Source organism: Rhizobium sp. AG855 (genome assembly GCF_003610655.1).
Lineage (GTDB): Bacteria > Pseudomonadota > Alphaproteobacteria > Rhizobiales > Rhizobiaceae > Allorhizobium > Allorhizobium wuzhouense.
In genome coordinates, this window is the sequence record NZ_RAQG01000003.1 from 2,913,096 (window position 1) to 3,142,598 (window position 229,503).

Genomic DNA, 229,503 nt, shown 5'->3' on the forward strand with positions numbered 1-229,503 from the left:
GGCCACGGTACCGACGCCGAGGGCTGCGACCTGGCTGGTCGACAGCGTCGCGATGGTGGCGGTGGCGATCGCACCAATCTGCGCGGACGTCAGTGCCGCGATCTGGTTCGTGCTCATCGCACCAAACTGCCCGACATCGATTGCCGCCACCTGCTTGGTGCTCATGCCGGCAATGCTGGCATTGGTCAAAGCCGCCACCTGGGCCGGGGTCAAGGCAGCGATCACGGCCGTGGACAAGCCGGAAATGGCCCCGGAGCCGATCGCGGCGATATCCTTCGTGGCGAAGGTCGCGATGTCATCAGTGCCGAGTATCGCAAGTTGGGTCGAGTTCAGCGTTGCCACCTGATTGGCACCGAGAGCCTCGATCTGAGCCGTGGTCATGGCATCGAGCTGCTTGGTCGAGAGGCCGGTGATAGCACTTGTGCTCAACGCCTCGACCTGAGCCGTGGACAGGGAGGCGATAACGGTGGATGTGAGGCCGCCTACTGCCGCTGCGCCTATCGCCGCGATTTCCTTGGTCGAGAAGGTCGCGAGATCATCGGTGCCCAGGGCCGCCAGCTGATCCGACTTCAGGGCCGCAACCTGCACCGTCGTCAGGGCTTCCGCCTGGTCGGTCGTCAAAGCTGCAATCTGGGCCGAGTTGAGCGCAGCCACAGCTGCTGTGTTCAGCGATGCGATCTGGAGCGTCGAGAGCCCCGCGATCGTACCCGTTGCCAGGGCACCAATCTGCACCGTGCCGAGGGCAGCCATCTGCTTGCTGGTCAAGGCGGCGATCTGGTTCGACCCGAGGGCGACGACCTGATTTGTCGTCAGGGCCGCAATCGTGCTGCCGCTCAATGCGGCAACCTGCTCGGTGGACAAGGAGGAGATTATCGCGGCTGAGAGGCCTGCTATCGCAGACGGAGTGATCGCGGCGATGTCCTTGGTAGAAAAGACAGCCAGATCATTCGAATCGAGGGCTTCCAGCTGTGTGGAACTGAGATAGACGACCTGAACATTCGAAAGCGCTGCCACCTGGTCGGTGCTGAGTGCTGCAATCTGTGCGGATGTGAGGCCGCCGATGCCGGCGCTGCTGAGCGAGAGGACCTGCGATGTCGTCAGATTGGCGATGTTCGCGGTCGATAGCGCTGCAATTTGCTTTGAACCCAAGGCAGCGATCTGCTTTGTCGTCAGCGCGGCAACCTGATCGGAGGTCATGACCTCGATCAGATCGAGAGGCAGCTTTGCCATTGCGGCAACGTTGAGGGCCAAGACCTGTGCTGTCGAGAGAGATTGAAAGCCTTCTTTGGTGAGGCCAGCGATGGCATCACTCGTCAGGGCGGCGATCTCCAGTGTGGAGAAGGTCGCGAGATCGTCAGTCCCCAAGGCGGCCACTTGCGAAGACTTGAGGGCCTTCACCTGCTTGTCTGTCAGGGCCTGCACCTGGTCTGTCGACAGGGCCTGCACCTGCTCTGCGGTCAAGCCACCAATCCCTACCACACTCAGTGCGGCGATCTGGTCGGTCGACAAGGTTGCAATTGCCGTCTTGCTGATGGCTGCCACCTGAGCGGCGGTCAGAGCTGCAATCTGCTTGGTGGACAAGGCGCCCAGCTGGCTCGTTCCGAGAGCCTCGACCTGGCCGACGGACAAAGCGGCAATGGCTCCCGTTGTCAGAGCGGCAAACTGGGTTGTCGGGAGTGCTGCGAGAATTCCGGTATTGATGCCGGCCACGGCCTGACCCGTGATCGCAGCCATGTCCTCTTGGGAGAAGGTTGCAAGGTCGGCGGCGTCGAGCATACCGAGCTGGGCGGACGTCAGCGACTTGACCTGGGCTGTCGTCAGCGCTTCAACCTGGGCGGTCGACAAGGCTTCGATCTGGTCACTGGTCAGTCCGGAAACGCCGACGGCGCTGAGGGCCGCGATCTGGCCGGTCGAGAGAACGGCAATGGTTTCAGCACTCAGTGCCGCCAGCTGTCTCGCGTTCAAAAGCCTGATCTGGGATGTCGCCAGGGCCGACACCTGTGCCGTGTTCAAGGTCGCGATCTGCGACGTTGAGAGGTTGATGACCGAACCGATATTGAGAGCAGCGATCTGCGCTGTCGTCAGAGCCGCGATGTGATCGGTGCTGAGCCCGGGCATCGAAGCGCTGACCAGGGCAGCAATCTCAGCCGTCGAGAAGGTCGCGATGTCATCGGTCCCGAGTGCTCCCAACTGCTTGGCACTCAGGACCTTTACCTGGTCTACGGTCAGAGCCGCAACCTGGCCGGTGGAGAGGGCATTGATCTGGTCCGTCGACAGGCTTGCCAGCGCCGAGGTCGAGAGGGCCATCATCTGTGCCGTCGACAGGGCAGCGATCGCCTCCAGACTGAGGCCCAAGACTGCCTTGTTGGCGATCGCGGCAATATCAGCCGTGGACATGGTGGCAATGTCGTCGGAGCCGAGTGCTGCCAATTGATCCGAGCGCAAGGCCCTGACTTGTGAGGAGGACAAGGCCTCGACCTGTGCTGTCGAGAGCGCGCGGACCAAGGTGCTTGACAGACCGGCGATCCCGGCCGTGGTGATGGCTGCGATCTGCGTTGCGCTCAAGGCTGTGACATTGTCTGTCGTAAAGCCGATGACCTGGCGCGAGCTCATCGCGCCAATCTGGGAGGTGGAGAGGGCTGCAACCTGGGCAGAGGTCAAGACACCGAGCTGTTTGGTGGTCAGCCCGGCAACGGCACCCGTGTTCAAGGCCGTGATCTGATCGGCCGTCAGCGTCACCATGGCATCGGTGGACAGCCCGATCACGGCCCTGCTGGTCAGTGCGGCGAAATCTGCGGTCGAAAATGTGGCGAGCGCAGCCGTCGAGAGGACTGCGACCTGGGCTGAGGTCAGCGCCTTTACCTGGATACTCGTCAAGGCCTCGGCCTGATCTGTCGTCAAAGCGCCGATCTGCAGGGTGGTGAACCCTGCGACCGCGCCCGTACCGAATGCCGCGATCTGGTCGGTGGTGAGGCTTCCCAGAACCGCCGTGGTCATGCCGGTCACGGTCCTGCCGGACAGCACGGCGATTTCGGCTGTCGAGAATGTCGCCAAATCGTCTGCGCCCAGTGCGCCGATCTGGGCCGCAGAGAAGACCTTAATCTGGCCGCTCGTCAAAGCCTCGACCTGGCTTGTCGACAGGACGCCGATCTGGAGCGTCGACAGACCGGCAATAGCGCTAGTGCTCAGCGCGGCGATCTGAGCGGTGGTCAATGCCGCCAAGTTGCCCGTCGACAACTGCATGCTCTGCTTGCCCGACAGGCTGCCAACCTGCTGCGCTGTCAACGCTGCCGTCTGGGTCGAGGACAGCGCGGCCAACTGCCTCGTCGTCAACTGGCTGATGCTGCCCGTATTCAAGGCGGCGATCTGGTCTGTGGACAAGACAGCAATGGCTTCGGTCGACAAACCGACGATGGCTCGACTGTTGATGGCTGCCATATCAGCCGTCGAGAATGCGGCAATGTCTTCCGTGCCCAAGGCCGCAAGCTGTGCCGCCGTCAGCGAAGAGACCTGACCGGGAGTGAGCGCCGCCGCCTGCGCGCTCGAAAGTCCGGCGATCTGGCCGGGCGTCAGTTTACCGATCACATTGATATTGAGGTTTTCGATGTCGTACTGATCCAGCACCGCGAGCTGGTCGAGCGTCAGGCCGACGATTGCCGACTGCGAGATCGCCTTGAGCTGCTGGGTGCTCATCACATCGACGTCTTCAGTATCCAGCGCCGCGATCTGTCCCGACGACAAGACTCCGATCTGCTGGGTGGTGAGCGAGGCCACATCTTCCGTCGACCAGGCCGCGACCTGCGTTGTTGTCGCGGCCCGGATCTGATTGAGACTGAGGGAGGAAATCGTGGTGCTCATATACAAAATCCGTGATGCTATGTTGTCATCAAAATCATCGCCCGCGCCACAACGGCAGATCGCGCGTGTCCACCAATGGACAATACTCTTAGGGAGCTGGGCTTGCCTGAGACTGGAGCGAGGACTTGCAGGCGCAAGACGGGCGCCCGGACACGCATAACGCGCGTTGGGCGGGCGATAGAGGCTGTGGATGGATGCGACTCAAGATGACCTGACGAAGCTGGGCACCTGTGCTGCAAGCCACGCAACAAAAAACGGCGCCTCCGCTCGGAGACGCCGTTCTTGAGTGTCATGTGTCGTCAGGCGGCGCGGAGAAATCCGCGCCGGACTTGTTAGATCGCCTGGTAGGCGGCAACGATCGCGGTGACCTGATCGGTGGTCATGGCGCCGATCTGCGTGCCGGTGAAGGCAGCAACCTGGGCTGTTGTCAGGCTTGCGAAGTCGCCGGTTTCGAGGCCAACAATCGCCTTGGTGGTGATCGCTGCGATTTCCGCGGTCGAGAAGGTGGCCAGATCGGCCGTCGCGAGAGCGGCGATGGCGGCCGAGCCGAGTGCGGCGACCTGAACCGCGGTCAGAGCTTCGACCTGCGCCGTCGTGAAGGCGTCGATCTGTGCCGTCGTCAATGCGGCAACTGCGGCGGTGCCGAGGGTTGCAACCTGAGCGGTGGTCAGAGCCGCAACGCTGGCCGTGGCCAGGACCTTGACCTGTGTCGAGGTGAGCGCTGCGGTCTGCGCCGTGGTCAGACCCGCCACCTGACCGGTGGTCAGGACGCCGACCTGTGTCGTGGTCAGGGCTGCGACCTGCGTCGTGGTCAGACCTGCCGTCTGGGCCGTGGTCAGCGCTGCGACATTGGCGGTCGACAGACCAGCCAGAGCCTTGGAGCCGATTGCTGCGATGTCTGCCGACGAGAAGGTCGCCAGGTCATCGGTGCCGAAGGAGGCCAGGGCCGCGGAGCTCAAACCGGCAATCTGCGTCGTCGTCAGAGCGTCGACCTGGGCCGTCGAGAGCGCCCCGATCTGGGTCGAGCTCAATGCACCGATCTGAGCAGATCCGAGGCCCGCGACCTGAGCGGTGGTCAGCGCTGCGATGCTCGCCGTGTTTAGTGCCGAAATCTGGGTCGACTTCAGTGCGGACAGCTGAGCGGTCGTCAGAGCCGCCGTCTGTGCCGTTGTCAGTGCACCCAGCTGAGCTGTGCTCAGTGCCGCCATCTGTGTGGACGTCAGGCCGGCGAGCTGAGCCGTTGTCAGAGCGGCGACGTTGGCGGTCGACAGGCCAGCCAGCGACTTGCTGTTGATCGCAGCGATGTCGGTGGAGGCGAAGAGCGCCAGATCATCCGTTCCGAGTGCACCAAGTGCAGCCGAACCGAGCGAACCGATCTGTGTCGTGGTCAGAGCGTCGACCTGAGCCGTCGTGAGGGCCGTTACCTGGGCGGAAGACAGCTTCTCGATGGCCTTGCTGCTGAGCACTGCCACCTGGCCGGTGGTGAGTGCGGCGAGGCTTGCCGTGTTCAGTGCCGCCACCTGGGTGGAGCCAAGGCCGCTGACCTGAGCGGTCGTCAGGGCGGCGACCTGGCCGGTGGTCAGGGAGGCGATCTGCGTGGAGCTGAAGGCGGCAATCTGGCCAGAGGTCAGTGCGGCAGCCTGACCGGTGGTGAGGGCTGCAACATTGGCTGTCGACAGACCGCTGAGGCTCTTGGTGTTGATCGCAGCGATTTCTGCGGTCGAGAAGGTCGCAAGGTCATCCGTGCCGAGTGCCGACAGGGCTGCAGAGCTCAGACCGCCGATCTGCGTGCTGGTCAGGGCATCGGCCTGAGCCGTCGTCATTGCGCCGATCTGGGCAGACGACATGGCACCGATCTGGGCCGAAGTCAGCCCGGCAAACTGGGCGGTAGAGAGGATTGCCACGTTTGCGGTCGACAGACCCGAGATCGCCTTTGTGGAGATCGCGGCGACGTCGAGGCTAGAGAACAGGGCGATATCGTCCGTTCCGAGAGCGGCCAGATCTTCGGAGCCGAGAGCGGCAACCTGTGCCGGGGTCAGGGCTTCGACCTGAGCGGTCGTCATGGCGGTAAACTGCGCCGAGGAAAGAGCGCCGACGGCAGCAGAACCGAGCGCACCGATCTGGGCGGTGGTCAGGACTGCGAGGCTTGCCGTGCTGAGGCCAACCACCTGCTTCGAGCTCAGAGCACCGACCTGGGCCGTTGTCAGGCCAGCGGCCTGCGCGGTGGTCAGGGCACCCAGCTGCGCGGTGGTGAGCGCTGCGACCTGAGCGGAGGTCAGGCCGGCGGTCTGGGCCGTCGTCAGGCTGGCAAGCGCCGCCGTGGTCAGGCCGGAGATGGCCTTGCTGTTGATAAGCGCGATGTCGGCGGAGTCGAAGGTGGCAAGGTCATCCGTGCCAAGGGCGGCAATCGATGCCGAGCTCATGCCAGCGATCTGACCCGTGGACAGTGCCGCAACCTGGGCGGTCGTCAGGGCCGCCATCTGAGCGCTGCTCAGCGAAGCCATGGCCTTGGAGCTCAGGGCGGCGATCGCTGCCGTGGTCAACGCGGCCAGATTTGCGGTGTTCAGGGCGGCGATCTGCGTGGAACCGAGACCGGCAACCTGCGTGGTCGTGAAGGCTGCAGCCTGGGCCGTGGTCAGCGCGCCGACCTGGGTCGAAGTCATAGATCCAACCTGCGACGACGTCAGAGCCGCAACCTGGGCGGTGTCGAAGGAGCCGAGGGCTGCGGTGGTCAGACCAGCGATGGCTTTGGAGTTCAGGGCAGCGACATCGTCGGTGGAGAAGGTGTCGATGTCATCCGCCATCAGCGCGGTGAGCTGGGCCGAGGTCAGGACCGCGAGCTGGCCGGTGCCGAAGCCGTTGATCTGTCCGGTGTTGAAGACGTCGATCTGCGTCGATGTCAGGCCCGAAATCGCCTTGGTGCTGAGGGCGCCAATCTGTGCCGTCGTCATGTTTTGAAGCTGCGTCACGCCGAGGGCGGCAGCCTGGCTCGATCCGAGGGCAGAGATCTGGGACGTGGTCAGAGCAGCAACGCTGCCGGTGGTCAGCGATGCCACCTGGGCCGTCGACAGAGTTGCGATCTGGCTGGTCGTCAATGCGGCGGCCTGGCCCGTTGTCAGGGCTGCAACACTGGCGGTTGTGAGACCGGCAATTGCCTTCGAGCTGATAGCCGCGATTTCTGCGGTCGAGAAGGTGCCGAGGTCATCCGTGCCGAGAGCGGCCAGAGCTGCCGAACCGAGGCCAGCGATCTGCGTGCTGCCCAGAGCGTCAACCTGAGCCGTCGTCATCGCGCCGATCTGGGCGGAGGACATGGCGCCAACCTGTGCCGAAGACAGAGCGGCAACCTGTGCGGTGGTCAGGCCGGCGACGGCCGCCGTCGACAAGCCGCTGATCGCCTTGCTGGAGATAGCAGCCACGTCGAGGGTCGAGAACAGGGCGATATCGTCGCTGCCGAGCGCTGCGAGGTCCTCAGAGCCGAGAGCGGCGACCTGGGCCGGCGTCAGGGCTTCGACCTGGGCGGTCGTCAGCGCCGTGAACTGGGCGGAAGACAGTGCACCGACAGCGGCGGAGCCGAGGGCGGCGATCTGGCCGGTGGACATGACAGCCAGATTGGCCGTGCTGAGGGCGGAGACCTGCGTCGAGGTCAAAGCACCGACCTGGGCAGTGGTCAGACCCGCGGCCTGTGCGGTGGTCAGGGCACCGAGCTGTGCAGTGTTGAGCGCGACCATCTGTGCGGTGGTCAGGCCCTGCGTCTGGGCCGTGGTGAGCGAACCAATGGCAGCCGTTCCGAGGCCGCCGATGGACTTGCTGCTGATGATGGCGATCTCAGCCGAAGTGAGCGTTGCGAGATCGTCGGTGCCGAGCGCGCCGACTGCAGCGGAGCTGAGGCCAGCCAGCTGGGTGGTGGTGAGCGCAGCAACCTGGTCCGTGGTGAGCGCCGCAACCTGTGCGCTCGTCAAGGCAGAAATCGCCTTGGAGCTCAAGGCTGCCACGGCGGCGGTGGACAGGGCAGCGACGTTGGCCGTGTTCAGGGCCGCCATCTGGGACGAGCCGAGGCCGGCGGCCTGCGCGCTCGTCAGGGCGCCTGCCTGGGCGGTGCTGAGCGAACCGACCTGCGTCGAGGTCATGACAGCGAGCTGACCGGTGGTCAGGGCAGCCATCTGGGCGGTGTCGAACGAAGCCAGAGCTGTTGTCGTCAGGCCGGCAAAGCCCTTGACGTTGATCGCTGCGATTTCGTCGGTCGAGAAGGTGTCAACGTCGTCGGCCAGGAAGGCGGAGAGCTGAGTCGAGCTCATCACGGCCAGCTGACTGGAGGTCAAGCCGGCAACGTTGGTGTTCAGCGTGTCAATCTGGGTGAAGCTCAGGCCGGAGATGGCCTTGGTGCTGAGGGCGCTGACCTGGGCCGTCGTCAAGCTCTGGATCTGCGTGCCGCCGAGAGCGGCAGCCTGGGTCGAAACGAGAGCGCCAACCTGTGCGGTCGAGAGAGCTGCAACGCTGGCGGTGCTGAGGGCGCGAACCTGGGCGGTCGTCAGTGCTGCGACCTGCGATGTCGAGAGGCCGGCGAGCTGTGCGGTGGTGAGAGCTGCGATGTTGGCAGTTGAAAGGCCGGTGATCGCCTTGCTGCTGATCGCGGCGATATCGGCAGAATCAAGCGTTGCGAAATCTTCTGTCGCCAGGGAGGAAATGGCGGTGGAGGTCAGTGCACCGATCTGCGTGCTGGTCATTGCAGCGATCTGGGCGGAGGAGAGGTTGCCGACCTGGGCGGAGGAGAGAGCTGCAATCTGGCCGGTGCCGAGGGCGCTGATCTTGGCGGAGTCGATCACGGCGAGCTGGGCAGCGCTCAGGCCAACCATGGAGGCTGCCGAAACCGCGCTGAGCTGGGCGGAGCTGAGAGCCGCCAGATCCACCGTCTCCAGCGCTGCAATCTGCGCGGACGAAAGGACGTTGATCTGAGCAGAGGACAGGGCCGCCATGTCTTCGGTGTTGAGCGAGACGATGGAGGCCGTGGTGAGTGCCTTGACCTGGGTGGTGGTCAGAGATGTGATGATCGAGGTCATTTACGCGCGCCTTTGACGTTGCGATTTGCAGATGTCATTCCCCTGCCGCCGCAATGTGAAAGGGCCTGATCACCCTGCCACCGCGGACCCAGGCGCATCCTGCACCTGCTGGCGATTTAGCCCTTCGATGCGCGCCATCATCGGCCGTCGTCGAAAGGGTGTCCTAGCGGACTGAAACTTGAGGTAAAACATGGCTTGCGATGAAGCCGGAACGCGGGAGGCATCATGCATTCGAGATCGGGTGAGATCTCTAATCCTGCGCTTTCGAAGGTCATGAAGTTCCTGCTGCCACAGGAGCCTCTACCGAATTCTATCGTTCCATACCTAACCTGAGTCGGAGGACCGAAGAAGCCTTGATGTAAACCTTGCATTCAGATTCTAAGATTCAGTTAATTGCCGAACTGGAAAGTCGCATTTTTCCATCAGACAATCTTTGCGGGACGCGATGCTTGAACATCCACTCGGATATCGCGACCCATCAAGCAACACTCGCGGCGATACTGATGCATCATACCTAAATTTCGAACTTCTGATTGCCCCGCCTCTTTTTATCGCCGCATGCAGAGGCAAGCCCAAAGCAAGCTAGCGCCGCTAGATGAGATGACGCGCGATGGCGCCCGTGTCAATTCGAGCCTCTGGCTCCAACCTTCGTGGAATGTCCAGATCATGGATCATGCACCCGCCCAGGATAATGCTTCGCTGTTTACCGCCCTGTTGTTGCGCGCCCGCAACCAGCAGCTCCCGCTGGGTGAACTGTTCCAGGTTGCAGAGACCTTGAGTGCCAGCGGCCAGCGGGTGCTGGCAGCCGAACTCTACAAGGCGTGGATCGCTTACAACGACAGCAATCCGCTTTTGCATTTCGTCTACTTCAACTATTCCGTCACGCTGCGGCAGATGGACGACCTTGCCGGTTCCATCCAGGCGCTTCAGGCGTGCCTGCGGATCAATCCGCAATTCGGCCAGGCTCACATCAATCTCGGTCGCGCCATGGAAGACAGCGGCCTGACGCTGCAGGCGATCCAGCAATGGCGGGCCTATGCAGAGCAGACGGCCGAGATCACCGCCGAGCGGTCGAGCCACCGGTTGATGACGCTGCAGCATATCGGCCGCGTGATGGAGGGGGCCGGCCTGCTGGAGGAAGCGGAGACGGCCCTTTGGCAGGCCATCGAGTTGCGGCCGGACAAACCCGAGGCCGGACAGCACTGGCTGTCGCTGCGCCAGCATCAATGCAAGTGGCCCGTCATCGTCACCTCCGAGCATGTCACGGCACGCAATCTCGTCGATGCCATGTCGCCGCTTCCGCTCGGCTGCTACTCGGATGACCCGCTGTTCCAGCTCGCCAAGGCCTATCGCTACAACACCTTCCTCGTCGGCCGCCCCGACACGACCGGCTTCACCCGCCAGACGCCACGGATCAAGAGCGGCACGGGTCAACGGCTGCGCATCGGTTACGTCTCGTCCGACCTGCGCGATCATGCGGTCGGCTTCGCGCTGCGTGAAGTGCTCGAGCTGCACGACAAGAGCCAGGTGGAGATCTTCGCCTATTATTGTGGCGAAGCCCGTACCGGCGACGCCACCCAGGACCGGATCAAGGCTGCAGTGGACGGCTGGCGCGACATCGCATCGATCACCGATCTTCAGGCGGCAAACCAGATCGTGGCCGACGAGATCGATATCCTCGTCGACGTCAACGGCTTTACCAAGCATGCCCGCACCAAGATCTTCGCCTACCGCCCGGCACCCGTGATCGTCGCCTTTTGCGGTTATCCCGGCTCAATGGGCAGCCCCTATCACCAGTATCTCATCGCCGACGATCAGATCGTGCCGCCGGAAGCGGAAATCTACTACACTGAGAAGGTGCTGCGGATCCCCTGCAACCAGCCGATCGACCGCAAGCGCGTCATCGCCAAGACACCGACACGCACGGAAGCCGGACTGCCGGAAGATGCCTTCGTCTTCGCCTGCTTCAATGGCATGCAGAAGATGACGGCGCCGGTCTTCTCGCGCTGGATGGACATCCTTCTCGCGACACCGAACAGCGTGTTGTGGCTTCTCGGCGGACCTGACGTCGTCAACCAGCGCCTGCGCACCCTGGCGACAGAGCGTGGCGTGGCGCCGGAACGGCTGATCTTCGCGCCCAAGGCCGCCAATCCGCATCACCTCGCGCGCATCGCGCTCGCCGATCTCTTCCTCGACACCTTCCCCTATGGCGCCCATTCGACGGCGGCCGATGCGATCACCATGGGTCTGCCCGTGCTGACGCTGCCGGGCAAGACCTTTGCCTCACGCTTCTGCAGCAGCATCGTCGTTGCGGCCGGCATTCCCGAACTGGTCTGCAGCTCGCCCAACGACTACGTCGCCAAAGCGATTACCTATGCCCGCAATCCGGCAGCCCTCAAGGTTGTCAGACAGTCGCTGCAGGACCAGCGCGAAGGTAGTGTTCTGCGCGACATCCCTGCCCTCGTTCGTCGCTTGGAAGAGCTCTTCTGGCAGATGCAGGGCGAATGCGAGCGGGGCGAAACGCCGGTTCCCGACCTGACAAACCTCGATGTCTACTACGAGATCGGCGCGGAGCTGATGCTCGAGAACACGGACTTCCAGGACGAGGGGGCTTATCGCCAGCGCTACCTGGAGAAACTTGCCCGGTGGAATGAATTCTCGCCGCTTCCCCGCGACCCACGCCTTTGGACAGGCCCTTCGGCCTGAGCCCCTCCGTCAACAACGGATCGGACTGCCGAGACACCAGACAAGCAGGGAATAGAGATGAGTGCCAAGGGAAGAATAGCGATCGTCGGTGCCGGCCTTTCGGGGGCGGTGATCGGACGGGCGCTGGCAGCGGACGGCTATTCCGTCGAGATCTTCGACAGCCGCAGCCATATCGGTGGCAATTGCCACACGGAGCGCGATGCAGACACCGGCGTGATGGTTCACGTCTATGGCCCGCATATCTTCCACACCGATGACGACGAGGTGTGGGACTACGTCAACCGCTTCGCCACCTTCATGCCCTACAAGAACCGGGTGAAAACGACGAGCCAGGGGCAGGTCTTCTCGCTGCCGGTCAACCTGCACACCATCAACCAGTTCTTCGGCAAGACGCTTCGGCCCGACGAGGCGCGCGCCTTTCTGGAGACGCAGGCCGATACTGCCATCACCGATCCGCAGACCTTCGAGGAACAGGCACTGCGTTTCGTCGGCCGCGATCTCTACGAGGCCTTCTTCAAGGGATATACGCAGAAGCAGTGGGGCTGCTCGCCGACCGCCCTTCCCGCCTCGATCCTGAAGCGGCTGCCGGTCCGCTTCAACTACGACGACAACTATTTCTTCCACAAGCATCAGGGCATGCCGGAGAACGGCTATACCGACCTGGTACGTGGCATCCTCGATCAGCCGGGCATCACGCTGCATCTCGAAACGGTGTTCCACCGCTCGCAGAAGGATGCCTTCGACCATGTCTTCTATTCCGGGCCGCTGGACGGTTATTTCGATTACGAGAACGGCCAGCTCGGCTACCGGACCCTCGATTTCGAGCGGTTCACCTATGACGGCGATTATCAGGGCTGCGCGGTGATGAACTACGGCGATGTCTCGGTACCCTATACCCGCATCACCGAGCACAAGCACTTCTCCCCGTGGGAGACGCATCAGGGTTCCGTCTGCTACCGCGAGTTCTCACGCGAATGCGGCCCTGAGGATATTCCCTATTACCCCATCCGGCTCGTCGAAGAAAAGCAGCAGCTGGCCGCCTATGTGCGCCGTGCGGAAGCAGAGAAGGCGATTACCTTTGTCGGGCGCCTCGGCACCTATCGCTATCTCGACATGGACGTGACGATCCGCGAAGCGCTCGATACGGCACGTCTGTTCCTCGATCGCCGCAGGGCCGATGCTGCAATGCCGGTCTTCCTGCATTCGCCAGTCTGACCACTTGCCTGTATGGATCCGGGTCTTGCTCCGAATCGTCGATATTGAAAGCCCTGTTTGATGACCGAAACCAAAATCCTCGTCACCGGCGGTGCCGGCTATATCGGTTCGCATACCTGCCTGGCGCTCTCGGCCAAGGGCTATGTGCCCGTGGTCTACGACAATTTCTCAAGCGGCCACCGCGAATTCGTGAAATGGGGGCCGGCGGAAGACGGCGATATCCGCGATCGGGCACGGCTGCGCGAGGTCCTGGCACTGCACAAGCCGGCGGCCGTGCTGCATTTTGCGGGCCTGATCGAGGTCGGGCAATCGTTCAAGGAGCCGGAAGCCTTCTACGACATCAATGTCGGGGGCTCGCTCGCGCTGCTGCAGGCGATGATGGAAGCGGATATCCGCGCCTTCGTCTTCTCGTCTACCTGCGCCACCTATGGCCGTCCCGAATACATGCCCCTTGATGAGGCGCATCCGCAGGCGCCGATCAATCCTTATGGACGCACCAAGTACATCGTCGAACAGGCCCTGCGCGACTTCGATCTGTGCGACCGCATGCGCTCGGTCATGCTGCGTTATTTCAACGCCGCCGGCGCCGATGCCGAGGGCCGGATCGGCGAATGGCACACGCCGGAGACCCATGCCGTGCCGTTGCTGATCGAAGCGGCCCTCGGGCGGCGTGCCGGCTTCTCGATCTTCGGGGACGACTACGAGACGCGCGACGGCACCTGCATCCGCGACTATGTGCATGTCACGGATCTCGCCGATGCGCATGTGCGGGCGGTCGAGTATCTTCTGAACGGCGGGGAGACGGTCGCAATCAATCTGGGAACCGGCACCGGCACCAGCGTCAAGGAACTCGTCTCCGCCGTGGAAGCTGTCTCCGGACGTCCCTTGCCGGTCACGCAGGCGGAGCGGCGCGCAGGCGATCCACCACTTCTGGTGGCCAGCAACGAGACAGCACGCACCATACTCGGCTGGGAGCCGGAGCACGAGATCGACGACATCATCCGCTCAGCCTGGACCTGGCATTCCCGCTTCAATGGCCATTCCTGAACGTATAATCAGGCGCCTTCGATTTTCACGTCTAAGGTTAGTCCTGCGGACCGACGCCGGGCCCCAGGGGATCAGGCCGTGTCAAAACAAAGGCTGCGCAACCGATCAGGATCGCGCCGACCAGCAGCTTCAACCATAGCTGCGGCGGCCCGACGAACCAGACGATGACATAACTCATCGACATCAAGGACACGGACGCGATCTTGGCACGCCTTGAGATGGCGCCTTCGCGACGCCAATCGGTCAAAGGCTGGCCATAGCGCGGATGATCGAGAAGCCATCTCTCGAAGCGCGGTGACGACCGTGCGAAGAGCGCTGCCGCCAGGATTATGAAGGGCGTCGTCGGAAGAATCGGCAGGAAGACACCGACCACGCCGATCGCGACCAGCAGCCAGGCGGCGGCGAGAGTGAGAAGACGCATGCGGGTTCCTTCGCGGCAAAGCTCTAAGTTGCGCCAGAGATACCGCTTGTTCGCAACTTGGCAAGGATGTTGAGGATCGGACGAATTGCGGCAATTTTTCGTTTGCACCGCAACAGGGGACATGCATCCTTGGACGGCAATCTCGTCCTCAGGAATACGCAGGCCCATGTCCAAGATCACGATCGTCCTCGGCGCCGGCATCATCGGTGTCTCCACGGCCATTCACCTTGCCCGCAGGGGCCGTTCCGTGGTGCTGGTGGACCGTCGTGGCGCCGGGGAGGAAACCTCTTTCGGCAATGCCGGACTTATCCAGCGCGAAGGGGTCGTGCCCTACGGTTTCCCCCAGGATCCGGGCCTTTTGATCCGCTACGGCTTCAACAACCGGATCGACGCACATTACCATGCGAGCGCCATGCTGAAGCTCGTGCCCTTCCTGTCGCGCTACTGGTGGCACTCCAACAAGAGCCGACATGAAGTGATCGCGCGTGCCTATGCACCGCTGATCGAAAGCTCCGTGACGGAGCACAAGGACCTGATCGAAACGGCCAATGCCGGGCATCTGATCCGCAAGGATGGCTGGATGCAGATCTTCCGAACCACCGCCAAGCGGGACAAGGAGATCGCCGAAGCGGAGCGGCTGGCGCGCGAATACGGGATCAGCTATCGGGCCCTTAGCCGTGCGGATCTGGCCACGGAAGAACCACATATCCGCGGCGACTTCGTCGGCGGCCTCAAGTGGAACGACCCTTGGTCTGTGACCGACCCGCATGGGCTCACACAGGCCTATCTCACCTATTTCCAATCGCTCGGAGGACGCTTCGTCAAGGGCGATGCGCTGAGCCTGGAACAGGGCGCTTCGGGTAAGGGGTGGAGAGTGAAGACCGACGACGGAATGGTCGAGGGCGATGAAGTCGTTCTCGCGCTCGGCCCATGGTCGGAGGAGGTAACGCGCAAATTCGGCTACAGCTTCCTGCTCGGCGTCAAGCGTGGCTACCACATGCATTATTCGCCTGCCGGCAATGCCGTTCTCAACAACTGGACCATGGATGCCGAGCGCGGCTATTTCCTGGCACCGATGGACAAGGGCATCCGGCTGACGACGGGCGCGGAATTCGCCAGACGCGATGCGCCGAAATCACCCGTACAGCTGGCGCGCGCCGAAAAGGTCGCCCGCGAAATCTTCCCGCTCGCAGACCGTCTGGATGCCGAACCCTGGATGGGCGCTCGCCCCTGCACGCCGGACATGATGCCGGTCATCGGCAAGGCGCCGCGCCATGATGGCCTCTGGTTTGCCTTCGGGCATGCCCATCATGGCCTGACGCTTGGGCCGACAACGGGTAGACTGATTGCCGAAATGATCACCGGCGAAAAGACTTTCCTCGACGCAAGCGCCTGGAAACCCGAGCGTTTTCACCCTTGATCCGGAAATCTCCGCTAGCCCCCTTCTCAGGGGGCTAGCCTTTTTCGAGCCCAGGTGCTACTGAGGCCGAATAATTTGATCAAATTGTTTCCCGACGGAAACAGGCCGGATGAACTTCGCGTCGCAAGCACGCCGCCGGTTGAGGGGATCAGGAAGAGACGGGCAGTGGCATGCGCCGGTGTTTGATCCATAACGCGAAAAGCGTCTATCGTTAGCGGACAAGCCGCTCGCGCTTTCCTGCGCCATTTTGAACCCGATCGACATCAGCCATTACGGTGACCCATGAACATGGCCGAAGAGGCACGCGAATTCTTCGCGGCAAATCCCGATATTGAAGTACTCGAAGCATTCGTCATCGACGTGAACGGCGTTCCGCGCGGCAAGTGGATCCCGCGCGAGCGGGCCATCGACGTGCTGACCAAGGGCATGGCAATGCCACGCTCCGTCTATGCGCTCGACGTGTGGGGCCGAGACGTGAATGCTGCCGGCCTCGCCGAAGGAACCGGTGACCCTGACGGCATCTGCTTCCCCGTTCCCGGCACGCTCTCACGCGTGACCTGGCTGTCGCGACCGACGGCGCAGGTTTTGCTGCAGATGTATACGACCGAAGGCGAGAGCTTCTATGCCGACCCGCGCCAGGTTCTGGCCAATGTCATGGCGCGCTTTGCAGCCGCCAAGCTGACACCTGTCGTCGCGACGGAACTCGAATTCTACCTGATCGACCCCGTGCGCTCGGCGCTCGATCCGGTGCGCCCGCCGAACACGCGTGACGGTCGCTGGCATACCGGCCAGACGCAAGTGCTCTCGATTTCCGAACTGCAGGACTTCGAAGAGGTCTTCCACGGCATCTCGACGGCCGCACGCGCCCAGAATGTGCCCGCGGACACGACGCTGCGCGAAAACGGACCGGGCCAGTACGAGATCAACCTGAACCATGTGCCGGATGCGCTGGCGGCGGCTGATTATGCGGTGCTGCTGAAGCGCATCGTCAAAGGCGTGGCGCGGGCCAACGATCTCGACGCCACCTTCATGGCCAAGCCCTATGGCATGCAGGCCGGCAGCGGCATGCATGTGCATTTCTCGGTGCTGGACGAAAACGGCCGCAATATCTATGTCGGCGAGGACGGCCCGTCCGACGCGCTCTTCCATTCCGTCGGCGGGCTTCTGGAGAACATGGGCGAGAGCATGGCGATCTTTGCCCCGCACCAGAACTCCTATCGCCGCCTGCGGCCTTCGGAACACGCACCGACCTATGCGTCCTGGGGCATCGACAACCGATCGGCCGCCGTGCGCGTGATCACTGCGTCGAAACCCGCAACCCGCATCGAGCATCGCGTGGCCGGCTCCGATACCAATCCCTATCTGGTGCTCGCCATGATCCTCTCGGCGGCACTGGCCGGCATGAAGGAAAAGCTTTCGCCAGGTGGCGCCATCTCGGGCGACGACCACGCCGTGAACCACGAGCCACTGCCGACCAACTGGGACTATTCGCTGCAGCGTTTCGCCAAGTCGAGCTTCGCCTACGCGGCACTCGGGCCGAAATATCGCGGGCTCTACACGGCCTGCAAATACCAGGAACTCTCGGAGTTCTCGCTGCGCGTGACCGACGTCGAATACGACGCCTATATCAGAACCGTTTGAGGTAAGACCCATGGAAAAGTCGATCGGACCCAATCCCGGCCATGCGGCCACCTATTATGCGGCATCTGCCCGCGACAAACGCGTGCGCCCCTCGCTTGAGGGTGAACACACGGCGGACGTCTGCGTCATCGGCGCCGGTTTCACCGGCATTTCGGCGGCGCTTCAGCTTGCGGAAAGCGGATATACGGTCATCGTGCTCGAAGCCGATCGCATCGGCTTTGGCGCGTCCGGCCGCAATGGCGGACAAATCGTCAACGGCTATAGCCGCGACCTGGAAACGATCGCCCGGCGCTATGGACCCGACAGGGCCGCACGGCTCGGCGAAATGTCGCTGGAAGGCGGGCAGATCATTCGGGAACGCGTGGCGAAATACGGGATCGAATGCGACCTCGTCGACGGTGGTTTCTTCGCGGCCTTCACCGACAAGCAGGTCAAGGAAATGGCCGATGTTCGGGCCAACTGGAAGAAGCACGGCCATGACGGGCTCGAGATGGTCTCCAAGGCCGAGGTCGGCAAATATGTGAAGGCCGACCGCTATGTCGGCGGCATGATCGACCGGCGGGGTGGCCATATCCATCCGCTCGACCTCGTGCTGGGGGAAGCGGCAGCGGCCGAAAGTCTGGGTGCGAAGATCTTCGAGAAGTCGAAGGTCGTGCATCTCGACACCGGCCCGCAGCCCTTTGTTCGCACTGAGGGCGGGATGGTCAAGGCGAAGCACATCCTCGTCTGCGGCAATGCCTATATGGCCGGGCTGGCACCGAAGATCACCGAGAAGATGATGCCGGTGTCCAGCCAAGTCATGGCAACCGAACCGCTCGACGCGAAACTCATCGAAGAACTGCTGCCGGCCAATTACTGCGTCGAGGATGCCAATTACGTGCTCGACTACTACCGGCGCACGGCCGACAACCGCCTGCTTTATGGCGGCGGCATCGGGTATGGCGGCCAGGATCCAAAGAACCTCACGGGCGTCATCCGGCCGAACATGCTGAAGACCTTCCCGCAGCTGAAGGACGTGAAGATCGACTTTGCCTGGAGCGGCAATTTCGCGCTGACGCTGACGCGCATCCCGCACATGGGCAAGCTGTCCGACACGGTCTATTTCTCGCATGGCGACAGCGGACATGGGGTGACGACCACACATCTGCTGGGCAAGATCCTGGGCGAAGCCGTGCACGGCCAGATGAGCCGGTTCGACGTCTGGTCGTCCTTGCAGGCCTATCCCTTCCCCGGCGGTCGCCTGTTCCGGGTCCCGTTCACAGCTCTGGGCGCTTGGTACTACGGCCTGCGCGATAAACTCGGCGTTTGAGGAGAAAAACATGACCCGTACCGTGACCGTCGCTGCCACGCAGATGGCCTGCAGCTGGGATCTCCAGGGCAATATCGCCCGGGCGGAAAAGCTCGTGCGCGAGGCCGTATCCAAAGGCGCGCAGATCGTCCTGATCCAGGAGCTGTTCGAGGCGCCGTATTTCTGCCAGGACCAGATCGCCGAGTTCTTCGATCTCGCCAAACCTGCCCATGACTGCGCGCTGATCGACCATTTCGCAAAACTTGCGGAAGAGCTGGATGTGGTGATCCCGGTCAGCTTCTTCGAGAAGGCCGGGCAGACCTTCTTCAACAGCGTGGCGATCGTCGATGCCGGCGGCGAGGTGCTCGGCATTTATCGCAAGAGCCACATTCCCGATGGCCCTGGCTATACGGAGAAGTTCTATTTCTCGCCGGGCGATACCGGCTTCGAGGTCTGGGAAACCAAGTATGCCGCCATCGGCGTCGGCATCTGCTGGGACCAGTGGTTCCCGGAGGCCGCGCGGTCCATGGCGCTGCAGGGCGCGGAACTGCTGTTCTACCCGACCGCCATCGGTTCGGAGCCACAGGACAGTTCTCTCGACAGCTCCGGTCACTGGCAGCGGGTGATGCAGGGCCATGCAGCGGCAAATGTGATGCCCGTGATCGCCTCCAACCGCGTCGGCAAGGAAGAGGGACGCAAGGGCACGTCGCTGACCTTCTACGGCTCCTCCTTCATCTGCGACCAGACTGGCGCGATGGTGGTAACGGCCGATCGCGAGACGGAAAGTGTGCTCACGGCGACTTTCGATCTCGACGGCATCGCCCGGCAACGCGCCTCCTGGGGACTGTTCCGCGACCGTCGTCCGGAGCTGTACGGCGCATTAATGGGTTACGAAGGCTGAGGCTCTGAGAGATCAAGCCAGACTGGCAAGGCCCCTCGACGCATCGGCGACGATGGCCGCGACGGGTTGGTCGATCGAGACGGTGATGACTCCCGGTTCGCCGGTTGGCACCTCCAGCGTTGCGAGCTGGCTCTCCAGCAGGGCCGGCGGCATGAAATGGCCAGTGCGGGCGCCCATGCGGGCGCTCAGCAGGGCATGCGATCCTTCCAGATAGACGAAGGTGAGCCGCCCTGACGTCGCCCGGCGCAGATGATCGCGGTAGATCTTCTTCAGCGCCGAGCAGGAAACGACGATCCCCTGCCCCTTTGCCAAAGCTCCGGCCATGGTCTCGCCGATGATCGTCAGCCAGGGCCAGCGATCCTCGTCCGTCAGCGGCGTGCCGGCGGCCATCTTGTCGACATTGGCCTCAGGATGCAGAGCGTCGCCCTCGATAAAGGGGAGACCGAGCAGGGCCGCCAGATCCGCACCGACTGAGGATTTGCCACAGCCACTGACACCCATGACGATGATGGCGGTGGGTGACGACGTGATATGTTCGGCCTGCATGCTCTTCCTGTCGTACGGTTCCTGTGACGGCGCGACAATAAAAGGGTTCAGGCGAAATTCAATCCGGCTTCCACCCGTCGCGCGGGTTGTCGCGCCGCCCGAATGGCGGCGGCTGTCTTTTCCGCCATCATGATGACGGGTGCATTGGTATTGCCGCCGATCAGGCGCGGCATGACCGAGGCGTCGACCACGCGCAGACCGTCGATGCCGTTGAATTTCAACTCGGGATCAACCACGGCTGCGGCGTCCGAGCCCATCCGGCAGGTGCCGACCGGGTGATAGATCGTATCGGCGCGGGCGCGGATGGCGGCATTCAGTTCGGCATCGGTTTCGCCGGCCGGATAGATCTCCCGTCCGCGATAGCGAGCAAGCGCCGGAGCCGCCATGATCTCGCTCAGGCGGCGCGCGCCCTTCCGCAAGGTCGTCAAATCCCGGGGATCGCTCAGGAAAGCGGGGTCGATGAGCGGGGCTGCGAAGGGATCGGCACTCGCCAGGCGTACCGTGCCGCGCGAATAGGGGCGCAACGCACAGACATGGGCGGAGTAACCATGGCCCCAGTGCATCTTGCGAACGTGATCATCGACCATGCCGACGAGGAAATGCAGCTGGACGTCCGGCCTGTCGAGGGCAGGATCGGTCTTGAGGAAGCCGCCCGATTCCGCGCAGGTCGAGCGGAGATGGCCCATGCGGTCCGCGCGCCATTCGTTGGCGGCGCCCAGGAGATCGCGGGCCGCCGCAAGGCCGAGGCCGAAAAGATCCGTGTCAGGCGAACGGAAGATCATCGTGTAGTCCAGGTGATCCTGGAGATTGGCGCCCACCCCCGGCTGATCCAGAACAACGTCCACCCCATGCTGGCGCAGATGGTCAGCCGGGCCGATGCCCGACAACATCAGGATATGCGGTGACTGGAAAGCTCCAGCGGAGAGGATAACCTCGCGGGCAGCGCGAACCGTGCGCTCCTCGCCGCCTTGTCGGTAAACCACCCCCACCGCCCTGCCGCGCTCGACGAGTATGCGCATGACATGCGCCTCCGTCGTCACGGTCAGATTGCGGCGATGCATGACATCATGGAGATAGGCGGCAGCGGCAGAGCAGCGTTCGCCGCGCTTCGGCCCCTGCCAGAACTGCGTGGCCTGATAAAGGCCCACGCCCTCCTGGCTCGGGCCGTTGAAATCGTCGTTGTGGCGATAGCCGCTCTGTTCGCAGGCCTTGATGAAGGCGAGGTTGATCGGCCGCGCCCAGTTCTGGTCGCAGACCTGCAGCGGCCCGCCACGCCCATGCAGGGCATCGGCGCCGCGGATGTTGTCCTCCGCCTTGCGGAACCAGGGCAGCACGTCATCCCAGGACCAACCATGGCAACCCAGTTCGGCCCATTCGTCGTAGTCCCGCTGATGGCCGCGCACATAGAGCATCGCATTGACGAGGCTCGAGCCGCCAAGGCCCCTGCCCCGTGGCTGATAACCGATGCGGTTGTTCAGGCCCTTTTGCGGAACGGTGGAAAAGCGCCAGTTGCTGCCTTTCACATAGCCAGGCACGACGGCGGCGGCGGCCATGGGGATACGGGCGAATATGCCATCGCCGCGGCCGCCGGCTTCAAGGAGATGCACGGTGACGGACGGATCCTCGCTGAGTCGAGCGGCAAGTACCGCACCGGCCGACCCGCCTCCCACGATCACATAGTCGTCCATGCTGTCCCCCACACGGCCTGTCCGGCCCCCGCCGGTCTTGCGTCTCAAATATCAGACTTATTCTGCCGTGAACGTAAGCGTAGCATAGCCACCGGTCGACGCAAGAGCTTGGCCTGCAAGGATCTTCGGGCGATACCGCCCCTGCGCGTGAACAAAAAAACCCGCCAAGAGGCGGGTCATTGGAAGCAGTCCTGCCGTGCTTTAAAGGTCAGGCGGCGGGCGCTGTCACCGCGGTGACGCGGCGCGGGGCAAGGTCATCGATGCCGAGCAGGAAATTGATCTGCGGCCGGGCCTTCACCAGATCGTCGATCGAGTATTCGGTCAACACGTCGAAGAAGGCGTTGAGTGCCTTGCGCAGCGCTGAGTTCAGGCCACAGCTGTCGATCAGCGGACAATCGACGTCACCATCATCCTCGAAGCATTCCGCCATGGCGAAACTGTCTTCGGTGACCTTGACGACATCGAACAGCGTGATCTTGTCGGCGGGACGACCGAGACGCACACCGCCATTGCGGCCACGCACGGTTTCGACCAAACCAGCCTTGTTCAGCGGCTGCAAAATCTTGAACAGGAAGAGCTCGGAGACACCATAAGCCTTGGCAATTTCCGGAATTCGGCTCAACTGCTCATTGTTTGCTGCGCAGTACATCAGCATGCGCACGGCGTAATTTGTCTGCTTTGTCAAACGCATGCACGATTCCTTCGGTTGCCTTCAGGGGTATATAGCGCTTTTTGCACTTTTGAACAATTCCAAAATACTCAAGTTCTCCGCTCACGTATCCGTGATTAAAGTGGACTCGAATTGACAGCTTATCTTGATTCATGATTATGGCGCTCAACAAAGCAAGATAGGGAGACTTATGATGACCTACAACCCACTGCGTCGCATCGCGCTTGGCGCCGTATCGCTGCTGGCCCTGACGGCCGGTTCCGCCCTCGCCGAAGGTGAAGTGAATATATATTCCTATCGCCAGCCGGAGCTGATCCAGCCGCTGATGGACCAGTTCACTAAAGAGACCGGCATCAAGACGAACGTGCTGTTCCTGGATAAGGGCCTTGTCGAGCGCATTTCCGCCGAAGGTGCAAACTCGCCGGCAGACGTCATCCTGACCGTTGATATCGCACGCCTCACCGAAGCCAAGGACGGCGGCGTCACCCAGCCTCTCAACGATGAGGACATCAACAAGCAGATCCCGGCGCAGTATCGCGACACCGACGGCAACTGGTTCGGCCTGACGACGCGCGGCCGTGTGATCTATGCGTCCAAGGACCGGGTGTCCGAAGATGCGATCACCTATGAAGAACTGGCCGATCCCAAGTGGAAGGGCCGCATTTGCATGCGTGACGGCCAGCACTCCTACAACATCGGTCTCTTTGCCTCGATGGTCGCCCATCACGGTGCCGAATACACCGAGAAGTGGCTCGCCGGCCTCAAGCAGAACCTGGTGAAGAAGCCCGACGGCAACGACCGCAGCCAGGCCAAGGCGATCTTCGCCGGCGAATGCGATCTCGGCCTTGCCAACACCTACTATCTCGGCCTGATGAAGACGAACGAGAAGGATCCCGAGGAGAAGGACTGGGCGGCTGCCGTCAAGGTTCTATTCCCGAACAGCGCCGACCGCGGCACCCATGTGAACATCTCCGGCATGGCGCTCGCCAAGAACGCTCCGAACAAGGACAATGCCGTCAAGCTGATGGAATTCCTGGCCTCCGACGAAGCCCAGACGATCTACGCCGAAAAGGTCTTCGAATATCCGGTCGGCCCGCATGCGAAGCCTTCGGAAATCGTCGCCGGCTTCGGCACCATCAAGCCGGACACGCTGCCGCTGACCGAAATCGCAGCCAACCGCAAGATCGCGTCCGAACTGGTCGACAAGGTTGGCCTGAACGAAGGTCCGACGCAGTAATCCCGATCCTCCACAAGACAAGAAAAAGGGGCAGTTCCGACTGCCCCTTTTTTTGTTCCTTGTTGCGCGACCACAGATCTTGGTCAGGTTCCGCCCGGCGTCAGAGACTTTACGTAATCCTCGATCGCCTGGCGGCGTTCTGCCGTGCCGGGATGGGTGGAGATGAACGAGGTTTCACTGTCGACGCCCAGCTTTTCCTCGAGCCGCGCAAAAAAGCGTCCGATGGCCCGGGGATCGCGGCCGGCTTTTGCCATCAGTTCGACGGATATTCGGTCCGCCTCGCTTTCCGCATCGCGGGAATAGGACAGGGAGACCAGAGCTGCGCCATTGGTCAGGATGTCCTCCCCGGCCGATCCGACATCGCCGGCAATCAACATGATGAGGCCGGCCGTTCCAGCGGCGCGGTAGAGCTGACGCAGCGAATGGTCCCGCTCGACATGGCCGATTTCGTGAGCGAGGACACCCACGATCATGTCCATATCCCCGTCGGTCAGCGTGATCAGCTCGTCGGTTATCACCAGGGTACCGTCCGGCAGGGCAAAGGCGTTCGGACCGATGACACCGCCCTTGCGGAAGTTGAGATTGTAGCTCGCCACTCCCCGGACAGAGTGAGCTGCAACTTCGTTGAAGGCCGAACGGATCTCGTTCTTCTTCTCCTCCGGCAGGTCACTCGGACTGAAGACGGCCTTGTCGAGCGACAGGAGCGTGCCGCTCGCCATCCATTCGGTCACCGCCGGTGGCGTGACGACAACGGCGATCTCGACCAGAGCCGGAACTGCATAACGATAGATCGCGAAGGACAACAGGATGATGGCGGCGACAAAGGCCAGGAGCCTCGGATGGAAGCGCTCCACCTCGTGGATGATGCCCGTTCGGCCGTGGCGCTTCAGCCAGCCGTCGATCGCGTCATTGTCCCCGGCCTCGAACATCGAACCATCGGGAAACACGATCCGCCGGGGCACGCGCCCTATGCGGTCGGAAACCTCGACCCGATTGACATCGCCGACGGAAACGGGATCGCCGCCCGTTTCCAGGCGGACGAAGAGCGTCTTGCCCTCACCGAAGAGGCCGGCAGCCTCCGCCCGACTGGAGCGGGGCGGATGCCAGCGGCCCGCGACGATGCGCTTGTCATCAGAAGCCAAAATCGAACCCTTCAAGATCGAGATACTCCGCCGTGACGGCCGATCCGGACTCCTGGATGGACGAGACGACATCCCCCAGTTCGCCATCCACGACAATGCCGGAATGGGTGACGACATACCGATGCTCGCGGACCGCAGCCCAGGGGCGCATCAGGCCGAAGGTCACGACGGAAACGACCAGATTGGAGAGAAGGATCCACAGATAGCGCAGGCGCCCGAGATCGGAGAAAAGCGGGTGACGTCCGTCGAAGGTAGACGAGTTCATCACAACGTTTCGGACACCGACACGGTAGAAGATCGCAGCAACGCTCCACAGAACGAGGGCTGGAATGAGCGCGCCATAGATCGCCAGAATGATCTGGACCTGGGGCTCGTCCATGGTGTCTTCGACGCCCTCGAGGCTGTAATAGGCCATCATGCCGAGGAAGCCGCCAATCGCCGCGCCGACCAGCATCAGCAGGAAAGCTGGCAGCCAGACGCGATAAAGCGCGCCGATCTTCGGATCGGCCTGGAACTTGCGATCCCCGTAGCGCAGGTTGTTGAAGATATATCCGTAGAGCCAGCGGCTGGCGAACGGTGCGAGAATGCCCAGCGAAAACACCGAAATGAGACCGCCGAAGATGATGGCGACGACGGCACCCCAGGTCTTGCCGACAAAATCGAAGCGAATGTTGCGATAGCTGGTGACCCGTGCATTGAAACGCAGGCTGCGCATGACGATCCACGGCAAGAAGACCAGCATCAGCAGCGCAAGCACGCCACCGGCAATCGGGCTGATGGTGAGAACGACGTTGTAGACGATGATATAGCCAAGCACGATGGCACGGCCGATGAAAATCTGCAGGCCACGGGCGTGGTAGTCGAAGGAGTGGTCGTCGACAAAGGTATTGCCGTAGAAATAGCGGTTGCGGCGCACCTTCGCCCAGGCCGAATAAATTCCGACCGTAATGATGGTCAGCAGGATGTTGACGATCCAGATGCCGAAATACTCGCCGGCGCTGCCACGAAACTCCCCGCGGCGGAGATTCCCCGCGCGGCCAAACACTGCCTCTTGCATAAAATATCCCTCGTAATGCCAGACTGCGCGTCACTATCCCCGGCGACGCGTCACACACATTGACCACGAGAAGAGAGCAGGCTCAAGTGTTGAACGACACTGTGCGATGACACAGGTCGCCGCAAATTTCGTCTTTGTCCACTCAAACGACAATGCCACCCTCCCTGGCAGGAGGATGGCATTGTTGCAGTCACGAAACGTAGGCTCGGCTTACTTCATCGTCGGCATGACGAATTCGGCGCCGTCCTTGATGCCCGACGGCCAACGGCTGGTCACTGTCTTGGTGCGGGTCCAGAACTTGATCGAATCCGTGCCGTGCTGGTTGAGATCGCCAAAGGACGAGGACTTCCAGCCGCCGAAGGAGTGGTAAGCGAGCGGGACCGGGATCGGCACGTTGATGCCGACCATGCCGATGTTGATGCGGCTGGCGAAGTCACGGGCAGCGTCACCATCGCGGGTGTAGATCGCAACGCCATTGCCGTATTCGTGCTTCATCGGCAGGTCGAGGGCTTCCTCATAGGTCTTGGCGCGAACAACGGAGAGAACCGGGCCGAAGATTTCGGTCTTGTAGATGTCCATGTCGGGCGTGACGTGGTCGAAGAGGCAACCGCCGACGAAATAGCCGTTCTCGTAGCCCTGCAGCTTGAAGTCGCGGCCATCGACCACGAGCTTGGCGCCCGCTTCGACGCCCGAGTCGATCAGCGACCTGATGCGGGCCTGGGCTTCCTTGGTGACAACAGGCCCCATGTCCGCCTTGTCATCGGTATAAGGGCCGATGCGCAGGCTTTCGACCATCGGGGTCAGCTTTTCGATCAGACGGTTGGCGGTTTCTTCGCCGACGGGAACGGCAACCGAGATCGCCATGCAGCGCTCGCCGGCCGAGCCGTAGCCTGCTCCCATCAGCGCCTGGGCAGCCTGGTCGAGATCGGCATCCGGCATGATGATCATGTGGTTCTTGGCGCCGCCGAAGCACTGGGCGCGCTTGCCGTTCATCGCAGCGGTTCCGTAGACGTAACGGGCGATGGGGGTCGAGCCGACGAAGGAGACAGCCGAGATATCGGGATGCGTGAGGATGCCATCGACCGCTGACTTATCGCCGTTGACGACGTTGAGAATACCGGCCGGCAGGCCTGCTTCGATCATCAGTTCGGCGAGACGGATCGGAACGGAGGGATCGCGCTCCGAGGGCTTCAGGATGAAGGCGTTGCCGCAGGCGATGGCCGGGGCAAACATCCACATCGGGATCATGGCCGGGAAGTTGAACGGCGTGATGCCCGCGCCGATGCCGACGGCCTGGCGGATCGAATACATGTCGATGTTCGGGCCTGCGCCTTCGGTGAACTCGCTCTTCGACAGATGCGGAATGCCGATGACGAATTCGCAGACTTCGAGGCCGCGGACGATATCGCCCTTGGCGTCTTCGATGGTCTTGCCGTGTTCGCGCGAGAGGGTCTCGGCGAGTGAGTCCATGTTGTCGTTCAGAAGCTGAACGAACTTCATGAAGACGCGGGCGCGGCGCTGCGGATTGGTGGCGGCCCACTTGGCCTGGGCCGACTTGGCGTTCTCCACGGCGGCGTTCAGCTCTTCGGCGCTGGCGAGCGAAACCTCACCCTGCACTTCGCCGGTGGCCGGGTTATAAATCGGCTGCTTGCGACCCGAAGTGCCGGCGACATGCTTGCCGCCAATGAAATGACCAACCTGATACATGGGTTTCCTCCTGAATTCTGATGGAGGCAGTATGCGCTTCGATTTCGACAAATCAACGCGATGATTTCCGCATCCGTTGTGCAAAAATCGAAGCTACACATCATTTCCAGAGCGAGGCTTCAATCAGGGCACGATGGGCGGCAATGCCGGCCATGACGCCGGACGCGCTCGCCAGCGTGGCATTGTGCATGGGACTTGCCGCGTCGCCAGCGGCAAAGACACCCGGCAGGCTGGTCGAGCCCATCTGGACCTTGATGTGCAGACCCTGCGGCCCTTCTTCCAGTTCCAGACCGAGTTGCGACGCCAGCGGCGAGGCGATCGATACCTTCGACTGAGCAAAGAGAGCGTCGACCTGCACAACACGCCCATCCTCCAGGCGAACACCCTCCAGCGCCTGCCCCTCGCCGATCAGTCCGACGACCCTTTCGGTCTCGATGGTCACGCCGCGGGCGAGCAACATGGCGTGATGCTCCTCTTCGAAGACGATGCCGGGTTCGACGAACATGGTCGTCTTGCCCCAATCGGGCAGGAGACCGCCCTGATGGGCCGCAAGCGGCGAGGAGGCGAGAATGCCGATCGGACCGCCACCGATTTCATAGCCATGGCAATAGGGGCAATGCAGGACGGTGCGGCCCCAGCGTTCGGCAAGGCCGGGGATCTCCGGCAGCGCATCGGTGACGCCGAGGGCGAGCACGAGCACGGAGGCCTCGACCAGACGGCCACCGACAATTCCCACCTTGAACCCGCCAAGACGGCGCTCGGCGGTCTCGGCCTCCCCTTCCAGGAGGGTGAAGTTCGGATAGCGGGCAAGCTGCTCCAAGGCCCGGCGGCGGATTTCCGCTGGTGCCACACCATCCTGGCCGAGAAAGCCATGCGAAGCTTCAGCGAAGCGATTGCGCGGACGACCGGCGTCGATCAGGAGGATGTTGCGGCGGGTGCGGACCAGCTGCATGGCGGCGGAAAGGCCGGCAAAGCTGCCGCCGACGACGATTGCATCATATTTCATGCGGGAGGCCTTTCATGTAACTTTTGATGTTATGTATCTTCTTAAGTTACATGATCCAGACTCGTCAAGTGATGTAACTCGACTTGTTGCGTGAGCCCGCATGCGCTACGCCTGATCCACTCGAACACGGAGATGACGATGCGTGGGGATAGCCGCCTCTCCCGAATGCTGCATGTGCTGATCCATCTCGGACGCCGGAAGGATGCCGCAACGTCGGAACTGATCGCCAAGATGCTGAACACCAATCCGGTGGTCGTCCGTCGGACCATGGCGGGCTTGCGCGAGCGCGGCTATGTGCAGTCCGAAAAAGGCCATGGCGGCGGCTGGAAGCTGACCAAGGGGCTGGACCAGATCAGTCTTCTCGACGTTTACGAAGCCCTCGATCGGCCGGAGCTCTTCTGTCTCGTTCGGGCCTCCGATCATCCCGGATGCCTTGTCGAGATTTCAGTCAACGAAGCATTGGAGGACGCGCGGCAGGAGGCGGAAGCGCTGCTGCTGTCGCGCTTTGCGACGCTCAAACTCTCGGATATCGCCGGCGACTTCGACAGGCGATTGGCCATGCTGGGCCTTGGCGCCGGTCTGCCGGGGTTCGACGCATGACATCCCTGCACAAAATCCCTCCGGAGATCTTGCCATGAACTGGGACGACGTTCGCATCTTTCTGGCCGTCGCCCGCACGGGCCAGATCCTCGCGGCGTCCCGGCGCCTGGGCCTCAACCACGCAACGCTCTCGCGCCGGCTGACGGCGCTCGAAACGGCCCTGGCCACCCGGCTTTTCATCCGCCGCACCAATGGCTGCGAACTGACCGCCGAGGGCGAGGCATTTCTCGGGTCCGCAGAACGGATGGAAACGGAAATGCTGGAGGTGCAGGCACGCCTCGGGCGGACCGATACGCAGGTTGCGGGCACCGTGCGCATCGGTGCACCCGACGGTTTCGGCGTCTTCTTCCTTGCCTCCCGCCTCGGTGCCCTGATCGAGCGCCATCCCGAACTGAAGATCCAGCTGGTGCCGGTGCCACGCTCGTTCTCGTTGTCGCAGCGCGAGGCGGATATTGCGGTCACGCTGGAGCGGCCGGACCAGGGGCGTCTCGTCTCGTCCAAGCTCGTCGATTACACGCTCGGCCTCTATGCCTCGCGCGCCTATGTCGAGGCGAACGGATTGCCGGCAACGGCGGAGGAACTGAAACGGCACCGGCGGGTGGGTTACGTCGAGGACCTGATCTTCACGCCATCCCTGAATTTTACCGGTGAAGTCATGCGCGACTGGAATGCCGGTTTCGAGATCTCCTCGGCGATCGGCCAGACGGAGGCCGTGCTCGCCGGAGCAGGGGTCGGCATCCTGCACAGCTACATCGCACGACAGCATGAAAGCCTCGTGCGGGTGATGCCCGACATCACGATCCGTCGCGCCTACTGGACGACCTTTCATGAAAGTGCGCGGGAACTGGTGCGCGTGCGGGCCGTAGTGAAGTTCCTGCAAGAGGCCGTCGAGCGGGATCGCGGGATCTTCGACTGAGGCCGGGCCACCGGCCCCGCCGGTTATCGGCAGGTCAGCGTGACCAGGCTCGGGGTGACCAGACCGCCGAAATAGGCCTCGTCCGGGCGCGCCTCGATGCTTGTAGAACAAGCACCTTCGACGTCGGGCGTGACGATTGCCGGCATGTTCGGATCCGGTCGGAATGCGATGACGAGGTCACGGTCGCGTAGGAGAACGCCGACGGTGGAAGCCCGGATTTCGGGTGGCTCTGGAAAACGGTAATCGAGCCGTAACCCAAGATATCCGTCATGCAGCTGCAGATCCGAGATCGCCGGTTCCGGAAGGGAGAGGCTTCGACCATCGAGCCGCAGTTCGGTATAGGCGTTGCGCTCCGCGAGGCGCGGCAGAAGTTCATCTGCCAGCAGGCTCACCTCAGCCTCGGACAGCAAGCCGTCTCGATCGGCATCGAAGCGGGCCAGCAGGCGGGCGCTGGTCGCGGCGTCGAAGGCGAGGCGTTCCGTGAGAGTTGTCAACCGGGTGCCCTCCAGCGCGAAGATCAGGCGGACAGAGGCTGCAATATCGGGGTGAGCCGCGACGGCACCAGCCAGCCCGAACACGACGGAAGAGATTGCTGCGAAGATCGGCAGGCTGCGCATCATCAGACCGGCTCCGCCAGTGTTTCGGGTCCACCCGCATGGGTGCCGACGTTCTCCTCGAAGGGGATCTCGGGGAAGGGTGGCGGTGTCAGGCCGCCGTCGCGCCCGGCCACATAGGCCCCGCCATAGAGAAGGGCAACGGCGAGCATCCAGCTTCCGAGAATTCGGGAGGCAGTTTGCAGGACAGGATGGGGAAAATGCGCCACGGGCCAGGCGACCGCCGCGAGGATGGAGACCTGCAACGCGATGGCCGTTTCGAGATAATGCCGGGCAAAGAGGGCGGGATCGCCGAGTCGGGTGGCAATCGCAAGTGCGGCTGCAATCACCGGCAGTAGCGGCAGGGCGACAGGCGCTCGCATGGCTGGCGGGAGGATCAGGATAAGACCAGTCAGGGCGCAGGCAATCGGCCCGGCGAGAAACAGGTGGGCGGCCGCGCCCGGAACCGGCGCCAAGAGGATATAAAACGCCTCGCGGAACAGAAGGCCGATTGCCGCTCCAAGGACGATGGCGACCAAGGCCCAGACACGCTGGGCCTGCGCCAGCTGTCCAAGCACGACCGCGACGCCAACCAAAGGCAGCAGCAATTCGACGGTGAGGATGGCGGCAAAGGCGGACGAGCCGTTCTGCATTCCGGAGGCCAGCAAGACAGCGAAGACCAGCACGGCCAATGCCGGCACGATCAGCGGAACCAGCCGGGATGGCGTGACAGACATCAGGCGACGAGGAAATAGACGCCGCCGAGGCCGATCAGGCCGCCGAGTGCGCGGGCAAGCTGGCCGCCATGCAGACGCTGGAAGCCGAGGCCGACGGCAATGCCGGCGAGATGGATGAGGCCCGTGGCGACGACGAAGCCGAAGGCATAATCGGCGGGATCAGCGGCATTCGGGAGTTCGGCGCCATGGGCATAACCATGGAAGATGGCGAAGACGCCGATGACGACGAGGGCCAGCCATTCCGGCGGACGCCAGAGGCAGGCGATGGCGGCACCCAACACGATGATCGAGAGTGCAATGCCGCTTTCGACGGCGGGAAGCGGGATGCCGGCAATGCCCATCATGCCGCCCGCGACCATGATCAACGGAAAGGCGATCGGCAGGCTCCAGACCGAGCGACCGCCCATCTGGGCACCCCAGAGACCGACGCAGCACATGGCCAGCATGTGATCGAGCCCGGAGAGCGGGTGTTCGAAACCATGCAGGAAACCGCCCCCCTCACCCACCAGCACATGGGCCTCTGCCACCGTCGGCAGCGCGAAAAGAAGTGCGGCGAGCATGAGATGAGGAAGGAGGCGAATGGACGGCATAGAAATCTCCAAATTGGGCGGGGAAGGCTGAAACCAGATTTGCGGCAAAATCGCGATGAGGCAGAAGCGAAGCATCGTGCCGCCACGACTATATCCGAATCGCGCGAAACTGTAGATGGGCAATGGTGGTTGCGACCCTGTCGACCCGACGGGCGCTGCCACCGAGACACGACATCGGAGCGGGATGATGGACAGACTATCCAGCAAGGCGGCCCCAACGCGGCAGAGCCTCGCGGCTGCCGGACTGGCAGTCGCATTTCTTTTCATTCCCTCGCTCGCCCAGGCGCATGTGATGGATGGCCCGCTCGGTGGCTTCGGTTCCGGTTTCGGCCACCCGCTGGCGGGGCCGGACCATTTCCTCGCCATGCTGGCGGTTGGCCTTTGGGGCGCGCAGATGGGCGGGCGCTCCGTCTGGACGCTGCCGGCCACCTTCCCGCTGGTCATGTGCATTGGCGGCGTTGCCGGGATGCTGGAGATCCTGCCATCCGGCATCGTGCAGGCCGGGATCGCCATCTCGGTGCTGGCGCTGGGGGCAGCGATCGCTGCGGCCTGGAAGGCCCCGGAATGGCTGGCGCTGGCGCTGATCTCCGCCTTTGCCATCCTGCATGGCATCCCGCATGGCGTGCTTGCTCCGCGCGCCAGCGATCCGGCGGCCTTCACCGTCGGCTTCGTCGTTTCGACCGGTGTCATCCACGTGGTCGGGATCGGCATCGGCGCTGCGCTGAAGCCGATCGCCCAGGGAAAATTGGTGCAGGCAATCGGTGCTGCGATCGCGCTTGCCGGTGTCTGGTTCCTGCTGGCACTCGTCACCGGCTGAACCGCGGGCTTCCAGATGGCTGCAGCCCCTGCCCACACGCGCATTTTGCTGCATTGCAGCCATACGGTTTCAGTTGACAAATGGACGCGGAACCGCACAAACCACGGCATCGGCCGGCCGGAGCCATTTCGGTGCGGCCCCGCGAAACCGTGAACATCCAGGCACAGGCTTTTCATGACCACGAATACCGCACAGCTCGACTTCCATATCGTTCCCAATGCCTCTCCCATGCCTGAAGCCGAGCGGCTGGCGGCCTTCGAAAACCTGGGCTTCGGCACGCTGTTCACCGACCATATGGCCGTGGTGCAGTGGCACGCCGACAAGGGCTGGCATTCGGCCGAAGTGAAGGCCCGCGGCCCGTTCCAGATCGACCCGGCCGCGAGCGTGCTGCATTACGCGCAGGAAATCTTCGAAGGCATGAAGGCCTACAAGGGCGCGGACGGCCGCATCACCCTGTTCCGCCCGGAAGAAAATGCCCGCCGCTTCAACCGCTCGGCCGAGCGCATGGCGATGCCGGAAATCCCGGAAGAGCTGTTCCTCAAGGCTGTCGAGGAACTGGTGAAGATCGACGCCAAGTGGGTGCCGGAAGGCGAAGGCAGCCTCTATCTGCGCCCCTTCATGTTTGCGAGCGAGACCTTCCTCGGCGTGCGCCCCTCGCGCGAATATATCTTCAGCGTCATCGCCTCGCCGGTCGGCCCCTATTTCAAGGGTGGCAGCAAGCCAGTCACTCTGTGGGTCAGCGAACACTACACGCGTGCCGCCCCCGGCGGCACCGGTGCGGCCAAATGCGGCGGCAATTATGCAGCGAGCCTGCTTGCCCAGAAGGAAGCTTCCAGCCGCGGTTGCGATCAGGTCGTTTTCCTCGACGCTGCCGAACACAAGTGGATCGAAGAACTGGGCGGCATGAACGTCTTCTTCGTCATGGATGACAGCACGGTCGTCACCCCGCCGCTCTCGGGCACGATCCTGCCGGGCATCACCCGCAACTCGATCATCAAGCTTGCCGGCGACAACGGCTTGAAGGTCATCGAGCGCCCCTATTCCTTCGACGAGTGGATGGCGGATGCCAAGAGCGGCAAGCTGCGCGAGGCCTTTGCCTGCGGCACGGCCGCCGTGGTCGCCGCGATCGGGACGGTGCGCCATCCGGAGGGTGAGTTCGTTATCGGCAATGCAGGCACCGGCATGGAAACGGAAAAGCTGCGCAATCAGCTGACCGGCATCCAGCGTGGCACGGTGGCCGATCCCTATGGCTGGGTGAAGGACGTCACCCGCCTCTAAGGGTACACACAAAAAAGCCGCACAGCGATCCTCCTCACGGGAGAGGCGATCACTGTGCGGTTCCAATCCGGAGGTCAGGGGCCGGACAGGGGATCTCGTGTCTCAGGATCAGGCCGCGTGGCTGCCCTGGGTCACGATTACGGGGATCAGGAGATCACCCCAGTTGCCGTCACCGCCATGGTGACGGGCCGAGCGGACGAGTTCGACCGAGACGCCAGCATCGACGGCCTTCATGATCGAGTGGTTGAGACGGTGCAGGTCGTTGGCCAGCATGCGGATCATCGCCTGCTGATCGGTGCTCATGGCCGAGGACTGTTCTTCGGCGCGTTCCTTGACTCGGGTCTGGGGTGTCATCGCATTTCTCCTCTTGGTGTCAGGGGTTTTTGAAGTCACCTCCCCCTTCGCGGGGGAGGTCGCAGCGTACTGCGGGTGGGGGTGAACCTTTGATGATTGCGGTGGTCACCCCACCCCGGCGCTGCGTGCCGACCCTCCCCCTCAAGGGAGGGTGCGATCCTTACTCGGCCGCCGGCTTGAACTGCTCGGTTTCGGTCGATTCCTTCATCGCGGTCGTCGAGGACTGGCCGGCGGTGATGGCGAGCGACACGGCGTCGAAATAGCCGGTGCCGACTTCGCGCTGGTGCTTGGTCGCGGTGTAACCGTTGACTTCCGCCGCGAATTCCGCCTCCTGCAGCTCCGAATAGGCCGCCATCTGGCGATCCTTGTAACCGCGCGCCAGTTCGAACATGCCGTAGTTCAGCTGATGGAAGCCCGCGAGCGTGATGAACTGGAACTTGTAGCCCATGGCACCCAGCTCCTTCTGGAACTTGGCGATCGTCGCGTCGTCGAGATGCTTCTTCCAATTGAAGGACGGCGAGCAGTTGTAGGCGAGCTTCTTGCCCGGATGGACCTTGTGCACCGCCTCGGCAAACTTGCGGGCCTGTTCCAGATCCGGCTTGCCGGTCTCCATCCAGATCATGTCGCAGTGCGGCGCATAGGCGATCGCACGGGCGATGCAGGGCTCGATGCCGTTCTTGACCTGGTAGAAGCCTTCCGCCGTGCGCCCGGCATCGTAATCGACGAAGGGCTGGTCGCGTTCGTCGATGTCTGAGGTCAGGAGCTTTGCGGCTTCCGCATCGGTACGGGCAACGATCAGCGTCGGCACGCCCATGACGTCAGCGGCAAGACGGGCAGCCGTCAAGTTGCGGATATGGGCCTGGGTCGGGATCAGAACCTTGCCGCCGAGATGGCCGCACTTCTTTTCCGAGGCGAGCTGGTCTTCGAAGTGAACGCCAGCAGCACCGGCTTCGATGAAGGCCTTCATGATCTCGAAGGCGTTGAGCGGGCCACCGAAGCCGGCTTCCGCGTCAGCGACGATCGGGGCAAACCAAGTGTCGACCGACAGGCCCTTGCCTTCCTGGGTTTCGATCTGGTCAGCACGCTGCAGCGTCTTGTTGATGCGCTTGGCAAGCTCCGGTGCAGCATTGGCCGGATAGAGCGACTGGTCCGGATACATGGCAGAAGCCGTATTGGCGTCAGCGGCAACCTGCCAGCCGGAGAGATAGATGGCCTTCAGGCCGGCGCGCACCATCTGCATGGCCTGGTTGCCGGAGAGAGCGCCGAGTGCGTTGATGAAGGGCTCTTCGTTGATCAGCTTCCAGAGGCGGTTCGCGCCCATTTCGGCGAGCGTGTACTTGATCTCGACCGAGCCGCGCAGGCGCTTCACGTCTTCTGCAGTATAGGGACGATCGATGCCGTCATAACGGCCCTTCGGGGCATTCGGAACGAGATTGTAAAATTCAGTCATGACGTGTCTCCCTGTCACTGCTCGGCGCGGGCAAGCGAAACTTTCGAGTTTTTCTTGGCCGCTTTTGATGTGACTAGATTTACACCGCACCGCAAAACAGGGCTAGAAAATTCGATAAAACAACGGTATGAAAGAGGTCAGGCTGTCTTGCCTTTGACAGGAGTGCAATGTAAATTTGTAAAGTTAGTCAAATAGCCTCAGAGGCAATCGGCGCCCTCTTTTGTAAGGATCTGTAAATTGGCGGAGCGCAAAATCTTTGCAGGACCCCGGGTGCGGCGCATTCGCAACGGGTTGGGCCTGACCCAGACGGCCATGGCGGAGGCGCTGGAGATCTCGCCGTCCTATCTCAATCTCATCGAACGCAACCAGCGACCACTGACCGTTCAACTGCTCCTGAAGCTCGCCTCTGTCTATAAGGTGGATCTCGACGAACTGCAGGGCGAGGCCGGCGGCACGGCCAGCCAATTGCGCGAGGTCTTTGCCGACCCGTTGCTGTCGGGCGAACTGCCCGGCGATCAGGAACTGATCGAGGTGGCGGAGGCCGCCCCCAATGCGGCGAGCGGCATCATCAAGCTCTACCGCGCCTATCGCGAACAGGCGGCGCGGCTTTCCGACCTTGCCGATCTTCTCGCGCGCGAGGGGCACCAGACGTCGCTGTCCGGCGCGCGCCTGCCAATCGACGAGGTGCGGGAGGCCTTCGAGCGCCGGGCGAACTATTTCAACCGTCTGGACGAAGCTGCGGAAGCTTTTCATGCCAGCCTGGGGCTTACGGCGGGCGACGATCTGGCGGTCGCCCTGAAATCCTGGTTGCGCAACACGCACGGGATCGTGGTTCGCGCGCTTCCTGTGCAGACGATGCCATCGCTGCGGCGACGCTATGACCGTCACTCCATGCGGCTCTTCCTGTCCGAACGGCTGTCCGCCTTCGACCAGTTGCGGGAGGTGGCGATGGAAGTCGCCTTGCTGGCACTGGGGGAGGTTGTGCAAGCCGAGCTGGAGGCGCTTGAACTGAGCTCCGGCGAAGCGCGGCGGCTCGGTCGCTTCGAACTGGCGCGCTATGGCGCACATGCCCTGATGATGCCCTATGGCACGTTCCTGTCCGCAGCGATCCGCGCGCGTTATGACATCGACATCCTGCGGGCGCGCTTCAACGTCTCCTTCGAACAGGCCGCCAACAGGCTCACCATGCTGCAGCGACCGAGCGCCGCCGGTCTGCCTTTCTTCATGATGGAGGTGGATAATGCCGGCAACCGCTTCCGGCGGTCGGGTGCACAGGGTTATCCGCATTCGAAGTTCGGTGGCGCCTGCCCCAAGCTCAATGTGCACGCGGCCTTTGCCCAGCCGGGACAGGTTCTGGTCGAGCAGGTCGAGATGCCGGATGGCGCAGGCTTTCTGACGATATCGCGCACCCTGGAGGGGCCGCAGGCGGGGTTCGGCGAGCGGATCCGCCGCACCGCCATGCTGGTCGCCTGCGACATTGCCCATCGCGACGACGTGGCCTATGCGGCCGCCCTGCCCGACCGGACCGTCGCGCCGATCGGCATCGGCGCGGCCTGCCGTCTGTGCGAGAGATCCGGCTGTCTGGCTCGCGCCGAGCCACCGCTGACGCGGCCGCTCGGCCTCGATGAAATGGTCACCGGGCTCTCAGCCTTCGATTTTCAATGAACGATTAGCTTCGCTGACAAGACGCCCACTGCCTTCGCGTCCGCGAAGAATTTTGCTTGTCGCACGTCCAATTCCTTTCTAGTCTCTTAAAAAATAACGGGAATGGCATCGGGGGCTCTCGCTCCCCAAGGCTGGAACAGGAGAAAAAATGAAGGCTCATTTCATCCGTACGGCGTCAGTGGCCCTGGCGACGATCTTCATCACATCGGCTGTCCAGGCGCAGGAGCGCGTCGTACACGTCTATAACTGGTCGGACTATATCGACGAGTCGGTGCTGCAGGAATTCACCAAGGAAACCGGCATCAAGGTGGTCTACGACGTGTTCGATTCCAACGAGCTGCTCGAGACCAAGCTGCTTGCTGGTGGATCCGGCTATGACGTGGTCGTGCCGACCGCGCCCTTCCTGGCACGCCAGATCCAGGCCGGCGTGTTCCAGAAGCTCGACAAGGCGAAGCTGCCCAACCTGAAGAACATGTGGCCGGAAGTGTCCGAGCGTCTGGCGAAATACGATCCCGGCAACGAATATGCCGTGAACTACATGTGGGGCACCACCGGCATCGGCTACAACGTCGCCAAGGTGAAGGAAGTTCTGGGCGCCGATTTCAAGGTCGATAGCTGGGATGCGGTGTTCAAGCCTGAAAACGCCGAAAAACTGGCAAAGTGCGGTCTCAACATCCTTGACGCCTCCGACGAGACCTTCGCGATTGCCATGAACTATGCCGGCAAGAACCCGGACAGCAAGGATACTGCCGATCTCGAAGCCGGCGGCGAGGTCTATTCGAAGATCCGTCCTTCGGTCCGTACCTTCAATTCCTCGGCCTATATCGACGATCTCGCCAATGGCGATATCTGCGTCACGATCGGCTGGTCGGGCGACATCCTGCAGGCCAAGGCTCGTGCGGAAGAAGCCAAGAACGGCGTCGAGATCAACTACGTGATCCCGAAGGAAGGCACCTATATGTGGTTCGACAACATGGCCATCCCGGCGGATGCGCAGAATGTTGCCGAGGCGCACGAATTCATCAACTTCATGATGAAGCCCGACGTCATCGCCAAGGCCTCGAACTATGTTCAGTATGCCAACGGCAATCTGGCGTCCCAGGAACTGATCGATCCGTCAGTTCGCAACAATCCGTCAGTCTATCCGCCTGAAGACGTGATGGCAAAACTCTTCACGATCCAGCCTTATGGCCCGAAAGAACAGCGCGTGCTGAACCGGGTCTGGACACAAATCAAGACCGGCAGCTAATTGCCGACACACACATCGCCGGGCGCTCCAAGCGTCCGGCGTTTTACTTCCTGCTTGGGGCAATAATCAAAACACGACTGGGATCGGGTAATGGCGAAGTCATTGGGACCTGTTAAACGCAAATTCTCTCCGTGGACCGAAGCGGACGCCGTGCCGTTCATCCGGTTCGAAAACGTGACCAAACGCTTTGGCGATTTCATCGCCGTCGACAACCTGACACTCGATATCTACGAGCGCGAATTCTTCTCGCTGCTCGGCCCGTCCGGTTGCGGCAAGACGACCCTGATGCGCATGCTGGCCGGCTTCGAACAGCCGACATCGGGTCGCATCCTGCTGCAGGGCAAGGACCTTGCCGGCACACCGCCCTACAAGCGTCCGACCAACATGATGTTCCAGTCCTATGCGCTCTTCCCGCATATGACGGTGGAGAAGAACATCGCGTTCGGCCTGGAGCAGGACAACCTGCCAAAAGGCGAGATCGATGCCCGCGTTCAGGAAATGCTGAAGCTCGTCAAGCTGGAGGCCTTTGCCAAACGCAAGCCGAACCAGCTGTCGGGCGGTCAGCGTCAGCGCGTGGCGCTGGCGCGCTCGCTTGCCAAACGCCCGAAGGTGCTGCTGCTCGACGAACCGCTCGGGGCTCTCGACCGCAAACTGCGCGAAGAGACCCAATTCGAGCTGATGGACATCCAGACCAAGCTTGGCCTTACCTTCCTGATTGTCACCCACGACCAGGAAGAGGCGATGACCGTTTCCGACCGGATCGCGGTCATGGACAAGGGTATCCTTGTCCAGGTGGCAACGCCGGCGGAAATCTACGAGGCGCCGAATTCGCGCTACGTGGCCGACTTCATCGGCGACATCAACATTCTCGAAGGCAAGGTCGCCGCCAAGGAGACCGGCACGGCCGGGGAGCTGGTCAAAGTGGATTGCGACGGCGCGCTGATTGCCGTCGACCAGACCTGTGATGCCAATGTGGGCGACAGCGTCGCGTTCGCCATCCGGCCGGAAAAGGTGCGCATCTCGACTTCCAAGCCCGATGAGGCCACGCCCAACGCGCTTCATGGCGAAGTGTGGGACATCGGATATCTCGGCGACTTTTCAATCTTCATCGTCAAACTGGATGACGGACGCATGTTCCGCGCTGCCCAGGCGAATGTTTCGCGGCTGGTCGACCGACCCATCACCTTTGGCGACATGGTCTGGCTGTCCTGGCCGGGCGATGCCGGCCTCGTTCTGACACGCTGAGGAGGGCGACATGGCCGAACCCGTCGCCGCTTCCACCACATCCGGTCCAGCCCGCTGGCTGGTCGTCATCATCCCCTATCTGTGGATGGTGCTGTTCTTCGTCGCCCCCTTCCTGATCATCGTGAAGATCTCGCTGTCGGACACGGCAATTGCGATGCCGCCCTACGTGCCCTTGCTTGACGGGCTGTCTGCCATCGGCGACTTCTTCCGCCAGCTCGACTTCGAGAACTATACCTTCCTCACGGAAGACCCCCTCTATTTCAACGCCTATGTGTCGTCGCTGCGCATCGCTGCGATCTCGACCCTGCTGCTGCTTCTGATCGGCTATCCGATGGCGCTCGCCATGGCGCGTGCGTCCGTCACCATCCGGCCGACGCTGGTCATGCTGGTCATCCTGCCCTTCTGGACCTCGTTCCTGATCCGCGTCTACGCCTGGATCGGGATCCTGAAACCCGAAGGTCTGCTGACGGCGCTGCTGCATTCGCTCGGCCTCATGGACGAGGGCAATCAGGTGCAGATCTTCCGCACCGAGATCGCCGTCTTCATCGGCATCGTCTATTCCTACCTGCCGTTCATGGTGCTTCCGCTCTATTCGGCCCTCGAAAAGATGGACGGCACGCTGCTCGAGGCTGCCAGCGATCTCGGCTGCCCGCCCTGGAAGGCGTTCTGGAAGATCACCTTCCCGCTCTCTATTCCCGGTGTCATTGCAGGCGCCATGATCTGCTTCATTCCGATCACCGGTGAATTCGTCATCCCGGACCTCCTGGGCGGCGCCCAGACGCTGATGATCGGCAAGACGCTGTGGACCGAGTTCTTCGGTAACCGCGACTGGCCACTTGCCTCGGCGGTCGCTGTCCTCCTTCTCCTGCTTCTGGTGGTTCCGATTGCGATCTTCCAGAACCAGCAGCAGAAAGCGTGAGGTGGACCGATGAAACCTGGTAAATTCGACGCGACGATCCTGACCATCGGCTTCGCCTTCCTCTACATCCCGATCCTGATCCTGGTGATCTACTCGTTCAACGATTCCAAACTGGTCACTGTCTGGGGCGGATTCTCGCTGAAATGGTATGGCGCCATGTGGCAGAACGAGGGCCTGATGAGTGCAGCCTGGGTGACCCTCAGGGTCGGGCTCTTGAGCGCGACCCTCGGTACCATCCTGGGCACGCTCACGGCGCTGGCACTCGTGCGCTACGGCCGGTTTCCCGGCCGGCTGCTGTTTTCCGGCATGGTGTATGCACCGCTCGTCATGCCGGAGGTGATCACCGGCCTTTCGCTGCTGCTACTCTTTGTCGCCATCGGCGTCGACCGCGGCCTCGTGACGGTCGTCATCGCCCATACGACCTTCACCATGTGTTATGTGGCGATCGTCGTGCAGTCGCGACTGCTGACTTTCGATACCAGTCTTGAGGAGGCCGCGCATGATCTCGGCTGCCCGCCGGTCAAGACCTTTTTCAAGATCACTCTGCCGCTTATCCTGCCTGCGGTGATATCCGGCTGGATGCTGGCCTTCACGCTGTCGCTTGATGACCTCGTGATCGCCAGTTTCACCACGGGACCGGGCGCAACGACGCTTCCGATCAAGATCTATTCGCAGGTGCGCCTCGGGGTGACGCCGGAGATCAACGCAGTCTGCACCATCCTGATCGGGATCGTCACGATCGGCGTGATCATCGCGTCGATCGGCACCAAGCAGCGCGAGTTGCAGCGCCAGCGTGATGAACATGTCGCTGCCCGCGGGGTAACGGCCTGAGACTGAAGACGGTTTTCCATTGCCGTCCCGCCTATCCGCGGGGCGGCAACAGCATGTAGGTGAGGAACCACAGCGGAATGATCACGATCGCGCCCATGAGCATTCGTGGGGCGGTCCAGGCAAATGCCGCGACGATGCCATCCTGAATGTCCTGTGCCGTCAGCCCCAAGCCATCGAGCACCGTGCGTGGTGTCAGTCCGAAGAAGGACAGAAGCGTCCCCGCGATCAGCGAGGCCAGCGCCATCTTGATCAAGCCCGAAACGAATGCCTGCACCGTCCGTCCCCCAGACGTTCATCGATTCGACACATAGTAGCGCGTGCCGAACCGAAGTGAACTGTCCTGCTTCTCAAGCCCCCTGTTCTTTATGGGTTTGCAGAGGCTGCGGGCGGAATGGGGGAGATGACGGGATCAGCGAACCCGCCTCCGATGAAGAAGCGTACTGCGCCCTCAGATGGAGCCGATGACGAAGGCGAAAGCTCGCCGATCATCGCCAGCGCCTTTCGGCTATAGGGTATGATGCCGGAGAACGAGAGCGATTGATCCGCGCCGACAAAAACACAGCGCTCGATCTCGGCCGACCCGTTGGCAAATCGTGCCCGCATGTCGAAGCGGTCGAAATCGAGATGCCCCGTGCCCGCTGCACTCAACTGGAAATAGGCCCGGTCGAGCGCGAACCGCCTGATACCATCGACGTCGAAACCTTGCAGCTCGCCGGCATTGGAAGAAATGCGCAGGGTTCCCGACATGGTCTCGATGTTGCGGCGCCAGCCGGCGCCGGTCAGCCGCGCATTGAGATCGATGGAGCCTGTCCCGGCAATGGCCGGCCCGTCCAAAGCGAGCCCTTTGGCCAGGTCACCGAGGCGCGCATCGCTGATCATCACGGCAAGTTCCGCGCCTTCGCTGAATCCATCACCCGTGCCGCTGATCCGGGCGCTGAGAGAACCACCGAGGAACTCGCTGTCAGCGATCACCAGCTTCAGCTGATCTCCACGGCCGATGAGGCTCGCGCCGACATTCTCCAATTCGAACGGTGTCAGCGTGGCGGTGCCGGCAGACAGGCGCAAATCGAAATCGAGCCAGCGTGTCAGGCTCGGCAGGCGCACGTCAGCCCGGTCGCCGATCTCGATCGACAGGGCCTGCAGCAGATCTTCAAGCTCCAGATGATCGAGTGCGAGCGTGCCGCTCAGCATCGGCCGACTGTCGGGCGCTCGGCGAACGGCCAGGAAGCCTTGGCCCCGGCTGTCATTGACGCCGAAATTGAAGTCCTCCAGGCGCCATTCGTCATCCGCCTTGATCAGCCGGGTCTTGAGCGAGGCTTTTTTCCAGCTCTCGGTCCCGGCGACCCGGACGCCGGCGAGCGCTGCGACCGCCGAGACGTCGGTCAGCGACAGCTCGATATCACTGCTGCCGGCAATGCCGTGGCGCAGGTTGACCGCGCCCGCGAACTTGCCCGTCATGCCCGGGACTTCGGCAGACACACTGATCGTGGCATCCTGGCCGCCGATCATCAGCAGCGGCGCGCCCGTTTCCAGTTTCAAGGAGACCGGTGCACCGTCATAGGTGAACGATGCCTTGCCTGAGAGTGCGGATGACAGCTTTGGCCAGTCGATCTCTGCGGTGACGCCACGCGCCTCGAAGTTTCGACCGCTTGCGGCATCCACGAGAAGAACCTCGCCATCGACCACATCCACCGTGCCGACATCGGCATCCATACCCGTTTCGATCTGCTGCCCACCTGCCCCGCTCGGCATGACCGAGCGCACTGCCTCACTCAGGCGTCCCTCGTTGCTCCAGTCGAGCCCTCCATCCGCACCCCGTTCGATGCGGATCTTCGGGCGGACGAATTCGAAGGCGTTGAAGCGCGGCTGGCCGCGGACTGCCGAGAGAAGGCTGAAACTTGCCGAGAGGGCATCTATCTCGCCGAGAATCTGGCGCGACGCCCCCTTTCCACGGCTCACCGTGATACCTGTCAATGTCACCTGCGGCTCCGGCCAGAAGGTGATCTCCGCGACGTCATCGATCGAGACATCGTGCCCCGTCCAACGCGAGACCGCCGACGCCAGTGCGGAGCGCACCAGGGCGCTCGAAACCAGATGGGGGGCCGCCAGCCGAAGACCGATAGAGCCGACGACCAGGATCACAATCGGGACCAGGACGAGCTTCAGCAGGCGGCGCCACTTCGTCCTGTGCGCTGCTCTATCATCCTGTCGCGAAAGACGATCGGCTGATGACATCCATTTTCCTTTGCCGGAACTTTAGGACCGGTTGGCAAGCTTCCTGCGCGATACAGGATTTGGCCTCCTGCTGCAAATGGTCTCGCACCCATTGATGCCGCAAATCCCGCTTCATGTCGCACTGCACTATGCTATAAACCTCAGCCATCTGCGGAGGAGAATTTTATGGAACAAGCCCCCCTTTGGGTCCCGTCGGAGGCATTCAAGGCCGCCCAACCCCTGAGCCATTTCATCGATTGGTGCGAATCCTCTCTTGGGACCTCGTTTGCGGATTATGACAGCTTCCATACATGGTCGACCAGCGATCGGGGTGCATTCTGGTCGGCGGTTTGGGACTATTGCGGCGTTGTCGGAACAAAGGGCGGCATTGCGCTCGCAAACGGTGACGACATGCTGCAGGCACGCTTCTTTCCCGAAGCCCAACTCAACTTCGCAGAGAACCTGCTCGCGCATGCAGGCGACGGCGATGCGCTGATTTTCCGTGGTGAAAACAAGGTCTCAGACCGCTGGAGCTGGCAGAGACTGACCGCCATGGTCTCCCGCCTGCAGCAGGCGATGCAGGCCTTGGGGATCGGCCCGGGGGACCGTATCGCCGCGATGATGCCCAACATGCCCGAAACCATCGCGCTGATGCTGGCTGCCAGTTCGCTCGGCGCCATCTGGTCGTCCTGCTCGCCCGATTTCGGCGAACAGGGCGTTCTGGACCGGTTCGGCCAAATTGAGCCGAGCCTGTTCATCGCCTGTGACGGCTACTGGTACAACGGCAAGCGACAGGATGTCGCCGACAAGGTGGTGGCCGTTGGGGCCAGGCTTGGCGTGCCTGTGCTCATCGTTCCCTATGCCGGAGAGACGGCAGCGCTCGTCGAAAAGCTTCAGGACGGCCGAAGCCTCGAACAGTTCGTCTCGCCGTTTTCCGTCAAGGAGATCATCTACCGCCGCCTGCCTTTCGCCCATCCGCTCTACATCCTCTTCTCGTCCGGGACGACGGGCGTGCCGAAGTGCATCGTGCATTCAGCCGGCGGCACCCTGTTGCAGCATCTGAAGGAACACCGCTTCCACTGCGGTATCAGTGCCGGCGACCGGCTGTTCTATTTCACCACCTGCGGCTGGATGATGTGGAACTGGCTTGCGTCCGGGCTCGCCTGTGGCGCAACGCTCTGCCTCTTCGACGGTTCGCCCTTCTACCCCGATGGCAACGTTCTGTTCGATTATGCGGCTGAGGAACGGTTTGCGATCTTCGGGACCTCCGCCAAATATATCGACGCCGTGCGAAAGGGGGGACTGACGCCGAAGACGACTCATGATCTTTCGAGCCTTCGTCTCATGACCTCGACCGGGTCTCCCTTGTCTCCCGAAGGCTTTTCCTTCGTATATGAGGGGATCAAGGGCGACATCCAGCTTGCCTCGATCTCCGGCGGCACCGATATCGTTTCCTGTTTCGTGCTGGGCAACCCTTTGAAGCCGGTCTGGCGTGGGGAGATCCAGGGGCCGGGGCTGGGCCTTGCCATGGACGTATGGAACGACGAGGGCCAACCGGTGCGTGGCGAGAAGGGTGAGCTGGTCTGCACAAAGGCCTTTCCTTCGATGCCGATCATGTTCTGGAACGACCCTGACGGTGCCAAGTATCATGCTGCCTATTTCGACCGGTTCGACAATGTCTGGTGCCATGGCGATTTTGCCGAATGGACCGAGCATGGCGGGATCATCATCCACGGCCGTTCGGACGCGACGCTCAATCCGGGCGGCGTGCGTATTGGAACGGCGGAGATCTACAATCAGGTCGAACAATTGGACGAGGTGATCGAGGCGATCTGCATCGGACAGGACTTCGAGGACGACGTGCGCGTCATCCTCTTCGTGCGTCTGGCGCCGGGGCTGACGCTCGACGAGGCGCTGGACAAGAAGATCAAGGCGAAGATCCGCACGGGTGCCTCGCCGCGGCACGTGCCGGCGAAGATCATTCAGGTCAGCGACATTCCCCGCACCAAGTCGGGCAAGATCGTGGAACTTGCCGTACGGGAAGTGGTGCATGGCCGTCCGGTGAAGAACAAGGAAGCGCTGGCCAACCCGGACGCGCTCGATCTCTTTGCCAATCTGCCGCAATTGCAGAGTTGACGCGATTGTGTCCCGAAACCGGCCGCCCCGGACATAACACCTCAATTCTAGGGTAGTCCGCGTGCACCGGCAGTAAGGATCTGTTAAGCCGGGTTTGGCAAGACTATCGGCAACTTGGAGACGCACGATGATGTGCGGTCAGAGCCAGCGACGGCTCCGAAGACATGATGTTGATCGCTTTCTTCTCCGGTTCGACAGCATCCACTGCGGGCGGCTTCGGCCGCCCATTTTTTTGTCGTCAGCGCTTGTCGTCCAGCGAACGCGACACGAGCAGTACCGGCACCAACCCAGCGAGAATGATGATGATGGCGGCGACGGCCGCATCTTGCGCCATGCCGCGCGAGGCATCTTCGTAGACGAGTGTCGCCAAGGTATTGAAGTTGAACGGCCGCAACAGGATGGTGGCGGAGAGTTCCTTCAGCGTTTCGATGAACACCAGAAGACCGGCTGTCAGAACGGCTGGCCTCAGATTGGGCAGGAGCACCTGGCGGAGCGTCTGCGGCCCAGATCGTCCGAGCGTGCGAGCGGCCATGTCGAGATGCGGCGACAGCTTCTGGAAACCGGCGTCGATGGTGCCTTCGGCCATGGTGAGGAAACGCACAGTATAGGCATAGACGATGGCAAAACCCGTACCGGACAAGAGAAGCCCGCTGGATATGCCGAATGTCTCACGCAAGAAACCGTCAAACGCGTTGTCGAAGGCAGCCAGCGGGATCAACACGCCGATGCCGAGCACGGTTCCGGGAATGCCGTAGCCGAGGGACGCGAAGCGGCTGGCACCGCGCGCCAGGCGGGAACGCTCGGTGCGGGCCGCATAGGCGAGCACAAAGGCGAGGAAGACCGTGATCAGGGCGGCCGTTGCGGAAATGACGGTCGAGTGCCACAGGGCATCCAGCAGTCTCGGCTGGAGGAAATCTCCCAGGCGCCGAAGGGCAAAACCACCGAGCACGCTCACCGGCACGACGAACCCAAGCAGAATGGGCAAAAGGCAGAACAGGCTCGCCAAGACGCCTTTGGCGCCCCGTAGCTTCAGCCTGACGGCATCGACGACAACGGCAGTCGTCTTGTGGCTGGCAAAACGCTGGCGCTTGCGGGCATGTCTCTCGACAAAGAGCAGAAGCGCCACCAGTGCGAGCATGACGCAGGCGATCTGTGCGGCACCGGCCAGGCTGCCACGGTTGAGCCAGGTGTCGTAGATCGAGAACGTCAGCGTCTGCACGCCGAGATATTCGACTGCGCCGATGTCGTTGAGCGTTTCCATCATCACCAGCGTAAGGCCGATCATGATGGCGGGCTTTGCCATCGGCACCTGGATGCGGGCGAAGACGCGCAAGGGGCTGGCGCCCAGCGTGCGGGCAACATCGGCCGCCGCGCGTCCCTGCATCAGGAACATCGAGCGGCATGCAAGATAGATGTATGGATAGAGCACCGATGACATGACCAGCACGGCACCGCTCAGGGACCTGACTTCGAAGAAGCTGTAGTCGCGCGCCGAGGTGTAGCCGAAAACTCCCCGATACAGCGTTTGCACCGGGCCGGTGAAATCCAGAAATTCGCCGAAGGCATAGGCGGCGAGATAAGACGGGATAGCGAGCGGCAGAACAAGGGCTGGCGAAAGAACGCGGCGGAAGGGAAAATCGCAGGCTGCGACCAGCCAGGCCGTGCCGATGCCGAAGGCGGAGGTGACCAGACCGGTAAACAGCAGCAGCCAGAGCGTGCGCAGACCCGCCTTCGGGATGACATTGGTCAGCATGTGCTGCCAGTTCTCCGGATCGGACGACAGTCCAATGACAAAGATCGCGACGATCGGCATGACGACGACCAGGGCCACGAGCAGGGCCGCCCGGGTGGCGACACCGGTTCGTGTGCGAAGAGACTGGATCGAGGGGGCTGTGCCCGAGCTGGCGTCTGAGTACAAGCTGTCGGCCCTTGCGGATGCGGGAGTGGCTTTCCTCTAGCGCAAAGGCCGGCCGAAGGAAACCGTCCCAATCACCGCAGGGTCAGGCGCGATGCAGAAGAAAGCGTTTCGCCAAGGAGACGCAGACCAAGCGCGCCGATCACCAGACCGGCCAGGCGATCGATGCCCGTCTTCCAGCGCAGATAGACCCGCTGTGCGCGCTCCGCCGAAAAGGCAAAGGCAACAATGGCATACCAGCCCGCCTCGACCAGGAAGATTGCCGGCGGCAGGGCCAGCAGTAGAGCAAGTGGCGGCGTGGCCGGCATCATGGCGGCAAAAATGCTGGCATAAACCACGGCTGTCTTCGGATTGCTGACCTGGGTGGCGAAAGCCAAGCCGAGGCTGCGCCAGGGCGAGGAGAGTTGACCTGCCTCGCCGCCGCTGACGGGTGTCATCGGCACCTTCGCACCCTGCCAGATCCGGATGCCGAGATAGACGAGGTAAAGGCCGCCGGCCAATTTCAACACCAGATAAAGCCATTCCACCTGCTGGAGAAGTGCGACCAGGCCGACAAGGGCCAAGGTCGTGAAGAGCGCGCCGCCAAGTCCCATGCCGATGGCGCAGGCCAGGCCGTGGATGCGCGAATGGGACATGGAGATGCGCGATACCAGCACGAAGCTCGGCCCTGGGCTCATCGCGCCGACGGCGATTGCGAGGAGAATGATGGCGAGAACGCCCATCGTGGTCACAATCAAATCCGCCTTTTCCTGGAAGTCCGCGAGGCACTCACCTTGCCAGGCCCCTGTCACAACACGGAGGCTAACGACCTGGCAGACCTCCCTCAAGCCCTAGATAGCCGGGCAACGCCGGGTCCTTCAGAATTCAGTCCGCCAGTACCCGTGGCGAGGGGAAGGTGACTTCCACGAGCGTGCCCTCGTTCGGGGTGGACGAGATCGCAAACTGGGCGCGATTGGCGTCGACCATGGCCTTGGTGAGCGGCAGGCCAAGGCCCGTGCCGTCGCCGCGATTGCGCGGCGTGCCGGTCGAGACCTGGCGGAACGGCTTCATCGCCTGTTCCAGTTCGCTGCGTGACATGCCGATGCCGGTATCGCGGATGCGCAAGATGACGCTGCCGTTTGCCTCATAGGCGGTGGAGACGATGATCTGGCCGCCCGAGGGGGTGTAACGAATGGCGTTGGCGAGGATGTTGAGCGCGATCTGCTTGATCGAGCGGCCGTCGGCGACAACGTTCGGGACAGCCTGGGACAAAGCCGTGCGAATGATCACGCGCTGGCTATTGGCCTGCGGCTGGACGATCGAGACCGCCGCCTGCACCATGTCGTTCAGGCCCACAGACGCGAAATCGAGCTCCATCTCGCCGGCTTCGATCTTGGAGATATCGAGCAGGTCGTTGACGATGTCGAGCACATGACGGCCGGAGCGCACGATGTCATGGGCATATTCGCCGTAACGCGGATGGCCGACCGGGCCGAAATGTTCGTTGGCCATCATGTCGGCAAAGCCGATGATGGCGTTGAGCGGCGTGCGGATCTCGTGGCTGACGCGGGCGAGGAAATCGGTCTTGTGGGCGTTTGCCGTTTCGGCGGCACGCTTGGCGTTGCGCAGTTCTTCTTCCGTGCGCTTCCACTGGGTGATATCACGGATGACGGCGCAATAGCCGTTCGAGGAGTTCAGACGGCCGATGGTCATGAACAGCGGCAGGAAGCCACCGGAGGCCTCGCGCCCGATGACCTCGCGCCCGTCGTTCAAGACGCTCGCCACGCCATGACCGGAGAGGCCGCTCAGGTAGTCGAGGATCGACTTCTGGCTTTCATGGGCAAACAGCATGACAAAGGGTTTGCCGCGCGTTTCCATGTCATCGAAATTGAACAGCGCGCTGGCGGCTCGGTTCATCGAGCGGATGTCACCGTCTGCATCCAGGATGACGACGCCGTCGGTCGCGGTTTCCAGGATCGAGCGCAACTCGTCGACCTCGACCTTGAGGCGCGCGAGTTCACCCGGCGGGGTCGTTTCCTCGCGCGGGCCGTCCCCTTCTTCTGCATTGGTCGTGTGGCCAGGCTGGGCGATCAAGGCGAGCATCAGGGCGCTTGCATCGTCGAAGCGGACGGATTGCAGGCGGGCAGTGACCGGCACGAGGCGATCATCGGCGCAGACCGCAACCATGCGGGCGCTCTGGCCACCTTCTTCGTCGACATCCTGGCGCTGGATCAACGCATCGAGGCCACCGACGGCTTCCAGATCCTCCAGGGAGGAATAACCGGTGAGCGCGAAGAATTCCGGATTGGCGTGGATCAGCCTGTCGCCGACATGAACGAGCAGCGCCACGGGCATCAGGTCGACGATTTCGGCGCTGAGGCTGCGATCGCGGCGGGACGGGAGACCGTCGATGACCGGCGCGGGCGGAAGCTCGACCGGGGGCGTTGCCGCACGACCGGCTTCGGTCGGGGTGGCGGGCTCGGCTGCTTCCGCCTGTGTCGGCTCGGTGCGCGGGGACACAGGTTCGTTGCCCGACGGGGTTTCCGGAAGAGCTGACGGCGATGTCGGCGGCGACATGCGGAGCGCCGGCGGCGGGGCGGCTGCCGGGTTCAGCGATTCCTCCACCCGCGCCCGCAGCCCCAAGGGGTCGAGCTTGCGGGCAATCTCGCGGAAGGCCGCCTGTTCGCCCGGGGTCAGGTTATCGCGGCTGCGGCTGCGGTGTTCTTCGAGCTGGACGATCTTGTCCGGCTGGCTCTGCTTTTGCGGCTGCATGATGCGCAGCACCGGCGGTTCGTATACCGTTGTCGGAGGAGCATCCTCAGCCTTTACAGGCATAGCGGTTTCGGTGGTGTCGGTGTCCGTGCTCCGATCCCCCTCCCCGGCCTCAGAAACGCCGGCATCGAGGTCGGTTTCGTTGTCGTCGTCGCCGCCGACAATCCAGGTGTCGACATCATCGAGCTCAGGATGATGAAGCTGCTCTTCTTCGAAATCCTCCGGCGGATGGTTTTCCCCTTCACGCAGCTCGGACAGGAACTCTTCGAGATCTTCCTCGCGCGTCGTTTCGGCAAGTTCAGGCGCCGCTGACGGCATATCTGCGCTGTCGGCCGATGGCACGAAGGTCAGGCCCGTTGCGTTGGGGTCTTCCTGTGCATCCGTGCCGCGAACGATGCCGAAGCCGCGGAAGCCGTCGAAATCACGGTTGCGGGTGTAGGTGGGCAAAGCTGCGAGGTCGACGGGCACGACGAGGCTCGTTCCCTCGACCGGCCAGAGGATGGTCTTTCCGGACCAGGTGTCGCGCTTCTTCAGAAGCTCACCGATCTTGCCTTCCGGGTCGAGATTAAAAAGGGCGGCGAGGTCGGAAAAGGCGACACCGTTGATATCGGCCGCCCGTGGCCCAACGGCGTGGGCGAATTCCGGCGAGACTTCGCTAAAGCGCCCTTCGGCATCGATCTTCCAGACGAAACGCGTGGCGCGGCGGCCGCGTTCGAAAATGAAGGGCTTATCACCGGCGACAACGGGCGAGGAGAACATGCGGACGGTGGTTGCGGCTTCGGCGGTCGAATCGGACAGGGTGTCTGTCACGGCAGGCGTCGCATCGGGCGCAGCCTGCGGCAGGACTTCGGCTTCGCTGTTCAGAGACTGATCCGCGCTTACGGCTTCGTCTGCCGCAAGCGTCTCTTCCGGTTCAGTCGCGGCAACCGCTTCCGGAAGATCCTGATCGTCGCCGGCGATGATTTCATCACCCTGAAGCTCGGCCGTGGCGTCCGGCGCGGTTTCGGTTTCCGCGCCTTCATCTCCTGCGCGTTCGTCCGCGGCCTGCGTTTCCACGCCGGTGTAATCGAGCGCGGCGTCATCTTCCGCTACCGGCTCGATTTCCTCGATTTCACCGATCGCATCGATCACGGCGGAGAAGGGTTCTGCAGTCTCGACCGAATCAGCCGTATCTTCGACCTGCTCCATATCCGCAGCTGCCGGCCCGTCGGTATCGTCGGCGCGCACCGGCTCGGCGATCGCCACCGGCAGATCCGATTCCAGGGGTTCCGAGACCGCCTCCACGTCCGCTGTCTCGTTGAAATCGTCGCTCGGGTCCATCTGTCCGAGAATCGTCTCCACGGCGAACAGCAGATGCAGCGACGGATCGTCGGAAATCTTGCCGATCGCGGCCGGCAGGTAACCGCGGCCGGTCGGGATCGGACGCTTCACGAGGCGATCGGCATCCGCCTCGACGAGGGCGATCAGCATGCGTGCCGTGTGCGTGGTCATGCCGAGCTTGGCGAACTCGGCGGAACCGGCAACCACATTGCCGTCCGAATCGAGGACCGCCATATGGGTGTCGGGATCGTCGAAGCCGCTCATCAGGTCCTGCGCGCGCTCGGCAATGCCGGGCCGTCCCTTGCCAAGGGCGGGCACCGCCAGGAGGACGACGGGCTCGCCGGCGCGAATTTCGATGCGCTCGGCGGTTGCCGTGACCGGAATCTTCTGGAATCCCGATGTGACGCGCAGCATCAGGCTGCGGCTGTCGCCGGTTGCCTGCAGCTGTCGGGTGGCGGCATCGATCTGACGGAAGGTCACGTCCGCGCGATCCGGCCCCTCTTCGAGGAAGTCATAAATCGAGGCCTGGCCGAAGAATCGGGCGCCCGCGCCATTGCACCACAGGACACGCTCGAGCGCCGGCGAAAACAGCACGAGAGCCTCGCCCCTGGCCAGCCGGGGGCGGATCAGATCGTGCACGGCGACATCGATGAAGGGGTACTGGGCGGGCATTGCTGAACCTGTCACGTCATGGCCTCGAGGGCAAATTAACAGATTTTTAATAGCTAGGGAGGGGCCTTGGGTCCAGAAAGTGCGCGCTGTTTCGGTCGATAAGGTTAACCGGCCAGAATTACCCACATGCATCTTTTCTAATTGTGCGTTGCACAATCATGTTGCAATGCACCATATTCGATGCTATATAGAATTCATGCATGAACGAGCGGCCTGCACGGCCCACAAGACAAGAGGAAATACGCCATGAATACCAAGGACATGTTCTCCTTCTCGACCTTCGATCCTTCCAAGATGCAGGAAAACTTCCGCGACTTCGCCGAAAAGGGCGCCGCACAGTCGAAGGAAGCCTATGCCAAGATGAAGGCCGCAACCGAAGAAGCCACCAAGACCGTGGAAGCCACCGTGCAGACCGCCCAGGCCGGCACCGTCGAACTCGGCCTCAAGGCCATCGACGCGCTGCGCACCAACACCGAGCATTCGCTCTCGCATCTTGAAGCCCTGCTCGGCGTGAAGTCGGTTGCCGAACTCTTCGAACTGCAGACCGCCTTCATCCGCAAGCAGGCTGAAGTGACGATCGAACAGGCCAAGGCAATCCAGGAAACCGCCAAGAAGGTTGCCGAATCCGTCGCCAAGCCGGGCAAGGAAGCCGCTGAAAAGGTCGCTTCGACCTTCAAGGCTGCCTGATCGAGCCTCCTGACACCAGATCCTCCCAGATCAAAGGGGCCGGGCTTTCGAGCCTGGCCCTTTTTCATGCCAGCCCATTTTGCAACATCCGCAGAAAGGGCTTGAAAAAAAATCTCACTGCTCGTATGTGACCCCTCGACGGCGTCAGCGACGCGGTCATGTGCGGTTGTAGCTCAGTTGGTTAGAGCGCAGGTTTGTGGCACCTGAGGTCGGAGGTTCGAGACCCCCCAACCGTACCATTTTTTCATTTCCCCCAAAGATTACATTCGAAGCGGCAAAACGCTCGGCGTTATCCCGTCTTGCTTGGTCGACGTCCGGCCAATAGGTCCTTGTGCGCCCCGAGCAGCTTTGCCATGCGGTCAACAACGATGCGGATTTCCCGTCGATGGCGATCATCGTTGTTCATCACGATCCATTGCCGGTGACGGAGCGCGGCGATCTCTTCGCCGGTCCGCTCCAGAGTTGGATCAAGGTCACCGACAAAGCATGGCAGGATCGCCATACCGGCTCCGGCCCTGACAAGATCGAGCAGCGAGCGTGGACGATTGGCCGTGACGACGATGCGATCCGGCTTATTTTCATGCGGCCAGCGCAGATAGTTTGAGACTGCATTTTCCGTATCCACAGCCAGCCACGGCTCGGCACCGATCCAATCACGATTGCGGGCGCGATAGACGGCATAGGCCACCTCGCCTGCGGCGACTGAGGCGAGGTTTGGCTCCTCCGGCTCGAAGGCGCGGATGCCGATATCGCTTTCACGATGGGCGAGACGGGCCCTTTGCTCGGCAACGTTCATATCGATACGAAAAGCATCTCGCTCCGTACGGATCGCGTGCATGTTCTGTGCTACCAGCCAGGCGATCCAGGTGCCGAGGCTGATGCGCACCAGCGCCTGCCCGCCGGTTCCCCGCCTCCATTCCTCTACCTTACGGCTCGCCGCCTCCAGTTCGGACAATTGCTCCAGCAGTTGGCCACCGTCCAGGGTCAGCCGATACCCGGTCTGGCTGCGCAGGAAGAGTTCGCGGCCCAACCGCTGCTCCAGTTCGACCATGCGCCGCCCCAGCGTGGCGGGGCTGAGGCCCGTGGCGTCAGCGGCAGCGGTCAAGCCGCCCTGGCGGGCGATCACGATGAACAGCTGATAGGCATCCCAGGCTATGTCTTTCATGAATGAAAGACATAATGCATTCCTTCATGTTTATACAGCCAATTTTGATGAGTAACCTCTTCCCAGGTCCAGACTTGAAGGAGATCTCTCATGCTTGAGCCCCACATGATCCTTGCCATCCTGTCGCTGCAGAAGACCTGCGAGCGACCCTCAGGCCGGAAAGAGGAAGACGCCTTCTACCAGCGGTATCGGGAACCGATTTATCGGCGCTTTTATCAAAGATGGCTTCGGCTTTCCAAACGTCTTCTGGGCCACCGTCAGCCCCGCGAGGCGGCACTGACCAGCGATCATCCTGTCCCGGCATTCGAGCCATGCCGCTGAATGCGGAAGAGCCCAGTGGGACGCACTGGGCTCTTCAATTTCTGTCTCTGAATGGCTCGATCAAGCCGCCCGAACCGTCCCCTGCCCGCGATCCGCCTCGATGCGGAACTGCTGGAGGAGATCGCGCAGGGCATCGGTCTGCAGTGACAGATCCTGTGTTGCGGCTGTCGCCTCTTCCACCATGGCGGCGTTCTGCTGGGTCATCTGGTCCATGCGGTTGACGGCGCCGTTGACTTCCTGCAGCGCGCCGGACTGTTCGCGGCTTGCCGAGGCGATCTTTTCCACGTGGTCGCTGATCGCTGATATCTGCGAGCCAATGCGCGACAGCACCTCGCCGGTCTGCTGGACATGGGTCGAGCCGCTTGCCACTTCCGCAGCCGAGCGGTTGATCAGGCCCTTGATCTCCTTCGCCGCATTGGCCGAGCGCTGGGCGAGCTCACGGACTTCCTGTGCCACGACTGCAAAGCCCTTGCCCGCTTCGCCCGCGCGGGCGGCTTCGACGCCGGCATTGAGGGCCAACAGGTTCGTCTGAAAGGCGATTTCGTCGATCACGCCGATGATGTTGGAGATCTGACGCGAGGCATCCTCGATCCGGCCCATGGCCGAAATCGCACTGCCAACGACGACGGCGGATTCGTCTGCGTTCTTCTTGGCTTCACGCACAACGCCGTTCACTTCTTCCGCACGTTCCGAAGAGGAGCGAACGGCGACGGTGATTTCATCGACGGCGGCGGCCGTTTCCTCAAGCGAAGCGGCCTGCTGTTCGGTGCGACGGGCGAGATCCAAAGCGGACTGCGCCATCTGGCGACCATTGTTCTGGATCTGGTCCACATTGCCGGAGATCTGGTGCATGGTGTCACGCAGGCGGGCAAGCGACAGATTGAAGTCATTGCGCAGCTGCTCAAGACGACCGTGGAAGCGGCCCTCGATCTCGAAGGAGATGTCGCCGACAGCGAGGCGCTCCAATGCCTGGGCAAGCTTGCCGACGGCATGGTCGATCTGCTGGTCGAGGGCCTGCTTGTCTTCGTCGTTGCGGCGGCGTTCGGCCTCTGCTTCCTGCTGCTCGCGTTGACGCTCGGATTCGATCTCGAGCTTGGTGCGGGCGTTGGTCTTGAAGACCGCCAATGCGCGGGCCATCGCGCCGATCTCGTCGCCGCGTCTGTCGCCGGCAATGCCGGCTTCGAGGTCTCCCTCTGCCAGACGCTGCATGGTGGCGGTGATCCGGGCAATCGGCCGCTGCAACGTCAGCACCAGCGCAAAGCCGCCGATGATGGCGAGGATCACGCCGGCAATGGTGGTGCCGATGGAGAGGCGATTGGCTTCCTGGCGCTCGGTGCCGGCGGCATCCTTCTGCAGGTCGGCAAAGGAGGTGAGCGACGCCCAGATCGCATCCATGGTGCGGCTGGCATCGGCGAAGCTCTCGGCGCGGGCGCCGCTGGTCTTGACCAATGTTTCCGAGTCTGATGTCAGCGAGGCCAGAAGCGGCTGGATGGCGCCGGTCAGGCTGTCGTAGAAGGCCTTGTCGGCAATGCTGCCGCCGAGCACGACGAGGTTGTCGCTGACCAGCTTGATCTGGCGCAGGAGCGGCTCGCGGGCCTTGTCGTCCTTGACGTTGAGGAAGTTGGCAGCGACGAGGCGCAGGTCATAGACGTCCGCCACCAGCATGCGGCTGCCAGCCTGTACATCGTCGGCCTGGACGGCACCCGTTTCGACGGCCGCAAACTTCTCGACCGACGACGCGTATTTCTCCTTCGCGCCCTGATCCAGCGTCGTGGCGAAGCCCCGGAAGCGCGCAGTGATGGAGCCGAGTTTGCGACCGGCCTCCAGGCTGGTGTCGCCGGTTGCGATCTCGGTCTTCAGTTCGCCGATAGCGGCCTGGAATTCCTTGGCCATGGGCTTCGACTTGGCCGGCAAGGCATTGGCGATCTTGCGCTGGGTCTTCACCAGTTCGGGAAGCTGCTTCTGCAGATAGGGGATCTGCGCCTCGGGCAGGCCGGCTGCAAAATAGCCGCGAACAAATTCGGCGAGCTGGGTGGCTGCAGCGGAGAGACGATCGGCTTCGCGAAGGGCCGCCTTGGCGTCAGCTTCGCCACTGACGACCGCGCGCTGCAGTTTCTGCGCTTCGTCGCCGACGCGGATCTGCTGTGCCATCAGGCCCTTCAGATGTTCCTGAATGGCGGTGGCGGTCTGAACCTCCGCCTGATGCAACTGCCAGAGAGCGTCGATCTTCTGGTTGATCGCGCCGGTGCCGGCGATCGCTTCGTCGAGGAAGTTGCGGCCCATGCCGCCTTCGCCGATCTCGGCAATATTGTCCTTCAGCGTCGCCTGCTGGGCGTCGAGCTGGGAGACGACGGCGGTGCGGGTTTCATCCGAGGTCTCGTTGAGGAACCGGGTCATGGCCGCGTTCACACTGCGAAAGCCGTTCAGCGAGCGCATCGTGCCGTTGGAAATCTCCATCCGCTGCTGCAGCAGTCCCGACGCGTAAAGCCCCATCAGACCGACGGCGGTTATCGACAGCACAAAGGGAAGCACGAAGGCCATGACCTTCGTCGAAATCGAAAATCGGGACAAAATATGATCGATCAAAACGCGTCCTCCACGCAAGAGGAGACAGGCTCCTCCGAAACATTCCAAGTCTGCGCAGACAGGATCCGCGCCGACAGTCCTCCACTCCGAGGATCAGAATGACCGGAAAAGTATCAAGGCGAGGTTAAGCGCTTAGTCCGAGGAACTGCGGGGCCGACGGTTCTTGTTCTAGGCCGGAACAAGGATACCGCCGATCGGGCGGCACCACCGGGTCTTGCGCGTCATGCGGGGCGCATGCGGAGGCGAAGCCAGGGGCGACAGACCCGTTCACCTCAATCGCGTGGGGGATATCGTCAACCGAGGAGATAGCTGGTCGCGAGGGTTGCCAGCATGCTTGCGGCAAACAGGCTGCTGATCAGCAGCGCGCGGAGTGTGTTTCGCTCTTCGTCCTGCCGGCGGGTGACGGCGATGGCAATGGCGCGGGGCTTGCGGTTCTCAGGGGTCATCAATGCAATCCTTGAAAAGGTCCGTGACGAGAACATGCCTGTTTGGCTGCCGGCCTGACGTCATGTCGCGGCTTATCTCCTGCCGCGCCGGCATTCTGTCAGGATGGCCGACGCATGTTAACAAGTCCTGAATTACAATGCAAAGCTTGCCTGTAACCGGCGAAAAGCATCAGACGCTTTCGCCGGCCGCATGCCCCGATGCCCAGGCCCACTGAAAATTGTAGCCGCCGAGCCAGCCCGTCACGTCGACGCATTCGCCGATCAAGAAGAGGCCGGGCACGTCCTTCGCCTGCATGCTGCGGCTGTCGAGCTTTCGGGTGTCGATACCGCCCAAGGTCACCTCGGCCGTGCGATAGCCCTCGGAGCCTGCCGGCTTCAGCCGCCAGCCACGGATCTGATCGGCCAGCGCGACGAGCGCTTTGTCCGGGAGATCGGCGAGCGGACGTTCCAGCTTGTGCGTCTCGGCAAGGTACTGTGCCAAGCGCTTGGGCAGGTGCTGGGCCAGCACCGTCTGCACCTGCTGGCGCCCGTTGTCGCGTTTGGCAGATTTCAGGATCTCGGCAAAATCGCGGTCCGGCTCCAGCGACATGACAATCTCGTCGCCCTCCCGCCAGTAGCTCGAGATCTGCAGGATGGCCGGGCCTGAGAGACCGCGATGGGTGAACAGCATGGCCTCACGGAAATGCGTCTTGCCATGGGCGATATCGGCCTCGACGGCGACACCGGCGAGATCGGACAGGGAAGACAGCAGGTTGGGTTCCAGCGTCAGCGGCACGAGCGCGGGCCTCGTCTCCGTCACGGAGAGGCCGAACTGCTCGGCGATGCGATAGGCAAATCCGGTCGCGCCCATCTTGGGGATCGACTTGCCGCCGGAGGCGATCACCAGATTGCGGGCAAGGACCGTGCCGTCGCTCGTCTGCAGACGGAAACCATCAAGGTTCTTCGCGACATCAGAGATTTCGCAGGACAGTTTCAGTTCGACATGGGCCGCGCGCATCTCGTCGAGCAGCATGCGGATGATGTCCCTGGCGCTGTCGTCGCAGAAGAGCTGGCCGAGCGTCTTTTCGTGCCAGGCGATCTTGTGGCGGTCGACCAGCGCGATGAAATCGGAAGGCGTGTAGCGGGCGAGCGCCGATTTGGCGAAATGCGGATTTTCGGAAATGTAGTTCTTCGGACCCGCATGGATATTGGTGAAGTTGCAGCGCCCGCCGCCGGAGATGCGGATCTTCTCGCCCGGTGCTTTCGCATGATCGAGCACGACGACGGAGCGGCCGCGCCTTCCGGCGGTGAAAGCCGCCATCATGCCGGCGGCTCCGGCTCCGATGATGGCGACGTCATAGGTCATGGCCATGCCGCTTCTCCTGTCAGCTCCGCGCCTGTCTCGGCAAACTTTTGATCAAAGTCAACGCTCCCCCCTCGCCATTGAGGAAAGTCTGGTTATGATGGAACCCATCAACAACCAACCGGTGAGACATGCCTCCGAAGAAGCCCATGCAGAGACCCCTCAACGTCACATCCAAGAAGACGAGCGTTCCGCCGGACCCTGGATCGAAGCGTGGCGTCTCGAGCTGGAAGGAGGCGGCCAACTGGCTGAGGGCGCGTGGCATCGAGGACATCGAATGCATCACGCCAGACCTTGCCGGCGTGCCGCGCGGCAAGATGATGCCGTCGTCGAAGTTCACCTCGAACACGTCGCTGGCCCTCCCCTCCGCGATCTACCGCCATACGATTTCCGGCGAGTATCCGGATGAGACGGAGAATTTCCGTTACGAGCCGCGCGACAGCGATCTGAAGCTGCTGCCCGACCTTTCCACGCTGGCGGTCGTCCCGTGGGAAACGGACCCGACTGCCCAGGTGATCTGCGACATCGTCGATTCCGACGGCGAGAACGTGTCCTACACGCCGCGCAACGTCTTGAAGAACGTTCTTCGCCTGTACGAAGAGAAGGGCTGGAAACCGGTCGTCGCGCCGGAGATCGAGTTCTACCTCGTCGCGATGAACGATGATCCGGATTATCCGCTGCATCCGCCGAAAGGTCGGTCCGGCCGTTCGATCGTCGGAGGCCAGGGCTATTCGATTGCCGGGATCAACGAATTCGACGAGTTGATCGACGACATCTACCACTTCTCGGAAAAGCAGGGGCTGGAGATCGACACCCTGATCCACGAGGAAGGTCCCGCCCAGCTCGAAATCAACCTGCGCCACGGCAATCCGATCGAACTTGCCGACCAGGTGTTCATGTTCAAGCGCACGATCCGCGAGGCGGCGCTGAAGCATGGCATCTACGCCACCTTCATGGCCAAGCCGATGCAGGGCCAGCCGGGTTCGGCGATGCACATCCACCAGTCGGTGGTCGACATCAAGACGGGCAAAAACGTCTTCTCGAAGCCGGACGGGTCGGCCTCGCCGGAGTTCTTCCACTTCATCGGCGGCATGCAGAAATATGTGCCGAGCGCGCTGGCGATGCTGGCACCTTACGTGAACTCCTATCGCCGACTGACGCCCGACATGGCGGCTCCGGTCAACAATGCCTGGGGTTACGACAACCGGACGACGGCCTTCCGCGTGCCGGTGTCCGATGCTGCCGCGCGGCGCGTGGAGAACCGGCTCCCGAGTTCGGATGCAAACCCCTATCTCGCGCTCGCGGCTTCGCTCGCCTGCGGCTATCTCGGCATCGTCAAGGAGATCGAACCGACGGCTGCCGCCGAAGGATCGGAGAACGAGGGATCGGTCGACTTGCCGCGCGGTCTCCTGGAAGCGGTGTCCCTGATGGAAAGCCAGGCTGATTTCCACGACGTCTTCGGTCGAGAGTTCATCGGGCTCTATGCCGGGGTCAAACGCGGCGAATTCGAAACCTTCATGCAGGTTATCAGCCCGTGGGAACGCGAATTCCTCCTGCTCAACGTGTGAGGGAGTTGGCCCCATGACATGGCAAAGCCCGATCGCACCGGGGATCTCCTGGTATCAGGCCAGCGTCGGCGAGCGCCCGGAATATCCTGAACTCGACGGCTCGGTGCGCGCCGACGTCGCCATCATCGGCGGCGGTTTCACCGGTCTCCAGGCCGCGTTCAACCTGCGACGCCTTGGCGCCTCCGTTGTTCTGATCGAGGGCAGCCGCTTCGGTGACGGAGCGTCCGGCCGCAACGGCGGACAACTCGGCACCGGCCAGCGCGCCTGGCCGGCCGAACTCGAAGAGGAGCTCGGTTTCGCGCGTTCCAAGGCGCTGTTCGACATGGCGGAGAACGCGAAGCGTTACCTGCTCGACTTCGCCGAACAACACGGCATCGACATGGAATACATGCCGGGCCAGATGAATGTCGCGCACAAACGCGGCTGGGAAAAAGACTATCGGCACGATGCCGATGTCATGGCTGAGCGATATGGCTATCCGCATGTTTCCTTCATGGACGAAGCCGAGACGCAGGAGAGACTGGGCTCCAAACGCTATCACTACGGCGTGCGGGACAGCGGCACCGGCCATATCCACCCGCTGAAGCTGTTGGTGGGGCTGGCAAGAGTGGCCGCGTCTGCCGGGGCGATGATCCACGAAATGACGCCAGCCAGGGCGATTCGCCAGGCCGGCGGCAAAACGGTCATCGATACGCCGAAAGGCACGATTACCGCCGATCGCGTGCTGATCGCGACCAATGCCTATATCGGCAATCTGGAGCCGGTGACGGCGGCCCATGTCATGCCGATCCGATCCTTCATCGGGGCGACAGTGCCGCTGGACACGTTTCCGGAAGTGCTTCCGGGTTCAGAAGCGGTGGCCGACAGCCGGTTCGTGGTGCGCTATTTCCGCAAGACGCAGGACGGGCGGCTGCTGTTCGGCGGACGCGAGGCTTATACCTCCGACAGTCCGCGCGACATCTCCAGCCACATCCGCCGGCAGATTGCCGAGATCTACCCTGCTCTCGCATCGGTCGAGATGACCCATGCGTGGGGCGGCTCGGTCGGCATCACCATGCCACGCAAACCGTTTGCGCGGGACGTCCTGCCGGGCGTCACGTCGCTTGCCGGCTATTCCGGCCACGGCGTGATGCTGTCGAACTATTGTGGCAAGATGTATGCGGATACGATCGCTGGGAACGCCCGAGAACTGGATGCACTCAAGGATCTGAAGATCCCGCCCTTCCCCGGCGGTGGCCGCCTGCGCAAACCCCTGCTCTTCCTCGCGCTCACATGGTATGCGCTTCGGGACCGATTCTGATCATCGTGCCCGCGATCCAATGTCGCAGATAAGGATGTATTCATCCTTTCGGCGGCATTGGTTCCACAAATTTCCGGGTGCAGGGTGGCTTTTTTAAATCGATTAGATTAGAACCGGTGCAACGCTTTTCCGAATGAGAGACGCCGCATGAGCAGCCAGATCATCCCCGTGGAACCCTTTGACTACGTCGTCTTCGGCGGCACCGGCGACTTGGCCGAACGCAAGCTTCTGCCGGCGCTGTATCATCGCCAGCTGGCCGGCCAGTTGACCGAGCCGACCCGCGTGATCGGCGCCTCGCGCACCGCCATGACCGACGACGAGTATCGCAAGTTCACGCTTGACGCGCTGAAGGAGCATCTGAAGGCGGAAGAACTGGAAGAAGCCGAGCTCGCGAAATTTCTTGCCCGCATCCACTACGTTTCGGTCGACGCCAAGTCGGATCAGGGCTGGGAAGATCTGAAAAAGCTTCTCGACCAGGGCAAGGACATCGTTCGCGCCTTCTATCTCGCTGTTTCGCCGGCGATTTTCGGTGACATCGCGGACAAGATCCGCGACCACAAGCTGATCACCAAGTCGACCCGCATCGTCGTCGAGAAACCGATCGGCCGTGACCTCGCCTCCGCGCAGGCGCTGAACGACACGATCGGCAAGGTGTTCAAGGAAGAGCAGATCTTCCGCATCGACCACTATCTCGGCAAGGAGACGGTGCAGAACCTGATGGCGCTTCGCTTCGCCAATGCGCTCTACGAGCCGCTGTGGAACTCCGCCCATATCGACCACGTGCAGATCACGGTTGCCGAATCCGTCGGTCTCGAAGGCCGCGTGACCTATTACGACAAGGCCGGCGCGCTGCGTGACATGGTGCAGAACCACATCCTGCAGCTTCTCTGCCTCGTGGCCATGGAAGCCCCGTCCTCGCTCGACGCCGAAGCCGTGCGTGACGAAAAGCTGAAGGTCCTGCGTTCGCTGAAGCCGATCACGCCGGCCAATGTCGAGAAGCAGACGGTTCGCGGACAGTACCGCGCCGGTGCCTCGGCGGGCGGTGCGGTCAACGGCTACCAGGAAGAACTGGGCGCGGTCTCCGATACGGAAACCTTCGTCGCCATCAAGGCGGAGATCAACAACTGGCGTTGGGCGGGCGTGCCCTTCTACCTGCGCACCGGCAAACGTCTCGCAACCCGGATGTCGGAAATCGTCATCGCCTTCAAGCCGATCCCGCATTCGATCTTCGGCGATGCGGCCGGCCGGATCGAAGCCAACAAGCTGGTGATCCGCCTGCAGCCGGACGAAGGCGTCAAGCAGTGGCTGATGATCAAGGATCCGGGTCCGGGCGGCATGCGCCTGCGCCACGTTTCACTCGACATGAGTTTTGCCCAGGCATTCGACGTCCGCAATCCGGACGCCTATGAACGCCTCTTGATGGACGTCATCCGCTCGAACCAGACGCTGTTCATGCGCCGCGACGAAGTGGAAGCGGCATGGAAGTGGTGTGATCCGATCCTGAAATCCTGGGAAGAGATCGGCCAGAAGGCTCAAGGCTATACGTCCGGCACCTGGGGACCGAGCCAGGCCATTGCGCTGATCGAGCGCGACGGCCGCACATGGCACGAAAACGACTGAGGCCGGGATCGATGGCGTATCAGATGCACAGTTTCGAGACCGCCTCATTCCTGGCGGCAGCGCTTGCAGACCGCGTTGCGGCGGCTCTCTCTGCCGCCATCGCGGCGCGGGGAGAGGCAACGCTCGCCGTATCCGGCGGATCAACCCCCAAGGCCTTTTTCGAAGCCCTTTCGAGCCGCGCAATCGATTGGCCCAAGGTCAAGGTGACGCTGGTCGACGAAAGGTTCGTTCCGGAGGACAATCCGCGTTCGAACCATTTGCTGGTCAAGACCCACCTGCTGAAGGACGCTGCGGCGATGGCGCAGTTCGTGCCGCTCTATCGGCCGGAAGCGACAATCGAGGACGCGGCAATCACGGCATCCGGCATCGTTCCCGGCATGACGGGGCCTTTCGATGTCGTCATTCTCGGCATGGGCACGGATGGCCACACCGCCTCCTTCTTCCCGGGCGGAGATCACCTCACCGCCGCGCTGGACCTTACCCTGCCCCGGCGCGTCATGACGATGGAAGCCCCCGGTGCAGGCGAAGCCCGGCTGACGCTCTCCTTCTCGGCCTTGCAGGATGCCGGTCTTCTCGTCATCCATATCGAGGGCGCGGAGAAGAAGAGTGTGCTTGAAAAAGCGACTGCCGGAACGGACGAAGCCGACATGCCGATCCGTGCGGTGCTTGAACGGGCAGCGACAACGCCCGAAATCTACTGGGCGCCCTGAACGGGTGACCCTTGCCATGCCGTGACGGATCACGGTCTGGCCCGATGCGCGACAACCCGATGTCCGGGCCTGGAGGCCCTGCGCGAAGCGTGACCAGACGCGCGCGCCGAAAGAGGAGCGAAATCCTATGAGTGCAGACAGCCGTATCGAAGCCATCACCAAGCGGATCGTCGAGCGATCCAAGCCGACGCGTGAGGTTTATCTCGACCGGACGCGCCGGGCGATCTCCAAGGGCGTGCACCGCTCTACCCTGTCTTGCGGCAACCTCGCCCACGGCTTTGCCGTCTGTTCCCCCTCGGACAAGGCGGCCCTTGCCGGCGACGTGGTGCCCAATCTCGGCATCATCACCGCTTATAACGACATGCTCTCCGCCCACCAGCCCTTCGAGACCTATCCGGCGCTGATCCGTCAGGCGGCAGCGGAAGCGGGTGGCGTGGCACAGGTCGCGGGCGGCGTTCCCGCGATGTGCGACGGCGTGACCCAAGGGCAGCCGGGCATGGAGCTGTCGCTCTTCTCCCGCGATGCGATCGCCATGGCAGCCGCGATTGGCCTGTCGCACAACATGTTCGATGCCGCCGTCTATCTCGGCGTGTGCGACAAGATCGTGCCCGGCCTGATGATCGCAGCCCTGACCTTCGGCCACCTCCCGTCTGTCTTCATTCCAGCCGGCCCGATGACGACCGGCCTGCCAAATGACGAGAAGTCGCGCATCCGGCAGCTCTATGCCGAAGGCAAGGTTGGTCGCGCCGAGCTGCTCGAGGCGGAGTCCAAGTCGTATCACGGGCCTGGCACCTGCACCTTCTACGGCACTGCAAACTCCAACCAGATGCTGATGGAGATCATGGGCTTCCACCTGCCGGGTGCCTCCTTCATCAATCCCGGCACGCCACTGCGTGATGCGCTGACCAAGGAAGCGACGAAGCGGGCGCTTGCCATTACCGCGCTGGGCAATGAGTTCACGCCCGCAGGCGAGATGATCGACGAACGTTCCATCGTCAACGGCGTGGTCGGCCTGCATGCCACCGGCGGCTCGACCAACCATACGCTGCACCTGATCGCCATGGCTCGTGCCGGCGGCATCCAGCTGACTTGGCAGGATATCTCCGACCTGTCGGATATCGTGCCGCTGCTCGCCCGCGTCTATCCGAATGGGCTCGCCGACGTGAACCATTTCCACGCGGCAGGCGGCATGGGCTTCCTGATCAAGCAGCTGCTCAAGGCCGGCTATGTGCATGATGACGTGCGCACGGTCTATGGCCAGGGTCTTGCCGCATACACGATCGATCCAAAGCTCGCCGAAGACGGCACGGTATCCCGTGAACCGGCCTCCGAGGTCAGCGCCGATCCCAAGGTGCTCAGCACCATCGACAAGCCGTTCCAGTCGAATGGCGGCTTGAAGATGCTGACCGGCAATCTCGGCAAGGGCGTGATCAAGATTTCGGCGGTGAAGCCGGAGCGGCATGTCATCGAAGCACCAGCGATCGTTTTCCACGACCAGCAGGAACTGCAGGACGCGTTCAAGGCCGGCAAGCTGGAGAAGGACTTCATCGCGGTCGTCCGCTTCCAGGGACCGAAGGCCAATGGCATGCCGGAACTGCACCGCCTGACACCTCCGCTCGGTGTGCTGCAGGACCGCGGCTTCAAGGTGGCGCTGGTGACCGACGGCCGCATGTCCGGCGCATCCGGCAAGGTACCGGCGGCGATCCATGTGACACCGGAAGCGGTGGACGGCGGGCCGATCGCGCGGATCAAGGACGGCGACATCATTCGCCTCGACGCCATTGCCGGGACACTCGAAGTTCTGGTCGACGCTGCCGAACTTGCCTCCCGTGACAATGCGACGACAGATCTCGACGCCAATGAATTCGGCATGGGTCGCGAGCTTTTCGCCAGTTTCCGGCGGATTGCAGGTCCGGCAGACCAGGGCGCCAGCGTACTTTTCTAATAAAGCCCTCCCTTACAACAGCCAGGCCGCGAAAACTCGCGGCCTTTTTTTTGCGGTCAGATCCAGCAATTGTGACAAAAATCGGCCGGCTTAACGCATTCGAAACCTCTAATATTGTATATTTCGATACGGAAAAGCCTGCAGAATCAGGAAGATATACGAATCTCGCCGATCTTCATGACAGTTCTGCCTTTTGTCTACCTTCGTTCGGGACGGAGCGAAGGTCCACCCGTAATACTGGCAAAGAAGGACCAGCGCAGAGATGTTCGGACAGTCATATAACACAAAGGCGCAACTAGAATCCCTCGAGGTGGTCACGGCCAATATCATGATCGCGGATGAGAAGCTTAACATCCGCTATATGAACGCAGCCGTGAAGGAGATGCTGAAGGAGGCGGAAGCTGACCTCAGAAAAGAGCTGCCGCGCTTTGAATTTGCCAAGCTGATCGGCAGCAATATCGACATCTTCCACAAGAACCCGTCGCACCAGCGCAACATGCTGGCGAGCCTCAAGACGCAGCACCGGGCGACCATCTGGGTCGGGCATCATGCCTTCGACCTGATCGTGACGCCTCTGAAGAGCGGCTCCAAGACAACAGGTTTCGTGGTCGAATGGGCCAATGCCAGTGCCCGCCTGCAGAATCTCGATTACCAGAACCAGATGGTCGCGATCAGCCGCGTTCAGGCCATCATCGAATTCACGCCCGAAGGTGAGGTCGTGACGGCCAACGACAACTTCCTCAATGCTCTTGGCTACCGTCTCGACGAGATCAAGGGCAAACATCACAGCATGTTTGTCGATCAGGACTACAGCCGATCGCCCGACTACCAGGAATTCTGGAAGCAGCTTCGCGCCGGCAAGTTTCAGGCGGCAGAATTCACCCGCTACGGCAAGGGCGGCAAGAAGGTCGTGATCAACGCTTCCTACAATCCGATCCTTGATGATCGCGGTCGCGTGACCAAGGTCGTAAAGTTCGCTACCGACGTGACCGAACGCGTGCATGCGGTCGATACGATCGGCGATTCGCTGAAGAAGATGGCCGATGGCGATGTCAGCTTTACCATCGACCGGCCGTTTGCTCCGGACTTCGACGCACTGCGCATCAACCTGAACGAGGCGCTGACGCAGCTTGGCTCGACGCTTGGTGCCGTTGCCAAGTCGACGGACCAGATCGACAGCGGGACGCGCGAAATCAGCCACAGCGCTCAGGATCTTTCGAAGCGGACCGAGCAGCAGGCAGCGTCCCTCGAAGAAACGGCCGCGGCGCTCGACCAGATCACGGTCAATGTCAGCAATGCCTCCAAGAGATCGGAAGAGGCGCGCAACTCCACCCAGTTGGCCGATGCCAGCGCGACGCGGTCCGGGCAGATCGTGGCAGAAGCCGTTGGCGCCATGGCCAGGATCGAACAGTCTTCGAACCAGATCTCCAACATCATCGGCGTGATCGACGAGATCGCCTTCCAGACAAACCTGCTTGCCCTCAATGCCGGTGTCGAGGCTGCCCGTGCGGGCGAGGCCGGCAAGGGCTTCGCGGTCGTCGCCCAGGAAGTTCGCGAGCTGGCCCAACGCTCTGCGCAAGCAGCGAAGGAGATCAAGGAACTGATCCGCAACTCGTCGGAAGAGGTGAAGAACGGCGTAAAGCTGGTGAGCGAGACCGGCGAGGCGCTGAAAACCATCCAGGAGAACATCGTCGCGGTCAACGATCACATGCAGGCCATTGCAAGCTCCGCCCGCGAACAGGCGACGGGATTGTCCGAGGTGAATTCGGCGGTGAACCAGATGGACCAGGTCACCCAGCAGAACGCGGCGATGGTGGAAGAATCGAACGCGGCCAGTGCCACGCTCGCCCACGAAACCGAGAGACTGCGGCAGTTCATCGCTCGCTTCACGCTCGGGCATCATTATTCCGGCAATACGGGCCAGAGCTCTGCACCTGTCCGCCATGCACCTTCGGCAGCACCGGCCGAGCGCCGTCCATCGGCCCGTCCGGCTGCGGTCCGTGGCAACACGGCCCTGAAGGAAGACTGGCAGGAATTCTGATCCGACGCGTCGTGTCCAACCCAAAGGCCGGCTGGCAGCAGCCGGCCTTTGCTGTTTCTAGAGGCGGGGCGCCTTGGCGAAGCCCTTGCCCAGAATGGGGCCTGTCGGCCGGCCGGTCGGTGAACCCCCGAGCGGCTCTAGGGTGATCTCGTAGAGCTGCTCCTCGATGGGTCCGGGAAGGGCCGGCCCGGTGACCGTGGAGGTCTGCCAACCATCGAGGATCCCGAGCGAGACCGGGCCCATGTCCCGCGTCGGCAGGGTCCAGAGTTGCAATGAACGGTCTGTCGGTACCGCAAGATCGACCAGCGGCGTCACCTTCGCGCTGTCATTGCCAAAATCCTCGATCGTCGCGACCGGCTGGCCAGCGCTGTCCATGAGGATGGCGATGACCTGGGGCTCGCCCTGCCTGAACAGCGCGTAGAGCGAGATGCCGAAGAACAGCATTGCGGCGGCAGCGGATGACAGAGCGATGCGCTTCCAGCGATCGAGCCGGTTATCGTTCGATGCTTGTGGCGGGACACTCGGTCGCATGACCGGTTGTGGTCCTGTCGCTTCCAGCTGTTGCTCTATTTTCTTCCACAGGCCGTCCGAAACCGGCGAGGACGGACCGGCCAGATCGAGTTCGATGAAGCGGTCGCGCGCCTCTCCCACGGCAGTCGCGAGATCGCCATTCGCCTGCATCTCTTCCTCGACGCGCGTTCGCTCGGCATCGTCCATCAAGCCCAGGACATAGGCATCGGCACGTTCGGCCATCGTCTGCCAGATCGTCATGCCATGCACTCCCTGAGGGCCGAGAGGGACCTGCGTATCCAGGCCTTGGCAGTGCCGAGCGGAAGCTTGAGCCGCCCGGCGATCTCGCCATGGCTGTAGCCTGAGACATAGGCCATGAAGACCGTCTTGCGACGGACCTCATCCAGCCGTGACAGACACGCGCGCAAGCGGCTTGATGTGTCGAGATCGTCGAAGAGATCGACATAGAGGCTGTCACCGGCATCCTCCTGCAGGCGTTCCAGACTGTCCGTGTCGGTCAGTTCCTCCCGGCGTCCGTCGCGCAGGGCATTGAGTGCGCGGCTGCGCACCACCGCATACAGCCAACCGCGCGCCGAGCCGCGTTCGGGCTGATATTGCCAGGCCTTTGCCCAGATCTGCAGAAAGGCTTCCTGGACGATTTCCTCGGCCAATTCATGCCGGCGCAGGATGCGCACGGCAATGGTCACCATGCGGCTCGCCTCAAACTCATAGAGCGTTGCGAGCCCTGCCCTGTCGCCAGAGGCACAGGCCTTCAGTGCCTGTTCCAATACCCGTTGCGGATCCTGCATCCGTGCTTCCCCATGATATGTCCTGCGAAAGTAGGCCGCAGCAGCCGTTTGACAACCAGCTGTGGCCTCGCCGCGCGGCATGACCGGTTCTCTCTGCGTGACCTGCATCGCCTTCGTTCTTTCTCTCGCCCTCTCTGCAAGTCAGACACCGGCGACGTTCATTTGGATGCAGGCAAAATAATTTTCGCACCGCTGCATCCAAACACGGGTGGTCGCGTGTCTGGGGATCAGGAGGCACCAATCGGTGTCGCCGGTTTCATCATTCGGGAGATTTTCATGACCAGCATCCGTATCCTCAGCCTCGCCGCCGCAACCGCGCTCACCGCATTCGGCGCTCAGGCTGCCGAGGTCGTCGGCCTTGCCGGCGACAAGACGCTCGTGATCTTCGACACAGACAAGCCGGAGAGTGCCAAGACGGTCGCCATCAGCGGCGCCGAGCGTTTGGTCGGCCTCGACTACCGGCCCGGCAACCAGAGTCTGGTGGGCGTGACCGCCGACAGCGTGATCGTCACCATCGATCCGGCCACGGGGGCAGCAACGGAGGTTGCCAAGATGGACAAGCCGCTTGCCATCGGTGACGCGCCTGTTGTGGTGAACTTCAACCCGGCGGCTGATCGGCTGCGTTACATGACCGGCACGACGAACTACCGCGTTCATCCCGACACGGGTGCCGTGACCGTCGATGGCAACCTCGCCTTCGAGGAGGGCGACATGCACAAGGGCGAGACGCCGAACATCGTTGCTGCCGCCTATACCAATTCGGTGGGCAAGCCGGAAAAGACAGCGATGTACAACATCGACGCCACGATCGGGGCGCTGATCCAGCAGACCAAGCCGAATGACGGCACGCTAAAAGCGATCGGCAAGCTTGGCATCGACGGCATGCCGAAGACTTACGCCTTCGACATTCAGGCGACTGGCGAGGGCAAGAACACCGCCTGGCTGGTGGCCGACAATGTGCTCTACACGGTGAACCTTGAAACAGGTGCGGCAACCAAGGTGAACGTGATCGGCGGCGCCGAGATGCCGATCAAGGCGATCACCGTCATGCCGGCCATGTAAGGGCAAAATTCCTCGCACCATCTACGACAAAGCCTCCGCAGCGTTGCTGCGGAGGCTTGCTAGGCTTTTCTTCGTCCTGTCTCAGAGCATTGCCGTGTATTTCGGCAGTTCCCGCAAGGACGGCACCACGATCAGCGTATTGACCTGGCCTCGCTTGAAGGCATTGAGGAAGCGATTGTAATCCTCGAACACGACGCAGCCGGAGCTGTCCCCACGGCGACGCAGCAGATAGGTGTGGGTCAGGAAGCCATCGCGATTGTACATCTTGGCATCGCCTACCGGGGTCATGCGGATCGCCTCGATGCCGTGGAAGCGGGCCTCACGCATGCGCAGCTTGTAGACGTTCGGCGGGGTCGGACCCTGGTTCTTCATGTGCACATATTTCGGATTGTCGCGCATGTGCGCCCGTCCCGAATGAGCGCGAAGCTTTTCGCCGTTCGGCATGTGAACGGTGGCATCCTCGATCACGTAGACTGCGATGCGGCTGCCCGGACCGGGCAAGCTGTTCTTGCGGCTGAACAGACCGCCTGCGCCATCATCCGTGGTGATCGGATTGTTGGGCTTCGCATAGGCCAGAAGATTGGCGAGCGTCTTCCTCTTCGGCTTTTCCGGAGCTGGAGTTTCGGCGGCGACGGGAGGCTCGGGTGCCGGGATCGCCGCGGCGCGCGGCTTGACCTGCGGCACAGGGCCATCATCGGGAAGATCCCCATGCTCGCTGGCCTGGGGTTCGGACAACAGTTCCTGAAAAGGTTCTTCACGCGGATCGGCAGCCGCCATCATGTCGTCCGCTTTTGGCGGCGCGGCATAGCCGAGGGCTGGCGGAGCGGAAGAGGCAGGAGAGATGGAGGCCGTGACAACAGGATCGACCGGATTCGCGTCGTCCACACCGCTGCGGCGATCACGGGCCGCTGTCGCCAATGCAGCCTGCTGGCGTTCGGTCTCGAACTTGCCGAGAGCCTCGCGCAGGACAGCGATCGCCTGGGGATCGGTAAAGCTTTCAATGCGGGCAAGAAGCAGGCGGTCGGACTTTTCGACTTCTGCCAGCCGCATTGCGGCCGGCAGCATCAGGAGGCCGAGATTGTCTGTCGCGGCAACCGCCTCGGCGAAACGTTGGCGCATGGTTTCCAGCGCTTCCTGTTCACCGGACGGGGCTTTCTGCGCGCGCGGCGCCAGAGGCTGCGTAACCATCAGCGTCGGCTTTGGCAGGACATGGCCGGCGTAGACGGGGGCCTCGATGGGCGAGGATGAGAGGCCCTTGAATATGGCCAGGCTCGCGGTGGTCCAGAAGGCACAGGCGAGTGCAATCCCCATCACCGTCGGCAGGCTGGAGCCGCGCTTGACCTTGCGCGGCTGCATCTTCTTGACGGCGGGCGTTGTGCCGCCGGAGACCGAGGAGGTCGAGGACGCCATGATACTTGAACTCGCTTACCAAAACTCAAGGGAACCGGCACATGACAGGGAATGCCGGCTTTACTGGGACAGGATCGGAATTTTCCATCCTGTCGCTTGTCCTAAAGAATGAAGAAGTTTGGTAACCAAGTGGTTTACGCGGACCGGTTTCTTGTCACATTCCAGTTCACGGCATGGTGACCGAGTGGTCTCAGACGTGGCGGGTCAGCCCTCCATCCACCTTGAGGTTCTGGCCGGTGATATAGGCGGCGCCATCCGAGGCGAGGAAGGCAATCGTGGCGGCGATCTCCTCGCTGGTGCCGTAACGCTTCATCGGCACGCCGTCACGGCGCTCCTCCGTGGCTGGCAGGCTGTCGATCCAGCCGGGCAGAACATTGTTCATCCGGATGTTTTCGGCTGCATAAGTGTCGGCGAAGATCTTGGTGAAGGAGGCAAGACCGGCGCGGAAGACGGCCGAGGTCGGGAACATCGACGAGGGCTCGAAGGCCCAGGCGGTGGAGATGTTGATGATGGTGCCTGACTTCTGCGCCTGCATGATTGGGGTGACGAGCCGGGTCGGGCGAATGACGTTCAGCAGGTACACGTCCATGCCGGTCGCCCACTGCTCGTCGGTGATCTCCAGGATCTGCGCACGCGGACCGTGGCCGGCACTGTTGACCAGCACGTCGATGCGGCCATAGCGCTCCATGGTGCCATCGACGAGGCGGGCGAGATCCTCAGGCGAACGGTTGGAGCCTGTCACGCCATAACCGCCGAGTTCGGCCGCAAGCGCCTCGCCCTTGCCTGACGACGAGAGGATCGCGACCTTGAAGCCGTCGGCGGCCAGACGGCGCGCCGCAGCGGCTCCCATGCCGCTTCCGCCGGCGGTTACGATGGCTACTTTTTCGATGGACATGCATGATCTCCCTGGTTTTCAGGCAAGATCAAAGCTGCGGCAGCGGAAGTCCAGTCAAAAAAGCTGAAGGCCGGCGCAGTTTCACCGGCACCGACCTTCGAAGAACGATTGAGCCCGTTTTACCAACTGCGGACGTCGAGCACGCGGTCCTTGTGCGCCGGGTGGGTCGAGAAGACGAAGATGCGGTCGAGCTCCTTCTGCGTCAGCAGACGCAGGAAGCGGATCTCTGCGGTGTTGTTCGGAAAGGTCTTCATCAGCACGGCGCCGACCTTGTTGATGCGGGCATCCGGGATGTCGAGATAGAATTGCTTCGGCAGATTGACCTGGGTCAGCAGCGCGACGACGGCACCGCTCATCGAGATGCGAATGACATCGCAGCGACGCGCCGCCATATGGGTCATGCCGTTCTCGGTATATTCGAGACGTCCGGCATTCATCGTGTCTTCCATGCGGTACCGGTTCTCCCGGTCGTACATGAAGGATTCTTCCTTTTTCAGAAAGTGATTGCCACCTGCCGTTCTCATCGTTCTGCCCTTTGTCTTTTTGTCGTTTGTTGTGGGTAAAAAGCTACCAGCGACAGTTTAACAGTCGGTATTTGGCGCGCGTCCCGAAGGGCATGACGAAAGGCCCTGTATCCTTACGGATAACAGGGCCTTAAGATGTCCGAAAATGCGGCAGGCGGTCAGTGGCGATAGGTCTGGCCGGCGGCATCGAAGAGATGCAGCTTGGTCTTGTCGGCCGAGAAGCGCACGGTCTGGCCCTTCTTGACATCGACGATACCGGGCAGCTTGACGACGATCGGCTCCTCCTCGACCGGACCCATGACGTACAGAAGCGTCACTTCGCCCAGGGCTTCGACGATCGATATCGTGCCTTCGAAAAGGAACTGGTCTCCCGTGGCAATGGAGAGATCCTCCGGGCGTACGCCGAAGCTCGCGGTCTTGCCCTTCTCGGTTGCCGCCGTTTCGATATCGACGGCGACTTCGGAGCCATCCTTGAGCTTGATGCGGGTGACGGCACCGGTTTCGATGATGGTGGACGGCATGATGTTCATGGCCGGAGAGCCGATGAAGCCGGCGACGAAGAGATTGGCCGGACGCTCATAGAGTTCGAGCGGCGGGCCGACCTGTTCGATCTTGCCGGCTGACAGCACCACGATGCGGTCGGCGAGCGTCATGGCCTCGACCTGATCGTGGGTAACGTAGATCATCGTGGTGTCGGCCATCTGCTCGTTGAGCTTGGCGATCTCGATACGGGTCGCCACACGCAGCGCTGCGTCGAGGTTCGACAGCGGCTCGTCGAAAAGGAAGACCTTGGGGTCGCGGCAGATGGCACGGCCGATGGCGACGCGCTGACGCTGGCCGCCGGACAAGGCTTTCGGCAGACGGTCGAGATAAGGGCCGAGCTGGAGGATATTGGCCGCCGAGCGGACGCGGCGGTCGATCTCGTCCTTACTTTCGCCGGCAATCCGCATGCCGAAGGCCATGTTGTCGTAAACCGTCATATGCGGATAGAGCGCATAGGACTGGAACACCATGGCGATGCCACGCTTGGAGGGGGGGACGTCGTTGACGAGCTGGCCGTCGATATACATCTCACCGCTGGTGATGTCCTCAAGACCAGCGATCATGCGTAGCAAGGTCGACTTGCCGCAGCCGGATGGGCCGACGAAGACGATGAACTCGCCTTCCTTGATCTCCAGATCGATGCCGTGCAGCACCTTGACCTGCCCATAGGACTTGCGGATGTCTTTGAGAACCAGACCCGTCATTTCTCTTCCTCCCCTGTCAGGCGTGGCGCGCGAAATAAGCGCCCCAGGCCGGCAATGCTACCTTGTTATCGTTGGTTTCGCTGGCAAAGCCATGCCCTTCCAGCGCTAGCCACTGGCCTTCGGGCAAGGTGATGGCTGCGGGTTCCGGGTTCATGTTGAAGAGGCAGAGCAACTTTTCATTGCCGAGAGCACGGGTGTAGACCAGCGCAAACTCGCCTGCCTCATGGAAGGTGATATCGCCCTTGGCAAAGGCCGGATATTGGCGGCGGAAGCCGAGGAAGCGGCGATACTGTTCAAGAACCGACTCATCCTTGCCCACCTGCGTGTTGACGGATTTCAGCACGTGCTCGACCGGGATCGGCAGCCAGGTCTTCGGCGCAGTCGAGAAGCCGGCCTGGGTCGCGTGGTCGTCCCAGACCATGGGCGTGCGGCAACCGTCGCGGCCCTTGAACTCCGGCCAGAACTGGATGCCATAGGGGTCCTGCAGGTCCTCGAAGGCGATCTCCGCTTCGGTCAGACCGAGTTCCTCACCCTGGTAAATGCAGACAGAGCCGCGCTGGGTGAGCAACAGGGCCGACATCATCTTGGCATAGGCCTCACGGTCCAGCACGCCGGCACCCCAGCGGCTGACGTGGCGAACCACGTCATGGTTCGAAAACGCCCAGCAGGCCCAACCCTCGGGGGCGGCGGCGGCAAAGGCGTTCTGGGTGTTGCGCACGACTTCCGGCGTCAGAGGCTCCGGCGCCAGGAATTCGAAGGCGTAGCACATCTGCATCTTGTCGTTGCCGGATGTGTATTCGCCGACGATCTCAAGGCCCCGCTGGCTGTCACCGACTTCACCCACCGCCGCGATCGCCGGATACTCATCCAGGAGCGCGCGAAACCGCTTGAGGAAGGCGATGTTCTCAGGGCGGTTCTTGTCGTAGAGGTGTTCCTGGAAATTGTAAGGGTTGACCGCCGGGGCCGTCGAGGCATTGCGACGCTCAGGCGCCAGCGGCGGATTGTCCCGCAATTCCTTGTCGTGGAAATAGAAGTTGATGGTATCGAGGCGGAAGCCATCGACGCCGCGGTCCAGCCAGAAGCGGGTGGCCGCGAGCAGCGCATCCTGCACTTCCGGATTGTGCAGGTTCATGTCCGGCTGCGAGGTCAGGAAGTTGTGCAGATAATACTGCATGCGGGTCGGATCCCACTGCCAGGCCGAACCACCGAAAATCGACAGCCAGTTGTTCGGCGGCGTGCCGTCCGGCTTGGAATCGGCCCAGACATACCAGTCGGCTTTCGGATTGACGCGGCTTGAGCGGCTTTCGACGAACCAGGGGTGCTGGTCGGACGAGTGGGACATCACGAGGTCGATCATGACCTTGATGCTCAGGCGATGGGCCTCGGCGATCAGGCCGTCGAAATCGGTCAGCGAGCCGAACATCGGATCGACATCGACATAGTTCGAGACGTCGTAGCCGAAGTCCTTCATCGGCGAGGTGAAGAAGGGCGAGATCCAGATCGCATCGGCGCCGAGGTCGGCGATGTGCTGCAGGCGGGCGGTGATGCCCTTGAGATCGCCGATGCCGTCGCCGTTCGAATCCTGGTAGGAGCGCGGGTAGATCTGGTAGATCACCGCACCACGCCACCAATCCTTGTCAGCGGAAAGCGTCGATTGCGTCGTGGAATTCATAGTCAATCCTTGTGCATGTCTTGAAGTTGGCCGTCCCGCTCAGCCTCCCTTGACCGAACCCGCGAGCAGGCCCCGGACGAGGTAGCGCTGGAGGCCGAAGAAGACGAGAAGCGGGACGATGATGGTGACGAAGGCCGAGGCCGTCAGGATTTCCCAGTTGCCGCCGCGCGAGCCAAGCAGGTTGACCAGGCGCCCGGTCAGAACAAGCTCGTTGTCGCCGGTTCCGAGGAAGACCATAGCGACCAGCAGGTCGTTCCAGGTCCAGAGGAACTGAAAGATCGCGAAGGACGCGAGGGCCGGGTAGGACAGCGGCAGAACGATCTTGGTGAAGATCTCGAAGTCGGAGGCCCCATCGACACGCGCCGATTCCATGATCTCGCGCGGCAGGCCGGCGATATAGTTGCGCAGCAGATAAATGGCGAGCGGCAGACCGAAGCCCATATGGGCGAGCCAGATGCCGACATACCCCTTGGCCGGAACCCCGAAGAAGGCGCCGACACCGTTATACATCTTCAGAAGCGGGATCAGCGACATCTGCAAGGGAACGACCAGCAGGCCGACGATGACGGCGAGCAGAAGGGCGCGGCCAGGGAATTTCATCCAGGCGAGCGCATAGGCCGCAAATGCCGCAACGAGGATCGGGATGATGGTGGAGGGTATCGCGACGGTGAGCGAATTGAGGAAGGATTTTCCAAGTCCCTCGGCTGTCAGAACCGTCTGGTAGTTTTCCAGCGTGAAGCGCGGCGGCACGGAGGCGGTGAAGAAAATGCGATCGCCGCGTGAACCTTCGAAGGCGGTGGCGGATTCGATCCGGAAGTCTCCGTTTTCCTGAAGGGTGAGTTTGCTGCCGTCGTTGCGTTCGGCTGTCTGGCCCGGCTCATAGGCTGCCGGCGCGTTGATATTGATGCCGAAGGCCGAAACACTGCCGGCATTGTCTTCAAAGACGTTACCGGAAATGACGAAGACGCCGTTTTCCTCCACCTGCGCGCTCGGGGGCGGTGCCCGATAAATCGCATTCTGGCTGGAGGTGCCAAGCGCCGTCCACCACCCCGAGGCAACGATCTGATCCTTGTCGCGCAGCGACGAGATCAGCAGGCCGGCGGTCGGCAAGGTCCAGAGGACGACCAGGAAGAGGACCGTGAGATTGACGACGATCGTCAGGGGCGAGAGCTTCTTCGAGACCATCTCAGCGTCCTTCCATTTCCCGGCGGGCATTGCGGATGTTCCAGATCATGATCGGCACGACCATGACCATGATGACGACGGCGATTGCGGCACCCTTGCCGAAATCGCCACCGCCGCGGAACATCCAGTCAAACATCAGGTTCGCCAGAACCTGGCTCTGCCACTGGCCGTTGGTCATGGCGAGAACGATGTCGAAGACCTTGAGGACGAGGATGGTGATGGTGGTCCAGACGACGGCAATCGTCGTCCAGATCTGCGGCACCTTGATCTTGATAAAGATCTGCCAGGGATTGGCGCCGTCGATGACAGCCGCTTCGATGGTCTCTTCCGGGATGCCGCGCAGGGCGGCCGACAGAAGCACCATGGCGAAACCGGTCTGGATCCAGATGAGGATCACCATCAGGAAGAAGTTGTTCCAGAAGGGCAGCGAGATCCAGATCTGCGGATCGCCACCGAGCGCCATGACGATGGCGTTCAGGATGCCGATCTGTTCCGAGCCGGCGTCGCGATAGTCGTAGACGAACTTCCAGATGACGGATGCGCCAACGAAGGAAATTGCCATCGGCATGAAGATCAGCGACTTGGCGATGTTACCCCACCAGATGCGATCGGTGAGCGCCGCGATGATCAGGCCGAAGAAGGTGGAACCGGCCGGCACGACGATCAGCCAGAGGAGATTGTTGTAGATCGACTGGCGGAATTCCGCATCGTTGACCATCCAGCGATAGTTCGCGAGGCCGACATAGTTGTCGCCTGCGCGATCCATGAAGGAGTAGTTGATCGACGAGAACAGCGGATAGACCAGATAGACTGTCAGGGAGATCAACGCCGGGCCGAGAAAAAGCCAGGGCCGGATCAGAGCCGCCCGGCGCAAGTTGCGCGAAGCCTTGGCGGTATCAGCGATGCGTGACGGAAAGATCCAATCAAGCAGCAGGTTCGAACCGTAGAAATACCCGATCGCTGCTGCGACGCCGACGACAATCGTCAGCAATGCAAAGAGTAACTGTTCCAAGATGTCCCCTCCCTGTCGATCGCTCCGCGCCGCTTGAAAGCGCCCGGGGCACTTGTTCTTGTGTATCGACGACCGGGCCACATCAGAGAGACGCGGCCCGGCGAATTGCGGTGGGTTGCGGGCTTACTTCAGCCCATCCCAGGCCTTCTGGATGTCGGCTGCGACATCGGCAGCAGGCTTGCCACCGGTGTAGTCAACCATACCGGTCCAGAATGCGCCAGCACCGATCTTGCCCGGCATCAGGTCGGACCCGTCGAAGCGGAAGGTGGTTGCATTCAGGAGAATGTCCCCCTGCTTGGCCATTGGCGGGTTGGCATAGGTTTCCTTGTTGGCACCCTTGAACGGCGTCAGGAAGCTCGACTGCGCCATCCAGACTTCATGCGCGATCGGGGTCTTCAGGAACTCGATGAAGGCGCGGGCAGCCGGGCTGTCCTTGGCGATCATAGCGAGCGTGCCGGCACCCAGGACCGGATTGCCGAGATCGGCCTTCGAGGCATAAGGCGGCATGTAGAAGAAGTCTGCGTCCTCACCAACCTTCGTGCCTTCGGGGAAGAAGGACGGGATGAAGGAGGCCTGATGGTGGAGATAGCACTTCGGCGGTGCGCCGAAGAGACCCTTCGGGCTGTCGCGGAAGTCGGTCGAGGCTACAGCCTTGGAGCCACCGTCGACGAACTTGTCGTTCCTGGCGAACCAGCCGAACTCGTCGATGGCCGCGACGACGGCCGGGTCGGTGAACTTCACTTCGTTGGTGACCCACTTGTCATAGACGTCGGCGGGCTGCGTACGCAGCATCATGTCTTCGACCCAGTCGGTCGCCGGCCAGCCGGTCGCACCGCCCGAACCCAGACCGATGCACCACGGCGTACCGCCATCAGCCACGATCTTTTCCGTCAGGGCCTTCAGCTCTTCCATGGTCTTCGGCACTTCGTAGCCGGCGTCCTCGAAGTTTTCAGGCACGTACCAGACCAGCGACTTCACGTCGATTTTGTAGGGGAAAGCGTAAAGGGCAGCCGTGCCGTCCTTGCCCTTGTAGGTGGAGAGATCGACCCAGGACTGGCCAGCCGAATAGTTTTCCAGGAGCCAGGACTTGGTTTCGTCGCCGAGCGGCGTCAGATGGCCCTTCGAGGCGAGGTCGGCGATCAGGCCCGGCTGCGGCAGGATGGCCACATTCGGCGGGCTGCCAGCCTGGGTGTCGATGACGATCTGCTGTTCGTAGTTTTCAGAGGACGAATACTGGACATCGACGCCGGTTGCGTCTTCGAAATAGGCGAGGATGCTTTCGAACAAGACCTGGTCTTCGCCACGCCAGGGGCCGAAGATGGTCATGGTCTGGCCCTTCAGGGCGCTGTTTGCAGCTTTGTATTCTTCAAAGCTCGCCCAGTTGAACTTGGAATCTTGCCCCGGCTTGAACTTCAGGTCTGCAGCGGCGGCTGTGCCGGCGACCAGCGCGGCTGCCGCCACGCCCATCAGAAACAACTTCTTCATGTGATTTACCTCCCATCACATCGGACCGCCAAACGTCCTTCGAATGCGCATTTCTCAAAGCGCTTTGGCCCTCATTTCATCCCATTGGGTTCCATCTTGAGTCAAGCGCTTTTGTCTCATTGATCGAATTCGCTGCAAGATGCCGCAGTGCAGCATGCATATGCCTTGATTTTATTCAGATTTCCTCTTGTGAATTTGACCTCGGATAAGCCATAGTCGAAGCGCTTTGGAGCGCAATGGAGGGAGTTTGCGCCCCAACTCGGAGAGGAATGCCACCGGTGAACCTAAAAGAACTGTCGCAGATGCTCGGGCTGTCGCAAACGACGATCAGCCGCGCGCTCAACGGTTATCCGGAGGTCAGCGAAGAGACCCGGCAGCGGGTTCTGCTGGCCGCGAAAGAAACCGGATATAGACCCAACCGGGCGGCACAGCGACTGGCAACGGGAAAGGCCGGGTCGATCGGCCTGATCATGCCGATCTCGCCCGACCACAGTTCCGATATGCATTTTGCCGAATTCCAGAGCGGTTTGGCGGAAGCCGCCATCATCAGGGACTTCCACTTCGTCATCATGCCGGCCAAGGCGAGCCAGGAGGAAGAAGCGATCCGCTGGCTCGTCGCAAGCGGCAGCGTGGACGGCTACTATCTCGCTTACGTGCGCGAGAGGGACCCGCGCATCGCCATGGCAAAGTCGCTGGCCCTGCCCTTCATCGTGCATGGGCGGTCCTATGGCATGGAACTCGACTACCCCTATCTCGACGTGGACAATGAAGGCGCGTTTTTCGATGCGACGCGGTTCCTGATGCAGCTCGGGCACAAGCGTGTCGCGCTTCTCAACGGTCCGGCCGATCTCGACTTTGCCTTCCGGCGCAAACTCGGCACCGAAAAGGCGCTGGCGCAGGCGCAGCTCAGTCTCGACCCCGCGCATGTCCGCCACACCTTCATGGGTGACGAACAGGGCTATCGGGGCATGAAGGAAATCCTGGCCCATCCGGAGCGACCGACCGCCGTGCTCTGTGCCAGTACGGTCCTGGCACTCGGCGCCGTGCGGGCGATGAACGAGGCGGGGCTGAAGCTCGGCGTCGACATGTCGCTGATCGCCCATGACGACGAATTGCCGCTCCTGAAGCCGGAGAATTTCTCCACGCCCCTCACCACGACGCGCTCGTCGCTTCGCGCGGCCGGGCGGCGTGTTGGCGAACGGCTGATCGCGATGATCGGAGGCAATACCCCTGCCCTGCCGATGCAGGAATTGTGGAAGGTGGAACTTGTCGTCCGGGCCTCGACAGGTCCTGCGCCAGCTGGCGCCTGACATGCCGTGAACAGACTTTCCTGACTTCAGAACTTCGGAGCGGTTTGACCCGCCCGGCGATAGGCGGCGATGACCGTATTGGCCATCAGCATGGCGATGGTCATCGGACCGACGCCACCCGGAACCGGGGAGATTGCGGCGGCCACCGGCTTGCATTCGGCAAAGGCGACATCGCCGACCAGGCGGAACTTGCCTTCGCCGCGTTCGGGTGCATCGATGCGGTTGATGCCGACGTCGATGACGGTGGCGCCCGGCTTCACCCAATCCGCCTTGACCATTTCGGGACGCCCGACGGCCGCCACGAGAATGTCTGCCTGGCGCGCCAAAGCCGGGAGATCCCGGCTTCGCGAGTGCCCCACGGTCACGGTTGCATTGGCCGCGAGGAGCAGTTGCGCCATCGGCTTGCCGAACAGGTTGGACCGCCCGATCACCAGCGCGTTCAGCCCCGACAGGTCCTTGCCGTGGATCTGGCGCACGAGGATCATGGCACCGGCCGGGGTGCAGGAGACGAGGCCCGTGTCCATGTCACCGGTGGCGAGCTTGCCGGCATTGACGACGTGCAGTCCATCAACGTCCTTTTCCGGCAGGATCGACTGGATCACCGGATCGCTGTCGAGATGTTTGGGCAGTGGAAGCTGGACAAGGATGCCGTCAATCTCGGGATCGGCATTCAGCGAGGCGACGAGCGCCATCAGGTCATCCTGGGCGGTGTCTTCCGGGAGCGTATGCTGGATGGAGTTGAAACCGCACTGCTTGGCCATGCGGCTTTTGGCGCCGACATAGGCGTGGCTCGCCGGATCGTTGCCGACAATGACAACCGCCAGGCCCGGACGGCGATGTCCGAGCGTTTCGAGCCTCTCCGCCGCAGCGCTTACCGCTTCGACCACCGAGGCGGCCGCCGCCTTTCCATCAATCACCGTCGTCACTGTGCTTGTTCCTCGCCTCAGACTTCCGGCAAGCTAGCGCCATCACAGACGTCGCGTTTGCCTGTCCCCGTCCTATGCTGTCAAATTGCGGCAATTTGCAAGGGTGGAAGAGACGGCTTCGTCGCAACAAAAATGCCGAGCGGCGCTTTGGTTGCGACGCCCGGCGATAGGAAACCAATGTTGCAGGTCACTTGGACTCAGTGGCCCGACGCGGGTTTTTCCTCGATTTTCTCGCCTTCGACGACCGTGGTCTTTTCCATCGGACCCGGCGCGCCATCGGCAGCCTTTCGGGCTGCGTCCTTCGAGACATAATCGAGCTGTTCGATCATCACCTGATCGACCATGCCCTCCCCGAGCCGCGCATTCATCTCGGTCTTGATCTTTTCGCGGAACGCCATGACATCGAAGGTGCCGACATTGGCGATGTCGACCATCTTGTTGCCAACCAGCAGGGTGAACAGTTCGTCGGTCATCATCTCCGTGACTGGCGGCGCCTGGGTTTTCACCTTTTCCTTGTCCATCATGAAGGAGATGCGGGTCAGGAAGTATCCCTGCACATCACCCCCGGCGAGCACCGGAATGGTGATGGGCTCTCCCCGCACCAGTTCGAGCGCAGCCTTCTTGGCTTCGTCCTCGCTCGGTCCGGCAGGTGCCGTGGCAAGATAGATCGAGCCGTAGACGGCGCCAAGCGTCACGATGCAGACCCACAGACCGATTCCGAGTATCTTGCCCATCAGAACTCGCTGAACTGGAACTGTTCCTGGGAATAGGTGCCGTCAGCATCCGCATCCCGCATGGCGTTCTTCAGGAGATCCGCCACGGCGCGGACGGCGGAGAGATGTGCCTCGACACGGCGCGCATTGACCGCGAGCTTCTCCTTGAGAACATGCAGCTGATCAACATAATTGACGGCAAATTCGCGCGGATCGGTGTCGCGGAAAAGCATGGTCAGCTCATACAGGCACCGGCTCTTGTGGGCATTCGACACCTTGAAGTCGAATTCCGGGTCCTTGCCAATCCGTTCGTTTTCGTTGTCGATGATGCGCTCCAGGCGGCTGAGTACCGTCTTGACGCGATATTCGCTCGAAACAACTTCCATGAAATTATACCTTGTTTTTGATTTTTAAGGTTTCTGGCTTTCAGCACCGGCGCCAAGGGTGCGCCGCTCAAGGTCGGTCACCCAGTTCAGCGCAGTCGTACGCTGTGCCTCATCGGTCCTTGCGTTCACCGTGTCTTCTCCACGGGTGCGCTGCAAAGCCTCGCTGTACATCTGCTTGGCGATGCCGACGCCACCGGATTCAGAGAGGACAGAGCCCATCTGCTCGGCCATCATGCTCTTCCACATCTCGCCTGCATTGCCCTTGCCATAGACTTCCTCGCTGTCGCTCGGCAGCATGGTCTGGACGAAATTGGTGAGATAAACCGCCTCAAAGTCGCGGTAGACCTTCGGAACGTCGCCGGGCTTGTCTTTCGTCTCGGCCGTCGCTTCAAGGCGGGCTGCATTGGTCGTGCGGTTGAGAATATCGACCGTTGCCCCGAAACCCGCGCCCTTTTCGGCCAGGCTGGTCGCGAGAAAATTGGCACGGTTGGTCTTCATCTGCGCCTGGGCAGCGGCAACTTGGGACGGATCTGCCGCACGGACAACGTCCAGCACGAGATCGCTCGGAGGTGAAATGGCCACGATGACATCCTCGATTTATGTTCGAGGCGACTATCACTCTCCAAGCTTGCTGGAGGCTGGTGTGCCAAAACGGATGTCGATCAGATCGTAGATGGCGTCGTCATCGGCCGCACGCTCTTCGTGTGCACGGGCTTCCTTGCGATTTTCTTCCAGGCGATCGCCTTTGGCGCGCTCGCGCATCAGCTTCATTTCCTGGACCTGCTGCAGGCTGTGCAACTGCTTGTCGGTATTGGACAGGCGGTCGAAGCGATCGGCGTAGTTCTGCGCGAAAAGACGGTGGAGCGGGTCGAGCGAGCCGATCGCCTCCATCACCATGTCCATCGAGCGGGCATTTTCCTCGATGCGCTGCGCGGTAATGCCGAGATCACTTTCGGCCATCCGCTCCATGTGCCGCTGCACCGCGACGAGACGTTTCAGCTTGTCCGATTTCTTCTGCGCCATCGCCGCATCGTCCTTAGAAATTGAAGATCATCGGGAAGTAGCGGCCGAACTGCATGACCATTGCCGCGATGGTGAAATAGATCAGAATCAGGCCGCCGATCAGAAGATACGGCGTGGAGATGTAGAAAATCGGAACCTGCGGCGCGAGCTTGTTCACAAGGCCGACGGCAAAGTTGAACATCAGGCCGAAGATCAGGAAAGGGCTGGACAGCCGCAGCATCAGCACGAAGGTCTGGGACAGGGTATCCGTCAGCGTGATCAGCATCTTCTGGCTGCCCGGCATGCCGCCGAGCGGCATCACCGAATAGGACTCCATCAGCGCCCTGAAAACGATGTGATGGAAATCGAGCAGGAAGAGCACGAGAAGGCCGGCAAAGCTCAGCAGGTTGGTCAGCTGGGTTTCACTGGTGTCTTCCAGCACGTCTCCGCCACCCGGAGAACTGAGGCCGATGGACATGGAGATCGCCGTGCCGGCAAACTGCAGGCCAAGCACATAAAAGCGCGGCACGAGACCGTACATCAGGCCGATCATCAGTTCGGCCATCAAGACCGGAATGAGCGGCGCACCGCCACTGGCAACACGTGGATAGATGCTGTCGAAGAGCAGAGGCATCATCGCCATCGAGACCGACATGGCGAGAAAGAGCCGGGTCGTGGCGGAGATGCGGGCAGAAGAGAAGCCCGGCAGGGTCATGAAGCAGGCACCGATACGGCAGAAGACCGCAAACAGCACCAGAACAGTCCCCTGCGGGTCGGATATCATGAAATCGAGCCCAGAATCTTGATCTCGATGCCCTTGGCCAGTTCGACATGCGAGAGAACCGGCAGGGTGGCAAAGAGTCGTTCGATGATCATACGAACATAGGAGCGCGTTTCCGGCGAGGTTACAAGAACGAAGGGCAACCCGCGATCCATGAATTCACGGATTACGCTGCTCGCCTGTTCAGAAAACTCCTCGAGATTGCGCGGATCGATATCGAACTCGACAATTTCGCCCTTGGCATCGCGCTTGAGCGCCTGGTGGAAGACGAGATCCCATTTGGAACCAAGGCGCAGAACACGCAAGACGCCGTTGTCCGTCAGGTCGCCGCACAGCTGCTGGGCCATGCGCACGCGCACGTGTTCGACGATCTGCTCGGTCTTGCGTACATGCGGGGCCAGTTCCGCAACCGCCTCGAGAATCAAGTGCAGATTGCGGATCGACACGCGCTCGGCCAGGAGCAGCTTCAACACCGCCTGCAGGCCCGAATAGGACATATGCGACGAGCAGATCTCGTCAGCCAGCTTCTTGTATTCGGGGTCGAGGCGATCGATGAGGATCTTCACGTCCTTGTAGGACAGAAGCTGCGGCAGATTGTTTCGGATGACTTCGCTGACGTGGGTCAAGACCACGGAGACGTTGTCGATCGGATGGAAGCCCTCGCGCTTCAGTTCCTCGGTGAAGGTTTCCAGAACCGAAACGGCCGGCATGCCGAAAGCGGGCTCGCGGATGTCGTCGCCCGGAACATTCGGCTTGCGACCGGAGCCGGTGACGACGAGGACTTCGCCGACACGCAGATTGTTCGAGGCAATCGTCGTCCCGTGGATTCGGATCTGGTAGGACTTCTCCGGGATGGCGATATCGTCGGTCACCTTGATTTCGGGGACGACGAAACCGTACTGGCTGGCGAATTTCTTGCGCATCTTGCCGACCCGGAAGGCGAGTTCCTGATGCGCGCCGAGCAGGCGCGTCGAGACGAGCTTGCCAAGCGCCAGTTCGATTTCGGCGGTCTTGAGCACAGACTTGACCGAGTCCTTTTCGGCTTCCTTGCTCTGGATGACCTTCTTTTCTTCCTGGTCGCGCTTGAGCTTGTTTTCAGCCTCGACCTGGCGCGGGATGAACCAGGCGCCGAAGGCCATGAGACCGCCAAGGGTCATGAAGGGAATGAAGGGCAGACCCGGAACGAGCGCCAGCGAGCACATCAGAGCGGCCGCGACGGAGAGCGCGCGGGGGTAACCGCTCAGCTGGTTGACGACGGCCTGGTCGGTCGAGCCGGGAGTGCCGCCGCGCGAGACGAGAAGGCCTGCGGCAAGCGAGACGATCAGGGCCGGAACCTGGGAAACGATACCGTCACCAACGGAAAGCTTGACGAAGACGTCGGCGGCCTGACCGATTTCCATGCCATGGCGGAAATAGCCAATGATGATGCCGCCGAAGACGTTGATGGCCGTAATGATCAGGCCGGCGATCGCATCGCCACGGACGAACTTTGACGCACCGTCCATAGCCCCGAAGAACGAGCTTTCCTGCTCCAGTTCGCGGCGGCGATGCTGGGCTTCGCGCTCATCGATGATGCCGGCCGACAGGTCGGCGTCGATCGACATCTGCTTGCCGGGGATGGCATCGAGGGTGAAGCGCGCACCAACTTCGGCGATACGCGTCGCACCCTTGGTGATGACGATGAAGTTCACCGTGATCAGGATCATGAAGACGATGAGACCGATGACGAAGTCGCCGCCCATCACGAGGTTCGAGAAGCCGGCGATGACGCCACCTGCTGCGCCGTGTCCCTCATGACCATGGGACAGAATGACACGCGTCGTCGCAATGTTGAGCGACAGGCGGATCATCGTCGCGATCAGCAGAATGGTGGGGAAGGACGAGAAATCGAGTGGCCGCTGGATCCACAGCGAGACCATCAGGATCAGCACAGAGAAGGCGATCGAGAAGGCCAGACCGAGATCGATCAGGAACGGCGGAATGGGCAGGAAGAGAATGCAGAGGATGAGGACGATGCCAAGGGCAAAGCCGATATCGCGCCCGCTGGGACTGACTTTCGGAATCACGAGTGCAGGTGGTTGCGCCATGTCTGTTCCATCTCTTCATGAGAAGTCGGCCAGAGGATCATATCTCTGGCAGTCTGCAGACGAGGGATAGAGGTCGAAGCTTGCGCGAGGGTGTCAACCTTGGAGGCCGTCAGAAGCCGGATTGCACCCGTGAGAAAACCAGATTGGCAAAGAGGGAAATCTGCGCCCCGACGAAGGGAGCTGATATACCGATGGTGATCATGATGGCCAGGATCTTCGGCACGAAGGTCAGCGTCATTTCCTGGACCTGGGTCAGCGCCTGAATCAGGGCGATGACGATACCGACGATCATACCGGCGGCAACAGCCGGTCCGGACGCGATGAGAATCGTCCAGATTGCCGATTGCATGATGTCCAGGGCATCTGCTTCATTCATGGCAGTATCCTTCCGGAGCGGCGAATCATGCCCTCCACTCCCGAAGGCGTAGCATTTTAAGAGCCAGTCGTCGCCGGCGGAGGAGCGGGCTTTGTTCCCACACGAACACCAACGCCGATCGGGATTTCCTTACCTTCCGTCGTCGTGGCGACCATCGTGTCGGAGTAGACACGAACCGAGGCAACAATGCCCGAGATCGATTCATCGGCGCTGGTGATCGTCTTGCCGATGTAGGAGGAGGCGTTGGTCAGGGCATTGCCCTGGATCAGCGTCTGAAGGTTCGTGTTGGTCTGGATCGTCTGCTCGACCTGGGAGAATGTCGCCAGCTGGGCGATCTGCTCGCTGGCCTTCATCGGATCGGTCGGATCCTGGTTCTTCATCTGGGCGATGAGCAACTTGAGAAAGTTGTCATAGTCCAGCGAAGCCTTGGCAGACGCCGAGGCGGGCTTCTTTGCAGCAGACGCAGTCTCCTGCGTGCTGGTGCCTGTGTTTGAACCCGTGACCGGATCTACCGCCATGGCGCAATTTCCTTGCGGATCTGTTCGATCGTTGCCGGTGCCATTTCCTGGTTGTTGAGGATCTTGTCCTCGATCGGATAGAGCGAACGGATCGCCTTCAGCGCATCAAACGCGCGGCCAGACGATACCATGCCGTCAATCCGCTTGAGTTCGGCGAGGATTTCCTCGTTTTCAAAGCATGTGAGCAACATGATGACCGACTTGCGGAACATGGCCAGAGACTGGTCCTTGCCCTCCGGGTTGATCAGCATCATCTGCGCGATGAAATAAAGCTGCCGCAACGGGGTCGTTGCCTGCTCGGGCTGAAGGACGTGGTTTTCCAGCAGGAATGTCACGTCGTTGAGAAATTCGAGAGCCACCTTGCGGTCGACGCGCAGAACCGCTCCGTTGATGAAAATACGTTCGCCCGACTTGAGCGAGATGCGCAAAGTGCTCTTCATTTAAGTCCATCCCTGATGATGGTTGTCACGTCGATGATGCCCTGGAAATTTTCAGACTGGCGCTTCCGGATCCGGTCGCATTCCTTCAGTATCCAAATGGCTATGGAGATCAGATTGGCCCGGATGTCATCGTCCAACTGATTTTCGGGGTTCTGCAGGTCCTCGATCAGACGGACCCACACCCGCCGGGTATAATACAACGCTTCGATCGCCTCTCGCCCGTAACCGCTTTTGTCGCGAGCGGCGCTCAGAAGCTGGATGCAACGATCAAGGGCCTGGCGTTCGCGCTCCTTCGCATCGGCAACGCCATCTTCCATGATTTCGGCGTATGAGAACTGGTACATTCAGTTGCCCTTCAGTTTCATTTCACCCTTTGCTCATCAAAGGTAATTGACAAGGCTCAGCCCCTGGATCTTGGAGGTCAGTTTGTAAGATGCTTCCACCATGGACAGCAAACTGTTAACGCGTGTCGATGCTTCGTACGCATCGACCTCGATCTTGCTGGAAAGGCTGGTCTCTATGATGTCGACCTGGATCTGCAGAGACGCATCCGCCTTCTGGATCCGGTTTTCGGAAAGGCCGAGGCCCGTCCGTGTCGCGTTTACCCCGGTAATTGCCTTGCCGGTATAGCCGATAGCCGCATCGACGGCCGCGGAGACGGCATTGGCCGGGGCGCCGATCTGCAGCAATTCCTGCGTGATGACCGATGCCAGAGCGAAGTAGCGGAAGCCATTTTCGTTGGCAGAGGCCGAGGAGTTGACTGTTTCAGATTGGGTTATGCGGCTCGTCATCACCGTGTCAGTGGCACGCGACCAGTCGGCGTTCCAGGCAGCGCCCGAATACATCGGTTCAAGCGTCGACGAGATGAAGTCCTGCATGCTCGGCGCTGCGCCCTTGGCCACGATCGTCGCCGCGCCAGCCTTGTCGGTCGGCGGAAAGCCGAAATAGCCGGTGAAGGCAGCATCAAAGGCCAATTTGGCGTCGGAAGTTGGCGTATACTCTGCCAACGGCTGCACGTCTGTGTTGATGCCGGCAAAGAGGAATTCGCCATTGGCCGACTGATTGGCCATGCTCACCATGGTCGAGAGCGAGTTCTTCACGGTCATCACGGTCGTATTGATCGTGTCGCTGTTGGAAGCGCCTGCGATCGTGATCAGTGACGTGTTCATTTCCTCGGCCGCTTTGGCAATCTGGTTCAGGGCTTCCTGCGAAGCCGAGAGCCTTTGCGTGGCGATCGAATTGTTGCTGATCATCGAGGTCAACCGCAGGCTTTCGCGATTGAGATCAACGACGGTGGACGTCTTGCTGCCAAGCTCCGCACCGACATCGGCATAGGAACCGGTGCTGACTTCCTGCTGCGCCTTGAGCAACTCCGTCTGGGCCTGACGAATTGTCAGGCGCATAGAAGTCTGGGTAGAAAGGTTGGATACACTAGACGTCGACATTTGGGATCATCCCGCCATTTCGAGAACGGCCTTCAGCATCTCGTCGACTGTGCTCACGAGCTTGGCTGCTGCCTTGTAGGACTGCTCTACATCGAGCAGTAGCGATAGTTCTTCATCGAGATTGACGGCCGTCTTGGACGAGTAGGTCTGGAAGGTCCGCTCATAGAGCGCAGTCTTGTTTTCATTGGCCGTCGTTGCATTCGAACGGAGCTCTTCGAGCCAACCGATCGAGTTGCTGGAGAAGGACAGGATACTCGCCGTCGTCTTGAGATCCGCATCTGCGGAAAAGGACCGCTCTGCCGACAGGGCATCCACATAGGCATTGATCAGATCAGTGTAACCGGATGCGCCGTCGGTGTTGCGGACATAGCCGGGTCCGTTGATCCCGCCGTCACGGATGCGCATCGGATCGCCGCCGGAATCGGAGCGCACAGCCGGATTGACCTGAATGAGAGCTGCAAGTCCCGGCTGAACGGTGCCCGTCGCCGGGACGGTCCCGCCCGGCCAGGTGAAAAGGCCCGGGAGCTCGTTGACACCACCAGCGTCGGTTTCGGCAAAGGCCTCGATCAGGCCGCGCGCCACTTCATCAAGCTGGGTTTGAAACGTTGGGGCAACTTCGTCCCTCAGCTGCACGAGGGCGGCCAGGGAGCCATTGGCATCGGTATTGCCGCCCACTCCGGCGCGCACGGGAGTGCCGTCGATGTAGATGGGGTTACCGGTGACGGTCGAATCGTAAGTGTAAGTCCGGGTGAACGTAACTTCGCGGGGATCGGTCTCGAACAGGGTCGTGCCGTCGGTGGTATAGAGCACCATGTCGCTGTTTTCGCGCATGTTGACACTGACACCGACGATCCCGGAAATTTCCTTGAGAAGGGTATCGCGACGGTCGAGGTAATTGCTCGGATCGTCGCCGGTAGCCGTCATGCTGACGACCGTATCGTTCACCGTCTTGAATTCGGCCAGCAGCTTGTTGAGCGATTCAACTTGCTGCGCGATCTGCGCATCGGCCTTTTCGCGGACATCCTGAACAGCAGCCGTCGAGTTGTTCAAGGAATTGACCACATCGATGGCGTCCGTGACGACGGTCGAGGCGAGTGCATATTCACCCGGAGCGGCGGCAAAGGACTGCAAACTGCTCTGCAGGTTTGCGAGATAGGTCGACGTCGACAGCTCGTATTTATTGCCGCCGAGGGCATCGGAGAGCGTGGTCAAGCCCTCCAGAAGAGTGGTCTGGGCGCTCTCCTGGGAGGTCGAGGAGGAAAGCTGTCGCAGCAACGCCGTCTGCTGCGACCGCTCGTTCTGGGTTGTCGTTGCGCCATAAACCGTCTGCACCACGACCGGCTGCCGGCGAACATAGTTCTGGTTCCCGTCATTGGCGATGTTGGTGGACACCACCGCCGTCTGCTGGGACGTGTTCCGGAAGATCGAATTGGCCGTGTTGAGCGACGATGCAAGCGACATAGGACTAACCTACTCTTTCGATTATCTCTTCAGGTTGACCAGGACTTCCATCAATTCGGAGCCCGTCTGGAAAACCTTGGAGTTTGCGGTGTAATTCCGCTGAGACTCAATCATCGCCGTCAGTTCCTCTGCGACGTCCACGTTGGAGTCTTCGAGGGCGCTGGAGATGATCTTGCCGAAGCCACTGGAGCCGGCATAACCGAGAATGACGACGCCGGAATCGTTGGACTGGGTGTAGAGGTTGCCGGCCACCGGATTGAGGTTGTCCGGGCTCTGCACACTGGCGAGTGCCACACGGAACTTCGGCACCAGATCACCATTCTGATAGGCGATCGAAACAATGCCCTTGTCGTCGATCTCGTAACCCTTGACCTTCGAGGCTGCGTTGCCGTTGACATTGCCGCGCTCGACGGAGAAGGCGGACGCCAGCTGCGTGGTGTCACCAATCTGAAGCTTGATTTCAGGAACTACCGCACCGTCGATGTCGAACTCATCCAGTGTAAGTTCGCCGGTCGCTGGGTCCGTCAGCTTGCCGTTTGTGTCGAATATCAGCGATTCGGGACCGAGCAGCGCAGCGGGTGTACCAGGACCCGTCGCCGTTACGGTCCACTCGTTGGCGTTCACCTTCTTATACACGAACTCGACCAGACGGCTCGAACCCTGGCTGTCGAAGACCTTGAGCGATGTCTTCTGCTCGAAGCCGACGGCGGCACCGTTCGGAAGGTTGACGTTCAACACGCCCGTGGTCGATGCAACGGCAGAAATACCGGAGCCCGAAAGGTCCACATTCTGAAGACCGTCGAAACCGTTGACCACGATGGTCGGATCCGCGTTTGAATCGTATTCATAACCCTGCAGCGTATAGCCGGCCGTGTTTTTCAGCGTGCCATCGTCCTGAAGGACAAAGGCGCCTGCACGGGTCATGTAAGGGGTTCCGTCGTCACCCTTGACGATGAAGAAACCCGCGCCGTTGATGGCGAGATCGGTTTTCGACGTCGTATAGCTGAACGTACCCTGGGTGGAGATCGAGTAACGAACGTCGGTCTCGACACCGCCTGAATTGTAGGCGCCGTCAGTGGTCGGCAAAATCATCGAAGAGAACTGCACCGAGGCTTTTTTGTAGCCGACGGTACTGGAATTGGCGATGTTGTCGCCGACCGTACCCAGGCGGTTGGCCTGGGCATTCATGCCGGAGACACCCGTTCGCATGGTTCCATAAAGGCTCATATTAAAATCCTCGCTTCCGTAGTCATTTCAGAGGGTATGAGGTGGGCCTTGCGTGAAGCTGTCTGGCATTGCGGCTCTGAACCAAAATCGTTCAAGAGCCGCCGCAGCGGGGATCCGGCTTCAGCGCCGGATCAGCTCCAATCGATGCAGTAGCCAAGGAAGCGCTTGGAATCGACCGGATCGAAACCGAGCTTCTTGCGCAGCTTCTTGCGAAGCTTCGAGATGTGGCTTTCGACGACGTTTTCCTCGACCTCTTCGTCGAAGATGCCGTAGATCGCGTTGAAGATCTGGGTCTTCGAGACGCGGCGACCGCGGTTTGCGACCAAATATTCCAGGATGCGGCGCTCGCGGCGCGGCAGCGGGAAGACCTCGCCGGCGATCTCGGGATCGCGGCCGTCGGAGAACACCTTGATCGGTCCGATCTCGGTGAAGTTGGTAATAGCACGCAGACGTCGGCGGATAGCCGCTGCCCGTGCCAGGATCTCCCGGGGATGCACCGGCTTGCGCACGACGTCGTCGACGCCGCAATCAAACAGTGCAAGCGTCGCCTCAAGCGAGGGCTGATCGCTGACAGCGATGACCGGCGCCTGGGTTCTGTCGCGGATTGCCCGCGGCAGTTCCAGCATCGCCTCACCCTGTCCGATCAGGAAAGCCTCGACTGCTGCGATGTCGGAATCGGCCGCCGTATTGACCCATTCCCCGAACTCCCTCGGGTCAAAACCCGTCGAAGGAATCCCCTCGCGCCCAAATAAAGATGTGTATCCGTCTTTCACGAGCTCGCGCTCATCAACCACGACGATCATTCAGCCGCCTCCGAATCAGTGTGGTGTTTCGATAGGCTATGGGTACGAATCGTGCGATTCAGGGACAACTAGGTAAACTTAATGACAGATATTAATAATTGATTAAGGATTTGGTGCCGATTTGAACTAGATATAGTGGGTTACCGGTGATTGCCGCACTATTTTTTAGTGGAAAAGTTAACGCAAGCTTCGCGCAAGCTCTTGCTTTCCCACTTTTCGACGCAGTGTCGCCACATTTGGCAAATCGCACATAAGGCAGGTGTCAATCAATTTTTGGTTGCTATTCACCGCAAAATTGTCGCGCGGAAGACGTCCAGTTTCCATAGCCGGTGGCGACCAGATTGGCGATCACGCGGCACACGTAACGCTTCTGCGCGGGGTCGTTGTTCGGCCCCGCATGATATCTCGCAACAGCCATGGTCCAGGTTTCATGTCGCTGGTGCAGATTGCTCAGAAAGCGTGCTGCATATTCGACGTTGCGCCGGGGGTCAAACATCGCCTGCACAGAGGTAAAATTCTCTCCGTGGAAGTGCTGGTTGATCTGCATGCATCCAACATCGATCAACTTGGCACCGCCATCCCTTGCTCTCTGGAAGGCGTTCAACGCCTCCTCAAGCCCGTCGAAATAATAGGCTTTGCCCTCCACATTCAGGGCATAGGCCTGAAGACTTCCCTTCCGCCCTGTCTCCGTCAATCCGACAGAATAGAGGATGCCTTCGGGAATGCCGTATTTGGCGGCAGCGGCGCTGATCTCTGTCTCGCAGCTGCCGGTGCTCGCTTCGGCATCAGAGGTAAAGCTGACCAGGGCGAGCGCCACGAGCGTCAGAAGACTGAACCTCGGTCTGCTGCACCAGTCTCTCATCGGCCATCCTCGTGCTGCTGTTGGTTTCGCCACGGGCGCGGCCTTCACTGCCCTGGCCACCCGATTGGAAGGCCTGCTGCCCAGGCTGCTGGCCTGGAGTATTGTTCTGGCCGGCATCGGCGCTGCGATCTGCTGACGCGACCTGCATGTTGACATGAACGTGGTCAACGGTAAGTCCCTGCGCACGCAATCCCTTTAGAATATCGCTCGTGTCATTCTGCAGCTGTCGCAGGGCTGCGGGATTGTCCACGGTCAGTTGGACGCTCAGTTCCTCACCCGAAAGCCTCAGCGTTGCCGTGACGCTGCCCAGTTCGATCGGGCTCATCTGCAGCTTCAAGGTATTCACCACCTTGCCGTGACCGGATTGGGACGCTGCATTGGCGAGTTCGGAGCCGGGCGACATTGCGCTCACCCATTCGCCGTCGCCGAGCATGGCCGCGGTGATCGAGGCAGCGTTGTTGGTCGAGGCGGGAGCAATGAAACGACGCGCATCCAGCACGGCGATCGTCTCCACCGGCGCTGCATCGCCCATGTCTTCGCCACGCCCGGCCGTCTCGCCCTGCAGGATCATCGGCTGTGCCTTGCCGTCAGCCTTGACCACGCGGAAGGTCCGGTCCGGGTCGCTGCCCTGGCCTTGCGAGGTCGAAGCATCGTCCGGCGCCGCACCTGCGGCGGCAGCCACCGCCTCGGCCAGTATGACATGCGCCTTTTGCTCAATCGGAGCCTTGGATGCGTCCTCGCCATCACCAGTCTTGTCAGCTTTCGTATCCAGCTGTGGCGCGCCGGCGAGCAGGCGCAGGACATCGGATAGATCGGCTTCCTTGGTGCTGGCGGATGCTTCTTCCTCCGCAGTGTCGGATGCCGCCGGCTCGCCATTCATGGCGGCCTTGTTGTCGCGCAAGCCCGCCAATGCCTTGGCGAGTTCTGCTTTCGACATGGTGCCGGCGTGGGACGCCCCATCGTTGGCCTTCTCGTTTTCCGCCCCCGGTTCCTTCGTCTTGGAACGCGCCGCCGCCAGAAGGCGAGCCAGTTCGTCCGTAGAGAGGTCGGCAAGGTCGATCAAGGGCCCATCGGAGGTGGCCGCCGGGTTTTCCGAGATATCGATCACCGGGCTTTTCGACCGAGCATCGACCGCAGGCTTTCCGGCAACGCCGTCATCGGTCTTCGCCGCATGTTCCTGATCGCCCTGCCTGGCCGATTTCTCCTGGTTCCCGGAATTCGAAAGGACCTTCGAAAAGCTTCCGTCCTGCGCCTGATCCGCTCGCGCGCCAGACCCCGTTTGCGTTACGACCGTGCCCGGCGCGGGCACTGGGGGAGCCGATAATGCATCCAACATGTCAGGGGCCTTCCTTCTTGAGAAGATCGTCGATCGCATCGAGCTTGGAGCGCCCAGCATCGACAAAGGTGCGCAGTTCCGGATCGATCGCGGGGGCTTTGGGATCTGCCGCCACGGGCTGAACGGTCGCGGGTGCGGTGTCTGCAGGTTTTGCAGCCTCGGCCTTGGCCTGGGGCAACGGCGCCAAGGGATCCTGAAGCTCCGGATCGACCGTTGCTGCGGCGACACCTGTGTCGGCAGCGGGGGTGGGCTGCTCGACCGGAGGCGATGTTGCCGGCCCCTGTGGCTTTCGCAGCACTTCCTTTGCGACCGCCTCGGCGGCCTGTCGCAACGCACGGTCCTTGGGAGACAGGGATTCTTCCGGGATCGCCATCAGGGCAGCCATGGCATCGTCCACCTTTTCGGTGGGAATACTGACGAGGCTGCCATAGAGCTTGGCCAAGGTGTCTGCACCGGCCCCATCGCCCGACAGGGCCTGCGCCTGGGTGGCCGCCATGACGGCAAGGTCACGCCGCCCGGCGATCGCCGCCTGACGAGCGATGCGCAGATAGACCTCACGACGGCGGTCCACATCCATGTAACCAAGCGTCGCTTCGATGTCCTCCGGTTTCAGGGCATCATAGTGCTCGACGACGAAGCGTACGAAAAGATCGGCGAACTGGCTTGCATAGGGCGAATAGAGGAAACGGCGGGCGTAGCGATTTGCGTAGCCCGATGCCTTATCGACGATCTTCGCATCGACGGCGACCGCGAGCGAACGGCGCAGCGCCGCCTCCTCGACGATTGTTCCCGGGGCGGTCAATCGCGCCCAGTCGTAGAATTTCAGCGAACCCGCAGGATCCTTGGCGATCGTGACATTGCCCGCGACCAGCGCCAGGTAAGGGGCAATGTCGGCATCTTTGTATTCGGTGACCATCTCGCCAAGCGTCTTGGCGATCAGCGTGCCCTTGCCGCTCAAGTATTTGCGTAAGGCGTCCGCGATGCGGTTGTCGAAGTTGCCATCAACGTCGCGGGCCACCAGAAATTCCAGCGTCGCCGGATTGCCGCCACTCATGGCGTAGATCAAAGCCGCATCGACATTTCGGGGATCGGCGAAGATTGCCGGGTCGGCCGTGCGCAGCCGCTTGTCGATGGCACCCAGCATGAACCGCTGCATCTCGGCGGCCGAATGATCTCCGCGCACGACGGTATCCTGGACGAACTGCAGCGAGCGCAGCATGCGATAGGGTTCGATGGTATCGTCCATGCTCTGGGCATAGGCCGCAAGGCCGCCCGAAAGGGCAGCCGCAGCGCAGGCCAGAAGAGCAAGGGAGAACCGCCGGATCGCCATGATTTATCCCTGCTCCCCCTGGATCAGGATCTCGATGCGTCTGTTAGCATCGGCCAACGGATCGGAAGGGACTTGGAGACGGCGATCGGCGAAGCCGGATACCTGTTCGACGCGGTCCTCCTTCAGGCCACCGCGGACCAGCATGTAGTAGGCGCTGTGCGCGCGGGCCATCGAAAGGCGCCAGTTGTCGTTTTCCGTGCCCTTGAACTGCCGGCCGTCGGTGTGGCCGCGAATGACGATCTGGCCAGGCCGGTCCTGCAGGAGCTTGCCGATACGTTCCATCGCCAGAACCATATCCCGCTGGGGCACGGCGGAGCCGACATTGAACATGGCAGCATCACTCTGATCGCTGATGGTGACGAGCAGGCCACCTTCGGCGGGCGTGACGATGAGCCCCTCTGCCAGCTTGCCGGCGGTGCCACCGATGGCCTCTTCGATGTCCTGCTTCAACTGCGCGGCAGCTGCCAGTTCCGCCTTGGTCTCTGCCGGAGCCTGGGCAGGATCGGCGAGTTTCGCCTCCTCGGTCTTGCCATCCTCAGGCTTTTCGCCTTCGGCAGCCGGAAGCTTCGACTCCGCCTGCGGGTTCTCGGGCTTCATCTCCTCGGGTGTCGGCTTCTGGCCCGGCACCACGAGGGCGACCTGCTGTCCCGGTTCGGTGGACGGCTGCGATGGGTCCTGTGGCTGCTGCGCCGCGGTCCGCTGTTGCTGATCCGATGGCGTCGTCGCGTCTGTCGGCTTTCCGACAGGTCCGTTGGCCGTCTGGACCTGCTGGGTCCAGAAGTCCGGATCAAACGGGTCGCGATAGGCTTCACCGCCCTGGGCGCCGGTCGAGGGACCGGAATCGGCGGCACCACCCTCGCCCTTGGCGCTGACATTGGCCTGCTGACCGACTTCCTGGGCAATCTCGGCCAGAACCGAATAGGGATTCTCGAAGAAATCGGCTTCCGAGTAGTTGGAGTTTTCACCCGAAGATGCCGTCAGATCCTCACCCGTCGCTGCGGAGGAACCGACCCTATCCTCGTCGTCCTCGACCTTCGACCGTTCTTTCTTCTGTTCGCCTTCCGCCTGATCGACCGGCTTCTTCAAGCCCTTTTCCGTCGGCTTCTCGTCCGAGAGCTTGATCGGATTGAAATAACTGGCGACCGACGCCTTCGTTTCCTCATTGGCGGCGTTGACGAGCCACATGACGAGGAAGAAGGCCATCATCGCGGTCATGAAGTCGGCATAGGCAATCTTCCACGCGCCACCATGAGCGCCATCGTGGTCGCCCTTGTGGCGCTTGACGATGATGATCTCGTTCTTACCGTGGTGGTGGTTCTCGTCGCTCATGACAGCACTTTCTTCAGGCTTGCACTGAAGGCGGAGATGCGGGTCACGAGTGCCGTATCGCCGAACTCAGCCGTCAGATCCAAATCCGTGCCATCGACATGGTGCAGCATTTCTGCGTGATCGGGCATTTCAGACAGGAGTTTCTCAAATAGGTCACGGGGGCCCCTGACCTGGATCGTGCCGGCTTCGCCACTCGAAATCGCCGCTTCGAGTTGTTCGGCCAATTCATCGACCGCCCGCTCAACGATGCCTTCCTCGATCACCGGCGCCAGAGCATGAGCGACCTGCTCGCTGACGGAAATCGACAGGCGCTTGACAACCTCGGGCAGTTGTTCGGCGATTGCCGCAGCGAACTCGTCGCGCAGCCGCTGTTCAATCTCGGCCAAGGCGTCCGCATGGGCCGCTTCCAAGGCCTGGCGTTCCGCCTCGAGGCGCTCGACTGCCGCCTGCTCACCTGCCTCATGGCCCTCAGCATAGGCCGCCCGGCGAAGGGCTTCGAGATCGACCGGTTCGGGTTCCGGTTCTGGAAGGGCCGGAAAGTCCATTTCGAAATCATCCATGCCACCGCTGAAAGCGGTTTCGACCGGTTGCGGCGGGGCCGACGGCGTGGAGAAGTCCTTCAGATATCTGGCCAGAGGCATGCTCATCAGCGGTCACCCCCACCGACAACAGGGTTCGATCCGGCTGCACCTTCCGGCGCGCGCGGGACATCGACATCAACGGGGCCAGAACGTGTTCTCATCTTCCGGATTCGGCTTTCGCTTCGGGGCCGCAACTCTCGGCAGGTTCCTGCCATGGACAATGCTTGAAACTAGGGTGTCAAACTTGCGCGAAGATGAATGGCGCCGCAGGCTCTGCGGCCGCAGCATTGCCGGCGCGAACAGCCACGCCGGCGTGAGGCTCACCACGCGTCAATTTTTGAAGAGCGTCAGGAGTTTTTCGGCGCTGGTATTGGCAATGGAGAGCGCCTGAATGCCGAGCTGCTGCTGGGTCTGGAGCGCTTTCAGCCGGGTCGATTCCTCGTTCATGTCGGCATCGACCAGACGACCGACACCCTTGTCGATCACGTCCATCAGATTGGAGACGAAGTTGTCCTGCATTTCGATCCGGCTGGTGATGGCGCCGAGCGTGGCGGCCGAATCGGTGAGCTGGCCCATCACGGTATCGATGACGCTGATCATGTCATCGAGCTGTGCCGTCGTCGTTGATGTATCGATCGCAATTTCTGTGCCGGTCACGGGGATCACCGAGCCGACATTCAGCAGATAATATTCGCGGGCCGTGCCCGTCGGCGTGGAGGACAGCGCGTCCGCATCGATGGCCTTGGTGAGGAAGCCACGGCTTGCATCTTCCGTGTCGATGAGGACCGAGTTTTGCGTATCGAAGTCGAGGGTGGTGACCTGAACGGAGCCGTCGGCACCGCGGATGAAGGAGGACACGACCTGCTTGGTACCGAGCGGATTGACATTGGTGTTGTAGAGCCAGTTCTCGCCGGAGAAGGAGGCCGACTGCGCCGAGGACACGAGCTGGTCCTTCAACTGCTTCATTTCCTCGTTGATCTTTTCCTTGTCGACACCCGGCTCGCTGGCGGCAACCAGCTTTGCCTTGATGCTCGACATCACCTTGATGACGTTGTCGAGCGCCGTGTAAGCGGTATCAACGGTCGCAGCACCCAGACCGAGCGCGTCGGCAACCGTGGACAGAGCGGCGTTATCGGAGCGCATTGTCGTGGCGATCGACCAGTAGCCAGCATTGTCCGACGCGGTTTCGACGCGATACCCCGAGGAAACCCGTCTCTGGGTCGTCTCGAGATTGGTATCGATCGAGCGAAGCGTCTGGAGCGCGGCCATGGCGGCTGCGTTGGTCATAATGCTGGTCATGCTGGTGCCCTCAAGCGTACATCCGTGCGCATCCGACGAAGGTCGGCAGAGACGGGTGGGCATCATGCAGACTGCGCCTCGGCGCAACCCCCGTCACCGTTAACAAATCGTTAACGGTGTCATCTAACAAGCGTAACGCTGAGAAGGCAAGGCTGACGACCCCGAAATCGCTGAGAATGAGAAAGCCCAAAAGTTTCGCGCAAGGCAGACGCGGAAATCCGCGCCCCTTTCGAGGCGCGGATCATACCGGAAGCACCTGATACGTCAGCGAGGGACGAAGTCGCCCCTAGCCAAGGCGCCCTTACTGACGGAAGAGTGTCAGGATGCTTTCGGAAGCGGAGTTGGCGATGGAGAGCGACTGGATGGCGAGCTGCTGTTGCGTCTGCAGTGCCTTCAGGCGAGTCGATTCCTCGTTCATGTCAGCGTCGACCAGGCGGCCGATGCCGCTGTCGATCGAGTCGGTGAGGTTGTTCACGAATTCTTCCTGCATCCCGATGCGCATGGAGATCGAGCCGAGGGCAGAGCTTGAGCTGACGACTGCTTCGAGTGCCATGTCAACGGCCTTCAGCATGGTGTCGAGGTCGGTTGCGGAGAGACCAGTGATGTCGAGTGTGTCCACCGATGTCGGCGCAATGACATTCGTCGCCGGTTCCCCCGTCGCGGTCGTATCAACGCCCCACTTGGTGGTGCCATCATCGTAGACAACTTCCTGCGACAGAACCGCCGAGTCAACAGCGCGCACCCAGTTGCCGCCAACGTTCACGAAATTCCCGTTGTAGTCGATCCCACCCGCTGGCGGAGTGTAGCCGGTGACGTTGGCATAGGCGCCGGTAAACGTCGCACCAGCAGAGATCAAGCCGTCGACATTGTATACGCCGACCGTCTTTTCCGTCTGCGTGCCGTTGATGTTGATGATCAACGTCTTGCTGGACTGGGACACATTGAACTGCTTGTCGAGGATGCCGGTATTGCCGCCGGTGTCGAACAGGACGCTGTTGGTATTGAGCTCGTAGTCGATCTTTTTGACCGAAACGCTGCCGTCGTCGGCTCTCACGAATGATCCTACGACGCTTTTGGTGATCGCACCGGCGTTGTTGGTGAGATCGGCCTGCAACCAGTTTTCACCGGAGAACGAAGCTGCCGAAGACACTGTCCGGAGCTGCTCCTGCAACTGGGTGATTTCTTCCTGGATCTTGTTCTTGTCGACGCCATCCTCGGTCGCAGCGACGATCTTCGCCTTGATCTGTTTAACGACATCTACGACCGCCTCCATGGCGGAGTAGGCCGTATCTACCTTCGCCGCGCCTAGACCCAAAGCGTCCTGAACGGCACCGAGCGCCATGTTGTCCGAACGCATGGTGGTGGCGATCGACCAGTATGCGGCGTTGTCCGATGCAGTCCCGACACGCATGCCCGAGGAAACACGTGCCTGCGTCTGCTCCATGCTGTTGTCGATAGTGCGGAGAGTCTGAAGTGCCGACATCGCGGCATTGTTCGTCAATATGCTGGTCATGATGGTTGCCCCTGGAATTGGCTAGATAGAGGGACATCCCGGTTCTGCCGGGAACGATCGGAAGGCCTTATGCCGTTAACCACTTCTTCGTTTTGGTTAATCCATCGTTTCGATGGGTGCAGTTAAGCCGCTCATGGTTAACAAAGCCTAAATGGAAGATTAAAATTTGCTGGACCGTTAAACAAAAAAAGGGTCGCGCCAATCAAGGCGCGACCCAAATTCTTTGGAAACCAGATGCTTAGCGGAACAGCGTGAGGATGACTTCCGATGCCGAGTTCGCGATGGACAGCGACTGGATCGCAAGCTGCTGCTGTGTCTGCAGGGCCTTCAGGCGGGTGGATTCTTCATTCATGTCTGCGTCGACGAGACGACCGATACCGCTGTCGATCGAGTCGCTGAGGTTCTGGACGAACTCCGTCTGCATATCGATGCGGCCGCTCACCGAACCGAGGTCCGCTGCAGCGCTGGTCATCTGCGTCAGGGCCAGATCGACGGCCGAGATCATGACATCCAGGTCCTGGCTCGTCGCGAGCGTGGTGATGTCGAGATCAGCCACGGACTGTGTTGCCACGATGTTGGTCGCGGGTTGGCCGGTTGCAGTCGTGTCAACGCCCCACTTCGTGGTGCCGTCGTCATAGACGACTTCCTGGCTCAGCGTCGCAGAGTCGACTGCACGCACCCAAGTGCCTTGCGTCTTGACGAAATTGCCGTTGTAGTCGATGCCGCCCGCCGGCACGGTGTAGCCGGTTACGTTTGCGTAGTCACCGGTGAAGGTCGCGCCAGCCGAGATCAGACCATCAACAGCGAACGCACCTACCGTCTTTTCGGTTTCGGTACCGTTGATGTTGACCTTGAGGGTGACGCTGCCCTGAGAAACGTTCTGCTGCTTGTCGAGGATGCCGGTGTTGCCTCCGGTGTCGAACAGGACGTTGGTCGTCGTCAGATCATAGGCAACCTTCTTCACTGAAACGCTGCTGTCGTCGGCACGAACGAAGGACGCAACAACACTCTTCTGCAGCGGCGTACCGCCGGCAGTCAGATCAGCCTGCAGCCAGTTTTCACCCGAGAACGAAGCAGCCTGCGCGATGCTGGTCAGCTGGTCCTTGAGCTGGGAGATTTCTTCCTGGATCTTCGTCTTGTCGACGCCGTCTTCGGTGGCGGCAACGAGCTTGGCTTTGATTTCCTTAACGACTTCGATGGCCGAATTCATGCCGGAATAGGCAGTATCAACCTTGGCGGCGCCAAGACCGAGGGCGTCGGACACAGCCGACAGAGCCATGTTGTCGGAACGCATGGTGGTCGCGATCGACCAGTATGCGGCATTGTCGGATGCAGAACCAACGCGCTGACCAGAGGACACCCGAGCCTGGGTTTCTTCCATGCTAGACGAGATGGTGCGAAGGGTAGAAAGCGCAGCCATCGCTGCTGTGTTGGTCAAAATGCTTGTCATGGTTGTATTGCCCCTATTGGCGTTCGTGAAGGGACATTCCGGTTTCCCCGGAAACGGCGCACAGCATCATGCTTGTTAACCTTTTAATTTATCTGGTTAACTCACCGTTTCAATGAACGTAGTTAACGACAGCAAGGTTAATGAACTTCTAAGCCAGATATCTTTTTTAAAAATGAGAGATTTTTGGAATACAGCCAGAGAGGGTACGCGCGCGTATCACGAAAGGCTTAAAATAATGGTAAAGCCGCGCCTGTTTCCAGGCGCGGCTCCCATTTTCGAGACGAATGTCTTTCCGAACTTTTCGCGCTATTAGCGGAAGAGCGACAGAACGTTCTGCGATTCCGAGTTGGCGATCGACAGAGCCTGGACCGCGAGCTGCTGCTGTGTCTGCAGGGCCTTCAGGCGGGTGGACTCTTCGTTCATGTCGGCATCGACGAGACGACCTACACCGGCGTCGATGGAGTCGCTGAGGTTCTGGACGAACTCTTCCTGCATGTCGATACGTGCAGAAACCGAACCCAGGGAAGCCGCAGCGCTGGTCATCTGAGTCAGGGCCTGGTCAACAGCCGAGATCATGGTGTCCAGATCCTGGCTCGTCGCGAGCGTGGTGATGTCCAGATCGGCCATCGACTGCGTTGCCACAACGTTGGTAGCGGGTTGGCCGGTTGCAGTCGTGTCAACGCCCCACTTCGTGGTGCCGTCGTCATAGACAACTTCCTGGCTCAGCGTCGCAGAGTCGACCGCACGAACCCAGGTGCCTTCGGTCTTGACGAAGTTGCCGTTGTAGTTGATGCCGCCAGCCGGAACGGTGTAGCCGGTTACGCTTGCGTAGTCACCAGTGAAGGTCGCGCCAGCCGAGATCAGGCCATCAACAGCGAACGCACCCACCGTCTTTTCGGTTTCGGTACCGTTGATGTTGACCTTCAGGGTGATGCTGGCCTGAGAAACGTTCTGCTGCTTGTCGAGGATGCCGGTGTTGCCTCCGGTGTCGAACAGGACGTTGGTCGTCGAGAGGTCATAATCAACCTTCTTGACCGAAACGCTGCCGTTGTCTGCACGAACGAAGGACGCAACAACGCTCTTCTGCAGCGCGGTACCGCCGGCAGTCAGGTCTGCCTGGAGCCAGTTTTCACCCGAGAACGAAGCAGCCTGCGCGATGCTGGTCAGCTGGTCCTTGAGCTGGGTGATTTCTTCCTGGATCTTGGTCTTGTCGACGCCGTCTTCGGTGGCGGCAACGAGCTTGGTCTTGATTTCCTTGACGACGTTGATTGCCGCTTCCATACCGGAATAGGCAGTATCAACCTTGGCAGCGCCGAGACCGAGGGCGTCGGAAACTGCCGACAGGGCCATGTTATCGGACTTCATGGTCGTAGCGATCGACCAGTAAGCGGCGTTGTCCGAAGCGGAGCCGACCTTCTGACCCGAAGAGATACGGGCCTGGGTGTCTTCCATGCTGGCAGAAATCGAGCGGAGGGTGGACAGCGCGCCCATTGCGCTGGTGTTGGTCAGAATGCTGGCCATAGGATTTGTCCCTTAAAAACGAGGTACTAACGGGGACATACCGGACTAAAAACTTACCGGTCACGGACGTTCGGCATCATGCCAGTTGGTATTTTTTCGTTGCTACCAGTTCCGTCGTGCGAGCTCCAAACTCGCAGCCATATGTTGCCAAGACCTTAAGCCAACCGAGTGCATTCATGCTTCCGGGGCCTATGGTAAACAGGGTGATAACGATTTTGGGGAGGGTGCCCGGAATCAGGCGAAGGATCTTACCAGGCTTCCCACCAGCAGATTCCAGCCGTCGATCAGAACGAAGAACAGGATCTTGAACGGCAAGGAAATCGAGGTCGGCGGCAGCATCATCATACCCATGGCCATGGTGATGGTGGCGACAACCATGTCGATCACGAGGAAGGGCAGGATGATCAGGAAGCCGATCTCGAAGCCTCTGCGGATCTCCGACAGCATGAAGGCGGGAACCAGAACCCGGTAGTCGACCTTGCCATCTGAAATCGTCGCCTGGCCACGCTCATTGGCAATGTCGACGAAGAGCTTCAAGTCCTTGTCGCGGGTATTGGCGGTCATGAACGTGCGAAATGGCTCGGCAATGCGTGCCACCGCTTCCGCTTCCGTGATCTGATTGGCCATCAGGGGCTGCGCCCCGTTGGTCCAGGCCTGGTCCATGGTAGGGGCCATGACATAGAAGGTCATGAAGAGCGCCATGCTGGTCAGGATCATATTGGAGGGCGTGGTGGCGAGGCCCATGCCCGAACGCAGGATCGAAAAGGCGATCAAGAAGCGCGGGAAGCTCGTGACCATGATCAGGATGCCCGGTGCAACCGACAGCACCGTCAGCAGTCCAAATGTCCTGATGATCCACGCCGCCACCGACCCGTCGATCGGAGCGTTGAAGATCTCGGTCGGGAACTGCTGGGCCACAGCCAGTTCCGGCGCCATCATCAAGACGGCGACGAGGGTGAGAAGCCGAATCATTCGATCACGAGGGTTCTGAACATCACCTTCGATACGCGCCCTTCCGAGCGCAGGTCAACACGCTCCTGGAGGTCATCCTTGAGATATTGAAAGCCCCGTGGCCCCTCGACCTGCTGCAGGGATACGGTGCGCAAATACGCGAGGATGTCCTGATGAACATCCTCGGCGATCTTCACGTCGGGCGGCCCGTTGAACATCAGGGCAACTTCGACGCGGATCCAGTTTTCCGACGGGTAGGCAAGATTCGTCGTGATGGGCTCCAGAGCAACGACGCCATTGGCTTCCGTGGAAACGTGGGGAAGCCCCTCTTCCTTTTTCGCCTCGCCGTGACCGGCCGGCGCTTCGGCTGCGGCTACAGCTTCCTTCGCCTGCTTGACCTTCGGCGACAGCATGGTGCCGATCGCCCAGCCGCCGCCGCCGCCAACGACCGTCAGCACGACGAGCGGGATGAGAAGCGCCATCAGTCCCGACTTCTTCTTGCCTTCGCCTTCCTGGCCTTCTTCCATGGATGGTCCCTCGTGCTGCCGCAATAATCAGAAGGGCGAATAGATATCGACGACCTGCTGACCGATCGGCGGCTGCTGAATTTCCGTCAGACGACCCCGGCCACCGTAGGAGATTCGGGCCTCGGCGATCTTGTCGTAGGAAATCGTATTCTCTGCATCCACATCCTGCGGGCGTGCGATACCGGCAACATTCAAGATCCGGATCTCGTGATTGACGCGAACTTCCTGCGAACCGCTGATCAACAGGTTGCCGTTCTCCAGAATGCCGGTCACGACCGCTGCGATCAGCAAGTTCAGCTTCTCCGAGCGCTCGGTCTTGCCATCGCCCTTGGAGCTCGTGCTGGACCCCGTGGACAGGTCGCCGCTGGTGCCGGTATCCGTCGAGAAGCCGAGGAACTCCTTCACCTTGGCGCCCCATTTCAGAGAGGTACCATTGTCGCGGCTGCGGTCCGTCGCGTTTTTGAAGGTCGCCCTATCATCGATCTCGATCGTGACCGTGAGAATGTCGCCGACATTGAGGGCGCGTGCATCCTTGAACAGCGCAGACTGATTGTCGCTCCACAGCGAGTAGCCACTTGCCGTCTGCATGGGCTGCTTCGGATAGAGCGCCATCTGCGGGGTCTGGCTGTAACGGAGACCGGACCCGATCGGGCTCATGGCCGGGGCGTTGCCGATTTCCTTGATGGTCTGGCTCTGGCAGCCAGCCAGGAGGAGGATGGCCAGCAAGGCCGGGGAACGCTTGGTCATGATGGATCCTTCGAAGTGGTGGGGTCGCCCGCACTGGACATGATCGAGGCGACTGCGGCCGCCTTGTCCGGCTTCATTTCCGTGAGAATGAGGCTCGACTGGCGCGGCGGAAGCTTCATGATGATGGCGGCGGCGAGCATGACATCGGTCTCAGCCAACTGGGGCGCTGCCGCATCGGGCGCCATCTTGCGGTAGATTTCGACGAGCTGTTCATCCGCCTTCTTCATGAACGCGTTGCGCCGCGTGAGCCAGTCCTCGTATTCGGCCCGGCGCGTTTCCAGAACCGATATGCGGCTGTCGACGTCGGCCTGCAGTTTCTCCAGTTCCTGCTTCTGCAGAAGATAACGCTGGTCGCGTGCTGCATCGGCAATGCTGGAGCAGAACTGCTTGATCTCGGCTTCGGAGGCCGCATCCGGCGGCTGCGGTTGCTGCTGGCCGACCGCGATCCCCGCAAAAGCGGGCAGAGTGGCGATCAGGATGACGGCTGCGCCATTGCGCAGGACCGTCGCTGAGGGAATGAGAGAGTGCATCTGGATCATTGCAGCACGAGCTCCGCCTGCAGCGCACCGGCCGACTTGATGCCCTGGAGAATGGCGATGATGCCATCAGGCTTCACGCCGATGCTGTTCAACCCGCTCACCAGCGTTCGAAGGTCGGGCCCTTCAACGACCGCGATCTTGTCGCCCGACTTCTGTGTGATGATGTCGGTCTGATCCTGGATCGCCGTTTGTCCACGCGAGAACGGCTCCGGCTGGACGACCTGGGGCGTCTCGCTGACGGTGACGGTCAATGTCCCGTAAGCGACCGCCACGCGGGATACCCGCACGTCCGCTCCGATGACGATCGTGCCTGTGCGCTCGTTGATCACGACCTTCGCCGGGGAATCCGTCGCGACCACCAGGTTCTCGACATCCGCCATCAAGCGGGCGAGGTCTGCGGTGCGTGGCTTCTGGATCACCACTTCCTGGCTGTCGCGGGCTTCCGCGATCGGCGCTCCATAATTGGCTGCCGCATAGGCATTGATGGTGTCGGCAATGCGGAGCGAGGTGGTAAAGTCGGCATTGCGCAGCTGGAGGACGAGGTTGACCGAGTCCTTGAACTTGGAGGGAAGCTCGCGCTCGATGATCGCGCCGCCGGGGACGCGACCGGAGGTCGTGATCCCTTCCTGGACGCTGGCGGCATTTCCCTGAGCCGTAAAGCCGGACACTACGACCGAGCCTTGAGCCACTGCATAGATCTGTCCGTCCGCGCCGGTCAGCGAAGTCATGACAAGGGTACCGCCGCGAAGGGACGTCGAATCGCCGAGGGAACTCGCCGTCACGTCGATGCGGCTACCGGGGCTGGCAAACGGCGGCAGATTGGCGGTGACCATGACAGCCGCGACATTCTTTGCATTCGACTGACCACCTTGCGTGGAGATGCCGAGGTTCTGCAGCATGGCCCGCATGGACTGATCGGTGAAGGGCGAAGAGCGAAGACTGTCGCCGGTGCCCTGCAGGCCAACCACGAGGCCATAGCCGATCAACTGGTTGTCTCGGCCGGACTGCAGCGAGGCGATGTCCTTGATGCGCGAATTCGTCGCGAGCGCCGGCTCGAAAGGCGCCAGGACGAGCGACAATACGCAAAGGGCGAGCCGCATTGAAGAGAGCAATCTCATTTTGCCATCACCTGTACCGTGCCGTCGGCCATCACTGTCCCGGATACGATCGTGCCGGAATCGAGATTGCGAACCTTGATCAGCTCGCCGACCGACGCATCGGTCAGAGGCGTGCCGCTGGCGCTGATCAACATGTTGCCAATCGAAAAGGTCAGCCGCACGCTTCCGCCGCGCTTGACCGCAAAGGCTTCGCGGAGACCTCCCGTCGGGATCGTACGGCCGGGCAGCAACGTGCGTTTGGTGACCATGCCCACCACCTCTTCCTTGGTGCGGGCATAGTCGCCGGTCAGATTGGGGTTGGTCACAGCAACCACGTCCACCTGATCGGCCGACACGGTCTCGCCGGGATAGATCACGCGCTTGGGAACGACGGCGGTGTCCTGTGCGGACGCCAACCCTGTGCCAAGGCAGAGGGCAGCCGCGACGGCGAGCGCCGCAACCTGCACCAGATATCCGAATGTTCGGCGAAACCTCATGTTTGCCTCCAGTTGTCTTACTTGAGGTTCTTGCTGACGATCTGAGCCATTTCGTCGGCGGTGGTGATGACCTTGGAATTCATCTCGTAGGCACGCTGCGCGGAGATCATGTCCGTGATCTCCTTCACCGAGTCGACGTTGGATGCTTCAAGATAGGACTGCTTGAGGTATCCGAAGCCCGGATCTTCCGGCGCACCAACAATTGCCTCACCCGAAGCGGTCGTCTGGGCGAACAGGTTGTCGCCGAGCGGCTTCAAACCCGCCTCGTTGACGAAGTTCGCCACCGTGAGCTGCCCGAGATTGGTGTAGTCGGCATCGTTGCCGAGGCGCGCCGAGACCTGACCGGTCCGGCTGATGACCACTTCGGACGCGTTCTGCGGGATCGTGATCTGCGGTGTGACCAGATAGCCGTCGATCGTGACCAGCTGGCCCTGGGCATTCATGTTGAACGCGCCGGAACGGCTGTAGAAGGTCTGGCCGTCAGCACTCTCGATCTGGAACCAACCGCGACCGATCATGGCAACGTCGAGTTCGTTGCCGGTCTGGGTGAGTTCACCCTGGGTGTGGATGTTGCGGACAGCGGCCGTCTGCACGCCGAGACCGATGTTGGCACCTTCCGGGACGATGGCCTGGTTGGCGCGGTTGGGAACGCCCTGCGCTCGCTCGGTCTGGTAGAGCAGATCGGAGAACTCGGCACGCGCGCGCTTGAAGCCCGTCGTGTTGATGTTGGCAATATTGTTGGCGATGACCTCAAGATTGGTCTGCTGGGCATCCATACCCGTCGCGGCGATGGCAAGCGCTCTCATATGTCTATACCCCTACTAGATCTGCATCTTTGTGATTTCGAGATAGGCGTTGACGATCTTGTCGCGGAACGCGATTGCCGTCTGGAGGGACTGTTCCGCCTGCATCACGGCGTCGACCACTTCGCGCGGATTCGCCTTGCCGGTCAGTCCGTCGAAGGAGCTCTGTTCCGCCTGCTTCAGATTGTTTGATGCCTGCGCCGCCATATCGGTGAGCGCCGAAAGGAAGGTTTCGCCCGTGGCCATCCCTGGGCTCACGCCCTCTGATGCCTGGCTCTTGGCGGAGAAGATGCTCGACAGGGAGTCGAGACCGCTTGTGCCGGACACCATGCCGGCCTTGGTAATGGATTCGATCATTGCGAGGCCTTCAGCAGGGCGATTGTCTGGGAAATCATGTCGCGTGTCTGCTTGATGGTCTGCAGATTCGCTTCATAGGTTCGGTTGGTTTCGCGCATGTCGCCCATTTCGATCAGGACGTTCACGTTCGGCATCTTCACGATGCCTTTTTCGTTCGCGGCCGGATTGCCGGGATCGTATTCCTCGATGAAATCGGATTCATCGACCCCGAGCTTCTTCACCTCGACCGTCTCGGCGCCGGAAACCCGGTCGAGCTCGCTGCCGAAGGTGATGGTCTTGCGGCGATAGGGATCGGCACCAGGCGTGTCGCCGGTGGTCCGCGCGTTGGCAATGTTTTCGGATACGATCCGCATGCGCGTGGACTGGGCTTCCAGGCCACTGCCTGCGATCTTGAGGGCTGCTCCTAAAGGATCGGTCATCAGCGTTTCACCGTCATCAGCATCATGCGATGGAAAGAGGACATTAGCGACGTGTTCAGTTCATGCTGGCGCTTGATCTCACCCGTCTTGGTGAGCTCATCCGCAATGGCGACGGAGTTGCCGGATTCCTGAACACCGATCTCGTCATTCAATTTGGCTTCCTCGACCGCGATGTTCTCATCACTGAAGTCGTTGGACGCCATGTGACCGGGCTGGGTGACGGCCATGCCCTGCACCGCGGCCGTCCGGTCGAGGACGGCGTTGAAGGGAGTGATGTCCTTTGACAGGTATTTCGGCGTGTTGGCATTGGCGATGTTCGTCGCCACCACCTGTTGGCGCACCGAGAGCCATTCGGCCTGTCGCGAGGCCAGCTCGAACAACTGGATGGGATTCATGGGCGTCACTCCGTCTTGTACTGTTCGGAGCCTAGGCCGGTAATCTTGCGTGGGACTTGCTCGCCCCGCGCTGCATCAGTTGTTTTGATAGACGGCACCTGTCGAGGTGACGATAACCCACTTGCCGTCGCGCTGCTCGAGCGTCGCAACACGGCTGTTGTCGGGAAGGATCGAACCTACACGGACGAGATACATGCCGGCCGTGTCCTCGATCAGGGCGCGACCGTTGGCGACGTGGAGGAGACGGAAACCGCTTTTGCCCGGGAAGGGCTGCGACGTGACCGGTTCAAGACCTTGCGGACGTTCCTTGCCGAGGGTCGGTACCGTCGCCGTGATGATCTCGTCAACCTGCGGCGGCGCAGTCGGGCTCTCGCCGCCTTCATCATCCTTGTCCACCAAGGCGAGTGGCGAAACGCTGAAGACGTTGCGGCCGGGACCTTCCGGCAGATCACGCGTGCGGCTCCAGTCAGCGACGCGGATGCCGAACTTCTCTTCGTTGAAGAAAACGAACCACGGGAAGAAGGCGGCGCTGCAGGCAAGCGCAATTCCGGTGAACGCAAGCAGGCGGTCGACCGTCGGGACGCGTCGCTTCAAACCGGCCGGCTTAAGCGGTGCTACGGGCTCGTCTGCATCGAAATCGGTCATCCTCAGCCCCTCTGCCTCATGCCAGCCTGGCCACCTGCCGCCGCCTTCAGAGCGTTTGCCAGGTCGGCATAGGCATCACTCGCGGGCTTGTCGCCCGGCGTCTGTTTCAAGATGTCGTAGATCACCGGCACCTGCTTGATCGCCATATCGAGATCCGGGTCGGAACCGTTGCGGTAACCACCGATGAGGCGCAGGTCACGGGTTTCCTCGAACCGGTGGATCAGCGCCTTGAGGCGCGAGACCAGTTTTTCCTGTTCCGAGGTCCAGGCCTTGCGGGCCAGTCGCGAAATCGAGGTCAACGGATTGATCGGCGGATAGCGTCCCTCATCGGCCAGGGCGCGATCGAGGACGATGTGGCCATCAAGAATACCGCGGGTGGAGTCTGCGATCGGATCGTTATGATTGTCGCCGTCGACCAGAATGGAGATGATGGCCGTGATGGTCCCTGCCCCTTCCGCGCCCGGTCCGGCGCGCTCCAGCAGCCGCGGCAGCTCGGTGAAGACGGAAGCCGGATAGCCGCGTGCAATCGGCGGCTCGCCGGCCGCAGTCGCGACCTCGCGGATCGCATGAGCGAAACGGGTTACGCTGTCGACGATGAAAAGGACGTTTTCGCCCTTGTCGCGGAAGTGCTCGGCAATGGTGATCGCTGTCAGCGGCGCCATCTTGCGCAGCATCGGGCTTTCGTCGCTCGTCGCAACGACCGCAATCGATTTTGCCATGTTGTCGCCAAGCGTGTCTTCGATGAATTCGCGCACTTCGCGGCCACGTTCGCCGACAAGGGCAATCACCACCTTGTCGAAGGCATCTGCACGCGCCAGCATCGAGAGCAGGGTCGACTTGCCGACGCCGGAGCCGGCGAAGATGCCCAGGCGCTGGCCGAGGCAAAGGGGCGAGAAGATGTCGATAGCGCGGACCCCGGTCTTGAAGCCGGTTTCGACGCGGCGGCGGGTCATCGACGGCGGTGCGGTGGTCGAGATCGGCCGGCGTTCGGTACCTGGGGCGAGCGGCGGGCCGTTGTCGATCGGATCGCACAGGGCGTTGAGAGTGCGGCCGCACCAGCTGTCGTCGGGAGCAATGCGGAAGGCGCCCTTGCGGATGACCACGTCATGGATGCCGATCGGCTCGCCCGGTTCGATCGGGCAGACGTAGCAGACGTCGGGTTCGACGCGGATCACCTCACCCAGATGTACGCCGTTCGAGGACCTGTGGGCAACGAATTCGCCCAGTCGGACATGCCGCGAAAGACCGGTGACCGTGTAGTGGCCGGCGGCGATGGTGCGGACGTGACCGCCATGGGTCACGGCAAATTCCGGCTTTGCATAGCGTTCCGCCAGCGAAGCCAACTGGCCGAGCTTGGGAGAAAGCGGTAAATCGTCTGTCACGTGCAATGCCATCACAGTCCCATCTCAGGATCAGGAGCCTCCGCCGAGAACCTTGATCGCGTCGCCGATCGAGGCTTCGCTGTCACGGATCAGTGCACTCACGCTTTCGAAGGCGCGGTTCACCTGGATCAACTGCGTCATCTGGCTGATGCCATTGACGTTCGAGTTCTCGACATAACCCTGCATGACCGAGACTTCCGGGTCATCGACAACCGGCTGCGGATTGTCGACGGTCGTGACGCCACTGTTTTCGTAACGCAGGAAGCCGTTGCGGACGTCCGCCGTGAACAGGCCGAGCGTGGCCACCTGGCGGCCATCCTGCAGGATCTTGCCATCAGCGCCGACTTCCGGCGGCCCGCCTGCGCGGTTCAATTGGATCGGCGCGCCCCCGGTGTCGAGGACCGGGTATCCCTTCACCGAGACCAATTCGCCGGTGTCGGTCATGGTGAAGCGGCCGTCACGCGTCAGCACCTGGCCAACAGGCGTGTCGATCGCGAACCAGGCATCACCCTTGATGGCGAAATCCAGTGCGTTGTTGGTCTGGGCAAGCTCGCCATTCTTGGTGGACAGATAGTCATTGCCCTGGCTGACGAAGGCAATCTTGGCGTTGAGGTCATTGCCCGTCTTGCTCAACATCTCGTCGAACTTCACCTCGGTGGCGCGGAAGCCGACGGTGTTCACGTTGGCCATGTTGTCGGCGATGGTCGTCAGGCGGCGTTCGAGCGCCATCTGCGACGACAGGGACACATAGATTCCGGATTGCACTGTGTTGCCTCCGATCGGGATGAATTTCAGTAAATCATTATTTAACGCAGACTGCCTACGCTTGCTCACGATCTTCTGAGCCAAAAGCCTTGTGCGAAACTGTTGAGTGGAAAGGCGGCTTGTGCGCGGGTCGCCCGGCCCAAAAATGAGGCCGTGATTCAGCCTCACGCAAGGCACGAGACGTATCGCTTACGATGAAATGTAACGTTCAGGTGCGGGCAAAATGAATCTCATCATCGGATTTGTAATAACGGTAGGCTGCGTCCTCGGCGGCTTCATGGCGATGGGCGGACACCTCAACGTGCTCATTCAGCCGTTCGAGCTGATGATCATCGGCGGCGCCGGCGTCGGCGGCTTCATCATGGCCAACCCGATGAAGGTCATCAAGGATACCGGCAAGGCCGTCGGTGAAGCCTTCAAGCACTCAGTGCCGACCGAACGCGCCTATCTCGACGTGCTCGGCGTGCTTTATTCGCTGATGCGCGACCTGCGCACCAAGTCGCGCAACGAGATCGAAGCCCACATCGACAATCCGGAAGAATCCTCGATCTTCACCGCCGCACCGAACCTTCTGAAGAACAAGGAACTGACCTCTTTCATCTGCGACTATGTGCGTCTGATCATCATCGGCAATGCCCGCAGCCATGAGATCGAAGCGCTGATGGACGAGGAAATCGACACCATCCTCTATGACAAGATGAAGCCCTATCACGCGATGACGGCCATGGGGGACAGCTTCCCGGCCATCGGTATCGTCGCGGCCGTTCTCGGGGTTATCAAGGCGATGAGCAAGATCAACGAGTCGCCGGAAGTTCTGGGCGGCCTGATCGGCGCCGCGCTCGTCGGCACCATGCTCGGCATCTTCCTGTCCTACTGCCTCTGCAACCCGCTGATCGCGCAGATCAAGACCGTTCGTACCAAGCAGCACCGCCTTTACATCATCGTGAAGCAGACACTGCTTGCCTACATGAACGGCTCGGTTCCGCAGGTGGCACTCGAATACGGCCGCAAGACCATCTCCTCCTACGAGCGTCCGTCGATCGACGCCGTCGAGCAGGAAATGATGAACCCAGGCGGCGGCGGTGAAAGCAAGGCGGCATGACCATGAGCGACGCAAGCACCCAGACACCTCCCGCAATGGATCGCGCCCTTCTCGCCATGCTGACCGGCGGGCTCGGTGATGCCAAGACACTGCAAAAGCTGTGCACTGAGTTCGGCCAGCTCTATACGGAGTTCCTCCCGGACGTCTTCCACAGCGAGACCGGGCTTTCGATGCAGGTCCACTACAACGGCCACGAAAGCGGGCTGATGACCGACCTGATCGCCGATCTCGGCGACAATGTCGCCTTCTCGGACGGCCAGCTGCGCAACTGGTCCCCGAACTTCGTGCTGGCCTGCGGCAACAGCTTCATCATCACGCTCATGGAAAACCTGCTGGGCGCCCTGCCGGAAACGATCCAGGAACCGATCGAGCGGCCGCTATCGCAGATCGAGCTCGACCTCTCGACCATGGTCTTCGACAAGATCGCCAATGTGCTTCGTTCGGGCGTCAATGCCGCTGGCGGTTTCGAGCCGTTGCTGGAGAAGGCGCACAACGCCGAAGATCGGGTGAAGCCGGACGAGGATCACGTCGACGAATATGCCGTCACCGTGAAGATGGGCATCACGCTCGGCACGGTGACCTCCGAATTCTACCTGGTCATCCCGCAGAAGGCTCTGCTCAAGACCGTGGTCACCATGCCGAAGTCTAAGAACCAGGCCGGCCGTTCGCGCAAGGAATGGCAGGAACAGATCGCCGAACAGGTCCGTCGTTCGCAGGTGACACTCGAAGCACGCGTAAGGCTTGAATCGCTCACGCTTGCTACGGTCTCGCGCCTAATGGCCGGCGATGTGATTGCCTTTCGCGACAAGGGCGACGTCATGGTCGACGTCAGCGCCAACGGAAAAGATCTCTATCGTTGCGAATTCGGCCGTGCCGGCGACCGCTACACCGTCCGGGTCAAGGACAATGTGAGCAGCGAAGATGAAATCCTAAAACATTTGATGAGCTAGACATTTATCGAGGCGAGCCAGAAGGCAGCTTGAGGCAAGTTTCAACAGGAATAATGGGTCCATGGCAACGAAAAAGACACCACAGACGGATGCAGACGCACTGGCGATGCCAGGTGCGAGCGACAGCGACTTCGACCAAGCGGTCGATGATCTGCGCGGCGTCCTCAAGGCGGATGCAGATGGCGGCCTTCCGGACATCGGTTCGGACTTTGGCGATTTCGGCGGCGGTCTCGACGACAAGTCGGACCCGCTAGCGGCGTTTGAATCGGATTTCGGCGGCGCTACGGCGGCTCCCGATGCCGGCTTCGGCATGAGCGACCTGGGCAGCGACATCGGTGGCGGCGACTTTGGCGGCGGTGACTTCGGTGGTGGCGATCTCGGCGGCTCGACAAGCTTCGGCGGCGACACGTCGTTCGGCAGCATGGGGAGCAGCCATCAGGAACCGGGTAGCGGCCTCACCGCCAATCTCGACCTGATCATGGATATTCCGATCGACGTCCAGATCGTGCTGGGGTCGAGCCGGATGCAGGTTTCGGGTCTCATGAATCTCGAAGAGGGCGCCATCATCGCGCTCGACAAGAAGATCGGTGAGCCTGTGGAGATCATGGTGAACGGTCGGCGCATTGCGCGCGGCGAGATCACGGTTCTCGAAAACGACGATACGCGCTTTGGTGTTAAACTGATCGAAGTGATGGCGACCAAGACATCCTGACCCATGACGGGCCAGAGAGGGCAAGACCATGATGGACTTTGACGATTTTGGCGGCCCCTTAACCGGTAAACCGCTTTCCCAGGCCGATAAGGCAGCCGCCGTGCTGCTGGCCATGGGAAAGGGCGTTGCCGGCAAGCTGCTGAAATACTTTACCCAGGCCGAACTGCAGACCATCATCGCGTCTGCCCAGACGCTGCGCACCATTCCGCCGGATGAACTGACCGAACTCGTCAACGAGTTCGAGGATCTGTTTACCGAAGGCGCCGGCCTGATGGACAACGCCAAGGCCATCGAAAGCATCCTGGAAGAGGGCCTGACGCCGGAAGAAGTCGATGGACTGCTCGGGCGTCGTACGGCTTTCCAGGCCTATGAGGCGTCTATCTGGGACCGTCTGCAGGACGCAGATCCCGATTTCATCGCCAAATTCCTGATGCGCGAACATCCGCAGACGGTGGCCTATATCCTCTCGATGCTGCCGTCCTCCTTTGGCGCCAAGGTTCTGCTCAAGCTGCCGGAGAGCCGCCGGGCAGACATCATGAACCGCACCGTCAACCTGAAGAATGTCAGCCCCAAGGCTGCCCAGATCATCGAAAACCGGGTTCATGACCTGATCGCCGAGATCGAGGCCGAGAAGAATTCGACGGGTTCGGCGAAGGTTGCCGAGCTGATGAACGAACTCGACAAGCCCGAAGTCGACACGCTTCTGCAATCGCTCGAATCGATCAGCAAGGATTCGGTCAACAAGGTACGGCCCAAGATCTTCCTGTTCGAGGATCTGCTCGTCATGCCGCAGCGCAGCCGCGTCCTGCTGCTCAACGACATTTCCGGCGACATCCTCACCATGGCGCTTCGCGGCGCCAATGCCGAAATCAAGGAATGTGTGCTGGCATCGATCAGCCCGCGTTCACGCCGCATGATCGAATCGGATCTTCAATCCGGGACTACAGGCATCAATCCGCGCGAAATCGCGATTGCCCGGCGCGCCGTGGCACAGGAAGCAATCCGCCTTGCCAATGCCGGGCAGATCCAGCTCAAGGAAACCGAAGGCGAAACCCAGGCCGCCTGAGCCGCCGGCTCTGTTGAAAACCCTACCGATCTCCCGCCCGCCGATTGAACCCCGATCGGCGGGCGGTTACGTTTGCTGAGGTGGTCCAAACGATCACCGGCCGGCGCGCCGCAAACGCGGCCGACTTGATCTTTCAGGGGGCATCTGCCACCCGGCAAGCCCTCGAGGATGGCGTCGATCATGGCCGATGAAGACGACGACAGCAAAACAGAAGACCCGACAGAGAAAAAGATGCGTGACGCGCGGGAGAAGGGCAACGTGCCCTCGTCGCGCGAACTGCCGAGCTTTGCCACGGCGCTCGCCTTCTATTTCTACGCCGTCTTTTTCTTGCCCGGCGGCATGAAACGGATGAGTGAAACGCTGAAGGACATCTTCGAGCAACCGGACCAGTGGCGAATCGGAACGGCCGTCGATGTCGTCTCGCTCTTCACGCACCTGGCCTGGGAAATCGGTGCCCTGCTTGCCCCGCTGCTCATCATGCTGATCATGCTGGGCGTCGGGTCGAACGTCGCGCAACATCTTCCCGAGTTCATCCTGGAGCGAATCACGCCGCAGGTTAGCCGGATCTCGTTGTTCAAGGGATGGCAGCGCTTGTTCAGCGCTCAGGGCATGGTCGAATTTGCCAAGTCCGTCTTCAAGATTGTCGTTGTTTCGGTGATCATGGTCTTTGCACTGAAGGGCGAATATTTCGGCGTCATAGATGCGATGTTCTCCGATCCGCAGGTGATTTTCGTCAAGTTTGCCACGATCCTGCAGAAGATGATGATCGTCATCCTTCTCTCGACGGCGCTGTTGGCGGCCGTCGACGTCTTCTGGACGCGGCACCACTGGTACGAACAGCTTCGCATGACGAAGCAGGAGATCAAGGACGAATACAAGCAGGCGCAGGGCGACCCTGTGGTCAAAGCCCGCCAGCGCTCCATCGCCCGGGATCGCGCACGCAAGCGCATGATGTCGAACGTCCCGCGCGCTACGCTCGTGATCACGAACCCGACCCATTTTGCGGTCGCCTTGCGCTATGTGCGCGAGGAAAACGAAGCGCCGGTGGTTGTCGCCAAGGGCCAGGATATCGTTGCCTTGCGAATTCGCGAACTCGCCCGAGAGCACGATATCCCGATTTTTGAGGACCCGCCCCTCGCCCGCTCCATGTTTGCGCAAGTCTCGGTCGATAGCGTCATACCGTCGATATTTTATAAGGCGGTCGCGGAACTCGTGCATCGGGTCTACGCGTCCAAGGCCCCCAAAAGACGGATACGCTAGCTCCGATGAAGAAGTGCTCCTTTACCAACCAGCGTGAACGCATCGTGGCAGCGGCAATCAGCCCCGTGGCGAGCGAATTACGCCTTCTCGATGCTGCCGACCTCATTTCACTTCTGCGTTTTGAACTTTACGGCAACCTGTCCGACCTCGTTTCGTCGGCCGCCGAACTGTATTTCCATCCCGGCACCATCGTCTTTGGCGCGGGCGGCGACTACAGGCTGGAATGGGGCGGACCGCCGGAAGTGGTGCTTGACCTCGAGATCAAGCCGCGCGGCATCACGATCTACTCGCAGCTGACGCTGACCGAGGAGCATGCCGGCATCGACATCAAGCATATCGCATTTCACGAGACGTCCGGTGATCCGGACACCAATACCCGGATCCTCGAAGAGCGTCTTCAGGAGGCCCGCTTCGTCAAGGGACAGGCGTCCCCGCTGTACGGATGAGGATGGATCAGGTGATGTAGCCAAGGCGGATCGCCTTGGCGATCGCCTGGATGCGGTTGACCGAATCCAGCTTGATCGTAGCCGATCCGAGATAGGCGTTGACCGTGTGTACCGAGAGATTCAGGCGCTCCGCGATTTCTTCGCTGATGCGACCATCACCCGCCAGTTGCAGGCAGGCGATCTCGCGTTCGCTGAGCGTCTCCGAGGGCGCGGCGCGGCGCTCATCAAGCGACAGAATATCGGTCATCACCTTGTAGCAGCGGCTGTGGACCGCAAGGATCAGATCCCCCGGCAGATCCGCGCCGCCGATCGTCGGGAAGACAACGTAGCCGTTGCCTACAGCGCCCAGGCGCACCGGAAAGGCAATGCCTGAATATGGCAGGAGGCGCGCTTCAAGCTGATGCACGAAGGGCGTGAAATCGGACGCGTCGAGGAAGCTCGTCTTCTCTTCGGCACTCCACAGGATCGGTTGCGTCGAGACTTCGATATGCGCCAGCAGTGTTTCCCCATAGGCGGCGATGAAAGCATCCCGGCCACTCGCAAGGCCCGGGCTCCAGTTCTCGAATTCGGGGTCCAGGCGGCGCTTGTGGGGAAGGTTGGCGCCCGCGATGCGGAAGGCTGCAAAACCACGGGCATTCAATGAGCGCTGAAGCGAAACGAGCTTGGGGAAAATATCGGAACGCGAGGTGACCGGACGCTGGCCCGACCAAGTGGCATCTTCCAGGATGGATCCACCCGGCCTGCTGTTGTTGGCCATTCCGCCTCCCCTAGACAAGATTGTTTCGGACCGCATAGGCAATGGCCTCCGATCTGGTCTTCGTCGCTGTCTTGCGCATCACGCTGGTGATGTAGTTGTTGATCGTGTTGCGGGAGATGCCGAGGATCGTGGCGATCTCGTCGCTCGTCTTGCCTTCGGCGATCCAGAACAGGCATTCGAGTTCACGGTCGGTCAGTTCAAAATCACGCTCGCTCTTCTGGCCCTTTGTCGTCGACAGGCTCAGGGCATAACCCGAAAGCAGGCCGACTTCGCGCAAACGCTCCGGAGAGAGAACGAAATCCTGCGGGAAAAGCAGCATCAGGGCGAGGCGTGTGCGACCGACATTCAGAGTGATGGAGCAGTATTGGCGGCTGAGGCCCAGCGGCACATACACGTCGTCAGGGAGAATATTGTATTTCGGCTGCAGGACCGACAGGCATTTCTCAAGCTCGGTCGACTGCGAATAGCTCGTCGCCAGCTCGCTTTCGAGACGACGGACCATGTCGAACGGCCAATCCGCCGCGACGACAAAGTCGAGCCCCTCTTCCTGCACGAGGTCATAACGCGCCAGCAGGTAGTGTGAGGAACCGACATATTGGCACAGAAGCCGCAGGCAGTGGGCGATGTCGCCGGCCAGCGCCGGGGACGTGAGCTTGCGGATCAGGATGTCCTTAGACGCCGAAGCCTGCAAAGGCGCGCCGGAATCGACCGCATGCGCCAGTCCTTCCGCTTGCCCCTTTGTCAGCTCGGCATCCATCCGCCCAGTCCCCTCGATGTCATCGCCGTCCGGACCACCCGCCTGCAGTCCGAATCAGTTCGTGCCGACTCAACGGCAGTCCCGCCATCATCGTAACGAATCATGTTCATTCTAAAATATAAAGTGGCAAAGGTCACAAGTAGATCCGGTATTGCGGAACACAACACGAGAATGCTCTACCACGCCCCGCAATTCAATAGACCCGGCCGGCCGCACAAAGGAAAACCGCGCCTTTGGGGCGCGGTTCGCAATACTCAATCCAGTTGTTGTCAGGCTGCGTTTTCCACAGCCCATTTGCGCAGGATCTTGGCGGCACGCTCTTCGGAGATCTCCACCATGCGCGACAGACGCCGTTCGGGACCTTCCTTGACCCGGCGATTGAAGCCACCGTTCGGATCGTCGTCCATTGACAGGAGGTCGTCGGTGGAATCGAAGCCGAAGTCCGAGCCGAAGCCGTCCATGAGGCCGCCGGCGCTGCCGCCGCCGATGGCCGGCGAGAAGTCGGGCAACTCGAGGCCGGCCGCCTGCTCGCCGATACCGCCAGCAAGGGCCGGATCCGCACCGCCACCCGCCGAGCGGATCATCGGACGGAGACCCATCCAGACAATCAGGAATGCCACGGCGACGAAGGCAAGCGAGTTGATGATGCCGCCGAGATTGCGGCTGAGGATTTCCATGACGCCGGGGCCGGTCGCGGATTCTTCCAGAAGCTGGTTTTCCAAGAAGTCCATCGCGGTCAGGGTGACGACGTCGCCGCGTGCCGTGTCGAGGCCAGAGGCAGACGCGACGATCTTCTGCATTTCGGCAAGATAGGCGTCGATCTTCGCCTGGTCGACCGGTTCGCCAACCATCTTGGCGATGCGACCGCGATTGACGACGACGGCAACGGACAGCTTTTCGACGACATAGCTGTTCTTGACGGTCGCGACCGTCTTGCTGTTGATCTCGTAGTTGGTCTGCTCTTCCTTCTTGTCCTGCTCGTCGGTGGATTCAGGACCGTTGCCGCCCGCCTGGGGGGCAGCCTGGGGAATGTTCTGCTCGACGGTTGCCGCAGTATCAGACTGCCGCTGCTGGGATTTCTGCGCTTCCTTGGTCACCCGGACAGACCGTTCGACGCGCGATTCCGGATCGTAGATCGTTTCCTGGATCTGCTGGCTGTCGGTGTTGATCTGGGCGGTGACGCTGGAGCGGAAGTTGTCCATGCCAAGGAAAGGCGCAAGCGCCTTGTCGATGTTTGTCTCGATTTCCCGCTGGACCGACTGGACGACGCCGAGGGACCGTGCGGCTTCACCGCCGGTCTCATCGCCGGCTGCAAGAAGCTGGCCGGTGGAATCAAGAATCGTCACATCCTCGACATTGAGGCCCGGGACGGACGAGGCGACCAATTGGCGGATCGAACCGGCGGCCTTCCGGCCGGCATCCGAGGAGGCACGAATCATGACGGAGGCGGTCGGCTTCTGTTCGCCACGGCGGAAGTTGCCGACGTCGGGCATCACGATGTGCACACGGGCAGCCGCGATGCCGGCAATCTGCTGGATGGTGCGTGCGACTTCACCCTCCAGAGCGCGGACACGGGTCACTTCCTGCATGAACGACGTCAGGCCGAGCGAGCCGACATTGTCGAAGAGTTCGTAGCCGGCATTGGCGCTGTTGGGCAGGCCCCGCTCGGCGAGGAGAAGACGCGCCTTGCCGGTCATACCGGCGCGCACCATGACGCTGGCGCCATCGCTGCCGGTCTCGAAATCGATGCCGGCTTCGGCGAGGGCGATGCTGATCTGGTTGAGATCGACCGGTTCCAGGCCGACATAAAGCGTTTCAAAGGAGGGTTTGTTAACGTAGAGAGCGCCGGCAATGATGATTGCGAAGGAAACGAGCGTGACACCGGCCATGGCCAAGAGCTTCGCCTGACCCATCGCCGCAAAGTTTTTTGATATCTGAAGTACTTGATTTAACAGATTCATTCTGTCTCGCACCATCAACATGAAAGGTCTGGGCGCTTTAGCCCTTGGCGAGACAATAGAAAGCGAAACTTGTGCGAACGTTTCGCGGGGCGGAAAAGCCGAAGTCATTTCGGCTGTTCAGGCACGTACTGGATCCGCCGTCCGTTTCCGGACACTCAGAAGAAGTCGAAGTCTCCGGCCGCCTTGACCAGCGGCTGGGAATGGCCGTGACGCAATCCGGCGCCAAGGGCCTTCTGCATATCGGCAAGCTTGACGAGGCTGAGAGCGGTCGTCATGTCGATCATCCAGTCATTCGGAATGGTGGCCGTGATCGTGTCGATGAATTCCGCCAGGCCCCGTGCCTTTTGGACTGCAAGGTCGATGCCCTGGAGAACCTTCACGCTGTCCGGGGACGCGAGCACGTTCGGACCGCCGAGTTCCAGCAACTGCGGCTCGACACGCTCGATCAAGTAAGCCACGTCGTGGAGCTCACTGACGATGCGCATGAGAATTTCCGGCAGTTCTTCCTGGAAACCCTGATTGTCGGTTCTGTTTTCGTTTTGCATCCGATTTCCAGTACTAGAAAAACTCGATTGAACTTTCCACCGGCTTGGCGACAGGTACGGGACGCTGTTCCAGAGCGACCGTCTTCTGCGTTTCTGCGCCCGTGAGCGGATACTGCCTTGCCCGACCACTGACAGGCCAGAATTCCAGTTTTCGGCCGTGATCGCCGCCCGTCGACGAACCCACTACCTTGATGCCTTCGTCGCGCAGGAACTGCTGAGCGAAGGCGGCATTCTGCTCTCCGACATTGGAGAACGTCGCGATCGTCTTGGCGCCACCGAAAATCTTCGCCTCAAGTCGGTCCCTGCGGGCGCCCTGCTTGAGAAGACCGTTGATCAGCAGCTCCATGAGGTGAACACCGTACCGGGTGGCGTCACCGCCACCGGCACCCGGTACCGCCGAACCTGGCAGGAGGAAGTGGTTCATGCCACCGACACCTGCGATCGGATCGCGAATACAGGCAGCAACACACGACCCGAGGATGGTCGAGAGAACCACATTCGGGTCCTTGGCCACCTTCCATTCCCCCTGAATGATATGGACGCGTTTCGCTGCCCCGTCTTCGATCATTTCAGTGCTCCGAATACAGCTTCAATCGCCGCCTTCATCTTCTCGATGGTGAAGGGCTTGGCGAGGACGTTGTTGGCGCCCAACTGTGCAGCTTTCTGAACCAGCGCCCGGTCGCCCTGGGCGGTCAGGATGATGAACGCGGCCTTCTTGGTGTTGGGATTGGTGCGCACGGCCTGCAGGAGGCCCAATCCGTCCATCTTCGGCATGTTGAAGTCCGAGATGACCAGATGATGGGGCTGCTGCTCCATGATCTTCATACCCTGCTCACCGTCACCGGCGGCAGTGATCTGCTTGAAGCCGAGCTGGGTCAGCGCGTCGCTGAGGAGAAGGCGACTTGTGACCTGATCGTCTACGATCAGAACTTTGATTTTTTCAGCTAGGGACATTATTCGATACCTTCTTTTCGGGCGGCAGTGAGTTTGAGGATTTCCTCCCCAATGGAAGTCAGGGGTAGCTGATGCTCGACGGCGCCCAGTTCGTGAGCGACGCGTGGCATTCCGTAGACCACACAGGTCTTTTCGTTCTGGCCGATCGTGCGTGCGCCGGCATGGCGCATCTTCAGGAGGCCGGAGGCTCCGTCGCGGCCCATTCCCGTGAGAATGACGCCGACGGCATTTCGGCCGGCAAGTTCAGCAACCGAGTCAAAAAGGACGTCGACGGACGGGCGATGGCCGTTGACCGGTGCGCGCTCGATCAGGCGACAGCAGGGCGCATTGACGTTGGACACCTGCAGATGGCGTTCGCCACCCGGCGCCAGATAGATCTTGCCGATTTCGAGCCGCGCGCCATCCGTCGCTTCCTCAACCACCGGCGCGCAAAGGCGGTTCAACCGCTCGGCAAAGCTCTTGGTAAAGGTGGGCGGCATATGCTGCGTGATCACCGTGGGCGGGCAATTGCGCGGGAATTTCTGCAAGACCGCGATCAGCGCTTCCACACCGCCGGTCGAGGAGCCGATCGCGACGATCTTGCGACCGACGCGGAAGTCGGCAACGGCCGCCGGCTGCACAGGCTGGGCCTGAACTGCGGGATGATTGTAGCGGTGCTGCGATCGGGCGGCAGCCTTGACCTTGTCGGCCAGCTCGCCGAAGGGGCGCGGCTCGCCGGGCTGGGGCTTTGCGACACAGTCGAAGGCGCCGATTTCGAGCGCAGCGAGCGTCGCCTCGGCACCGCGATGGGTCATGGTCGAGACCATGATCACGGGCATGGGCCGTAACTTCATGATCTTCTCGAGGAATTCGAGGCCGTTCATATTCGGCATCTCGATATCCAGCGTGACCACATCAGGGTTGAGCTGCTTGATCGCGGCCCGCGCTTCCATGGCGTCGCCGGCCTGGCCGATGACGCTGACATCAGGATCCTGGCTGAGGACCGCCGTGATCAGCCCTCGCATCGTCGGGCTGTCATCGACAACGAGAACACGTGCAGGAGAAGCCATTACCTGCGCCCTCCCTGCTTGCCGAGATAGCGATAGGTGGTGATGCCGATGTTGTCGAAGTCGTTCTTCGCCTCGCCGGAAACACGCTCGGAATGGCCGATATAGAGATGGCCGCCGACGGGCAGCAGTTCGCAGAAACGGTTCCAGATGCGGACCTGGGTCGGTTCGTCGAAATAGATGACAACGTTGCGGCAGAAGATGACGTCGAACTTGCCCTTGAAGGGCCATTGGGCCATCAGGTTCAGCTCGTTGTAGGTGATCAGCCGCTTCAAGCGGTCATCGACCTGCCACTTGCGGCGGCCTGCGATCTCGACTTCCTTGAACCACTGCTTGCGGATGGCCGGCGACACGGTTTCAAGCGCCTGCTCGTCATAGGCCCCCTGCCGGGCGATTGCCAGGATCTTCGGATCGATGTCGGTCGCAAGGATCTTGAAATCATAGTCCAGGACATTCGGGAACGCCTGAAAGACGGTGAGCGCGATCGAATAGGGCTCCTGCCCGTCCGAGCTTGCAGCCGACCAGATGCGCACACGACCACCAGACTTGGCACGCTGGATCAGGCCCGGCAGCACCTCGTCGCGGAGATGTTCGAAATGGTGGTTTTCCCGGAAGAAGCGGGTGAAATTGGTGGTCAGGTGCGACAGCATTTCGCGCCGTTCAGCGGCACCTTCCGGCGATGAAACCAGCTGGCAATAGGCGCGAAAACCGGACAGGCCGAGATTGCGGATATGCTTGGACAGACGCGAATAGACCAGCGAAGCCTTGGAATCGTTCAGCGCGATCCCGGCATCCGAGTAGATCATCGATGCAATCTCGTTCAAATCCCGACGGGTCAGCGGGTATTCGCCGCTGGCCAGTACTTCGTCGTCGGATTGACGGGATGTGCTCATTGCGATCGTCATGCAGCCTCGCTTTCGGCGTCGTTGAACAGAGCACCAAGCTCGATGAAGCAGATCATCCGCTTATCGATCGCGAGAATGCCGCGGGCGTATAGTCTTCCAAGGTCGGAGGAGATCTCCGGCGTCGGCTGTATGTTTTCGTCGGTCACCGTCAGGATATCCGACACGGCATCGACCAGCAGGCCGATGACCTTTGACTTGACCTGCGCCACGATGATGACGTGGCGGGCGGTCGGTTCTGCCGACCTCATGCCCAGACGGAGCGAGAGGTCGACGATCGGCAGGACGGCACCGCGCAGATTGATCACGCCCATGACGTATTGCGGCGCGTGAGGCAGCGGGGTTACCGGGGTCCAGCCCCTGATCTCCCTGACAGCCATGATGTTCACACAAAATTCCTGATCGCCTACCCGGAAGGCGATGAGCTCCCGGGCCCCTTCAATCAAGTTTTTCACCGCATACGACATACGATTACCCTGCGACGGCTAGCGACATTTCCTGCTTGAGTGACTGACCGCGAGAGGCGGCGACGACGGCGTCCACGTCGAGGATCAGTGCCACGCGGCCATCCCCGAGGATGGTTGCGGCGGCAATGCCCGGAACATGGGTGTAGTTGGCCTCAAGCGACTTGATGACGACCTGGCGCTGGCCCTGGATCGCATCGACCATGAGGGCACGCTGGCCGCCACCTTCCGATTCCACCAGAAGGGCAACGCCTTCCACCGGATTGGCCTGCGTGCCGCGGAAGTTGAGGATCCGGCCGACATCCACCAAGGGGCAGAAGCTGTCACGGATCGAGATCAGCCGCTGGTTTGCACCGAAGGAATGGATGTTGCGGGCTTCCGGCTGCAAGGTTTCAACGATCGCCGTCAAGGGAACGACGAGGGTCTGGCCAGCCACCGTGACGACCATGCCGTCGAGAACGGCAAGCGTCAGCGGAAGGCTCATGGTGAAGGTCGAGCCCTGGCCCGGACGCGAGGTGATCGAGATACGACCGCCGAGTGCCTGGATCGAGCGCTTGACCACATCCATGCCGACGCCACGACCGGAGATGTCGGAGATCTTGTCGGCGGTGGAGAAGCCCGGCGCGAAGATCAGGTTGTCGATCTCTTCGTCTGTCAGGTTGCTATCGGCCGCGATCAGATCGTTGTCGATGGCTTTCTGGCGGACGCGCTCGCGGTTGATACCCGCGCCGTCGTCGACGAGTTCGATGACGATGCGGCCCGAACGATGCTTCGCGGTCAGCTTGACCGTGCCTTCCGGATTCTTGCCGGCAGCGGCACGCTTTTCGGGTGTTTCAATGCCGTGGTCGACGGCATTACGGATCATGTGGGTCAGCGGCTCGGCGAGCTTGTCGATAACCGTCTTGTCGACTTCGGTGTTTTCGCCTTCCGTGACCAGGCGGATCGACTTGCCGACCATGTCGGCAACTTCGCGAACGATACGCGACATGCGCTGGAAGACAGGCTTCACCGGCTGCGCGCGGATCGCCATGACCGAGTCCTGGATCTCGCGGGTGAGCTGCTGCAGCTCGTCGAGGCCCATATTGACGGCCGAGGTCCCGGTCGCATCGTTTTCAATGACGCTCTGCGACAGCATGGCCTGGTTGATGACGAGCTCGCCCACCAGGTTGATCAGGCGGTCGACGCGGTCGAGATCGACGCGGATGGTCTGGCCGGCGGCGCTGTTGGCCTGAGCGGCCGCAGCTGCTGCTGCGGCTGCGGCGGCAGCGGCGGGCGATTCCTTCTTCTCGGGCTTGGCAGCACCCGCTGCCATCTTCACCACGTTGGACGCCGTCTCGGCTGCGGCAACGGCAGCGGTGACCGCCTCCTGCGCACCGTTGTCGGTGTCGGCTTCCGGGCCCTCGTCGAGCGCCGAAAGGTCGAAGGGAACCGGAACCATCGGCAGCTCTTCTGCCGCTTCCTTGGTTTCCGTTTCGACGACCTTGATCTCGAGGTCGCAATCCCATTCGGCGAATTCGAAGACCTGGCGGATGCCTTCTTCACCCTTTTCGGCGGTGATCTGGATCTTCCAGCTGAAATAGGCCGCTTCCGGGTCCATCTCGTCAAGCGGCGGCAGGTCGTCGGTATTGCAGTGAATGCTCATGTCGCCGAGGCGCGACAGGTCTCTCAGCAGCAGTGCTGCCTCGTTGCCTTTGCCGTAGAGTTCGCGGCGCGGCTTGAATGTGACTTCGAAGGTGGAGGGAACGACCGTCTGCTCTTCCTCGCCGCCGAAACCGTCGAAGGTAAACGGGATGGGTTGGAAGCCGCTGTCGTCCGATGGCGCAGGCGCTGCGGCAACCGGTGCAGGAGCGGCAGGCTTGGGCGCAGGGGCAGCAGCAGCGGAAGGCGCCGGCAATTCGCCATTTGCCAACTGCTCCAGTTCCTTGACCAGCCCGCTCGAGCGGCCCGGATCGACACCAACGCCATCGCGGGATGCCGTGACCAGGTCAGCCAGAACGTCGGCTGACTTGAGCATGACCTTCATGACCTCAGGGCCAGGGTCCAGCTTGTTGGATCGAACGCAATCAAGAGTCGTTTCAAAGACGTGCGCGAAGGCGACCAGGTCATCGAGACCAAATGCGCCGGCACCGCCCTTGATGGAGTGAACGGCCCGAAACACGGCATTGACCGTTTCCGGATCGCGATCCCCGTCATTCATTTTCAGAAGACCGGATTCCAGTTCGGCGAGCTGCTCCTCGCACTCCTGGAAGAAGATCTCTTTGATTTCGTTCATATCCATAGGAAAAATTCCTGGCTTAGGCGGTTACACGCTCGATGGCATCGATCAGCTTGGTCGGATCGAACGGCTTGACGATCCAGCCGGTAGCGCCAGCCTGGCGAGCCCGGTTCTTCTTCTCGGCATCGCTTTCCGTGGTCAGGACCAGGATCGGAATGGCGCGATACTTCTCGTTGCGGCGAACGCCTTCGATGAAGCCGAAGCCGTCGAGACGCGGCATGTTGATGTCGGTCACGATGACATCAGGGTTGCATTCTTCGAGCACTTCCAGACCTTCGACACCGTCTTCGGCCTGGATGGTTTCGAAGCCCGCATTGTTCAAGGTGACCAGAAGCATGTTCCTGATAGTTCTGGAGTCATCCACGGTAAGCACTTTTTTCTTCATTGCCGGATCTCCTTAGCGAGCAGATGATCGATGTTCACGCCAATCAGTTGAAGGGTTTTGAGAAAGGCTTCAGAGGCCTTTCCAAACGAGAACGGATGCTTGTCGACTTCCCAGGCCTTGGCCGCAGCCAGAAGAACCTGTGCGCATTGAGCACCGAGACGTTCAACGCCGGAGGCGTCGATGGTCAGTGGCGCGCCGCGCATGGCCAGGATGTTGGCCTTGAGATTGGATGCCTCGTTCAGGTCCAAGACTGCTGCCAGTTTCAAACCTTTCTGTTCGCCTTTCTTACTCGCCATCATTATTTTCCTTGTCCGATGTGGCCACCGCCGCAACATGCCCGAACAGCTTCTGTCGGTTGAACCATTCCACCGTCAGCCTTGTCGCGATGCACGCCCGTCGATTTCTGTTGTAGCGTATGGTGGTAAACAATCTTCTCAACCTCCCAGGCCTGCGAGCGGGAAGGACATTGCGAAGTCCTCCGCAAGCGATTCACTGTCAGTTGATCCGCTCACGGACGTGCTGTGAACGGCGGCAGAGCCCGTGTTTCGAGCATTTGAGATCTGGATCTGCGGCGTTGTGCTGCGCTGCGGACGCGACTGGCGCTCGATGTGGAATTCGCGAATGGTCGCCCCGAGTTCGAGGATGACCGCGTGCAGATCCTGAGAGCCGTCACTGGTGCGCCGGGCCAGATCTGCGGTGCTTGACAGGTCGGCGCCAAGGCCAGCCACTGTCGCCGTTAGCCCGCCGAGTTCTCCGGCATGGAGGTCCGTCTGGCGGGCGATATCGGAAACGGTCCCGCTGATGTCACCGACCTGGACGACGATATCTGCAATTGCGCCTTGTGTGCGCGCAACCATGTCGACCCCGGCTTCGACCTGGTTCTTGGTGGTCGCAACGAGGGTCTTGATTTCACGGGCGGCATCAGCCGAACGCTGCGCGAGCGCGCGGACTTCCTGCGCGACGACGGCGAAGCCGCGACCGCTGTCGCCGGCTCGGGCCGCTTCGATCCCGGCGTTCAGCGCCAGAAGATTGGTCTGGAAGGCGATTTCGTCGATGGCGCCGATGATGTGGCCAATCTGTTCGGCAGAGGCTTCGATATCGGCCATGGCGGCAATCGCCTGACCAACCACGTGGCCGCTCGCCTCGACCGACTGACGGGTCGCGGCGACCGTGCCTTCTGCCTTCTTCGTGCGCACAACGCTGTCACGAACGCCGGCTGTCAGCGTTTCCAGTGCCCGTCCCGTCTCTGCCAGCGTTTCCGACTGGCTCTCGACACGGCCGGCATAATCCCGCGCGCTCGTGGCAACCTGATCGGTCGCACCCATGGCGCGGGAAACTTTTTCTTCGGAGGCAAGGAATGCAGACTGCAGATTCTCCAACGCATCGTTCATGCGTGTCGACATGTCGGAATAGGCGTCCGAGACATCCGGTGCGACACGCACGGTCAGATCGCCTTCAGCGAGACCGTCGACAACCGGGCGGAATATCGCCTCGAACTCGGCGCGATCCTCGATGCGCTGGGCGGCCATGTCGCGGTGATGCTTGAGGCGCAATTCGTTGAAGCGCAGCGAGACGGCGATCTCGACGTCAACCATCACGAGGCGAATGAGGGAGCTGACGAGATCACTGATCTCACGCTGCTTGCGTCGGCTTGACGGCAACAGACCGGAGCCGGTCGCCTCAGAAACCACGGCGGTCACCAGATGTTCCAGCACCACGGCATGGCCGGCGATGTGCCAACGCGGATCGAGCCCCATCCGGCTTTCGCTGTCCGACAGGACCTTCACGCGCTCGGCATAGAGACCATCGAAACGGGCATCCGTCAGGACATCCCAGTGGGAGGACAGAAGGTCGTGGAAGCGGTCGTACTGGCGTTCGCTTGTAAATGCGCGGGCGGCATCAGGAGAGGTCTGCAGACGCTGGAAAAGATCTCGGAGCGCCGTCTTCAGCTGCGGTGAGAGCAGATGACGGTTCTGACGCAGCAGCTCGCACTGACTTTCGTCAAGACCGGCAAAGCGCAGCCGGTCGCGCAGGCTTCCCGCCTGTGATCCCGCCGCCCGCTCCGTCGACATGCCCTGACTTGTCATTCCTACCGCATCGCCGCCGGCTCCTGCGAGACCGGTGCTTCCCCGTCGGTTCGGTGATCGCCTTGATTTGGCACGATAAAGCTGGCGGGGGCCGAAGCCTCCGTCGCCTTCCGTGTCATGGACAGGCGGTTCGTCGAACAGATTTCATGAACATTTCAAACCGGACCAAAACCGGTACGACGGGACGGCGTCATGCCCGAAGGAAACTCGAGGTGAGTCCCACTCCGACGTGTCCACTCATGTTTATGGTTAATTCCTTGCCTGAAGGTTAATAAAACTTCGCCGTAGTCCTGATCCATCTAATATTAGCGATCATTTTTGTTTCTTCTCCAGACATTCCGATTTTCACCGGGAACCCATGGTGGAACAAAGCTGTCACCGCGCTCGTTCGAAGCGAAACACGGGAGTGAGACGTGAGCGCACGGGCGATCTGGAAGGGTTATCTGTCGATCGGGGATGTGGGATGCGCCGTTGCCCTCTTTTCGGCCATCGACGCTCAGGAAAGAACGTCCTTTCACATCATCAACCGCGACACGGGCAACCGGGTCAGGCGGCAATATGTCGATGAGGATACGGGCAAAGCCGTCGACAAGGACGACCTCGTCAAGGGTTACGATCAGGCGGACGGACACACCGTCGTGCTGGAAGCAGAGGAAATCCGAGAGGCTGTTCCCGACAGCGACAAGCGGCTGGAGATGTCGACCTTTCTTCCCTGCGCTGACATCGACACGCTGTATCTCGAGCGGCCGTATTTCCTGGCGCCAGCGGATGCACAATCAGTCGAGGCCTATGATCTCATCCGGGACACCATGGTGGCGACGAATGTGGCCGCCGTTGCGCGGACGGTGCTCTTCCGGCGGGTCCGCAGCGTGCTGATCCGCCCCGAAGGACCAGGTCTGATCGCGACGACGCTGAATTACGATTATGAAGTGCGGGATCCGGCTGAAAGCTTCGGTGATATCGCCAAGGTGAAGATCGATTCCGAGATGCTCGATCTGGCGCGCCACATCATCGATACGAAGATGGGACGCTTCGACCCGGCGGCCTTCGAAGACCGATACGAGGAGGCGCTGGCGGAACTCGTGCGGGCCAAAATCGCCGGCCGCAAGCCGAAGAAGCTGCCGAAGCGCAAGGCGGAGAATGTCACCAGCCTCATGGATGCACTGCGCAGGAGCGCCGGTGCACCTGCCAGCTCGAAAGGCAAGGCTCAGCCGGCGAAAAGCCGCAAGGCGGCGCCATCGGCGGGGCGGCAGAAAAGGGCGAGCTGATCATGTCGCTGTCGGAATATCGTCGCAAGCGCGACTTCAAGGCAACGCCGGAACCCAAGGCGCAAGCGGCGAAGACGAAGGGCAACTCCTTCGTCATCCAGAAGCATGCCGCCCGCCGGCTCCACTACGATTTCCGCCTGGAGATGAACGGTGTCCTGAAGAGCTGGGCGGTCACGCGTGGCCCAAGCCTCGTGCCGAGCGAGAAACGGCTGGCGGTTCATGTCGAGGATCACCCGCTGGCCTATGGTGATTTCGAAGGCGTCATTCCGCCTGGGCAATATGGTTCCGGCGAGGTGATCGTCTGGGATCGTGGCAACTGGGAGCCGCTGCATGATGCGGCCAAGGGCTACAGAAAAGGGCATCTGGAATTTTCCCTGCAGGGAGAAAAACTCCACGGCCACTGGCATCTCGTGCGCATGGCGAAACGAGACGGCGAGACGCGGGAGAACTGGCTGCTGATCAAGGGCGACGACGAGTTTGCCCGCAGCGACACAGATCCCGACGTCATCGAGGAACTGCCTCTATCGGTCAAAAGCGGCCGGCCGATCGAAAGCCTGAAGGGAGACGGAAAGGCCGAGGTGTGGAATTCCCGCAAGACCAAGCAGGCAGCTAAGGCCAAGACGCCGGGGAAATCGAAAGTTGCCAAGGCGGCGGAGACCAAGGCCCGCACCACAGTGAAGGGTACAAAACCGGCGGACTTGCCGAATTTCGTGCCGCCGGCGCTGGCCACACTGGTCAAGACGGTGCCGAAGGGCGGTCGCTGGCTGCACGAGATCAAGCTCGACGGTTATCGCATTCAAGCCCGTGTCGATCATGGCGACGTAAGGCTGCTGACCCGGACCGGCCTGGACTGGACGGACCGCTTCGGTGACGCAATCAGCCAGGGATTGAAAGCACTGCCGGTGCAGACCGCTTTGCTCGACGGGGAAATCGTGGTCGAGACGGGCAATGGCAGCAGCGATTTTTCTCTTCTGCAGGCGGATCTCAGCGACGGACGGGCCGACCGCTTCGTCTACTACATCTTCGACCTCGTGCATCTCGACGGACAGGATCTGACCGGCGCATCGCTGATCCGGCGAAAAGCGGTGCTCGAACACTTGATGCGACCCGCAGAAGGGCCTTTGAAATACTCGACGCATTTCGACGAGAGTGGCGACCTCGTGCTCAAACACGCCTGTCGGCTGAGCCTCGAAGGCGTCATTTCCAAGGTTGCCGACGCACCGTATCGGTCCGGTCGCGGGCGCGACTGGGTGAAGTCAAAGTGCACGGCGCGGCAGGAACTGGTGATCGGGGGGTACGTGCCGTCGTCTGTTTCGGACACGGCGATTGGATCGTTGATCATGGGCGTCAACGACAAGGACGGCCTTCGTCATGTCGGCCGCGTCGGGACAGGCTACAGCGCCAGCGTCGCGCGCCAGCTCTTCAGGCAGCTCAAGCCATTGGTTCAGAAGAAGAGTCCGTTTGCAGGGACACTGACGAGCCTCGAGCGCAAGGATGCTGTCTTCGTCAAACCCGAACTGGTGGCCGAGGTCGAGTTTCGCGGCTGGACCGGCGATGCCCATCTCCGCCATGCCTCGTTCCGCGGCTTGCGCGACGACAAGACGGCAACCGAGGTTGTCCAGGAGAGCGGGCCTATCCCGCAGCGTGGGTCGACCGCCAAGCCGCGCGCGCGGGCCGAGGCGACCGCCAAGCGCAGTGTGCCGCTCACCCATCCCGACAGGCTTTACTGGCCGGAAGCCGGTGTCACCAAGGAGGGGTTGGCGGACTATTACGTTCAGGTCTGGCCGCGCATCGCGCCTTTCATCGTTGACAGGCCGCTCGCCCTGTTGCGCTGCCCGGAAGGGCATGCCGGCACCTGTTTCTTCCAGAAACATGGGTGGCGCGGCATGCGCAAGGAGATCATCACGATCCGCGATCCCAAGGATGATGACGAACAGGCGTTGATCGGCATTCACGATCTCGATGGACTGCTGGCCCTGGTGCAGGGCGCAGCCCTCGAGATCCATCCATGGGGTTCGCGCGGCGGCGATCTGGAACGGCCGGACATGGTCAATATCGATCTCGATCCGGGGCCGGATGTGGACTGGGAGCGTGTGGTCGCTGCAGCTTTCGAAGTTCGACAGCGCTTTTCGGACATGGGGCTGACCGGTTTTGTCAAGACATCCGGCGGCAAGGGGCTGCATGTGGTCGCGCCCGTGAAGCCGAAGGCCGAATGGCCGGCCGTGAAAGCTGCCATGAAGGCACTTGCGGACAGCATGGCAGCCGACAGCCCGGACGACTATGTCGCGACGATCAGCAAGGCAAAGCGAAAGGGCAAGATCTTGATCGACTACCTGCGCAACGGGCGCGGAAATACGGCTGTCGCGCCCTACTCCACCCGTGCGAGAGAGGGCGCGCCGGTATCCATGCCGCTGTCATTCGACGAACTGGGGCCCAACATCGGGCCAAACCATTACACGGTGACGAATACCCCGAGCCGGCTCGAACAGCAGGACGGTGATCCATGGGGGGATTTTCGCAAGGCGGAGGCGCCCATCTCCACCAGCATTCGCAAGTCGCGCAGCAAGCGGTGAAGCCTACTTGCGCGCACCGCCCTTCTTTTCGGAGGCGAGGCTGCGGCGGAGCGCTTCCATGATGTCGATGACATTGTCCTTGGACGCGGGCTCCGGCGCGGCCCTCTGCTTCGACCGTTTCGACTTCTTGCTGCGCATCGCGATGATTTCGTGGAGGCGCTCTTCGACCGGGTCCTGTACCAGCTTGGGAGACCAGTTGCGCATGCGCGCCTGAACCAGTTTCTTCATCATCGTCCTGGCACGCGCTGGCGACGCTTCCTCGCCTGCTTTCGCAAAGAAGGGATCGGCGTCGCGCACCTCGTCTCCGTACCGCAAGGTCCAGACGATCATGCCGTTGTCGCGCGGCACAAGAAGCACGGAGTGTTCACGGCGATAGAGCACCAGACGTGCGATGCCGCCCGTATCGGTCTTGCGCATGGCTTCGCGGATCACCGCAAACGCTTCCTCGCTCACCTTGTCGGCGGGGGCCAGGAAGTGCGGGCTGTCGTACCAGATCCAGCCGATCGAGTTTTGCGGGACGAAACTTTCGATATCGATCGTGCGGGTGCTTTCCAACGCCACGTCATCGAGCTCTTCGTCTTCGATGAGGACATAGTCATCCTCTCCCCGGGCATACCCCTTGACCTGGTCTTCGTCATCAACAGGCTCGCCGGTTTGCGCATCGATATAGCGGTTCACCACGCGGTTGCCTGTCTGGCGGTTGATGTTGTGGAAGCGGAGTTTGCTGCTCTCGGTGACGGCGGGTGTCATCGAAACGCGGCAAGTCACGAGCGAAAGCTTCAGATAGCCTTTCCAAAACGCTCTTTGTGCCACCGCATTCTCTCCCTCTCGTGCGGTCCGTCCGCAGATCTGCCCCGGAAAACGCGCGCAGCCGACAGGGGTTCCCCTTTCCCATCAATTCGGCAGTTGCGACGGGAACCGTTTGCCCGCAATCGCGTTCCTCTGAAGCCAGTTCCCCTCGAATGACAGTCCGGGGATCAGCCAATGGTATGGGGGTACCGCTGGCAGATCGGTCCGGTACCGGTGGACGCGACGAGACCGCGCCCGACCGAAACGCATTCCCGTGGAGCCAGGCCAGCGGCGACGACGGAGAATTGCCATGCCTGAACGTGACTACGACTGGATAGCCCGGCGGGCCTATACGCTGTGGGAAGAAGAAGGGCGCCCACATGGCGCCGACGAGGCCCATTGGCTGTCTGCCTTGGGCGACTGGGAGAGGCTTCAGGCGTCGGCAGACGAGACCACGGAAAAGGCAGGGAGGCGCATCGCCCAGGCGCAGGCATCGGCCGAGGAGGAAGGCCTGATCATCACGGAGGAACCCATCCAGCAACCGCGACGCAAGGCGGTCAGGAGCAAGAAAGGGTGACGAAAGTGGCCGGACTTGATCTTTCACTGGCCCTCAGCCGGGCACAGTTCATCCAACGCGTTCGTGCGGCCTATCACCGCGACGAGGAAGAGGTGCCCAACCGCCGTCGTGCCATCACCCGCGTGCCTTTGCACGTGCTGGCCGTGACCTCGGAAATCTATCCGCTGGTGAAGACCGGCGGCCTGGCCGATGTCACAGGCGCGCTGCCGAAGGCGCTCGCCACCTACGGCATCGAGACCCACACCCTGATCCCCGGATATCCGTCCATCCTGGCTTTGGCGCGGCTTCACCCGCCATTGATGGAGTTCGACGACCTGCTCGGCGAGAAGGCGAGCCTGCGACATCTGGAGATCGACGGGATCAGCCTCTTCGTCCTCGACGCCCCGGCACTCTACGACCGTCCGGGGGGGCCCTACGTCGACGAAAACGGTTACGACCATCCCGACAACTGGAAGCGCTTTGCGGTTCTCTCCCTCGCCGGCGCGGAGATCGCAGCCGGGGCACTGCCCGGATGGCGGCCGGATCTCGTGCACACGCACGACTGGCAGTCGGCTCTGACGTCGGTTTACCTGCGCCAGATGGGATCGCCGGTACCGGTGGTGCTGACCATTCACAACCTTGCCTTCCAAGGCCAATATTCTGCGGATCTGCTGCCGTATATCGGTCTGCCGCCCGAGGCCTATTCCGTCGATTCCATGGAGTATTTCGGCGACATCAGTTACCTGAAGGGTGGATTGATGACCGCCGACCACATCACCGTGGTCAGCCCGACCTATGCCCGCGAGATCCTGTCTCCGACTTTCGGCATGGGTCTGGATGGGGTGCTGAACACGAAGATCGACCGCCTTCAGGGCATCGTCAACGGCATCGACAACGAAGTGTGGAATCCGGCCACCGACCCCTATCTTCCGTTCCGCTTCGACATGAAAAGCCTGCGGAACAAGAAAAACAACAAAGCTCTGCTCCTGGAGCGTTTCAACCTCCAGCCCGGTGACGGGCCATTGTTTTCGGCGGTGACACGCGTGACCTGGCAGAAGGGCATGGACATGCTTGCCGAGGTGGCGGACGAGATCTTCTATCGCGGTGGCCGGTTGATCGTACTTGGCCAGGGCGATCATGCGATCGAGGATGCGCTGAAGTCAACTGCGGCCCGCTTCCCCGGCAAGATGGCCGTCAGTGTCGGATACAATGAACCGACGGCGCATTTCATTCATGGGGGATCGGATGCGATCATCCAGCCATCGCGTTTTGAACCCTGCGGGCTGACCCAGCTTTATGCCATGCGCTATGGCTGTGTGCCCGTCGTCTCCCGGACGGGCGGCCTGTCGGAAACGATCATCGACGCCAATGACGCGGCGCTGTCGGCAAGGGCAGCAACGGGTTTCCAGTTTCATCCGGTTCGTCCGGAGGGCTTGCGCCAGGCGCTTCGGCGCGCAGCGGACGCTTATGAGGACAAACGCAAATGGGCGCGACTGCAATTGCAGGCCATGCGTGCCGATTACTCCTGGGATCGCAGCGCCGAGAGTTACGCACAGGTCTATGGCCGCCTGACGGAACAGCGGTTCCAGGCCACGCATTGAGGACATGCACCCACGAAAAAAGGACCCGGCGCTCACCGGGTCCCTTTTTCGTCCAGGGTGATTGGATCACAAGATCCCTGATCTTGCTCTACTTTTCCAACCGGCGCCAGGCACCCTGGGATAGGGTTGCCCCTACCATTCTCATCGCCAATCTTCTGCTCGCTGCTCCGTTCCGACAGGACCACCGCGAAGGGCAATGCTGCGCTCCAGTGCTGCGATATCATCGCTTGTCGCGGGCACAGGATCTTCTGCAATCGCTTCCAGCACGGCCGGATCGAGCGCACCGGAGCGCAATGCCATGCGCAGCGTCTCACGCGTTTGGCGCTCCGCCTCCAGCTGGGCAAAGAGCGCGATGATCAGCCGGTCGCGGGGATCCGGATAGCGACGCCATTGTGGGGGGCGGACTGTCTGGGCCATGGCCTTGTCCTTTCAGGTAGACAATTCGGTTCTGCAGGAAACTTTTATCGCCCGCCATTGTTCCCCTTTCGGGTCCGCAGAAAGCCCAGGGAGCAAGACATGCCGGATAATGCCCAGACGATCGAAGGTCGATTGAACGCCCATCGGGAGATCCTCATCTCCCTTTTGACGGAAGCGCTGCTGGTGCCCGGCGGGCCTCAGCATCTGTTGCGCAACCTGGAACAGGAAGTGCTCCTGCGTGACGGGTCGGAGGATCCGGGTGCCACGCCGTCTGCCGGCGTTGGACGCGGCAACGAGAAAAGCCAGGAGATCCGGGAAATCCTCGATACCGCGAAGGAAAGAGCCGAAGCGCTGAGGCGGATCACCATGGAAAATGCGGACGGAACGGCTTCGTGATGTGTGTCCCCCGCGACATTCGGACGAGGCCTTCACACATCAGGACTTGTCTTTATCGCGAAGATCGAAATTGACATTCCAATCCTATGGTGGGTTCTTCCCATTCGCTGGCCGTTTGTGGGTTGTGGCGTCTTGCGAACCCGTTATCACCGTGGGCTTGGCACTGACGACACCATCATTGTCTCCGCCATGCTGCGTGCCGACGAACTGTCCGGTGGCATCTTTTCAATACGCTCCGACTGTTTCTTGGCCGACCCCGCTTTTTCGGAGTTCTCTTGGCGATCCTTGTGCACGCTCATGTCTCCTCTGTCGTGTGTGAAAGACAACAGAGAAGCAATCGCAAGGTTCCAGGTCAGGTCGTCGTGCCCCCGGTAAAGGCGCTGAGCGGCGCCAGCAGTTCCCAGCGCAGACCGCTTGGATCGAAGTCCATCGTCACCTCGCCTGCGAAAGAACTGGCTGCGTGCCGTTCGATGACTGTGGAACCAAAACCGCGGCGGGTGGGCGTGATAACAGGCGGTCCGTGCTGCTCTGTCCAGGTGAGCCGCAGCTTCGGATCTTCGGAAGTCTCGTCCTCCACGATCCATTCCACACGGATGCGCCCCTCCAGCACCGACAGCGCGCCGTATTTCACCGAATTGGTCGCCAGTTCGTGGAAGACGAGGCCGAGATTTTGAACCGCACTCGCGTTGACCAGAAGATCGGGTCCCCGGCGCTCGACCCTGTCGGCCGAGCCTGCGACTGTCGCCAGCTGAAGATCAACGAGGTTTGCCAGCGGAATTCCACCCCATTCCTGCCGGGCGAGCGCTTCGATGGATTGGGCAAGGCCTGCCAGCCGGCCGCTCACAGCGCGCTGGAAACCCTCCACACTGTCGGCACTGCGCGCGAGTTGGCGCATCATCGCCTGCACCAGCGACAGGATGTTCTTCGTGCGGTGAACCAGTTCCTGCAGGATGAAATGAATGCGCTCTTCGGCCTCGGCACGATCAAAGGACGCATTGGAGAGCGCGATGGCGACCTGGTTCGCCTCAACGATCCGCGTGCGCGCCGGCGAGACGATCTCGCCCTTGCCGATCCGGTCCGCCATCAAAGCGATGGTGCGGATCGACGACCGCAACTGATGGGCCGCAATCAGGGCGACGGAGAGACTGATGGTGAGAATGACGAGGCTTCCGACCAAGAGGCTCTTCCAGGCTGCAACAAACGTCTTCTGTGCGCCGGCAACAGGACCCCAGACTGCGACACGCCAGGGCCAGTCGGTTACCCGGGCATAACCCAGCATATACTGGTCACCATTCTGATAGAAAACCGCGCTGCCGTTCGGTCCGAACATCAGCTCCAGCCACCCTTGCGGAAACTGCTCGCCGGAAGGGCGGCTGTCGATACCGCTGGAAACGACCACCTTGCCATCGTCATCGAGAAGAGCTGCCGACCAGCCGGGCGGCAAGTTTTCCCGCGACGTATGACTGGCGAGGCTTTCAGCATCCTGGGTGAGGACCACCGCATCCACCCCGGCGCGATTGCCTTCTGGGACCGGCATGGTGAGGTTGACCACCCATTGCTGACTGGTGTGGCCGAAAAAGATGCCGGACAGCTCGACATGACCGGAGCGCAGAGCCGACTGCAGCGAAGCGATGTTCGACATGGGTTGAAGCGAGGAGCCCCAGGGTCTGCGGGTGTTCAGGAGCTGTCGGCCGTCCCGTCCGACAAGCAGGATATACATCGAACTTCCTTTGAGGCTTCCGGCAACCCGATCGTAAAAGGCTTCGAGATTGCCGTCCTGCACCTCCGGCGAGTTTGCGATCAGTGTCAGGGTGGTCTCAAGGTCGGAAATCTTGCGCTCGACACTTCGACCGATGTTTTGAGCGTCCCGGCCGGCATTGACCTTGAGCGCCTGGAACTGGGACTGTTCGAGTTCGAGAAGAAGAAACGCGGCGAAACCCAACAGAGGCAGAGTGGAGAGCGTCACCATGATCGTCAGATAGGTGCCGATCGAGGCCGTCGGGAACAGATCGCGAAGGAGCCGCCTGAGCCACGTCATGGGCCTGCCCTGCGGAAGGGCTTGTCTTCAGGCCGGACATAATCCGGATCGAATTCCTCTGTGATCGCCGAACGCCAGGCGAACCAAAGTCGGACTCCCGCGTTAGGCTCCAAGGACAAACGCGGGAGCCCGACATGGTTTTCAAGCCACAGCAGTTTCACGATGAAAATTCGGCAATGGCGGATGCGTTTCCCGTCGAAGCTTCGCTTGAGCAGCAAGTGGCGGAGGCGCTCGCCATATCCGAGGGTCTGGACGCGACCGAATTGACGGTCGTCGCCACGGGAGGAGAGATCTTTCTCGGAGGGTGGATCGGATCGCGGGATGAACTCGATCGGGCTGTGGAAATTGCGCTTGCGGTCCCAGGCGTCCAGACTGTCACCGTGCAGATGCAGTCTCCCGGCCTTCCCTGAGAAGGAGCCAACAGGGAACAATGACGATGGGAAACATCGTCTGTTCACTGCCACACTGTTTGCGATCCTGAGTTCCAACCCTTTGTCAGCTTTCGATCGGCATTGTCAGGCCTATGCCTGACCACCTCCACCGACATGGATCGACATCGAAGGCCCACGTCCGGCGGGCGACCAGATGTCCGATCGGCCCTGAACCTCATGCATTCGTCCGCGCAAATCCTGCTGGCGAAGCACGAATTTGCTGCGCGTGCCTGCCAGCTTTTCAGAGCAAAGGCGAGCCGCCTCGACAGCAAGCCTGTAGCTCGGATACACGGCCGACTGACGGCCCTCGAAGACAAACGCCCAGCCTGCAGCTTGGGGGATGATGTCGCAATAGGTCTCACTCATGGCCGCACTCCTCCTGATCTCGTGATAAACACCTCTGCGGCGCTCCGGTTCCCGCGACGGCCCAAAATAAATCGCCGCCGGCGTCAGCCTCGAACAAAGATGAGGCCCTGGGCTGAGAGTTCTGCGAGGTCCAGCACGCCGGTTTCGGCGGAGGTGGGCAGCACATGGATGACCTGTCCCCGCACGGGAGGGATTTTGGCAGGCACGTCGGTGAAATTCGCCCTCAATTGCCAAAGGGTTTCCCCCAGCTGCCAGTCGACCGCCAGAATGCCGTCCTGTGCCTTCAGGACTTGGCCGGTGTCACCACCAATGTTTTCGAGCAGTGGCATCAGATGGTCTCGGCGTTTTCCGACAAGGGTCTTGAAATAGGCCCGCGCTTCCCTGCCGTTCGAGGTGTTCATCTCCTCCCAGTCCAGTTTGGAGATGCGGAATGTTTCGGGGTCATTCGGATCAGGCACTTCATCCACCGTCACATGGTCGCCAGCGCCGAAATCCCGGGCCTGTTGCAAGCGATCGTCAGGGGTATTCTGCTGCAGCTCCTCGGGATAATCGCTGAAAAAGAAGAACCGGGATCGGCTGGCAAATTCGTCGCCCATGAAGACCAAAGGTATCTGCGGCGAGAGAAGCAGCATGGCCATCAACCGCTCGCGCAAGCCCTTGTCGATCTGCGCCCACAAACGGTCCCCTCCCACCCGATTGCCGACCTGATCGTGGTTTTGAATGAAATTGACAAAGGTGACAGGGGGAAGGTGTCCGCTCGGCTCTCCGAAGATCTCGTCTCCCCGCCCCTCGATCGTCTCACCCTGCAATGCGAAACCGCTGGCCAGCGTCTTGCCGATCCGCGGCCAGAAGTCCCTCGCGAAGGGCTTGTAGTGCCCTCCATGCTCGCCGGTGGCCCAGGCATGGATGAGATGATGATAGCCATCGTTCCATACGCCGTCATAAAACCGCACGGAATTGTCTTTGTCCCGCTCGTGAAAGCGGGTGATCCCGCGGGCATCCTCCAGAACCAGATGGACGTGGCGACCAGTCAAGCGTTCGCGAACCGCAAGCGCCAATTCCTCCAGGATGTGTATTGCCGACGTCTCGTCCCTGATCTGGTCTGCCGCATCGAAGCGCAAGCCGTCGAGATGAAACTCCTCCAGCCAATAGAGGGCGTTTTCGATAACGAAATCGCGCGACGGCTTCCGCTCAAAATCGATCGTCGGCCCCCATGGTGTGCCCTCCTCGTGCATCACTTCGGGCGCATAGACGGAGAGATAATTGCCGTCGATGCCGAAGTGATTGTAGACGACGTCCAGCATGACCATCAGGCCCAGTTCATGAGCACGGTCGATGAAGGCCTTCATGTCGTCGGGAGTGCCGTAGGACGGGTGCGGCGTATACAGGAGCACACCGTCGTAACCCCAACCGCGTGTCCCGCCGAAAGCCGCAACCGGCATCAGCTCCACGACGGATATGCCGGCCTCGGCAAGATCTGCAAGTTTTTCAGCCGCCGCAGCAAAGGTGCCCTCCGCAGTGAAGGTGCCCACATGCAGTTCGTAGACCACCGCCTCGCGCCAGGGTCGCCCTTGCCATTCGCCGTCACGCCAGCGATAGGCCGTTGGATCGACGACCAGAGAAGGACCATGGACGTCGTCCTTCAGGGCCCGGCCGGCCGGGTCGGGAACGACAAGACCGTCGGGCAGCACATAGGCGTAAGGCGTGCCGGGCGCGACATTGCTCACGCTCAGCTCGAACCAACCGTCGAATGTCCGCGACATCGGCAGGTCCTTATCCGCAAGACGCAGCGTCAGCGCCTTGAGGGACGGTGCCCAGATGCGGAAACGAACTTCACCGGCAGCGGTGTATTCAGCGCCCCAGCTTTTTGGGGAGACCCGAGATTGCGATCGCCCGCCATTGGCTGTGGGCCGTTGTGCCACGTTCATTGCATCCACCTTTCGTCGCCGTTTCCCGCATCGAACGGCAGGTTGCGGGAAAGGTTCCGAATGAAACTGGTGGCGGCCTGCGGTGCGGATGGAGGAACTTTTGGCGACCGACGCGGATTGTCCCTGGTGACGGCGGATGAAACACACCGCCCTTTCGCAAACCAGGAGAAACGTCATGGCCTTCATCGATGGTGCCACGCCGCCCCAGACGCCCCCCGCCGATCAGCCGCCCATGCCAGCGCCAACCTGGGTGCCAGAGATCGAAGAGCCGGCGCCGGATCTCTTGCCGGATGAATTCCCGAACCCCAATCCCGACGAAAACCCGGAACCGCCGGTGATCGAACCGGGAGTCGGCATTTAGACTGTTGCCGTTGACGACCTGGCGTCCCCAACGCCCCCGCTGTTAGACAAGGATGACTTAGTCCCCGCTTCTTTGGCTCAGCGCAGGCCCGCGACCTTGTTCCAGCTCTTCGAGCCGGACACCCAGTTCTGCCAATCGGCAACCGAGCCGCGGAAGACGTTGAGGTCGATCTTCCCGTTGACACCCTGGGAAAGACCAGAGCCGGAATACTGCCAGAAGACCCATTTGCGTCCTGGATAGGTTTTCGACGGGTGGGCAGCGACCGATCGCAGCCAGAAGGGATAATCAAGGAAATGGCCGTCCAGATTGTCCTTGTAGAAGTCCGGGGCCGTGTAGATGACCGGGCGCTTACCGTAGTGGCGTTCCAGGCGATCCATGAAGACCTGCATCTTTTCGCGTGCCTTTTCCGGTGACAGGCGGAAGCGGCAGCTCGATTCGCCGTTGTATTCAACGTCGATAACAGGCGGGAGTGCGTCCGGATCGCGCGGGACGTTGCGGATGAACCAGTCGGCCTGATCGCTTGCGACACGGCACCAGTAGAAGAAGTGGTAGGCGCCGCGCTTGAGACCGGCCTCCTTGGCCTTGCGCCAATTGGTGCGGAACATCGGGTCGGTGTGATCACCACCATCGGTCGCCTTGATATAGGCGAAGTTCGCACCCTGGCTTCTCAGCTTCACCCAATCAATATCCCCCTGCCAGCGCGATACATCCACGCCATGCACGGCGTGGTGCTTCGGCTTGACCTTGCCGAAATTCATCGGCTTGGCATCGCGGAACCGCTGGCTGTAGACGCGGTGGCGGCCACCGGCGCTCGGCGCCTGTTCTTCAGCAGGCGCCATGGTCGGTGGCAGGGAAGACGCCGGCGGGACGGGCGGCATCAGCATGGCGACGGGTCGCGGATCCGGCACCGGCATGCCGGCTGACATCGTCGCGGATTCGAAATGGGCCTGGTTCGGCGTATTGCCCGCCCAGGCTAGGGCTTCGGGATGCGATCCGGTGTCCTGAGGCGGTGTGATCGCGCCGGTCTGTTCGTCGACCGCGACAGCCGGAACGGGAGCCGCTGCCTGAGCAACCTGCGTTTTCGGCTGCGGCGCCAGCCCCAAGGCGTCGATGGGGCTTGTCCGCGCCGTGCAGCTGGTCAGAGCCAGCGTGAGAGCGAGAAGGGACGGAAGAGCCTTGAAACGCATGACACAGGAACTCGCAGGTTGGCCGGGCACACGCGCGTGCACCCGGGAACTCCGGGAATGGCTAACAAAGCTTTACGGGCAAATGCTGAATGCAATCTTTACGGACGCGGTTAACGCCGGAAGTTGGCCGGACTTGACGACCATTGGACATTGGTTGCCGGGGGCTTGCCAAGGTTCCTTGGCCATGGAACCTTCCGGCATCAAACCGGGAGATGCCTATGAAATATTTGATCCTGACCAGCATTGTGATGTCGGTTGCCCCTGTCGCCTCCGCGCAGGCCGCCGTTTCCGGCTACTATGACAGCCTCGAGCGCATTGGCACGATCCTCGCTGACGGGCGCTTGGCGGACATTCTGCACCAGCAGCCGATCGGCGCAATCAGCAACACCGGCACACGGAAGGACGGCGCAGCGGAGTGGACGATCCGGACGCAAGACTGTGACCTGAAAGTCTATCTGGTCCCGACCCTGCCGAATGGACCGGGCAAGACGACGTATGCGATCGACGTGCCCGCAGGACAATGCGACTGACTGCGGGGCGTCGAGACACCAGGCAAAATGGCGTGTCGTCAACACGGTAAAAAACATGATTGAAAAAATCATGTTAAGGGAATAAGCAGCAGGCAGCGAACCTCAAAGGAGCCGACGCATGCCTGCATTCCGCCGATTGGCCATTGGCCTGACCCTCACATTGAGCCTTGCCGGTGCTGGCACAGGCCATGCTGAAGACGCCAAGACCCGTACTTTCACCGACGAGCGAGGCGTTACGGTTCAGGTTCCCGCGCATCCGCAGCGCATCGCCTCGATCTCCTTCTTTGCAACCGATGTGGCGCTGGCGCTCGGCCTGAAGCCGGTGGCCACCACCTACATGGTTCCCGATCGCCATCCGGACTATCTGCTTGGGCTGACCCAGGATATCCAGCAGATCGGCCAGCGGGCGAAGCCCAATCTCGAGCTTTTGTCCGAGTCAAAGCCGGATCTGATCGTCGCGATGGCGCGCTACACGGTTGGCAATGCCGAAGCCCTGCAGAAGATCGCGCCTTACATTGCCTACAATATGGAGCTTCTGAGCGAGAGCTATACGGAAGTGGCACAGCTTTCCGACCTTCTGGGCAAGCCCGAACGCGGGCTTGAACTGAATGCCGAGTTCAAAAAGCATCTCGAGGAATTCGCCGCCAAGGCACCGAAGGACCAGCATCCGCGCTTCCAGATCATGTGGGGCGGTGACACGCCCTTCTCGTTCCACACGGAAAACACGGCTGCCTCGATCGTGGCCGCACTCGGCGGCGACAACATTGCCGGACCGATGACACCCGGCGGCAAGTTCGGTCTCGAAATCAGCCTGGAGACCATGCTCGAAAAGGACCCTGAGGTGATCTTCGTCATGGATAGCGGCCCAGACCGCCCACATGAGAACAATCCGATCTGGAGCCAGCTGTCGGCGGTCAAGAACGGGCGGGTCATCTATGTCGGCGACGAATGGGTGGAAACCAACGGCCCGATCGCGCGCGAACTGGTGCTGCGCGAAGCCGCCCACTATCTCTACCCCGAGACTTTCCCGGCCGTCGACATCAAGGCCGAGGCGGCGAAGATCATTCCCGCCAGCCTGCAGCAATGACATCCGTGACACCTGTCGGCCCGGTCAGGGCCGACAGCATGCGCGCCGTGATCCTGCTGGTGGCCCTTCTGGCCGCAGCCGCAGTCGTCATTGCCGCCGGCCTGACCTTCGGCACCAAGCCGCTTGCGGCAGAAGCCGCACTTCGCGCGCTGTTTCGACCGGACGGCAAGCTCGACTCGATCCTGGTCTGGGCTTTGCGGTTGCCGCGCAGCCTCGTCGCTTTCGTGGGTGGCGCGGGCCTCGCGGTCTCCGGCTATCTCCTGCAGACCCTGACACGCAATCCGTTGGCGGGGCCTGGCCTGACCGGCGTCAGCGCCGGCGCCGTTACGCCCATTGTCGCCTGTTTCGTTTTCCTGCCAACCCTGTCATCGGTCTTTTACCCCCTGATCGGCCTCATTGGCGGACTGTCGGCCTGCGCCGTCACCTTCTGGATCGCGCGTGGCGGCAATGCGAGGCCACTGCATCTGGCGCTCGCCGGGATCAGCGTGTCGCTGTTTCTCGGCGCGATCACGACCTACATCCTTCTCCTCAGTGGCCCGCAGGTCCCTTCCCTGCTCTTCTGGCTGTCCGGCGGGTTTCAGGGACGCAGTTGGCCTCAGCTCGTGCAAATGCTCCCCTGGGTGGTCGGCGGGACGGGTCTGGCGCTTTGCTGTCATCGCATCCTGCAAATCCTGGCGCTGAGCGATCAGGCTGCGGCCGGCATGGGGCTCAATCTTGCCCTGTGGAAGCCGCTGCTGCTCTTCGTTGCGGCCCTGCCCGTCGCCGGTGTTGCGCCCATTGCGGGTCCGGTCGCCTTTGTCGGGCTTGCAACGCCCCATATCGTGCGCCTGCTGAAACCCGGCGGACCGGCCTGGTCGATCATGCTCAATGTCGCCGCAGGTGGCCTCATGACCGTCAGCGCCGATCTTGTCGCCCGCAGCGTCGCCCTGCCCAAGGAGATCCCTGTCGGGATCGTGACCGCGCTGATTGGCGGACCGATCTTCATCTACCTCGTCCAGCGACGGGCACTCAGTTTCACGGGGAATGCATGAGCAGCAGCCCGCACCTCGCACAAGCCCGACGACAAGCCTATCTCCTGCCGGGCCTCCTCGCCTTCATGCTGGTTTGCCTTGTGCTTGCCGTCTTCCTCGGCGTGGTCGATCTCGATCCATCCGACACACTGGCCGCACTGACGGGCCAAGGCTCGGCGGAAGCACATGCCATCATTCTCGATATCCGGCTGCCGCGCATCCTCACCGGCATGCTGGCCGGGGTTCATTTCGCGCTGGCGGGATTGCTGCTGCAATCGATCACGCGCAATCCCCTTGCCGATCCCTCGCTGATGGGCGTCTCGCAAGGCGCAATGCTGGCTGTCAGCGGGTTCCTCGTCATCTCCGTCTACAGCCACGACACCGGCTCCACCACGCTGCAGGAACTGCCCGTTCACTGGCTACCGTTGATCGGGACCCTCGGCGGCCTGGCGGCGGGCGCGTTCATCTATCTCATCGCGTTCCGCCGGGATCTCGGTCCCCTGCGCATTACACTATGCGGCATTGCGGTTGGCGCCGTGCTGCATGCCATCGGCATCGGCCTGATGGCTGGTTGGGGATCAGGCCGCCTGGAAGTGCTGCTCGAATGGTTTTCCGGAAGCCTCTATGCCCGTGGCTGGCAGCATGCTCTGTTTCTCCTGCCTTTCACCATCGCAGGCCTTGCCGTCCTGCCGGTGGTCCGCCGGCCGCTGGATCTGCTGCGCTTCGATGCGACGGTCGCCCGCTCCTTCGGCCTGTCCTATCGAACACAATTCTCCGTCGTGCTGCTGATTGCCTGCACGCTCGCCGCCAGCGCAGTCGGTGTCGTCGGGCCGGTCGTGTTCGTCGGGCTGATCGTGCCGCATATGGCACGGTTCCTCGCCGGGCAGCACACACGCATCGTCCTGCCACTGACCATCATGCTCGGGGCGATCACCATGACGCTCGCCGACCTTGCGGGACGGCTGGCCGGCGGGGCGGAGGAAATCCCGATCGGCGTCGTCACCGCAATCTGCGGTGTGCCGCTGCTCGTCGCGCTGCTGCGCAGAACGCCATGAGGACCGCGATGTTATCCTGTTCCAATCTGTCGATCACCTACGGCGCGCGCAAGGCGCTGGAGCGTTTCAACCTCACACTGGAACCCGGCGAGATCCGCGCCCTGATCGGTCCGAACGGCTCGGGCAAAAGCACGGCGCTTCAAGGTCTCGCCGGTCTGGTCAAACCTGTGGAAGGCAGCGTGGCGATCAACGGCGCTCCGATCTCCGGCATGACCCGCCGCCAGATCGCGCACCGGCTTTCCTTCCTTCCGCAGCAGCCGACGGCACCCGACGAAATGACCGTCGAGCAACTGGTTCGCCAGGGTCGCTTTGCCCATGTCGGCCTGTTCCGGCGCTATGATCAGAACGATGAGGACGCCATTGCATGGGCGATGGAGAGCACCGGCCTTTCCGCTCTGGCAGAGCGAAGCCTGAGCGCGCTTTCGGGCGGGGAACGACAGCGGGCCTGGATCTCTGCAGCACTGGCGCAGGAAGCAAAAATCCTGCTGCTCGACGAACCGACTTCGTTCCTCGATATCGGCTACCAGATCGAGGTGCTCGACCTCGTCCACCGCTTAAGCCGAGACCGCGGGGTCACCGTGGTCATGGCGATCCACGACCTCAATCAAGCCCTGTCGATTTGCGACCGCATTTCGCTCATGGAACGGGGCCGTATGGTCTTCGACGGCATTGCGACCGATCTCGCCCAAAGCGGCATGATCGAACGGGTTTTCCGCGTCGACGGGCAGTTTGTCCAAATCTCCCCGGACGGCCCGCCACATTTCGACGTTCATCTCCAGCGATGGGCGGACCCGGTTACCCGGTCCGCCTGAGCTTTCTCACGCCTTGATCAGGCGGAAGACGATCTTGGTCTGACTGTAGTAGTCCAGCGCGGTCGCGTAATCCGGCGTCCAGCCGCCCGGCTGGTAGGGAATGAAGCCGTCGAAAGCGAGTTTTCGCGCAGAGACGGCAAACCCGGCCCCGGCAAAAACGCGGGCGTAGTCCGTCACAGAACGGTCCTGCACCACCGTATTGGTGCGCTCTGCAACCAGCTTGCGCCAGGCCGGCCACAACGGATTGTCCGTATGGCAGCCCGTGACCGCGTAATACACGCCGCCGGGCTTCAGGACCCGCAGCATATCGGCGGCATGGGCTTCGATATCCTCGATGAGATAGATGACCTCGTGGCTAAAGGCGATGTCGAACTCGGCGTCCCAGCCGGCAAGCTTCGTATCCGTCTGATATTGGACCGGCAGATTGCCCTTGAGCGCATTCGCCTTGTCGATGGACTGTCGGGCGATGTCGACGCCGAGCGCCTTGCGGAACGGTCTGAGGGCATGGAGGTGGCGCAGGAAACCACCCTGATTGCAGCCAAAATCAAGGACTGCCTGACGCGACAGGTCGGGTTCCGGCACAAGCCCGATCAAATGCCGCCAGATGGGCGCATGACCATCCGCCATGGCATCCTCCGCATCGGGATCGATATACCAGGTGGAAATCGTTTCGGGCTGCTTCATGTCGGATACGCTCATTGAAAACACCTTATCATGACAAAATTCATCATGTTTTATTGCCTTAATGAGTCCGCTCAAAAGATTCCAGACTTTTGTTCGAGAATGAGGTCGGCAGGACATGCGCCAAAGCCAGCAAAGCAAATACCCGCGCCGCCGGCTGGATCGTGCACAGACGTCGCGGTCCGTGGACACGTTCAAACATTCACATGATGATGGAATGGAATGGAATGGTGCCCGGAGGCGGATTTGAACCACCGACACGCGGATTTTCAATCCGCTGCTCTACCAACTGAGCTATCCGGGCATCTCGGCTCTTTGACGAACCTTCCGGTTTCTCTCGAAACCGCCGGGCTATGTCCCCGGGAGCGAGCGGGGTTATAACATCTTGTTCGGCCATGGCAAGCGCTTGAGAGCACTTTTTTGAAGAAGATGTGAAAATCGCAGAAAAGTCAATCCGAACAAGAGGATCGCCCGGCTGACTTCGCAGCCGGAAACGCTTTTCAGGTGTAGCCCTCGTCGTCGGCCTTGGATTCGTCGTCGGCGACCGGGATGGCGTAAGAACCGTTCAGCCAGCGGGAGAGATCGAGATTGCGGCAGCGGTCGGAACAGAAGGGATAGTTCTCCCGCGTCGAAGGTCGGCGGCACTCGGGACAGGGCAGCGCCTTGCGCAGCGGCTCCACCTTGGCCACCCGCGGGCTTTCTTCATCGCGCATGTCAGCCCTCCGTCCAGCCGCTATGCACGTCGTAACCCTCGCCCTGGAGCATCTGCAGCGTTTCGAAGAGCGGCAGGCCGACGACATTGGTGTAGGAGCCGACGAGTTTCTGGACGAAGCTGCCGGCAATGCCCTGGATGGCATAGGCACCCGCCTTGCCGCGCCATTCACCCGAGGCCAGATAACATTCGATGTCGTAGCCCGAGAGCCGTTTGAAGCGGACCTTGGTTTCCACGATCTTCTGGCGCAGCTTGCCGTCAGGCGCGATCAGGCAGACGCCGGTGAAGACCCAGTGGCTGCGGCCGGACAGAAGATGAAGGGCGGAAGAGGCTTCCTGGATGAGTTCGGCCTTGGGCAGGATGCGGCGACCAACGGCAACCACCGTGTCGGCTGCCAGCACATAGCTGTCGTTCCAGGCGACATCCTTGCGGATCTGCTGGTACGCCGCCTTTGCCTTGTCGGCCGACAGGCGCCGCGCCAGCGAGCGCGGATGCTCGGATTTCTTCGGCGTTTCATCGAGGTCCATCGGCATCAGACGCGCGGGCTCGATGCCGGACTGCTTGAGCAGATCGACACGGCGCGGCGACCCGGAGGCCAAGATCAGCTTCTGTCTGAGTTCCATGTCACCTCGCGGCCGTTCTCGGCGGCGCTTACTTGAAGCGGTAGGTGATGCGGCCCTTGGTCAGGTCGTAAGGCGTCATTTCGACCAGAACCTTGTCGCCGGCGAGAACGCGGATGCGGTTCTTGCGCATGCGGCCCGCTGTGTGGGCGATGATTTCATGTTCGTTTTCGAGCTTCACGCGGAAGGTGGCGTTGGGCAGCAGTTCGGTGACGACGCCGGGGAATTCGAGGACTTCTTCTTTAGCCATAGAGCGGTTGTCTTTCCTGGGGTTTTAAACGGGGCGCGCAGAGGGCCCCTTAAAATGTGGGCGGAAACTACACAATCGCCCGGCATTTGTGAACCTTGTAGATTCGGCTTTCGGAAATTGTTTCACCGCGGGCGAAATCCCGGCTATTCCGGCGCCAGCACGAGCCTTTCGCGGATCAGTTTCGTCAGCCGATCCCGTACGTCACGATAGGCGGCAAGCCGCTGATCGCGGCTGCCCGTCTCAACCGTCGGATCGGGCATCGGCCAGTACTCCACGTCGACGGCGGAATGCCGGGTCAACTCAAGAGCCGCATGATGGGCCTCCGGCGTCAGCGTTACGACGAGATCGAAGAAGTCGTCGGCCATATCTTCGAGGGTCTGGGGCTGACGGCGGCCGAGCGAAAGGCCGATCTCGTCGAGCACCACGTCGACGAACGGATCACGCTCCCCCTTCCTCACACCTGCAGATGCGACCCAGGTGCCTGACGGCAAAGCCTGCCGTGCGATCGCCTCGGCCATGGGGCTGCGGATGACATTCTGGCCGCACATGAAGAGGATCGCGCCCGGGCGCGGTGTCCGGCGGCTCTCGATCCCGCCCTCCTGCACGTTTCCTAACCCCGCCAATAGAGCACGCAGACCAGGGTGAAGAGACGGCGGGCGGTGTCAAAATCAAGCTTGATCTTGCCTGACAGCCTGTCCATCAAGGTCTGCGAGCCGTCATTGTGGATGCCGCGCCGACCCATATCGATCGCCTCGATCTGCGATGGCGTGGAGGAGCGGATCGCCTCGTAGTAGCTCTCGCAGATCATGAAGTAATCCTTGATGATCCGCTGCAGCGGTGTCAGCGACAGAATGTGGACGGCGACGTCCTCCCCCGTCTCCGTCTTGATCGAGAAGACGAGCTTGCGGTCGACGAGGGACAAAAACAGCTTGTAGGGACCACCGGCATGGCCGACCGGCTCGAACGAGTTTTCCTCGATCAGGTCGAAGATGGCGACGGCCCGTTCGTGCTCGACATCAGGTGTCGAGCGCCCGATCGTCTCGTCCAGCACGACATCTGAGAGCCGGAAATCGCCCGCCGCCATGTCCTAGTCCCCGAGATTGAGACGGATGGCGACGGAACGGGCATGGGCTTCCAAGCCTTCCGACTTCGCCAAGGCGATGGCGGCGGGGCCGAGCTGGCGCAACTGGTCCGGGCCGAGCCTCAGGATCGAGGTGCGCTTGACGTAGTCCAGCACCGAAAGCCCGGAGGAAAAGCGCGCCGACCGCGCCGTCGGCAGGACGTGGTTGGAGCCGCCGACATAATCGCCAATCACTTCCGGGGTGTGCCGCCCGACGAAGATCGCGCCGGCATTGCGGATGCCTGCGAGCAGCGGCTCGGGATCATCGACCGCCAGTTCCAGATGCTCGGCGGCGATGCGGTTGGCGAGCGGAATTGAATCTTCCAGCCGGTCGACCAGAATGATGGCGCCGTAATCGCGCCAGCTGGCGGATGCCGTCTCGGCACGCGGCAAGGTCTTCAACTGGCGCTCGACGGCGGCCTCGACCGCTTTCCCCAAAGCCTCATCGTCGGTGATGACGATCGACTGGGCGCCGGTATCGTGTTCGGCCTGGGCGAGCAGATCGGCGGCCAGCCAATCCGGGTCATTGTCCTTGTCGGCAATGACGAGCACTTCCGATGGACCGGCGATCATGTCGATGCCGACGGTTCCGAAGACATGGCGCTTGGCGGCGGCAACATAGGCATTCCCAGGGCCGACGATCTTCGCGACCGGCGCAATGGTCTCGGTGCCATAGGCGAGGGCTGCCACGGCCTGGGCACCGCCCAAACGGTAGATTTCGGTGACGCCGGCGATCCTCGCCGCCGCCAGCACCGTCGGGTTGATGGCGCCGCCGGTTGCCGGCACCACCATGACGACACGCGGCACGCCCGCCACCTTGGCCGGCAGCGCGTTCATCAGAACGGAGCTCGGATAGCTCGCCGTTCCGCCCGGCACATAAAGGCCGACGGCATCGATTGCCGTCCAGCGGGAGCCGAGGCCGACGCCAATCGCGTCCTCATAGATGTCGTCCTTCGGCATCTGGCGGGCGTGATGGCGCTCGATGCGTTCTGCCGCGAGGTTCAGCGCCTCAATCAGTTCGGGTGACGTTGCCGCCACAGCCGCGTCGATTTCCGCGTCCGTCACGCGCATCGAGACCTGCGTGAAATCAATGCCGTCGAAGCGTTTCGAATAATCGGCCAAGGCCTGATCGCCCCGGGCGCGCACATCGTCGATGATCGTGCGCACGGCGTCGTTGACGTCGTCGGACACTTCACGCTTGGTCGTCAGGAAGGCGGCAAACCGTGCCTCGAAATCCCCCGATGTCTGATTGAGCCAGATTGCCACGTCCCCAGTCTTCCTCTTCACATGCTATGCGTTTGCCCGAAATCGCCGGCCAAGCTTGTCAGTCTGCCTCGTGTGCCGGTCGCGACGTCGTTTCCCAGGCACCGCCGGTATCGGCAAGCTGGGCCTCGATGCATTCGACGTCGAGCGCGATCACACCACCGCCGGCCAACACGAGTTCCACGACACCGTCGGGCCCCTCGCCCTTCACGGCAAAGCGAATGGCGAGAAGGCTCAAGACCTCCTCGGTCTTGTCGCGATCGAAGCCAATCGAGCGCACGGCCTCGACGCGCTTGAAGGTGAGTGCTGCGCGGCAGCGTTCGAAGCTCTTGGCACCTCGCTCAGCCTTTTCCCAGACGAAGCGATTGGCAACCAGCGAAAACAGACCGGAGCGGGGCGAAAAGGACAGGTGGGCAACCTTGAATACGGCGTCCTGCATATGGGCGGAGATGATCGCCAGATCATCCGCGTCGAGCGCCAGAAGCTTCACGTCTGCCATGTCACCTGTCCGTCCTGCCTTGCGGCGCTATCGTGTCTCATCCATCGCATTGCATGATGGAGTTCATGTTTTGGACATAGGTTGCCGCTTGTCCAGTGGCAACGGGACAAAAAGACTTTTCGCCCCGCAGCCGCCGTACCGCCATCAGAGTCAGGCGTGGATCAGTCGCTGATGCGCTCGACGATGGCGCCGCAACGGGTGAGCTTTTCTTCCAACCGCTCGAAACCGCGATCAAGGTGATAGACGCGGCTGACCATGGTTTCGCCTTCGGCGGCAAGGCCGGCGATGACCAGCGAGACGGAGGCGCGCAGGTCGGTTGCCATCACAGGCGCGCCGCGCAGGCGGGTGACGCCTTCGATGCGGGCGGTCTGGCCCGACAGCGTGATCTTGGCACCGAGGCGGGCCAGCTCCTGCACATGCATGAAGCGGTTTTCGAAGATCGTCTCCGTCACATGCGAGATGCCGTTGGCACGGGTCATCAGACCCATGAACTGCGCCTGCAGATCGGTCGGGAAGCCCGGGAAAGGTTCGGTGACGATATCGACCGGGCGGATCGCGTCGCCATGGCCGATGACGCGGATGCCGCCATCAACGGCCGAGACTTCTGCACCAGCGCGGCGGATCGCCTCGATCGCGGTGTCGAGAAGCGTGATGTCGGTGCCAGCAAGCGTCACATCACCGCCGGTCATGGCAACCGCCATGGCATAGGTGCCGGTCTCGATGCGGTCCGGCAACACGCGGTGACGGGCGCCGGAAAGGCTGGTGACGCCTTCAATGGTGATCGTCGAGGTGCCGGCGCCGGAGATCTTAGCACCCATGGCAATCAGGCAGTTGGCGAGATCGACGACCTCAGGCTCGCGGGCTGCATTGCCGATCACGGTTGTGCCGCGGGCGAGTGAAGCCGCCATCAGCATGACGTGCGTTGCACCGACCGAGACCTTCGGGAAGGTATAACGGGCGCCGATCAGGCCGCCCTTCGGCGCCTTGGCGTTGATATAGCCACCGTCGATTTCCATCTCGGCGCCGAGTGCCGTCAGACCTTCGATAAAGAGATCGACCGGACGCGTGCCGATGGCGCAGCCGCCAGGCAAGGATACACGGGCCTGGCCTTCGCGGGCGAGCAAGGGCCCGATGACCCAGAAGCTGGCGCGCATCTTGGAGACCAGCTCATAAGGGGCCGTGGTATCGGCCACCGTGCGGCAGGTGAAATGCACCGTGCGCGAATAGGAACCGTCCTGATGCTCGCGGCGACCGTTGACGGCGATGTCGACGCCGTGATTGCCGAGAATGCGGATGAGGCCTTCAACGTCGGCCAGATGCGGCACGTTTTCGAGCGTCAGTGTGTCCGACGTCAGAAGCGAGGCGATCATCAGGGGGAGCGCTGCGTTTTTCGCACCCGAGATCGGGATGATCCCGTTCAACGCATTGCCACCGACTATCCTGATGCGATCCATATGAGCCTGCGATACGGGCGAAGAGGCCCGCCTTTCCTGATGAGATGTAAGGGGTCAGCCAGTCTGGCGAGGCTGGCTGTTTAGACGAAAAGCATTTCAGGTTCAATCGAGCCTGCGGAACATGGTTTCATTCGCCCGAGGGGGCATCACGATCGGTTGTTCCATCCTCAACCGCACTCGCATCCGGATTGGACAAATTTGCGGCAGGCAGCCCCTCGCCGTCTTCCGCCTCGCCAGCGCGGCGGGCGCGGGCCTGTTGCTTGCGGCGGGCGAGATTTTCACGAAGCTTCACGGCGACCCGCAGCCGACGCTGCTCCTCGGCCGCACTCAGCTTCGGTTTTCCACGGCCGGAACCCGCCCGCTCTTGAGCATCCGAAACGTCGGTTTCTGCGATTGATGCCTTGTTTTCCAATGGATCTGTCATGGCCCGCTTGATAACCCAAAGCACCTTCGTGCAAAAGACCCGTATGACAACCTCTGAAAACTTCGGTCCATTTCGCTTTCCGGCTTGCACTGCCGGAAAGTCTATGGCAATAGGCCCCTCGTTCCGGGCGGACAAACGCTTCGCCCGCCAGATGCTGCTATAGCTCAGGGGTAGAGCACTCCCTTGGTAAGGGAGAGGCCGAGAGTTCAAATCTCTCTAGCAGCACCATTCCATCCCCTTGGATTTGCAGAACATATTGGATTTGCTTGAGGTCTGGCCGTCCCACTGGTACACAGCGGCGGTACACAATGAGCCTCGTAATGCCCTCACCTGCCCTCATCAGCAGACGCTTCTACCTTCGCGTCCGCGTTCCGAAAGACCTATTGAAGATCGCCCCTGGTCGAACCATTCATCTTCCGGTGGACGGCGTGTGGCGACCTGTGAAGGTGGGCAGTGCCGTCAAGCTGTCCTTGGAGACGAGCGACGCAACCGCAGCGAAGAGGCGCTTTGGTGAGGCCTACGCAGCGCTTGGGCAAGCCTGGGAGGCAATGCGGTCGGTACCGGCAGCACTCACCCACAAGCAGATGTTGGCGCTGGCTGGAGAAATCCGTGGCGCCTTCGTGTCTGCATTCGATGATGAGCCCGGCGCTGTCAAGATGTGGGCAAACGTCCTGGTGAAGAACCAGCGGGCAACAGCCGGGCACTCACACCCGCTCAAGATCTCCACTCCCGAGACGATCGCGCTGGATATGGAAAAGCGGTTCGGGAGCTTCGTAGACATCAAGCTGGCTCAGAAGGGCCTTTCGATCTCACCCGAACAACGCCCCGTCTTGTTACAATACGTGGCGCAGGCACTGGACGACGCTGCAGTGGTCAACATGGCCAAAGCCGATGGCGACTACTCGAACAGTGGCGCGACAGCCAAGTACCCCGATTTCGTTCCTACTGGGACCAACTCTCAGATCACGACAAAGCCGAAGCAGCAGACGGCATCCGCCCTCACCTTCACCTCTGTGATAGACGAGGAAGTCCGAAGGCGGTCGGCGGGCAAAGATGCCGTGCCGATGCGCGACGCGACCGTGAACAAGTTCAGAAGCGCAGCGGATGGGTTTCGCATCTTCCGGGGCAGCGACGATGCGACCATGGTCACAGCGCGAGAGGCCGACGACTGGAAGCAGTCCATGCTCCGCGAAGGCAAGCTTTCGAACAACTCGATCAAGCAGCGCCTGCAGAACCTGCGGACCGTCCTGCAATGGGCGCGGCAGCACAGCCTCGGGGAACTGTACGCAACCGGAAATCCGCTCGACATCGTCAAAGCACCGGCCTTCCAGACCGTGGCCAGCGACGCCCGTACCTACACCATGGACGAAGCTGCAACGGTTCTGTTGGCAGCGCGGCAGCAAGCGGAACCTGAACTGCGCTGGCTACCTTGGATGTGCGCCTACACGGGCGCCCGGATTAACGAGCTAGCCCAGTTGACCCCTCGGGATTTCTTTACGGTCGGCGACGACTGGTACTTCCGATTGACCACAGCGGGCGGCAAAACCCTCAAAACCAAGGCCAGCGAACGCGTCGTGCCGATCCATCCGGCACTCGTCCAGGAAGGCCTGATCGCCTACATCGGCACCTTCCCCCCAGAAGGGGAAAAGCGCCTGTTCCATGTCTGGTCCACCCAGGCCGTTCAAAGATGGGTGCGCGAAAAGGTCGGGCTCACCCGTAAAGAACTCGCACCGAGCCACGGGTGGCGACACCTGTTTGAAGACCTTTGCATGAATGGTGGCATGACGGACGCAGCCCGCAGCTACATCACCGGACGTGCTACGGGCAAATCCAGCGAAGGCTACGGCAAGAGCCAAGCGATGCTTCCCGGCCTCGCCGACCAGATGCGCAAGGTCCCGGCAATTCCATTGAAGAAAAAGCGCGACGCCTGAGGAGCCCCGTGACGGGCTCATGTGCGGCATCGGGTTTCAGCTCCGACCCACCCACTGGTCGGCGACCTGCCGCGTCCATGCGTCCGTTCGGGGGCTTCCTAGCCCGACGTCTCAACTTCTTCTCGAATGGATAACTCATGCGTTCTTCAATAACTACCGTGAGCACTCAGGCTCTCTATAACCTCGCAATGGACCTCTCAGAAGGCTTCAAGCGGCGCTTCGCGTTCGTCGGCAACGGCCTGTTCATCCATCCCCCTTTCGCAGGCCGCAGCCTCTGGGTTGAGTGGCGGGAGGTATCGATCGGTCTCGGCATCGAACAAGACGAGACAGGTACCGTCCATCTGTTCGCCGGTCGGCTGCAGGGCACTCTTTCGACCGAGGGGACTCGCTGATGCTGCTCGCCATTCTTGCCGGGCTAGCTGCCTACATCGTCACCAATGGTCTTCTGGGAGCTGTCCACGGCTTCCTGTGCGGGAGCAGTCAGGCCATGTCGGCGCTACTCCGGTTCTCACCTCTCGCTTTCCCGATCAGACTAGCGTGTTGGGCCTTGGCGGCATGGGCTGGCTGGAGCGCGTTCGCCGCCGTGAACTGACCAATCGGACCGATTACCCCACCCCCAAAGAGCCATGCGGATTATCCCACCCCCTAGGAGAACAGCCGAGGGGGCGGGGTCGGCACCGGCAGAAACCCATATCGACGCCCTGCCTCAAGCCGAGGTGGGGCGTTTTCGCGTTCAAGCGCCACAAGGAATTCGATGTCTGAGATCAACAATACCGCCCCAACTTCCCACAAATGTAACCGACGCTACGAGATCGCCACCGATGGCGCTTGCAGCGGCAATCCCGGCCCTGGTGCCTGGGGCGCGCGACTGCTTTCCTGGGACGGGAGTGTTCTTCGTCGGCAGCCTAAGCAGCTGTCGGGCTGGCAGGAGGCTACCACCAACAACGAGATGGAGCTTTTCGCGGCGATGCACGCGCTGCGCTTCCTCAAGAACCGGACCATTCCGGTCACCGTCAAATCGGATAGCCAGTACCTGATCAAGGGCATGACCGAATGGCGAGAGGGATGGCTGGCAAGAGGCTGGCGAACGGCATCGGGTGAGCCCGTGAAAAACCGGGGGCTCTGGCTAGAGCTCTACGAACTCGTCGAGCACCGAGACGTCACCTGGACATGGGTCAAAGGCCACTCTGGCGATCCAGATAACGAGCGAGCCGATGCCCTCGCGAAACGCGCTCTTGCCCGCTTTCTTCGCGGCGAACGGTAAGCTCCTCACGACAAACGGCAGCGCTCTCCAGACGCAGGAGAGTCATCTGCATGCGACAACCGCAAGGAACACTGATGAAAATTGAAGCCATTCGAAAGAAGCTTGAAAAAGTGGCTCCAGGGCAACCTATCGGCCCGCTCGAGATCGACCTCTCCGACATCCGCATCGACCCGACCATGCAAGTCAGGGACCGGCTCGACAAGAAGAACATGCACCGCATTCGCGCTGCCTATCGGGCTGGCACCGAGTTGCCGGCCCTGGCGCTCGCATTTGTGGAGGGAGATGCAAGCTTCCCTATAGTGCTCGACGGACACCACCGCTTCACCGTGTTGGAGGCTCTGGCAGCCGAAGCACGGTTAAGGGGTGGTCCGGCAAGCATGACCGTGCAGGCCACGTTCGTTAGCCTCACGGAGGCCGAGGCACGTTTGCAGGCTGCACTAGCGAACTTCACGCACGGGCTTCAACTTAAAGCGAGGGAAAGCCGCAGGGTTTTCGCTGCCTATGTCAAAGCGGGCCGTCACAGGAAGGGGGACGACTTCAAATCATACCGTGACATGGGCAAAGACATGGGGAGGGACCACAAGACCATTATCGCCTGGATGAAGGCGGACTTCCCATCTGAAGCGGCAGGAATGATGGTGCCGGAAAAGGCCACTGCGGGTGGCGATGGGCCGCCACCACCGGTCGTGGTCGTTGCTCACGCGATGGACGCTTGGCTGCTTGAAGGACGGTGCCTTTTTGAACAAGGCGGAAGCTCGGACAGGAGCAGGCTCGCGGCGGGGCTTAGGCGGCTCTTGCGGTCGTTCGAGGTCGATCTAGCCCGAGAAGAGTGGGACGGCACCATTCCAGGTCTTGACCTTGAGGCGTCTAACGAACTCCCCGTGGACGTTGACTTTTGATCCTTGAGGCTGGGGAATTTCCCCATGCACAGTTCCCAGCCTCACCGCTCATTTTTTGGCAAAAATCTTCGAGGCAGCATTCGATTATGCGGCTCGGAGCAACGTCCCCCGTGCCCCGGCCAGCGCCTCCGGTTACGCCATGCTCCGTTGCCTTTATCCAAAGCTTAGATCGCAGGCAGTGACGGCAAATGGGCTAATGCTTCAGGAGGAACACGTATCGTTACGTGTCCTTCCGACCTTTGGCGTGAAGAGGACATGATGATGACGTTCCTCTTACGCTGGATCGAAAACTGATGTAGCGCATGCGGGTGCCGTCCCCATTGCGCCAAAGTGTCAATGGTGCCTGAGGTCAGGAACGATTGCTTAGCTCCAGCATCTTCAAGAACCTCTGCCAGCTTGTCCCGCGATGCAGGAAGGCTCTCTGCGAACCTAACTCGTTCCGCTTCTGAGAGCTTTTCCAAATCACCCGATGCGCTCAGCCGCGCCGCGATTTCGACAAGTGCCGATCGAAGGGGGGCCAACCTCTTCTTGGCTGCTACCGGCCCCGAGCGATCATACATCGAGTACCCTACTACTGTTGCGAATGCAGTGGGCCTCTCCTCTACCCGCTGCCCAACTGAACCGTCTGCCCTGACCACGGGCACTATGGTTCTCTCTGCTACCGTCAGGACACCCATTCGCGCTGCTCGGAAGAATGGAAGGTTCAAATCGTGGTCCAGGGCACGATTGAAATCATCCCGGAATTCATCAAGCGCCTCGCCAATCGGCACTAATGCATCGATTGAGTCGATCACCGCCTGTATTGTGGGAATGTGCGCCTTGATGACTTCCAGCTCGCGCCTCGCCTTCATCTTCTTCCGCAACTCGACCAACGCACTCTCGTGCCCAGTTGCGTTTATCCGTTTGAAGCACAACGGACCGATCAACCGAATGACCTTCTCATCCGGAAACCACGCGACTTTCCCTGAGTTCTTGTACTGAGGATGGAACGGGTTGCAGCACGGGCAAGGCGCCACGCGTTCAACGGTATCAGGGGCAGCCACATTGAACTCGTCACAGTAGACCACAAATGCCCCCTGGGGCGGCTTAGTGTGAGAGTGTCCTCGCCATGTATGCGGACGCTGCGTTTCGCGGATATGCTGCTTAATCTCCGCCAACAGGGCTTCATCAGGCTCGCTGTCGAACAGGGGAATATTGATGAGGTTCTGCTGTGGAATGTCGATTTGACCGTTCAATTGCATCATCCCTTTTGATGCAACTAAAATACCCTTTTCAAACCGTGTTAAGCAAGCTCGCCCAAGGTTATCCACGTTAGGCGGCAATAGCTCACGGCACGAAAACCAACGGTGTCCGGTATGGGTATACCCTTGTCGGACAGCCGCGAGCAGTCCCAAGGTGTCCGATTTGGGTTGACATTCGACATATCGGACACTATTCCGGTTTCATCTTAGACCTTATCGGACAGAAAGTTCCTCATGAAAATCGGTTATGCCCGCGTCTCCTCCACTGGCCAGAACGAAGCCGCTCAGGTGGATATCCTGAGCCGCCACGGCGCAGACGAGCTATTCATCGACAAGGCCAGCGGGACGAGCCGCGAGGGGCGCGACAAGCTTGCTGAGGCCCTCCGCTTCGCTCGGAAAGGTGACACTCTCATGGTCACGCGACTTGACCGCTTGGCCCGTTCGGTGACCGACCTTCACGCCATCACACAGGAGTTGCAGGGGAAAGGCGTCGATCTCGTTGTGACAGAGCAGCACATCGACACCAGCACGCCTACCGGACGCCTCATGTTCACTATGCTCGGCGCGATTGCCGAGTTCGAGACGGACCTGAGGAAGGAAAGGCAACTTGAGGGCATAGCCAAGGCAAAGGAAGAAGGGCGCTATAAGGGCCGTCCGGTAACGGTGGATGCGAATGCGGTCAGGGAAGCTATAGCTGCCGGTAAGAAACCCACTACGATAGCGAAGGAACTCAAGGTCGCGCGCTCGACTGTGTATCGGTTGGCTTTGGTAAGGTAAGATCTCTACCACGGCTTCCCAGCAGTAAATGCCGCGATAAGCGCAACCAATGCGAGGGACGGGGTGTCTGTTTTTTTGGTAGTCGACAGCGGCCGCTTCGATTGCAAAGAACTCCGCAGCAACATAAGAGTGCATAGCGTCGATATGGGATCGTGGGGTGGGTGATGGCGGAGCAGGTATGGAAGGTCGATGATGTCTTTGGTGTGAGCCGAGATGTCCCAGGCAATTATGTTGCTCGTACTGAGGTCGATGGCAAGCTGATAGACAGCCTCACCCGAGATCACCATATCGTCATCTATGGCAGCTCTAAGCAAGGTAAGACCTGCCTGCGGAAACACTGCTTGAACCCTGACGATTTCCTGACAATTTCGTGTCAGAACAAATGGGGACTTCCCGAATTGCATTCGGCAATCCTCAAAGAAGCCGGGTATGTCGTGAGGCTTTCCACTTCCAAGACGGTCTCAGGCACAGCCAAGATTTCAGCACTTGCTAAGGGAAGCGTTGGCTTACCAGTGGTGGCTAAGGGCTCGGTAGAGGCGAAGGGTGAAGGAGAGGCTTCCGTTGAGAACCAGCATGTAACTGGGAGCCTTGAACTCGACCCAAGCGATGCCAACGACATTATCCGCGCTCTGGAAGAAGTCGGCTTAAAGAAGTTCATCGTGCTTGAAGACTTCCACTACCTTCCAGAAGAGACGCAGCGGGATTTCGCGTTTGCCCTTAAAGCTTTTCACGAAAAATCTAAAATATGTTTCGTGATCACCGGGGTATGGCGCGAAGAAAATCGGCTCATAGCCTACAACGGCGACCTTACAGAGCGCGTTTATTCTGTCGACGTGGATACGTGGAATGAGCCAAGTCTTCGCGAAGTCATCGCAGCAGGTGAAGCTTTGCTATGCGTTCAGTTCACCGATGAATTCAAGGACGCCCTTATCGCCAACTGCTTCAACAGCGTCCACCTCATCCAGGAAGCTTGCAGGAGAATGTGCCGCAAAGCGGGCGTGTTTAAGACCAGCGACAAGTTGGTCACTCTGGGGACGGAGGCGGAGGCGACCTCGCTGATCAAGGAGGTCGTCAACGAACAACGAGGCCGTTACGAGGGTTTCCTCATGAACGTTTCCGACGGCTTCCAGCAGACTGATCTGGAGATGCCGAGATGGATAATCTTCGCCATACTGACTTTTTCAATCACCCAACTTGAGGCAGGCATCCGACTGAGGGAGATCTCAAAGCGGATCAAAGCCAATCATCCCAAGGGCGAGAACCTGAATAACGGCAACATCACGCAGGCTTTGGCTTCGATCAAGTCCCTACAGAACAGCAAAGGCGTCAGGCCAATCGTTCTGGATTATGACGGTGCCAATCGAAATCTCCATGTAGTCGACAAAGGCTTTCTTATCTGGTTAGCCACACAAGACATGGCGGAAATCCTGGAGGATTTGTCACTTCCAACGCCTAAGGAAGTTGAAGCATAGAAGTAGGGTGAACCGAGGCCCGCCTCAACTGAAGCGTTGACCTAAGGACACGCGACTGGTACACACCGCCTCCGAACCCGCCAGCGCTTCACCAGCGTTTCCAGCATGTTTCACGCTAGATGCTTGACTTCAAATCTCTCTAGCAGCACCATTTTCCTGTAGTTCGCCACATAAGTTGAGACCGTCGCCACTCAAAGTGAGACTGGTCGCCACATGAGGTGAGACAAAGCTGCTCACAAAGCAGTTGTCGGCACAGGCTCCCTCGCCAATATCGCTCTTCTGCCCTCCCCAACGCCAAACGCTTGCCAGTCCTTGGCGGCCATAGAGCTACCGCAGCTAGGTGTACCGTATTGCCTTATCCCACGTCGATTGGCACACTTGTTATAGTTGCGCTTCGAGGACGGGGAAAATCGTGTCCAATCTTGCAGATAACGCTTTTGATCGCCTCAAGTCGCTGGAAACCGAGATTCGTGCATCTCTCGTCATAGGTGTCAACGAAAGCGATACCCGGCTGAAGGCTATCGACCGCATTCTGTTTGAGGTTCTGGGTTGGTCGCACGAAGCTGTTTTCACAGAACCAACGACAGAATCTGGCTACATCGATTACCTTCTCACCATCGGTGAACGAAGGAACGCCCTGGTGGTCGAGGCGAAGCGAGTTGGTGTACTAGCGCCAGCCACCAAAGCCGAGCGCATTACGGAAGTAAGCCTCAGTGGCCCGGTCGTTAAACCACTCCTTCCCGGCATACGCCAAGCGTTCGGCTACGCGGTTGAAAAAGGGGCACCGGTTGCAGCCGTCACTGACGGAGAGGCTTGGCTGTTCTTCAAAGCGGCACGCACCGATGGAAGGCCTCCACTCGAAGGGAAGGGCATACTCTTCCCAACACTCGCATCAGTTTTTGCCGACTTTGCAATCTTCGCTGAGCTTCTCAGTCCAATCGCGATTGTCGACCGACGTCACCTTGCGCACCTCGATGGAGCGGAAGGTATGAAAGTGGGCGACGCTGAGCAGCACTACTTCGTTTTCCCTCCTGGCGAAGCGAAGATGAAGAGACGTGACCCCCTAGCGAATGATGCCGCACTCCTGTTTTCTCAGTTCTTTTCCAGGCTCTCAGGGGACCAGGATAAAGAAATGCTGAGGGACTGCTTCGTGGAAACTGGCGAGAGCAGGAAGGCTGATCTGGAGCTACAAAAAATCATCCAGAAGGTGCTCAATAATATCGCCCCCATAAGCACCGACAGTGGAGGCGCACTCCAGGTCGAGCTGGAACGGGCTATGACCTCACAACGGTCAGAAACGGTTTTGCTTATCGGCAATAAAGGCTCTGGAAAATCCACCTTCGTGGATCGGTTCTTTGACCAGATACTACCCCTCTCGATCCGAGAGCGTTGCGTCGTAGCACGGGTCGATCTGGGCAACTACCACGGCGACCCCAGCAGAATTGTTTCTTGGGCGATCCTCCAGCTTCGCGACATTCTTGAGGCTGGTGTCTGCAGTAACGACCCACCGACGTATGAGGACCTGCAGGGTATCTTCTTCAGGGAATACCAGCGCTGGAAAACCGGCAGCCGTCGACCTTTGTATGAGCGTGACCGAGAATTGTTCAAGGAACAGTTCGGAGTTCACATGGAAAGTCGCCGGGAAAATCATCCAGACGAATACGTACGCTTGCTTCTTGAATGGGCCTCCAGCGGCCATAAAAGATTGCCGTGCCTGATCTTTGACAACACCGACCAGTTCTCGGTGGAAGTCCAAGACGCAGTGTACCAGCTTGCACATTCACTAGAAAGCGCAGGAGCAGTCTTTAACATTGTCCCAATCACCGACCGCACTATCTGGCGGCTGGCGAAAGCTGGTGCCCTGCAGAGCTATTCCGCGAAGAGCTTTTATCTACCCGTGCCAGAGGCGAAGGAAATCATATCTAGACGTGTGACGTTCTTAAAAGCGAAGCTCCGTGCGGAACCAAATGCTGCCAAGTCCTATTTTTCTCGCAAGGGCTTCCAGATCGAGGTCAACAACCTTCAAATGCTTGCGGAGGCAGTGGAAAAGGTCTTCGTTGAAAATGACTACGTATCTGGACTAATCGGTCGTCTCGGAAACTTTGATATCCGGCGAATGCTCAAGATCGCAGAAAGAATTTTTCTCTCGCCCGAGATAAAAATCGACGAAATCATAAAATCAAAGTTCGGTGGTCCTAGCGTGACCACCGACAAGTTCCGCACGCACAGGGCACTTATCAAGGGGGAATACGATAGGTTTACGGAAGTCGAAAACGACTTCATCACCAACGTATTTGAAACGAACCCACAGAGACCAGGTTCGCCGTTGTTGGCGTTCTACATCCTGTGGGTGCTGAGGCAGCGCCTGAACAGCAATCGGTCGAAAGACGTTGATGCCGCGCATTGGCTTACCGCAGACTTAGCCGATTACTTCGAGCGGTGTGGTGTACCCAATGAGGTTCTCCTAGAAGCGGTGAGACGACTATATGAACGACGCCTAATAGAGGCTCTTGACCCAAACGTTGAGGTCATTGGAATGGCCGACAAGGTATCGATCAAAGAGTCAGGTGTGGCACATATCGAACTAGTTACGACCTCGACCGTCTATGTCGAGCAGATGGGAACGACGACGGGCATCAACGATCTGTCCGTCAGAGATGAGCTTCGCGTGCGGGTACGCGGAGGCGCGTTTCTGGAATTGCGCGATATTTTTCTCCGTTATCTGCTGAAGGTCGATTCAATTCGGATGAATATTCCGTCCACGCCCGCTTATGCGCAGGTGACGGAAGCCCGCCGACAAGTAAAAGCCATATCTTCAACCGAGCGCCCCGCAGGAAAGCGCACACCACGGGCGGGGCCGCCCAAAAAACAACCCCGGCATCCGGGACGCTTCAGATTGGTCTGAGTAAATGAGCTGCCGCTGATGGGGGTAATGCCCATCAAGCATGCGCGAAAGTCGCTGAGACCGTGTGTATCAAAGAAGCTATTTAAGCGCGATTAACCATGTTCAAGCCGCAGGGCTCCACGGTTCGCCTGTTGCCCTTGACTTTAGAACAAATTGCGAACACGTTGTGTGTGATTACAGCAACCTATTCCGATGCGGAGCAAGACGTGACCCACATATCGCAGATAGAGCTATCAGAACGGGACGGCCGTTCACCTCTGTTTCGCTGAGTCACGTTTCCTGGCCAGCGCGATGTGCTGAGCCCGTCCCACCAGTTCATTCCTTCGATGTCCAGGTGGTAGAAATGTCCGAGATTGTCCCTCCATCCGTTTTTCTCCTGAAATGCCGCGCATTTTCGCAGGCGGTCGTCATGGGCATGGTCCGTGACCGGCTCCAGGCAAATTCCCACATAGGTTTCTGAGCAACCCTCGCACTTCAGAAACCGTCTTTAACGCGCGTTCCCAAGCGGAGCGTGTGACCAGGGAAGTTTGTCTAATGGAAGCATTTTGGGAAGAAATTGACGATCTCTGCTCGCAATTCAACATCGAGGATTTGCACAAGATCGGCGTACCGCGAGAGATCGTTCACCGTCTCCGTCAGGGCTTTGAAGAGCCGCATGCTGAGCCTGTCGTGGCCCACCGCCGCAAAGTACGGGAGCAACGGGTATGAGCAGCGGAAGAACAGCCCGCCATAGCCTCTCCGGCATCTTCAGCTCGGACGCGAAGCCTGTGTGGACGCCACCGACCACCGTGATGCACAAGACCCTGCCTGGCTGGTTTCCAACCACCAAATGTCCGACAGGGTTGATCCGGTACCGGCTGCCTCTCATGGCTGCCGGGCTGATGCACATCGACACCGACCCGCAGGTGACTGCTATCGCGCCGTATCCTGTAAAGGTCGGCTACGGTCGGCCCAACGAGAAAGGTGACTTGAAGAAGTACGAGCACATTCCCGATTTGGCCGTCCGAATGAAGGACGGAAGCGTCGTCTTCATTGACTTTGTCCCCTACCGCATCAGCGCGAAGAGCCGTTGGTACCGGATGCGGGAGCATGACCTGCGCGAGTACTTCAGCGATCTCTACGATTGCCATTATTCCGTTCTGGATGAGCGCAGCATCCACGCTCAGCCGTTATTCGATAACATCAAGACGATCTGGTCGCACAAGGCAGTCCCGAATACCGACCTGCCGATCCGCGCCATCAGAGATCAATTGCACAACCTTCGTATGCCGGAGAGATTGGGCACCCTGCTTGAGAGGCTCGAACCTTCGCTCAGCGACGGTGCTGGGCAGCCTACAGGTGACCCGTCTCAGCCACGCAGTGTTGCGTTTGCAAGCTTGATGCATCTGGTCATCACCGGCGACCTGGAGATCGAACTCGATAGACCGATCTCGGCAACGAGTATCGTCAGCCGCTACGGGAGCTTGCACAAATGAGTGTAGTCCCTGATCGCTTTCAGTTTTTGAACCCCGTTCACAAGCTTCTGAACCCTTCACTGCTGTGCGTTCCAGCTCACGACTCCTCGGTCGGCGAGACGCAACAGTTCAAGCTGAACGTCAACGACCGCTATTACCTGTACACCCCTGACCATGAGAGCTTTGGGCATTTCATTGTAAAGCAGTGGCTTCATAAGACGGCCGACACGCCAGCGATGGTCGTCTTCGAAGACGTGCAATTCGGCGCGCAAGTGTATCTGACGCATTTTCAGATCGCTCACCTCAATGCCAACTCGCAGATCAGGCCGGTTTACGTTTCGGAAAAGGAGGAGCGCGCGCGCACGCCGGGCAGTGCATTAATGCTTAAACAGCCAGAGCTGGATGTGGCGGCACGCAAAGCGGCGTACGTGAACGCAATTCTGGAAGCGTGCGTCGAACAGGGACTAGCCGCGTGTTCGCGAAAAATCATTGACCAGATCAGGCTCAAAATCGCTGCCGAAAGAAATGAAACTGCTCCCTCAACGGCCAGCTGCTACCGTTGGCTTCAGCAAGACAGAGATGGACGCCACTTCGACCGGATGTTGGCTCTCGCTCCCAAGCTGCGAACGGGCAACCGTCGACAGGTCTTTGCCAAGCGTGTGGAAGCAATGGTGGCGCTGGCAGTCCAGGACGCCTGGTCCGATCCGGAAGGAACGTGGCATTCGGTCAAAGCCAGAATTGCTTTTCTGTGCAGCCCCGACGGCGAATACGCCGATCTTCAGGGGATGTTCGAAAACGGCGAATTCAAAATGTCGGACCGGACGTTGCAACGGCGATTGCAAGACACGGACCACTTCACGCGGGACCTGCTGCGATACGGACCGGAGTTTGCCGAACGAAAACACGCCTCAAGAATTCGCGTAGAACGGCCGACAAGACCGCTGGACGTTGTCGATATCGACCACACGACTCTCAACATCGTAGTCATCGACGACGAAATGCCAATCGCATTCGGTAGACCTGACCTGCTGACATTCAGAGATCGTCACAGCGGCATCTTGCTGGGCTTCGAATTGAGCTTCGGCCCACCGAGCTTCGATGTCTTCTTGAGTGGCCTCCGAAACGCCATGTTCCCCAAACGCCCGGAAGACCTTCCGGAAGGGATGGCCTTTCCATGGCATGGACGGGCGACCTGCCTTGGTCTCGATAACGCGAAGCACTTCATCGAGAAGGACATCCGCAATGCGGCCGTCCAGCTTGGCTTTCAGATTGTCGAGTACCGTCCGGGTCATCCGCATGAGAAAGGTGCGGAAGAACATCTGTTTCATCTCACGGACTGCAACCTCGTCCACCGATTGCCGGGTTCAACAACGGGATCAATTGATGAGCGGCAGCTTTTTGACGAGGTCAAAAAGAAGGGCATCCCAGTGCTGACGCTGCAGGAAGTCCGGGGTTTCTTATACCGATACTACGGCGAGGTATACAATCGCCAACCTCATGCCGGGCTCGGACACATCGCTAGAGCCAAAGGCATCCCGGCAGAGCTTTGGGAAAAGGGGATTCCCCTCTCAGAACCAGCGCGACCCGTTGATGAGCAAATCTTCATCCGCCTTGCTGGCAATACCAAGGAACTGACGATCCAGAGCTATGGAGTTCAGTGGGAACACATCATCTACCAAAGCCATGCGCTGAACGCCCTCAAACTCCATCCCAAACACAAGAAGGGCAAGCGATACCGGTTCGTCCGCGATCCGAAAAACCTGGAGAAGGTGTGGGTTCATGATCCCTATCAAAATCGCGTCTTTGCAGTACCTGCGACGCCTTCGGACCAGAAGTATGCCTCGGGGCTCAGCCGGTTCCAGCACAAAAAGGTGATGGAATACCACCTGAAGCATCACAAGAAGATCGAGAGCGCAGCCGAACTGCTGGAATCGAAAAATGCCCTTCAGAACGAGTTGATGGACTTCCACGCACTGCGTGTGAAGCACAACATCGCGCAGAAGTTGGCGCGGTTCATCAGCAGTAACCGCAAACGGCTGGAATTCACGAAAACGATTGATATCGAGCCGACACCCGTCGGAGGCGGCCGCATTGATCTGGTCAAACCAAAGCGCGTCAAGGCAACGGAGCCTCGCTCGAAGCGAGCCGGAGCAAAAGCCCCGCCATTAATCGCGGCAGCGCCGGATGTCACGGAGCCGAGCGTCAACACCAAAGACACGAGCCGAGCGGCAGACGAAATCGCTGATATCCGGGCACGAAATACTGATTGGGACGATTGATATGAACCAGACGTTTAACACCGAACCTTTCCGCACGGACGAAGACCGCCGTCGGGTATCGAGAATGTCACCCCGCGAACGCCAGCATTTGGTGAAGACTGCCATGTATCCTTATCCCGGTTTCAAGGCGGTGCAGGAATTCATTGCCAGGTTCCACCACCCGGTCGTAGGGGGTGCTGCCGATACCGGGAGCATCGGCGGCATTCTCGGGCAATCACGCACAGGCAAGTCCGTCATTTGCCGCTACTACGCAGACCGCATCCCGCCGCGAGTGGAAGAAGACGGAGAAGTTTATCCAGTCGTCTACATCCCGGCCGCGTCTGAGATGACGCCCGGGACGATGGCGGAGCGAATCTTCTTCGAAACTGGCGCGCGGTCCGTCCCCACGATCAAGATTTCCGCCCTGATTCAGAATGCACTGGTCAGGCTTAAGTTGGCTGGGACCGAACTCGTAATCATCGACGACGCGCAGTTCTTGTTTTTTGACCGACACAAGAGGCATGTGGCGGAGTTTCAGAGCTTCATCAAGCAGCTTGCCGATCTCAATTCCCTGAACGTGCTGCTTGTCGGTGAGGAGAGGCTGCGCGATTTCGTCCGCAACATCGACTATCTGGTCGGCAGGGGTGGGTTCCCGTCTGAGAGCGTGGTTCCGATGACCTCGGACGAGCAGGGTATGGAACATTTTCGCCTGCTTCTGGACGGTATTGATCGCCGGATGCCATTCACAGCGTCGTCGCGTCTCGGGCGGGCAGACTGGATGTTTGACTTCTATCGCTACAGCGACGGGATCATTGGACGCGTGATGAACCTGGTTCGACGCGCGGCTTATCGCGCGATCAGCGACGGTTCTGGGTGCATCATGCGCCAACACCTACACGAAGAAGCATGGGCTGAGTTGCCTGCGGGCGCGACGAACGATTTCTTCCTGACGGAGTGATGTCAGATGAGAATCGACAACATTGCAGCTCGCCCGTTTTCCAATTGGCGGATCAAGCCAGCAGCAGGGGAACCTTCCTATGGCTATTTCGCCAGACTGGTTGAGAACGAAGGTCACGGCAGCACTCGAATTTATGCCAACGAAATTGGTCTGAATGGGACTAGCCTTAACCCAAGTCAAATCCTTGAGGCACTGTTGCACTTGGGGCTAGATGAGCGCTCCAAAAGCAACCTTGCCCGGGTCACGCCAATCCAAGATGAAAATGGCTATCGCCTCGGCTCTGATAGGCTGAGACTTAGGCAAATCAGCTACGTCAGCAGACGTTTCTGCCCTGCTTGCCTGGCCGAAGAGGCAGCGCATCGCATCTGGTGGGACGTCCTCAGCTTCGAAGTCTGCCCTCATCATCTGACCCAACTGAGAGACAAAAGCGATGGGGGCGACAAGCTTCAATGGAGCAAGGCCGGAGTTACGCTATCAGCGAGTGGCGAAGACCTCACCCGTACAAAAGCCGATGCCGCACAGCGAGAAGCGGGATTCGAGGCCTTCATTATTCATCGACTGCGTGATGACCAAGGGCCGGAACCCGAATTGGCGCAGGGTGCAATGCTGGCGGACTTCATCGACTGTGTACTGTTCCTTGCCAAAGTCTTCCAGCGCGCAGGTGAAAGCGCGGACGCCAGTAAGCATCGGGCATACAGGGCGCTTTCCGCCGGTAAACATCATCTTCTTTTGAGCCTGCAGACGTGGCTTACCGATACCTACACTTTGGAGCAGCGCAAACGCGGCTTTACCTACGCGTTCGGTCACTTGGGCGATACGGCTCCAAGTGAAAGGTCAGCCGCGCTTTGGGCATGCATTGCGGTCATGAGAAATGCACTGGCCTCGGTTGGGCGAGTGTCGCGCATTCTGAGACAGGAAGTGTTTGACCAAAGACGAGAAATCACTCTCGCAGAAGCGTGTGCAGAACTCGGACTGAAGGAATACGGGGTCAAGAATCTGATCAAGCACTTCGATTTGGGGCTTGATCGATACAACTACTATTTTGATGCTTCGCTGATGAAACGCATGAAGGACACCCTGGATGAGCTGTTGCCGCTGTCGCAGACGCCTGATCTCACAGGGCTCAAACCTCACGAGTTCTCACGTTTACAGAAAGCTGGCTACATCCGTCCAATCATGGGCGTCTCTCAATCGGCACCTGTCGGACGCCGCTATGTTGCATCTGAAGTAAATGCCCTCGTCGCACGTACCACCGCTGGAATTACCGAACTAGCGGCTCGCGAGCACGTTCACCTTCGGCTGCATGCACGACGACTGAATTGCGAGCCTGCCGATATTGTCATTGCCGTATTGGAGGGACGACTTACTCCAACATCAATCGATCCAGTCAGGACCGGTTTCGCGAGCCTGTGTTTTGCCATTCAGGACGCCCCGACGGGCTATGCAGTGTCACTGCAGCGCAGGGTCGATGATATGACATTCAGCGAAGTAGCCGCTTTCACCGGTCTTGCGATTCAAACCGTCGCGATCCTGGTCACGCTCGGTGTACTGGTAGCCATCCCCATTTCAACGACGGTGACACTGGTACGCCGATCATCGGTCGAAAACTTCCATGCTGAGTATGCCAGCGCGCAAGTTTACCGGAGGTTCCTTGGATGCAGTCCCAGCAATGTACGGGTGGCTTTGAAAGAACATGGCATTCCGGTGTTCTTCGATCCGGCGAAAGGTGCGAAGTATGGCACGATTGTCAGACGGACTGATGCGCGAGCTGCACTCGGGCTGCAGACCTGCCCTGATGCCGGTTCCGCAACCGAAATGCCAATCTGGGCTGACTTCAAAACTGCTATCCGGTCGGCCAGATTTTCGATGAATGTCCAGAGTGCGTTTATCAATGGTGAGGCGAGGATCGCCAGCCCAACCAACAAGATTTCGCTCAAGGCGTTCGAAGCCGATTGTGGTTTTCGACTGGTACTTAGACTTAGCCCAGCTCAGTCGCGTCGCCGTTACAATCAGGTGATCCAACATGTCGAAGCAATCAAACAGGAAATGCCGTGGCTACTTTGGCAAGATGGATCGTATGGAGAAGTAACAATCAGCTGCGACATCAACGAGGTCCATCACATCGAAAGGGGGCGGCTGTTTCTGGCCCGACTGCACGAACTGTGCGTGAAATCCGACGGTTGAGCCAAGCAGTGACCGAGTTTGCAGACACGAGGAGACCGACATAGGACAGCCGTCTATGCGGCCCTGCGTAGCTCGGAAATCTTCTGGAACTCACTGAGGATGTCGGGGTAGTACTGGGCCAGGAACCGGACAATTCGCGCATTCCCTAGTAGCCGTGAAACGTACCCGACGGACAGAACAAGATCGAGGTGGTCAGCTCCATAGTCGTTCTCAATTGCTTTGAACTCCCGGTCCAGCGAGGCCGCTTGTTGCTCAATACGGCTGATTTGCTCTTCGCTCAGATCGCCGACTTTCCTTTTGGGGCGTATGAGCATCGAATCCGGTGTGGCTGCGACCAGCGACTGAGCATAGGTCACCGTGTACTTGTTCATGGCGATCATCAGCTCGGCGGCTTCGATCTGCCGCATTGGCTTCATGCGCTTCAGTTGGCCGATGGCATTCAGCGGAACATGCTTTTCCTTTAGCAGCTCGACGACTTCAGGGCAGATGCCTTCAAGCAGGCTCTTCTTATGCCGTATGCTCGATATGTTGACATTGAGTGCGCGTGCCAGACGCTCTTCCGGAACCCCCTTCTCAATCGCCTTCAGGATCATTTTGTGCTCCTGAATCGTTGCCAGTCGGCTGATGCGACGATTGTAGGTGTACGCCTCGTCGTCAGTTGCCACGAGGCAGACGACTTCGGTTTCACCGCGCTTTGCGAGAACATCCAGACGGATGTGACCGTCGAGAAGATGGAACTTTTCCGGCTCCTGCTGATCCCTGATGACAACGGGCGGCTCGATGATGCCCACCTCGGCAATGGATGCTGCAATCTGCGCGTATTTGACCGACTTGAGCACGGACAAAGTCAGCTGCTTAAGGGGGATGATTTCGGAAATTGGCACCCGCAGGCTGGTGCTCTCGAAAGATAATCTGACCGGCGCTGCTTTCATACTGCTCGCCCCTCATTGGAACCGATGCGCGAGGCAAGCCCTTCAGGCAGCGACCGCAGCCCCTCCTCGGACAGAAGAGCGGGGAAGCGACTATCCCGCAATAGTTTGCCAATCGCCTGCGTTACAAAGGTCAGGCGCGCTTTGGTCGCCTCAGCCCGGCGGATCAATATCTTCTTTCGGTCAACATCATCCTGGAAAGCCTGCAAAAGTCGATCTGATGACATCGGCCGCCGATTGGCTTTGACGCCGGGTTTATTCTTCAAGCTCTTTCCTTGTTGCCTTCGCTGTTCAACGATCCGTTTCGCCGCCATCAGTTTCTTGCCCCGAAGCAGCTTCCGCTCGTAGGCCGATTGCAGGGCCGCTTGTATGTCGTGATCTTCGGCTTCGGCGATTTCCAGTGCGACACTGAATGGGATTTGCCCAACCTCGACCGCTCTAAGCAGCCGCTCCTCGCCGTTTTCTAGCAACCTAACGACAGCATAAACGTACTCGGCGGACAGGTCTGTCATTCGGGCGATGTCGGCCACGCTGTGACCCCGCTTCTTCATCTCTCCGATATCTTGAAGAAGGTCGACAGCCCTATGCTGTCGACGCGCACAGTTCTCGACCAAACTTGCGACGAGACAATCTTCGGCGTTCGCGCTGACCACAAGTGCTGGAACCTCAGTCTGACCAAGCGCCTGGAACGCCTCCAGCCGTCCCTGACCACACACAAGATCATAGTAGGGCCCACTCGACTCCATACGCCGTGTGACGGTTATCGGACGCTTGAGACCGATTTGCCCGATATTCGAAATGATTTCCTTGAAATGCTTTTTGTTACGCAGACGCGGGTTCACCACGACTATGCGGTCGATTGGGATCATCTCCACCTTCTGAGCAGGAACAGCGACCATCACGCCACCTCCGACAACGACCTCCGGCAGGTCAGGTTGAAAAATCGGGTCAGGGTTTCGACACGGTAGGCGTCGAATGAGAGTTCGTTAAATTCGCACAGCCGCAGCACAGCCTCGTGCATATCGAGGAGCGGGAGCAGGTAGAAATCCTTCGGCTCGATATTTCCGGCCGCCATTCTCACCACGATGGTCAGGTCAGGCTTCAAGTCGCTATCGAGGCGAACTTTCCATCTCATTGAGCCTGACGGTGTCTGGATGCACCGGACAATGACGACTGATACCGTGAACTCGTCATTGATGGTCAGGAGATCATTATCGCTCGACTGCCTGATGTCGCCCCCTGCTTGCCGGACGCCTTCAATAATCTGCGTGGTGAACTGCGGGTGCATGCGGCGCAAAGCGCGATTGATTTCGAGATAGCGGTAGTCGCGATCAGGCACGAAACCGACCAGTGCGTAGGCTCGCAGCAGACTGCCAAATCGATGAGAGTACGAGCTGCTGGACGGGCACTCCTCGGCCTCGTCGATAATGAGCCCCGAGAGGTGGCCCTGGTCAGCGAGTATCTGAGACAGCTTGGACAACATTTCGTCGTCAGATATACGGCCATCGCGGGCCAGGATTATTGCCCGAGCGCGATTGAAAAGTTCGGCTGGCACGATGCCGGTGAACGCACCATCGGCACGTATCCACTCAGCTTCTGCGTTGCGGATATGCGATTGCTTCAGCTTGAACGATGTTCGGCCCCAGACATTATTGCCAATGTACTTCTCGTTGATCAGCACCTGGTGAACGGTGCCACGTGTCCATGGCCTTCCATGGTCGGTTACAACACCTTCCCGGTTAAGCCTGGAGGCAATCTCAGATTCGAGCAGCCCATCCCGAATGAAGAGATCGTATATTTTTCTGACAATCCGAATTTCGTGCTCAGGCCCGGGAACAAGGATTACCCGGTCAGTCGCGATGCTTTTATGCTCGCCACGGACCAGTTCTCCTTTGGGATTGTTGTTCTGGTCAACCAGCAGCCGCCGAAGGCCGAAACCAGGCGGTCCCCCTTGCCGGTACCCACGCCGGATTAGGTTGGCTTGGCCATTGAACACCTTGACCGAAAGCTCGCGGCTGTACTCGCCAGCCATGGCTCGTTTAACAGTCTTGATGATTGAAGACCCCATACTGCCGTCGTTGGCGAACTGCTCGGCGCAGTAATGAACTTTGATGCCTTGGCGTTTGCAGCGGAGTTCAACTTCAGCAGCCTCGTCAGGGTCTTGGAAACGCCCCCAACGACTGACATCATAAACCAGAATGGCGTCGAATTCGGCTCGACCTTCGCTGACGTCAGAAAGCAATTGTTGCAGCGCATCTCTGCCGACCAATCGGAGCCCGCTTTTTCCTTCGTCGGCATAGTCGCGGACGATCTTAAAGCCGTGCCGAGCGGCATATTGCTTGATGGCCGCGATCTGGTTGTCTGTAGAATACTTCTGATGCTCAGTGGACATCCGCACATAGGTGGCGGCAGGGATCGTAGGTCGACTGGTCGGTACCGTTTCGCCAGCTCTTTGACTCCAATCGATCACCATTCGACCAACTCAACCGTTCGCATCGGGTCTCACCGGTGACGAACATACATCGAAAGGCAGTGCAACATGGTTCCGATATCGGGCACCCACGTTCCGGTGCCGTCAAACAATATGCGGCAGCTGTATGCTGCCTCGATCTCGAAAGCGCTGAATGCTGAGCTAGGCCAAAGCGCGCGCGCCACGAAAACGATCATGAGGTGGACCGGCGCTAGCGAGAGGGCAGCAAAGTACTGGTTATCAGGCTCGAAAGCCCCCAGCGGGTGGCAGCTAATTCTGCTGGCTAGGAATTCCGATGCTGTGCTGCACGAATTCCTGAAGCTTTGCGGGCGAGACCTTTACGAGATATCTCTCGAACTCAATGCGGCAGAAACGTCTTTGGCTCGTGCAGCAGCAATCCTTCAGGCATTGCGGCCTCCGGTCCGTTAACTGTCAATTAGCCTTGGGGCTCATTTCGCAGTTTAACGCGCAAGACCTGCTCCCTATTTGTCTGGAGCAGGAACGAGGGATCATGAGCAAAGAAATTACCATCGCCATCGGCGACATCCATGGAATTGCCTGGGTTTTGGAAGTGCTCCTTCAGAACCTGGAATCTCGTTACGCCGCAGACAAGCCCCGCTTCATCTTCCTTGGGGATGTCATTGACCGGGGTGAGCATAGCCTTCCGGCAATGAACATGGTCTGCTCGACAATTGAAAACTACCCGGGCTCTGTCCTGGTACTCGGCAATCACGACGAATACCTGCTGCGCCTTCTTAAGGGTGAACTGTCCGACGATGATCAGCGCATCTGGATGATGTTGGGTGGGGTCGAGACGCTTCAGTCTTACGCGGTAGATGACTTCAAAACCGATGACGAAATTCGTGTCTTCCTGGAGCGAGTCCGGCCCGAGCATGTCGCCCTTCTCAAGAGCGCTGTCTCGATGGTTCTGTCGCCGCGCCATTGCTTTGTGCATGCAGGCATCGATCCGACGAGGCCCCTCAATGATCAGTCCGAGAAGGACCTCAGGTACATCAGGAAGGGTTTCCTCGATCACACCGAGATGATGGAACGGGTCATCGTTCACGGTCATTCAATCACGCCCTCGGAAAGACCAGAGGTCTTCAACAATCGCATCGCGATTGACACCGGCTCGTACCGGACAGGTCGGATTTCCGCAGCAATCTTTGAGAACGATATTCTGACCGGATTTGTCAGCGCCGAGGTCGTTGATGGGACCTCCATCGTCACTACGTACGACGCTCACGCAGAGCCACTTGCAGCCTGAACTCTCCGATCATTGCCTCTCTTGACAATCCGGAATCTGTTCTCTATTCGTTCTCACCATGAGAACTCTGCTACGCCATAACCGAATAAGCCGCTGATCCCGCCGTCCTTCGGGACCGTGATCAACCGTGTCAGTTCGAGTATGCACATGAGAGTTCCTCCTGCTTCAGCCAGTGTGACGACCAGCGCGTCCATCCTGGATAACTCCCCGCCCCTTTTCGTTCGTTGTGTCGGACCAGTTGTTTTGCGCAGCCAGTTGGCGCGGGATATCGCGTGCTTACTGGACGTGGACACCGCAGTGTCGGCCTGGAGCTGCCGGTCTGTCACCCTTCGGCGGGGCTGTGACACCCACAAGCCCGATCTGGTGGTCGAGCGGGAAACCGACATCCTTGTCATTGACGTCATCGCCCGAACCCATCCGCCAGCCTGGGTATCTGAAGTTGCGAGTGGCGAAGGCTACGTGTACTCGGCCATGTCACGCGGGGATGTGGACCCGATCCGCCTTCGGAATGCTCGCGACCTTCTCCGGTATTCGGGCACCACCGTCAGCTTGGAAGACCGTATCCGTCTGCTGGCAGGTCTCGACGAGCACGGAAGCCTGACAGTAGCAGAATGCATCAATGCTTTTAGGGAAACACGACCGATAGCTGGCCTCGCCAGCCTGATCCTGGAGCGGTTCGTCGAGGTCGATCTCGACACGCTCATTGGACCGGAAACACGGGTCCGCCGTCACGGCTGAGACCTCCTATCGCTCGATGAATTCCCTGAAGGTCTGAAATGAAAAAGATCAGCAAATATCAGAAGCAGATTCGCCGCTCCGTTCGGGAGTACGCACTGAATTGCATGCTCCAGAGAGCCGTCAAGCAATCACCAACCTTTTCTCGTGGTGGCCCAGGCATCATTGCGCTTGTAGCGGCCGACGGTGTCGACACCGACAGTTACTCAAACTCTGTCATGGATGTGCTCTATCAAACGCACTTCTACAATCAGCAGGAAATGGCTGTCGTCGTCATCGAGCAAGGTGAAAAGCCTAAGCGTATTGTCGAAGCTTTCGCATTCAAATGTGGCTCAGCGGCCCGGGCGATTGTGCTCACGCCATCCACGGACGCTCTGCCACCCACGGTCATGCTTGCAGTCGATAAAGTCATCCACATTGGCTCCGTTGATGGCAGAGCGTTGCAAGCTGCGTGTGCGGTCGTGTTGAACATGAAGATCAGCCTGCAGGATGCAGAAGCGCTGTGCCGTTTTCCGATGGACCAGGTCTATGCCGTTCTGCGGCGCGGACGGAAAGTCTCTGATATCCTGGAGCGGCTCTCGAAAATCCCGGTCCAAGACGAGGAGCCGACCAAAAAGCAACCAAAGGAAACGCCCGCGTTGGAGGCGATGCATGGCTATGGAGAAGCTAAAGCCTGGGGCATGGAGTTGGCCAGAGACCTTGCTGACTGGAAGACCGGCGTGATCTCTTGGGATGACGTGGATCGCGGGGTTCTTCTCTCTGGTCCACCCGGCGTCGGCAAGACAGTTTTCGCCCAGGCACTCGCCAATCAATGTGATGTGCCGCTCATTGCATCAAGCTTGGGTCAGTGGCAGTCGACGGGACACCTCGGCGACCTCCTGAAAGCGATGCGGGGAGATTTTCGGCGCGCCCGGGAACAGGCCCCCTGCATCATGTTCGTGGACGAAATCGATTCCCTGGGAGATAGGAAGCAGTTTCGGCACGATCACTCCGACTACAGCATCCAGGTCGTGAATGCCTTCCTGGAATGCCTCGATGGCGTCGGTGGGCGTGAAGGGATCGTGGTTGTGGGTGCTACCAACGATCCGGACAGGATCGATCCGGCCATCTTGAGGGCCGGGCGGCTTGACCGGCATATCAGGATTAGCCTGCCAACCGCCGATGAACGTCTTGCCATCCTTGCTCATTACATCGGTCAACAGAAGGAGCCGATGAACCTGAAGCCGTTGGCATCCGTCACGAGCGGCATGACCGGCGCTGACCTTGCCAAAGCAGTTAGAGACGCCCGCAGACTGGCGCGGCGAGAACGCCGGGATTTGCAGATGTCCGACTTGAAATCCTCATTGCCAAAGGTGATCCCCATCGTTGGAGAGCAGCGCCGGGCAATCGCGATCCACGAGGCGGGGCACACCGTGGTCGGCCTGCGGTTGAAGGTCGGCACCTATCTTGGCACCAAGATCGAAGACCACCTCGTTGCAACTAACGGAGCCCAGCAGGCGGGAGCCGCGTATTTCGAAGTACCCAGCACAGGTCGTCGGGATCGACAATTCTATCTCGACCAGCTCGCCGTTGTGATGGCTGGACTGGCGGCGGAGGAACTGGTTCTCGGCAACCGGGGCGATGGCGCGGGTCTCGGTGACAGTTCCGACCTTGCTTTGGCCACTCGCATTGCGACATCAATGGAAGGCGTGCTTGGCATGGGTGACAGTTTTACGCGCAGCGCAGCGTCCGAAGATGCCGAATTGGAACGGCTGAGGAGAGCGAACCCGGACCTGAACCGGCGCGTGGAAGAGACGCTTCACCAGCAGTTTCAGCGGGCCAAGGGCATCGTCAAAGAGGAGCTGGTCTTCCTCAACGATCTGGTCAATGTTTTAGTGGAGCGCGGATTTGTTCCGCCAGCGATGGCGGACGCGATGAAAGCAGAAGAGAGGCCTAACGCTCAAGGGGAGCGGGCCGCGCGATGACCACAGAGCCAATCAGGGATAGATTTTTCACGTACGGCAATTCCTTGGATTGCATAGGAAATATTCCCATGCGAGCATATTGAAAGTAGTTTGTAGCGCTTCAGAGCACCACCGGTCATGTCGCCGGATATCTTCGCCTGAAGCCCCGTGCATATGGAATGTCGCATGACTAATGAGCAGATCAAAAACCTGGAACGAGAGCTTTGGGACGCAGCTGACAACCTGAGATCAAATTCGAAGCTGACAGCTGCAGAATACAAAGACCCCGTTCTCGGACTGATACTGCTGAGATACGCGCAAAATCGGTACGAAGACGCCAAAATCGCAATTTCGGCGGCTATTCCAGAAGGTCCCCGTGGTAAGCGACCTGCAACTAAGGAAGACTTCCTCGCAGCGGGCGCAATCATGCTCGAAGAGCAGTCAAAGTACGAGTATCTGGCGTCGCTGCCGGAGGGCGTCGATATCTGCGAGGCAGTGAACGAGGCAATGCGCCTTATCGAGGAAAGCTACGAAGAACTGGCGGGAATTCTGCCAAAAAACTATCAGCAGCTTGATCCTGATCTCCTTCGAGACCTCATCCGCGTTTTCAACAAGGACTCGGTGAAAAACGTCAGTGGTGACGTCTTCGGCCGCATCTACGAATACTTCTTGATGAAATTCTCCATGAGCGGAGCTGGTGCTCAGGAAGGCGGCGAGTTTTTCACGCCGCCTTCGTTGGTCCAACTGATCGTTAACATTATCGAACCCGACCACGGCATCGTTTACGATCCAGCCTGCGGTTCCGGCGGCATGTTTGTGCAAACTGGCCATTTCGTCCAGGACCATGCCAACCTTGGCGTAAACGAAGCAATCAAGGTCTACGGCACCGAGCTGAAGTCGAACAACGCGAAGCTGGCGAAAATGAACCTTGCGATCCACGGCATCGAAGGGAAAATCATCGAGAGCAACAGCTTCTATTCTGACCCACACGATCTCGTCGGCAAATGCGATTTCGTGATGGCGAACCCACCTTTCAATGTGAACAAGGTCGACAAAAACAAGGAGTTCGTGAAAACGGATAAGCGTCTTTTCAAAGACATTGGCTTGCCGAAAGCCGATAATGGCAATTATCTCTGGGTCCAGTATTTCTATCATTACCTGAACGAAACCGGTCGTGCAGGTTTCGTCATGCCTTCATCAGCAACGGATACCGGCGCGAGTGAGAAGCTAATTAGGCAGAAGTTGTTAGAAACCGGAGCTGTGGACTGCATTATCGCGGTCGGCAACAACTTCTTCTATACGCGCTCACTGCCCTGTCATTTGTGGTTCTTGGACCGAGGTAAGAAGGCTGAGAACCGGGACAAGATTTTGATGATCGACGCGCGAAACACGTTTCGTCAGGTGAATCAAACCCTAAGAGATTTCTCAAATGAGCAGATAGAAGGTATTGCTGCGATTGCGAAATCGTATCGAAGAGAAGATGTGGCACATGTTTTTAATGAAAACACCTGGTTGAAGGCACATTTTCCTCACGGAACTTACGAGGATACTGAGGGCCTGTGTAAAATCGTGGACCTGGAAGAAGTCAAGGCTAATGACTGGAGTCTGACGCCTGGGCGTTACGTAGGTCACTCGGCGGGCCCCGAAACCGATTTCGATTACGAAACAAGACTGCAGGAAATTCATTCCGAGCTAAGAACCCTAAATTCTGATGCTTCTGCGCTCTTCAACAAGATTATGGGAGAGTGACTGACATGGAAAATTTTCCAGTTGTTCGGCTCGGCGAGTTAGTAGATTTCAGGAACGGATTGAACTTCCCCGCTGAAAGATACGGTGCGGGTATCAAGCTTATCAGTGTTGCAGATTTCAAAGATCGATTTTTTCCAAATTATGAGGAGCTTTCGGAAGTTGTACCGGACGGATTAATCCGTTCTGATAACCTATTGGAAAACGGTGACATCCTTTTTGTCAGGTCGAATGGAAACAAGTCACTCGTTGGAAGGTCTCTATATATAGACGATTTAAGTGAGCCGGTAGCATACTCGGGCTTCTGTATACGCGCGCGACCGCAGATGAGCGATGTTATTCCGCTGTATCTAGCATATTTCTGTAAGAGCAGAGCATTTAGAGAGGCGATATCTAACGCTGCTAACGGTTCCACAATTCAAAACCTCAGTCAGCCAATCCTAGCTAATTGCCTCGTTCCGGTACCATCGTTGGACATCCAGAAATACATCGCAGATCGTCTCTCGAACTACGACCGACTAATCGCAAATAACAACAGACGTATACGGCTGTTCGAAGAGCTGGCTGAAATGAAATATGACGAGTGGTTTGTCAGGATGCCCCATCGAGGACGCAAATCACCAATCACAGGCGATCACGGTGCTGTTCCGCGCGGATGGGCGCTGCGTCCATTGTCGTCGATTGCGCAATACCTCAACGGATACGCATTTAAACCTGCGGACCTCGGCACAGAGGGAATGCCAGTGATTAAAATTAAAGAGATCAAGAATGGCATCGCAAAAGATACACCAAGGAACGACGGGACAAATATTCCTGGTAAATATGTTACCAACCCGGGAGATATAATTTTCTCCTGGTCGGCGTCGCTGGAGGTGGTTGTTTGGTCTGGAGAAACCGGAATAGTTAATCAGCACCTCTTTAAGGTGGTGCCTAATAATCATATTTCGAGAGCGTTCGTATACTTATCAATCAAGAAATCATTGAGTATATTTGACGGGCTTACCACCGGCGCAACTATGAAACATATCAAGAGAAAAGAGCTTGATTTTGTTGAGGTCTTAGTTCCGGACTCTGAAACCATGGCCGATTTCTCCACCCAAGTGGAGCCTATGATTGAAAGCGTCCTAAATTTGCATCACCAGAATCGGCTTCTTAGGGAAGCGCGCGACATACTACTTCCGAGACTGCTTAGCGGCGATCTGGCCGCGCATGTTAGTGCCGCCGATAACAATCTGGAAATCGCCGCATGAAAAAAATGAGGGAGGGGGATGTCGAGCAAGCCGCAGAGGACTGCCTCAAAAGCCTCGGTTGGCGTGTAGCCTACGCTTGGACAAACGAAACGTTTGGCCCCGAGGGCACATTCGGCCGCGCCAACAAGCTCGACACCATCCTTCCCCTTCATTTGCGGCGCGCCTTGAACGAGTTGAATCCTGGCCTGCCGGAGGCTGCATACACGGATGCAATTTCGAAGATTTCAGAGAAGGCAGCTGACAAAGCCCTTGGGCAAATTAACAAGGAAAAACATTACCTTCTGACGACTGGCGTTCCTGTAACCTATCGGAACGCTAAAGGTGAAATCGAAAACAAACGTCTTCGGGTTTTCGATTTTGATAATCCGTGTGCGAACGAATTCCTTGCAGTCCGGCAATTGGAAGTCGCGAGTGAGCTTTATCCACGACGACCGGATATCGTCGGCTTCGTGAACGGCATTCCCCTTGTCGTTTTCGAGCTGAAAGAACAGGGTGTCGACCTGCCGTCGGCTTACGTAGACAACATCCAAGACTACAAGGATGCGATCCCGAACCTCTTTCACTGCAATGCGTTCATTGTCCTGAGCAACGGGATTTCAGCCAAAGTCGGCACTGTTACCAGCCCATACAAGTTCTTCCTCGATTGGAAACGCATTGAGGAAGAGGAAGAAGGCGTTGTCAGTCTTGACACGCTGCTTCGAGGGACCTGCGAGCCGTCCCGGCTGCTCGACATCTTCGAGAATTTTCTGCTGTTTGACGGCGATGGCAGCGACGTTGTCAAGATAATGGCGAAGAACCACCAGTTCATCGGCGTGAACAAGGTGGTTGCTCAAACCAGTAGCCTCGCAGACCTAAAAGGAAAGCTCGGCGTATTTTGGCATACACAGGGGTCGGGTAAATCCTACTCCATCGTATTCCTTTGTCAAAAACTGCATAGGAAGCTTGGCGGCTCGCTGACGTTCTTGATTGTTGTCGACCGCACAGAATTAGAGAACCAACTTTACGACACCTTCACTGGCTGCGGAGCGGTAACGGAAGAGAACGTCCGAGCTGAAAGCCGGGAGGACCTTCGAAGGCTTCTGGCTGAAAACCACCGCTACGTCTTCACCCTGATACACAAGTTCTCGATAGACCCGAAGGTCGAAACGACCTACCCGCTGCTTACGGACCAAAAGAACATAGTCGTCATTTCCGACGAGGCGCACCGCACCCAAGGCGGCAAGTTTGCTCAGAACATGCGGTTCTACGGACTACCAAATGCATCCTATCTGGGGTTCACGGGAACCCCTCTGATTGAAGAAGAGCTGGAGATCACCCGGAATATCTTCGGCGAATACGTTTCTGTCTATGACTTCAAGCGGGCGATAGAGGATGGGGCAACGCTTCCTTTGCGCTACCTGAATCGCGGGGAAAAGCTTGCTATCGATAACCCCGACCTCGATGAGCAAATGGCCGAAATCATCGAGAGCGAAAATCTTGATGACCGCCAGAGGGCCAAGCTCGAACGCGAGTTTTCGCGGGAATACCCGATCCTGACATCTGAAGCGCGATTGGATGCCATAGCCAAAGACCTGGTCTGGCATTTCAATGAACGGGGATATCAGGGCAAGGCTATGTTCGTGGCGTTGGATAAGCCAACCGCTGTCCGGATGTTTGATCTCGTCATGAAGCACTGGCCTGACTATGTGGCCGAGCTACGTCGACGAATTGCCGCGTGCGTTGACCAACAAGAAGAAGTCCAACTGCGCCAACACCTGTCCAGAGTGGAAAACACAGAGGTCTGTGTTGTCGTCAGCAGTGAGCAAAACGAAGTCAAAAAGTTTCGAGAACTAGGGCTTGATATCGAACCTCACCGCCGGAAAATGGTGGAGAGGGACCTTGAGAACGAGTTTAAGGACGCCGAGAACCCCTTCCGGCTCGCCATCGTGTGCGCAATGTGGATCACTGGTTTTGACGCACCATGCGTATCCACGGTTTATCTAGATAAGCCGATCAAGGGGCACACCCTTATGCAGACGATTGCTCGTGCAAACCGGGTGTATGACGACGAAAAAGAGAACGGACTTATCGTCGATTACGGCAACGTCTACCGGCAGCTCGAAAAAGCCTATTCGGTTTACGGTGAGGGCGAAGGCAAAGATAAGCCAGACGGGTCAGTGCCAAGTGACGGCCCCGGCAGCCCCACTCAGCGTCTGGAAGGTCTTGCTTCCGAGTTACAAGCGGCTATCGAGCAGGTCAGAATGGGCCTCCTTCAACTCGCCTTTCGATTGGATGATTTGGTCGAAGCTCAAGAACCAATGACACGTCTTAGCTTGGTGGATAGAGCAATCAACGCCGTCTGCCTGAACCAGAAAACCAGGACCGAATTCGAATTTCATGCGCGTGATGTTTTTCGGAAATACAAAGCGCTCTATCCGGAGGAAATCGCCAAGCAGTTCAGCGCGTCGCATAACGCGATTGATGCAATTTATCGCGCCATAAACCAGAAGCTTCATGTCACGGACATCACTGCAGTGGTCCGGCGTCTTCAGCAAGAGGTGAACATGAGTGTCGTCTTGGACGGCACTCCCGTGGGCGACGACAGCTACGTGGACTTGAGCAAACTGAATTTCGACAAGCTCCGCGCAGCCTTTCAAAAATCCAGCAACCAGAACTCAGTGGTCTTCGATCTTATGCAGGCAATTGAAGACAAGCTAGAAGGAATGGTACAGCGCAACCCAACGCGTTCCGATTTTTATGCGCGCTACCAGGAGATCATCGAAGAGTATAACAACGGCAAGGACCTACTGGCAGTTCAGAAGGCCTTTGACGATCTTCAGGACTTCATGAAGGACTTGTCCGTCGAAGAGTCGCGCGCGATGTCGGAAGGCTTGGATGAAGAGACGCTGGCCATTTTCGATCTCCTGAAGAAGCCCAATCTTTCCAAAACAGAAATGGCGGAGGTCAAGAAGGTCGCGGATGAGACCCTGTCGACGCTAAAGGCAGAGAAGCTGAAGATTGCACGGTGGAGAGAGAGCAGTCAGGTTTCGGCCGCTGTTAAAACCATCATTGCCAACAGCCTACAATGGCTACCTCAGAGCCGTTATGATGACGACGAGGTGAACCTGAAGACTGACGTGGTCTATCAGCACATATTCTCCACCTACACCGGCAATCCGACAACCCCGGTTTATGCTTGAACCTATTGCCCATGAAAAGAGCGTTAGGCCGGGCCGGGAAACGAGCCTTAGTCGCTGAGGCGTAGCCGCAAAGAAATCCGATCACGTTAGTGCTTTGCAAATACGTAAACACCCGACAGGCATCAGCCGTCGTAAAAATCGCCAAACTGTAGCTGAAAAAATAAACCCCCAGCCGGAGCCGGGGGGGTGCTAGCGGCGTACCGCATCGCGTTGATATACTGTATATGAATCATGGCGACGAGGTTGTCAAGGAGTGCGAATGTCGGTTTCACGGTCTGCGTTTTATATCGATGGGTTTAATCTCTATCATGCGATTGCAGACCTGAATGAGCCATTTTTAAAGTGGTGCAATCTGTGGAAACTTGCTGAAATCGTGGTGCCCTCCAAATCTGAGGCCATTGTGAAGGTGACGTTTTGCACCGCTTACTATCCGGGTGATGAGCGAAAAAAGTGGCGACACCAACAATACATCCAGGCTTTAACGAACGTAAATGTTTCGGTCGTTATGGGGCACTATATCCGTGAAGACTGGAAATGCCGCGACTGCGGGTTCGACTGGCAGAAGCCGACAGAAAAAGAAACCGACATTAATCTCGCTCTGAGTTTATACGAAGATGCCGTGAACGATGTTTACGACAAAGCTTACCTCGTGACTGCGGATTCCGACCAAGCAGCGACTGCCAGCTTTTTCAAGAAAGCATTCCCACACAAATCGCTGGTGACGGTGTCTCCTCCTGGCCGTAAATTTTCATCTCACATTGCGAAGATCGCTGATGAACGGCTTGCTTTGAACAAAGATCACCTGGACATGAGTGTCTTCCCAAACATCGTACTCGGTGATCGAGCAGCTAGGCGACCAAATGAATACGAGCCGCCTGCATGGTGGGTCCATCCGGATAACCGGCCAGATGGCAAGGGTAGCGGCAACAGCTGAAGCCGATGGTTCTACTAGGTAGCTATCAGGGGACGAATCCGACGATCTCAGCATTCGGATCACCGCCGGGATTGAACGGCTTGTTCATCGTCGGAATGAGTTTCTCCCTGTAAAATCAGTCGCGGACCATTGGCTTTGGTAGCTGCAGGACTTGCTTCGCCCGGAAATCGACAACGTTGGGATTTGTGTCCCCGAGGGAAGCGGTGGTGGTATCGTGCATTCGGCCCGCCCGCTGGGTCCGAAGTCGATGTTCATAGGTGAATGATCAAGCGATCAACGTTTTACCGAGCTTCAACCGCGATATCGATCCCCGCCCTGGACAAAAGGTCCTTCCAGATATGTTGATTTGTCAAATCCCCGTGGGTTCCGCGTGCATCGTTTTCAACAAATTGGCACCACCCATCAGCCGCCTTGGAAACGATCAACGGACAGTCTACGTCCTTTGGTTCAAATTCACGATCCAGCCTCACCTTTGCCCAGGTGTATGAGACGTTGTCGGCACCGTCGTAAATGACGTCAATCTCACACCAATCCGGAAGTTCGACCATTCCGGGAGGTATCATCGCGAAAAGACCTTGAACTGGCTCATTGATCACGCGCGAACGCGGTTGATAGGGGTCGGCTTCGTCGAGAATATGCAGGTTCATGTGACCAGCCATCTCGGAGCTAGCCGTCCATAAGAAAAGGGTTTTTTGAATTGGGTGAGGCAACCTCGTACTCCACTGAATGAGGTTCGGTTGGTTGCTTAGGGAGCCGTGACCTAGGTGGTCGAAGAGGGCGTCGAATTTCATAGCATTGCCGATCAGATTGTTCATCTCCCCCTCACAATGACGTACTCATCTGCAAGATTCGATGGTGGCTCCTCCCGCAAACGAATCGAGTCTCACCTCATGTGGCGACAGCCTGATTTCGTCTCACCTTAGGTGGCGACGAGTCTCATCGAGTTTGACGGAAATTGCGATTCAGTGAGGAAATTCAATAAAGCTGAGTCTCATCTTCTGAGGCGACCTTCATTTCCCCAGGCTTCAGAATGATTTGCGGAATTCACGTGTGGGATTTAACCGCACACGTATGCGAGCGGTTCTACGTGCCTATGGCGACGTGGTGGTGCGACTACGTTGTTACGCCGTCGATCTGTATGATGTAGATCGTGGCAGGAGACGCACTGGAGAGTCGGGCTCCGGCGCCCGGCCCCAAGAATAGAGCGTCCAGCGGGTGCAAGCGGATGTTTTCTTGGACGACCGACACGTCATTCAGGGTCAGCACGATTCGCAAGTGGGCAGACGGCTGAAGCGTCAGCTGCCGTGTGACCACGCGTTCGACTGCGTGGGTGAATGCGCCCCTGCGGCTCATGACGTTGAGGTCGGTGACCGGCCCCGCCAGCAATGTAGCGCTGGTCTGGCGATCGGCGGGGAATGCATGAGGGGCACATTCCGGCCGAAGCGAATGTGGCGCGTGCCCCTCAACCGAAAGCGTTATCCCCTCGCCTGTCAGCACACTCAGCGTCCGGTCGATGCCATCGAAGACGGAGAAAGGGCCGTCCTCGGCGACGGTTGCCATGCTGATGCGCCAGTCGAAATTGTCGACCGTGGCGCCGGGGGGAGAGACGGCGATTTCCACCGTCTCTCCCTTGCCGTTCTTCCAGGGCATGCGCTTGTGATTGGCCGACCGCAGGACGTGCATCGAGGTCAATTGCCGAGGATGCCGGGAAGGCGGAGCCCCTGCTCTTTGGCGCAATCAAGCGCGATGTCGTAGCCGGCATCGGCATGGCGCATGACACCCGTCGCCGGATCGTTCCACAGCACGCGCTCCAGCCGGCGCTCCGCATCGTCAGTGCCATCGGCGCAGATGACCATGCCGGAATGCTGGGAGAAGCCCATGCCGACACCGCCGCCATGGTGCAGCGACACCCAGGTGGCGCCCGAGGCGGTGTTGAGCAGTGCATTCAGCAGCGGCCAGTCGGAGACGGCGTCGGAGCCGTCCTTCATGGCTTCCGTCTCGCGGTTGGGCGAGGCGACGGAGCCGCTGTCGAGATGATCGCGGCCGATGACGATGGGGGCGGAGAGTTCGCCGCTCCGCACCATTTCATTGAAAGCCAAGGCGAGCTTGTGGCGATCGCCGAGACCGACCCAGCAGATGCGGGCGGGCAGGCCCTGGAAGGCAATGCGCTCGCGGGCCATGTCGAGCCAGTTGTGCAGATGCTTGTTGTCGGGCAGCAACTCCTTCACCTTGGCATCGGTCTTGTAGATATCCTCGGGATTGCCAGACAGGGCTGCCCAGCGGAACGGGCCGATGCCGCGGCAGAAGAGCGGACGGATATAGGCCGGGACGAAGCCCGGGAAGGCAAAGGCGTCTTCCAGGCCCTCGTCCTTTGCGACCTGGCGGATGTTGTTGCCATAGTCGAGCGTCGGCACGCCGGCGTTCCAGAAGGCGACCATGGCCTCGACATGGGCCTTCATCGAGGCGCGGGCGGCCACTTCGACGGAGACCGGATCACTCTCGCGCTTCGCCTTGGCTTCCTCGACAGTCCAGCCGATCGGCAGATAACCGTTGCGCGGATCATGGGCCGAAGTCTGGTCGGTGACGATATCGGGGCGCGGGCCACCGGCCTGCATTCGCTTGACCAGTTCCGGGAAAATCTCGGCGGCATTGCCGACGAGGCCGACGGATTTTGCTTCACCAGCCTTGGTCCAGCGGTCGATCATGGCGAGCGCCTCGTCCAGCGTCTGCGCTTTTTCATCGACGTAGCGAGTGCGCAGGCGGAAGTCGATGCGGGTCTCATCGCATTCGACGGCGAGGCAGCAGGCGCCGGCCATGACGGCGGCGAGCGGCTGGGCGCCACCCATGCCACCGAGGCCGCCGGTCAGGATCCACTTACCCTTGAGATTGCCCTGATAATGCTGACGGCCGGCTTCGACGAAGGTTTCATAGGTGCCCTGCACGATGCCTTGCGTGCCGATATAGATCCAGGAGCCGGCGGTCATCTGGCCGTACATGGCCAGACCCTTCTTATCGAGCTCGTTGAAATGGTCCCAGGTCGCCCAATGCGGCACGAGGTTGGAATTGGCGATGAGGACGCGCGGGGCATCCTTGTGGGTACGGAACACGCCGACGGGCTTGCCGGACTGGACGAGCAGGGTTTCTTCCTCGGTCAGCGTCTTCAGGGTGGCGACGATGCGGTCGAAATCCTCCCAGGTGCGGGCCGCGCGGCCGATGCCGCCATAGACGACGAGCTCGTGCGGGTTCTCAGCAACATCGGGATCGAGATTGTTCATCAGCATGCGCAGCGGCGCTTCGGTCATCCAGCTTTTGGCCGTCAGCTCGTTGCCCCGGGGGGACCTGATGTCACGGATGTTGTGGCGAGAATTGGTCATATCTGATCCCCTTATGATTTGAGGTCGAGCGCGATCGCTTCGATCCGGGTGAGCATGGTCTTGAGGTGGCTGCGCAGGCGCAGTGCCTTATCCGCGTCATAGGCGAAGGGCGGTGCTTCCGTGGCGAGATGAGTGGACTGGGCAAGTTCCATCTGGATGGCATGCACGCCGGTGTCTGGCCGACCGTAATGTCGGGTTGTCCACCCGCCCTTGAACCGGCCGTTCAGCACGCTGGTATAGCCTTCAGCGGCGGTCGCGGCTTCGACTGCCGCCTGCTCGATGCTGATATCACAGGTGCGACCGCCATCGGTGCCGATGTTGAAATCCGGCAGAATGCCCTCGAACAGGAAAGGAATTTTCGAACGAATGGAATGGCAATCATAGAGGATTGCCACGCCGTGGATTGCCTTCACACGGTCGATCTCGGCCTGCAGGGCTGCATGATAGGGGGCGTGAAAAGCCGCACGTCGTTGAGCGATATCGGCGTCGGTGGGCTCGGCGCCTTCCAGCCAGATAGCCAGGCCATCGAAGTCCGTGGTTGGAACCAGCCCGGTCGTGTTCTGGCCGGGATAGAGGCTGACGCCGCCAGGATCGCGATTGGCATCAATGACGTAGCGATGGAAGGTGGCACGTACCGTTGTGGCATCGGCCAGCAGGCCGTCATACAGCCTCTCGATAAACCAGTCGGTATCGGCGATCAGGCGACCGTTTTCGTTGAGGCGCGCCCAGATCTCCGGTGGCACATGCGTGCCGGTGTGCGGCAGGCCGAGGATGACGGGGGACGATCCCTTGACGACGTCGGCGACGGTCATGCTCAGTCCTCCAGGGTCGGCAGGAGGCCTGCGGAGACGGACGTGGCGATCGCGCCAGTGGCGACGAGGGCGGCGGCTTTCTGCAGATCCGGCGCCATGTAGCGATCTTCTTCCAGCGTCGGCACATGGGCGCGGAGAGTGGCTATGGCCTTCTGCAATTCGGCGCTGGTCTTGGTCGGGCCGCGCAGCTCGATGCCCTGGGCTGCCGTCAGCGCCTCGATGCCGAGGATGGCGAAGAGGTTTTCGGTCATCGGCAGCAGGCGACGTGCGCCGTGGCAGGCCATGGAGACATGGTCCTCCTGGTTGGCCGAGGTCGGGGTGGAATCGACAGAGGCCGGGTGCGACATCTGCTTGTTTTCGCTCATCAGGGCCGCAGAGGTCACCTCGGCGATCATCAGGCCGGAATTGAGGCCCGGCTTTTTCGAGAGGAAGGCCGGCAGGCCGTAGGACAGTGCGGGATCGACCAGGAGCGCAATGCGGCGCTGGGCGATCGCTCCGATCTCACAGATGGCCAGCGCCGTCTGGTCGGCGGCAAAGGCCACGGGTTCGGCGTGGAAGTTGCCGCCTGAAACCACCGAGTTATCGGAAAGGACAAGCGGATTGTCAGTGACGGCATTGGCTTCGATGCGCAGGGTATTGGCCACCTGGCGCAGGAGATCGAGGCAGGCGCCGTCGACCTGCGGCTGGCAGCGGATGCAATAGGGATCCTGAACGCGTTCATCACCTTCGACATGGCTTTCGCGGATGGCCGAGCCTTCCAGAAGCTCGCGGAGCGCCTTGCCCGCATCGATCTGGCCGCGATGGCCGCGCAATGTGTGAATGTCGGGATGGAAGGGGGCGGACGAGCCCATGGCGGCATCGGTGGAGAGCGCGCCGGTGACGAGCGCCGTCTGCAGGGCGCGGTGGGCGCGGAAGAGGCCGGCGAGTGCCAGGGCCGTCGAGGCCTGGGTGCCGTTGATCAAGGCGAGCCCTTCCTTGGCCGCCAGCACGACCGGTTGCAGACCGGCTTTTGCCAGAGCGTCGCGGCCGGACAGGGCTTCACCGGCAAAGATGGCCTCGCCCTCGCCCATCATGACAGCGGCCATATGGGCGAGCGGTGCCAGATCACCCGAGGCGCCAACGGACCCTTTTTCCGGAATGACCGGGATGACGCCCTTGTCCAGCATGGCTTCGATCAGCCGCACAAGTTCCAGCCGCACGCCCGACGCGCCGCGGCCGAGCGAGATCAGCTTCAGCGCCATGATCAGCCGCACGACATTTTCCGGCAGCGGGCTGCCGACGCCGCAGCAATGGGAGAGGATCAGATTGCGCTGCAGGGTGGCGAGGTCGGCAGAGTCGATCTTGATCGAGGCGAGCTTTCCGAATCCGGTATTGATGCCGTAGACCGGGGCATTGCCGGACGCGATCTCGGCGATGCGGTCGGCGGCACGGATGATCCCGGCGTCAAAGGACGGGTCGAGCCGGGCCGAGCCGTTTTCCCAATAGATCGTACCGAGATCGGTGAGCGTGACGTTGCCCGGGTGAAGGATGATGGTCATGCGGACACCTTTTTGCCTTTGAATATTCTGCTAAGAAGCGGGTTGAAGCCGATCCGGTAGACCAGTTCGGCGGGGCGCTGGATGTCCCAGATCGCGAAATCGGCCGACTTGCCGGCTTCGAGCGTGCCGACCTCATCCTGCAAGCCCAGCGCACGGGCGGCCTCGCGCGTCGCGCCAGCCAGGCATTCTTCGACCGTCAGCCGGAACAGGGTCGCCGACATGTTCATCGTCAGCAGCAGGGAAGTAAGCGGCGACGTGCCGGGATTGCAGTCGGTGGCGATGGCGATCGGGACACCTGCATCCCGAAGAAGCTGGACCGGCGGCTTGCGCGTTTCGTTGATCGCGTAGAAGGCGCCGGGCAGGAGGACGGCGACGGTTCCGGCCTTGGCCATGGCCGCAGCACCGTCGGCATCCAGATATTCGAGGTGATCGGCCGAGAGGGCGCCGCAAGAGGCGGCGAATTTGGCGCCACCGAGATTGGAGAGCTGTTCGGCATGCAACTTGACCGGCAGGCCGAGTTCCGCAGCCTTTTCAAAGGCCCGTGCGATTTCCTCGACGGAGAAGGCGATGCCTTCGCAGAAGCCGTCGACCGCATCGACGAGGCCTTCGGCGTGGGCCTGTTCCATGCCAGGCAGGACGACCTCAGAGATATAGGCGTCGTTCCGGCCGCGATATTCGACCGGGGTCGCATGGGCCGCAAGGTAAGAGGTGACGACGCGCACCGGACGCAGGGTTTCGAGCCTGCGGGCGGCGCGCAGCATGTTGAGTTCGCCCTCGATCGACAGGCCATAGCCCGACTTGATCTCGACTGTCGAAACGCCTTCCGCCAGCAGGGTATCGAGACGCGGAAGTGCTGCATCCGCCAGTTGCTCGACGGTCAGGGCGTTGGTCGCCTTGACCGAAGACACGATGCCGCCGCCGGCGCGCGCGATCTCCTCATAGGTCGCACCGTTCAGCCGCATTTCGAATTCCATGGCGCGGTCGCCGCCGAAGACCAGATGGGTGTGGCAGTCGACCAGACCAGGGGTGACGATCCGACCGCCGCAGTCCGTCACCTCGACGGCTTCTTCCAGGGACACCGGGAGGTCCGCCTCGGCTCCCACAAACAGGATCCGGCCATCGCGCACAGCGATGACGCCGTCTTCGAGAAGGGTGAGGTTCGTTCCCGGCGCCAGCGTCAGCAGACGCGCATTGCGCCAGATGCTGATCGCGCCTTGTGCTTCAGTCTCGTGATTGCGCTTTTCGTTCCCGGTCATGGCAATTCCGCCTTTCCTTTGATCGAAATATGTATATACATAATAATCCGATGACAAGCGAAAAATCCGGCGCATGATCGCGACCATCGATTTGCGCACGATCGTGGAGAGACGGAGCTCATGGCACAGACCGCAACAACCAGCCTTCATGCGACCACCGCGCTGCTTCCCGATGGCTGGGCCAGCAATGTGCGGGTGACGGTGACCGGCGGGACGATCACGCGGATCGAAACCGGGGTGGCGCCAACGAGCGGCGACGAGACGCATGGTATCATCGTTCCCGCCATGCCGAACCTGCACAGCCATGCCTTTCAGCGCGCCATGGCGGGGCTGGCGGAGGTACGTGGACCTGATAGCGACAGCTTCTGGAGCTGGCGCACGATCATGTACAAGTTCGCCCTGTCGATGACGCCCGACCAGATGCAGGCTGTCGCGGCGCAGCTCTACATGGAGATGCTGGAGGCGGGTTTCTCGCGGGTCGGCGAATTCCATTATCTCCACCATGACCAAGACGGCCGACCTTATGCCAATATCGCGGAACTGGCCGAGCGGATCGGGGCGGCAAGCGCCGAGGCCGGTATCGGCCTAACGCTTCTGCCGGTCTTCTATGCCCATTCCGGCTTCGGCGGTGCCGCTCCGGTGGAAGGCCAGCGTCGCTTCATCAACTCGGTCGAGAGTTTTGCGCGTCTGATGGATGGCTGCCGCAGGGTCGTTGCCGATCTGGAAGGTGCCGTGCTCGGTGTGGCGCCGCATAGCCTGCGCGCCGTGACACCGGGGGAACTCGAAGCGGTGGTGCCCTTGGCAGACGGCGGCCCGGTTCATATCCATGTGGCGGAACAGGTCAAGGAGGTCGAGGATTGCGTGGCCTGGTCCAGCGCGCGGCCGGTGGAATGGCTTCTCTCGAACGCGCCCGTCGATGACCGCTGGTGCCTGATCCACGCGACCCATATGACCGAGGACGAGACGCGGCAGATGGCAAAGCGTGGCGCGATTGCCGGGCTTTGCCCGATCACCGAGGCCAATCTGGGCGACGGAACTTTCGAGGCGCCGCTGTTTCTGAGCCAAGGCGGTCGCTATGGCATCGGGTCGGATTCGAATGTGCTGATATCGCTGCCCGGTGAGCTGCGGCAGCTGGAATACTCGCAGCGTCTTGCCCGGCGCGCGCGAAACGTGGTCGCGGAGCCAAACGGGTCGACGGGGCGCCGGCTGTTCGATCAGGCCCTTGCCGGAGGGGCTGCGGCGCTCGGCACCCAAGCCGGTCTCAGCCTTGGCAATCCGGCTGATCTGGTCTCGCTCGACGCGACGGCCCTGCCCTATCTCTCCGGAGACCAGTTGCTGGACCACTGGATTTTTGCCGGTGGCCTTGCCGTCGATAGCGTCTGGGCGCGTGGCCGCAAGCAGGTGGCAGGGGGACGACATATCCGGCGGGCCCAGATCGAGAGCCGGTTCGTGAAGACCATGCAGGCATTGATGAGCGCCTGACCCGGCCTTGCATTCCCTCTGTCATGCGCTATCCGGTAGCTTGAGGATGTGACGTCATGACTGCGGAAGGACACGGCGATTTCTGGTGATACCACCCTGCACAGCAGGATCCTTGCCGACATCGAGGGACAGATCGTATCCGGCGAATGGCCGCCTGGGCACCGGCTGCCGTTCGAGGTCGACCTCGCGGCGCAATATGGCTGCTCGCGCATGACGGTGAACAAGGTCATGGCGCAGCTGGTGCGCAGCGGGCTGATCGAGCGACGGAAGAAATCCGGCAGTTTCGTCGCCCAGCCAAAGGCGCAGTCCGCCGTGCTCGAGATCCATGACATCAAGGACGAGGTGCAGTCGCTGAAACTCGCCTATGGCTATGCCCTCATCACCCGAACCGTCAGGCGCTCGGATGCCGAGGACATGCGGCGGCTGGGGCTTTCCAAGGCGACCGACGTGCTTGACATCACCTGCCTGCATACGGCCGGTCACGAGCCGTTCTGTCTGGAAAAGCGGCTGATCAACCTTGCCATGGTGCCTCAGGCAGCAGATTTCGATTTCGTCGAGATCGCGCCCGGACCCTGGCTGCTGGCGGAAGTGCCCTGGACCAGCGCCCAGCACAGCATTCAGGCCGTCTCCGCCGACAAGGACGCGACGAAGTTGCTCAAGCTCTCCGCGCACGAGGCCTGCCTTGTCATTGAGCGACAGACCTGGGGTCAGGGAGGGCCGGTCACCAATGTGCGGCTGACCTATCCCGGCAACCGGCATGTGGTGACGGCGCAGTTCAAGCCGGGAGGCTGACCGCCCTTATCCCTGCTGCTGGTCCAACGCCAGCAGGAAGCGCTCAAGATCGGCCCAGAGTTCGGCCTCGTCTTCCAGACCAATACTGAGCCGCAGGACGACATCCGGCCCCGTCCAGGGTGTGACGCTGCGATGCCTTGCGACCGGCATGGGGGCTGCGAGGCTTCGGGTGCCGCCCCAGGATGCCCCGATGACAAAGAGCCTGAAGGCATCGAGCGCTGTGGCAACACCAGTTGATGCCGCCTGGTTGAAGACGATGCTGAAGACGCCACTCGATCCGAGGAAATCCCGCTGCCAGAGCGCATGCCCCGGAGAGGTCTTGAGCGCCGGATGCAACACGCGATCGACCAGCGGATGATCGGCCAGTCGATGGGCAAACTCCAGAGCCACCCGCTCCGAATGGCGAAGGCGCAGACCGAGCGTTTCGAAGCCGCGCAGAACCAAGGATGCATCATCCGGCGATACGCCGATGCCGAAACGGCCCATCTGCGCGCGGATCGGCGCAATCAACCGCTCGTCGGCCACCGTGAGCGAGCCCATCAGCACGTCGGAATGGCCGGAGACGAATTTGGTCAGCGCTTCCGTGACGAGATCGGCGCCGTGGCAAAGCGGCTTGTAATTGAGCGGGGTCGCCCAGGTGTTGTCGAGCCCGACCAGGGCACCGTGGGCATGGGCAATCGCTGCGATCTGCGGCAGATCGATCACCTCCATCGTCGTCGACCCCGGGCTCTCGCACCAGACCATGCGGGTGGTCGACCTCATCTTGGCGGCCACGTCCTGCATATCAAACGGATCGAAGTAGTCCACGGCCACGCCGAGCCGGCGCAGATCCGTCTCGGCAAAGTCCCGCATCGGCGGATAGACGCTGTCGACCATCAGGATATGGTCTCCAGCAGAGAGGAAGGGCAGGATCGCAAGGATGTTGGCCGCCTGACCCGACGGTGCGAGGAAGGTCCAGGCGCCCTGTTCAAGGGCGGTCAGTTTCGCTTCAAGCGTGCGGGTCGTCGGCGTTCCGTAGAGACCATAGGAATAGCCCTCATGGCCGCGCGTACCGCGCGCAGCATAGGATGCCGCATCCTTGAAGACGATGGTCGAGGCGCGATAGACAGCGACACCCAGCGGATCGAACCCGTCTTCGGAAACGGAAGGTGTCAGGACACATTGGGTGATATCGCTCATGGGACGGGCCTTTCGGGAAGTGGGCGCGGCAAACAGAGCCTATTTGCGCGGCGTAATCCATAGGTCAGATCTCACCCTTGACGCGATCTCGCGGCAACCCACAGGTTGCCCCCAATCTCAGCTGCGCGGATGGGCAGCGACGAGATTGCTTCGCTGCCGGGTCTGGTAACGGCCTGAAGGCTCTGATGAGCGGAGTTCATGGCCTTCGGTAATCGTCTGGCCCCGCACCAGCAGGCGCACCGGCCAGCCGCGAAGCTCCAACCCCTCATAGGGTGTATAATCGGCGCCATGCTGCAGGAGTTCATTGGTCAGCGTGACGCGTCTCTCGGGGTCCCAGAGCGCGATGTCGGCGTCGGACCCGATCGCGATCGTGCCCTTTTGTGGATACATGCCATAGAGCTTGGCATGGTTGGTCGATGTCACGGCGACGAAGCGGTTGATGTCGATCCGGCCCTTCATCACCCCTTCTGAAAACAGGATCGGCAGGCGCGTCGCTACGCCCGGAATGCCGTTCGGGATCCAGCGGAAATGACGTTTGCCCTTCTCGTTCAGCTTGCCCTCCGGGTCGTCGAAGCGGAAGGGGCAGTGGTCGGAGGAGAAAAGGTCGAAAACGCCCTGCTCGATGCCTTCCCAGCAGGCGTCCTGGCTCGCCTTGTCGCGCGGCGGTGGCGAGCAGACGAATTTGGCACCGTCCAATCCCTCGAGATCAAGGTCGTCGGCCGTCAGCATCAGATATTGCGGGCAGGTTTCGCCGGCGATTTTCTGGCCACGCTGGCGGGCGCGGCGGATTTCTTCCATCGCCTCGCGGTTCGAGACATGCACGATGACGATGGGCACATCGACGATTTCGGCGAGCGACAGCGCGCGATGGGTCGCCTCTCGCTCGGCGGCAATGGGCCTTGTCGTGGCGTGGTACTTCGGCGCGAACTTGCCCTCTTCCTCGTGCCGGCCGATCAGATAGCGGATCGCATCCTCGTTTTCGCAATGGACCATGACCAGCGCGCCGGTGCGCCGTGCCGTGTCGAGCGTGGCGAGAATCTCGTCGTCGCGCAGGCGCAGGCCTTCATAGGTCATGAAGACCTTCAGCGATGTGTACCCGTCCTCGACCAGGGCCGGCAGTTCCTGGCCAAGCACCTCGGCCGTCGGGTCGGTGATGACGAGGTGGAAAGAGACATCGACATGGCATTTGCCTTCGGCCTTCTCGTGATAGACCTTCAGCGCCTCGCGCAGCGACTGGCCCTTCTCCTGCATGCAGAAGGCCAGCACCGTGCTGTTGCCGCCGATCGCGGCGGAGCGCGTGCCGCTATCAAAATCATCGGCCATGACGATGCCGTCGCCGGAGGGTTGGTCGAGATGGACATGGCTGTCTATACCGCCCGGCAGCACGAACAGGCCCGTCGCATCGATGATCTCGTCGGCCTCGGCCAGGCCGAGCGCCAGTGCTGCGATCCGGCCGTCCTTGATGCCGATGTCGCTGACAAAGGTATCACTGGCCGTCACCACCGTCCCGTTGCGGATCACCGTATCGAAGCGCATGCGTCCCATCCTTCTTGCTGACGGTTCAGCTCGCCTTGGCGAGGCCGGCTTCGCCGGAGAGAATTCGGTCGAGGGCTGATGTGAAGCGGTCCACTTCCTCGATCGTGTTGTAATGCACCATCGAGACGCGCAGCATGCCGCCATGGTCAGTCAGGCCAAGATATTCGGCAAGTCGGCGCGAGTGAAAATCGCCGAAACGCATGGCGATCTTCTCCGCATCCATCGCCTTGCAGAGATCGGCGGCCTCGCGGCCGTCGAAACGGAAGGCGATCGTCGGCACACGCTGGCTGTCCCGGTTGACGGCCTGTCCGATGATGCGGCAGTCGTTGCGCGAGCGGAGATAGGTGAGAAGCCGCTCGGTCAGGGCGTTTTCCTGCGCGGTGATCGCCCCATAAGCGGCCTCGATCTTGGCGCGCGTGCTGCCGGTTTCGCCGGCCTGTTCTCCGAGCGCCGTCAGATAGTCGACGATGCCGCAGGTCGAATAGGCCAGTTCGTAGTTCGGATTGCCCGGCTCGAGTTTGCCTGGGACTTTGTCCTTGCCGTAGAAGTAGTGGTAGAGCGTGTCGAGCTCGAGCAGCAGGTCATATTTGCCGTACATCAGCGCGTAATGCGGGCCGTAGGTCTTGTAGAGGCTGAAGACGTAGTAATCGACGTCGAAGGCCTGCACATCGACGGCGCGATGCGGCGCATAGGCGACCGCATCGACGCAGATCTTGGCGCCACGGGCATGGACGAAATCGGCGATCTCGCGGATCGGATTGATCGAGCCCAGGATGTTCGAGCAATGGGTGACGCAGACGAGCTTCGTTCGCTCGCTCATCAGCGGCGCGAGATCGGCGAGGTCGAGGGTGAGGGTTTCCTTGTTGAGCGGCCAGATCTTCAGAACCACGCCGCGTTCCTGAAGCCGGTCCCAGGGGCCGATATTGGATTCATGATCCGCTACCGTGATGACGATCTCGTCTCCGGCCGAGAGCTGGCTATGCATGGCGCGGGCGAGGTTCTGTATCAGCGCCGTGGTCGAATTGCCAAAGACGACCTCTTCCGGACGGCTGGCGTTGACGAGATGCATTGCCGCTGTGCGCGCTTCGTAAAGTGCTGCGGCCGCAGCCTGCGACACCTCGTAGGATCCGCCAATCTGGACGTTCTTCTCGTAGAGGAAGGTGTTGATGCGCTCCACGGCGCCTTTCAGGATCTGCGATCCGCCGGCATTGTCGAAGAAGGTCCAGCCGCGGTCGAGACCGGGAAACTGGCTGCGGACATAGTCGAGGTCGAGCTTTGAAGCGGTGGCCATTCTTGGCGTCCTCCGATGTATTCTTCTTGTTCAGTGTTCGAGGACCGCGCGCAGGAAGCCGCGCGTCCGTTCTTGCCTGGGGGCATCGAAAATTTCAGCAGGCGTCCCGGCCTCCATCAGCCGGCCGCCATCCATGAAGATCACCCGGTCGGCGACCTGGCGGGCAAAGCCCATCTCATGGGTGACGACGATCATGGTGACGCCGGTGCCGGCAAGCTTGCGCATGACGTCCAGCACCTCGCCGACCATTTCCGGATCGAGCGAAGAGGTGGGCTCGTCGAAGAGCAGCACACGTGGTTCCATGGCAAGCGCGCGGGCAATGGCGACGCGCTGCTGCTGGCCGCCGGAGAGCTGGCCCGGGAATTTTTCTGCCTGTTCACCGATACCGACGCGGGCAAGCAATTCGCGGGCCTTGCGTTCGGCTTCGACCGGGGACGTTCCACGAACCCGCATCGGGGCGAGCATGACGTTCTTCAAGACCGTCATATGCGGGAAGAGATTGAAGGACTGGAAGACCATGCCGACTTCGGCCCTGACCTTGGCGAGTGCCGGACCGGGCTCGACGCGGATGCCGTCGACGGTGATGCGGCTCTCCGGATCAAAGGCTTCGAGGTGATTGATGCAGCGGATCAGCGTCGATTTGCCGGAGCCCGAGGGGCCGATGACGCAGACCACCTCGCCTTCGGCGATGTCGAGGTCGATGCCGTGCAGCACGGTAAAAGTGCCATAGGCCTTTTTCAGGCCTCTGATCGAAATGAGCGGGGCCTTGTCCATCAGCGTTTCCCCCGGCTGAAATGTTTCTCAAGGCGGGCGACGACGGCGACCATGGGCCAGAGCAGCGCGATGTAGATCAACGCTGCACCGATCAGCGGCGTCGGGTTGGCGGCGAGCGCCTGGGCCTGGGTCGCCTGCTTGAGCAGATCCGGCATCGCAACGACCGAGGCGAGCGCCGTATCCTTCATGACATTGATGCAGTTGTTGGTGAGTGGCGGTATGACGATCCGGATCGCCTGGGGCAGGATCACGTCGACCATCGAGTCCTTGTTGGACAAGCCGAGCGCTGCAGACGCCTCGAACTGGCCATGCGGGATTGCCTCGATGCCGGCGCGGAAGATTTCGGCGGTATAGGCGGCCGAGACCAGCGAAAGTGCTGTCACGGCCGAGAGGAATGGCGAGAGGCGGATGCCGACAAAAGGCAATGCGTAGTAGACGACGATCAGCAGCACGAGCAGCGGGATCGAGCGGAAGATGTCGATGTAAATGCGGATCACGAGCTTGATGAAGCCCGGCGCATAGAGCCTGGTGACAGCGAGGAACAGGCCACCGACGAGGCCGACCAGGATGCTGGTGACGCCGATCTCCAGCGTGACGACCAGCCCCCACAAGAGTTGCGGCAGGCTGTCGATCATGACCTGCAGATTGAAGAAGGTATTGAGAAGTGTCATGCCGCTTTGGCCCCCGTGGCAGACCGGCGGAACACGACTGTTCCGCCGGACGCGTTTCGAGCGTTACTTGCCCTTGGGCATATCGAGGACGGCAACCGTCGAGGTCGTGTCTTCGGCCTTGGCGCCGAACCAGGTCTCATGCAGCTTGGCGATGAAGCCCTCACCCTTCAGCGTGGTGATGACGGCATTCACTTCGGTTGCGAGCGGGTCGTTCTTGTTGAACATGATCGAATATTTCTCGCCGGTCGGGATGCGCTCGACCACCTTCAGTTCCGGCTTGTCCTTGACGTAGTAGAGAAGCGCCGGGATGTCGGAGATGTAACCGTCGACGCGGCCGGCGACGAGGTCGAGCATGGCAGGCTGCAGGCCCTCGAAGCGGCGGATCTCGCCGAGCTTGTAGTCGTCCTTGTGCGCCTCGGCCCACATGTCGCCGGTGGAGCCGGTATCGACGCCGACGACCTTGCCACCCATGTCCTTGAGGCCGGTGATGCCGGAGGCAGCCGTGACGGTCAGCGACTGGTCGCTGTCATAATAGGGCTGGGCGAAGGTGACCGATTCCAGACGCTTCTCGGTAATGGTGATCGAGGAGATCGCCATGTTGATGCGGCCGGACTGGACGGCCGGGAAGAGGCCGTTGAACGGCGTATTGACGAATTCGACTGTCTTGCCGAGGCGCTTGGCAATCTCGTTGACGAGATCGACCTCGAAGCCGGTGACCTTGCCGCTGGCATCTTCGAATTCCCAGGGCACGTTGCCGATATTGGCGCCGACGGTCAAATCGGCAGCGTTCGCGGCCGCCGTGGCAAAGACGCCAAACAGGCCCGCGAGAAGTGTTGTCTTGATGCTCGATGCGCGTGTCATGAGAGTTCCCCTTGTTTTTTGAACATGACTCAATCTACATTTGGTCTAACTGGTCAGACCAGTCAGGCCAAACAAGCATGCTCGTTTCCGCTTGGCAAGGTGGCTTGTGAAAAAATACAATGCCGATGCCAGATGGCACCGGTCGGGAAAAGGAATCGCATGTTCAACAAGACGCTTGTTCCACAATCGGTGGCACGCGAGATCCAGACCATGATTCACTCCGGCCAGTTGAAGGCTGGAGAGAAAATCCCGTCGCAGCGGGAATTCTCGCAGAAGTTCGGCATCAGCCGTGCCTCCTTGCGCGAAGCCCTGCTGACGCTGGAAACCTTGGGCCTGTTGAAGACCGAAGCCGGGCGCGGCACCTTCGTCGTCAAGCCTGCCCAGAGCGCGAGTGGGGCACCGGGCCATATGGCCCCGTGGCGTTATTCCGACAGCTATTCCGTGTTCGATGTATTCCAGACCCGAATTCTGCTGGAAGGCGAGATCGCAAGGCTTGCAGCCGGTCGTCTGACGCAATTGCAGCTTGAGCGGATGGAGCAGGCAACCCGCACCATGGAAGAGTGCTGGGCAAACCAGGACCTGCTTGCCAATGTCGAAGCCGACCTCGACTTTCACGGCACCATTGTCTCGGCCTGCTCGAACGCCATGCTGAAGGCGCTCTACCAGACCGTGCGTGATCAGGTGACGGAAACGCAGCGCCAGCCGATCCCGATCACCGATCCGGAACGCATGCGCGAATCGATCGGCGAGCACCGCAAGATCATTGCGGCGCTCCGCGCCAATGACGGCCAAAGGGCGAAGCTGGAGATGGAAACCCATATCCGCAACACGGCCCGCTGTGCCGGACTGGAGCCTTAAGCCACCGCTGCCCGCAGCTCGCCCGCTGCCTGGCGCACGACGTCCGCCACCTCTGTCAGCTGCCGGGCGATCGGGCTCGTCCTGCGCCAGATCATGCCGATGGTGCGCGACGGCTGCGGCTCCTGGAAGCGGGCAACCGAGACGGCGGCCGAGCGCGTCTCGACCGACATGGCGATTTCGGGGATGAGCGTCACGCCGATGCCGGCACCCACCATTTGCACCAGCGTTGTCAGAGAGCTGCCATCAAGGATTTCACGCGGCCGCACCGAGCCCATGTCGCAGAAGGACAGCGCCTGCTCGCGGAAGCAATGTCCTTCCTCAAGAAGCAGAAGGCGCATTTCGCGCAGCATATCCTTGTTCGGCACCGGCTTGGCCTCATCCTCCAGCGGCCTGACCAGCACGAAGCTCTCATCGAACAGCGGGATCTCCTGCATTGATGGCTCGGATATCGGCAGCGCGACAATTGCCGTATCGAGCCGTCCATCGGCCAGTTCCTGGATGAGCTTGGGCGTCACGGTTTCCCGCACATGGATGTCGAGATCGGCATTGGCGCGGGTCAGGCTGGAGATCATGGCCGGCAAAAGATAGGGCGCAACCGTCGGAATCACACCGATGCGCAGCCGCCCGACCAGCTGGCGGCGATGGGCGCGGGCGAGATCGCCCAGTTCATCGACCGAGCGCAGGATGTCGCGCACCCGCAGCAGGAATTCTTCACCGAAGGCCGATAGGCGGAGTTGCCTCGCGGAACGCTCGAAGAGTTCAGCGCCGAGCGCTTCCTCAAGGTCCTTGATCTGTACCGAAAGTGCTGGCTGGGAAATCGAACACGCCTCAGCCGCACGGCCAAAATGGCCGTGACGAGCCAGCGCATCGAAATAGCGCAACTGGCGGAGCGTGAAATTGATCATAACCAAAACCTATGGAACTTATCAGTTTTTCTAACTTACATTAATCGAATCGCTTTGCTAGAACAATTCCAGAAGCTGCCGGCCGGACCGCGATCCTATCGCAATGCGCGGGCCAAATGACCGGCTGCCGGCACTGGCCCCCCGCCTCTTGCCGGCACTTCATCAGGCTGTGACGCTGCCGTGTTTCAACGGATGAAGGCGGCTGCAGCCAGCCACACGCGGGTTCTTCTAGGAGGCAATTATGGATACAATGAGCAACAATGGCGCCGGCAAATGTCCGGTCATGCACGGTTCGAACACCGAGACCGGCTCCACCGTCATGGCCTGGTGGCCGAACGCACTGAACCTCGACATCCTGCACCAGCACGATACGAAGACGAACCCGCTGGGCACGGACTTCGACTATCGCGAAGCCGTGAAGTCGCTCGACGTTTCCGCCCTGAAGGCGGACATGAAGGCTCTCTTCCGTGACAGCCAGGAATGGTGGCCGGCCGACTGGGGTCATTACGGCGGGTTGATGATCCGTCTCGCCTGGCACTCCGCCGGCTCCTACCGCCTGGCCGATGGCCGTGGCGGCGGTGGCACCGGCAATATCCGCTTTGCTCCGCTCAATTCCTGGCCCGATAATGCCAGCCTCGACAAGGCCCGCCGCCTGTTGTGGCCGCTGAAGAAGAAGTACGGCAACAAGATCTCCTGGGCCGACCTCATCCTCTTCGCCGGCACCGTCGCCTATGAAGACATGGGTCTGAAAACCTTCGGCTTCGCCTTTGGCCGCCCCGACATCTGGGGTCCGGAAAAGGACGTCTATTGGGGTGCTGAAAAGCAGTGGCTCGCGCCCTCCGACAACCGTTACGACGACGTCACCAAGCCTGACACGATGGAAAACCCGCTTGCCGCCGTGCAGATGGGCCTCATCTACGTCAATCCGGAAGGCGTGAACGGCAAGCCGGATCCGCTCGCCACCGCCGCGCAGGTTCGCGAAACCTTCGCCCGCATGGCGATGAACGACGAAGAAACCGCCGCACTCGCCGCTGGCGGCCACACCGTCGGCAAGGCGCATGGCAACGGCAATGCCCAGGCCCTCGGCGTCGAGCCGGAAGCCGGTGAAGTCGAAAACCAGGGCCTCGGCTGGCTCAACCCGAACCAAAACGGCAAGGCAAGCCTCGCTGTCACCTCCGGCATCGAAGGCGCCTGGACGACGAACCCGACCGTATTCGACATGGGCTATTTCGAGCTGCTGTTCGGCTATGACTGGGAACTGACGCACAGCCCTGCCGGTGCGCAGCAGTACCAGCCGGTTGGCATCAAGGAAGAGCATATGCCTGTTGACGCGACCGATCCGTCTGTCCGTCGCATGCCCATGATGACCGATGCCGACATGGCGATGAAGGTCGATCCGGCCTATCGCGCCATCTGCGAAAAGTTCATGGCCGACCCTGAATACTTCAAGGACACGTTTGCCCGCGCCTGGTTCAAGCTGACCCATCGCGACCTCGGCCCGAAGGTTCGCTACATCGGCCCGGAAGCCCCGACAGAAGACCTGATCTGGCAGGATCCGATCCCCGCCGGCCCTGAGAATTTCGACGTCGGTGCGGTCAAGGCGAAGATCGCCGCTTCGGGCCTGTCGGTCTCCGAATTGGTTGCAACCGCTTGGGACAGCGCCCGCACCTATCGCCAGTCCGACATGCGCGGCGGTGCCAATGGCGCCCGCATCCGTCTCGCCCCGCAGCGCGATTGGGAAGGCAATGAGCCGGCCCGTCTCGGCAAGGTGCTGTCGGTTCTTGAACTGATCGCCGCGGAATTCGGCGCCAGCGTCGCAGACGTCATCGTGCTTGCCGGCAATGTCGGCATCGAACAGGCTGCCAAGGCTGCCGGCTACACTGTCGACGTTCCCTTCGCTGCCGGTCGTGGGGATGCCACTGCCGAGCAGACCGATGCTGCAAGCTTTGCAGCGCTCGAGCCGCTCGCCGACGGTTTCCGCAACTTCGCCAAGAAGGACTATGTCGTCAGCCCGGAAGAGATGCTTCTCGACCGCGCCCAGCTGATGGGTCTGACGGGTGCGGAAATGACCGTGCTGCTCGGTGGCCTGCGTGTGCTCGGCGCCAATTTCGGCGGCTCCAAGCATGGCGTGTTCACCGACCGCGAAGGCCAGCTGACGACCGACTTCTTCGTCAACCTGACCGACATGGGCTTTACCTGGAAGCCGACGGGCAAGAACTCCTACGACATCTGCGACCGCAAGACCGGCGCCGTGAAGTACACTGCGACCCGCGTCGACCTGGTGTTCGGCTCGAACTCGATCCTGCGCGCCTATGCCGAAGTCTATGCCCAGGACGACAACAGCGAAAAGTTCGTGAAGGACTTCGTTGCCGCCTGGACGAAGGTGATGAACGCAGACCGCTTCGACCTTCAGGCCTAACGCGACCTCATGGACCGGCACCCCGTTGCGGGTGCCGGTTTCCTCGAAAGCCGGAGATGCCGCCGCGTCTCCGGCTTTTTGCGTTGAGAGCAGACCGATCGAGCCTCAACGCAAGAAGGCCCGAAACCGCTTCAGCGAAAGGGCAAAAAACACGCTGGAAATGGCGACCAGCGCCAGAAGCTGCGGCCAGACCACCGTGATCCCGGCGTCCCGGAACAGCACCGCCTGGGCCAGGATCACGAAATGGGTGTTGGGCGCGAGCGTCATGATCCACTGGATCACTTCCGGCATGCTTTCCCTTGGCGTCATGCCGCCCGAGAGGATCTGCAGAGGCAGGAGCACGAGCATCAGCAGGAGGCCAAACTGCGGCATGGAGCCTGCAACCGTTGCAAGGAAGATGCCCATGCAGGTCGCGGCGACGAGCTGCAAGGCCGCCCCCAGGATGAACAAGAGGATCGATCCATGCAGCGGCACCTGCAAGGCTCCCTCGACCACCACGAGCAGCGAGAATATCGTGGCCAGCAAAACGACGAGACCCATCGACCAGATCTTGCTCAGCATGATCTCCGACGGGCTGACCGGCATGACCAGCAGATGCTCGATGGTGCCGTGTTCACGCTCGCGGATGAGGGCGGCGCCGGTCAGGATGATCGACAGCATGGTGACCGCCGAGATGACCTCGTTGACCGACCCGAACCAGCTTTTGTCGAGTTCTGGGTTGAAGCGCGACCGAAGCACGAGATTGGCCGGCACCGTGGTGGTGCCACGGCCACGATCCAGGAAGCTGTTCAGTTCCTTGGTGACGATCTGCTGGATGTAGCCGCCGCCGGTAAAGGCCTGGGTCATGCGTGTCGCGTCGATGTTCAGCTGGATCTGCGACGCCTTGCCTGCCAACAGGTCACGCTGGAAGTTCGGCGGGATATCCAACACGAAAGTATCGAGACCCGAATTCATCCGGTCGTCAATTTCGGCCGGTGTAATCAGCTTGGGCGGGAGGAAATAGGGCGGATAGAAAGCCGCGATGATGCGCTCCGAGACCGGGGACCGATCCTCGTCGACAATGGCGATTGCCGCCTTGTTGAGCGTTTCCGGCTCGGCAGTCGCCGCCGTATAGATGTTCACCGTGAAGGCATAGACGATGAGGAGCATCAGCGCAGGATCTCGGGCGAGACCGCGCAACTCTTTGATGCCGAGTTGAAGGATGGTGGTCAGTCGCATCGTTCAATCCGCCTGCTTCTTGAGGAGAAAGGTCCCTGCGATCAGCAACACGGGCCCGACGATTGCGAGCGCCGCCAGCGGCGCACCCAGATCGGCGAAGCCCAGCGCCTTGGAAAAGACGCCGCGGGAGATCGTGACGAAATGACTTGCGGGATAGATCTGCCCGATCAACGCGCCTGCGCCCTGCAGTGCCGAGACCGGCGACAGCATGCCTGAAAACTGCACGGCCGGAATGATCGTGATCAGGGTGGTGCCGAAGATGGCCGCGATCTGGCTTTTCATGAAGCTGGACAAGAGCAGCCCCAGCGCCGTGGACGCGAAAACATAGAGAAACGCGCCGAGAGCAAGGGCCCAGAAATTGCCCGTCAGCGGCACCCGGAAGGCAAAGACGGCAAAGGCCGTCAGCATCAGAAAATTCGCGAAGGCGATCGCCAGATAGGGGATCTGCTTGCCGAGCAGGAATTCGAGCCGGGTCACCGGTGTCACGTAGAAATTGGTGATCGAGCCGAGTTCCTTTTCCCGGACGACGCTGAGGACCGACAACATGGCCGGGATCAGCATGAGGAGCAGGGGAATAACGGCGGGCACCATGGCCACAAGGCTTTCGACCCCCGGATTGTAGCGGTAACGCAGTTCCAGTCCAAAGCGTCCGGCGGCTGCGTCACCGTAAAGCTCCCGGGCCTTTCGGGTAAGCCAGCCGGCATGCATGCCCTGGACGTAGCCCGATATCGTCTCGGCCCGCATCGGCATGGCTCCGTCGATCCACGCGCCGATTTCGACGGCAGGCCCGCCCCTTTCGAGATTGCGCCCGAAACCGGGGGGGATTTCGATGGCGAGGCTGATTTCACCGGAACGCATGCGCCGGTCGAGCTCGGCATAGTCGGAGATCGGCGGTCGTTCGATGAAGTAACGCGAACCTGAGATCTCGGCGATGTATTCGCGACTGAGCACCGTGTCGTCGCGGTCAAGCGTGGCGAAGGTGAGGTTTTCGACATCCAGATTGATGCCATAGCCGACGACGAACATCAGGATCAGGCTGCCGACCATGGCAAGTGTCGCGCGGATGGGATCGCGGCGCAGCTCCAGCGCCTCGCGGCGGCTGAAGGCGAGGAGACGACGACGGTCGATGAGCGGCCTCCTCTTGGGGGAAGCCGGCGACAGAGATGGTGCTGGCACTTGTGCCGTTTCGGCGATCTCCTCGTCGAAGCCGGCGGTCGGGGCCACCGTTTCGCCGATCGCCTGTTCAAGGTAGCCGATGAAGGCTTCTTCAAGACTTCCTGCCGCCCGACTCGCGATGATGGCCTTCGGCGTGTCCGTCACCAGCACACGGCCGGCATGCATCAGGGATATGCGGTCGCAGAGTTCCGCCTCGTTCATGAAATGGGTCGAGACAAAGATGGTGACATTGTCACGCCGGGACAGGTCGGCCAGGATCTGCCAGAAATCGTCACGGGCGACAGGATCAACGCCCGAGGTCGGCTCGTCGAGGATCAGGATGTCGGGCCGATGGATCAGCGCGACCGCCAGCGACAGGCGCTGGCGAACACCGAGCGGAAGGCTGTCGGGCAATTCGTCGATCACGGGCGTCAGCCCGAAACGGTCTGTCAGTTCCGTGATCCGCGGTGCGATCTCGGCTTCCGCCATGCCGAACAGCCGACCATGCAGATCGAGGTTCTGGCGAACGGTGAGCTCGCCGTAGAGCGAAAACGCCTGGCTCATGTAACCGACACGGCGGCGGATGCTGATGTCCTTCGGGTCAACAGGGTGACCGAAGACCTCCGCTTTGCCCTCGCTCGCCGCGAGCAGGCCCGTCAGCATCTTCATCGTCGTGGTCTTGCCGCAGCCGTTCGAGCCGAGAAAGCCGAAGATCTCGCCACGCGGGATCTCGAAACTGACATTGTCGACCGCCGTGAAATCGCCGAAGCGCATGGTCAGGTGCTCGGCCCGGATTGCGGTTTCAACCGCCCCGGTGCTGGACCTCGGCGGGATCGACAGGACCTCGTGCCGGCCTCTTTTTTCTTCCGGGAGAAGTGCGATGAAGGCCGCGTCGAGATTGGCCGTCTGGGTTCGGGCGAGCAGGTCGGCCGGCGCGCCTGTCGCCAGAACCCGGCCGTCATCCATCGCGACCAGCCAGTCGAAACGCGCCGCCTCCTCCATGTAGGCGGTGGCGACGATCACGCTCATTCCGGGACGGCCGGCACGGATATCGTCGATCAACTGCCAGAATTGCCGGCGCGACAAGGGGTCGACACCGGTGGTAGGCTCGTCAAGAATCAGCAGATCGGGATCGTGAATGAGGGCACAGCACAGGCCAAGCTTCTGTTTCATGCCACCTGACAGTTTGCCGGCCGGGCGGTCGGAAAAGGGCGCCAGCCCCGTCGCCTTTAGCAGACTGCGAATTCGTCGCTCCCGCTCATGCCGGTCCTGGCCGAAAATGCGTCCGAAGAATTCGACATTCTCGAAAACGGAAAGCGTCGGATAGAGGTTCTTTCCCAGACCCTGTGGCATGTAGGCGATACGCGGGCAGCTGTCGCGGCGATGTTTCGCGTTGGCCATATCGCCGCCAAGGACCTCGACACGGCCCGACTGGATAACGCGAGCCCCCGCCACCAGCGAGAGCAGGCTTGATTTTCCGACGCCGTCCGGACCAATCAGGCCGACCATCACGCCAGCGGGCAGGTCGAGGGTGACTGATCTCAGAGCCGGCGTCTTGCCATAAGCGAGGCTTACGCCGCCGAGGCGCACCACGGGGCTTTGCCCCGCGTCACTGCGCGATAAGGCTTCCATGTCACTTCACCAGCGTGCTGGTGAGGGTTTCCGGCCAGGGCGCCTTCGGGTCGAGATTGACATAGGCCACCCCAGGCAGCCCGGTCTTCACCTGGTGGATGTATTTCTGCAGCAGTTCCTTCGGGATCGTCGCCTTGACGCGGAACATCAGCTTCTGACGCTCCTCATCCGTCTCCACCGTCTTCGGGGTGAACTGCGCAACATCGGCGACGAAACTGACGCGGGCGGGGATCGTGTAGTTCGGCACCGCATCGAGAACGATCCGTGCCTCGCTCTCCAGCGCGATCCGTCCGACTTCTGCAGTGGGAAGGAAGAAGGACATATAGACGTCGGCGAGATCCACCATGTTCAACACGCGGCCACCGGCGGCCAGAACTTCGCCCGGCTGGGCAACACGGTACTGAATGCGACCGTCGCGCGGCGCACGCAGGACGCTGTCGGCAATGTCGGCACCGACCTTCTCGATGACCGCCGCCGCCACATCAACTGCCGCCTCGGCATTGACAATCTGCGCCTTGGCCGCGCTGATCGCAGCGTCTGAGGCCGCCACCTGGGCCTCGGCAGCGGCGAGCGCGGCCTTGGCACTGGCCACGTTCGCCCGATCGTCGTCCACCGCCTGCTGGCTGGTCGTGTTGCTCTGGATCAGCCGCTCCGCCCGGGCAAGCTTGATGGACGCCGCGTCGAGTTGGGCCTCGCGCTGGTCGACGGTCGCCACCGCGGCCGCCCGTTCGGCTTCGCGCTGAGCAACGAGGCTCCTGGCCGTTTCGACGCCGATCTCTGCCCGGCGCCGTTCGGCCTCGGCCTGGCGAAGACCGGCCTGTAACTGGTCGGTGTCCATCTGCGCAAGGGTCTGGCCGGCGGTGACGAAATCGCCTTCTCCGACCAGGATCTCCTTCACCCGACCGCCGCCCTTGGCCGCAATGTCGATTTCCACCGCTTCGATACGGCCATTGCCGCTGGCGATATTGTCTGGCAGTCCGTCGCCGGCATAGGTCTTCCAGCCGTAGTAGGCACCACCGGCCACTGCGACAATCACCACTGCAGCCAACAATCCGCCCTGTCGCATCGCCATCTCGTCTCTCCGCAACACAATACGCCTTGCCCAATCAGCGGCCGGCGCTTCCGTGTGCAGTGATAGGACTGCGGCGCAGCATTGATCTTGATTCAAATCAAGAAATGACAACCGCAGGCGACCGACAGACAGAAAACACCGCCCCGACGAAGCGGGGCGGTGCTCTTCTGGCGCAACGAACTGTGTATCAGAACCCGATGGCGAGCTTGCGAAGATCCTTGATATCCGGGGCCGCCATCGCTTCGAGATGCCGCTCCCATGCCAGCGCCGTCTCGACGATCACGTCGAGATCGTCATATCTCGGCTGCCAGTCCAGGACCGTGCGTGCCAAGGTGGAATCCGCGACCACGAGGCCGGCATCGCCCGGGCGGCGATCGGTATAGTCGACTTCGAAGGTCCGGTTCGTTGCGCGCTGAACCGCATCGATGATATCGAGCACCGAATAGCCACGCCCATAGCCGCAATTGGCAACCAGAGGACCGCCGCCCTTGCGCAGGTAGCAGAGGGCACGCAGATGCGCATCGACGAGATCGTTGACGTGGATGTAGTCGCGCACGCCAGTGCCATCGGGCGTATCGTAGTCCGTTCCGAAGACGGACATCGACTTGCGCCGGCCAAGCGCGGCCTCACAGGCGACCTTGAGCAAGTGGGTCGCTCCGATGGCCGAATTGCCACTACGCCCCTTCACATCAGCACCGGCCACGTTGAAATAGCGCAGGGCGACATAGTTGAGACCATGCGACCGGGCCGTATCCTTGAGCATCTGTTCGCTCATCATCTTCGACTGGCCATAAGGCGTCTCGGGCCTGAGGGGTGCGTCCTCGCGGATCGGAAGCGAGGTGTCGGGCGTGCCGTAGACGGCCGCAGTCGAGGAGAAGATAACCTTGTCGATGCCCGCCTTCACGGCGGCGGCGAGGAGACGATGGGTGTTGCCGGTGTTGTTTTCGTAATAACCGAGAGGATCCGCAATGGAATCCGGCACCACGATCGAACCGGCGAAATGGATGATGGCCTCAATGTCGTTTTCCGCGAAGACATGCTTCAAGACCGATGGCTTGCCGATGTCACCGAGATAGAAACGCGCCTGCGGGGCCACGGCCCAACGAAAGCCCGTCGAGAGCCGATCGACGACCACGACCTCTTCGCCCGCATCCAGCAAAGCCCAGACCATGTGGCTGCCGATATAGCCGGCGCCGCCGGTTACCAAGATCGCCATGATTTTCTTCCCGCATTTTCTTATGGGGAAGACTGAAGCACGCCTTATCTTTCCGAGTGCTTATCAAGCGGCCTCAAGCGATTGAAACTGATTGCATTTTATGAGTTTTGCTGAAAGACAGGTAAATGCATTTACTCGCATTTTATGCAGTTTCCACCCTTCGACCAATGCCAGCGGCTCACAACGCCTTGATGAAGCCGGCGAGCCGGTCTGCCGCATCCTCGATATGTGCCGGATTGCGCAGGAAACAGGCTCGCAGGAACGGCAGACCGCCCTCGCCAAAAGCCGTTCCCGGCGCCAGACCGACACCCGTCCGGTCGACGATGTCGAGCGCTGCCTGTCGGCTGTCGGTAATGCCGTCGATCTTCAGAAAGGCGTAGAGAGCGCCCTCGGGTTTCAACGTCTCGACCCGGTTTGTGGCAATGAGGGCATCGCACAGGATGTCACGCGAGGTGGTTGCGCGGACAATGTTCTGACGGACGAACTCGTCGCCTTCGTCAAGCGCCACGACCGCGCCGCGCTGCATGAATTGCGCAACACCTGACGTCGAATACTGAATGAGGTTTTCGAGCACCTGCCCTAGCTCCGGCGGGGCTACGATCCAGCCGACACGCCAGCCGGTCATCGACCAGTTTTTCGAGAAGGAATTGGCGAAGACCACCCGGTCGCCCTCTTCCATGACGTCAAGGAAAGACGGAGCGCGTTCGGCGCCACCGTAATAATAAAGCGCGTAGATTTCGTCAGCGAGGATCCAGATCCCATGGCGCCGGGCGATATCGAGAATCGCCTTCAGATCCTCGCGGGTGGCGGTCCAGCCCGTCGGGTTCGAAGGCGTGTTGATGAACAGCGCACGGGTCTTGGGCGTGATGGCCTTTTCCAGCCGGTCGAGATCCAGAACCCATCGGCCATCGGCGAAGTTCAGCGGCAGGCCGACCGACCTGCCGCCGGCCAGATCGATGGCGGCAACGATGTTCGGCCAGCAGGGCGAGAGATAGATCATCTCATCACCCGGCGAGGTCAGCGCCTGGACGGCGAGCGCAATCGCCTGCATGCCGGAGCCTGTCGCGTAAAAATGCTCGGCCGGCAGGTCGACCGCGAAATGGCGCTGGTAATAACGAGACAATGCCTGGCGCAGTTCGGGAATGCCACGCTGCCAGGTGTAAAAGGTCTCGCCGCCGAGAAGCGCTTCACTGGCCGCGCGATTGATGAAGTCCGGCGTCGGCAGGTCGCCCTCGCCCGCCCAGAGCGGCAAAAGGCCATCGCGACCGCGCGCATAATTGATGATCTCGACGATGCCGCTTTCAGGGGCTGCGAGGGCGCGCGGGCTCAGGCTTTCCAGCAAAGACATGCGGTGGGCTCTCCTTGAATCGAAGTGCCCTGTCTAACCGATCCCCGGGCAAAAATCCCATGATATTCCGTGAGGAAGGGATCGATCCGGGTGATGGATGAGCGCGGTCGGGACGCGATCCCGACCGCATTGTGCCTTCGGTCAGCGGCTCTTCAGGAGATCGCGGATTTCGGTCAGCAGCTGGATATCGGCCGGCGGCGGGGCAGCGTCGGCAACCTTCTGCTCCTCCTTCTCGAGCGACTTGCGCAGCGTGTTCACGCCCTTGACCATCAGGAAGATGATCCAGGCAAGGATCAGGAAGTTGATCACCACGGTGATGAAGTTGCCATAGGCAAAGACGGCGCCCTGCTCGCGGGCGGCCGCGAGCGAGGTGGCCGTCACCTTGCTGCTCAGCGCGATGAAGTAGTTGGAAAAATCGAAACCGCCGAACACCACGCCGACGACGGGCATGACGATGTCCTGAACCAGAGAATTGACGATCAGGCCGAAGGCCCCGCCGATGATCACACCGACAGCAAGGTCCATGACGTTGCCGCGTGCAATGAATGTCTTGAATTCGTTCAGCATACCCTGCTCCTTTGTCCTGCCATCTCAACCGCCGTCCCCGACAGTCCGAGCCATGGTTAATGAAAATTCGTCCATTCGGAAATGGTGATTTTCGACCTTTTGCGATTTCTCTTCGACTTTAGATCAACGGCCGGGACGATTTCAAAATCTGAAGACTTCCCCTAGAGTTGGTCCAAGGTACGACGAGGAGGAAAGCGTGCTCCCAGGCTGGATCATCGTTGTCGCGGCACTCGGCTATCTGCTGTTCCTGTTTGCCGTGGCAAGCTATGGAGACCGCAAGTCGAAGATATCAGGCGTGCCGGCCGGTGGCAGGCCCATGGTCTATGCCTTGAGCCTTGCCGTCTACTGCACGTCCTGGACCTATTTCGGCGGCGTGGGTCTGGCGGCCGAGCGGGGCCTCGAATTCATGGCGATCTATATCGGGCCGATCCTGATGTATACGCTCGGCATGCCGATCCTCAGGCGCATCGTCGAGCTTGCCAAGACCGAGAAGATCACCTCCGGCGCCGACTTCGTCGCCGCCCGCTACGGCAAGAACCCGATCGTCGGCCTGCTCGTCACCATCATCTATCTCGTCGGGATCATCCCCTATATCGCGCTTCAGCTGAAGGCGGTCTCAAGCTCTGTTGCGGCGGTCATGGACCCCTCCGCTTACGGGATCGGTACGGGCAATCTCTATTTCATCGACCTGCCACTGATCGTCGCCTTCCTGCTCGCCTGCTTCGCTGTCGTCTTCGGCACCCGCCACACGGATGCGACCGAGCATCAGGACGGCCTGATCCTTGCCATCGCGATGGAATCCGTGGTCAAGCTCGTAGCCTTTTTCACGCTCGGCATTTTCGTCGTCTACACGATGTTCGATGGCCCTGCGGATCTCTGGCAGAGGGCCACGCAGAGCGCTGACGTCATGGCAGCCCTGTCGCACCAGACACCCGCCAGCCGCTGGATTCTGCTGATCCTGCTCTCGGCCTTTGCCATCATCATGTTGCCACGGCAATTCCATGTGACCGTGGTCGAGAACCGGACGCCGCGCGAATTGAAGCTCGCCGGCATCCTGATGCCGCTCTATCTGATCGCCATCAACATCTTCGTGCTGCCGACCGCGATCGGCGGCATCATGACCTTCGGCGGCACTGGCGATGCCGACCTTTATGTGCTGTCGCTGCCGCTCGAGGCCGGCAACGGCCTGGTTACACTGATCACCTTCATCGGGGGCTTTTCGGCAGCCACCGCCATGGTCATCGTCGCCTCCGTTGCGCTCGCCATCATGATCTCGAACGACATGGTTCTTCCGATCTTCCTGCGCCAGCGGCTGCTTGGGCGACCCAGCCAGCGGGAAGACTTCGCCAAGACGCTTCTGCATATCCGCCGCACGGCTATCTTCGGCGTGTTGGCGCTGGGTTATGTCTATTTCCGTTCTGCCGACAACACGACGGGCCTCGCGAAAATCGGCCTCCTTTCCTTTGCCGCCATCGCCCAGATCGCGCCCGCCATGTTCGGCGGATTGATCTGGCGGCGGGCCAATGCACGCGGCGCGATTGCGGGCCTGACGACGGGCTTCCTCGTCTGGGCCTATCTTCTCTTCCTGCCGAGCCTCGGTGCGACCGACCATTCCTGGATCGCCTCCAGCGTCCTCGGTTTCCTGCTGCCCGGCCTCTCGATGTTCGAGCCCCGCTATGCCGACCCGCTGGTCAATGCGACGATCTTCAGTTTGCTGATCAATACGCTCGCCTTCGTCGTCGGCTCGCTCAGCCGCAATCCACGCCCGGTCGAGCGCATCCAGTCGGCGATCTTCATCAAACGCCAGCCGCGCTCCAACTTCGCCACGCGGGGCTGGAAGACCAGCGTCGCCGTCGGCGATCTCAAGGCTGCCATCGCGCGTTACCTGGGCAACGAGCGGATGGAGCGCTCCTTCCGTTCCTATGAGCAGGCGGCGGGCCGCAAGCTTGCCGATGACAGCCCGGCGGACATGGCCTTCATCCATTTCTCCGAACAGTTGCTCGGCAGCGCGATCGGCTCGTCCTCAGCCCGCCTCGTGCTGTCGCTGATCCTGCAAAAGGCAGAGGACCCGTCCGCCGATACCGTCTGGCTGCTCGATCAGGCTTCGGAGGCCCTTCAATACAATCAGGACATGCTGCAGACCGCCCTTGCCCAGATGGAGCAGGGCATTGCGGTTTTCGACGCGTCCGATCGGCTGACGATCTGGAACCGCCGCTTCCGCAGCCTGCTCGACCTGCCCGAACATGTGGGTCAGGTCGGTTTTCCGCTCGCCGATATGATCGCGATCCTGGCCCAGCGGGGCGACGTGGCAACAACAGACGTCGCCTCCGTCATTCACGGCTTCCACCAGTTCGATCATCCCTTCCAGATGGTGTTGTCGGGCGGAAACAGGATCATTGAAGTCCGCTGCAATCTGATGCCAGACAAGGGTTTGGTCGCGACCTTCAGCGACATCACGGCCCGCGTCGAGGCCGATCAGGCGCTGAAACAGGCAAACGAGACGCTGGAGCAGCGCGTCAGCGAACGCACCGCCGAACTCACCCGCGTCAACCATGCACTGGCCGAAGCCCGTGCAGCCGCTGACGAGGCGAATATCGGCAAGACACGCTTCTTTGCCGCCGCCGGCCACGATATCCTGCAGCCGCTCAATGCGGCGCGCCTCTACTCCTCGTCGCTGGTCGAACGGCTGGGGGATTCGGAAAACAGCGCGCTGGTCGAAAACATCGATTCCGCGCTGGAATCGGTGGAAGCCATTCTCGGCGCCGTGCTCGACATATCGCGGCTCGATACCGGCGCGATGAAACCGCGCTTCTCCAGCGTGCCGCTCAACGGTCTGTTGCAGAAGATCGAGACCGATTTCGCCCCGATGGCGCGCGAAAAGAACCTCAAGCTCGTGGTGATGCCGACGCGCTTTTCGGTGCGTTCGGATCCAACCCTGCTGCGTCGCCTGATCCAGAATCTCGTGTCGAATGCGATCAAATACACGCCTTCCGGCCGGATCGTGGTCGGCGCGCGGCGGCAGGGCGACAAGGTGGTGATCCAGGTCACCGATTCCGGCATCGGCATTCCGTCATCGAAATTCCGGACGGTCTTCAAGGAATTCGCCCGCCTGGAAGAAGGCATGCGCACAGCGTCTGGCCTCGGCCTCGGCCTGTCGATTGTAGACCGCATCGCGCGCGTGCTGCATCATCCGGTGGAACTGGCCTCGAAGCCGGGCAAGGGCACGACCTTCAAGGTGGCCATGCCGCTCGATGTCGCGAAACCTGCTTCCGAGGGTGTGGTGAAACTGCCGGCCGATAGCCGCGCAACACCTTCGCTCATCGGTTTCCGCGTGCTGTGCATCGACAACGAGCCGAAGATCCTGGAAGGCATGCAGCTGCTGATTTCCGGCTGGGGCTGTGACGTCCTGTGCGCCGGTTCGATCGCCGAAATGGATGCGGCTGTCGACAACACGCCCGCCCCGGACCTGGTCATTGCCGACTACCATCTCGGCGACGGTAGCGGCGTCGGCGCGATCCTGCGGCTGCGGGCACTCACCAAGTCTGATATTCCAGCCCTTCTGATCACGGCCGATCGTTCGGCAGAGGTCCGCGCCGAAGCCGAGCGTCACTCGATCACGCTGCAGCACAAACCGGTGCGCCCGGCAGCGCTCCGTGCCTTCATGACCCAGATCTCATCCCAGCGTCGGGCGGCTGCGGAGTAGACGCAAAGCCTTACCAGCTCTTCAGCGCGCGCAGCGTAGGGGTCTTCTTGAACAGGTGTCCATCCATGCGGCCGAGCAGGCGATCGAGCAGCGCGACGGCATCGACGATCGCGGGTCCCTTGTTCAGCATCACGCATTCCGCCCTTGCGGCCATGGCCGCATCGGTCATTTCGCCCCGTGTCGGGATGCCTTCCTTGACCATGTCCTCCAGAACCTGGGTCGCCCAGATGCAGGGAACGGAGGCTGCCTCGCAGAGCCAGAGGATTTCCTCCTGCATCTCCGCCAGCCTTTCGAACCCGATCTCCGCGGCGAGGTCGCCACGTGCAATCATGACGCCGAAGGCACCCCGTCTGCGGGCTCTTGCGATCAAGCCAGGCAGGTTGGTCAGCGCCAGCGGCTGCTCGATCTTGGCAATCAGGCCGAGCGGCCGGTCGCCTTGCCCTCGGCGGGCCAGGACCTCGTCGAGAAGGTCGATATCCTCGGGACGGCTGACGAAGGAATAGCCGATCAGATCGGCGCATTCGATGACGGTTTCGAGATCGGTCTCGTCCTTGGCAGTCAGCGGAGAAAGGCCCAAGGCGGTATCGGGCAGATTGACGCCCTTTTCCGGCTTCAGCTTTGTGCCACCCGCCTTGGTGCGTTTCACCACGACCACGGCTTCTCCGGCCGCGACACTCTCCACCACTGCTTCCAGCTTGCCATCATCATAACGCAGCCGGTCGCCGACCGTGAGCCGTGTCACCATTTCCGGCAACGAGACCGTGGCGGAAAAACGGACGGTCTCGTCAAGGCGCGGTTCACCCTCCGCCACCAGGCGCAGCCGGTCGCCCACCTGCAGGCGCGCCTTATTCTCGGCAGTTGCCACAGCCTCGGTCCGGATCTTCGGTCCCGCGACATCCATCAGCACCTTGATGTCGCGCCCGACCACCTTTCCGGCCTGGCGCACATAGGCCGTCATGGCTCTCCAGATTTCCGGGCCGTCATGGGCGCAGTTGATTCGGGCGACATCCATGCCGGCCCGGGCAAGGTCGAGGATCATGTCAGGTCCGTCACCCGCCGTGCCCGGCAGTGTCACCATGATGCGGGTACGCCGGCCCGCGCCGCGCATTCCGAGCAGATCGGCGGTCGCTTCGGTCAGGCGCGTCTCGCCTGCGAAGAAGGCGCTTTCCTCGGGGGCGGGAGGCAGATCCTGGCGGCCACCCGCCAATGCGGCCAGCGCCTGCAGCACGGCATCGATCGTCGGGAGCACCCTGCCTTCAAGGCGCCCCATGGAGGATAGGCCGAGCGCCATCAGGCGCCGCTGAAGGGGGCGAATGTCATGATGGCGCAGAGCCAGATAGTGGCAAAGATTGTTGATCGCCGGGTCTTCCACAGAACTCCCCTCGCCACCGATCGCGATCTTCCGTTGTTCGGCATCGGCGACGATTTGCGCCCGGAGCGCAAGAAGCTCCTCAAGGGCTGCAGCGGCACGTAGGGCGGGCACATTGGCGGCTGTAATGGTCATGACGTAACTGTTCCGGCTGATCCTACCGGTACGCTACACCGACAATCTTGACGGGCACGTGACATCAATCAAGCCTTCGCCTTCCGGCGAATAGCCGCGGACACAGAAGCGCTCTATGCTGCCACCATCCAACGCAGCTGGGAGGGCTGACGAGGGCATGAAAATCGCAATTTTGTCCGACATCCACGGCAACCGGCAGGCCTTCGAAACCGTGCTTGCCGATGCCCGCGCGCGCGGCGCCGATCGCTTCGTCATTCTCGGCGATATCGTCGGTTACGGCGGCGACCCGACATGGTGCGTGGAGACCTGCATGGACATGGTCGCCGAGGGCGCCATTGCCGTGCGTGGCAACCACGATCAGGCGATCAGCGATCCCTCCTATGCGATGAACGCGTCTGCCGGCATCGCGATCGACTGGACCCGCATCACGCTCGAGCCGAGACATCGCGACTTTCTCGCACGCCTGCCGGTCTCCGTCACCGACGAGGATCGGCTCTATGTGCATGCAGAAGGCTCGGCACCGGCGCGTTTCACCTATGTGAACGATCGCAGCGATGCGGATGCGCATTTCAAGGGGTGCAGCGCACGGCTCAGCTTTTGCGGGCATGTGCATGCGCCGGCTCTCTATGGCCTCGGTCTGGGCGGCAAGGTCACGACCTTCGTTCCAACCTCCGATATCGGCATTCCCGTCGGTCCCCCACGACGCTGGCTTGCGGTCGTCGGATCCGTCGGCCAGCCACGCGACGGCAATCCGGCGGCGGCCTGGGCGCTCTACGACACGGGAGCGTGCGAGCTTTCCTTCCGCTGGACTGCCTATGACATCGACGGTGCGGCAACCGCCATCCGCGCCGCCTCATTGCCGGAAGGGCTTGCCCAACGGCTTTACCGGGGACGTTAAGGGGAGCGGGACATATGGCACGGACACGCATCGAGGAAGGTGACGTCATCGACGGCTTCACCCTCGGCACGCTCGCCCATACCGGCGGGATGGCGAAGCTCTATGAGGTGACCCATCCCGATCATCCGGGGCCACTTCTCATGAAAGTGCCGCGCATCGGCTCGGGCACCGATCCGGCGACCATCGTCGGCTTCGAGATGGAGCTGATGATCCTGCCGAGGATCAGCGGACCGCATGTGCCGCGTTTCGTGGCGCGCGGCGATTTTTCGCGCCAGCCCTATATCGTCGTCGAACGCCTGCCGGGCAAATCGCTCTATCCGCTGCTGGAGCGCCTGCCCTGCTCCCAGCCGGAGGTCGTCGAGACGGCTTCGAAGATCGCAACGGCGCTCTCCGACCTGCACCGACAGAAGGTCGTTCACCTCGACATCAAACCGTCGAACATCTTGTTTCGCGATACCGGCGAGGCGGTGCTGGTCGACTATGGGCTCGCGCGGCATCTTGAGCTGCCTGACCTGATGGACGAGGAGTTCCGCCTGCCTTATGGCACCGCGCCCTATATGGCGCCGGAACAGATCCTCGGCGTGCGCTCCGATTTCCGCTCCGATCTCTTTGCGCTCGGCGTTCTGATGTATTTCTTCTCGACCGGCCGGCGGCCGTTCGGCGATCCGCAGCGGATGAGCGGTTTGAAGAAACGCCTGTGGTGGGATCCGCCGCCGCCGCGCGAGCTCAACCCGATGGTCTCCAAGGCCTGCCAGGAGATCATCCTGCGCTGCCTGGAGGTCGATCCGGCCCGGCGCTACCAGTCGGCGGCACAGCTCGCCCTTGATCTTGGCGATCTCTACAATGTGCGGCTTACCGCGCGCGCGGAGAAAACCAGCCGGGACGGCTGGCGCAAGGTGGTGAAGCGCATGCTGAACCCCGACCCGATCGAGCTGATCAAGCCGAAAGGGGCGGCCGCGATCCTCGCCTCTGCGCCGATCGTCATGGTGGCGATCGATCTCAATGCCGCGAGCCAGGAGCTGGCGGAAGCCTTGCGGGAGACGGCCAAGCGCATCATCCGCAACACCCCACATGCCCGCATCGCCTGCGTCAACGTGTTGAAGATCGCCCGCATCGCGCTGGACGACGATCTCGATGCCGAAGGCAATAGCAAACATGTCATGCGACTGGCGGCGCTGAAACACTGGGCCGCACCGCTCGGTGCCGATGAGTCGGACATCACCTATCACGTTCTGGAAGCCGTCTCGCCGGCCCAGGCGATCCTGACCTTCGCCCGCGACAACAATGTCGACCATGTGGTGATGGGCGCCAGGGCCAATTCGACGCTGCGGTCACTGATGGGCAGCGTCTCCGGCGAAGTGGCGGCGTCCGCCCCCTGCTCCGTCACGGTCGTCCGGGTGCGCGGGGCGAGTGCCTCCGTTGCGACTAAGACGGAGGCGACAGACGCCGAGACCGCTCTTGCCGGCCATGCGTGAGTGCCAGTTTCAGGCCGTCCAATGCCCTATAGCCGAAGCGACCACACTGTCGCCTGCGTCACGGCCCCCGGTTCGGCGATGAGCCGCAAGGCCCGGACCGGTTCGAACCCGGCAATGCGTTTCGTGCCGGCCAATCGCCCGCCGTCGGCAAAGACCTCCAGCGAGCCGTAGTCGAGAAACACGCGCACACGCTTCGCCCCGGCGGCCTTTGCGATGTAGCGCGGCCCCGGAGGCTCTTCCGTCCGGTCGAGGAAGCCATGCAGGATCTCCAGCCCCTCACCATGCTGCGAGAGCCCTAGGCGGACCTCCGGATGGTCGAATTCGAGCCGGAATTCCGATCCTGCCTCGGCCAGTTCGAAGACGATCTCGGCAGCACCATGCGGCAAGGACACCACCTGCCCCGCGACCAGTCGCGTGCGGTCGATCATTCGGGCCCTCAGACTTTCAGCCGCCCCGATCGGCGGGGTCAAAAGTTCGTCGCCGTCCAGAGACAACGTGCGCGGCAGGCTCATGGCGGACGGGAAATCGATCGTCGGACCGGTGTCGGCCCAGTTGCCGAGCCAGCCGATGCCCACCGGCGTGCCGCCATCAACGAAAGCCTGGAAGGCGTAGTTGTCGGTCCCGAAGTCGAGCTCGCGGCCGAAGGACTTGGCGAAGCTGCGGCCATCAAACCAGCCTATGTCGATCATCGTGAGATTGCGCCGGCCGGTTTCCTTGTCCTCGCCGTTCATCAGCCCGTAGATCAATGCCCAGCGCGTTGAGGGATCGCGGGCGTCGCCATCCACCGGCAGGAGGCAGGGGCATTCGAGCGCCGATGTTTCGTAGCGCGTCTCGATGTAGAGCTTCCCGACATAGGTCCACCCCCCGGCGGCCGTGTTGTCCGGTGTCTCGTAGAGCAGCACCACACCCCCTTCGGCACTCTGGCTGCCGAGCAGCATCTTCCAGAGCCCGTCGGGACCACGAAACACATAGGGATCGCGAAAATCGAAGGTCAGACCTTCGCCGTCCGGACGGCGGGGCAGCAGGACATCTGCAGCCCCGGCGCTGAAGAGATCGGCGGATGTCGCTGTCAGCTGGATTTCCTGCTCCGGTATCCGGTCGGCAATCTTCTCGGTGAAGAAGACACGAAGCCCCGGCCCGTCCGGCCTTGCAATCGCAGATCCGGAAAAAGCCCCGCCGCGTTTGTCCGGGCGGACCGACAGTTCCTCCGAGGGAAAGAGAAAGACCGGGAGATGGCGCCAACGCAAATAGTCCGGCGAGACGGCATGGCCCCAATGCATGTTGTTCCAGATGCGGCCGTGCGAATAGTGCTGGTAGAACAGATGCGGGCGTCCGCCGAAACGGCCAAAACCGTTCGGATCGTTCATCCAGCCGAAGGGCGGGCGGAAGTGATAGCCGTCGGGCAGATCCGGGGGTTCGTTGGCCGGGTTCGTGTGAACGACCGTAATGCCGGTTTCCAGCACATCCGACGGCGTGAACCAGTAGGCGACCGAGAGTGACGTGATCGCCGTATCATAAGCGAGGGTGACGATCCCGCCACCGAAGACGTGGTAGATGCGGAACGAGTTTTCTTCGGCGTTGATCGCCTGCACCTCACCGAACTTTCCGTTGACACTGTAAAGCGACACGGAGCCGGGTTCATCCAGGGTCACCGCCTTCAGCCAGAGATGCAGCACGGCGTTGACGGGAAGCTCCATCTCGATCGCCTTGTGTCCGCTCGGCACTCCGCTGATGGCTGGCATATGCTTCTCCCTTCCGTGTCACTTCCGTCGTTGAACGGCGTCGCGTGGCGCGCTGTTCCATCGCTGCCTGTCACAGAGGCTTCAGAAAACCGTCACCGGCACTTCATCCGAACCACATAAGGCGACAGGACGACCCTGAAAGATCGGAGCCATGCTCATGCGTCTCGCCGTTCTCGTCCTCGGCCTTCTGCTCTGCCTCGTTACCGGTGCGGCCAGCCTTGCGCCAATTCCGCCATCGAACCGGGTGTCCCTCATCCACGACCGGCTGCTCAACGCCAATCTCAACCGTGATCATGTCATGGTCGTGGCCCACCGCGCCGGATGGAAGAAAGACGGCGTCATCATGCGCGCCGAGAACTCCTTTGCCGCCATCGATCACGCCGTTTCCATCGGTGTCGAGATGGTCGAACTGGATGTGCGCCGCTCGAAGGACGGTGTTCTGGTTATCATGCATGACGAAACGCTGGACCGCACCACCACGTGCCATGGAAAGGTTGCCGACCACACGCTCGGCGAACTGCGCGCGTGCCAACTCCTCGTTGAAGGACAGCGCAGGCCAACCGAAGAGCATGTGTTCACGCTCGAAGAGGCCATGCTGCATGCACGTGGTCGGATCATGATCAACATCGACAACAAGATCGAGCCGGAAGCGCTGGTCGAAGTCGCCGATATTGCCCGCAGCCTCGGCATGCCCGATGGCGTTTTGCTCAAGCTGGCTGTCTGGGATGCAGACCGGCTGCAACTGGCCCGCGACATCCGCCGCGCCATCAGCCCCGACATCGCCTTGATGCCGATCCTCGCCGACGATGCGGTCACCGAGCCGGCCTTCATCGACCGAACGGAGTCGTCAATCGGCGCGCCGGCTGCCGAACTCGTGCATTGGCACCGCGACGCATCGCAGCCGATCACCGCGGATGGCGGGCCTCTTCTGTCGCCTTTGGCGCGGGCTGCCGCCATTCGCAACAACGCGCATCTGTGGATCAATACCTATCCCATCACAGACCGCCCTGAAGGCATGGTGGCTGGCGGGCGTGGCGATTATCTCGCGCTGAAGACCGGACGTCCCGAAGATGTCTGGGGCTTCTTCGTCGATCGGGGTGTGACGATCATCCAGACCGACGAGCCGGAGGCCGTGATCGCCTGGCTCGATGCCCAGGGTCTGCGACGCCCCTACGACCTAACCAACTGACCATTACACCTGCAGCCAAAACAGAAAAGGCGGCCCGAAAGCCGCCTTTTCCAACTCATACCGATTTGCCTCAGGCCGCCTTGGCAGCTTCACCATAGGGATTGAACCGGCCGTAGAAGGTTTCGCCCTTGGCGGCCATGTCCTTCAGGAGCGGCGTCGGGGTGAAGTGCGAGCCGTAGTCCTTGGCGAGGCGTTCGCAGAGCTCCACGAAGGTCTTCACGCCCATGCCGTCGATATAGGACAGGGCGCCGCCGGTGTAAGGCGCAAAGCCGAAGCCGAGGATGGAGCCGACATCGGCTTCGCGCGGATCGGTGACGATGCCTTCCTCGACGGTGCGGGCAGCTTCCAGCGCGATGGTGGCGAGGAAACGTTCCTGAAGCGTCTTGACGTTGACGGCTTCCGGCTTCTGCTGCGGGTAAAGATCCTTCAGGCCCGGCCAGATGTGCTTCTTCGCCGGCTTGGCCGGATAGTCGTAGAAGCCCTTGCCGTTCTTGCGGCCGAAGCGTTCTTCCTTCTCGACCATGCGGGCAACAAGTTCCATGTGGCGCGGATCGACAGCCTTGTCGCCGAGATCGGCAACAGTGGCTTTCAGGATCTTGTAGGAGAGGTCAATTGCCACTTCGTCGTTGAGCGCCAGCGGGCCGACCGGCATACCGGCGAACTTCGCGGCATTTTCGATCATGACCGGCGGTACGCCTTCGATGAGCATGTTGTAGCTCTCGGCCATGTAACGCAGGACGCAGCGGTTGACGAAGAAGCCACGGGTGTCGTTGACGACAATCGGGGTCTTCTTGATCGCGGCGACGTAGTCGAGGGCGACGGCGAGCGCCTTGTCGCCGGTTTCCTTGCCGAGGATGACTTCGGTCAGCATCATCTTCTCGACCGGCGAGAAGAAGTGGATACCGATGAAATCGACCGGGCGCTTGGAGTTTCCGGCGAGACCCGTGATCGGCAGCGTCGAGGTGTTGGAGGCGAAGATTGCGCCTTCCGGCAGCACGGCTTCAACCTTCTCGATGACGGCCTTCTTGACGTCGCGATCCTCGAAGACGGCTTCGATGACGAGGTCGGCGTCAGCGAGCGTGCCGTAATCATCGGACGGCGTGATCAGCGACAAGAGCTTGTCGCCCTCGTCCTTGGTCAGCTTTCCCTTACCGACAGCACCGGCAACGAGGCCTTCCGAATGGGTCTTGCCCTTAGCCGCGGCTTCCATATCACGGTCGATCAGAACGACATTGATGCCGGCCGCAGCCGTCACATAGGCGATCGAAGCGCCCATGAAACCGGCGCCGACGACGCCGACCTTCTTGATCTCGGACTTCGGCTGACCGGCCGGGCGGCGGGCGCCCTTGTTCAGCTCCTGCATGGAAACGAAGAGCGAGCGGATCATCGAATAGGCTTCGGTGGTCTGGACGATCTCGGTGAAGTAGCGCTGTTCGATGCGAAGGCCGGTGTCGAACGGTACCTGCAGGCCTTCGTAGACGCTCTTCAGGATGGCAAGCGCTGCCGGATAGTTGCCGGCGGTTTCGCGGCGCAGGATGGCGGAAGCGGCCGGCCAGAGCTGGGCCGCAGCCGGGGTCCAGATGCCGCCGCCGGGAACCTTGAAGCCCTTTTCGTCCCAGGGGGCGACCGGCTTCAGACCGTCCTTGATCATCTGCTTGGCAGCATTGATGAGTTCGCCCGGTTCGACGACCTGATGCACAAGGTTCATCGCCTTGGCGCGGGCGGCCGACAGCGTCTGGCCCGTGGTCATCATCTGCAGGGCGTCCTGCGTGTTGGCGAGGCGAGCGACGCGCTGCGTGCCACCGGCGCCGGGGAAGATGCCGACCTTGACTTCCGGCAGGCCGATCTTGACCGACTTGGCATTGGAGGCGACGCGGCCGTGGCAGGCGAGCGACAGTTCGGTCGCGCCACCCATGCAAGTG

At 60.7% G+C, this 229,503-nt stretch carries 199 protein-coding genes and 3 tRNA genes (2 of these 202 running past the window's edge); 75 read left to right on the forward strand and 127 right to left on the reverse strand.

Going from position 1 to position 229,503, the window contains the following annotated elements; all coding sequences use genetic code 11:
• Together DFO46_RS14455 and DFO46_RS14460 are read right to left on the reverse strand one after the other, a co-directional pair.
• Positions 1–3,858 carry the 5' portion of a hypothetical protein gene (locus DFO46_RS14455; RefSeq protein ID WP_120277773.1) on the reverse strand. The gene continues 3,639 nt to the left of window position 1, outside the view, so 3,858 of the gene's 7,497 nt are visible here — the first part of the coding sequence; it begins with the start codon at positions 3,856–3,858; the stop codon falls past the left edge of the window.
• A gap of 332 nt (positions 3,859–4,190) precedes the next feature.
• Positions 4,191–8,915, reverse strand: a complete 4,725-nt coding sequence (locus DFO46_RS14460) for a hypothetical protein (RefSeq protein WP_120277774.1) — start codon at positions 8,913–8,915, stop codon at positions 4,191–4,193.
• 666 nt (positions 8,916–9,581) lie between these two features.
• Between DFO46_RS14460 and DFO46_RS14465 the strand changes: the two genes are divergently transcribed.
• Genes DFO46_RS14465 through galE (DFO46_RS14475) form a run of 3 tightly spaced genes read left to right on the forward strand, consistent with a single transcriptional unit; the run spans position 9,582 to position 13,883 of the window.
• Positions 9,582–11,621 carry a glycosyl transferase gene (locus DFO46_RS14465; RefSeq protein ID WP_120278265.1) on the forward strand — a complete coding sequence of 680 codons (2,040 nt, stop codon included), beginning with the start codon at positions 9,582–9,584 and terminating at the stop codon, positions 11,619–11,621.
• A gap of 57 nt (positions 11,622–11,678) precedes the next feature.
• Complete coding sequence (locus DFO46_RS14470; RefSeq protein WP_120277775.1) at positions 11,679–12,836, forward strand: UDP-galactopyranose mutase; 1,158 nt, start codon at positions 11,679–11,681, stop codon at positions 12,834–12,836.
• Between the two features lie 60 nt (positions 12,837–12,896).
• Positions 12,897–13,883 (forward strand): UDP-glucose 4-epimerase GalE, encoded by a 987-nt coding sequence (gene galE / locus DFO46_RS14475; RefSeq protein WP_120277776.1) that lies wholly within the window; start codon positions 12,897–12,899, stop codon positions 13,881–13,883.
• 37 nt (positions 13,884–13,920) lie between these two features.
• Here galE (DFO46_RS14475) and DFO46_RS14480 read toward each other — a convergent pair whose 3' ends face one another.
• Positions 13,921–14,304, reverse strand: a complete 384-nt coding sequence (locus DFO46_RS14480) for a YbaN family protein (RefSeq protein WP_120277777.1) — start codon at positions 14,302–14,304, stop codon at positions 13,921–13,923.
• A 166-nt stretch (positions 14,305–14,470) separates the two neighbouring features.
• Between DFO46_RS14480 and DFO46_RS14485 the strand changes: the two genes are divergently transcribed.
• From DFO46_RS14485 to aguB, 4 genes are all read left to right on the forward strand, one after another.
• Complete coding sequence (locus tag DFO46_RS14485) at positions 14,471–15,724, forward strand: FAD-binding oxidoreductase (RefSeq protein ID WP_120277778.1); 1,254 nt, start codon at positions 14,471–14,473, stop codon at positions 15,722–15,724.
• A gap of 282 nt (positions 15,725–16,006) precedes the next feature.
• Positions 16,007–17,365 carry a glutamine synthetase family protein gene (locus DFO46_RS14490; RefSeq protein WP_110789881.1) on the forward strand — a complete coding sequence of 453 codons (1,359 nt, stop codon included), beginning with the start codon at positions 16,007–16,009 and terminating at the stop codon, positions 17,363–17,365.
• 10 nt (positions 17,366–17,375) lie between these two features.
• Entirely contained in the window at positions 17,376–18,674 is a 1,299-nt protein-coding gene (locus DFO46_RS14495; protein WP_120277779.1) for an FAD-binding oxidoreductase, read from the forward strand.
• A gap of 10 nt (positions 18,675–18,684) precedes the next feature.
• The gene (aguB, locus tag DFO46_RS14500) at positions 18,685–19,554 is read left to right on the forward strand and encodes an N-carbamoylputrescine amidase (protein WP_120277780.1); all 870 of its coding nucleotides are present in this window, start codon (positions 18,685–18,687) and stop codon (positions 19,552–19,554) included.
• Between the two features lie 12 nt (positions 19,555–19,566).
• Here aguB and DFO46_RS14505 read toward each other — a convergent pair whose 3' ends face one another.
• The 3 genes from DFO46_RS14505 to rirA all read right to left on the reverse strand — a co-directional run bounded on the left by DFO46_RS14505 (position 19,567) and on the right by rirA (position 22,479).
• Complete coding sequence (locus tag DFO46_RS14505; protein ID WP_120277781.1) at positions 19,567–20,100, reverse strand: gluconokinase; 534 nt, start codon at positions 20,098–20,100, stop codon at positions 19,567–19,569.
• A gap of 47 nt (positions 20,101–20,147) precedes the next feature.
• Positions 20,148–21,788, reverse strand: a complete 1,641-nt coding sequence (locus DFO46_RS14510) for a GMC family oxidoreductase N-terminal domain-containing protein (RefSeq protein WP_120277782.1) — start codon at positions 21,786–21,788, stop codon at positions 20,148–20,150.
• Positions 21,789–21,996: 208 nt separating this feature from the next.
• The gene (gene rirA / locus DFO46_RS14515) at positions 21,997–22,479 is read right to left on the reverse strand and encodes an iron-responsive transcriptional regulator RirA (RefSeq protein ID WP_110789886.1); all 483 of its coding nucleotides are present in this window, start codon (positions 22,477–22,479) and stop codon (positions 21,997–21,999) included.
• A 172-nt stretch (positions 22,480–22,651) separates the two neighbouring features.
• Between rirA and DFO46_RS14520 the strand changes: the two genes are divergently transcribed.
• Positions 22,652–23,695: a Fe(3+) ABC transporter substrate-binding protein gene (locus DFO46_RS14520; protein ID WP_110790366.1), complete on the forward strand. Its 1,044-nt coding sequence runs from the start codon at positions 22,652–22,654 to the stop codon at positions 23,693–23,695.
• A gap of 83 nt (positions 23,696–23,778) precedes the next feature.
• On the opposite strand, the gene DFO46_RS14525 is transcribed toward DFO46_RS14520, so the two are convergent.
• From DFO46_RS14525 to DFO46_RS14540, 4 genes are all read right to left on the reverse strand, one after another.
• The gene (locus DFO46_RS14525; RefSeq protein WP_110789887.1) at positions 23,779–24,837 is read right to left on the reverse strand and encodes a M48 family metallopeptidase; all 1,059 of its coding nucleotides are present in this window, start codon (positions 24,835–24,837) and stop codon (positions 23,779–23,781) included.
• Positions 24,827–25,894, reverse strand: a complete 1,068-nt coding sequence (locus tag DFO46_RS14530) for a DUF898 family protein (protein ID WP_120277783.1) — start codon at positions 25,892–25,894, stop codon at positions 24,827–24,829. The genes DFO46_RS14525 and DFO46_RS14530 overlap by 11 nt, the downstream gene beginning before the upstream one ends.
• Before the next feature lie 210 nt (positions 25,895–26,104).
• On the reverse strand, positions 26,105–27,601 hold the full coding sequence (locus tag DFO46_RS14535; protein WP_110789889.1) for a CoA-acylating methylmalonate-semialdehyde dehydrogenase: 1,497 nt from the start codon (positions 27,599–27,601) through the stop codon (positions 26,105–26,107).
• A gap of 100 nt (positions 27,602–27,701) precedes the next feature.
• Positions 27,702–28,607, reverse strand: a complete 906-nt coding sequence (locus DFO46_RS14540; protein ID WP_120277784.1) for an NAD(P)/FAD-dependent oxidoreductase — start codon at positions 28,605–28,607, stop codon at positions 27,702–27,704.
• 138 nt (positions 28,608–28,745) lie between these two features.
• Between DFO46_RS14540 and DFO46_RS14545 the strand changes: the two genes are divergently transcribed.
• A complete protein-coding gene (locus DFO46_RS14545) occupies positions 28,746–29,207 on the forward strand; it encodes an Rrf2 family transcriptional regulator (protein ID WP_120277785.1) in 462 nt (153 codons plus the stop codon).
• A 34-nt stretch (positions 29,208–29,241) separates the two neighbouring features.
• On the forward strand, positions 29,242–30,123 hold the full coding sequence (locus DFO46_RS14550; RefSeq protein WP_120277786.1) for a LysR family transcriptional regulator: 882 nt from the start codon (positions 29,242–29,244) through the stop codon (positions 30,121–30,123).
• A 23-nt stretch (positions 30,124–30,146) separates the two neighbouring features.
• Here DFO46_RS14550 and DFO46_RS14555 read toward each other — a convergent pair whose 3' ends face one another.
• The 3 genes from DFO46_RS14555 to DFO46_RS14565 are packed head-to-tail and all read right to left on the reverse strand — an operon-like array spanning position 30,147 to position 32,043.
• Positions 30,147–30,743 (reverse strand): DUF1007 family protein, encoded by a 597-nt coding sequence (locus tag DFO46_RS14555; protein WP_120277787.1) that lies wholly within the window; start codon positions 30,741–30,743, stop codon positions 30,147–30,149.
• Positions 30,743–31,453, reverse strand: a complete 711-nt coding sequence (locus DFO46_RS14560; protein WP_120277788.1) for a hypothetical protein — start codon at positions 31,451–31,453, stop codon at positions 30,743–30,745. Before DFO46_RS14560 ends, DFO46_RS14555 begins: the two co-directional genes overlap by 1 nt.
• On the reverse strand, positions 31,453–32,043 hold the full coding sequence (locus tag DFO46_RS14565; RefSeq protein ID WP_120277789.1) for a HupE/UreJ family protein: 591 nt from the start codon (positions 32,041–32,043) through the stop codon (positions 31,453–31,455). Before DFO46_RS14565 ends, DFO46_RS14560 begins: the two co-directional genes overlap by 1 nt.
• 187 nt (positions 32,044–32,230) lie before the next feature.
• Here DFO46_RS14565 and DFO46_RS14570 point away from each other — a divergent pair, with 187 nt between their 5' ends.
• The gene (locus DFO46_RS14570; protein ID WP_110789896.1) at positions 32,231–32,860 is read left to right on the forward strand and encodes a HupE/UreJ family protein; all 630 of its coding nucleotides are present in this window, start codon (positions 32,231–32,233) and stop codon (positions 32,858–32,860) included.
• A 174-nt stretch (positions 32,861–33,034) separates the two neighbouring features.
• A complete protein-coding gene (locus DFO46_RS14575; protein ID WP_120277790.1) occupies positions 33,035–34,138 on the forward strand; it encodes a branched-chain amino acid aminotransferase in 1,104 nt (367 codons plus the stop codon).
• A 108-nt stretch (positions 34,139–34,246) separates the two neighbouring features.
• Here DFO46_RS14575 and DFO46_RS14580 read toward each other — a convergent pair whose 3' ends face one another.
• Entirely contained in the window at positions 34,247–34,492 is a 246-nt protein-coding gene (locus tag DFO46_RS14580; RefSeq protein WP_062276298.1) for a hypothetical protein, read from the reverse strand.
• A gap of 160 nt (positions 34,493–34,652) precedes the next feature.
• Positions 34,653–35,942 carry an isocitrate lyase gene (gene aceA / locus DFO46_RS14585; RefSeq protein WP_120277791.1) on the reverse strand — a complete coding sequence of 430 codons (1,290 nt, stop codon included), beginning with the start codon at positions 35,940–35,942 and terminating at the stop codon, positions 34,653–34,655.
• 237 nt (positions 35,943–36,179) lie between these two features.
• Between aceA and DFO46_RS14590 the strand changes: the two genes are divergently transcribed.
• The 5 genes from DFO46_RS14590 to DFO46_RS14610 all read left to right on the forward strand — a co-directional run bounded on the left by DFO46_RS14590 (position 36,180) and on the right by DFO46_RS14610 (position 41,851).
• Positions 36,180–37,607 (forward strand): XRE family transcriptional regulator, encoded by a 1,428-nt coding sequence (locus DFO46_RS14590; RefSeq protein ID WP_120277792.1) that lies wholly within the window; start codon positions 36,180–36,182, stop codon positions 37,605–37,607.
• A gap of 148 nt (positions 37,608–37,755) precedes the next feature.
• Entirely contained in the window at positions 37,756–38,856 is a 1,101-nt protein-coding gene (locus tag DFO46_RS14595; RefSeq protein WP_110789901.1) for a polyamine ABC transporter substrate-binding protein, read from the forward strand.
• A 90-nt stretch (positions 38,857–38,946) separates the two neighbouring features.
• Positions 38,947–40,101 carry an ABC transporter ATP-binding protein gene (locus DFO46_RS14600; protein WP_120277793.1) on the forward strand — a complete coding sequence of 385 codons (1,155 nt, stop codon included), beginning with the start codon at positions 38,947–38,949 and terminating at the stop codon, positions 40,099–40,101.
• 10 nt (positions 40,102–40,111) lie between these two features.
• Positions 40,112–41,020, forward strand: a complete 909-nt coding sequence (locus tag DFO46_RS14605) for an ABC transporter permease subunit (RefSeq protein ID WP_120277794.1) — start codon at positions 40,112–40,114, stop codon at positions 41,018–41,020.
• A 9-nt stretch (positions 41,021–41,029) separates the two neighbouring features.
• Entirely contained in the window at positions 41,030–41,851 is an 822-nt protein-coding gene (locus DFO46_RS14610; RefSeq protein ID WP_110789904.1) for an ABC transporter permease, read from the forward strand.
• A 31-nt stretch (positions 41,852–41,882) separates the two neighbouring features.
• Here DFO46_RS14610 and DFO46_RS14615 read toward each other — a convergent pair whose 3' ends face one another.
• Positions 41,883–42,125 carry a hypothetical protein gene (locus tag DFO46_RS14615; RefSeq protein ID WP_165826133.1) on the reverse strand — a complete coding sequence of 81 codons (243 nt, stop codon included), beginning with the start codon at positions 42,123–42,125 and terminating at the stop codon, positions 41,883–41,885.
• Positions 42,126–42,214: 89 nt separating this feature from the next.
• Positions 42,215–44,086: an AsmA family protein gene (locus DFO46_RS14620; RefSeq protein ID WP_120277795.1), complete on the reverse strand. Its 1,872-nt coding sequence runs from the start codon at positions 44,084–44,086 to the stop codon at positions 42,215–42,217.
• Positions 44,087–44,251: 165 nt separating this feature from the next.
• Between DFO46_RS14620 and DFO46_RS14625 the strand changes: the two genes are divergently transcribed.
• Positions 44,252–46,201, forward strand: a complete 1,950-nt coding sequence (locus DFO46_RS14625) for an acetoacetate--CoA ligase (protein WP_120277796.1) — start codon at positions 44,252–44,254, stop codon at positions 46,199–46,201.
• A 238-nt stretch (positions 46,202–46,439) separates the two neighbouring features.
• On the opposite strand, the gene DFO46_RS14630 is transcribed toward DFO46_RS14625, so the two are convergent.
• From DFO46_RS14630 to DFO46_RS14640, 3 genes are all read right to left on the reverse strand, one after another.
• Positions 46,440–48,014 (reverse strand): iron ABC transporter permease, encoded by a 1,575-nt coding sequence (locus DFO46_RS14630; RefSeq protein WP_120278266.1) that lies wholly within the window; start codon positions 48,012–48,014, stop codon positions 46,440–46,442.
• 176 nt (positions 48,015–48,190) lie between these two features.
• A complete protein-coding gene (locus tag DFO46_RS14635) occupies positions 48,191–48,847 on the reverse strand; it encodes a LysE family translocator (protein ID WP_183041940.1) in 657 nt (218 codons plus the stop codon).
• A gap of 133 nt (positions 48,848–48,980) precedes the next feature.
• The gene (locus tag DFO46_RS14640) at positions 48,981–52,859 is read right to left on the reverse strand and encodes an ATP-binding protein (RefSeq protein ID WP_120277797.1); all 3,879 of its coding nucleotides are present in this window, start codon (positions 52,857–52,859) and stop codon (positions 48,981–48,983) included.
• A gap of 246 nt (positions 52,860–53,105) precedes the next feature.
• On the opposite strand from DFO46_RS14640, the gene DFO46_RS14645 reads away from it, so the two are divergent.
• Complete coding sequence (locus DFO46_RS14645) at positions 53,106–53,546, forward strand: phasin (RefSeq protein WP_110789908.1); 441 nt, start codon at positions 53,106–53,108, stop codon at positions 53,544–53,546.
• Positions 53,547–53,708: 162 nt separating this feature from the next.
• Positions 53,709–53,785: transfer RNA gene (locus tag DFO46_RS14650), tRNA-His, on the forward strand.
• Between the two features lie 50 nt (positions 53,786–53,835).
• Here DFO46_RS14650 and DFO46_RS14655 read toward each other — a convergent pair.
• Positions 53,836–54,711: a LysR family transcriptional regulator gene (locus DFO46_RS14655; RefSeq protein WP_120277798.1), complete on the reverse strand. Its 876-nt coding sequence runs from the start codon at positions 54,709–54,711 to the stop codon at positions 53,836–53,838.
• A gap of 90 nt (positions 54,712–54,801) precedes the next feature.
• Here DFO46_RS14655 and DFO46_RS14660 point away from each other — a divergent pair, with 90 nt between their 5' ends.
• The gene (locus tag DFO46_RS14660) at positions 54,802–55,032 is read left to right on the forward strand and encodes a hypothetical protein (protein WP_120277799.1); all 231 of its coding nucleotides are present in this window, start codon (positions 54,802–54,804) and stop codon (positions 55,030–55,032) included.
• 60 nt (positions 55,033–55,092) lie between these two features.
• Here DFO46_RS14660 and DFO46_RS14665 read toward each other — a convergent pair whose 3' ends face one another.
• The 3 genes from DFO46_RS14665 to DFO46_RS14670 all read right to left on the reverse strand — a co-directional run bounded on the left by DFO46_RS14665 (position 55,093) and on the right by DFO46_RS14670 (position 59,415).
• Positions 55,093–57,573: a HAMP domain-containing methyl-accepting chemotaxis protein gene (locus tag DFO46_RS14665; RefSeq protein ID WP_120278268.1), complete on the reverse strand. Its 2,481-nt coding sequence runs from the start codon at positions 57,571–57,573 to the stop codon at positions 55,093–55,095.
• Between the two features lie 338 nt (positions 57,574–57,911).
• Positions 57,912–58,064 (reverse strand): hypothetical protein, encoded by a 153-nt coding sequence (locus DFO46_RS23920; RefSeq protein ID WP_165826134.1) that lies wholly within the window; start codon positions 58,062–58,064, stop codon positions 57,912–57,914.
• A 169-nt stretch (positions 58,065–58,233) separates the two neighbouring features.
• Positions 58,234–59,415 (reverse strand): NAD(P)/FAD-dependent oxidoreductase, encoded by a 1,182-nt coding sequence (locus DFO46_RS14670; protein ID WP_120277800.1) that lies wholly within the window; start codon positions 59,413–59,415, stop codon positions 58,234–58,236.
• Positions 59,416–59,537: 122 nt separating this feature from the next.
• Here DFO46_RS14670 and DFO46_RS14675 point away from each other — a divergent pair, with 122 nt between their 5' ends.
• The 6 genes from DFO46_RS14675 to DFO46_RS14700 all read left to right on the forward strand — a co-directional run bounded on the left by DFO46_RS14675 (position 59,538) and on the right by DFO46_RS14700 (position 68,590).
• A complete protein-coding gene (locus tag DFO46_RS14675) occupies positions 59,538–60,974 on the forward strand; it encodes a glutamine synthetase family protein (protein WP_110789912.1) in 1,437 nt (478 codons plus the stop codon).
• Between the two features lie 13 nt (positions 60,975–60,987).
• Positions 60,988–62,274, forward strand: a complete 1,287-nt coding sequence (locus DFO46_RS14680; protein WP_120277801.1) for an FAD-binding oxidoreductase — start codon at positions 60,988–60,990, stop codon at positions 62,272–62,274.
• A 147-nt stretch (positions 62,275–62,421) separates the two neighbouring features.
• Entirely contained in the window at positions 62,422–63,894 is a 1,473-nt protein-coding gene (gene zwf / locus DFO46_RS14685) for a glucose-6-phosphate dehydrogenase (protein ID WP_110789914.1), read from the forward strand.
• Between the two features lie 11 nt (positions 63,895–63,905).
• Positions 63,906–64,604 carry a 6-phosphogluconolactonase gene (gene pgl, locus DFO46_RS14690; protein ID WP_120277802.1) on the forward strand — a complete coding sequence of 233 codons (699 nt, stop codon included), beginning with the start codon at positions 63,906–63,908 and terminating at the stop codon, positions 64,602–64,604.
• A 127-nt stretch (positions 64,605–64,731) separates the two neighbouring features.
• Positions 64,732–66,549, forward strand: coding sequence for a phosphogluconate dehydratase (edd, locus tag DFO46_RS14695; RefSeq protein ID WP_120277803.1), 1,818 nt, complete (start codon positions 64,732–64,734; stop codon positions 66,547–66,549).
• A gap of 262 nt (positions 66,550–66,811) precedes the next feature.
• Complete coding sequence (locus DFO46_RS14700) at positions 66,812–68,590, forward strand: PAS domain-containing methyl-accepting chemotaxis protein (RefSeq protein ID WP_120277804.1); 1,779 nt, start codon at positions 66,812–66,814, stop codon at positions 68,588–68,590.
• A 57-nt stretch (positions 68,591–68,647) separates the two neighbouring features.
• Here DFO46_RS14700 and DFO46_RS14705 read toward each other — a convergent pair whose 3' ends face one another.
• Positions 68,648–69,361: an anti-sigma factor gene (locus DFO46_RS14705; RefSeq protein ID WP_120277805.1), complete on the reverse strand. Its 714-nt coding sequence runs from the start codon at positions 69,359–69,361 to the stop codon at positions 68,648–68,650.
• The gene (locus DFO46_RS14710) at positions 69,358–69,909 is read right to left on the reverse strand and encodes a sigma-70 family RNA polymerase sigma factor (RefSeq protein ID WP_120277806.1); all 552 of its coding nucleotides are present in this window, start codon (positions 69,907–69,909) and stop codon (positions 69,358–69,360) included. The genes DFO46_RS14705 and DFO46_RS14710 overlap by 4 nt, the downstream gene beginning before the upstream one ends.
• A 276-nt stretch (positions 69,910–70,185) precedes the next feature.
• Between DFO46_RS14710 and DFO46_RS14715 the strand changes: the two genes are divergently transcribed.
• The gene (locus DFO46_RS14715) at positions 70,186–70,971 is read left to right on the forward strand and encodes a DUF4394 domain-containing protein (RefSeq protein ID WP_120278269.1); all 786 of its coding nucleotides are present in this window, start codon (positions 70,186–70,188) and stop codon (positions 70,969–70,971) included.
• Between the two features lie 81 nt (positions 70,972–71,052).
• On the opposite strand, the gene DFO46_RS14720 is transcribed toward DFO46_RS14715, so the two are convergent.
• The 8 genes from DFO46_RS14720 to DFO46_RS14755 form a co-directional block, all read right to left on the reverse strand.
• Positions 71,053–72,381, reverse strand: coding sequence for a DUF2778 domain-containing protein (locus DFO46_RS14720; protein ID WP_120277807.1), 1,329 nt, complete (start codon positions 72,379–72,381; stop codon positions 71,053–71,055).
• 190 nt (positions 72,382–72,571) lie between these two features.
• Positions 72,572–73,276 carry an SDR family oxidoreductase gene (locus DFO46_RS14725; RefSeq protein WP_120277808.1) on the reverse strand — a complete coding sequence of 235 codons (705 nt, stop codon included), beginning with the start codon at positions 73,274–73,276 and terminating at the stop codon, positions 72,572–72,574.
• Positions 73,277–73,395: 119 nt separating this feature from the next.
• A complete protein-coding gene (locus DFO46_RS14730) occupies positions 73,396–73,800 on the reverse strand; it encodes a hypothetical protein (RefSeq protein ID WP_110789922.1) in 405 nt (134 codons plus the stop codon).
• A 158-nt stretch (positions 73,801–73,958) separates the two neighbouring features.
• Positions 73,959–75,047: a sn-glycerol-3-phosphate ABC transporter ATP-binding protein UgpC gene (gene ugpC, locus DFO46_RS14735; RefSeq protein ID WP_120277809.1), complete on the reverse strand. Its 1,089-nt coding sequence runs from the start codon at positions 75,045–75,047 to the stop codon at positions 73,959–73,961.
• A 16-nt stretch (positions 75,048–75,063) separates the two neighbouring features.
• Entirely contained in the window at positions 75,064–76,719 is a 1,656-nt protein-coding gene (locus tag DFO46_RS14740; protein ID WP_120277810.1) for an alpha-glucosidase family protein, read from the reverse strand.
• A 39-nt stretch (positions 76,720–76,758) separates the two neighbouring features.
• A complete protein-coding gene (locus tag DFO46_RS14745; protein ID WP_120277811.1) occupies positions 76,759–77,904 on the reverse strand; it encodes a carbohydrate ABC transporter permease in 1,146 nt (381 codons plus the stop codon).
• Position 77,905: 1 nt separating this feature from the next.
• A complete protein-coding gene (locus tag DFO46_RS14750; RefSeq protein WP_110789926.1) occupies positions 77,906–78,916 on the reverse strand; it encodes a sugar ABC transporter permease in 1,011 nt (336 codons plus the stop codon).
• 123 nt (positions 78,917–79,039) lie between these two features.
• Positions 79,040–80,401: an ABC transporter substrate-binding protein gene (locus tag DFO46_RS14755; protein ID WP_120277812.1), complete on the reverse strand. Its 1,362-nt coding sequence runs from the start codon at positions 80,399–80,401 to the stop codon at positions 79,040–79,042.
• Between the two features lie 278 nt (positions 80,402–80,679).
• Between DFO46_RS14755 and DFO46_RS14760 the strand changes: the two genes are divergently transcribed.
• Complete coding sequence (locus DFO46_RS14760; RefSeq protein ID WP_120278270.1) at positions 80,680–81,711, forward strand: substrate-binding domain-containing protein; 1,032 nt, start codon at positions 80,680–80,682, stop codon at positions 81,709–81,711.
• A 26-nt stretch (positions 81,712–81,737) separates the two neighbouring features.
• Here the strand turns inward: DFO46_RS14760 and folD are convergent, their stop codons facing one another.
• From folD to flgF, 37 genes are all read right to left on the reverse strand, one after another.
• On the reverse strand, positions 81,738–82,637 hold the full coding sequence (gene folD / locus DFO46_RS14765; RefSeq protein WP_120277813.1) for a bifunctional methylenetetrahydrofolate dehydrogenase/methenyltetrahydrofolate cyclohydrolase FolD: 900 nt from the start codon (positions 82,635–82,637) through the stop codon (positions 81,738–81,740).
• 197 nt (positions 82,638–82,834) lie between these two features.
• Positions 82,835–83,371 carry a flagellar basal body-associated FliL family protein gene (locus tag DFO46_RS14770; RefSeq protein ID WP_120277814.1) on the reverse strand — a complete coding sequence of 179 codons (537 nt, stop codon included), beginning with the start codon at positions 83,369–83,371 and terminating at the stop codon, positions 82,835–82,837.
• Positions 83,371–83,736, reverse strand: a complete 366-nt coding sequence (locus tag DFO46_RS14775) for a hypothetical protein (protein ID WP_110789930.1) — start codon at positions 83,734–83,736, stop codon at positions 83,371–83,373. Before DFO46_RS14775 ends, DFO46_RS14770 begins: the two co-directional genes overlap by 1 nt.
• Positions 83,737–83,760: 24 nt before the next feature.
• On the reverse strand, positions 83,761–84,318 hold the full coding sequence (locus DFO46_RS14780; protein ID WP_120277815.1) for a rod-binding protein: 558 nt from the start codon (positions 84,316–84,318) through the stop codon (positions 83,761–83,763).
• A 33-nt stretch (positions 84,319–84,351) separates the two neighbouring features.
• Entirely contained in the window at positions 84,352–84,759 is a 408-nt protein-coding gene (locus tag DFO46_RS14785; RefSeq protein ID WP_110789932.1) for a hypothetical protein, read from the reverse strand.
• Between the two features lie 13 nt (positions 84,760–84,772).
• Complete coding sequence (gene fliR / locus DFO46_RS14790; RefSeq protein WP_110789933.1) at positions 84,773–85,522, reverse strand: flagellar biosynthetic protein FliR; 750 nt, start codon at positions 85,520–85,522, stop codon at positions 84,773–84,775.
• Positions 85,519–87,606, reverse strand: a complete 2,088-nt coding sequence (gene flhA / locus DFO46_RS14795; RefSeq protein ID WP_110789934.1) for a flagellar biosynthesis protein FlhA — start codon at positions 87,604–87,606, stop codon at positions 85,519–85,521. Before flhA ends, fliR begins: the two co-directional genes overlap by 4 nt.
• Positions 87,607–87,715: 109 nt before the next feature.
• Positions 87,716–87,982, reverse strand: a complete 267-nt coding sequence (gene fliQ, locus DFO46_RS14800; RefSeq protein ID WP_110789935.1) for a flagellar biosynthesis protein FliQ — start codon at positions 87,980–87,982, stop codon at positions 87,716–87,718.
• Positions 87,983–88,038: 56 nt separating this feature from the next.
• The gene (gene flgD / locus DFO46_RS14805; protein WP_110789936.1) at positions 88,039–88,500 is read right to left on the reverse strand and encodes a flagellar hook assembly protein FlgD; all 462 of its coding nucleotides are present in this window, start codon (positions 88,498–88,500) and stop codon (positions 88,039–88,041) included.
• Entirely contained in the window at positions 88,491–88,940 is a 450-nt protein-coding gene (gene flbT, locus DFO46_RS14810) for a flagellar biosynthesis repressor FlbT (protein WP_110789937.1), read from the reverse strand. The genes flgD and flbT overlap by 10 nt, the downstream gene beginning before the upstream one ends.
• Positions 88,937–89,284, reverse strand: a complete 348-nt coding sequence (gene flaF / locus DFO46_RS14815; RefSeq protein ID WP_110789938.1) for a flagellar biosynthesis regulator FlaF — start codon at positions 89,282–89,284, stop codon at positions 88,937–88,939. The genes flbT and flaF overlap by 4 nt, the downstream gene beginning before the upstream one ends.
• 36 nt (positions 89,285–89,320) lie before the next feature.
• The gene (locus DFO46_RS14820) at positions 89,321–90,385 is read right to left on the reverse strand and encodes a flagellar hook-associated family protein (RefSeq protein ID WP_110789939.1); all 1,065 of its coding nucleotides are present in this window, start codon (positions 90,383–90,385) and stop codon (positions 89,321–89,323) included.
• A 6-nt stretch (positions 90,386–90,391) separates the two neighbouring features.
• Positions 90,392–91,846, reverse strand: coding sequence for a flagellar hook-associated protein FlgK (gene flgK / locus DFO46_RS14825; RefSeq protein WP_110789940.1), 1,455 nt, complete (start codon positions 91,844–91,846; stop codon positions 90,392–90,394).
• A gap of 21 nt (positions 91,847–91,867) precedes the next feature.
• Positions 91,868–93,073 (reverse strand): flagellar hook protein FlgE, encoded by a 1,206-nt coding sequence (locus DFO46_RS14830; RefSeq protein ID WP_110789941.1) that lies wholly within the window; start codon positions 93,071–93,073, stop codon positions 91,868–91,870.
• Positions 93,074–93,204: 131 nt separating this feature from the next.
• Positions 93,205–93,876 carry a winged helix-turn-helix domain-containing protein gene (locus DFO46_RS14835; RefSeq protein WP_120277816.1) on the reverse strand — a complete coding sequence of 224 codons (672 nt, stop codon included), beginning with the start codon at positions 93,874–93,876 and terminating at the stop codon, positions 93,205–93,207.
• 280 nt (positions 93,877–94,156) lie between these two features.
• Positions 94,157–94,738 (reverse strand): transglycosylase SLT domain-containing protein, encoded by a 582-nt coding sequence (locus DFO46_RS14840; RefSeq protein WP_110789942.1) that lies wholly within the window; start codon positions 94,736–94,738, stop codon positions 94,157–94,159.
• Entirely contained in the window at positions 94,662–96,074 is a 1,413-nt protein-coding gene (locus tag DFO46_RS14845; RefSeq protein ID WP_183041903.1) for a flagellar hook-length control protein FliK, read from the reverse strand. The genes DFO46_RS14840 and DFO46_RS14845 overlap by 77 nt, the downstream gene beginning before the upstream one ends.
• A gap of 1 nt (position 96,075) precedes the next feature.
• Entirely contained in the window at positions 96,076–97,404 is a 1,329-nt protein-coding gene (gene motC, locus DFO46_RS14850) for a chemotaxis protein MotC (RefSeq protein WP_110789944.1), read from the reverse strand.
• A 3-nt stretch (positions 97,405–97,407) separates the two neighbouring features.
• The gene (locus DFO46_RS14855; protein WP_120277818.1) at positions 97,408–98,733 is read right to left on the reverse strand and encodes a MotB family protein; all 1,326 of its coding nucleotides are present in this window, start codon (positions 98,731–98,733) and stop codon (positions 97,408–97,410) included.
• Positions 98,730–99,380: a GTPase gene (locus DFO46_RS14860; RefSeq protein ID WP_120277819.1), complete on the reverse strand. Its 651-nt coding sequence runs from the start codon at positions 99,378–99,380 to the stop codon at positions 98,730–98,732. The genes DFO46_RS14855 and DFO46_RS14860 overlap by 4 nt, the downstream gene beginning before the upstream one ends.
• 264 nt (positions 99,381–99,644) lie before the next feature.
• On the reverse strand, positions 99,645–100,613 hold the full coding sequence (locus DFO46_RS14865; protein ID WP_120277820.1) for a flagellin: 969 nt from the start codon (positions 100,611–100,613) through the stop codon (positions 99,645–99,647).
• Positions 100,614–100,914: 301 nt separating this feature from the next.
• Positions 100,915–102,126 (reverse strand): flagellin, encoded by a 1,212-nt coding sequence (locus DFO46_RS14870; RefSeq protein WP_120277821.1) that lies wholly within the window; start codon positions 102,124–102,126, stop codon positions 100,915–100,917.
• Positions 102,127–102,364: 238 nt separating this feature from the next.
• Entirely contained in the window at positions 102,365–103,576 is a 1,212-nt protein-coding gene (locus DFO46_RS14875) for a flagellin (protein ID WP_120277822.1), read from the reverse strand.
• Between the two features lie 309 nt (positions 103,577–103,885).
• On the reverse strand, positions 103,886–105,097 hold the full coding sequence (locus tag DFO46_RS14880) for a flagellin (protein WP_120277823.1): 1,212 nt from the start codon (positions 105,095–105,097) through the stop codon (positions 103,886–103,888).
• A 234-nt stretch (positions 105,098–105,331) separates the two neighbouring features.
• Complete coding sequence (gene fliP / locus DFO46_RS14885) at positions 105,332–106,069, reverse strand: flagellar type III secretion system pore protein FliP (RefSeq protein WP_110789951.1); 738 nt, start codon at positions 106,067–106,069, stop codon at positions 105,332–105,334.
• The gene (locus DFO46_RS14890; RefSeq protein ID WP_120277824.1) at positions 106,066–106,575 is read right to left on the reverse strand and encodes a flagellar basal body-associated FliL family protein; all 510 of its coding nucleotides are present in this window, start codon (positions 106,573–106,575) and stop codon (positions 106,066–106,068) included. The genes fliP and DFO46_RS14890 overlap by 4 nt, the downstream gene beginning before the upstream one ends.
• A gap of 27 nt (positions 106,576–106,602) precedes the next feature.
• A complete protein-coding gene (gene flgH / locus DFO46_RS14895; protein ID WP_120277825.1) occupies positions 106,603–107,322 on the reverse strand; it encodes a flagellar basal body L-ring protein FlgH in 720 nt (239 codons plus the stop codon).
• Positions 107,319–107,861, reverse strand: a complete 543-nt coding sequence (locus DFO46_RS14900) for a MotE family protein (RefSeq protein WP_120277826.1) — start codon at positions 107,859–107,861, stop codon at positions 107,319–107,321. The genes flgH and DFO46_RS14900 overlap by 4 nt, the downstream gene beginning before the upstream one ends.
• Positions 107,858–108,979, reverse strand: coding sequence for a flagellar basal body P-ring protein FlgI (locus DFO46_RS14905; RefSeq protein WP_120277827.1), 1,122 nt, complete (start codon positions 108,977–108,979; stop codon positions 107,858–107,860). The genes DFO46_RS14900 and DFO46_RS14905 overlap by 4 nt, the downstream gene beginning before the upstream one ends.
• Entirely contained in the window at positions 108,976–109,455 is a 480-nt protein-coding gene (gene flgA / locus DFO46_RS14910; protein WP_120277828.1) for a flagellar basal body P-ring formation chaperone FlgA, read from the reverse strand. The genes DFO46_RS14905 and flgA overlap by 4 nt, the downstream gene beginning before the upstream one ends.
• A gap of 17 nt (positions 109,456–109,472) precedes the next feature.
• Positions 109,473–110,261 (reverse strand): flagellar basal-body rod protein FlgG, encoded by a 789-nt coding sequence (gene flgG, locus DFO46_RS14915; protein ID WP_110789957.1) that lies wholly within the window; start codon positions 110,259–110,261, stop codon positions 109,473–109,475.
• A 15-nt stretch (positions 110,262–110,276) separates the two neighbouring features.
• A complete protein-coding gene (locus DFO46_RS14920; RefSeq protein WP_110789958.1) occupies positions 110,277–110,615 on the reverse strand; it encodes a flagellar hook-basal body complex protein FliE in 339 nt (112 codons plus the stop codon).
• Positions 110,612–111,034, reverse strand: coding sequence for a flagellar basal body rod protein FlgC (gene flgC / locus DFO46_RS14925; protein ID WP_062276411.1), 423 nt, complete (start codon positions 111,032–111,034; stop codon positions 110,612–110,614). Before flgC ends, DFO46_RS14920 begins: the two co-directional genes overlap by 4 nt.
• The gene (gene flgB, locus DFO46_RS14930; protein WP_110789959.1) at positions 111,034–111,429 is read right to left on the reverse strand and encodes a flagellar basal body rod protein FlgB; all 396 of its coding nucleotides are present in this window, start codon (positions 111,427–111,429) and stop codon (positions 111,034–111,036) included. The genes flgC and flgB overlap by 1 nt, the downstream gene beginning before the upstream one ends.
• Before the next feature lie 75 nt (positions 111,430–111,504).
• On the reverse strand, positions 111,505–112,074 hold the full coding sequence (locus DFO46_RS14935) for a flagellar protein (protein ID WP_120277829.1): 570 nt from the start codon (positions 112,072–112,074) through the stop codon (positions 111,505–111,507).
• A gap of 2 nt (positions 112,075–112,076) precedes the next feature.
• Entirely contained in the window at positions 112,077–113,468 is a 1,392-nt protein-coding gene (fliI, locus tag DFO46_RS14940) for a flagellar protein export ATPase FliI (protein WP_110789961.1), read from the reverse strand.
• Positions 113,469–113,486: 18 nt separating this feature from the next.
• Positions 113,487–114,221, reverse strand: coding sequence for a flagellar basal-body rod protein FlgF (gene flgF, locus DFO46_RS14945; RefSeq protein WP_110789962.1), 735 nt, complete (start codon positions 114,219–114,221; stop codon positions 113,487–113,489).
• Between the two features lie 223 nt (positions 114,222–114,444).
• Here flgF and motA point away from each other — a divergent pair, with 223 nt between their 5' ends.
• The 6 genes from motA to DFO46_RS14975 all read left to right on the forward strand — a co-directional run bounded on the left by motA (position 114,445) and on the right by DFO46_RS14975 (position 119,757).
• Entirely contained in the window at positions 114,445–115,323 is an 879-nt protein-coding gene (gene motA / locus DFO46_RS14950; RefSeq protein WP_110789963.1) for a flagellar motor stator protein MotA, read from the forward strand.
• Positions 115,320–116,273, forward strand: a complete 954-nt coding sequence (locus tag DFO46_RS14955; protein WP_110789964.1) for a FliM/FliN family flagellar motor switch protein — start codon at positions 115,320–115,322, stop codon at positions 116,271–116,273. The genes motA and DFO46_RS14955 overlap by 4 nt, the downstream gene beginning before the upstream one ends.
• Before the next feature lie 61 nt (positions 116,274–116,334).
• Positions 116,335–116,985, forward strand: a complete 651-nt coding sequence (gene fliN / locus DFO46_RS14960; RefSeq protein WP_110789965.1) for a flagellar motor switch protein FliN — start codon at positions 116,335–116,337, stop codon at positions 116,983–116,985.
• A gap of 28 nt (positions 116,986–117,013) precedes the next feature.
• On the forward strand, positions 117,014–118,051 hold the full coding sequence (fliG, locus tag DFO46_RS14965; protein WP_110789966.1) for a flagellar motor switch protein FliG: 1,038 nt from the start codon (positions 117,014–117,016) through the stop codon (positions 118,049–118,051).
• Positions 118,052–118,231: 180 nt separating this feature from the next.
• Positions 118,232–119,311, forward strand: a complete 1,080-nt coding sequence (gene flhB / locus DFO46_RS14970) for a flagellar biosynthesis protein FlhB (protein WP_120278271.1) — start codon at positions 118,232–118,234, stop codon at positions 119,309–119,311.
• 5 nt (positions 119,312–119,316) lie between these two features.
• A complete protein-coding gene (locus DFO46_RS14975) occupies positions 119,317–119,757 on the forward strand; it encodes a hypothetical protein (RefSeq protein ID WP_110789967.1) in 441 nt (146 codons plus the stop codon).
• Between the two features lie 7 nt (positions 119,758–119,764).
• On the opposite strand, the gene DFO46_RS14980 is transcribed toward DFO46_RS14975, so the two are convergent.
• The 13 genes from DFO46_RS14980 to DFO46_RS15040 form a co-directional block, all read right to left on the reverse strand.
• A complete protein-coding gene (locus tag DFO46_RS14980) occupies positions 119,765–120,514 on the reverse strand; it encodes a LuxR C-terminal-related transcriptional regulator (RefSeq protein WP_110789968.1) in 750 nt (249 codons plus the stop codon).
• Positions 120,515–120,524: 10 nt separating this feature from the next.
• Complete coding sequence (locus DFO46_RS14985) at positions 120,525–121,271, reverse strand: helix-turn-helix transcriptional regulator (RefSeq protein ID WP_110789969.1); 747 nt, start codon at positions 121,269–121,271, stop codon at positions 120,525–120,527.
• 269 nt (positions 121,272–121,540) lie between these two features.
• The gene (gene fliF / locus DFO46_RS14990) at positions 121,541–123,232 is read right to left on the reverse strand and encodes a flagellar basal-body MS-ring/collar protein FliF (RefSeq protein WP_183041904.1); all 1,692 of its coding nucleotides are present in this window, start codon (positions 123,230–123,232) and stop codon (positions 121,541–121,543) included.
• Positions 123,233–123,387: 155 nt separating this feature from the next.
• Entirely contained in the window at positions 123,388–123,777 is a 390-nt protein-coding gene (locus tag DFO46_RS14995; RefSeq protein WP_110789970.1) for a hypothetical protein, read from the reverse strand.
• 13 nt (positions 123,778–123,790) lie between these two features.
• Positions 123,791–124,345: a chemoreceptor glutamine deamidase CheD gene (gene cheD, locus DFO46_RS15000; RefSeq protein ID WP_110789971.1), complete on the reverse strand. Its 555-nt coding sequence runs from the start codon at positions 124,343–124,345 to the stop codon at positions 123,791–123,793.
• Positions 124,342–124,731, reverse strand: coding sequence for a response regulator (locus DFO46_RS15005; protein ID WP_006726293.1), 390 nt, complete (start codon positions 124,729–124,731; stop codon positions 124,342–124,344). The genes cheD and DFO46_RS15005 overlap by 4 nt, the downstream gene beginning before the upstream one ends.
• Positions 124,731–125,780 (reverse strand): protein-glutamate O-methylesterase CheB, encoded by a 1,050-nt coding sequence (cheB, locus tag DFO46_RS15010; RefSeq protein ID WP_110789972.1) that lies wholly within the window; start codon positions 125,778–125,780, stop codon positions 124,731–124,733. Before cheB ends, DFO46_RS15005 begins: the two co-directional genes overlap by 1 nt.
• Entirely contained in the window at positions 125,780–126,682 is a 903-nt protein-coding gene (cheR, locus tag DFO46_RS15015; protein WP_110789973.1) for a protein-glutamate O-methyltransferase CheR, read from the reverse strand. The genes cheB and cheR overlap by 1 nt, the downstream gene beginning before the upstream one ends.
• Entirely contained in the window at positions 126,679–127,146 is a 468-nt protein-coding gene (locus DFO46_RS15020) for a chemotaxis protein CheW (protein WP_110789974.1), read from the reverse strand. The genes cheR and DFO46_RS15020 overlap by 4 nt, the downstream gene beginning before the upstream one ends.
• Before the next feature lie 4 nt (positions 127,147–127,150).
• Positions 127,151–129,421, reverse strand: a complete 2,271-nt coding sequence (locus DFO46_RS15025) for a chemotaxis protein CheA (protein WP_110789975.1) — start codon at positions 129,419–129,421, stop codon at positions 127,151–127,153.
• Between the two features lie 16 nt (positions 129,422–129,437).
• The gene (gene cheY1, locus DFO46_RS15030; RefSeq protein WP_028738986.1) at positions 129,438–129,803 is read right to left on the reverse strand and encodes a chemotaxis response regulator CheY1; all 366 of its coding nucleotides are present in this window, start codon (positions 129,801–129,803) and stop codon (positions 129,438–129,440) included.
• Positions 129,800–130,099 carry an STAS domain-containing protein gene (locus DFO46_RS15035; protein ID WP_110789976.1) on the reverse strand — a complete coding sequence of 100 codons (300 nt, stop codon included), beginning with the start codon at positions 130,097–130,099 and terminating at the stop codon, positions 129,800–129,802. Before DFO46_RS15035 ends, cheY1 begins: the two co-directional genes overlap by 4 nt.
• 138 nt (positions 130,100–130,237) lie before the next feature.
• Positions 130,238–131,875, reverse strand: a complete 1,638-nt coding sequence (locus DFO46_RS15040) for a globin-coupled sensor protein (protein WP_120278273.1) — start codon at positions 131,873–131,875, stop codon at positions 130,238–130,240.
• Positions 131,876–132,303: 428 nt separating this feature from the next.
• Between DFO46_RS15040 and DFO46_RS15045 the strand changes: the two genes are divergently transcribed.
• Positions 132,304–133,158 (forward strand): Ku protein, encoded by an 855-nt coding sequence (locus DFO46_RS15045; RefSeq protein ID WP_120277830.1) that lies wholly within the window; start codon positions 132,304–132,306, stop codon positions 133,156–133,158.
• 2 nt (positions 133,159–133,160) lie between these two features.
• Positions 133,161–135,731 carry a DNA ligase D gene (ligD, locus tag DFO46_RS15050; RefSeq protein WP_120277831.1) on the forward strand — a complete coding sequence of 857 codons (2,571 nt, stop codon included), beginning with the start codon at positions 133,161–133,163 and terminating at the stop codon, positions 135,729–135,731.
• A gap of 3 nt (positions 135,732–135,734) precedes the next feature.
• Here the strand turns inward: ligD and DFO46_RS15055 are convergent, their stop codons facing one another.
• Positions 135,735–136,544, reverse strand: coding sequence for a Ku protein (locus DFO46_RS15055; protein ID WP_120277832.1), 810 nt, complete (start codon positions 136,542–136,544; stop codon positions 135,735–135,737).
• A 286-nt stretch (positions 136,545–136,830) separates the two neighbouring features.
• Here DFO46_RS15055 and DFO46_RS15060 point away from each other — a divergent pair, with 286 nt between their 5' ends.
• The gene (locus tag DFO46_RS15060; RefSeq protein WP_110789980.1) at positions 136,831–137,097 is read left to right on the forward strand and encodes a DUF2934 domain-containing protein; all 267 of its coding nucleotides are present in this window, start codon (positions 136,831–136,833) and stop codon (positions 137,095–137,097) included.
• Positions 137,098–137,225: 128 nt separating this feature from the next.
• Complete coding sequence (glgA, locus tag DFO46_RS15065; protein WP_183041941.1) at positions 137,226–138,677, forward strand: glycogen synthase GlgA; 1,452 nt, start codon at positions 137,226–137,228, stop codon at positions 138,675–138,677.
• A 141-nt stretch (positions 138,678–138,818) separates the two neighbouring features.
• Here glgA and DFO46_RS15070 read toward each other — a convergent pair whose 3' ends face one another.
• Positions 138,819–139,094: a hypothetical protein gene (locus DFO46_RS15070; RefSeq protein WP_110789982.1), complete on the reverse strand. Its 276-nt coding sequence runs from the start codon at positions 139,092–139,094 to the stop codon at positions 138,819–138,821.
• A 99-nt stretch (positions 139,095–139,193) separates the two neighbouring features.
• On the opposite strand from DFO46_RS15070, the gene DFO46_RS15075 reads away from it, so the two are divergent.
• Positions 139,194–139,490: a hypothetical protein gene (locus DFO46_RS15075; protein ID WP_120277834.1), complete on the forward strand. Its 297-nt coding sequence runs from the start codon at positions 139,194–139,196 to the stop codon at positions 139,488–139,490.
• A gap of 352 nt (positions 139,491–139,842) precedes the next feature.
• Here the strand turns inward: DFO46_RS15075 and DFO46_RS15080 are convergent, their stop codons facing one another.
• A complete protein-coding gene (locus DFO46_RS15080) occupies positions 139,843–141,528 on the reverse strand; it encodes a sensor histidine kinase (protein WP_120277835.1) in 1,686 nt (561 codons plus the stop codon).
• Positions 141,529–141,662: 134 nt separating this feature from the next.
• On the opposite strand from DFO46_RS15080, the gene DFO46_RS15085 reads away from it, so the two are divergent.
• Positions 141,663–141,938, forward strand: a complete 276-nt coding sequence (locus tag DFO46_RS15085) for a BON domain-containing protein (protein ID WP_110789985.1) — start codon at positions 141,663–141,665, stop codon at positions 141,936–141,938.
• Between the two features lie 111 nt (positions 141,939–142,049).
• On the opposite strand, the gene DFO46_RS15090 is transcribed toward DFO46_RS15085, so the two are convergent.
• Both DFO46_RS15090 and treZ read right to left on the reverse strand, forming a co-directional pair.
• Positions 142,050–142,325, reverse strand: coding sequence for a hypothetical protein (locus DFO46_RS15090; RefSeq protein ID WP_183041905.1), 276 nt, complete (start codon positions 142,323–142,325; stop codon positions 142,050–142,052).
• Between the two features lie 83 nt (positions 142,326–142,408).
• On the reverse strand, positions 142,409–144,253 hold the full coding sequence (gene treZ / locus DFO46_RS15095) for a malto-oligosyltrehalose trehalohydrolase (RefSeq protein WP_183041906.1): 1,845 nt from the start codon (positions 144,251–144,253) through the stop codon (positions 142,409–142,411).
• A gap of 175 nt (positions 144,254–144,428) precedes the next feature.
• Here treZ and DFO46_RS15100 point away from each other — a divergent pair, with 175 nt between their 5' ends.
• Positions 144,429–144,614, forward strand: coding sequence for a hypothetical protein (locus DFO46_RS15100; RefSeq protein WP_120278274.1), 186 nt, complete (start codon positions 144,429–144,431; stop codon positions 144,612–144,614).
• Between the two features lie 77 nt (positions 144,615–144,691).
• Here DFO46_RS15100 and DFO46_RS15105 read toward each other — a convergent pair whose 3' ends face one another.
• Positions 144,692–145,801 carry a GH25 family lysozyme gene (locus tag DFO46_RS15105; protein WP_120277837.1) on the reverse strand — a complete coding sequence of 370 codons (1,110 nt, stop codon included), beginning with the start codon at positions 145,799–145,801 and terminating at the stop codon, positions 144,692–144,694.
• Positions 145,802–146,019: 218 nt separating this feature from the next.
• On the opposite strand from DFO46_RS15105, the gene DFO46_RS15110 reads away from it, so the two are divergent.
• From DFO46_RS15110 to DFO46_RS15130, 5 genes are all read left to right on the forward strand, one after another.
• Positions 146,020–146,331: a hypothetical protein gene (locus DFO46_RS15110; protein WP_110789989.1), complete on the forward strand. Its 312-nt coding sequence runs from the start codon at positions 146,020–146,022 to the stop codon at positions 146,329–146,331.
• Between the two features lie 118 nt (positions 146,332–146,449).
• A complete protein-coding gene (locus DFO46_RS15115) occupies positions 146,450–147,418 on the forward strand; it encodes an ABC transporter substrate-binding protein (protein ID WP_120277838.1) in 969 nt (322 codons plus the stop codon).
• Positions 147,415–148,449 (forward strand): iron ABC transporter permease, encoded by a 1,035-nt coding sequence (locus tag DFO46_RS15120; protein ID WP_245422576.1) that lies wholly within the window; start codon positions 147,415–147,417, stop codon positions 148,447–148,449. Before DFO46_RS15115 ends, DFO46_RS15120 begins: the two co-directional genes overlap by 4 nt.
• Positions 148,446–149,483, forward strand: coding sequence for an iron ABC transporter permease (locus tag DFO46_RS15125; protein WP_120277839.1), 1,038 nt, complete (start codon positions 148,446–148,448; stop codon positions 149,481–149,483). Before DFO46_RS15120 ends, DFO46_RS15125 begins: the two co-directional genes overlap by 4 nt.
• An 8-nt stretch (positions 149,484–149,491) precedes the next feature.
• The gene (locus DFO46_RS15130; protein ID WP_120277840.1) at positions 149,492–150,295 is read left to right on the forward strand and encodes an ABC transporter ATP-binding protein; all 804 of its coding nucleotides are present in this window, start codon (positions 149,492–149,494) and stop codon (positions 150,293–150,295) included.
• Between the two features lie 6 nt (positions 150,296–150,301).
• Here DFO46_RS15130 and DFO46_RS15135 read toward each other — a convergent pair whose 3' ends face one another.
• From DFO46_RS15135 to DFO46_RS15185, 11 genes are all read right to left on the reverse strand, one after another.
• Entirely contained in the window at positions 150,302–150,994 is a 693-nt protein-coding gene (locus DFO46_RS15135; RefSeq protein ID WP_120277841.1) for a class I SAM-dependent methyltransferase, read from the reverse strand.
• 210 nt (positions 150,995–151,204) lie between these two features.
• A tRNA-Phe gene (locus tag DFO46_RS15140) sits at positions 151,205–151,280 on the reverse strand.
• A 196-nt stretch (positions 151,281–151,476) separates the two neighbouring features.
• Positions 151,477–151,689, reverse strand: a complete 213-nt coding sequence (gene yacG, locus DFO46_RS15145; protein WP_110789994.1) for a DNA gyrase inhibitor YacG — start codon at positions 151,687–151,689, stop codon at positions 151,477–151,479.
• A gap of 1 nt (position 151,690) precedes the next feature.
• The gene (locus tag DFO46_RS15150; protein ID WP_120277842.1) at positions 151,691–152,311 is read right to left on the reverse strand and encodes a Maf-like protein; all 621 of its coding nucleotides are present in this window, start codon (positions 152,309–152,311) and stop codon (positions 151,691–151,693) included.
• A 28-nt stretch (positions 152,312–152,339) separates the two neighbouring features.
• Positions 152,340–152,558 carry a translation initiation factor IF-1 gene (gene infA / locus DFO46_RS15155; protein WP_004435948.1) on the reverse strand — a complete coding sequence of 73 codons (219 nt, stop codon included), beginning with the start codon at positions 152,556–152,558 and terminating at the stop codon, positions 152,340–152,342.
• Positions 152,559–152,701: 143 nt separating this feature from the next.
• Positions 152,702–153,106 (reverse strand): low molecular weight phosphatase family protein, encoded by a 405-nt coding sequence (locus tag DFO46_RS15160; RefSeq protein WP_120278276.1) that lies wholly within the window; start codon positions 153,104–153,106, stop codon positions 152,702–152,704.
• A 62-nt stretch (positions 153,107–153,168) separates the two neighbouring features.
• Positions 153,169–153,642, reverse strand: coding sequence for a UPF0262 family protein (locus DFO46_RS15165; RefSeq protein ID WP_110789996.1), 474 nt, complete (start codon positions 153,640–153,642; stop codon positions 153,169–153,171).
• Between the two features lie 3 nt (positions 153,643–153,645).
• The gene (gene hisD / locus DFO46_RS15170; RefSeq protein WP_110789997.1) at positions 153,646–154,944 is read right to left on the reverse strand and encodes a histidinol dehydrogenase; all 1,299 of its coding nucleotides are present in this window, start codon (positions 154,942–154,944) and stop codon (positions 153,646–153,648) included.
• Positions 154,945–155,002: 58 nt separating this feature from the next.
• Positions 155,003–155,440, reverse strand: coding sequence for a DUF2948 family protein (locus tag DFO46_RS15175; protein ID WP_120277843.1), 438 nt, complete (start codon positions 155,438–155,440; stop codon positions 155,003–155,005).
• A 161-nt stretch (positions 155,441–155,601) separates the two neighbouring features.
• Positions 155,602–156,894 carry a UDP-N-acetylglucosamine 1-carboxyvinyltransferase gene (gene murA, locus DFO46_RS15180; protein WP_110789999.1) on the reverse strand — a complete coding sequence of 431 codons (1,293 nt, stop codon included), beginning with the start codon at positions 156,892–156,894 and terminating at the stop codon, positions 155,602–155,604.
• 127 nt (positions 156,895–157,021) lie between these two features.
• A complete protein-coding gene (locus tag DFO46_RS15185) occupies positions 157,022–157,318 on the reverse strand; it encodes a hypothetical protein (protein ID WP_147412772.1) in 297 nt (98 codons plus the stop codon).
• 153 nt (positions 157,319–157,471) lie between these two features.
• On the opposite strand from DFO46_RS15185, the gene DFO46_RS15190 reads away from it, so the two are divergent.
• From DFO46_RS15190 to DFO46_RS15215, 5 genes are all read left to right on the forward strand, one after another.
• Positions 157,472–157,546 (forward strand) — tRNA-Thr (locus DFO46_RS15190).
• A gap of 92 nt (positions 157,547–157,638) precedes the next feature.
• Complete coding sequence (locus DFO46_RS15195; protein ID WP_120277845.1) at positions 157,639–159,249, forward strand: site-specific integrase; 1,611 nt, start codon at positions 157,639–157,641, stop codon at positions 159,247–159,249.
• Positions 159,250–159,386: 137 nt separating this feature from the next.
• The gene (locus DFO46_RS15200; protein ID WP_147412774.1) at positions 159,387–159,641 is read left to right on the forward strand and encodes a hypothetical protein; all 255 of its coding nucleotides are present in this window, start codon (positions 159,387–159,389) and stop codon (positions 159,639–159,641) included.
• A gap of 362 nt (positions 159,642–160,003) precedes the next feature.
• Positions 160,004–160,513 carry a ribonuclease HI gene (gene rnhA / locus DFO46_RS15210; protein WP_120277848.1) on the forward strand — a complete coding sequence of 170 codons (510 nt, stop codon included), beginning with the start codon at positions 160,004–160,006 and terminating at the stop codon, positions 160,511–160,513.
• Between the two features lie 74 nt (positions 160,514–160,587).
• Positions 160,588–161,412 carry a hypothetical protein gene (locus DFO46_RS15215; protein ID WP_120277849.1) on the forward strand — a complete coding sequence of 275 codons (825 nt, stop codon included), beginning with the start codon at positions 160,588–160,590 and terminating at the stop codon, positions 161,410–161,412.
• A 164-nt stretch (positions 161,413–161,576) separates the two neighbouring features.
• Here the strand turns inward: DFO46_RS15215 and DFO46_RS15220 are convergent, their stop codons facing one another.
• On the reverse strand, positions 161,577–162,647 hold the full coding sequence (locus DFO46_RS15220; RefSeq protein WP_147412775.1) for a hypothetical protein: 1,071 nt from the start codon (positions 162,645–162,647) through the stop codon (positions 161,577–161,579).
• Positions 162,648–162,887: 240 nt separating this feature from the next.
• On the opposite strand from DFO46_RS15220, the gene DFO46_RS15225 reads away from it, so the two are divergent.
• The 8 genes from DFO46_RS15225 (at position 162,888) to DFO46_RS15255 (ending at position 174,661) form a co-directional block, all read left to right on the forward strand.
• Positions 162,888–163,430, forward strand: coding sequence for a recombinase family protein (locus tag DFO46_RS15225; RefSeq protein WP_120277851.1), 543 nt, complete (start codon positions 162,888–162,890; stop codon positions 163,428–163,430).
• 164 nt (positions 163,431–163,594) lie between these two features.
• A complete protein-coding gene (locus DFO46_RS15230) occupies positions 163,595–164,902 on the forward strand; it encodes a hypothetical protein (RefSeq protein WP_120277852.1) in 1,308 nt (435 codons plus the stop codon).
• A 412-nt stretch (positions 164,903–165,314) separates the two neighbouring features.
• Positions 165,315–167,807, forward strand: a complete 2,493-nt coding sequence (locus DFO46_RS15235) for an ATP-binding protein (protein WP_120277853.1) — start codon at positions 165,315–165,317, stop codon at positions 167,805–167,807.
• A gap of 534 nt (positions 167,808–168,341) precedes the next feature.
• The gene (locus DFO46_RS23925; RefSeq protein ID WP_183041907.1) at positions 168,342–168,515 is read left to right on the forward strand and encodes a hypothetical protein; all 174 of its coding nucleotides are present in this window, start codon (positions 168,342–168,344) and stop codon (positions 168,513–168,515) included.
• Positions 168,512–169,282: a hypothetical protein gene (locus DFO46_RS15240; RefSeq protein ID WP_120277854.1), complete on the forward strand. Its 771-nt coding sequence runs from the start codon at positions 168,512–168,514 to the stop codon at positions 169,280–169,282. Before DFO46_RS23925 ends, DFO46_RS15240 begins: the two co-directional genes overlap by 4 nt.
• Positions 169,279–171,540, forward strand: a complete 2,262-nt coding sequence (locus tag DFO46_RS15245; RefSeq protein WP_120277855.1) for a hypothetical protein — start codon at positions 169,279–169,281, stop codon at positions 171,538–171,540. Before DFO46_RS15240 ends, DFO46_RS15245 begins: the two co-directional genes overlap by 4 nt.
• A gap of 1 nt (position 171,541) precedes the next feature.
• Positions 171,542–172,477 carry an AAA family ATPase gene (locus DFO46_RS15250; protein ID WP_183041908.1) on the forward strand — a complete coding sequence of 312 codons (936 nt, stop codon included), beginning with the start codon at positions 171,542–171,544 and terminating at the stop codon, positions 172,475–172,477.
• A 6-nt stretch (positions 172,478–172,483) separates the two neighbouring features.
• Positions 172,484–174,661, forward strand: coding sequence for a TniQ family protein (locus DFO46_RS15255; RefSeq protein WP_120277857.1), 2,178 nt, complete (start codon positions 172,484–172,486; stop codon positions 174,659–174,661).
• Between the two features lie 53 nt (positions 174,662–174,714).
• Here DFO46_RS15255 and DFO46_RS15260 read toward each other — a convergent pair whose 3' ends face one another.
• Genes DFO46_RS15260 through DFO46_RS15270 form a run of 3 tightly spaced genes read right to left on the reverse strand, consistent with a single transcriptional unit; the run spans position 174,715 to position 178,063 of the window.
• Positions 174,715–175,593, reverse strand: coding sequence for a plasmid partitioning protein RepB C-terminal domain-containing protein (locus tag DFO46_RS15260; RefSeq protein WP_120277858.1), 879 nt, complete (start codon positions 175,591–175,593; stop codon positions 174,715–174,717).
• Positions 175,590–176,489, reverse strand: coding sequence for a plasmid partitioning protein RepB C-terminal domain-containing protein (locus DFO46_RS15265; RefSeq protein WP_120277859.1), 900 nt, complete (start codon positions 176,487–176,489; stop codon positions 175,590–175,592). Before DFO46_RS15265 ends, DFO46_RS15260 begins: the two co-directional genes overlap by 4 nt.
• Complete coding sequence (locus DFO46_RS15270) at positions 176,489–178,063, reverse strand: recombinase family protein (protein WP_120277860.1); 1,575 nt, start codon at positions 178,061–178,063, stop codon at positions 176,489–176,491. The genes DFO46_RS15265 and DFO46_RS15270 overlap by 1 nt, the downstream gene beginning before the upstream one ends.
• A gap of 508 nt (positions 178,064–178,571) precedes the next feature.
• Here DFO46_RS15270 and DFO46_RS15280 point away from each other — a divergent pair.
• The 7 genes from DFO46_RS15280 (at position 178,572) to DFO46_RS15310 (ending at position 189,114) form a co-directional block, all read left to right on the forward strand.
• A complete protein-coding gene (locus tag DFO46_RS15280) occupies positions 178,572–179,327 on the forward strand; it encodes a metallophosphoesterase (RefSeq protein WP_183041909.1) in 756 nt (251 codons plus the stop codon).
• 297 nt (positions 179,328–179,624) lie between these two features.
• Positions 179,625–180,065, forward strand: a complete 441-nt coding sequence (locus DFO46_RS15285) for a hypothetical protein (RefSeq protein WP_245422577.1) — start codon at positions 179,625–179,627, stop codon at positions 180,063–180,065.
• A gap of 38 nt (positions 180,066–180,103) precedes the next feature.
• Complete coding sequence (locus tag DFO46_RS15290) at positions 180,104–182,026, forward strand: AAA family ATPase (RefSeq protein WP_120277863.1); 1,923 nt, start codon at positions 180,104–180,106, stop codon at positions 182,024–182,026.
• Positions 182,027–182,191: 165 nt separating this feature from the next.
• Positions 182,192–183,754, forward strand: a complete 1,563-nt coding sequence (locus DFO46_RS15295; RefSeq protein WP_120277864.1) for a class I SAM-dependent DNA methyltransferase — start codon at positions 182,192–182,194, stop codon at positions 183,752–183,754.
• A gap of 5 nt (positions 183,755–183,759) precedes the next feature.
• Entirely contained in the window at positions 183,760–185,001 is a 1,242-nt protein-coding gene (locus tag DFO46_RS15300) for a restriction endonuclease subunit S (protein ID WP_120277865.1), read from the forward strand.
• Complete coding sequence (locus DFO46_RS15305) at positions 184,998–188,180, forward strand: type I restriction endonuclease subunit R (RefSeq protein ID WP_120277866.1); 3,183 nt, start codon at positions 184,998–185,000, stop codon at positions 188,178–188,180. The genes DFO46_RS15300 and DFO46_RS15305 overlap by 4 nt, the downstream gene beginning before the upstream one ends.
• A gap of 259 nt (positions 188,181–188,439) precedes the next feature.
• Entirely contained in the window at positions 188,440–189,114 is a 675-nt protein-coding gene (locus DFO46_RS15310) for an NYN domain-containing protein (RefSeq protein ID WP_120277867.1), read from the forward strand.
• Positions 189,115–189,395: 281 nt separating this feature from the next.
• Here the strand turns inward: DFO46_RS15310 and DFO46_RS15315 are convergent, their stop codons facing one another.
• From DFO46_RS15315 to hutI, 6 genes are all read right to left on the reverse strand, one after another.
• Positions 189,396–189,929: a hypothetical protein gene (locus DFO46_RS15315; RefSeq protein WP_120277868.1), complete on the reverse strand. Its 534-nt coding sequence runs from the start codon at positions 189,927–189,929 to the stop codon at positions 189,396–189,398.
• Positions 189,930–190,227: 298 nt separating this feature from the next.
• Complete coding sequence (locus DFO46_RS15320) at positions 190,228–190,797, reverse strand: HutD family protein (RefSeq protein ID WP_120277869.1); 570 nt, start codon at positions 190,795–190,797, stop codon at positions 190,228–190,230.
• Positions 190,798–190,802: 5 nt separating this feature from the next.
• Positions 190,803–192,488 (reverse strand): urocanate hydratase, encoded by a 1,686-nt coding sequence (gene hutU, locus DFO46_RS15325; RefSeq protein WP_120277870.1) that lies wholly within the window; start codon positions 192,486–192,488, stop codon positions 190,803–190,805.
• Between the two features lie 11 nt (positions 192,489–192,499).
• Entirely contained in the window at positions 192,500–193,300 is an 801-nt protein-coding gene (gene hutG, locus DFO46_RS15330; protein WP_120277871.1) for an N-formylglutamate deformylase, read from the reverse strand.
• Positions 193,301–193,302: 2 nt separating this feature from the next.
• Positions 193,303–194,838, reverse strand: coding sequence for a histidine ammonia-lyase (hutH, locus tag DFO46_RS15335; protein WP_120277872.1), 1,536 nt, complete (start codon positions 194,836–194,838; stop codon positions 193,303–193,305).
• Positions 194,835–196,094, reverse strand: a complete 1,260-nt coding sequence (hutI, locus tag DFO46_RS15340; RefSeq protein WP_120278278.1) for an imidazolonepropionase — start codon at positions 196,092–196,094, stop codon at positions 194,835–194,837. Before hutI ends, hutH begins: the two co-directional genes overlap by 4 nt.
• Positions 196,095–196,214: 120 nt before the next feature.
• Between hutI and DFO46_RS15345 the strand changes: the two genes are divergently transcribed.
• Positions 196,215–197,576 (forward strand): formimidoylglutamate deiminase, encoded by a 1,362-nt coding sequence (locus tag DFO46_RS15345; protein ID WP_120277873.1) that lies wholly within the window; start codon positions 196,215–196,217, stop codon positions 197,574–197,576.
• Positions 197,577–197,654: 78 nt separating this feature from the next.
• Complete coding sequence (gene hutC / locus DFO46_RS15350) at positions 197,655–198,368, forward strand: histidine utilization repressor (RefSeq protein WP_120277874.1); 714 nt, start codon at positions 197,655–197,657, stop codon at positions 198,366–198,368.
• Between the two features lie 6 nt (positions 198,369–198,374).
• Here hutC and DFO46_RS15355 read toward each other — a convergent pair whose 3' ends face one another.
• The 6 genes from DFO46_RS15355 to DFO46_RS15380 form a co-directional block, all read right to left on the reverse strand.
• Positions 198,375–199,547: an aminotransferase class I/II-fold pyridoxal phosphate-dependent enzyme gene (locus DFO46_RS15355; RefSeq protein WP_120277875.1), complete on the reverse strand. Its 1,173-nt coding sequence runs from the start codon at positions 199,545–199,547 to the stop codon at positions 198,375–198,377.
• A gap of 117 nt (positions 199,548–199,664) precedes the next feature.
• Positions 199,665–201,083: a dihydropyrimidinase gene (hydA, locus tag DFO46_RS15360; RefSeq protein WP_120277876.1), complete on the reverse strand. Its 1,419-nt coding sequence runs from the start codon at positions 201,081–201,083 to the stop codon at positions 199,665–199,667.
• 25 nt (positions 201,084–201,108) lie between these two features.
• The gene (locus DFO46_RS15365; RefSeq protein ID WP_120277877.1) at positions 201,109–202,374 is read right to left on the reverse strand and encodes a cysteine desulfurase-like protein; all 1,266 of its coding nucleotides are present in this window, start codon (positions 202,372–202,374) and stop codon (positions 201,109–201,111) included.
• 30 nt (positions 202,375–202,404) lie between these two features.
• On the reverse strand, positions 202,405–203,148 hold the full coding sequence (locus DFO46_RS15370) for an amino acid ABC transporter ATP-binding protein (protein ID WP_120277878.1): 744 nt from the start codon (positions 203,146–203,148) through the stop codon (positions 202,405–202,407).
• Entirely contained in the window at positions 203,148–203,819 is a 672-nt protein-coding gene (locus DFO46_RS15375; protein WP_120277879.1) for an amino acid ABC transporter permease, read from the reverse strand. Before DFO46_RS15375 ends, DFO46_RS15370 begins: the two co-directional genes overlap by 1 nt.
• A 63-nt stretch (positions 203,820–203,882) precedes the next feature.
• Positions 203,883–204,680: an ABC transporter substrate-binding protein gene (locus DFO46_RS15380; RefSeq protein WP_120277880.1), complete on the reverse strand. Its 798-nt coding sequence runs from the start codon at positions 204,678–204,680 to the stop codon at positions 203,883–203,885.
• Between the two features lie 159 nt (positions 204,681–204,839).
• Between DFO46_RS15380 and DFO46_RS15385 the strand changes: the two genes are divergently transcribed.
• Positions 204,840–205,538: a FadR/GntR family transcriptional regulator gene (locus DFO46_RS15385; RefSeq protein WP_110790035.1), complete on the forward strand. Its 699-nt coding sequence runs from the start codon at positions 204,840–204,842 to the stop codon at positions 205,536–205,538.
• On the opposite strand, the gene DFO46_RS15390 is transcribed toward DFO46_RS15385, so the two are convergent.
• Positions 205,535–206,443, reverse strand: coding sequence for a hydrogen peroxide-inducible genes activator (locus tag DFO46_RS15390; protein ID WP_110790036.1), 909 nt, complete (start codon positions 206,441–206,443; stop codon positions 205,535–205,537). The two genes, DFO46_RS15385 and DFO46_RS15390, sit on opposite strands and share 4 nt — an antisense overlap.
• Before the next feature lie 241 nt (positions 206,444–206,684).
• On the opposite strand from DFO46_RS15390, the gene katG reads away from it, so the two are divergent.
• A complete protein-coding gene (katG, locus tag DFO46_RS15395; RefSeq protein WP_120277881.1) occupies positions 206,685–208,862 on the forward strand; it encodes a catalase/peroxidase HPI in 2,178 nt (725 codons plus the stop codon).
• 105 nt (positions 208,863–208,967) lie between these two features.
• Here the strand turns inward: katG and DFO46_RS15400 are convergent, their stop codons facing one another.
• The 6 genes from DFO46_RS15400 to mscL form a co-directional block, all read right to left on the reverse strand.
• Positions 208,968–210,080, reverse strand: a complete 1,113-nt coding sequence (locus DFO46_RS15400; RefSeq protein ID WP_120277882.1) for an ABC transporter permease — start codon at positions 210,078–210,080, stop codon at positions 208,968–208,970.
• 3 nt (positions 210,081–210,083) lie between these two features.
• The gene (gene rbbA, locus DFO46_RS15405) at positions 210,084–212,867 is read right to left on the reverse strand and encodes a ribosome-associated ATPase/putative transporter RbbA (RefSeq protein WP_120277883.1); all 2,784 of its coding nucleotides are present in this window, start codon (positions 212,865–212,867) and stop codon (positions 210,084–210,086) included.
• Between the two features lies 1 nt (position 212,868).
• Positions 212,869–213,933, reverse strand: a complete 1,065-nt coding sequence (locus DFO46_RS15410) for an HlyD family efflux transporter periplasmic adaptor subunit (RefSeq protein ID WP_210210639.1) — start codon at positions 213,931–213,933, stop codon at positions 212,869–212,871.
• A gap of 193 nt (positions 213,934–214,126) precedes the next feature.
• A complete protein-coding gene (gene galE / locus DFO46_RS15415) occupies positions 214,127–215,155 on the reverse strand; it encodes a UDP-glucose 4-epimerase GalE (RefSeq protein WP_120277885.1) in 1,029 nt (342 codons plus the stop codon).
• Positions 215,156–215,333: 178 nt separating this feature from the next.
• Positions 215,334–216,503 (reverse strand): pyridoxal phosphate-dependent aminotransferase, encoded by a 1,170-nt coding sequence (locus DFO46_RS15420; RefSeq protein ID WP_120277886.1) that lies wholly within the window; start codon positions 216,501–216,503, stop codon positions 215,334–215,336.
• A gap of 141 nt (positions 216,504–216,644) precedes the next feature.
• Positions 216,645–217,070 (reverse strand): large conductance mechanosensitive channel protein MscL, encoded by a 426-nt coding sequence (mscL, locus tag DFO46_RS15425; RefSeq protein WP_110790043.1) that lies wholly within the window; start codon positions 217,068–217,070, stop codon positions 216,645–216,647.
• Positions 217,071–217,266: 196 nt separating this feature from the next.
• On the opposite strand from mscL, the gene DFO46_RS15430 reads away from it, so the two are divergent.
• Complete coding sequence (locus DFO46_RS15430; protein ID WP_120277887.1) at positions 217,267–220,773, forward strand: PAS domain-containing hybrid sensor histidine kinase/response regulator; 3,507 nt, start codon at positions 217,267–217,269, stop codon at positions 220,771–220,773.
• A gap of 10 nt (positions 220,774–220,783) precedes the next feature.
• Here DFO46_RS15430 and DFO46_RS15435 read toward each other — a convergent pair whose 3' ends face one another.
• Positions 220,784–222,277, reverse strand: a complete 1,494-nt coding sequence (locus tag DFO46_RS15435) for a pyruvate kinase (protein WP_120277888.1) — start codon at positions 222,275–222,277, stop codon at positions 220,784–220,786.
• A gap of 157 nt (positions 222,278–222,434) precedes the next feature.
• Between DFO46_RS15435 and DFO46_RS15440 the strand changes: the two genes are divergently transcribed.
• Together DFO46_RS15440 and DFO46_RS15445 are read left to right on the forward strand one after the other, a co-directional pair.
• On the forward strand, positions 222,435–223,175 hold the full coding sequence (locus tag DFO46_RS15440; RefSeq protein WP_120277889.1) for a metallophosphoesterase family protein: 741 nt from the start codon (positions 222,435–222,437) through the stop codon (positions 223,173–223,175).
• 14 nt (positions 223,176–223,189) lie between these two features.
• Positions 223,190–224,650 carry a bifunctional serine/threonine-protein kinase/universal stress protein gene (locus tag DFO46_RS15445; RefSeq protein ID WP_120277890.1) on the forward strand — a complete coding sequence of 487 codons (1,461 nt, stop codon included), beginning with the start codon at positions 223,190–223,192 and terminating at the stop codon, positions 224,648–224,650.
• A gap of 26 nt (positions 224,651–224,676) precedes the next feature.
• On the opposite strand, the gene DFO46_RS15450 is transcribed toward DFO46_RS15445, so the two are convergent.
• Complete coding sequence (locus tag DFO46_RS15450; protein WP_120277891.1) at positions 224,677–226,392, reverse strand: GH32 C-terminal domain-containing protein; 1,716 nt, start codon at positions 226,390–226,392, stop codon at positions 224,677–224,679.
• Between the two features lie 157 nt (positions 226,393–226,549).
• Between DFO46_RS15450 and DFO46_RS15455 the strand changes: the two genes are divergently transcribed.
• On the forward strand, positions 226,550–227,581 hold the full coding sequence (locus tag DFO46_RS15455) for a glycerophosphodiester phosphodiesterase family protein (RefSeq protein ID WP_120278279.1): 1,032 nt from the start codon (positions 226,550–226,552) through the stop codon (positions 227,579–227,581).
• 70 nt (positions 227,582–227,651) lie between these two features.
• On the opposite strand, the gene DFO46_RS15460 is transcribed toward DFO46_RS15455, so the two are convergent.
• On the reverse strand, positions 227,652–229,503 hold the 3' portion of the coding sequence (locus DFO46_RS15460; RefSeq protein WP_120277892.1) for an FAD-dependent oxidoreductase. 362 nt of this gene lie beyond the right edge of the window; 1,852 of the gene's 2,214 nt are visible here — the last part of the coding sequence; its start codon lies off the right edge, out of view; its stop codon occupies positions 227,652–227,654.

What these genes read in the sequence shown, in the direction of transcription:
- DFO46_RS14460 (WP_120277774.1), bottom strand. Translation starts at nt 8,915, where the DNA reads ATGACCTCGATCATCACATCTCTGACCACCACCCAGGTCAAGGCACTC.
- DFO46_RS14465 (WP_120278265.1), top strand. Translation starts at nt 9,582, where the DNA reads ATGGATCATGCACCCGCCCAGGATAATGCTTCGCTGTTTACCGCCCTG.
- DFO46_RS14470 (WP_120277775.1), top strand. Translation starts at nt 11,679, where the DNA reads ATGAGTGCCAAGGGAAGAATAGCGATCGTCGGTGCCGGCCTTTCGGGG.
- galE (WP_120277776.1), top strand. Translation starts at nt 12,897, where the DNA reads ATGACCGAAACCAAAATCCTCGTCACCGGCGGTGCCGGCTATATCGGT.
- DFO46_RS14480 (WP_120277777.1), bottom strand. Translation starts at nt 14,304, where the DNA reads ATGCGTCTTCTCACTCTCGCCGCCGCCTGGCTGCTGGTCGCGATCGGC.
- DFO46_RS14485 (WP_120277778.1), top strand. Translation starts at nt 14,471, where the DNA reads ATGTCCAAGATCACGATCGTCCTCGGCGCCGGCATCATCGGTGTCTCC.
- DFO46_RS14490 (WP_110789881.1), top strand. Translation starts at nt 16,007, where the DNA reads ATGAACATGGCCGAAGAGGCACGCGAATTCTTCGCGGCAAATCCCGAT.
- DFO46_RS14495 (WP_120277779.1), top strand. Translation starts at nt 17,376, where the DNA reads ATGGAAAAGTCGATCGGACCCAATCCCGGCCATGCGGCCACCTATTAT.
- aguB (WP_120277780.1), top strand. Translation starts at nt 18,685, where the DNA reads ATGACCCGTACCGTGACCGTCGCTGCCACGCAGATGGCCTGCAGCTGG.
- DFO46_RS14505 (WP_120277781.1), bottom strand. Translation starts at nt 20,100, where the DNA reads ATGCAGGCCGAACATATCACGTCGTCACCCACCGCCATCATCGTCATG.
- DFO46_RS14510 (WP_120277782.1), bottom strand. Translation starts at nt 21,788, where the DNA reads ATGGACGACTATGTGATCGTGGGAGGCGGGTCGGCCGGTGCGGTACTT.
- rirA (WP_110789886.1), bottom strand. Translation starts at nt 22,479, where the DNA reads ATGCGTTTGACAAAGCAGACAAATTACGCCGTGCGCATGCTGATGTAC.
- DFO46_RS14520 (WP_110790366.1), top strand. Translation starts at nt 22,652, where the DNA reads ATGACCTACAACCCACTGCGTCGCATCGCGCTTGGCGCCGTATCGCTG.
- DFO46_RS14530 (WP_120277783.1), bottom strand. Translation starts at nt 25,894, where the DNA reads ATGCAAGAGGCAGTGTTTGGCCGCGCGGGGAATCTCCGCCGCGGGGAG.
- DFO46_RS14535 (WP_110789889.1), bottom strand. Translation starts at nt 27,601, where the DNA reads ATGTATCAGGTTGGTCATTTCATTGGCGGCAAGCATGTCGCCGGCACT.
- DFO46_RS14540 (WP_120277784.1), bottom strand. Translation starts at nt 28,607, where the DNA reads ATGAAATATGATGCAATCGTCGTCGGCGGCAGCTTTGCCGGCCTTTCC.
- DFO46_RS14545 (WP_120277785.1), top strand. Translation starts at nt 28,746, where the DNA reads ATGCGTGGGGATAGCCGCCTCTCCCGAATGCTGCATGTGCTGATCCAT.
- DFO46_RS14550 (WP_120277786.1), top strand. Translation starts at nt 29,242, where the DNA reads ATGAACTGGGACGACGTTCGCATCTTTCTGGCCGTCGCCCGCACGGGC.
- DFO46_RS14555 (WP_120277787.1), bottom strand. Translation starts at nt 30,743, where the DNA reads ATGATGCGCAGCCTGCCGATCTTCGCAGCAATCTCTTCCGTCGTGTTC.
- DFO46_RS14560 (WP_120277788.1), bottom strand. Translation starts at nt 31,453, where the DNA reads ATGTCTGTCACGCCATCCCGGCTGGTTCCGCTGATCGTGCCGGCATTG.
- DFO46_RS14565 (WP_120277789.1), bottom strand. Translation starts at nt 32,043, where the DNA reads ATGCCGTCCATTCGCCTCCTTCCTCATCTCATGCTCGCCGCACTTCTT.
- DFO46_RS14570 (WP_110789896.1), top strand. Translation starts at nt 32,231, where the DNA reads ATGGACAGACTATCCAGCAAGGCGGCCCCAACGCGGCAGAGCCTCGCG.
- DFO46_RS14575 (WP_120277790.1), top strand. Translation starts at nt 33,035, where the DNA reads ATGACCACGAATACCGCACAGCTCGACTTCCATATCGTTCCCAATGCC.
- DFO46_RS14580 (WP_062276298.1), bottom strand. Translation starts at nt 34,492, where the DNA reads ATGACACCCCAGACCCGAGTCAAGGAACGCGCCGAAGAACAGTCCTCG.
- aceA (WP_120277791.1), bottom strand. Translation starts at nt 35,942, where the DNA reads ATGACTGAATTTTACAATCTCGTTCCGAATGCCCCGAAGGGCCGTTAT.
- DFO46_RS14595 (WP_110789901.1), top strand. Translation starts at nt 37,756, where the DNA reads ATGAAGGCTCATTTCATCCGTACGGCGTCAGTGGCCCTGGCGACGATC.
- DFO46_RS14600 (WP_120277793.1), top strand. Translation starts at nt 38,947, where the DNA reads ATGGCGAAGTCATTGGGACCTGTTAAACGCAAATTCTCTCCGTGGACC.
- DFO46_RS14605 (WP_120277794.1), top strand. Translation starts at nt 40,112, where the DNA reads ATGGCCGAACCCGTCGCCGCTTCCACCACATCCGGTCCAGCCCGCTGG.
- DFO46_RS14610 (WP_110789904.1), top strand. Translation starts at nt 41,030, where the DNA reads ATGAAACCTGGTAAATTCGACGCGACGATCCTGACCATCGGCTTCGCC.
- DFO46_RS14620 (WP_120277795.1), bottom strand. Translation starts at nt 44,086, where the DNA reads ATGTCATCAGCCGATCGTCTTTCGCGACAGGATGATAGAGCAGCGCAC.
- DFO46_RS14625 (WP_120277796.1), top strand. Translation starts at nt 44,252, where the DNA reads ATGGAACAAGCCCCCCTTTGGGTCCCGTCGGAGGCATTCAAGGCCGCC.
- DFO46_RS14630 (WP_120278266.1), bottom strand. Translation starts at nt 48,014, where the DNA reads ATGCCGATCGTCGCGATCTTTGTCATTGGACTGTCGTCCGATCCGGAG.
- DFO46_RS14640 (WP_120277797.1), bottom strand. Translation starts at nt 52,859, where the DNA reads ATGCCCGCCCAGTACCCCTTCATCGATGTCGCCGTGCACGATCTGATC.
- DFO46_RS14645 (WP_110789908.1), top strand. Translation starts at nt 53,106, where the DNA reads ATGAATACCAAGGACATGTTCTCCTTCTCGACCTTCGATCCTTCCAAG.
- DFO46_RS14655 (WP_120277798.1), bottom strand. Translation starts at nt 54,711, where the DNA reads ATGAAAGACATAGCCTGGGATGCCTATCAGCTGTTCATCGTGATCGCC.
- DFO46_RS14660 (WP_120277799.1), top strand. Translation starts at nt 54,802, where the DNA reads ATGCTTGAGCCCCACATGATCCTTGCCATCCTGTCGCTGCAGAAGACC.
- DFO46_RS14665 (WP_120278268.1), bottom strand. Translation starts at nt 57,573, where the DNA reads ATGGCCTTCGTGCTTCCCTTTGTGCTGTCGATAACCGCCGTCGGTCTG.
- DFO46_RS23920 (WP_165826134.1), bottom strand. Translation starts at nt 58,064, where the DNA reads ATGACCCCTGAGAACCGCAAGCCCCGCGCCATTGCCATCGCCGTCACC.
- DFO46_RS14670 (WP_120277800.1), bottom strand. Translation starts at nt 59,415, where the DNA reads ATGGCCATGACCTATGACGTCGCCATCATCGGAGCCGGAGCCGCCGGC.
- DFO46_RS14675 (WP_110789912.1), top strand. Translation starts at nt 59,538, where the DNA reads ATGCCTCCGAAGAAGCCCATGCAGAGACCCCTCAACGTCACATCCAAG.
- DFO46_RS14680 (WP_120277801.1), top strand. Translation starts at nt 60,988, where the DNA reads ATGACATGGCAAAGCCCGATCGCACCGGGGATCTCCTGGTATCAGGCC.
- zwf (WP_110789914.1), top strand. Translation starts at nt 62,422, where the DNA reads ATGAGCAGCCAGATCATCCCCGTGGAACCCTTTGACTACGTCGTCTTC.
- pgl (WP_120277802.1), top strand. Translation starts at nt 63,906, where the DNA reads ATGGCGTATCAGATGCACAGTTTCGAGACCGCCTCATTCCTGGCGGCA.
- edd (WP_120277803.1), top strand. Translation starts at nt 64,732, where the DNA reads ATGAGTGCAGACAGCCGTATCGAAGCCATCACCAAGCGGATCGTCGAG.
- DFO46_RS14700 (WP_120277804.1), top strand. Translation starts at nt 66,812, where the DNA reads ATGTTCGGACAGTCATATAACACAAAGGCGCAACTAGAATCCCTCGAG.
- DFO46_RS14705 (WP_120277805.1), bottom strand. Translation starts at nt 69,361, where the DNA reads ATGACGATCTGGCAGACGATGGCCGAACGTGCCGATGCCTATGTCCTG.
- DFO46_RS14710 (WP_120277806.1), bottom strand. Translation starts at nt 69,909, where the DNA reads ATGCAGGATCCGCAACGGGTATTGGAACAGGCACTGAAGGCCTGTGCC.
- DFO46_RS14715 (WP_120278269.1), top strand. Translation starts at nt 70,186, where the DNA reads ATGACCAGCATCCGTATCCTCAGCCTCGCCGCCGCAACCGCGCTCACC.
- DFO46_RS14720 (WP_120277807.1), bottom strand. Translation starts at nt 72,381, where the DNA reads ATGGCGTCCTCGACCTCCTCGGTCTCCGGCGGCACAACGCCCGCCGTC.
- DFO46_RS14725 (WP_120277808.1), bottom strand. Translation starts at nt 73,276, where the DNA reads ATGTCCATCGAAAAAGTAGCCATCGTAACCGCCGGCGGAAGCGGCATG.
- DFO46_RS14730 (WP_110789922.1), bottom strand. Translation starts at nt 73,800, where the DNA reads ATGAGAACGGCAGGTGGCAATCACTTTCTGAAAAAGGAAGAATCCTTC.
- ugpC (WP_120277809.1), bottom strand. Translation starts at nt 75,047, where the DNA reads ATGACGGGTCTGGTTCTCAAAGACATCCGCAAGTCCTATGGGCAGGTC.
- DFO46_RS14740 (WP_120277810.1), bottom strand. Translation starts at nt 76,719, where the DNA reads ATGAATTCCACGACGCAATCGACGCTTTCCGCTGACAAGGATTGGTGG.
- DFO46_RS14745 (WP_120277811.1), bottom strand. Translation starts at nt 77,904, where the DNA reads ATGGTCTCGAAGAAGCTCTCGCCCCTGACGATCGTCGTCAATCTCACG.
- DFO46_RS14755 (WP_120277812.1), bottom strand. Translation starts at nt 80,401, where the DNA reads ATGAAGAAGTTGTTTCTGATGGGCGTGGCGGCAGCCGCGCTGGTCGCC.
- DFO46_RS14770 (WP_120277814.1), bottom strand. Translation starts at nt 83,371, where the DNA reads ATGGGCAAGATACTCGGAATCGGTCTGTGGGTCTGCATCGTGACGCTT.
- DFO46_RS14775 (WP_110789930.1), bottom strand. Translation starts at nt 83,736, where the DNA reads ATGGAAGTTGTTTCGAGCGAATATCGCGTCAAGACGGTACTCAGCCGC.
- DFO46_RS14785 (WP_110789932.1), bottom strand. Translation starts at nt 84,759, where the DNA reads ATGGCGCAGAAGAAATCGGACAAGCTGAAACGTCTCGTCGCGGTGCAG.
- fliR (WP_110789933.1), bottom strand. Translation starts at nt 85,522, where the DNA reads ATGATATCCGACCCGCAGGGGACTGTTCTGGTGCTGTTTGCGGTCTTC.
- flhA (WP_110789934.1), bottom strand. Translation starts at nt 87,606, where the DNA reads ATGGCGCAACCACCTGCACTCGTGATTCCGAAAGTCAGTCCCAGCGGG.
- fliQ (WP_110789935.1), bottom strand. Translation starts at nt 87,982, where the DNA reads ATGAATGAAGCAGATGCCCTGGACATCATGCAATCGGCAATCTGGACG.
- flgD (WP_110789936.1), bottom strand. Translation starts at nt 88,500, where the DNA reads ATGGCGGTAGATCCGGTCACGGGTTCAAACACAGGCACCAGCACGCAG.
- flbT (WP_110789937.1), bottom strand. Translation starts at nt 88,940, where the DNA reads ATGAAGAGCACTTTGCGCATCTCGCTCAAGTCGGGCGAACGTATTTTC.
- flaF (WP_110789938.1), bottom strand. Translation starts at nt 89,284, where the DNA reads ATGTACCAGTTCTCATACGCCGAAATCATGGAAGATGGCGTTGCCGAT.
- DFO46_RS14820 (WP_110789939.1), bottom strand. Translation starts at nt 90,385, where the DNA reads ATGTCGACGTCTAGTGTATCCAACCTTTCTACCCAGACTTCTATGCGC.
- flgK (WP_110789940.1), bottom strand. Translation starts at nt 91,846, where the DNA reads ATGTCGCTTGCATCGTCGCTCAACACGGCCAATTCGATCTTCCGGAAC.
- DFO46_RS14830 (WP_110789941.1), bottom strand. Translation starts at nt 93,073, where the DNA reads ATGAGCCTTTATGGAACCATGCGAACGGGTGTCTCCGGCATGAATGCC.
- DFO46_RS14835 (WP_120277816.1), bottom strand. Translation starts at nt 93,876, where the DNA reads ATGATCGTCGTGGTTGATGAGCGCGAGCTCGTGAAAGACGGATACACA.
- DFO46_RS14840 (WP_110789942.1), bottom strand. Translation starts at nt 94,738, where the DNA reads ATGAGAGACTGGTGCAGCAGACCGAGGTTCAGTCTTCTGACGCTCGTG.
- DFO46_RS14845 (WP_183041903.1), bottom strand. Translation starts at nt 96,074, where the DNA reads ATGTTGGATGCATTATCGGCTCCCCCAGTGCCCGCGCCGGGCACGGTC.
- motC (WP_110789944.1), bottom strand. Translation starts at nt 97,404, where the DNA reads ATGGCGATCCGGCGGTTCTCCCTTGCTCTTCTGGCCTGCGCTGCGGCT.
- DFO46_RS14855 (WP_120277818.1), bottom strand. Translation starts at nt 98,733, where the DNA reads ATGAGCGACGAGAACCACCACCACGGTAAGAACGAGATCATCATCGTC.
- DFO46_RS14860 (WP_120277819.1), bottom strand. Translation starts at nt 99,380, where the DNA reads ATGAGCATGCCTCTGGCCAGATATCTGAAGGACTTCTCCACGCCGTCG.
- DFO46_RS14865 (WP_120277820.1), bottom strand. Translation starts at nt 100,613, where the DNA reads ATGACCAGCATTATGACCAACGCAGCCGCCATGGCCGCGCTCCAGACG.
- DFO46_RS14870 (WP_120277821.1), bottom strand. Translation starts at nt 102,126, where the DNA reads ATGACCAGCATATTGACGAACAATGCCGCGATGTCGGCACTTCAGACT.
- DFO46_RS14875 (WP_120277822.1), bottom strand. Translation starts at nt 103,576, where the DNA reads ATGACAAGCATTTTGACCAACACAGCAGCGATGGCTGCGCTTTCTACC.
- DFO46_RS14880 (WP_120277823.1), bottom strand. Translation starts at nt 105,097, where the DNA reads ATGGCCAGCATTCTGACCAACACCAGCGCAATGGGCGCGCTGTCCACC.
- fliP (WP_110789951.1), bottom strand. Translation starts at nt 106,069, where the DNA reads ATGATTCGGCTTCTCACCCTCGTCGCCGTCTTGATGATGGCGCCGGAA.
- DFO46_RS14890 (WP_120277824.1), bottom strand. Translation starts at nt 106,575, where the DNA reads ATGGAAGAAGGCCAGGAAGGCGAAGGCAAGAAGAAGTCGGGACTGATG.
- flgH (WP_120277825.1), bottom strand. Translation starts at nt 107,322, where the DNA reads ATGACCAAGCGTTCCCCGGCCTTGCTGGCCATCCTCCTCCTGGCTGGC.
- DFO46_RS14900 (WP_120277826.1), bottom strand. Translation starts at nt 107,861, where the DNA reads ATGATCCAGATGCACTCTCTCATTCCCTCAGCGACGGTCCTGCGCAAT.
- DFO46_RS14905 (WP_120277827.1), bottom strand. Translation starts at nt 108,979, where the DNA reads ATGAGATTGCTCTCTTCAATGCGGCTCGCCCTTTGCGTATTGTCGCTC.
- flgA (WP_120277828.1), bottom strand. Translation starts at nt 109,455, where the DNA reads ATGAGGTTTCGCCGAACATTCGGATATCTGGTGCAGGTTGCGGCGCTC.
- flgG (WP_110789957.1), bottom strand. Translation starts at nt 110,261, where the DNA reads ATGAGAGCGCTTGCCATCGCCGCGACGGGTATGGATGCCCAGCAGACC.
- DFO46_RS14920 (WP_110789958.1), bottom strand. Translation starts at nt 110,615, where the DNA reads ATGATCGAATCCATTACCAAGGCCGGCATGGTGTCCGGCACAAGCGGT.
- flgC (WP_062276411.1), bottom strand. Translation starts at nt 111,034, where the DNA reads ATGACCGATCCTTTAGGAGCAGCCCTCAAGATCGCAGGCAGTGGCCTG.
- flgB (WP_110789959.1), bottom strand. Translation starts at nt 111,429, where the DNA reads ATGAATCCCATCCAGTTGTTCGAGCTGGCCTCGCGACAGGCCGAATGG.
- DFO46_RS14935 (WP_120277829.1), bottom strand. Translation starts at nt 112,074, where the DNA reads ATGACCGATTTCGATGCAGACGAGCCCGTAGCACCGCTTAAGCCGGCC.
- fliI (WP_110789961.1), bottom strand. Translation starts at nt 113,468, where the DNA reads ATGGCATTGCACGTGACAGACGATTTACCGCTTTCTCCCAAGCTCGGC.
- motA (WP_110789963.1), top strand. Translation starts at nt 114,445, where the DNA reads ATGAATCTCATCATCGGATTTGTAATAACGGTAGGCTGCGTCCTCGGC.
- DFO46_RS14955 (WP_110789964.1), top strand. Translation starts at nt 115,320, where the DNA reads ATGACCATGAGCGACGCAAGCACCCAGACACCTCCCGCAATGGATCGC.
- fliN (WP_110789965.1), top strand. Translation starts at nt 116,335, where the DNA reads ATGGCAACGAAAAAGACACCACAGACGGATGCAGACGCACTGGCGATG.
- fliG (WP_110789966.1), top strand. Translation starts at nt 117,014, where the DNA reads ATGATGGACTTTGACGATTTTGGCGGCCCCTTAACCGGTAAACCGCTT.
- flhB (WP_120278271.1), top strand. Translation starts at nt 118,232, where the DNA reads ATGGCCGATGAAGACGACGACAGCAAAACAGAAGACCCGACAGAGAAA.
- DFO46_RS14975 (WP_110789967.1), top strand. Translation starts at nt 119,317, where the DNA reads ATGAAGAAGTGCTCCTTTACCAACCAGCGTGAACGCATCGTGGCAGCG.
- DFO46_RS14980 (WP_110789968.1), bottom strand. Translation starts at nt 120,514, where the DNA reads ATGGCCAACAACAGCAGGCCGGGTGGATCCATCCTGGAAGATGCCACT.
- DFO46_RS14985 (WP_110789969.1), bottom strand. Translation starts at nt 121,271, where the DNA reads ATGGATGCCGAGCTGACAAAGGGGCAAGCGGAAGGACTGGCGCATGCG.
- fliF (WP_183041904.1), bottom strand. Translation starts at nt 123,232, where the DNA reads ATGAATCTGTTAAATCAAGTACTTCAGATATCAAAAAACTTTGCGGCG.
- DFO46_RS14995 (WP_110789970.1), bottom strand. Translation starts at nt 123,777, where the DNA reads ATGCAAAACGAAAACAGAACCGACAATCAGGGTTTCCAGGAAGAACTG.
- cheD (WP_110789971.1), bottom strand. Translation starts at nt 124,345, where the DNA reads ATGATCGAAGACGGGGCAGCGAAACGCGTCCATATCATTCAGGGGGAA.
- DFO46_RS15005 (WP_006726293.1), bottom strand. Translation starts at nt 124,731, where the DNA reads ATGTCCCTAGCTGAAAAAATCAAAGTTCTGATCGTAGACGATCAGGTC.
- cheB (WP_110789972.1), bottom strand. Translation starts at nt 125,780, where the DNA reads ATGGCTTCTCCTGCACGTGTTCTCGTTGTCGATGACAGCCCGACGATG.
- cheR (WP_110789973.1), bottom strand. Translation starts at nt 126,682, where the DNA reads ATGACGATCGCAATGAGCACATCCCGTCAATCCGACGACGAAGTACTG.
- DFO46_RS15020 (WP_110789974.1), bottom strand. Translation starts at nt 127,146, where the DNA reads ATGTCGTATGCGGTGAAAAACTTGATTGAAGGGGCCCGGGAGCTCATC.
- DFO46_RS15025 (WP_110789975.1), bottom strand. Translation starts at nt 129,421, where the DNA reads ATGGATATGAACGAAATCAAAGAGATCTTCTTCCAGGAGTGCGAGGAG.
- cheY1 (WP_028738986.1), bottom strand. Translation starts at nt 129,803, where the DNA reads ATGAAGAAAAAAGTGCTTACCGTGGATGACTCCAGAACTATCAGGAAC.
- DFO46_RS15035 (WP_110789976.1), bottom strand. Translation starts at nt 130,099, where the DNA reads ATGGCGAGTAAGAAAGGCGAACAGAAAGGTTTGAAACTGGCAGCAGTC.
- DFO46_RS15040 (WP_120278273.1), bottom strand. Translation starts at nt 131,875, where the DNA reads ATGTCGACGGAGCGGGCGGCGGGATCACAGGCGGGAAGCCTGCGCGAC.
- ligD (WP_120277831.1), top strand. Translation starts at nt 133,161, where the DNA reads ATGTCGCTGTCGGAATATCGTCGCAAGCGCGACTTCAAGGCAACGCCG.
- DFO46_RS15060 (WP_110789980.1), top strand. Translation starts at nt 136,831, where the DNA reads ATGCCTGAACGTGACTACGACTGGATAGCCCGGCGGGCCTATACGCTG.
- DFO46_RS15070 (WP_110789982.1), bottom strand. Translation starts at nt 139,094, where the DNA reads ATGGCCCAGACAGTCCGCCCCCCACAATGGCGTCGCTATCCGGATCCC.
- DFO46_RS15075 (WP_120277834.1), top strand. Translation starts at nt 139,194, where the DNA reads ATGCCGGATAATGCCCAGACGATCGAAGGTCGATTGAACGCCCATCGG.
- DFO46_RS15080 (WP_120277835.1), bottom strand. Translation starts at nt 141,528, where the DNA reads ATGACGTGGCTCAGGCGGCTCCTTCGCGATCTGTTCCCGACGGCCTCG.
- DFO46_RS15085 (WP_110789985.1), top strand. Translation starts at nt 141,663, where the DNA reads ATGGTTTTCAAGCCACAGCAGTTTCACGATGAAAATTCGGCAATGGCG.
- DFO46_RS15090 (WP_183041905.1), bottom strand. Translation starts at nt 142,325, where the DNA reads ATGAGTGAGACCTATTGCGACATCATCCCCCAAGCTGCAGGCTGGGCG.
- treZ (WP_183041906.1), bottom strand. Translation starts at nt 144,253, where the DNA reads ATGAACGTGGCACAACGGCCCACAGCCAATGGCGGGCGATCGCAATCT.
- DFO46_RS15100 (WP_120278274.1), top strand. Translation starts at nt 144,429, where the DNA reads ATGGCCTTCATCGATGGTGCCACGCCGCCCCAGACGCCCCCCGCCGAT.
- DFO46_RS15105 (WP_120277837.1), bottom strand. Translation starts at nt 145,801, where the DNA reads ATGCGTTTCAAGGCTCTTCCGTCCCTTCTCGCTCTCACGCTGGCTCTG.
- DFO46_RS15110 (WP_110789989.1), top strand. Translation starts at nt 146,020, where the DNA reads ATGAAATATTTGATCCTGACCAGCATTGTGATGTCGGTTGCCCCTGTC.
- DFO46_RS15115 (WP_120277838.1), top strand. Translation starts at nt 146,450, where the DNA reads ATGCCTGCATTCCGCCGATTGGCCATTGGCCTGACCCTCACATTGAGC.
- DFO46_RS15120 (WP_245422576.1), top strand. Translation starts at nt 147,415, where the DNA reads ATGACATCCGTGACACCTGTCGGCCCGGTCAGGGCCGACAGCATGCGC.
- DFO46_RS15125 (WP_120277839.1), top strand. Translation starts at nt 148,446, where the DNA reads ATGAGCAGCAGCCCGCACCTCGCACAAGCCCGACGACAAGCCTATCTC.
- DFO46_RS15130 (WP_120277840.1), top strand. Translation starts at nt 149,492, where the DNA reads ATGTTATCCTGTTCCAATCTGTCGATCACCTACGGCGCGCGCAAGGCG.
- DFO46_RS15135 (WP_120277841.1), bottom strand. Translation starts at nt 150,994, where the DNA reads ATGAGCGTATCCGACATGAAGCAGCCCGAAACGATTTCCACCTGGTAT.
- yacG (WP_110789994.1), bottom strand. Translation starts at nt 151,689, where the DNA reads ATGCGCGATGAAGAAAGCCCGCGGGTGGCCAAGGTGGAGCCGCTGCGC.
- DFO46_RS15150 (WP_120277842.1), bottom strand. Translation starts at nt 152,311, where the DNA reads ATGGAACTCAGACAGAAGCTGATCTTGGCCTCCGGGTCGCCGCGCCGT.
- infA (WP_004435948.1), bottom strand. Translation starts at nt 152,558, where the DNA reads ATGGCTAAAGAAGAAGTCCTCGAATTCCCCGGCGTCGTCACCGAACTG.
- DFO46_RS15160 (WP_120278276.1), bottom strand. Translation starts at nt 153,106, where the DNA reads ATGTGCGGCCAGAATGTCATCCGCAGCCCCATGGCCGAGGCGATCGCA.
- DFO46_RS15165 (WP_110789996.1), bottom strand. Translation starts at nt 153,642, where the DNA reads ATGGCGGCGGGCGATTTCCGGCTCTCAGATGTCGTGCTGGACGAGACG.
- DFO46_RS15175 (WP_120277843.1), bottom strand. Translation starts at nt 155,440, where the DNA reads ATGGCAGACGTGAAGCTTCTGGCGCTCGACGCGGATGATCTGGCGATC.
- murA (WP_110789999.1), bottom strand. Translation starts at nt 156,894, where the DNA reads ATGGATCGCATCAGGATAGTCGGTGGCAATGCGTTGAACGGGATCATC.
- DFO46_RS15185 (WP_147412772.1), bottom strand. Translation starts at nt 157,318, where the DNA reads ATGACAGATCCATTGGAAAACAAGGCATCAATCGCAGAAACCGACGTT.
- DFO46_RS15195 (WP_120277845.1), top strand. Translation starts at nt 157,639, where the DNA reads ATGCCCTCACCTGCCCTCATCAGCAGACGCTTCTACCTTCGCGTCCGC.
- DFO46_RS15200 (WP_147412774.1), top strand. Translation starts at nt 159,387, where the DNA reads ATGCGTTCTTCAATAACTACCGTGAGCACTCAGGCTCTCTATAACCTC.
- rnhA (WP_120277848.1), top strand. Translation starts at nt 160,004, where the DNA reads ATGTCTGAGATCAACAATACCGCCCCAACTTCCCACAAATGTAACCGA.
- DFO46_RS15215 (WP_120277849.1), top strand. Translation starts at nt 160,588, where the DNA reads ATGAAAATTGAAGCCATTCGAAAGAAGCTTGAAAAAGTGGCTCCAGGG.
- DFO46_RS15225 (WP_120277851.1), top strand. Translation starts at nt 162,888, where the DNA reads ATGAAAATCGGTTATGCCCGCGTCTCCTCCACTGGCCAGAACGAAGCC.
- DFO46_RS15230 (WP_120277852.1), top strand. Translation starts at nt 163,595, where the DNA reads ATGGCGGAGCAGGTATGGAAGGTCGATGATGTCTTTGGTGTGAGCCGA.
- DFO46_RS23925 (WP_183041907.1), top strand. Translation starts at nt 168,342, where the DNA reads ATGGAAGCATTTTGGGAAGAAATTGACGATCTCTGCTCGCAATTCAAC.
- DFO46_RS15240 (WP_120277854.1), top strand. Translation starts at nt 168,512, where the DNA reads ATGAGCAGCGGAAGAACAGCCCGCCATAGCCTCTCCGGCATCTTCAGC.
- DFO46_RS15245 (WP_120277855.1), top strand. Translation starts at nt 169,279, where the DNA reads ATGAGTGTAGTCCCTGATCGCTTTCAGTTTTTGAACCCCGTTCACAAG.
- DFO46_RS15250 (WP_183041908.1), top strand. Translation starts at nt 171,542, where the DNA reads ATGAACCAGACGTTTAACACCGAACCTTTCCGCACGGACGAAGACCGC.
- DFO46_RS15255 (WP_120277857.1), top strand. Translation starts at nt 172,484, where the DNA reads ATGAGAATCGACAACATTGCAGCTCGCCCGTTTTCCAATTGGCGGATC.
- DFO46_RS15260 (WP_120277858.1), bottom strand. Translation starts at nt 175,593, where the DNA reads ATGAAAGCAGCGCCGGTCAGATTATCTTTCGAGAGCACCAGCCTGCGG.
- DFO46_RS15265 (WP_120277859.1), bottom strand. Translation starts at nt 176,489, where the DNA reads ATGGTCGCTGTTCCTGCTCAGAAGGTGGAGATGATCCCAATCGACCGC.
- DFO46_RS15270 (WP_120277860.1), bottom strand. Translation starts at nt 178,063, where the DNA reads ATGGTGATCGATTGGAGTCAAAGAGCTGGCGAAACGGTACCGACCAGT.
- DFO46_RS15280 (WP_183041909.1), top strand. Translation starts at nt 178,572, where the DNA reads ATGAGCAAAGAAATTACCATCGCCATCGGCGACATCCATGGAATTGCC.
- DFO46_RS15290 (WP_120277863.1), top strand. Translation starts at nt 180,104, where the DNA reads ATGAAAAAGATCAGCAAATATCAGAAGCAGATTCGCCGCTCCGTTCGG.
- DFO46_RS15295 (WP_120277864.1), top strand. Translation starts at nt 182,192, where the DNA reads ATGACTAATGAGCAGATCAAAAACCTGGAACGAGAGCTTTGGGACGCA.
- DFO46_RS15300 (WP_120277865.1), top strand. Translation starts at nt 183,760, where the DNA reads ATGGAAAATTTTCCAGTTGTTCGGCTCGGCGAGTTAGTAGATTTCAGG.
- DFO46_RS15305 (WP_120277866.1), top strand. Translation starts at nt 184,998, where the DNA reads ATGAAAAAAATGAGGGAGGGGGATGTCGAGCAAGCCGCAGAGGACTGC.
- DFO46_RS15310 (WP_120277867.1), top strand. Translation starts at nt 188,440, where the DNA reads ATGTCGGTTTCACGGTCTGCGTTTTATATCGATGGGTTTAATCTCTAT.
- DFO46_RS15315 (WP_120277868.1), bottom strand. Translation starts at nt 189,929, where the DNA reads ATGAACAATCTGATCGGCAATGCTATGAAATTCGACGCCCTCTTCGAC.
- DFO46_RS15320 (WP_120277869.1), bottom strand. Translation starts at nt 190,797, where the DNA reads ATGCACGTCCTGCGGTCGGCCAATCACAAGCGCATGCCCTGGAAGAAC.
- hutU (WP_120277870.1), bottom strand. Translation starts at nt 192,488, where the DNA reads ATGACCAATTCTCGCCACAACATCCGTGACATCAGGTCCCCCCGGGGC.
- hutG (WP_120277871.1), bottom strand. Translation starts at nt 193,300, where the DNA reads ATGACCGTCGCCGACGTCGTCAAGGGATCGTCCCCCGTCATCCTCGGC.
- hutH (WP_120277872.1), bottom strand. Translation starts at nt 194,838, where the DNA reads ATGACCATCATCCTTCACCCGGGCAACGTCACGCTCACCGATCTCGGT.
- hutI (WP_120278278.1), bottom strand. Translation starts at nt 196,094, where the DNA reads ATGACCGGGAACGAAAAGCGCAATCACGAGACTGAAGCACAAGGCGCG.
- DFO46_RS15345 (WP_120277873.1), top strand. Translation starts at nt 196,215, where the DNA reads ATGGCACAGACCGCAACAACCAGCCTTCATGCGACCACCGCGCTGCTT.
- DFO46_RS15355 (WP_120277875.1), bottom strand. Translation starts at nt 199,547, where the DNA reads ATGAGCGATATCACCCAATGTGTCCTGACACCTTCCGTTTCCGAAGAC.
- hydA (WP_120277876.1), bottom strand. Translation starts at nt 201,083, where the DNA reads ATGCGCTTCGATACGGTGATCCGCAACGGGACGGTGGTGACGGCCAGT.
- DFO46_RS15365 (WP_120277877.1), bottom strand. Translation starts at nt 202,374, where the DNA reads ATGGCCACCGCTTCAAAGCTCGACCTCGACTATGTCCGCAGCCAGTTT.
- DFO46_RS15370 (WP_120277878.1), bottom strand. Translation starts at nt 203,148, where the DNA reads ATGGACAAGGCCCCGCTCATTTCGATCAGAGGCCTGAAAAAGGCCTAT.
- DFO46_RS15375 (WP_120277879.1), bottom strand. Translation starts at nt 203,819, where the DNA reads ATGACACTTCTCAATACCTTCTTCAATCTGCAGGTCATGATCGACAGC.
- DFO46_RS15380 (WP_120277880.1), bottom strand. Translation starts at nt 204,680, where the DNA reads ATGACACGCGCATCGAGCATCAAGACAACACTTCTCGCGGGCCTGTTT.
- DFO46_RS15385 (WP_110790035.1), top strand. Translation starts at nt 204,840, where the DNA reads ATGTTCAACAAGACGCTTGTTCCACAATCGGTGGCACGCGAGATCCAG.
- DFO46_RS15390 (WP_110790036.1), bottom strand. Translation starts at nt 206,443, where the DNA reads ATGATCAATTTCACGCTCCGCCAGTTGCGCTATTTCGATGCGCTGGCT.
- katG (WP_120277881.1), top strand. Translation starts at nt 206,685, where the DNA reads ATGGATACAATGAGCAACAATGGCGCCGGCAAATGTCCGGTCATGCAC.
- DFO46_RS15400 (WP_120277882.1), bottom strand. Translation starts at nt 210,080, where the DNA reads ATGCGACTGACCACCATCCTTCAACTCGGCATCAAAGAGTTGCGCGGT.
- rbbA (WP_120277883.1), bottom strand. Translation starts at nt 212,867, where the DNA reads ATGGAAGCCTTATCGCGCAGTGACGCGGGGCAAAGCCCCGTGGTGCGC.
- DFO46_RS15410 (WP_210210639.1), bottom strand. Translation starts at nt 213,933, where the DNA reads ATGCGACAGGGCGGATTGTTGGCTGCAGTGGTGATTGTCGCAGTGGCC.
- galE (WP_120277885.1), bottom strand. Translation starts at nt 215,155, where the DNA reads ATGGCGATCTTGGTAACCGGCGGCGCCGGCTATATCGGCAGCCACATG.
- DFO46_RS15420 (WP_120277886.1), bottom strand. Translation starts at nt 216,503, where the DNA reads ATGTCTTTGCTGGAAAGCCTGAGCCCGCGCGCCCTCGCAGCCCCTGAA.
- mscL (WP_110790043.1), bottom strand. Translation starts at nt 217,070, where the DNA reads ATGCTGAACGAATTCAAGACATTCATTGCACGCGGCAACGTCATGGAC.
- DFO46_RS15435 (WP_120277888.1), bottom strand. Translation starts at nt 222,277, where the DNA reads ATGACCATTACAGCCGCCAATGTGCCCGCCCTACGTGCCGCTGCAGCC.
- DFO46_RS15440 (WP_120277889.1), top strand. Translation starts at nt 222,435, where the DNA reads ATGAAAATCGCAATTTTGTCCGACATCCACGGCAACCGGCAGGCCTTC.
- DFO46_RS15445 (WP_120277890.1), top strand. Translation starts at nt 223,190, where the DNA reads ATGGCACGGACACGCATCGAGGAAGGTGACGTCATCGACGGCTTCACC.
- DFO46_RS15450 (WP_120277891.1), bottom strand. Translation starts at nt 226,392, where the DNA reads ATGCCAGCCATCAGCGGAGTGCCGAGCGGACACAAGGCGATCGAGATG.
- DFO46_RS15455 (WP_120278279.1), top strand. Translation starts at nt 226,550, where the DNA reads ATGCGTCTCGCCGTTCTCGTCCTCGGCCTTCTGCTCTGCCTCGTTACC.